The following is a 167,085-nucleotide window of genomic DNA, read 5'->3' on the forward strand; positions in this document are numbered from 1 at the left end:
ACGGCCAGCGCCGCTACTAAGGCACTGTTCAGATTGAGTTTTCCGGGCGGCTTGTCGAGAGGCGAGCCGCCCATTTCGCTTTGTTCGCCGTAACCATCGCTCATGGTGGGCGAAGACGGCGCGGCGACCCGTCGCCGTGGCGTATCCCGCTGTCGGAGGCTAGACAGATCGCTCGCCGACCGGAGAGCCGACGCCCGTGCGCCTGATTGCCCTTCTTCTGCTGTGGATCGGACTGGCGGGGGCCGCCGTCGCGCAGCCCATGCCCAGCGCCGCACCGGGCAGCGTCGCGGCGGGGCCGAAGAGCACCGTGCGCATCAAGGCCGAGCTGGTGTCGATGAGCCAATGGGCGACGCCCGGCGGCACGGCTATCGTCGCCATCCGCCAGCAGATCGAGCCCGGCTGGCACACCTATTGGCGCAACCCCGGGGATTCCGGCGGGCCGACGACCCTGACCTGGACCCTGCCGGGCGGCGTCGTGGCCGGCGACATCCTGTGGCCCGTGCCGGAGCGCCAGCGGCTCGCCGACCTGATGAACTACGGCTATTCGGGTCAGGTCTTCCTGCCGGTGCCGATCGAGATTCCGGCGGATGCCCGGGCGGGGACCACTCTGCCGCTGATCGTCCGCGCCCTGTTTCTGGTGTGCAGCGACGAGATGTGCGTGCCCGACGAGCTGACGCTGCGGCTCGATCTGCCTGTCCGCGACGGCGCAGCGCCGCTCGATACCCGGTGGGGCCAGGACATCCAGACCGTGGTCGAAACGGCGCCGCGCCCGGCCGGGATCGCGGCGCGGGCGACTCTGGCAGGTCAGACCCTGACGCTGACGGCGACGGGCGGTCCGCTGGCGGGGATGGAGAGCGACCGGGCGTGGTTGTTTCCGTTTGGCACCAGTGTGATCCAGCATGCGGCGCCCCAGCCCGGAGAGCGGGGCCCGGAGGGAGTGACCCTGAACCTGCAGATTGGTGGGGCGCTGCGGACGGGCGGGCTGACCGATCCGATCGGTGGCGTACTGGTCACCGACGCAGGGGCCTGGGAAATCATGGCGGAGCCCGGCCCGCCCCTGCCGGGCGCGGGCGGCGAAGGCGCGCTGGACCTGTCGGAGGCGACGTCCGGCGCGGCGGGCGTCGACTGGCTGGTTTTCGGCCAGGCGGCGGTGTTCGCCCTGCTCGGCGGACTGATCCTGAACCTGATGCCCTGCGTCTTCCCGGTGCTGGCCATGAAGGCGGCGTCGCTGGCCAAGTCGGCCCATGCTCCGGCCGAGGCGCGGCGCGACGGCGTCCTGTTCACAGCCGGGGTGCTGGTCAGCTTCCTGATCCTGGCCGGCGTTCTGCTGGGTTTGCGGGCGGCGGGCGAGGCCGTCGGCTGGGGCTTCCAGCTGCAGTCGCCGTTGGTCACGGCGATCCTGGCCCTGCTGATGCAGGCGGTGGCGCTGAACCTGTCAGGCGTCTTCCACGTCGGCGCGGGCTTGCAGGCGGCGGCCGGTTCGGGGCCGCTGTCGAGACTGCCGGGCGGCGTCGGCGCCTTCTTCACGGGCGTGCTGGCGGTGGTGGTGGCGGCGCCCTGCACAGCGCCCTTCATGGCGTTCGCGCTGGGAGCGGCGCTGGTGATGCCTGCGCCTCTGGCCCTCATCGTTTTCCTGATGCTCGGGCTGGGTCTGGCCTTGCCTTATCTCTTCGTCAGCCTGTCGCCCCGGCTGCTCGCCCGACTGCCGCAGCCCGGCGCCTGGATGGAGCGGCTGAAGGGCGTCCTGGCCTTTCCGATGTACGGCGCCGCCCTCTGGCTGGGGTGGGTGTTTCTGAACCAGACCGGGGCCGACGCTCTGGGCCTGCTGTTCGGAGCGGCGCTGGCGCTGGCGCTGGCCGCCTGGCTGTTCGGCCAGGCCCAGGCCTCGGGCGGGCGGATCGCGGCGGGGGTGGCTCTCCTCTCGCTGCTGGCGGTCGCGGGCCTGTCGTTCGCCGCCGTGCGCGCGCCGCGGGTGGAGGCCTTAGCCGCGGCGACCAGCGCCGCCCTGCCGTCCCAGCCGTGGTCGGAGGCGGCGGTGACGGCCGCGACCGCCGAGGGCCGGACGGTGCTCGTCAACTTCACCGCCGACTGGTGCGTGACGTGCAAGATCAACGAACGCGCTGCCCTGTCCTCGCCGCAAGTGGCCGAGGCGCTGACCGAGGCGAACGCGGTCTATCTTGTCGGCGACTGGACGTCTCGCGACGACGCCATCACCCGCGAGCTGGAGCGCCGCGAACGATCCGGTGTGCCTCTGTACATGGTCTTCCGGCCCGGTCAGGCCGAGCCGGAGATCCTGCCCCAGCTTCTGACCGAGGGCGTCGTCATCGACGCGCTCGCCGGATAGGCCCACCCCCGACCTGAAAGGAGACGACGCATGAAGACCCTTCGCATCCTCGCTCCCGCGCTGGCGGCGCTCGCTCTGGCCGCCTGCCAGCAGGCCGAGGCCCCCGCCGCCGAAACGGCCGCGACGCCCGCCAGCGCCACCGAAGCCGACACGGCCCAGACGGGGCTGGCCCCCGCCTTCACCCTGACGGACGCGGAAGGGGTTCAGCGGTCGCTCGCCGACTTCCGCGGCAAGACGGTCGTGATCGAATGGACCAACGAGGGTTGCCCCTACGTCCAGAAGCACTATTCGACCGGGGCCATGCAGGCGCTCCAGCGCGAGGCGACCGCCGACGGCGTCGTCTGGCTGACCATCGTCTCCTCGGCTCCGGGCAAGCAGGGCTATGTCACGGGCGACGCCGCCCGCGCCTATCGCGACACCCATTCGGCCGCCTTCACCCATCTGCTGCTCGACCCAACCGGCGAAGTGGGCAAGCTCTATGGCGCGGTGACCACGCCGGACATGCGGGTGATCGACCCCGAGGGCCGCATCGTCTTCGAGGGCGGCATCGACGACCGTCCGACCAACAAGGTCGAGGATCTGGAAGGGGCGAACAACTTCGTCCGCGCCGCGCTTGATGATCTGGAAGCCGGACGGCCGGTGCGCACGGCGTTCGCCACGCCCTACGGCTGCTCGATCAAGTATCCTGAGGAGGCTTAGACTGCTCTGAACCGCCGGTATGGACTGCTGCGCTAGGTAGTTGATGGAGAGCAGCGGAACTTCAATGTTGCCGCTCGATGTCGGGCGAAGTGGCTGCGTCTTCTGCTCAGGAGGGAAGCTGTCCCGCGAGCACCTTTGGGCTAAGTGGATCCATGACCTCATTCCAAGGCGAAGCGGCGGCTACAACATTACTAAGGTCGACCGGTTCGGTGGTCAGCCTGTAATCAGCGATCAGATTACTAGACAAGGGGCGGCAACATCGTCTCGCCTTAGGGTGGTTTGCCAGAGCTGTAACAATGGCTGGATGTCGGCCATGGAGCAGGAAGTCAGGCCACTTCTGAGCCGCTTGATCCTTGGGACGGACACGACACTGACGTGTGCGAACCAAGAACTCCTGGCGCGCTATCTGACCATGAAGCTCATGGTGTGGGACCAAGAGCCGCGGGCTCAGCCCGTAATCAGTAAAGAAGAAAGGGCCGCTTTCTACACGAGCCGCGAAACGCCAAAGAACCTTTCGATTTGGGCGCTAGCTATGGACGATCCAAACTGGCGAACCGCGATCTATAGCAATGCCTTTGAGGCTACCAAGTCGTTGGAAACCCGGACCGGCATCCGAAACGTAAAGCTGACCATATGGGGGCTCGGTCGCCTTGCTGTCCTCGCCCTTTATGTCCGAGACATCGATATTGGGGTCCTCGCCGTGGACCCACTTGGTGCGGTGAAAATCCTCCCAAACCAAGGCCAAGATCGACTATGGCCGCCGATCAGACCAGTGGCGGGACCTGATTTGGATGCGCTTGCGGCCGCTCTCCGAACCAGGATGACTGGGCCAGACACAATCGACATGACGCATTTTGCCTGATCCGGACCGCTACCTGCTGGCTTGCCCGCGTGTGCCAAGCGACGCTGAGCTTCACCTTAGTCAGGGAGTTCGGATTTCACGTTAAGGCACCCACTCTCCATACGAAATGAGCCTAGCCTAGCCGGAGCTATGCCTCCGGCTGCGGCGGAGAGGTGATGACCTCGACGTTGTCGTTCAGCAGATAGGTCAGCTCCGACAGGGCGAGCGCCCGGGCCTCGGGACTGGCCGCCTGTTCGACGGCGTCGAGCTTGATCGGAATGTCCTCGGCGATGCCGCGCAGGATGCACTTCAGGTCGCCGTCCGTGCCCCGTTCGGCCAGAATCAGGTGGGCCTGCATGTCGAGACCGGCGAGCTCGCCTGCCTGGGCGCGGAAGTCGGTCCAGCCCGCCGGAGCGGCCTCGGGGGCGAAGCCCTGGGACAGGGCCTTCAGCGCCGAGGCGCGGGCCACGATGTCGGCGAACAGGGGCTCGGACGCGACCGAGACCGGGGCGCCGGCGACCGCCGCAGGCTCGGCGGCGGCGAGCGCGACGTTGGGATCGGACAGCAGCAGGGCGGCGGCGAGGGCGATGCCACAGGTCATGGCGGGCTCCGTTTCGCGAATCGGCGATTGAACCGGTCTACGCCCCGACCGTAAACGAGACCTTGCCCTGCCCGATCCGGAAGACCCCATGACCGATGCCGCCTGGACCGCCTTCGACGCCGCCGCCGACCGGGACCGCGAGGCCAAGATCCTGGATCAGTTCGCGGCCGATCCGGACCGTCTGTCGCGGATGACGCTGGAGGCGGCGGGCCTGTGGCTGGACCTGTCGAAACAGAGCTGGACGCGGGAAGCCTTCGACGCCTGTCTGGAGCTCGCTCGCGCGTCAGGCGTGGAGGCGGCGCGAGCGCGGCTGTTCGGGGGCGAGGCCGTCAATGACACCGAGGGCCGGGCGGTTCTGCACCCCGCGCTGAGGGCGGCGGACGGAGCGGAGTTCCGGGCTCTGGGCGAACCCGTGTCGGCCGAGGTGGCCGAGGTCCGCGGCGCCATGGCCGAGTATGCGACCGCCGTGCGCGAAGGCCTTGAGACCGGGGCGACGGGCAAGGCCTTCAAGGCCATCGTCCACGTCGGCATCGGCGGGTCGGACCTGGGGCCGCGCCTGGCGTGGGACGCGCTGCGGCCGCTGGACCCGGCGATCGATGTGCGCTTCGTCGCCAACATCGACCCGCGCGACATGGCCGAGGCCCTGACCGGGCTCGATCCGGAGACAACGCTGGTGATCGTCGTGTCCAAGACCTTCACGACGCAGGAGACGCTGGCCAATGCCGAGCGGGCCAAGGCCTGGCTGGCCAAGGCCCTGCCCGAGGCCGGACGCGAGAAGCACTTCATCGGAGTGACGGCGGCGCCGGACCGGGCGCAGGCCTTCGGCTGCGGACGGACCTTCGCCTTCCGCGACTGGGTCGGCGGGCGATACTCCCTGTGGTCGGCGGTCAGCCTGTCCTGCGTCATCGGCCTGGGGCCGGAGGTGTTCGGACGGATGCTGGACGGCGCGCGGGCGATGGACGCGCACTTCCTAAACGCGCCGCTGGAGAGGAACGCGCCGGTCCTGATGGGGCTGGCCCAGGTCTGGAACGTCGACGGGCTGAAGCGGCGGGCGCGCAGCGTCGCCCCCTATGCCCACGGGCTCCGCCGCCTGCCCGCCTTCCTGCAGCAGCTGGAAATGGAATCGAACGGCAAGCGGGTCAGGCGGGACGGCTCGCCCGCGACGCGCGGGACCTGTCCGGTCGTGTTCGGCGAGCCCGGCACCAACGGCCAGCACGCTTTCTTCCAGCAGATCCACCAGGGTCCGGAGGTCGTGCCCGCCGAATTCGTGGTCGTGCGCCGGACGCACGGCGACGCGGCGGAGGCGCCGCTGTGGGCCAATGCCCTGGCGCATGGGCAGGCGCTGATGCAGGGCAAGACGACCGAGGCGGCGCGCGCCGAGCTGTCGGGCCTCGACCCCGCCGAGGCCGACCGGCTGGCGGCGCACAAGACGTTTCCGGGCGACCGGCCCTCGACCACCATCGTGCTGGAGGCCCTGACGCCCGAGGCGGTGGGCGCCCTGATCGCCCTCTATGAGCACAAGACCTTCGTCGAGGGCGTGATCTGGGACATCAACAGCTTCGACCAGTGGGGCGTCGAACTGGGCAAGGTGCTGGCCCAGGCGATCCTGAGGGATGTCGAGGCCGGAGGGCCGTCGGACGGACTGGATCCGTCGACGGCCGATCTGCTGACCCGCCTCATGGACTGAGGCGGGCCGGCCTCAGTAGTTGCGCCAGCGGCGGTCGTCGCGACGGTCATCCCGGCGGTCACGGTGGTCGTCCCGGCGGTTCGAGCGCCAATCGCGGCGGTCGTCCCGGCGATCGCGCCGATCGTCACGCAGAATGCCGCGTTCATAGCGATCGTAGCCGTCGCGGCTGTTGATGCCGTTCTCGCGTTCCCAGTGGCCCCGGTTCCGCCAGCAGCGGCCGTCCCGATAGTAGTCGCAGTCGCTGCGATAGGAGCCGTGGCTGTTGTAGCCGTAGGACGGGTAAGACGAACCGTATCCATAGCCATACGATGGGTAGGCCGAGCCGTAGCTGTATCCGTAAGACCCGCCGTAGCCGCGATAGCCGCGACGGTCGTCGTCCGAAGACGCGACCCCAAGCGCGGCCCCGGCAAGCGCCCCGGTCGCCACCGCCCGTCCGTCGCCCTCGCCGATGATGGCCCCGGCGATACCGCCTACGACCGCGCCGAGGATGGCGTTCTCGGCCGCGTCGTCGTCGTCATCGTGCCGATCGTAATGGCGACGGTCATGGCGGCTCTGCGCCTCGGCGGGCGCGGCCACGGCGGCCAGACCAGAGGACAGGACAAGGGCGGCGGCCCCGGCGACGAACAGACGGCTGATCTTCATGATGCCCCTCCATGCCTTCTCAGCGACGTTGGCTCACCCTTGAGCGAACAGCGACTGACGAAACCGGTTTGCGCCTCAAAACCTGAACGGGCGCGTCAGGATTCCGTTCATCTGGCGTTCATCGGCCGGGTTCGGGCCTTGACGCGACAAGCGCCTGGACCTATCTGCACCGCGCGTTAGCACTCGACGGTCACGGCTGCTAATCCGTGCCGCAGGGCGGCTGACTAAAGACCTTTATTTCGAGCTCATCGGAGAACTCACAGATGGCGTTTCGTCCTCTCGGCGACCGCGTGCTGGTCAAGCGCGTGGAAGAAGAATCCAAGACCAAGGGCGGGATCATCATCCCCGACACCGCCAAGGAAAAGCCCCAGGAAGGCGAAGTGATCTCGGTCGGCCCCGGCCTGCGCGACGAGACCGGCAAGGTCAACGCGCTGGAGCTGAAGGCCGGCGACCGCATCCTGTTCGGCAAGTGGTCGGGCACTGAGGTCAAGCTGGAAGGCGAAGACCTGATAATCATGAAGGAGTCAGATGTGCTGGGCGTGCTTGCTTAAGCACCGGCGCTGACGACTTTCTCTTTACTCTAACATTCTAGACAGGAGCTGCCGGATGGCCGCCAAGATCGTGAATTTCAACACCGACGCGCGCGACAAGATGCTGCGCGGCGTCAACGTGCTCGCCAACGCCGTGAAGGTGACGCTGGGGCCCAAGGGCCGCAACGTCGTCATCCAGAAGTCCTTCGGCGCCCCGCGCTCGACCAAGGACGGCGTCTCGGTCGCCAAGGAAATCGAGCTGGAAGACGCCTTCGAGAACATGGGCGCCCAGATGATCCGCGAAGTCGCGTCCAAGACGAACGACAAGGCGGGTGACGGCACCACCACCGCGACGGTCCTGGCCCAGTCGATCGTCCAGGAAGGCCTGAAGGCCGTGGCCGCCGGCATGAACCCGATGGACCTGAAGCGCGGCATCGACAAGGCCGTGACCGCGGTCCTGGAAGAAGTGAAGTCCAACGCCAAGAAGGTCTCGGCCAACTCCGAGATCGCCCAGGTCGGCACCATCTCGGCCAACGGCGACAAGGAAGTCGGCGACATGATCGCCCAGGCCATGGAAAAGGTCGGCAACGAAGGCGTCATCACCGTCGAAGAGGCCAAGACCGCCGAGACCGAGCTGGACGTCGTCGAGGGCATGCAGTTCGACCGCGGCTACCTGTCGCCCTACTTCATCACCAACGCCGACAAGATGGAGGCCCAGCTCGAGGAGCCTCTGATCCTGCTGTTCGAAAAGAAGCTGTCGTCGCTGCAGGCCATGCTGCCGATCCTGGAAGCCGTGGTCCAGTCGGGTCGCCCGCTGCTGATCATCGCCGAGGACATCGAGGGCGAGGCGCTCGCCACCCTGGTGGTCAACAAGCTGCGCGGCGGACTGCGCGTCGCCGCCGTCAAGGCTCCGGGCTTCGGCGATCGCCGCAAGGCCATGCTGGAGGACATCGCCGTCCTGACCGGCGGCCAGGTCATCTCCGAGGACCTGGGCATCAAGCTCGAGAACGTCACGCTGGACATGCTCGGCAAGGCCAAGAAGGTCACCATCACCAAGGACGACACCACCATCGTGGACGGCGTCGGTGAGAAGGACGCGATCGAGGCCCGCATCTCCCAGATCAAGAAGCAGATCGAGGACACCACCTCGGACTACGACAAGGAGAAGCTGCAGGAGCGTCTGGCCAAGCTGGCCGGCGGCGTCGCGGTCATCCGCGTCGGCGGCTCGACCGAGGTCGAGGTCAAGGAGAAGAAGGACCGCGTCGACGACGCCCTGAACGCCACCCGCGCGGCGGTTGAGGAAGGCATCGTCCCCGGCGGCGGCATCGCCCTGCTGAAGGCGACCAAGGCGCTGGAAGGCCTGACCGGCGACAACGCCGACCAGACCGCCGGCATCGCCATCATCCGCCGCGCCATCCAGGCGCCGATCCGCCAGATCTCGGAGAACGCCGGGGTCGAGGGCTCGATCGTCGTCGGCAAGGTGCTGGAGAACCCCTCGGCCACCTACGGCTTCAACGCCCAGACCGAAGAGTACGGCGACCTGGTCGCCATGGGCGTGATCGACCCGGCCAAGGTCGTCCGCACCGCCCTTCAGGACGCGGCCTCGGTCGCCGGCATCCTGATCACGACGGAAGCCGCCGTCGCCGACGCCCCCAAGAAGTCGGCCCCGGCCGGCGGCGCTCCGGGCGGCATGGGCGGCATGGGCGACATGGACTTCTAAGCACGTCGAGGCGCACACAGCGCGCCTCGGGAAGTCTTGTCATCCCGGCCTCCGAGCCGGGACAGAGAGGGCGGGTCCGGCGACGGGCCCGCCCTTTTTCGTTGCTGTGAACTAAAGCAGGGCTTTGCGAGATTTAGACAATCGCGCGTCGGATCATCATCTGTAGAAGCTCTTCGCGCACAAGGACTCTGCCATCAACGATCACTTCGCCGAATGTATCGTCGATTATCCGTTCAGTGCCGTTGTGCACGTGAACATGAATTCCGTACTCTTGAGGGCGGGCGGCGGTCCAGACGATAGCGGGCGTAGACGCCCAGACCCGGTAGTTGCAGCCCTTGAAATCATCCAGGTTCAAGCCCCTATCCGGCATTACGCAGGTCAGGTGCGTGGCGGAGCGATCATGCAAAGGTTTCAACGGCGTAGAGATGATCGGACCCTTGCTCCAAGTGCTATCTCGTCCGCAGTTTGCGCAGAAATGTTTTCGGTGTGGTGTTTTTCCAAAGTCACCGAGATCGAGATGAGGCTGACCACAGTGCGAACAGTCGATGCACCCCAGCTCTTTGTGAGATTCTAGTGCGCACACGAACTCGAAGGCTGCCGGGGGGGTAATATCTACGCGGTTCGTGTCACCGCTGGTGAGGAAGCCGCGTCGGCTCGTGTAGGTCGCGGAGATCGCAGGGAAGTCCCGGTCGATAAGCTTCATGGCACCGTGCGCATCACGCACATGGACATGTATCTGAGGCGGACGCGGCTTGATCTCCTGCGTAGAAAGCGCTGCCGGCAGCGAACACCAAACGCCGACCTCTGCGTGAGCATCAAGGTTCACAGAGAACGGGCCAACAAGATAGTTCATTGGTTCGGCGTGACCAACGCATCGGAGCAGGCCTGACGTCTGCAGGGCAGCGATGTCAGCCTTGGTGCCCCAATGATTTTGGTGCGTGCGACACCACCAGCGATCCACTCCGTGCCGGAACTTTCCAGCATAAACAAAATCGCACGGCACATTCACCTTATCTCCGTGCTTCGCCGCGAGCTGGTTGAGAAGACGTGGTGATCGAATTTCGACGTTGCCGAGCGTTCGCCCTTGAGCCCAGCAGATCGCAACCTCTTCGTTGGCAACACTCTCGTTCGAGTATGATAACGGTTCTTCTTCACCGAGCAGATGGCTTTCGCCCTCCATCTCCGAGTTAGCTGCGACCCACCAGAGTTCAATGACCCCAGATCCAGGGTTCAACCTACGTTGGATGGTCATCTACCTCTCCACGCCTAGTCCGAAGCGCGGTCGTTCAGAACCATTACGCCACAGCGTGCGTAGCCAGCGACGTCGACCCATGAATCTAGATGGTCGGGGGTTTGAACCAATCTGACGACCTTCGTCACGATCATCCCGAGGATTTCGCGGATCTGAGGATCTTTGCATTCGTCAATGATCGTTCGCATGGTCGAAATTCGTCGATAAGTATCCTCGGGCTCGCCATAGACATCACGCCGGTCAAGCGTGACCGTCGCGTATGCGGCGTCAAACTCGGCGAGGAGGCTATTCGGAGGGTTGCTACTTTTCATTGTGGCTCCTTACAGCCGCGTCGCTGGTTTCTGGGCGGGCAGAGGGTCGGATAGGCCGCCATCACACTTGGTCGCCCATGCAGAAAAAATCAGTCTCTAAGGGCGGCAGAAATCCGCCACTGTCGCGCATCTGAACATAGCCAGCGAAGGCGTCGGTGCACTTAAGCAGAGAAGCCTCTACGGCAAGCTTGAGCAACCGTAGGCTTCCCATCACACGTGGTGCGCCGAGGAGACCCGAAGCCAGTGTTCGCGCCGCACGGTCGTCGGTACAGAACGAACTGTTGGTTGCTTCGCAGACCGCAATGGATTCAAGTTCTCCATCGCCGATGTCGTGCTGGTTCACTAGGTCAAGAAACCGGTCCGGGGATATCTCTTCATCAGGCACGAACTGAATCCGACCGGCCGCCTGAAGCTCCATTACTTCTGCTACGCAGTCGAGGCCACACTCGGACACGACAATAGGAGACATTGTGATCTCGATTTCGGGTAAATCACAAACAACCGCGAGCATCCCGCAGTTGTACAAGTTGATCACAGCGCAAGCATCAATGAGAAGACGCACGACGAACGTCCATCGATGCGTGTGACGCGTATATGCTCTCGATAGAAGTATTGAGGCGGTCAGCAATCCATGATGGCGATGTCACGCCACTCTCGACGCTGGCGTGCACGTATCTCATTAAGATCGGAGATACCGCATCAAAATGCACGGTTGGTCGAGGCGGGAGATTTAGGGCGTCAGCCCGTTTCTCCGGGTTTCCGAAGTTCTTTCGAAGATAATCCGCGAGCGAAGCGGCTCCCCCAGGAGGAAGGAGGTCAAGATCTTCGCATCGTCTTGCAGCGACGTCGAAACTTACTCCATGAAGTCGCGCAAGTATAAGTATCTCCACATCGCCTATAGCATCACCCGTCGCGCCAATTACGCGTCGGATTTCGTGTAGAGTTCCTCCAACAGCTTGTGCAGGCAGCAAAAACGCCGATGAAAACGCATCCGCGAAGCCCTCAGCCCGGTTCTTATAGCTGCCTATGCTGCTGGCGAGATCCAGGTGCGCAGACTGTAGCGAGTGATGGGCTACGACGTGGCCAAGCTCGTGGCCCAACGTGAATAACATTCGCGCAGGGAAGCGCGGTGACACGAATACAAAAAGATAGCCTCCAGCCGCAACTGAAGCTCCCTCGTACTTCGAGTTTTTGAGCTGGCTAACGATCAGCCCCTCGAGAGCCAAAAGCCGCTGCGGAAGGTCAATGGCCGGGCTATCAGGCTCCCCCGGATAAATCACATCGCGAAACTGAGATGCGAGTCGCTGTGCCTCCGCGTAGGATTCTTGACCTCTCAAGGCGAACTCGTTGAGCCAGTGAGGTAGGTCCTGCCTTTCGGGGAGAACTTTTAGAGCGGCATCCACGAAGCCAGCCAAGCGATCCAGCGTCGGCTCACGCTCCGAGTCAGACACGCCAGGCGCTCGGAAACGTGCCGCGAGTTCTTGGCTGGTGGAAGGTGATCCAGCCGCCGCAAAGGCACGCATGGATAACTTCAGGCCGCGAGAGAGCGCGCGCAACTCTGACGCAGTAACCGGAGTTCCGTTGAGAATCGCCTCGACCCGTTCAGGGGCCAAGCGAGTTCGCGCTGCAATCTCGTGTGATTGCAGTGAGAGAGCTCGAAGGGTGGCGGCGACGTTAGCCATTCTATGCGGGTTGAGCCTTGATCCCGCGCAGCCAGTCCAGCGTTTTTTCGACTTGCGCGTCATCGAGCCTCGCCCATCGGCCCATGATGTCAATGACGCGGTTGGCACGAGGCCGCTCTAAAATCGATGAAAGGCGCTCCAAGGTTTCGCTCCGCCCCCGCGCCACTTCTGCTTCGGTCTCCAGCGCCACCGGATTGATGCCGACAAGGTAGTTTTCCACCCGGGAAGCAAAATTTTTCGCGGAGTGCGTGTCCAGCGGGTGCTTTTGCCCGTCTGCGCCTACCAACACATTACCTTGGAGTCTGCCTTCATTGTCCCGTCGAAGCCGGTTCTCGGGAAACCGATCATAGGCAGCAAGAGCGCTGATCTTCTCGGACACCTGAAATCCTCCCACGACGTACTGCTGCACGCCCTTTGTGGTGCCGCTGATCACAAAGACGTGGTCGCCTGGCAGCACAAGACGTCTGATATTGGGCATACAGCCCCCAAGTGTCGGGGGGCTTCTGAACATCGGATCGTTCAAGTTCCTATTCTTGGCCGGATCAGCGTTGGGGCTGCTGATGTAGATATAGCCCTTCATGAGCCTGCCTCCCTTGTGGTTGTAGCCAGGCTAGCGACACTCTCTTTAGAAGAAAAGCATTGTTCTAACGCCGCTCGATGATCGGTACGACGCGTCTTCCGACAAGCTTACTTCTTCGGGGCGCACGAACAAAACAAGAACAATTGACTCGCCTTGCGCCCCCTCTGCGGCCTAGATCGGCTCCGGGTCGGCGTTGTGGAGGATGCGAGATGACGGAGGAGACGGCGGCCCGGTTGCGGGAGGTTCTGGCCGGGATCGATCTGGGGCGAGCCGACGGAAAGATCGGCATCGGGGTGATGCTGGCCGAGATCGAGCGGGTCGCGCCCCAGGCGATCCTGCAGAGCGCCGCGCGGGTGCAGCTGAGGGCGCTGGGGGTCTCGGTCGCGGGGGCCTCGGCCGCCGGGACGGACGGCGCCTGTGCGACGGCGTGTTCGCGATAAATCTGAGTTATCCAAACTCGCGCCGAAAACCTGAAGGCTTTCAACGGCCGGTGGGAACAAGGCGCGCTGAACGCGCCCGCATTGGGGGATCGCCTATCCTGAGGCGATGGATACGAAACCTCTGAACCGCAGGCCGCATTGGCGGCACAGCCCGGGTGACCGGGCATGGGATGGCATGCCTCGGCGGGCGGGACCCGCGCCGGGTGGGGGATTTGGCGGTCAATGCAGCCCATGGGCGGCGCGGGTGGCGGAATCGTCGACTGCAAATCCGGGTCTGCACAGACTGCCGATACCGCAGATACCGCAGGGTGGCGTCCGGGGCGCCGCCCGGGGCGGGACGGCTCCGGGGCGGCGGCCATGAGCGGCCGGGGCGCGCGAGGACCGCGCGAGCGCGGATATGCGGTGACCTCGGACCGGACGTGGACGCGCATCCGCATCGAGTACACGGCCGGCGCCTCGGCCGCCTGGCTGTCGGCGCGCTATGGCCCGGCCGAGCGCACCATCGCCGCGCGCGCCAAGAAGGGCCGCTGGCGCAAGATCGACGTGGCGCGGGCGCGCGACGCCGAGGAGGAGGCGCGTGAGGCGGCCAGGGGTGAACCGGGGGGCGAACTGGGGGGCGAGCCGGGGGCTGGGGCCCTGGCCCATCAGGGGATCGATGAGGGAGCCGACGACGGGGCGGCGCTGGGCCTGGACGAGGCTGTGCGGCTGTCACAGGCGCAGGCCGTGGCGGCGCTGCGTCGGGGCGATGCCCGGGCGGCGCAGGATTTCCTGAAGCTGGCGCGGATGCTGGCGGGGGCGGCCGATGAGGAGGGGACGGGGTATCGGCCCTCGCTGCAGGACGAGGCGGCGCTGGCGTTCGTGCTGGAGAAGCTGGAGGCGGAGGGGGAATGAAGGAGGAAGGCTCGCGGGCCGATCGCATGCGATCGGCTGTGCGCCCCCGCCGGGGGAGGGAGAGGGTCGCGCGGGCGGCTTGGAAGAGGGCGGCGCATGAGGGGCAGACGGCGCCCGACGGGGACTGGCGGACCTGGGTGTTCCTGGGCGGGCGCGGGGCGGGGAAGACGCGGGCGGGGGCGGAGTGGGTGTCGGAGGTGGCCGCCAGGCTGGGGGCCGGGGGGCGGATCGCCCTGGTGGGGGCGACGATGCACGATGTGCGCGCCGTCATGCTGGAGGGGCCGAGCGGTCTGATGAACCTGCCGTTCCGGACGGCGCCCCGGCTGGAGGCGTCCAGGCGGCGGGTGGTGTTTCCGGGCGGGGCGGTGGGGGTGATGCTGTCGGCCGCCGAGCCGGAACGCCTGCGGGGGCCGCAGTTCCACGCGGCCTGGGGGGATGAGTTCTGCGCCTGGGAGAGGCCGGAGGAGGCGCTGGCGATGCTGAGGCTCGGCCTTCGGCTTGGGCATCCTGGTGGCGCTATCGCTCGGGACGCGGTCCCTCGCTGCTTGAGCGCAGATGGTGACGCTATCGCTCGGCTCGCGGAGCCTCGCTGCTTGAGCGCGGACGCGGCCGCCCCCTCCACCGCTGCGCGGTCCCCCTCCCCCATGAAGGGGGAGGAGAGGTGGCGGCCCCGGCTTCTCCTTACGACCACGCCGAAGCCTGTGAAGGCGCTGAGGGGGGTGCTGGCGGAAGGGTCGTGCGCGCGGACGCATGCGCCGACGCGGGCCAATGCGGCGAACCTGGCGGAGGGGTTCGTCGAGGACATGCTGGACCTGTACGGCGGGACGCGGCGGGCGGCGCAGGAGCTGGAGGGCGTGGTGCTGGAGGCGGCCGGCGCCCTGTTCGGCCATGCGGATATGGAGCGGGCAAGGGCGCTGGGGCGGAGCTGGAGGCTGGGGGGCGAGCGGGCGCCCTATGAGCGGGCGGTGGTGGCGGTGGATCCACCGGCGGGGACCCTGTCGGGCGAGGGCGGGGACGCCTGCGGCATCGTGGTGGTGGCGCGGGCGGCGGGCACGGCCTGGGTGCTGGAGGACGCGAGCGTGGCGGGGCTGTCGCCCATGGGCTGGGCCGGGCGGGTGAAGCGGACGGCGGACCGGTGGGCGGCCGCGCTGGACTGTCCGGTGCGGGTCGTGGCCGAGGCCAACCAGGGCGGGGCCATGGTGGAGGCGGTGCTGAAGGCCGCAGGGCTCACGCAGACCGTGCGGCGGGTGGCGGCGACGGCTGGCAAGCGGGCGCGGGCCGAGCCGGTGGCGGCGCTGTACGAACAGGGGCGCGTCGGCCACCTGGGCGACCTGACGGCGCTGGAGGAGGAGCTGATGGGGCTGGGCGAGGACGGCGGGGGCGCGAGCCCGGACCGGGCCGACGCCCTGGTGTGGGCGGTGACGGACCTGATGCTGACGCGGACGGGGGACGGGCCGCGCGTCTCGTGGGTCTAGGGCGCGGGCGGGTCGTGGGGCTGGCGATCCAGCCTTCAGGGTCGCTCAGCCCGGCAGGACACGGACGGCGCCGGGTTCGGCGACCAGGTGGACCTGTCCCTGGGTCGGGCCGGACACGCGGACGCGCAGGGGGCCGGCTGTCGTCTCTACCGTCGCGATCCAGCAGTCCCCGGCGAAGGCGCAGCCCGCCACATGACCCGCCAGTCCGGCCTGCGCCAGATGCAGCCGCTCGGGCCTGACCGCGATCTGGACCGGTCCTTCCTGGGCCGATGCTACCCGTCCGAACGGCGTCTCCACGGCGCCGCCCTCAGCCTGGCCCGGCAGCAGGTTGACCGGCCCCAGGAGGCGCGCGGCGGTCGCGGTGATCGGGTGATCATAGACCGCCTGGGGCGTATCCATCTGGATCAGCCGCCCGCCCTCGAGGATGGCCAGCGCGTCCACCATGCCCATGGCTTCCTGGGCGTCATGGGTGACGATGACGGCGCTGGCGCCGCTGTCGCGCAGCAGACGGGCCACATCGTCGCGAACCGACTGGCGCAGGTGGGCGTCGAGCGCGGAGAAGGGCTCGTCAAACAGAACGACCCGGGGCTCGGGCGCGAGGGCGCGGGCCAGGGCGACACGCTGCTGCTCACCGCCCGAAAGGGCGTGGGGGTGTCGATGCGCCAGGTCCGCCAACCCCACGCGATCCAGCCAGGCGAGCGCCCGGGCGCGACGGTCCGAGGTCGCCCCCTTCAGGCCAAAGGCGACATTCTGCAGCGCCGTCATGTGCGGAAACAGCGCCAGATCCTGAAACACCAGGGCGACGCCGCGCTGTTCGACGGGCATCCAGAGGCCCGGCCCGGCGACCGGCCGGCCCGCGATCGACAGGGTTCCCGCGTCCGGCGCCTCAAGGCCCGCGATCAGGCGAAGCAGCGTCGTCTTGCCTCCGCCCGACGGCCCTAGAAGCGCAAGGATGCGACCCTCGGCAAGGCTCAGGGAGACATCATCGACCGCCGCCCGGTCGCCGAAGCGTCGGGTGATCCGGTCGAGCGTGATCGCAGGCTCAGCCACGGACGGCCCCGATCCGGCCGGTCAGCCACCAGGTGGCAGGCAGGGTGAGAAGGACGATCACCAGGACGGGCCAGCCGGCGTTCGCCAGTCGCTCGTCGCGTGCGTAGTTGTCAGCCATCACCGCCAGGGTGTCGAAGTTGAACGGCCTGAGGATCAGGGTCGCCGGGAGTTCCTTGAGGATATCGACGAAGACGATCAAGGCGGCCGTCAGCGCCGGTCCTACGATCATGGGCAGCTGAACGCTCCAGGCGGTCGCGACCTCGTTGCGGCCGAGCAGCCGCGCGGCCTCGCCCATGGTCGGGGTGATCCGCGCCAGACCGGCCTCCAGGGGCTCGACCGCAGCCGCCATGAGCCGGGCCGCATAGGCAAACACCAGAAGTCCCAGAGCAGCCAGGGTCGACCCCGCAAAGCCGCTCCACACTGCCGCAGCCGGGACCAGCAGCCCGATGGCCATGACCGCACCCGGGGTGGCGTAGCCCAGACTGGCCAGCCTCGCGGTGACCGGGATGCGTGGTGCGCCCAGCGCGATGGCGGCAGCGAGAACCAGGGTGGCGGCCGCGCCGGCCAGGCCAAGGCCGAAGCTGTTTCGTGCCGCGCCAGCGATCCGCCCGATCTCCGGGGCGACATCGAGTGCCGAAACCGTCAACCAGCCGAGAGGGATCACGAGCCCCAACAGGATGATGAGGCCGCAGAAGGCTGTGGCAAGGCTCGCGGCCGGGCCCTTCAGTTGCACGAGAGCGATCCGGCGTCCCTGGGACCTCGCGCTCTCGGCGTAGCGTCCTGCCCGGTTCTGGCGCTCCAGCCACAGAAGGACGGCGGCGAGCGCAAGCAGGGGCAGGGCGAGACGGGCCGCCGTCTCGACCGAACCAAGCACGAACCAGGCACGGACGACGCCCGTCGTCAGGGTCTGGACGCCGAGGAACTGGACTGCGCCATAGTCGGCCAGGGTCTCCATCGCCGCGAGCGCGGCCCCCGCCGCGATGGCCGGGCGGGCGAGGGGCAGGCCGACCCGCATCGCCAGACCCACGGGCGAGGCGCCGAGCAGACGTGCGGCCTCGATCGTGCGCGCAGCCGGCGCGGTAAGTGCGGAACGGACGGTCAGATAGACATAGGGATAGAAGGCCAGCGTCAGGATCAGTCCAGCGCCCCAGAGAGTTCGGATGGAGCCCGACCAGCCCAGCCCGGCATCCCGGAGCCAAAGGCGGAATGGGCCGCCGACGTCCAGAAGGTCGGCGTAGCCATAGGCCAGGGCGAAAGCCGGCAAGGCCAAGGGCATGGCCAGCATCCATGTAAAGAGGTCGCGACCGGGGAAGCGGTAAAGGCTGACCAGCCAGGCGGCGGCGCTGCCCAGGATCGACACCGAGGGCAGGACGAGCGCCAGCAGGCCCAGCGACGTCAGGCCGTATCGGACGAGGTCGGATGGTGCAAAGCGGGCATCGGTCGAGCCAAGTGCGGCAGCAATCACCCCGATCAGGGGAACGAGCGCAATCAGCGCCGCTGCCAGCGCCAGGACATGCAGAAGCGAAGGCGGCCGCCTCTTGCGAGAGCGGCCGCCGGACGAGGACTCAAGAGAGGTAGCGGTCAGCGCCAACCGGCCGCAGACATCATGGCCAGGGCCTCGGCCTGCCGTGGGCCATAGGCCGAAACGGGCATGGGGTGGGCCTGGAAGTCCGCATAGGCGTCGACGGGAGCCGGCGCCGGAACGTTCGGGCTGGCGGGATACTCATTGTTGTGCTGGCTCACCAGGGTCTGGGCCTCGGCTGAGGCGAGGTACTCCAGGAGCCGGATGGCGTTGGCGCGATTGGGGGCGTTGGCCGCGACGCCGCCGCCCGAGATGTTGACGTGAGCGCCCTGTCCATCCAGCGAGGGAAAGGCCAGCTTGACCCGCGTGGTGATCTCGCGGTCCGCCGCATCATCACCGCTGGCGAGGCGGATATAGTAGTAGCTATTCGTCAGGGCGATCTGGCAGACCCCGGCCCCGACGGCCCGGATCTGGTCGCGATCGCCGCCCTCTGGCGGGCGGGCCATGTTGGCAACGACGCCCTCGACCCACTGACGCGCACGATCCGGACCCCAAGCCTCGATCAGGGCGCCGACCAGGGAGAGGTTGTAGACGCTGTCGGCGGAGCGGACGCAAAGTTGCCCTCGGAACCGCGGCGAGGCGATCTCTTCGTAGGTGTCGATCTCGGCGGGCTGAACCCGGGCCTGATCATAGGCAACGATGCGCGCGCGACGGCTGAAGCCGAACCAGCGTCCCTCGGGGTCGCGCAGATTGGCCGGAATGGCGGCATTCAGCGTCTCGGACTGTACGGGTTGGAGCAGCCCCGCGTTCTGAACGCGCCACAGGGCCCCTGCGTCGGCAGTAACGAAGACGTCCGCAGGACTGGCGTCGCCCTCGGCCTGCATGCGCGCGAGAAGCTGGTCGGCGTTGCCTTCGATGCGATTGACGCGGATGCCCGTCTGTTCTGTGAACCGCTCATAGAGCATCAGATCGCTGTCATAATGACGAGCCGTATAGAGATTGACGACGCCGCCTTCCTCAGCCGCGTTCGTGTCTCCACTTTGGCCGCAGGCGGACAGGACGAGGGCAGCGGCGATTGCGGCGAACACTGGAAGGCGGTGCGTCATGTCTTAGGGGGCCAGATTTCTAGTTGCGATAGGTTCGCATTAGCAGCGTGGCGGCCGAACCGCAACCATGATGTGAAACCTGCGATCTGTGACTCTTTGTTCATGTCCGGCTCCGGAGATTGCGTCGCCGTAATCGGTGGATAAGGTTCCGCCGCTTCTCAGGAAAAGGACTGTTTTCCATGCGACTTCGCGCCGTCTCGATCGCCGCCCTCCTCGCCGCCGCCCCGGCTCTGGCCGTGGCCCCCGCCTGGGCCCAGGAGCCCGCCGCCGTGGCCGTCGCCCCCGCCGCGGTGCAGGCCCAGGAGCTGCCCGCCGCGCCGGTGGCCGAGCTGGTCAGCGAGGTGAACATCCCCTGGTCGCGGTTCCAGCTGGACAACGGCCTGACGGTGATCGTGCACGAGGATCGCAAGGCTCCGGTGGTGGCGGTGTCGATCTGGTACAACGTCGGCTCCAAGGACGAGCCGGCGGGGTCGACCGGTTTCGCCCACCTGTTCGAGCACCTGATGTTCGGCGGTTCGGAGAACGCGACAGGCAGCTATCTGGGGCGGATGCGGGCGCTGGGGCCGACCAACCTGAACGGCACGACCTGGTTCGACCGCACCAACTACTTCCAGACCGTGCCGACGCCGGCGCTGGAGCAGACGCTGTTCCTGGAAAGCGACCGCATGGGATACCTGCTCGGCGAGGTCGGGCAGGAGGTGCTCGATCTCCAGCGCGGCGTCGTCCAGAACGAGAAGCGTCAGGGCGACAACCAACCCTATGGCCTGTTCCAGTATGCGCGTCTGGAAGCCCTGTTCCCCGAGGGGCATCCGTATCGGCATTCGACCATCGGCTCGATGGCCGATCTGGACGCGGCCAGCCTGGAGACGGTGCGCAACTGGTTCCGCGACAACTATGGTCCGAACAACGCCGTGCTGGTGCTGTCGGGCGACATCGACGAGGCGACGGCCCGTACCCTGACCGAGCGTTATTTCGGGGCGATCCCGCGCGGGCCGGTCAATGAGCCGGCGCAGGCCGATGTGCCGACGTTGTCGGAGCCGGTGAACATCACCCTGCGCGACCGCGTGGCCAATACGCGCCTGACGCGCAACTGGGCGGTTCCCGGCATGCTGAGCGAGGAGGCCGTGCCTCTGGCGGTCGGGGCCTCGATCCTGGGCGGGCTCGCCAGCTCGCGTCTCGACAACGCCCTGGTGCGCGGAGACGAGACGGCGGTGTCGGCTTCGGCGGGCGTCCAGTCCTTCCACCGCGTCGGCATGTTCGGCGTAACCGTCAACGTGAAGCCGGGCGAGGATGCGGCAGAGGTGTCGGCGCGGCTGGATCAGGTCATCGCCGACCTGATCCAGAACGGCCCGTCCGAAGAGGAAGTGGCGCGGGTCGCCACCGGCTATGTCGCCCAGACGCTGCAGAGCCTGGAGCAGGTCAACGGCAAGGCCTCGACGCTGGCGGAAGGCCAGCTCTATGCGGGCGATCCGGACTGGTATCGCCGCCAGCTCCAGGCCTATGCCTCGGTGACGCCGGCGCAGGTGCAGGCGGCGCTGCAGCGCTGGCTGAGCCGACCGGTGGCGTCGATCACCATCGAGCCGGGCGAGCGCGAGGCCTATGTCGAGGCGGCTGCGACACCGTCGGGGGCGACTCCGGTTCCGGCCGAGCCGATCCAGCGCGTGGCCCGTCCGCCGATGCCGCAGATCGGCGAGGTCGAGGACCTGGACTTCCCGGCGGTGGAGCGCGCGCGCCTGTCGAACGGGATCGAGGTCGTCTACGCCCAGGTCGACACCGTGCCGGTGACCCGTGTGTCGGTGGCCTTCGACGCCGGCTTCGCGGCGGACCGCCCCGATCGTCTGGGGGCCCACAGCCTGATGCTGAACCTGCTGGAGGAAGGCACCCGCACCCGCGACGCCAATGCCCTGGCCGAGGCGCGCGAGCGTCTGGGCGCCAACATCAACATCGGGGCCTCGATGGACCAGTCGACGGCCACCCTGTCGACGCCGAGCGCCAACCTGGGCTCATCGCTGACGCTGCTGGCCGATGTGCTGAGGAACCCCGCCATGGATCCGGCCGCCTTCGAGCGGGTGCGGGCCCAGCGCCTGACCGGCATCGCCAGCGAGCGCACCCAGCCCGCGGCCATCGCCGCGCGCGCCCTGCCGCCGCTGCTGTTCGGGGCCGACAGCCCCTACGGCCGCGGCTTCACCGGCACGGGTGACGAGGCCACCGTGCGGGGGCTGAGCGTCGCGGACCTGGCGTCCGAGCACGCCGCCTGGGTGCGGCCGGACAATGCGACGATCTATGTCGTGTCGGATCGTCCGCTCGCGGAGGTTCGCGCCGAGCTGGACCGGGCGCTGGGCGACTGGACGCCGCCGTCGGCCGCCAAGGGGACCAAGACCTTCCCCGTGACCGTGCCGACGCCGCAGCCGCGCATCGTCCTGATCGACCGGCCGCAGTCGCCGCAGTCGCTGATCTATGCAGGTCAGGTTCTGCCGGTGTCGGGCACCGACGATTTGCTGACCATGAACGTGGCCAACTCCATCCTGGGCACCGACTTCCTGTCGCGGATCAACTCGGACCTGCGCGAGACCAAGGGCTGGTCCTATGGCGTGCGCGGCGGCCCGACCCTGGTGCAGGGCCGCGTGCCCTACTTCATCAACGCGCCGGTGCAGGCCAACCGCACGGGCGAGTCGATCCAGGCCCTGATGGCCCAGTACGACCGCTTCCTGGAGGTCGAAGGGGTGACCCAGGCCGAGCGCGACCGGGCGGTGAACGGCAACACGCGCTCGCTGGCGGGCCAGTACGAGACCTCGTTCCAGATCCTGAACACCCTGGTCTCGAACGACCTCTACAACCGTCCGGACGACTATCCGGAGACGGTGGCCAGCCGTACCCGCGCCCTGACGCCCGCCGAGATGGACGCCGCCGCCCGCGCGGCGATCGATCCGGACAACTTCGTCTGGGTGGTGGTCGGCGACGCCTCGGTGGTGCGTCCGCAGCTCGAGGCGCTGGCCATGCCGATCGAGGAACTGCCGATCCGCTGACGGCTCGAAGAGGGCGCGGTAGATCGTGCCTGACAGTGTCTGATCCTGCGCTCCGGTCAATTGACGCCGGAGCGCAGGGCGGCTCTGTTTCCGATCCGCGACCGCTCGGAGCTCGTCGATGATCCAGGTCTTCCTGATGGTGTGGGCGCTCCAGTCCGGGCCTTTGGTCGAGGCGCGCGACGCTGAGGTCGTCTCCGGCAGCGTCATCGAGGTTCAGGGGCGTCGGATGCGGTTGTGGGGTCTGGATACGCCGTCTCCGGGGGTGATGTGCGCGGATGACGGGGGTGAGCCCTACGACTGTGACGGGTGGGCGCGCGAGGTGCTGACCGGACTGATCAGCGAGGGCGCGGAGGGCCTGACGTTCCTCGCCAGCCAGATCCACCGCCAGTACGCGACATCGCCGAGCCTGCGTTGTGAGATCGTGGGTGAAGACGCCGACGGGACAGCCGTAGGGCGCTGCGCGGTGTTGAAGCCCAACTGCATCCCTCAGCAGGTGGAGTGTCAGGATAACTGGTACGATCTGTCGGCCGAGGTGATTTCCAGCGGCGGGGGCGCCCAGAGGCGCGACGAGACCCAAGGCGCCTTCGACGAGGTCGAGGCGGCGGCCTGCCATGGATCGATCGGCGTCTGGGGTGTTCCGGACGGCGCGGGCGTGGCCCGGCGTGAGACGAGCCCGAACTGTCCGGCTTGAACGAAGCGGGATCCCCGCCCGGGAGCCATCAGTCCTCCGCCTCGATGGCGTCGATGTCGTCGTCGTCGAGGCCGAGGTGGTGGCCGATCTCGTGGACCAGGACGTGGGAGATGAGCTCGTAGAGGCCTACGTCGCCGCGTTCGCACCATTCGTCGAGGATCGGACGGCGATAGAGGAAGACGCGGCTGGGCTCGGGCGCGGGGCCCAGGGCGTCTCGCTCGCCGATATGATGGCCGTGATAGAGGCCCGTCAGTTCGAACGGGTCGTCCATGTCGAAGGAGGCCAGCGTCTCCTCGTCTGGAAAATCATCGACGCGGATGACGACCTCGCCCGCCGCCGACCTGAACGGCTCGGGCAGGGCGTCGAAGGCCTGGCGCGCCAGGCGGGCGAAGTCGTCGAGGGACGGGGCGACAGGATCGATGTCGGACATGGGCGGGATATCGCGGCCTCCCGCCCGTGTCGCAAGGCTTACCCCCGCCTTGTCCGCCTGCCGGACCAGGCCGTCAGGCGCGGGCCCAGACGCCGAACGGGTCAGACCAGGCCAGGCCCATCGCCTCGGCGACCGCCGGATAGGTGATCTCGCCGCGCAGCACGTTCAGGCCGCGCGCCAGGTGCGGGTCCTTGCGCAGCGCCTCCAGCCCATGATCGGCCAGCGCCAGCCCGAACGGCAGGGTGGCGTTGTTCAGCGCCTCGGACGACGTGCGCGGCGCGGCGCCCGGCATGTTGGCGACGCAGTAGTGGACGACGCCGTCGACGGTGTAGGTCGGGTCCTCGTGGGTGGTGGCGTGGCTGGTCTCGAAGCAGCCGCCCTGGTCGATGGCGACGTCGACCAGAACCGAGCCGGGCTTCATCTGCTTCAGATGGGCCTTCTTGATCAGCTTGGGGGCCTCGGCGCCGGGCACCAGGACGGCGCCGATGACGACGTCGGCCTTGACCACTTCCTCGTCGATCGCGCCGATCGAGGAATAGCGGGTGATGACCCGGCCGCCCGTGACCTCGTCGATATAGGCCATGCGTGGGATCGAGCGCTCCAGCACCACGACCTCGGCCCCCAGGCCCATGGCCATGCGCGCGGCGTTCAGGCCGACGACCCCGCCGCCCAGCACCAGCACGCGGGCGGGCGCGACACCCGGCACGCCGCAGAACAACAGGCCCATGCCGCCGTTGTGCTTCAGCAGGGTCTCGGCCGCCGAGAAGACGGCGATCCTCCCCGCCACCTCGGACATGGGGGCCAGCAGCGGCAGGCCGCCGCGCGCGTCCGTCACTGTCTCATAGGCGATGGCGGCGCACTTCGAGGCCATCAGCCCCTTGGTCTGCTCGGGATCGGGCGCGAGATGGAGGTAGGTGTAGAGGATCTGATCCTCGCGCAGCATCTCCCACTCGACCTTCTGCGGCTCCTTGACCTTCACGATCATGTCCGAGTTGGCGAAGATCGTCGGGGCGTCGGCGACGATGGTGGCTCCGGCCTTGACGAAGGCGTCGTCGGCGAAGCCGGCGCCGAGGCCCGCGCCGGTCTGGACCGAGACCTGATGGCCGTGGGCGACGTATTCGCGGACAGCGGTCGGGGTCAGACCGACCCGGTGTTCGTTCTTCTTGATTTCCTTGGGGACGCCGACGCGCATGGGGTTTCCTCACCTCTTGGGATTTGCGGGAAAATAGCGCCGGGCGCGTCGCAGGTTCCTGTTCTTTTTGGCGAGTGATCGCCGTAAAGTCGCAGAAGCAACGGAGGGCGTCCGCCATGAAGACGGTTTCTGCGGTCGAGCTGGACCTCATCGATAGAAAGATGCTCCGCCTGCTGCAGGCCGACGGACGCATGACCAACAGCGAACTGGCGCGGCAGGTGGCCCTGTCCGAGAGCGCCTGCCTGCGTCGGCTGCGCGCGCTCGAGGCAGCGGGCGTCATCAGCCGCTACGCCGCCGTCATCAACGAGCGGGCGGTGGGCCTGCCCATCAGCGTCTTCGTCACCGTGACCCTGTCGTCCCAGGCCGAGAGCGCGCTGACGGCCTTCGAGACCGCCATCGCCACTGTGCCCGAGGTGGTGGAGTGCTATCTGATGACGGGTGGGTCAGATTATCTGCTGCGGCTGGTGGTCAGGGACGTCGACGATCTGGAGCGGGTGCACGCCCGGTCGCTGACCACCATCGCCGGCGTGACGCGGGTGTCGTCCAGCGTGGCCATGCGGACCGTGGTCAAACGGAGTGCGCTGCCGGTCTAGGTTAACCGGCTGAAAACCCTGATCTTCAATAGGCCGAAAACCTTAACCGTGAAACCGGCCTTAGCGGTTGGCGTGCAGACTGCCCTCAACTTCGGGGAGCAGTCATGGTCCGCAAAAAGCGACCGGCGACATCGACGGCAATCCTGCTGGCTGCGGGCTGCTGGTTGTCGGCCGGGGTCACTGTGGCCGCGCCGCGGGTCGAGGATGCGCACGCGATGCCGTTGGGTGCCGCAGCACCCGCGCCGGAGGGGTTCATCGACCTGTGTCGCCGCGCGCCCAGCCAGTGTCCAGCGATCGGCCCCGCGCCGGATCTGGATCGACTGGCCGTACAGTCCAATCGGCTGCGGTGGGCTGCCCTCTTTGGAATGTCGCCGGCGCCCGTCCCTGGGCCTTCTGCCGCGCCTCATCCAGCGGGATCGCTGCTGTCCAACGCTCCGCTCACCCCGCTGGTGCCGCGACTGCTGCCGGTTTATGCGGCGTCGGCCGCCGCCGGAACCTCGCGTGCGCCGACCGGTGCACCGTCGGTCGAAGACCTCGCCACGGCCGAGATCGAGACGGTCGGCACAGCCCTGGCGATCGACGTCGTGCCTGCCACCGACTTCGCATCCGTCGCCGTCGCGGAGGGGGATGCGTACGCCCCGCCGGTGAAGGCAGCGGACCAACCAGAGAACGAGGCCGTGCGCTTTGCTCTCGATCGCGAGGGGTGGCGCCTTGTCAACCGCATCAACCGCAGCCTGAACCGCGAGATCCGCCACGTCGAAGACCGCGACCTGTATGGCCGGCCCGACCTGTGGACCCTGCCGGTCGCCTCCCGCGGCGACTGCGAGGACTATGTCCTGGCCAAGCGGCAGGCCCTGATCCACGCCGGTGTGCCAGCGCAGGCCCTGTCGATCGCCATCGTCGAGACCCGGTGGGGCGAAACCCATGCCGTTCTGTTGCTGGCGTCGGATCGGGGGGAGTATGTGCTCGACAGCCTTTCGCCCTGGGTCACGCGCTGGGACCAGGTCGATTATCGCTGGCGCGAGCGCCAGGCGCGCGGCGGCACGTTTGACTGGGTCAGCGTCGCGCTCTAGGTCCTCCGCGGGGAGGACTGGCGATGCAGAGGACGAGGGCCATTCGTCTGGGGCTCGTGGTTTGTCTTGGCGTCGTAACCCTGATTGCCGGGCTCGGCCTGGCGCTCCCGCTCAGCCAACCTGCGACCTGGACGCTCAATCTGCCGCCTCTGGCCGCGGTGAGCGAAGCGCGTGCAGTCGCGGCCACGGTGAAGACGCCGCCCGAGCTCGCGCGCGCGCGCTCGGAGAACCGACGGACACTGCTACAGAAGCCGCTGGACGCCTCGGCCTGGCTCCGGCTGGCCTGGATCGCCGATCAGGAGAGCCAGGAAGCCGAGATGTTGGACGCGCTAGATCGCAGCTATGTCGCCGCCCCGCATGGACCAGAGGTGACGGAGTGGCGACTGCGCTTTGCCTTCGACCGGTGGGCCCGCTTGACCCCGGAACTGCGGCGGCAGGCACGCGAGGAACTGGTCGTCGCTCAGGTTACGCGGCCGCAGATGACAGGGCGAGTCCGCGATCTCGTGCGTGATCCCGCCGGGCGGTTGGCGATAAACTTGACGCCGTCGCCAACCGTCAATTCCCGGAGCCCTGGCACGTAGGCCACGGTGGCCGAAGCGCAACAACTCAGTCCCGGCCGTCAAACTGTCGCACATCTGGCATACCGGTGTGTTCTCAACGTCTCTCTTCGGGTGTATGAAGAAAGCCTAAACAAGCGTGAGGTCGGTGATGAGCAAGTCTTTTTCGGCGTCCATTGCCGTGCTGGCGGCCTTGACTGCGGCGGTTGCCCCTGGCGTTGGCCTAGCGACGACAAGCATTGCTGTGGCGGTGCAGGATGATGTCGCCGCGCTTACGGCGCTGATCCAGGCCGCCATTGTCCAGGCTCAGAGTGAAGCGGCAGCCGCCGGTCTGGATGACGAAGGCGCCGAAGCCTTCATTGAGGCGGCGGTCCGGGCTGCCGTTGCCACCAGCGGGGCCAGCCCGGCTGTCGCGGCCTCGGCTCTCTCGGCTGCACGCGCCAATCTTGCGGCCTCGGGCCAACTGTCGGCTGCCGCCGCCGCTGCCGTGGGCAGCGTTCAGGCCCAGGTGACGGGTACCGGCCAAGGGGGACCCGGCGCCGGCGGATCGGCCGGATCGGGCGGCACGGCGCAAGGTGCGCCGGGCGCAGGCGGCGCCGGAGGCGGGGGTGGTGGTTCGGATTACCGACCGGGCACCTGAGGTAATGGCAAGAATGTCGTCCGAAACGCTCCTGTCGAGCGGGGAAGAACCCATGCGCATCCGAAATCGGCCGATTTCTGTTCTGCTATCCTTGCTGGCGTTGTCATCGGCGTCCGTCGTGCAGGCGCAGACGGCCGCGAGCACCCTCAATGCCGCTCAGGGCCAGGGCGTCGATCTGTTCGCTCGCGACCGCAACGTCTCGGTTCGCGAACGGCCGCGCCCGGAGTACGAAGCCCTGGGGCTCTCTGCGGGGACCTTTGCGGTCTATCCGCTTATCCAGATCGATGCCGAGAATAGCGACAATGTGTTCGCTACGGCGATAGGCGAGCAGAACGACTGGATCGTACACTTCAAGCCGGAGGTTGCGATCGAATCCGGCTGGTCGCGCCACTCGCTCTCGGCCTATGCGCGCGCCGACATCGCCCGCTACCAGGATTTTGACGGCGAGAACCACGAGGACTGGGACCTCGGTGCCAACGGACGTCTGGACATTACCCGGGCGACCAATGTCGCCGCCGGTTTCAATTTTGCATCGCAAACCGAACCCCGAACCTCGTCCAATGCCCCGGCCTCCACGCGCGAACCGGTTCGCTACGATCTGACGTCATCCTATCTGGCCGCCAGTCATGTCTCCGGCCGGGTGAAGGTCTCGGCGCGCGGAGACATCCGGGAGTTCGATTACGAGGACGGCGTGACGCTAGCGGGCGTGGTCGTCGACCAGGACAACCGCGACCGGACCCTGACCAGCCTGACGGGGCGCGCCGACCTGGCGATCAGCCCGGCGACCGCGCTGTTCGTGCAGGCGACGACGAACAAGCGGGATTACGACACGGCCGTTTCCGCGGCTCTGCCCGCGCGCGACTCCGACGGCTACGAGATCCTGGCGGGCGCCAACTTTGAAGTGGGGGCCGTGATGCGCGGCGAAATCGCGGCCGGTTACATCGTCCAGGAGTTCGATGCGGCGGTGTACGACCAGATCGACGGGTTCGGCGCGCGCGCTCAGTTGGAATGGTTCCCCACCCAGCTCACCACAGTCACGGCCTATGGATCGCGGACGATCGAGGATTCCGGCATCGTCGGCTCGGGCGGCTATCTCTCGTCATCGGCTGGCGTGCGCATCGATCATGAACTCATGCGCAATGTGCTGCTGAACGCTGAAGCGTCGCTGTCGCGCGATGAATACGAGGGCATCGACCGTGAAGACGAGCGGGTCCAGCTCTCGGTGGGCGGCACCTACCTGATGAACCGCAATCTTGGCCTAAGCCTGTCTGCCAGCCGGTTCGAGCAGACCTCGAGCGGGCTCGCCGGCGGGGCGGAGTTCGATGTCAATCGTCTGACGGCGACCCTGGTCGCGCAGTTCTGATCGGCCCGAAGTCTCCAGTGCGCGTGACCTGATGTTGAACACACTATCCAACTCCCGCTCTGCCGAGGCGGGCTTGCCGGGCCCAGACGCTGCGGAAGTCGAGGGTGCGTCGGAGGGTGTGGATCTCCATCGCGTCATCGCCCTGTTCAGGCGGAGGCTCCCCTTATTTCTGGCCGTTGTGCTGGTCGTACTGGTCGCTGCCGTGGTCGTCACGACGCGAGCGACGCCGCTTTTCACCGCGACCACCAGCCTGACGATCGACACACGATCCCAAAACGTGGTGGACGCCGAAGCCGTGCTGTCAGGCTTGACGCCTGACGCCAGCGTGGTCGACACCGAGATCGAGATCATGAAGTCGCGGCGTCTCGCCGAGCGGGTCGTCGATGCGTTGAATCTGGACGAGGATCCCGAATTCAACAGCGCACTGGCGAAACCGGGCCCATTGCAATCGGTCGTTGGCGGGGTGGCGGCCGTATTCGGGGCGGCAGCGCCAGACGCGGCGCGCGACCGGATGAGCGAACTGGATCGGCAACGCGAGCGCGACCGGGTCGTTAACGCTTTGCTCCGGCGGCTGTCGATCAAGCGATCCGGCGTGACCTATGTGATGGTGTTGGGCGTCACCTCGAGAGACCCCGAGAAAGCGGCTCGCATCGCCAATACCTACGCCGAACGCTATCTGCTGGAGCAGCTGGAGGCCAAGTTCGACGCCACCCGCCAGGCCAACAGCTGGTTGAACACGCGCTTGGCCGACCTGCGCAGCGAGGTTCAGCAGGCCGAAGCGGCAGTGGAGCAGTATCGGGCGGCGAACAACCTGTTGAGCGCTTCGGGTGCGACCCTGACCGAGCAGGAGATCTCAGCCTACAACCAACAACTGGCTACGGTGCGGGCCAGCCAGGCCGAGGCAGAAGCCCGGCTCCGGACAGCGCGCGCCCAGCTGGCGGCGGGGTCGAATGGTGAGGACGTGGGCGAAGCCCTTGGCTCGTCGGTTGTGCAACAGCTGCGAGCCCGCCGAGCCGAGGTATCCGGACGGGTTGCCGAATTGTCAGGGCGCTATGGCCCGCGTCATCCGGACATGGTGCGTGCGGAGCGGGAACTGGCGGACATCGATGCGCAGATTCAGGCGGAAATCCGTCGCATCATTTCCAACCTGGAAGCGCAGGTTCAGGTGGCGAGAGAGCGGACGGGCTCGATGGCGGGCAGCCTTGGCTCGGCGCGGGGCACACTCGCGGCGAACAATGCCGCCGCCGTCCGACTGAACGAACTGGAGCGGAACGCAGAATCGGTCCGGACCCTCTACGAAAGCTTCCTCAATCGCTTCCAGGAAACGACCAGCACTGAAGGATTGCAGGAGTCCGACGCGCGCATTGTTTCGCCCGCAGCGATCCCCACGCGTCCCAGCTCTCCCAACGTCCCCTTGAACCTGGCGATCGGTCTGGGCGTGGCGCTGTCGCTAGGCATCGCAGCCGTGGTGCTGTCCATCATGCTGGACACCGGCGTCCTGACCGCCGAGGACGTGGAGCACAAGCTCCGTCTGCCCCATCTCGGCTCCGTGCCGCTGCTGACGTCGGTCGCTGATCCGGAGGATCGCGAGGACACGCCCCAGGACCATGTCATACGCAAGCCTCTGTCCAGTTTCGCCGAGGCCATCCGCGCGCTCCGAGCGTCAATCCTGTTCTCTCGCATCGGTCATCAGGTGCGGGTGATAGCCCTGACATCAGCGCTGCCGGCCGAAGGCAAGACGACGACGGCCCTGTGTCTTGCACGTGTTGCGGCGCAAGCCGGAATGACTGTCGTCCTGGTGGACTGCGACCTGCGACGTCGCAATGTCAACCGCTTGCTCGGGGTCGAACCCGAGACCGGCCTGGTGGAGGTCCTGAATGGTTCCGCGACGCTGGAGGCCGCCCTCCTGAACGATGTTCCGTCGGGGGCCTGGGTTCTGCCTTTGGCCAAGAACAGCTTTACCCCCCGCGACGTCTTTGGGGCGCATGCGATGGACGATCTGATCGGAACGCTGCGTCAGCGCTTCGATCTTGTGATTCTCGACACGGCTCCGGTTCTTGCCGTCTCCGACACCCGTCTTGTCGCAGCCAAGTCGGACGCGGTCGTGTTCCTCGCGCATTGGCGCAAGACCCCCGAAAAGGCCATCACGGCGGCCTTGAAGGTTCTCGAGCAATCGGGTGCGCATGTGGCCGGCGTGGGCCTGACGCAGGTCGATATGAAGGCCCAGGCGCGCTACGGTTACGGCGACGCGGGCTACTACTACGGCGACTATAAGAAATATTACGCGGCCTGAGGCGATGAACGGGGCAGCCATCGCGGGACGAAGGCGATCGAGCCCGGCGTTTGGCGCCGGTCGGGCGTCCCGCAGCGTGTCTGCTCCGGTCGCGGTCGCCCTGGCGGCGACGCCGATCCTGTTGGTCATGGCACATCTCGCGTTCGGGGCGAACCAACCGGCGGCTGCCCAGTGGCTCACGGCAGCTCTCGGGGCCGCGCTGCTGATCGCCGTGGCGACACCCCTTCGCAGAGATATGGGTGCGCTGGATGCCGCCCTCGTCCCCGGCGGCCTGTTCCTTGCCACGATCGGCGTGGCCTTGTGGACGCTGACGCCTTTCGGACCGGGAGGTGCCCACCCAGCCTGGACGTGGGCGGCCGTCGGCGCGGACGCCCTGACCGTCGATCGGTCGTCCACCGTGATGGAAATCGTCAAGCTGATGGGCCTGGGCAGCGCCTTTGTGATTGGAGCCCTGCAAGGGGCGCGACGCGACCGCGCAGAAGCCACCCTGCAGGCGACCATCTGGGTGGGCGGCGCCTATGCGGCACTGTCGCTCGTAAGCTTTGTTTCGGGGTTGCAGATCGCCCAGGGTGGGCGATTGACCGGCGGGTTTCTGAGCGCCAACAGCGGCGCGACGGTCTTTGGCATGCTGACCGTGCTTGGTCTGGCCCTGTTTCTGCGCGACTGGCGTCGGGCGGAGGGTCGCGGCTTCGCCAGGCGGCTGACGCGGACAGCGGTGTCGATCGCCTGCACCAGCCTGACCGCCACCTGCCTTTTGCTTACGGCGTCGCGGCTGGGCATGGCCGCGACCGTCGGTGCCGTGGCGGTGCTACTGGTCTGGACCTTCGCCCGGGAGCCCAAGAGCCGCTCGGCTGGTCTTCTGGCCGCCGGCCTGTTTGGGGTGATCGGCGTCGTGTTGCTGCTCGGTGGCAATGACCTGATCTGGTCCAGGATCGGCTCGACCCAGGTGGGTCTCGCGGACCGGGGTGCGTTGTTCGCCACGCACTGGAAAGCGTTTATCGCATCCCCGGTGTTCGGATGGGGTCTGGGCACCTTCGACACGGTCAATCTGCACCTCATGACCGCCGAGACGGCACCGGAACTCTGGACCATCCGCGCAACCCACAATGTCTATCTGCAATGGTTGGAGGAAGCCGGCGTGGTCGGCACCCTGCCGATGGTCCTGACCATCGCCTGGGTCATCGGGGCGAGCCTGTTGCGCGTCGGTGAAGGCCGCGGTCAGGGTTTGCTGATCGGTCTGGTCTGTATGAACCTTGTGGTGCTGGTGCACGGGCTTGCCGACTTCGCCCTGCAGGTCCCGTCGATCGCGGCCTTCTGGAGCTTCCTGCTGGGCCTGCAGTTTGCCTTCGCCCGGGGACGGTCGCGATGACCAGCGAGGTCACCGTTGATCCGCAGGCAACGCGGGCGGAGGTCATGCTCCAGGGCATCACCCGCTTCGGTCGCACGGTTGCCCTGTCGAGTTGGACGCCGGTCATCCTGGCCGTCGTGGCGTGCCTGATCATCCTCGTCGGCTCTGGCGTCGCGGTTCTGCAGGTTCGCCTCGCTGAACTGGCGCAGACCCAAGGCGGCACGACCGAGGCACCGCAAGCAGCACTCCCCACCGATCTTGCGGGAGGGCTGGCGGACCTGACGCTGGCACCGGAAGACGTTCGCCCGATCTCCATGGACGCTGCACGGGCGTGGAACGCCGCCCTGCCGTTCTCGACGCTGCCGATCCAGGCGGCCCGGCCCTTCATCATGCCGCCGGACCGGATCGCCGACTATGCGCGCGCGCTCGATTGCCTGACGGCCGCCGTCTACTACGAAGCCGCGTCGGAAACCGCGATCGGACAGGCGGCGGTCGCCCAGGTGGTGATCAACCGCATGCGGCATCCGGCCTTTCCCAAGACCATCTGCGGCGTGGTGTTCCAGGGCCAGGAGCGGACGACCGGTTGCCAGTTCAGCTTCACCTGCGACGGAGCCATGAACCGGCCGCCCTCGGCCGCAGGATGGGCGCGCGCGCGGGCCACGGCGGCGGCGGCCCTGAACGGCCGGGTCGCGGCCGAGGTGGGGATGGCGACCCACTATCACACCGACTGGGTCGCGCCCTACTGGGCCGAGCGGCTGGTGAAGATGCGCCAGATCGACACCCATATCTTCTATCGCTGGACCGGGGCGTGGGGTCTGCCGGGAGCTTTCAGCGGGGCGCACGCGGGCACGGAGCCGGTGATCGCCAAGCTGGCGGCTCTGGCCACCTATGTCGAGGAACTGCCGCCGGTGATCGACGCGGGCGAGGCGTTTGAGCCCGTGGCCGGGCCTGCGGTGAGCCTCGCCGCTGTGCCGCGTGTCGCGGCCGAGCCGGAGCCGCTCATCAGTGACAGCCCAGCCGAGGCCGTGGCTCCGCCCGCCCCCGTCGAGGTCGCGGTTGCGCCACCCGCTCCGCCGCCGATCCTGGCCAATCCGCTCGCAGCCCCGACCGCCGCGCCTCAGCGCCGCAGCCGGATCGCCACGCCGAGATAGGGCCTCAGACCACCATCACGGTGCCGAGCAGCAGCTTTCCGGCGCGACGGCGGCCCAGGATGATGTCCACCGCCGACTGCAGCTGGGCCGCCAGGCGGTCGACGTTGGGCACGGCTCCGGGCAACAGGCTCTCGGCCTCGCGCTGGACCAGGATGGCAAACACGGCGCGCATGCGCGGCTGGGCCTGCTGGGCGCGCAGGTGCATGGCGGGATCGGAGACGTCGACGCCGGTCTCGACCGTCATGACGCCGCGACGACCGTCCGAGCGCATCGTGGTCGCCGTGATCGTCGGATAGCGCAAGTAGCCGCCCGTCGAGGCGGTCGAGCCGCCTCCGCCTCCGCCCGCGAGCGCAGGCGTGGCGGCAGCGAGAAGCAGGGGGGCGGCGAGAAGGGCGCGACGATCCATGACCGCCGTTCTGCCACAGCGCCGCTTAAGGTCGGGTTAAGCGGCCTGGGCCTCGGCGCCGACCGCCATCTGGCGAAGATCGAGCCTGGCGAACAGGGCCGCGTCGGCGTCCTCGCCGGGGTTTGGCGTCGTCAGCAGGCGGCCGCCGACGAAGATGGAGTTGGCGCCCGCGAGGAAGCACAGCGCCTGCATCTCCGCGCTCATGCCCTCGCGCCCGGCCGACAGCCGCACCATGGCCCTGGGGCAAACGAGGCGCGCGACCGCGACGGTGCGGACGAACTCGATCGGATCGATCTCGCCCTCGCGTTTCACCCGATCGCCCAGCGGCGTCCCGGACACGGGCACCAGCGCATTGACAGGCAGGCTGTCGGGGTGCTCGGGCAGGGTGGCGAGCGCGTGCAGCAGGCCCGCGCGATCCCGGCGGCTCTCGCCCATGCCGACGATGCCGCCGCAGCAGGTCTTCATGCCCGCCGACCGCACATGCTCCAGCGTGTCCAGCCGGTCGTGATACGTCCGGGTCGTGACAACGTCGGCGTAGTAGTCGGGCCCGGTGTCGAGGTTGTGGTTGTAGTAGTCCAGCCCGGCGTCTTTCAGCTGGCGCGCCTGAGCCGCCGTCAGCATGCCCAGCGTCGCGCAGGTTTCCAGCCCGAGCGCCTTCACGCCCGAGATCATGGCGGCGAGCCTGGGGGTGTCGCGATCCTTCAGCTCCCTCCAGGCCGCGCCCATGCAGAAGCGGCTGGCCCCGCCGGCCTTGGCCGCCATGGCCTCAGCGATGACGGAGGTCGCGTCCATGAGCTTCTCGGCCTTCAGGCCCGTGTCGAACGCGGCGGATTGGGAGCAGTAGCCGCAGTTCTCGGCGCAACCGCCGGTCTTGATGGACAGGAGCTGCGAGGTCTGGACTTCGGACGGATCGAACCAGCGGCGATGCACGCTGGCGGCCTCGAAGACCAGGTCCATGAAGGGGCGGGCGAACAGGGCCTCGACTTCGGCGAGGGTCCAGTCGTGGCGGGGAAGCGCGGAGTCGACGGTCATCGGCGCTTCCTGTCCCATGACCGCCGAAGAGGCAACGGCGCAGCTCAGTCTTCGTGCTTGTAGACCCGGCCCTCGCGCATCACGAAGTCGACATCCTTGAGCACCGTGACGTCCGAGAGTGGATCGCCGTCGACGGCGATGATGTCGGCGCGGCGGCCGGGCTCCAGGGTCCCGATCTCTTCACCCAGGCCGAGCAGGTCTGCGGCGTTGACCGTCGCCGCCTGGATGGCGGTCGCCGGAGTCATGCCGTGCTGGACCATCAGCTCGAACTCGTCGGCGTTGCGGCCATGCATGGACACGCCGGCGTCGGTGCCGAATGCGATGCGGACGCCACCGGGCACGGCGCGCTCCAGCGACTGGCCGGTGATGGAGATGCGCCACAGGATCTTGGGCAGGACCTCGGCGGAATAGGCGTTGGGATCGGCGGCCAGCCGCTCGCGATAGCCGTTCACGGTCGACAGGGTCGGGACGTAATAGGCGCCGGACTCTCGGAACAGCCGGATCGTCTCGTCGTCGAAGATGGTGCCGTGCTCGATCGAATCCGCCCCGAGCCGCAGGGCGAGCGCGATGCCATCGGCGCCGTGGGCGTGAACCGCCACTCGCTTTCCATAGAGGTGCGCCGTCTCGATCAGGGCGCGCGCCTCGTCCTCGAACATTTGGGCGCCCAGTCCGGCCCCGATGCGGCTGTTCACGCCACCGGTCGTAGCGATCTTGATGACATCGACGCCCCGGCTGATCTGCAGGCGGACAGCCTCGCGACAGGACGCCGTGTCGTCGCAGACGTTGCTGTGATCGGTGTGTTCCCGCAGTTCGTCGTTCAGGCCGTTGCGCCCATCCATGTGACCGGCGGTGGTCGAGATGCTGCGGCCAGCATCGACGATACGAGGGCTTGGAAACGCATGGCGGGCGGCGGCTTCGCGCAGCGCCAGGGTTACCCCGTCTCCGTCGCCCAGGTTCCGGACCGTGGTGAACCCCGCCATCAGGGTGACGCGCGCGTTCTCGGCCGCGCGATAGGCCGTGGTCGGCACGCTCTCGGTGAAGCCCGCAATCAGTCCTGCCTGCCCCGCCTGGCTGGTGGCCAGATGGACGTGGCTGTCGATCAGGCCGGGCAGGACGAAGCGGTCGGACAGGTCGATGATCTCCGCCCCCGGAAAGGCGTCCGCCCCGGCATGGCCGTCGCGCACCTCGACCACCCGGCCGTCGCGGATGACCACGGTCGAGGGCCCCCTGGGGGCTTCGCCGGGCCGATCGAGCAGGCGTCCGGCGTGGACCAGGGTGACAGGGCCGGCTGTGGCCCCGGTCTGGGCGGTGGCGGCGGTGGCCAGTAGCAGGCTGAGCGCGGTGGCGATGATGATGGGCTTCATGGTGTCCTCTCCCGATTGTCGACCATGGTGCACCCTGCCGGTGGTCCGGGTCTAGGCGGAGACGACGACCGCCAGGCCAAGCGAAAGCAGAGCGCCGAGCGTGGCCGTGGTGCGCAGTGCCGGATACCAGGCCGGCGGCCGCTTGCGATCCCACAGCCACATGAGGGCCAGACCCGCTGAGAGCAGTGTGAGCCGTGCCGCGCTGGCCATCTCCAGCGGGAGCAGCGCGGCCCAGGCGACGAGGGCGGGCAGATTGCTGAGGACCAGGGTCACAGGATCCGGCGAGGCCCCAGCCAGAGACGCACCCCAACGCGTGCCGCCGAGAAAGGACAGGATCACCGCCGCATAGGCGATCAGCGCGCCGAGCCATGCCTCGGCCTGTGCGCCGCCCATCGCCACCATGGCGGCGCACCCGACGAAGGGGATCAGCCCCGCCAGCGCCAGCGCCCAGGCCGTCGCGCGTCCCTTGTCCATCAGCGTCTCCCGAAGATGCGGCTGGCGAGATAGCCGATTCCCGCGGCCAGCAGCACGCACAGGACGCCATAGGTCCACGGGCGGCGGTGGGCGAACTCATAGATGTCGCGCTCTATGCCGACCTTCTCGACGCGGAGCGTCAGGTTGGAGACGCCCGCGGGCTGGCCGTCGCGGAACAGCCAGACCTCGGCGTGGTATTCGCCAGTCGGCGCGACCGACGGCAGCTCGACCTCGGCGCGAAACAGGCCCCGGTCGACGAAGGTCACACCGTCCGGGTCGGTGTTGTAGAGCTGGGCGGCCTCGCGCAGGCGGATCACGGCGCGGCGCCAGTCGAGATAGTCCTCGCCCAGGCGGCTGATGACCACGTCGCGCACGCCATAGCGGGTGACGGTGCGGCTTTCCTCGGGCGCGTCGATGCGCAGGTGATCGACGCCGACGCCCAGCCGGCGCAGCTGGCCGAAGCCGGCGATGTCAGACAGGGGGCGGGTCGAGGCGGTCATGTAGAAGCCGGGCGCGCCCTCGAACAGGACCGGTCGGCTGTTCAGCCAGACGCCGAGGTTGCGGGTCTTCTTGACCAGGCGGACGGGTTCGTCGGGGCCGCGAACGACGACGACGACGTCGGTCGCGTCGTCGGTCGGGTTGAAGACCGCGCCGTAGAGGACGATCGAAGCGCCGCGGAAGCTGGAGTCGACTTCGACCCGGGCGTCGGTCAGGGCGGCGGCGACGCGCAGCTGGTCCAGCGTCTCGACCGAGCGTTCGGGGGCGGGGGCCTCGACCGCAGGTGGGGGCGGAGGGAGCGCCTGCATCATCCGTCCGCGACCCCCGGCGCGATCAGGAAGATGTCGGAGGGACGCACGAACAGCTCCAGCCCCATCTGGATGCCGACCAGCAGGACGATCAGGCCGAGCGCGGCCCTAAGCACATCGGCCTTGAAGCGTCCGGCATAGCGGGCGCCGAGCTGTGCGCCGACGACCCCGCCGAGCAGCAGGAGCGTCGACAGCACGATGTCGACGGTCTGGTTGCGCCCAGCCTGGAGCACGGTCGTGATGGCCGTGGTGATGATGATTTGGAACAGGCTGGTGCCGACGACGACGCTGGCCTTCATGCGCAGGGCATAGAGCATGGCCGGGACCAGGATGAAGCCACCGCCCACACCCATGATGGCCGACAGGATGCCCGCGAAGACGCCGAGCCCAAGCGGTGGAATGGCCGAGATATAGAGGCCCGATTTGGGAAACCGCATCTTCCAAGGCAGGCCATAGAGCCACAGCGGACGGCGACGCTCCTTGTGCGGAACAATCTCGCCGCGAACCCGGCGCAGGATGGCGGTCAGGCTCTCGTAGAGCATCGTCAGCCCGATCGAGCCGAGGAACAAAAGGTAGGAGAGCGACACCACCAGATCGGCCTGGCCCAGCAGGCGCAGGTAGCGGAATAGCTCCACCCCGCCGATGGCCCCCAGCGCGCCGCCCAACGCCATGATCCCGCCCATGCGGAAGTCGACGCCGCCCTGGCTGGAATAGCGGATCACGCCCGAGGTCGAGGAGGCGACGACGTGGCTGGCCTGGCTGGCCACCGCCACGGTCGGGGGGATGCCGAGGAAGACCAGCACCGGCGCCATCAGGAAGCCGCCGCCGATGCCAAACAGGCCCGAGACGAAGCCGACCACCGCCCCCAACAGGATCAGGAGCGGCCAGTTCACCGAAACCTCGGCGATCGGCAGATAGATCTCCAAAGGGGCGGGCCTTCGGCTGGAACAGATACGCTAGACCCCGGAAGGCGAGCGTGGGTGTCTTAACGCCGGGCGGCAGGCGGGGCCACCCGCTGAGCGCACTACGCGAGCGGCTCCAGCGCGAAGGCCTCGGCCTGGGCGCGGGCGGTCTGGCGGGCGGCGGCCGGGATGGTCGGGCTGAGGCGGTCGACGGCGGCCTGGGCCTGGGGATCGCCGGCGCGCGCTGCGATCAGGTACCAGCGGTAGGCCTGGGTCAGGTTGGGCGCGATGCCCTGATCGCCGTTCTCATAGATGCGGGCGACGTTGTACTGGCTGTCGACCAGGCCCTGATCGGCGGCGCGCTTGAGCCAGTCCAGCGCCTCGGCGCGGTTCTGGGCCCCGCCGACGCCGTCGTACAGATACATGCCGTAGGCGTGCTGGCCGCGTGCGTCGCCGCTTTCGGCCGCGCGGCGCGCCCAGGTGCGGCTCTCGGCCTCGTCGACCTCGAGGCCCGCCTCGCCGGTCTGATACAGGCCCGCCAGCTTCAGCTGCGCTTGCGGTTCGCCCAGATTGGCGGCACGCGTCAGGGTCTCGACGCCCGCCGGATCGTCGCGGTCCAGCTGCTCGATGGCCTGGGCGTAAAGGGTCTGGGCCTCCGTCAGGTCGGCGGGAGCGGCGTCGATAGGCGCGTCGCCCGTCGGGGTCAGGGCCAGTGCCGCCAGCGGCGTGGTCTCGGTTGCACTGGCCGTGGCGCCGGTCAGGGCCTGGCCGATGTCCGCCATGTCGTAGCCGGTCAGGCGACCCGTGGCGTAGAGGCCGCCGACCACAGCCATGCCGGTGACCGAGGCAAGAAAGGCCTTCTTGACCGTGCCGTCACGGCCCGCCTGCTTGTCCAGCCGCTCCTGCAGCTTGGACTTGCCGCCCTTCTTAAGACCGAGGCCGAAGGAGACGCGCGGTGCGGCGGCCGGGGGTGCCGCTTGCGGGCCGTTCATGGCGGCGCGGGCGGCCTGGATCGTGTCGCGGGTCGTGTTCGATCGACCGGCCGCCGCTCCTGCGGCCATGCTGGCGCGCATGCGACGGGGATCGACGAACTCGGTCTCGGCGGCGAAGTCGTCGCCTTCGTCGATGACACGCGCCGACGGCGCAGCCATTTCAGCGATGTAGGGGGCAGGCGCGGCTTCGACCTCGGCGATGGCGTCGAGTGCGTCGGATACGTCCGCACCGCCGAAACCCGCGAAGGGTGAGATCGCAGGCGCGGCACCGAAGGGGGCGGCCTCGGCGGCGGGCTCGATCCGGCGCGGCAGGGCGTCGAAGCTGTCGGACGCTGGTGACGTCTCGTCGGCCTGGGCGGGCGAGACGCCGGGCGCGGCCGGGAAGGGCTCCACGTCCGCCGACAGGGGATCGATCGACCAGCCGTCGGCCGGGGCGGCCGCGCCACCGAAGTCCGGATCGGCCGGGAAGGCGGCGGCGCGCCAGTCGGGCTGGGCGAAATCGGCGGCACGGGTGGCCGGCTCCGGCACGGGCTCGGCCCTGGGCGGCACGGGCTGGGCCAGGCGTTGCTCCAGCGTCTCGCGCGCCTCGGCCAGAAGAGCGGCGGTGCGCTCTTCCGACAGGCGCATGCGCTCGGCCAGCTCACCGGACGCCCGGTCGTAGCGCTGCTCGATCCGCTCGGAGCTCTCGCCCAGACGACGGCCGATGTCCTCCAGCGCCTGGGCCGATTTGCGCTCGGACTGGGCGATGCGGTCGGCGAGGCGGTCGGAAATGCGGGTGATCTCGGTGCCGAGCTTCTCCAGCGCGATGGCGTTCTGGTCCTCGGCGCGCGTCAGGCGGTGCTCGATCGCCTGGCCGTAGCGGCCCATGTCCCGCTCGATCTTTTCCGACACCGACTTGGTCAGCGCCGCCTCGAACTTCTCCAGACGGGCGTCGCCGGCCGTCTCGATGCGGTCGACGCGACTGTCGAGGTTCTGGGCGATGCGCAGGACCTCGCGGCCCATGGCCTCGATGCCCTGGGCGGAGCGCTGCTCGGCGGCGCGGGCCTGTTCGCCCAGGCTCTGCACCGCCGCTTCGATGCGGCTCATCCGGCCTTCGTGCTCGGCCGTTTCCAGCTTGCGCATCATCTCGGCGCGGTTGGTCTCGACCTGACGCGACAGGGTCTCGGCCAGCTTCTCGAAGCGGGCGGCTTCCTTGGAGCCCTCCGGCTCGGCGCGGGTCTCGGCGGCGCGCAGGCGTTGGTCGAGACCGGCGAAGGCGTGCTCCAGGCTCTTGAGCGCCTGGGTGGTCTGGTTCTGGGCGGCGTCCAGACGGCGGCCGACCTCGGAGAGCAGCTCCGTCCCGGCGCCCGCGCCCGCGGCCTTCTCGACGGCATCAATGCGCGCGGCGAGCGTCTGGGCGCCGGCGCGCTGCCGCTCCTCGATGTCGTAGAGACGGCTGGTCAGGGCGGCGACGGCGGTGTCGGTCTTTTCGAAGCCGTCCAGCCGCTGGCGCGTCTCGGCGAAGCCAGTGCGCTGGCGCTCCTCCATGTCGTAGAGGCGGCCTGCGAGAGTGCCCAGCGCTTGCTCGACCTTGGACAGGGTCTCGGCGGACTTCGGGCCCACCTCGCGCTCGAAGGCGCGCAGGCGACGGTGGCCCTCCTTCAGTTCCTCGGAGATGTCGTCGATACGGCGAGCGTGGACGCCCGCCTGCTGGTCCTGCGCCTCAAGACGGCGGACGAGGCCGGACACGGCCTGGTCGACCCCCTGGATGGCGATGGTCGAGCGCCGCTCGGCCGCTTCCAGCCGGGCGGCGATGGCCTCGACCGAGGCGGCAACGCGATGGAGCGTGTCGTCGGCGGGCTCGCGGTAGCTGCGCTGAGGCAGATCATAGGCGTCGTCGACCCGCCGAGAGCGGCTGCGCCGCTCGATGGATTCGGAGGCGTGGGCGCGGCGCGGCAGGGGCTGGACGCCGTCGTCCTCCTCGCCGTCCTCCATGATCATGGTGTTGAGCCATTCGCCGAGCGTCATGCCGGACCGGCGCGCCAGGTCCTTGGCGACCTCGCGCGCCTTGGGGTCTATTCCCTTGACGCTCCAAGGTGCCGCCGCTGCGCTCACTGATTCGGCTCCCGACCCATAACGGAACGCTAGTCGTCCAGATTCGGGGTGTAAACGGCGCGTTAACCCCAACATCTAGACGGCTGCCCATCTTCCTGTGGACAGCGCCCCTCCGCCTGCCTCTGTGTCGCCGCGGCGTGGTTAACGAGCCGTGAAGATTAATCTCTGCGAAAGGGTTTCCTTGCGCCGGGCCGCCCCGATCCGCACATGGCGGGCATGAGCCTGACGCTGACCCTGTGCCTGATGATGGCCACCGCCGCGCTGGGCGGGTACGCGGGCTGGCGCGGGGCGCAGCCGGTGAACCTGGCCCGGCCCCGGCTGGTGCCGTGGCGGTTCCTGATGTTGCTGTGCGCGGCGTTCGGCTTCCTGCTGCTGATCCATCTGGCGGCGCTGTTCGGGATCGAACGTCCGTCCTGACGCCGCAGACGGGAACGCGGGTGGCCTCTGGCGGTTGTGTGGAGCGACCCCCAACCCGAACGGAGCCCCGCCATGAGCCAGGATCATCTGACCGCCGCCGATGCCGAGAAAGCCTTCTGGGACGCGCTGGAAAAATCCAACACCGGGCTGCTGGGGCTGGACCAGCCCGGCTATCACGCCCAACCCATGACCGCCTTCCGCGAGCCTGAGACCGGCACCATCTGGTTCTTCACGCGCGACGACACCGATCTGGCCCGGGACGCCGGGATCGGCGGCGGTCAGAGCGCCATGTTCCACTATGGATCGAAAGACCAGAAGGTCTGGGCCTGCATCCACGGCGAGCTGTCGGTGCACGGCCGCGACCGCGAGATCATCGACCGCTACTGGAACCCGGTGCTGGCCGCCTGGTATCCCGAGGGCAAGGACGACCCCCACCTGACCATCCTGCGCTTCGACGGCGAGGACGGACGCGTCTGGGTCTCGGACGGCGGCCTGCTCAAGTTCGGGTTCGAGATCGCCAAGGCCAACCTGACGAAGACCCTGCCGGACGCAGGCGGCGTGGCGGACGTCAATCTGCAGTAGGGTTGGAGTGGCTGGTGATTATTGGCCGGGCAGGGATGAGTGTTGATGCAAGTGCAGCCGCTAGCCCCTAGCCACCAAGGCACCACGCCAGGATCGCCTTCTGGGCGTGGATACGGTTCTCGGCCTCGTCCCAGACGAGGGAGCGAGGGCCGTCGATGACCGGGTCGGTGACCTCCTCGCCGCGATGGGCGGGCAGGCAGTGGAGGAAGACGGCGTCGGGGTCGGCGAGGTCCATCAGGGCGTTGTCCACGCCGTAGCCTTCGAAGGCCTCCAGCCGCGCCTCGTAGTCGCTGTCGCCCATCGAGACCCAGGTGTCGGTGACGACGACGTCGGCCCCGCGCACGGCGTCCCTCGGGTCGCTGGTCAGGGTGACGTGGACGCCGCCCTTGGCGAGGTCGTGCAGGTTGGGATGATACTCCGCCGGGCAGGCGACGGTCAGGTGGAAGTCGAACTTCGGCGCTGCGTGCATGAAGCTGTGGCAGACGTTGTTGCCGTCGCCGACCCAGGCGATGGTCTTGCCCGCGACCGGCCCGCGATGCTCCTCGATGGTCTGGAGATCGGCCAGGATCTGGCAGGGGTGGGAGCGGTCGGTCAGGCCGTTGATGACCGGCACGGTCGCGACCCGGGCGAACCGTTCGACGTCCTCGTGGTTGTTGGCGCGGATCATCACCGCGTCGACCATGCGCGAGAGGACGCGGGCGGTGTCCTCGACCGGCTCGCCGCGACCCAGCTGCATGTCGCCGGCGTTGGCGATGATGGAGGCGCCGCCCAACTGGCGAATGGCGGCGTCGAAGCTGAAGCGGGTGCGGGTCGAGTTCTTTTCGAAGATCATGGCCAGCACGCGATCCTTCGCCGGCGCGTCGGCGTCGGGGCGGCCCTGGGGCCAGCCCTTGCGGGCGGCCTTTCGGGCATGGGCGTCGTCCAGAATGGCGCGAAGGTCGGACGCTTCCAGCCGGTGGATGTCTAGGAAGTGGCGGGTCATCATCAATCTCTGTTCAGGTCGACGATCTCCCGGACAACCAAGTACCGGGCTTCACATAGTTCATGAGAGGCATGATCGAGCCCGAACCGCATTCCAGAGCGGGCGAACAGGTCATCAAAAACACCCAGACTCCCCGTCACCCGCACACGGCCCTCCGGAATTGTTTGAGACTGGAGTGTCTCCGGTCGCAGCAGTTGGATGCAGTCTTGTCTGGACCCCGCGCTGCGTGTCCGGCGATCCGCGTATAAGCGCAATGCCGAAGCGGCAGACAGATAGCCCTCGACCTCCGCACTTTCTGAGGGTGTTGTCGGCAGCGATTGCGCAGACACGCAACCGGCCAAACCAAGCCCGAGCAGCACGACCAGCCGGTGCCGTCGATCCGACACGCCTACGCCGCCATCTTGCCGCGCGCGGCCTCGCAGGTGCGTTCCAGCTTCTCGACGGCCTCGCGGGCCTCGTCGAGGGTGAGGTTGAGCGGCGGGAGCATGCGCACGCAGTTGTCGCCGCCACCGGCGATCAGAAGATGCTGGCCATCGCGGGCCCACGCCATGAACTCGCGATTGTTGGGCACCAGCTTCAGCCCGATCAGGAGGCCCTTGCCGCGCACGTCCTCGATGATGTCGGGGAAGCGCTCCTTTAGCCCGTGCAGCTGCTGCTTCAGGTAGCTGGAGATCTCGGCGACATTGCCCAGCACCTCGGGCGTGTTGATGGTGTTGAAGGCCGCCAGACCCACCGCCATGGCCAGGGGGTTGCCCCCGAAGGTCGAGCCGTGGGCGCCGACCGTCATGCCCTTTGCGGCTTCCGTGGTCGCCAGGCAGGCGCCGATGGGGAAGCCGCCGCCCAGGGCCTTGGCGACCGCCATGATGTCGGGCGCGATGCCGGCCCACTCATGGGCCCACAGCTTGCCCGTCCGGCCCATGCCGCACTGGACCTCGTCGAAGATGATCAGCACGCCGTGCTGGTCGCAGAGTTCGCGCAGGCCGCGCAGGCAGACGTCGGGCATGGCGCGGCAGCCCCCCTCGCCCTGGACCGGCTCGACGATGACGGCGGCGGTATTGGGCTCGGCGATCGCGGCCCTCAATGCCTCGTGGTCGCCCCACTTCAGCTGGTGGAAGCCCTGCATCTTGGGCCCGAAGCCCTCGGTGTAGTTGGGGTTGGCCGCCGCATTGATCGCGCCGTAGGTCCGGCCGTGGAAGGCCCCGTCGAAACCGTAGATGTCGATGCGATCGGGCTGGCCGTTGGCCGCATGATACTTGCGCGCGGTCTTGAGTGCGCACTCCACCGCCTCTGTGCCCGAGTTGGTGAAGAAGACCACGTCCGCGAAGCTGGTCTCGGTCAGCCGGTCGGCCAGTTCTTCCTGCCCCGGAATGCGGAAGATGTTGGAGACGTGCCAGAGCTGCTCGGCCTGGGCCTTCACCGCCTCGACCAGCACGGGGTGGGCGTGGCCCAGGCCGTTGGTGGAGATGCCCTGGACGCAGTCCAGATACTCAGTCCCGTCCTTGGCCCACAGGCGCGCGCCTCGCCCGCGATCCACTTCCAGGGGAGCGCGATTGTAGACACCCATCAAGTGACCGGACACGGACCTACCTCCAAAAGAAACGAAGCCCCGGCGCGGGCGCGACGGGACTTTCAGGGTCAGGGACTTGTCCGCCGGGGGAACGGCTTAGTCAACACCGGCCGGTCAGTCGTCCCGGGAAAGCCGCAGCGCCAGATCGGCGACGAAGCGGGCGTTGCGCAGGATGTCGTCGCCATCGATCCACTGCATGTCGTCGCCGGCCGAATGGATGCGCTGGAACACCGGCGGCACGAAGCCTTCGGCCAGTCCGGTCGTCTCGCCGCCGTTGAAGGCCAGCCACATCTGGTGGGCCCCGACGGCGTCCTGCGATCCGATCGAGATCACCGGCACGCCAGCGGCCGAGAAGATCCGGTCGTCGCTGGGCGGATAGACGGGAAAGGCGACACAGTCGATGGCGCGTTCGGCGCACTGCATGCGCATGGCGGAGAGCACGAAGCCGGACTGTTCGCCGACGTTCTCGCCATACATCAGGGTCTCGCCGTAGCCGTTGACGTCGAGGTTGATGACGGCGTGGATGCGCGCCTTGTCATGCCCCTCCAGCCACTTGCGCGCGCCGATCAGGCCCAGCTCCTCCTGGTCGGTGAAGACGAAGACGTAGCGATAGGGCGACGGTGTCTGGGCGACCTGGTCAGAGATCAGGTCCAGCGCCTCGATCATCAGGGCGATCGATCCGGCGTTGTCGATGACGCCCTGGGACATCACGCCATCGGACAGGGGTACGGCGTCGAAATGGCCGGTCAGGACGATGTCCCTGGAGCCCTGTCCGATGGTCACCACGACATTGGCCCCGTTCAGCGGACCCGTGCGGGGATTGCCACCCTCGAAGCCCTGGATCTCGGGCTGATAGCCCGCCGCGCGCAGCTGTTCGAGAACGATGTCCCGCCGCTGGTCGTTCGTCTTTGAGGCATAGGCCTGGATGGCCGTCTCGATCGCCTGGCCTTCAGGGGTCAGATCGTCCTGCGCCAAGGCGGGGGCGGCGAACAGGGTCGCGGCAACGACGAGCGAGCGGAACAGCATGGAGACCTCCCGGAAGGATGGCGAAGGGGTAGCGCCTCAGCTCTTCAATCGCCAGCCCGACTTGAACACCAGCCAGCAGGCGACGGCCATGACGACGGTGAGGACCACGCTCATGACCACGCCGATCCTCAGGTCGCCCTCGGCCTGGCCGATGAAGCCGTAGCGAAAGCCGTCGATCAGATAGAAGAACGGGTTCCAGTGGCTGATCGTGGCGAAGGGCTCGGGCAGGTTCTCGACCAGATAGAAGGTGCCCGACAGGAAGGTCATGGGCATGACCACGAAGTTCTGCACCGCCGAGAGGTGGTCGAACTTCTCGGACCACAGGCCGGCCAGCACGCCGGTCATGCCCATGAACAGGCAGGCCGCGGCGCCGAAGCCGACGATGGCGAAGAGGTTGGCGACGCCCAGCTTGGCGAAGGGCAGGACGCAGACGGCGGTGACCAGCCCGACCGCCAGGCCGCGGGTGGCGGCGCCGAGCGAGAAGCCGATGGTCAGCTCCAGCGGGCTGAGCGGCGGGGTCAGGAAGTCGGTCGAGGTGCCCATGATCTTGGCCTGGATCAGGCTGGATGACGCATTGGCGAAGGCGTTGTTCAGCATGGCCATCATAATCAGGCCCGGCGCGACGAACTCGGCGAACGGTGTGCCGTGCAGCGGCGGGCGCGCGCCCTGCAGCGCCACGACGAAGACCAGCATGTAGAGCAGCGTGGTCACGACCGGCGCGGCGACGGTCTGGGCCCCGACCTTCCAGAAGCGGCGGACCTCGCGCAGATACAGCGTCTGCACCCCGATCCAGTTGATCCCGGCGTAGTGGCGCGGCGTGGGCAGGCCGGGAGGCCGTGTCGAGGCGAGGTCGGTCATGGCGCGTCAGATGCGCCGCAGAGGCGTGGGGTGCAAGTCTCCTCCCCGTGCGCAGCATGGGGAGGTGGCACGAAGCGTAGCGGAGTGACGGAGGGGTCCTTGACGCGGCGCCATCGCTTGCGCGGCAAGAGCCCCTCCACCGCTTCGCGGTCCCCCTCCCCATCGCCCCGCCGGGCGACGGTGAGGAGACATTGCCCGCCGAACACCGATTCAAGATGTGGTTCCTGTGGACGGAGTGATTCGCACATCTTGCGCCCGTTAATGGGTCGTTTACGATTAGTTGTGGGTCAGGGGGCCAGGAGGAGGCTCCAGGCGCCACATATTGAATCATTTCGTACCCGGAGGGTGGCATGACCGCAGGCTGGACCGAGGACCGCGTCGGCGCGCTGAAGAAGCTGTGGCTGGAGGGGCAGTCCGCCTCGCAGATCGCCAAGCAGCTGGGCGGCGGGGTCACCCGCAACGCCGTGATCGGCAAGGTGCACCGCCTGGGCCTGTCCGGCCGGGCGACGCCCTCGCAGCCGGCGCGCGCCGCCACGACCTTCCGCCCCGCGCGGGTGCGCACCACGCCGCCGGCACAGCCGTCCGCGCCGCGTCGGATCGAAGCGGCCCAGCCGCGCCCGGTCGCCCCGGCCCCGTCGCTGCCGAGCGTGCAGGAGCTTCCGGGCACCGCCACGGTGATGACCCTGGGCGCCCACATGTGCAAATGGCCGATCGGCGATCCGTCGTCGCCGGAGTTCAGCTTCTGCGGCCGGCGCGCCTCGGAAGGCGTCTACTGCGTCGAGCACGCCCGGGTCGCCTTCCAGCCCCAGCTTAAGAAGAACGGCAAGGACGAGCTGGCGCGTAGCCTGCGCCGCTACATCTAGAGAAGGGCGCTACCGCTCGCGACGCGGTCGCTCGTTGCTTGAGCGCATGTGACTCGCGCTAACGCTCGGCTCGCGGAGCCTCGCCGCTTGAGCACGGCTTGCGGGAATGCCCAGAACCTTCGCCGCATTGTCGCGCGTTGGTCATGAACGCCCCCTAGAGGGCCGCGATCCGCCTCGTCGGCCTTGCGCCGGACGAGACCACGGGGGCGGGGCTGCGGTTATCCGGGTTGACGCAGCCCCCGACCCGGCTTGTTTCTGGCGCTATCGCTCGCGACGCGGTCGCTCGCTGCTTGAGCGCGGACTGTTTCTGGCGCTATCGCTCGCGACGCGGTCGCTCGCTGCTTGAGCGCGGTCGCCTTCGCTGGCTTAGTTCAAAACCCGCCCGCCGGGCACGTCGAGGCTGAAGGCGGGGATGGCCGCCTCGAAGGCGCGGCCTGTGGCGTCCGTCATCATGAAGGCCCCCTCCATCGTGCCCGACGGTGTCGGGAGCGGGCAGCCCGAGGCGTAGGAGTAGCTGTCGCCCGGCGCGATCACAGGCTGTTCGCCGACGACGCCGGGGCCGCGCACCGTCTCCACATGGCCGGTGGCGTCAGTGATGATCCAGCGGCGCGCCATCAGCTGCACGACCTGATCGCCCCGGTTCTCGATCTCGACCTGATAGGCCCAGACCCAGCGGCCCTCGTCAGGATCGGACTGGCCCGCGAGGTAGGCGGGGCGCACGCGGACGACGACGCCCTCGGTTTCGGCTTCATAGGGGGCGGTATCGTGCATGGGACGATGGTCGCGCGCGACTGTGACCGTTTCAAGCGAGGACGCCCCAAAGCTGTTTCCGGGGCGGATCGCCGTGTATGCGGAGGCGCATGACCCTGACGCATGACCGCCCCGGCATCCTGCCCTGCCAGACCATCGAGACCCTGATCGCCACGGGCGCGATCACCTCGGCCACGCCGTTCGACGCCGATCAGGTGCAGCCCGCGAGCCTGGATCTGCGTCTGTCGGATCGGGCCTGGCGGGTGAGGGCGTCGTTTCTGCCGGGGCGGCGGCTGGTCTCGGAGCGGATCGCGGATGTGGAGATGCATCCGATCGACCTGTCCAAGGGCGTCGTACTGGAAAAAGGCTGCGTCTACATCGCAGAGCTGCAAGAGCGGCTGAGCCTGCCGCCGGGCCTGATTGCGCGGGCCAATCCGAAGAGCTCGACCGGGCGAGTCGACGTTTTCGTGCGGCTGCTGACCGACCGGGGCGGGTCGTTCGACGACGTCGAGGCCGGATACGAGGGGCCGCTGTATCTGGAGATCGCGCCGCAGACGTTCTCAATCCTGGTGCGGCCGGGCACGCGGCTGAACCAGCTGCGGCTCAAGGCTGGGGAACCGCCGAAGCTGGAGACGCGGTCGGTGGGCGTCGATCTGCAGGGCGGGGAGGTGGTGGGCTTCCGGGGGCGGCGGCATGCGGGCGTGGTCGATCTGGACCGCATCGACGGCCACGATCCGAAGGACTTCTGGGAGCCGCTGACGCTCAGGCGTGGCGAGCTGCTGCTGGACCCCGGCGAGTTCTACATTCTGGCGTCATCAGACGATGTGGAGATCCCGGTCGACCAGGCGGCCGAGATGACGCCGATCGACCCGTCGGTAGGCGAGTTCCGGGTGCATTACGCCGGCTTCTTCGATCCCGGCTTCGGCACTGACGAGGCGCACGGGGCGGGATCGAAGGGCGTGCTGGAGGTGCGCACGCACGACACGCCATTCCTCTTGGAACACGGCCAGATCGTGGCGCGGCTGGTCTATGAGCCGCTGACGGAGCGACCGACGCGGCTGTACGGCGAGGGCGGCAGCCACTACCAGCGGCAGGGACTGAAGCTGTCGAAACATTTCAGGGCGTGGTAATGTCAGCCTCGCGATCCGGGCGACTGCGACCGGACTGAGGGCTCCAAATGGTTCGCCGGGCCGAGTCAATCACTCTAGACATGGGCGGCTACGCGCTGTTCGCCATGCTGGCTGGATTGGCGCTGCTGGGCAGCATTGCATACGCAGCGGCTGAATCGCCGACTTGCACCGGGCCTCCCGTCGAGCGTTGCGACTATATCGAGACTGCCAAAGCCGCCAACTCCGGCCCGGAGACCCGACCGTTCGTCAGAGAGCTTGGCTTCAACGTGTTCGACCAGGGAAGCTCCGTGGTTGTTCAGCAAAGCTTCCCCGTTGACGGGCTGGTCCATGCGTCCGCTGTTTGGATCGACAAGAAGAGCTGTCAACCTTGCGAAGTCAGGTTCTACGGTCATCGGCCTCCTCCGTTACCCGGAGACCGGCCGAGGGGCAGGCTTATACAGTCAGTACCAGCCGAAGACCCGACAGAAGCGGCGCGCCTGCGGGCCGAGTGGCTGTCTTACGGCTATCCGGTGACGATGGACATTGGGTCACCTGAGGAACGCGGGTTGGCAGCACGGTCAAACTAGGCGATCCGCCTTTCGGAGGTCCGGGAACAGCTTCGCCCACAGGCCGGTCGCCCCCAGCGCGCCGATCCCTCCGAACACCGCCGCGCCGATGGGGCCGAGGAAGCGGACCATGACGCCGGAATAGGCCTCGCCGAGCTCGTTGGAGGCGCCGATGAACAGCATCGACACTGACGACACCCGGCCGCGCATGTGGTCGGGGGTGGAGAGCTGGATCAGGGTCTGGCGGATGTTGACGCTGATCATGTCGGCGGCGCCGCCGATGAAGAGGGCCAGGGCCGAGAGCCACACGACCTTCGACAGGCCGAAGACCAGGGTGGCGATCCCGAACACCGCGACGGAAGCGAACATCCAGAGGCCGCCCTTGCCGGGGATCGGGTAGCGGGCGAGCAGCAGGGCCATGGAAAAGGCGCCGACGCCGAAGGCGGCGCGGAGCAGGCCGAAGCCCTCGGGGCCGACCTGGAGGATGTCGCGGGCGAAGATGGGGGTCAGAAGGGCCACGCCGGCGAACAGGACGACGATCAGGTCGAGCGAGATGGCGCCCAGCACGATCTTGGTGTTCCAGACGTAGGCGAGGCCTTCCTTGACCGACTGCCAGCGGCCCGGGCCGCCCTCGACGCGTTCAGGCTGTCCGTTGGTGCGCATCAGCAGGAAGCAGAGCAGGCCGACGCCGAACAGGGCGAGCGAGGCGCCGTAGGCGAGCGGCGTGGAGACGCCGACGATGACGCCGCCCAGCGCCGGCCCGGCGATGGCCCCGGTCTGGAAGGCGATCGACTGGGCGGCGATGGCGCGGGGAAGCGCCGCGCGGCCGACGACCATGGGCAGGAACGCCTGGCTGGCCGGAGCGAGGAAGGCGCGCGACGCCCCGAAGCCGAAGGCGACGGCGAGCAGGCCCCAGAGCGGGGGGTCGCCGTGGATCGCCATGGCCAGGAAGGCGGCGGCGCAGGCGCCCTCGGCGACGATGGCCAGCATGACGGTGGTGCGGCGGTTCCTCCGATCCGCCATCTCTCCGGCGGGGAGCGTCAGGGCCAGAAGCGGGATGAACTGGAACAGGCCGACGAGGCCGAGATAGAGGCTGGCCTGCTCGATCGGATGGTCGCGGCGCGCGATCTCATAGACCTGCCAGAGCAGGGCCGAGGACTGGATCTGGATGGCCAGCACGGCCGACAGCCGCCCCAGCCAGATCAGGCGGAAGTCGCGGATGGCCCAGGGGTTGGTCGCGGCTTTCGCGGCCTCGGCCGTGGGCGGGGTGATCGGCTCGGGCGCCTCAGGTGCGTCGGTCATGCTTGGGGTAGGGCGTCCCGTCCTTTCGATAGAATGTTCCCGACGCGAAGGTCATGTCGATGTCGGGGTATTCGCCCCGGTCGCCGCCGGGCTTGCGGCTCCCGACCTCGAGCAGAACGACCTCGGCGTCCGAGCGGTTCTGCAGACAGTGGCCGTTCTGTACGCCCGCCGTCCAGCCGGCGCAGTCCCCGGCGCGAAGCACGGTTTCACCCTCGTCTTCGACGAGCACGACCTCGCCTTGAAGCACCCAGACGAACTCGTCCTCGCCTTCGTGCCAGTGGCGCTGGCTGGACCAGGCGCCGGCGGGCAGGCGCAGCAGGTTGACGCCGAACTGGTCGAGCCCGACCGCATCCCCCAGGCGCCAGCGGCGGCGCGCCCGGCATGGTGCGTCGAAGGGTTCGGGATAGCCCGTGCCGTGGCCGGTCGGGGCTGCGTCGATGTCGATCTTGGGCATGCACTTCTCGCGGCTGCGAAGTCCCCCTAAAGCATGGCCGCATGAGCGGCGCATCCCCCATCATCGATCCCGTCCAGCTGACGCGCGACCTGATCCGCCGGCCGTCGGTCACGCCTGCCGACGAGGGCGCGATGGACGTGCTGGAGCGGGTGCTGACGGGGCTCGGCTTCACCTGCCGGCGCATGGCCTTCGAGGGGCCGGGCGGCGAAGGCGTGCATGCGCGGATCGAGAACCTCTACGCCCGGCTGGGGACGGCGTCGCCCAACCTCTGCTTCGCGGGCCATACCGACGTGGTGCCGACGGGAGACGCAGGAGCCTGGTCCTCGGCGCCGTTCGAGGCGGAGGTGAGGGACGGGGTCGTCATCGGTCGGGGCGCGGTCGATATGAAGGGCGGGATCGCCGCCTGGGTGGCGGCGGTGTCGCGGGTGCTCGCAGACGGCCCGCCCAAGGGATCGCTGTCGTTCCTGATTACCGGCGACGAGGAAGGCCCGGCGCTGCACGGGACAAAGCGCGTGGTCGAGGCGCTCGCGGCCGAGGGCGAGGTGATCGACGCCTGCGTGGTGGGAGAGCCGTCCTCGCTGCAAAGGCTGGGCGACACCATCAAGATCGGGCGGCGCGGGTCGCTGAACACCTGGATCACGGTGCACGGCAAGCAGGGGCACGTCGCCTATCCGGACCGGGCGGCCAATCCGGTCCCGGTGCTGGTGCGGCTGCTGGCGCGGCTGGACGCTCATGTGCTGGACGACGGTTATGAGGCATTTCAGCCGTCGAACCTGGAGCTGACCACGGTCGATGTGGGCAATCCGGCGACGAACATTATTCCGGCGGAGGCGAAGGCGCGGCTGAACATCCGCTTCAACCCGGCCCAGACCGGCGATGGCCTGATCGACTGGCTGAACCGGGAGGCCGGGGCGGTGCAGGCCGAGACGGGGTTGCAGATCACGCTGGAGCACATGTGTTCCGGCGAGGCCTTCCTGACGCCCGAGGGCTGGTTCACGGGCGCGGTTCAGGACGCGGTGGAGGCGGAGCTGGGCGTCCGACCCGAGGCTTCGACCACGGGTGGGACGTCGGATGCGCGCTTCATCCGGGCCCTGTGTCCCGTGCTGGAGCTGGGACTGGTCGGTCAGACCATGCACCAGATCGACGAGCGGGCGCCCGTCAGCGAGATCGAGGCCCTGACCGGGGCCTACCGGCGCGTCATCGAGACGGTGTTCGCGCGCGCCCAACCTTGAAGATCGGCCGGTTCGCGGGCATATAGGCGACCGTGAGGGAACGCGGCGGTTGACCGCGCGCTGTCCGTTGCGAAACGCCTGCCACTTTTTCGACCACTCAAGGAACCGACGCCCATTCGCCGTCCGATGAACCAGCCGCCCGTGAAAGACGGGCCGCCCATGAACCAAGACATCCGCGCCCCCCGCGTTCTGCTGATCGACCAGCATGGGGAGAAGCAGGGTGTGATGCCGACCTCCGCCGCTCTGGAGGCCGCCGAAGAGGCGGGGCTGGACCTGGTTCAGATCGTATCGACGTCCGAGCCGCCGGTTGCCAAGATCCTCGACTACGGCAAGTTCCGCTTCCAGGAGCAGAAGAAGAAGGCCGAGGCGCGCAAGCGCCAGAAGGTCGTCGAGCTCAAGGAAATCAAGCTGCGCCCCAACATCGACGTCCACGACTATGAGGTGAAGGCCAAGGCCATGCACCGCTTCTTCGACGAGGGCGACAAGGTCAAGGTGACGCTCCGCTTCCGCGGCCGCGAGATGGCCCACCCGGAACTGGGCATGAAGCTGCTGAACAAGGTCCAGGCCGATTTCGAGGAAATCGCCAAGGTCGAATATGCGCCGCGCATGGAAGGCCGCCAGATGATCATGATCCTCGCGCCGAAATAGGGGGTTGACCCGCCCAGACGGCATCTGGCGCGTCCTCTGTCGCCAGAGCGATAGGCGACTTCCCGTTCAAACGTGCGCTCTCGGTTCCACTCCCTCCCCAGGAACGATTAGGCCCGCTGCAGGGTCGCGGCGAAAAAGCCGTCGAGGCCGCCGTGTTCGGGCCAGTGGGAGGGAAGGATGCGGAGCCAGCCGTCGGGTGTCAGGGCTTCGGGCGGCGCACCGACGGTGGCCGGATCGGCAGGCGCGGTGCGGAAGGCGGAGTTGCGCCGGAGGAAGGCGATGATCTGGGTTTCGCCCTCCTCGCGTTCCAGCGAACAGACGCAGTAGACCAGACGCCCGCCAGGCTTCACACGCAGAGCTGCGGCATCGAGCAGGCGGTGCTGGACGTCGGCCAGCTTGGCGACGTCGGCAGGGCGGGTGGCGCGCAGAACCTCGGGATTGCGGCGCAGGGTGCCGGTGGCCGTACAGGGGGCGTCCAGCAGGACGGCGTCGAAGGTGCGGGGATCATCCCACTCCTCGCCGTTGGCGACCACGACTTCGGCGGTCAGCGCGGTACGGTCCAGGTTCTGGCGCAGGCGCTTCAGGCGGGGTTCGGAGCGGTCCAGAGCGGTGACGGTCGCGCCGGACGCCGCGATCTGCAGCGTCTTGCCGCCTGGCGCGGCGCAGAGGTCGAGCACCGTCTCGCCGGCCTGGGGGGCCAGGAGGCGGACGGGGACCGCGGCGGCGGCGTCCTGGACCCACCAGTCGCCGGCCTCGTAGCCCGTCCAGGCGGCGACGTCGCCGCGGGATCCGGTACGCACCGTCCCGCCGGGAAGGACACGGCCCTCCAGCGTATCGGCCAGGGCTGAGGCGTCGACGCCGGGCTTGAGGCTGAGGTCGGTCGGGGGCTCCTCCCGGACGGCGAGCGCGACGGCCTCGAGCGTCGGCTCGCCATAGGTCTGGGCCCAGCGGGCGGCGATCCAGTCGGGCAGGTTGGAGCGGGCGGTGGTCAGGCCCGGACCCTCGCGCTCGATGCCGCGCAGGACGGCGTTGACCAGAGCCTTATAGGGGCGGGTCTTGACCCCGCGCTCGGCCAGCTTGACCGCAGTCGAGACGGCGGCGAAGGCTGGAGTGCCGAGAACCAGGGTCTGGGCCAGCGACACGCGCAGCAGGGTGCGCACGGCCTCGGGCGGGGACTTCTGCAGGCGGCGATCCAGGATCTGGTCGATCTCGCCCAGCCGACGCAGCGCCGCCATGGCCACGGCGCGGGCGAAGGCGCGGTCCGGCGCGGGCAGGGCCGCGACCTCGGCGAAGCTCATGGCCTCGTCCAGGCCGTTGCGACGCTCCAGCGCCGCGTTCAGCAGGACGCCGGCGGCGACGCGGGCTTCCACGCCGATGTCAGCGGACGCGTCGTCGGACGGCGGGTGGGCGACCGGCTCCCGACGGGGGCCGCGGGCCTTCTCAGCCATGCGGCGACCGCGATTGGAGGCGTTCCGACCCTCGGTCAAACCGAGACCTGGGTGCCGAGCTCGACCACGCGTCCCGGCGGGATGTGGAAGAAGTCGGTCGGGTTGGCGGCGTTGCGCATCAGGAAGATGTAGAGCTTGTCCTGCCACAGGGGCATGCCCTGGTTGGCGGCGGGCACCACCGAACGGCGGCCCAGGAAGAAGCTGGTCGACATGATGTCGAACTTCAGACCCTGCTTGCGGCACTGGCTGAGCGCGCGGGGCACTACGGGGCTTTCCATGAAGCCGTAGCTGAGGGTGATCTTCTTGAAGTCGTCGTTGATGGACTCCATCACGAAGCGATCGGCCTCGGGCACGCGCGGGCGGTCCAGCGTCTTGACCGTCAGGATGACGTTCTTCTCGTGCAGCACCTTGTTGTGCTTGAGATTGTGCATCAGCGCGACCGGGGCGACGTCGGGATCGCTGGTCAGGAAGACGGCCGTGCCGGGCGCGCGGTGCGGCGGGCGGGCCCGCAGCATCTCGATCAGGTCGACCAGAGGCAGGCTGTCCTTCTTGGCCTTGGCGGTCAGGATCTGCGACCCGCGCGTCCAGGTCCACATGATGGTGACCAGACCCGCGCCCAGCACCAGAGGCATCCACGCGCCTTGCGGGATCTTCAGCATGTTGGACGTCATGAACACCAGATCGATGGCCACCAACGGCGAGATGGCCCCTAGGCTGAGCGGCACGGACCACTTCCACAGGTTCCGGACGATGAACCAGGCCAGAAGGCTGTCGACGAACATGGAGCCGGTGACGGCGATGCCGTAGGCGGCGGCCAGGGCCGAGGAGGTCTGGAAGGTCACCAGCAGGGCCAGCACCCCGACCATCAGCAGGGAGTTGACGGCGGGGACGTAGATCTGGCCGGCCTGGCTCTCGGACGTGTTCAGGATGGACATGCGGGGCAGAAGGCCCAGCTGGACCGCCTGTTGCGTCACCGAGAAGGCGCCGGTGATCACCGCCTGGCTGGCGATGACGGTGGCGATGGTGGCCATGATGAGGACGGGCCAGTAGGCGAACTGGGGCACCATGAGCCAGAAGGGGTTCTCGACCGCCTCGCGGTTGGCGAGCACGAAGGCGCCCTGGCCCAGGTAGTTCAGCGTGAGGCAGGGCAGGACGACCCAGAGCCAGCCGAGCCGGATCGGGCTTTTGCCGAAATGGCCCATGTCGGCGTAGAGCGCCTCAGCGCCGGTCACGGCGAGGAAGACGCTGCCCAGGATGACGAAGCCCAGGAAGCCGTTGTCGAACAGGAAGGCGACGCCGTAGTGGGGTGACAGTGCCCTCAGGATCGAGATGTCGTCGAAGATGTGATAGACGCCGAGCGCCGCCAGGATCAGGAACCAGACCAGCGTCAGGGGTCCGAAGAAGCGCGCCATGGAGCCCGTGCCGCGCGACTGGATCATGAACAGCGCGATCAGGATGCCCGCCGCGATCGGCAGGACATAGGGCGTGAGCGAGGGCCCGATGCCGGGCGCGTCCTTCAGGCCCTCGATCGCCGAAAGCACCGAGATGGCCGGCGTGATCACGCCGTCGCCGTAGAACAACGCCGCCCCACAGACTCCGAGCAGGAAGATGGCGGCGGAGCGTCGGCCGACCGCGTGCTGGGCCAACGCCATGAGGGCGAGCGTGCCGCCCTCGCCCTTGTTGTCGACCCGCATGAGGAAGACGACGTATTTGATCGTGACGACCAGGATCAGCGCCCAGAAGACGAGCGAGACGACGCCGAGCACCGCGAGCTCGGCCGCGCCGCCGCTGCGGGAATGGTGCAGGGCCTCGCGCATGGCGTAGAGCGGGCTGGTGCCGATGTCGCCGAAGACGACGCCGATGGCCCCGATGATGAGGGCCGTCTTGCCAGTCCTGGCGTGGCCGTTGTCGTGACCGTCGGCGGGGGCCGGGGCGGTCGGGTCCTTGGTGGTCTGTGACGGGGCGGGGGGAGCGCCGTCGTCGGGGCCAGGGACCGGGGGGGATGCATCCCCTGCCATGAGTATCCTCCGGGTCGCGCCGCACGCGCGCCCATCAAAGCGGAGCGCCTTTAGGCTCATTGTAAGGGGGTTTCAATCGCGCGCGCGAGGATTGCGGACCCGGCGCGCGCGACCGCATTTGTGAAACATGTGCGAAGCCCCTATTTATCGCCTGGAACCTGGAAAACATGTCCGACAGCCAACGCTTTCCCGTCGCCGCCCACGCCCTGGCCTATCTGGCCCACAAGGGGGCGTTCGATGCTTCGCGCGCGGCGCCCAGCGCGATTCTGGCCGCCTCGGTGCCGACCAATCCGGTGGTGATCCGCCGGGTCACGGCGCTGCTCGCCAAGGCCGCACTGATCGCCACGCGGCCGGGGGCTTCGGGTGGGTCGTGGCTGTTGCGCCAGCCCGAGGACATCCGGCTGGACGAGGTTCTGAAGGCCGTGAATGGCTGCGCTCACCTGGGCTCGCCGCCGGCGGGGGCCAAGGGGTGTCCCGTGGGCCAGCACATCCCGCGCCAGGTGGGCAAGGTGCTGACGCTGGCCGATCAGGCCGCGTCGGATGCGCTGGCCAAGATCACCATCGCCGATCTGCTGGCCGAGAACGCGCCGGCGCTGGCCGGGGTGCAGATCCACGGCTCGTGCAGCGAGGCCATCCGCGCGGCGGAGACCGTCGCGGCGTGAGCCGATCGGCCGGGCGGTGTCCGCGCATCCTGATCACCGGGGCTTCGGCCGGGATCGGGGCGGCGCTGGCGCGGGTCTATGCGGCGCGCGGCTGGGACCTGATCCTGACGGCGCGGCGGGAAAGCGCGCTGGAGGCGTTGGCCGGGGAGCTGCGGGCGGCGCATGGGGTCGGCGTCGTTGTGATCGCCGCCGATCTGGGCGACGCCGATGCTCCCAAGACCCTGTTCGATGCCGTCGCCGCGCGTGGCCTGATCGTCGATGGGTTGATCAACAACGCGGGTTTCTCGCGGACCACCGGTTTTCTTCAGACAGAACCCGAGGCGCATGAGGCCATGATCCGGGTCATGCTGACCGCACCGGTGGCCCTGTCGCGGCTGTTCCTGCCGGCGATGGTGGAGCGCGGGTTCGGGCGGGTGATCAATGTCGCGTCGCTGGCGGGGCAGATGCCCGCGACGGGGGGCGACACCCTGTACGGGCCGATCAAGAGCTTCCTGATCAAGGCGTCGCAGGGGCTGTGGCTAGAGACGCGGGGGACGGGGGTGCATGTGACGGCCCTGTGCCCCGGCTACACCCTGACCGAGTTCCACGACGTGAACGGGTCGCGCGAGCAGGTGACGTCGGCCTATCCGGCGTGGATGTGGCAGACGGCCGAGCATGTGGCCCGCGTCGCCTACGACGCCTGCGAGGCGGATCGGCCGAGGGTGACGCCGGGAGCAATGAACAACGTGCTGGCGGCGCTGGGCAAGCTGCTGCCCGACGGCGTGGCGCTAAGGATGGTGGCGGGGCACGCGAAGCGGCTGGGGCGGATCTAAAGCCTCAGTGCCCCCCGTCGGGATACGGCGCGGTGACGCCGGAGGCGAACATGCCCGGCAGAGCCTCGCTGAGGCCGGCGAGCATGAACTGGATGGCCAGGGCGCACAGGATCAGGCCGAGAACCCGTACGATGATGGCCATGCCAACGTCGCCCAGCACGCGGCTGATCGGGCCAGTGGCGGCGAAGGTAACGAGGGTGGCGAGCGCCGCCGCGCCAATGGCGATCAGGCCCGCGATGGTGCCTGCGTAGCCTATCTCCTGGGCTTCGCCGGCCTGGATGATGATGGTGGAGATGGCGCCGGGGCCGATCAGCAGCGGCATGGCGAAGGGGACGATCAGGCGCTTGAAGCGGCGCTGGGCGTAGCCGCGAACGTCCTGAGCGTCGGCGGCCGCATCCTTGTCGGCGAACATGGTCAGGAAGTCGCCGCGCGTCATGTCCAGCCCGAGCAACAAGAGCAGGATGCCGCCCGCGATGCGGAAGGCCGCCAGCGAGATGCCGAAGAACTGCAGCAGCCAAAGGCCTGTGAAGAAGAAGAAGGTCAGAAACGCCGCGATGAACAGGCACAGCAGCACCGACACCGAGAACCGCTGACGCGCGCTGGCTCCGGCCGTGGCGGCGGCGAAGATCGGGATGTTGCCGATGGGGTCGAGCAGGGCGAACAGGGCCACGAACAGGTTGACCCCCAGATCGAGCGCGTTCATGGCCGGTCCCCGATAGCCGAATCCTGACGTGACATCCCCTCGTCTAGCCGCTCGGCCGGAGATCGTCGATGACCTCGCCCCTCGCCTCGGACCCGCGCCTGATCGTCGGACTGGACCTGCCCTCGGTGGAAGCCGCCGAGGCCGTGGTCGATCGGGTCGGCGATATGGTGGAGTTCTACAAGGTCGGGCTGACGCTCTTGGCGCGTCCGGGCGGGGTGGACTTCGCCCATCGCTTGAGGGCGCGGGGCAAGAAGGTCTTCCAGGACTGGAAGCTGCACGACATCGGTGCCCAGGTGGAGGGCGCTGCGCGGTCGGTGGCCGAGGGCGGGTGTGACCTGCTGACGGTCCACGCCGAGCCGCAGGTGATGCGGGCGGCGGTGACGGGGCGCGGCGGGCACGCGACGAAGATCCTGGCGGTGACGGTGATGACCAGTCTGTCGGACGCCGACCTGAGGGAGATCGGCTATTCGGCGGGCGCGGCCGAGTTAGTGGAGGCGCGGGTGCGCCAGGCGCTGGACTGCGGCGTCGACGGGGTGGTGTCGAGCCCGCTGGAGGCGGCGCGGGTGCGTGAGATCGCCGTCGAAGCGGGGCGGCCAGACTTCCTGATTGTCACGCCGGGCGTGCGGCCCGCGGGCGGGGAGCTAGGCGATCAGCAGAGGGTGGCGACGCCGGCCGACGCGCTTAGGGCCGGGGCGACGCATCTGGTGGTGGCGCGGCCGGTGATCGCGGCGGAGGACCCGCTGATGGCCGCAGCGCGGATCGCGGCGCAGATGGACGGGGTTCGCTAGTCTTCGCCTGCGGCGGCGGACGCAGCGTCGCCCTGGCAGAAAGCCCGAACCTGACCGGCGAAGTCGAGGTAGCCGCCGTCCAGCGCCGCCTTGACGGCACCGTCGCAGTCGTCCTCGGCCAGCCGTGACGTGACGGTGCGACGGACGACCTCGAAGGCGTCCTGCTTTTCCTTCAGCGTGCGGGCCGCCCGGCGATCATCGGGCAGGCAGATCGCGTACCACGGCGCGTCGGCGCAGCGGGCGACGAGGCGGGCCTCGCGCTCGGTCAGGATGCCGGCGTCGAGGTTGATCGTCCGGCGCTCGGGCGCGGGAGGAGGAGGGGTGGTGGACACCTCCGGCGCAGCGGGCACGACCTCGGTGGCCGAGGGGGCGTCACCCCCGATCAGGACGGCGGCCGGGGCGTCGGCGACGATGTTGTCGCCGGGCAGGGGCACGATCTCGATGTCGGGCACGGCGTAGCGGCAGACCCAGCGGCCGCCTTCCATCGCGCAGGACTGCAGCGTCGCCTGAACCGCCTGGGGGGCGGGGGCGGCGATCATTGCGGCGAGGATCAGGCTGATCATGACGACCTCCAAAGGTCACGAGCCGCCATAGTTAACGCCGCGCGCCCGCCCGACCTAATGAAATCTCACGTCTCGACGAGCGCCGGTTCGTCGACGAGGGCGGCGTGGGCGCGGGCCTGGCGCCGCCCGACAGCATGGCTGACGAGCCAGAGCGCCATGGCCCAGGCGGCCCCGATGCTCCAGCCGGCGAAGACGTCGGTGGCCCAGTGGGCGGCGAGATAGATTCGGGTCAGTCCGACGAGGACCGCGATCAGGATGCCGACGCCGAGCACATAGATCTTCAGCCGCCGCCGCGGAAAGGCGCGCGACAGCATGACCGCCAGGCTGAGGTAGAAGACGGTGGACAACAGGGCATGGCCGGACGGGAAGCTGGCGTTGAGGGTCTCGACCGCCTGATAGGCCGAGGGCGGGCGCTCCCGTTCGAACAGGGCTTTCAGGCCCTCGCTGAGCGCCACGCCGCCGAGCAGGCCGAGCACCAGCAGGACCGCCGACAGCCGCTTTCGCTGGATAAGCAGGAAGCCCACGGCGGCCACGGCGAACAGGGTCAGGACCGAGATGCCGCCGAGCGCGGTCAGGTCGTTGGCCGCCGTCTCCAGCCACCACGGCCCCAGCGCATTGGACGGATCGGCCGCGGGGCGCAGCGCCCACAGCACGGCCTGGTCGAAGTTTCGGCCGTCGGTCTCGGTCATGTCGTCGGCGAGTTCGGCGAAGGCGGCGACGCCGAGGCCGATGATCATGAGGGCGGAGAGGGCGGCGAACTCCACGCGGGCGAAGGCGATCGCGCGGCGCAGATATGGGACGGGTCCGGAGGGAAGCATCGGCCTCGAACGGCCAAGCTGGGGCCGCGTTCCCGATCACGGCTTGTTGATTGCGCCGACCCGGCCGCCGTCGCATCGCCGTCGCGCCTTTTCAACAGGCTCATCCCCCGTCCCGATGTGATTCGCGCACGAAATGCGACGTCAAGGCGTTGACGGGTCGTTCACCATCTGCGCCCCATATGTGGGTTCGGGGAGCGCTTCGGCCACAAGATGATGTGGTCACGGCGCAGGCGGCTCACTTTAGATTTTAGTTCGGGGCAGGATGATTATGGCTGGCGGTGAAGCGTTGAAGACGGTGGAACTCCAGTCGGTTGCGACTGCGCCGACGACCGAGAAACCCCATCTGACGGTGGTCCGGTCGCTCGAACTGGACCGCTCACGCGACGACCTGCTGACCGACTTCGGCAAGAAGACGCTGGAGGATCGCTACCTGCTGCCGGGCGAGAGCTACCAGGACATGTTCGCCCGGGTCTCCACCGCCTTCTCGGACGACGCCGACCACGCCCAGCGCGTCTATGACTATATGTCGAAGCTCTGGTTCATGCCCTCGACGCCGGTGCTGTCGAACGGTGGGGCCAATCGCGGCCTGCCAATCTCCTGCTTCCTGAACTCGGTGCAGGACAGCCTGGACGGCATCCAGCGCGTCTGGAACGAGAACGTGTCGCTGGCGTCCAACGGCGGCGGCATCGGCACCTACTGGGGCGGGGTCCGCTCCATCGGCGAGAAGGTGAAGGGCGCGGGCCAGACCAGCGGCATCATCCCCTTCATCCGCGTGATGGATTCGCTGACGCTGGCGATTTCGCAGGGCTCGCTGCGCCGGGGCTCGGCGGCGGTGTACCTGGACGTCCACCACCCTGAGATCGAGGAGTTCCTGGAGATCCGGAAGCCCTCGGGCGACTTCAACCGCAAGTCCCTGAACCTGCACCACGGCCTGAACATCACCGACGAGTTCATGGAAGCCGTAAAGGCCGGCTCGGACTTCGCCCTGCGGTCGCCCAAGACCGGCGAGACGATCCGCAAGGTCGATGCGCGCAGCCTGTGGCAGAAGATCCTGGAGATCCGGCTGCAGACCGGCGAGCCCTATCTGATCTTCTCCGACACGGTGAACCGGCAGATGCCGCAGCACCAGAAGGACCTGGGCCTGAAGGTCAAACAGTCCAACCTCTGCTCCGAGATCATGCTGCACACCGGCCCGGACCACCTGGGCATCGACCGGACGGCGGTCTGCTGCCTATCGTCGGTCAACGCCGAGAAGTTCCTGGAGTGGCGCGAGGAGCCCCGCTTCATCGAGGACGTGATGCGGTTCCTGGACAATGTGCTGGAGGACTTCATCACCCGCGCCCCGCCGGAGATGGCCGCCGCCGTCTATTCCGCCAAGCGCGAGCGGTCGGTGGGTCTGGGGCTGATGGGTTTCCACTCCTTCCTACAGAGCCAGGGCGTGGCGTTCGAGAGCGCCATGGCCAAGTCGTGGAACATGCGGCTGTTCAAGCATCTGCGTCGCGAGGCCGACAAGGCGAGCCGCCTGCTGGCCGAGGAGAAGGGCCCGTGCGAGGACGCGGCAGAACGCGGGGTGATGGAGCGGTTCAGCCACAAGCTGGCCATCGCGCCGACGGCCTCGATCTCGATCATCTGCGGCGGGACCAGCGCCGGAATCGAGCCGATCCCGGCCAACATCTACACCCACAAGACCCTGTCGGGCTCGTTCGCTGTCAAGAACCCGTACCTGGAGCAGCTGCTCGAGGGCTACGGCAAGAACACCGACGCCACGTGGTCCTCGATCCTGGAGCACGAGGGCTCGGTCCAGCACCTCGACTTCCTGACCGACGACGAGAAGAGCGTGTTCAAGACCGCCTTCGAGCTGGACCAGCGCTGGGTGGTCGAGCTGTCGGCGGATCGGTCGGCCGACATCTGCCAGGCGCAGTCGATCAACCTGTTCATCCCCGGCGACGTGAACAAGTGGGACCTGCACATGCTACACTGGAAGGCGTGGGAGAGCGGGGTGAAGTCGCTCTACTACCTGCGCTCCAAGTCGGTGCAGCGGGCGGCCTTCGCCGGCGCGGACGGCAAGGAGACCGAGGAGCCGGATCCCAACCAGCCCGACCTCTTCTCGGCCGCCAAGACCGACTACGACGAGTGCCTGGCCTGCCAGTAGGCCGGTGACACGGCGGCCTCCATACGGCTAGGCTTGTCCCTTGCTCTCGGGGGGCTGGCATGGCGACGATGGAGCCGGTCGGACAGGACCGCACGCCGGAACTGGACGTGATCCGCGGCTTCGCCCTGTTCGGGGTGATGCTGATCAACCTGTACGGCCACCCCGAGTTCGCCATCCCCGAGCGGCTGACCGAGGCCCTGCCGACCGCCGCGATCGACGGGCCGCTGGGGCTGGTCTTCGACGTCTTCTGGGAGGGCAAGGCGCAGGCCCTGTTCTCCATGCTGTTCGGCTTCGGCTTCGCCATGTTCCTGGGCCGGGCCGAGGCGAAGGGCGTGGACGGGATGCGGCTCTATCTGCGGCGGGTGCTGATCCTGCTGGCCATCGGCACGGTCCATGTGGCGGCGATCTTCTTCGGCGACATCCTGCAGATTTACGCGCTGGCGGCTCTGGTGCTGATCCTGTTCCGGAGGGCGCCGGACCGGACGCTGCTGATCGGCGGGGTCCTGCTGTCGCTGTTCGCGGGCCTCGTTTTGCCGATCCACCTGGCCTGGGTCGAGGCGGCCACGGGGGCGACCCCGCCGCTGGTGCAGGCCTGGGAGGCGGGGATCGAGCGGCGCTGGATCGTGTTCCTCGACAACGACTGGCCCGCCTACACCAGGGAGTTGATCCGGGGCGCGGGCGACGAGTGGTTCCTGTCGGTCTTCGCCTGGAGCTATATGGCGACGGTGCTGGGCCGGTTCCTGGTGGGCTTCTGGCTCTATCGGAAGGGCTGGCTGATCCGGCCCGGCGAACATGCCGCCGCATTCCGTCGCTGGGCGCCCCGGCTGATCGGGGTGGGGCTGGTCCTGAGCGTGGCGGACGTGGCGGTGGGCGCGACGGTCGAGCTGACGCTCGCCGGAGAGATTGCGCATGAGGTCCTCCATCGGTCGGGCCAGCAGGTGCTGGCGCTGGGATATGGCGCCGGGCTGGTGGTGCTGATGCAGAGGAGCGCCGGGCGGCGGCTGCTGGCGGGTTTGGGCGACGTCGGGCGGATGGCCCTGACGAACTATCTGACCCAGAGCGTGGTTTATCTGTTCGTCTTCTACGGCTTCGGCCTGGGGCTCATGCGGTGGGGCGGGGCGCTGACCTGTCTGGCCATCGCGGTTCCGACCTTCGCCCTGCAGATCGTCTTCAGCCGGTGGTGGCTGGCGCGGTTCCGCTACGGCCCCTTGGAATGGCTGTGGCGATCGGCCACTTACGGGGCGTGGCAGCCGTTTCGACGGGCGCCCGTTGTTCCGCCGACCGCATTCGCCTGAGGACCCGCCCATGAATACCGCCGCCCGCGACGCCGGCCTGAAGCTGCTGCGCGAACACGCCCTGATCGCCGGAGAGGTGGTGACGGGGGCCAAGCGCATCGCGGTCGACGATCCGGCGACCGGCGAGATCATCGGCCATGTGCCGGACCTGGGCGTCGCCGAGACGGAGCGGGCGGTTAAGGCCGCGCACGACGCCTTTCCCGAATGGTCGCGGACCGATCCGCACAAGCGGGCGACCTTCCTGCGTGATTGGGCGCGGCTGATCGATGAGAACCTGGATGGGCTGGGCGCCCTCATGGCGCTGGAGAACGGCAAGCCGTTCGAGGAGGCGCGAGGCGAGGCGGTCTACGCCAACAGCTTCCTGAAATGGTTCGCGGGCGAGGCCGAGCGGCTGCTGGGCGACACCCAGGACAGCCCCTTGGGCCATGTCATCGTGACGTTCCGGGAAGCGGTGGGGCCGTGCGCCCTCATCACGCCGTGGAACTTCCCCGCCGCCATGCTGACGCGGAAACTGGGACCGGCGTTCGCCGCGGGCTGCACGGCGGTGGTCAAGCCGGCCAGCCAGACGCCGTTCACGGCGATCGCTCTGGTGGAGCTGGCCTATGAGGCCGGGCTGCCGAAGGGGGCGCTGAGCGTCGTCACGGGAGATGCGGCGACCATCGGGGGCGTGCTGACGTCCTCGCCTCTGATCCGCAAACTGAGCTTCACGGGCTCGACGCCGATCGGTCGCAAGCTGGCCGAGCAGTGCGCGCCGACCCTCAAGCGGGTGTCGATGGAGCTGGGTGGGGCGGCGCCCCTCATGGTGTTCGAGGACGCGGACCTGGACCTCGCGGTCGCCGAGACGATCAAGGGCAAGTTCCGCAACTCCGGCCAGACCTGCGTCTGCCCGAACCGGGTCTATGTCCAGGCGTCGGTGGCGGAGGCTTATGCGGCGAAGCTGGCCGAAGCCGTGGCGAAGATTCCGATGGGGCCGGCGTTCGAGGACGGCGTCAAGGTCGGGCCCCTGATCGAGGACAAGGCCGTGGCCAAGGTCGAGGATCACCTGAAGCGGGTCGTGGCCTCCGGGGCCCGGGTGCTGATTGGTGGCGCACGGCATGCGCTGGGCGGGCGGTTCTTCCAGCCGACGGTGACGCTGGGCGGCGACGACAAGCTGTTCCGCGAGGAGGAGACGTTCGGGCCACTGATCCCGGTCTTTCCGTTCGAGACGGAGGAGGAGTGCCTTCAGAAGGCCAATGACTCGGAATTCGGCCTGGCGTCCTACGTCTTCACCCGCGACCTGGACCGCGCCATGCGTGTCGGGCGGCGGATCGAGGCGGGCATGATCGGCGTCAACACCGGGCTCATGTCGACGGCGGTCGCGCCTTTCGGCGGGGTCAAGGCGTCCGGCTATGGCCGCGAGGGCTCGACCCACGGCATCGACGAATACGTGGAGATCAAGCAGGTGACGCTGGCGCTGAAGTAGGGCGTCGCGCCCTATCGCGTCCGCGCCACGCCCTCGCGGCGGTCGTCGGCGCCGCCGTCCCAGGCCCAGCCGTCGGGGCCCTGTCGCCACAGGCCACCGTGCAGGCCCGAGGTCTCGGACTGGTTGGGCGCGAGCGTGACGCCCCCCGCCGCCAGCTGCTCGGCGAGCGTCGGGCCAAAGCGGGCCGTGTCGGCCCCGAAGCCGGAGCCGCGCGCGACCAGGTTGGGCAGGCCGATCGCCGCCTGCATCGGCAGCCCCCAGACCAGCGTCCCGATCAGGGCCTTGGCGTTGTAGGCCAGGATCGACGGGCCGCCGGGCGATCCGACCGCTCCGACCAGACGCCCCTGCCGGTCCAGAATGATGATCGGCGACATGGACGAACGCGGGCGCTTGCCGGGCGCGACCGCATTGGCCGCCTCTCCGCCGTCCGGGCGGGTCGGGACGAAGGAGAAGTCGGTCAGCTGGTTGTTGAGGAAGAAGCCCGCCGCCATCCGGCCCGAGCCGAAGACGCTCTCGACCGTCGTGGTCATGGAGACGGCGTTGCCCTCGGCGTCGACCACGACGAAGTGGCTGGTGCCGGCGGGCTCGGTCGTGGCGTCCGGCGCGCGAAAGACGCCGCCCGGCGGCGTTCCGGCCTCTGCCGCGCCGGTCAGGCCGGGGGCCAGGGCGGCGCGGGCGGCGACATAGTCCTCGTCCAGTAGGCCGGCCACGGGCACGCCGACGAAGGCCGGGTCGCCGACGTAGCGGTCGCGGTCGGCGTACATCAGCCGCTGAATCTGGGCGAAGGCGATCCAGGCCTCGGCGCTTGTCTCGCCTTGGGCCAGCAGCGGCGCGATGGTCGGGGTTTCGGCCATGGCCAGCAGCTGAAGCACAGCCACGCCGCTGGACGGCGGCGGTGGCACGCAGATCACATAGACCTGGAACGGGCGGCACAGGGCGTCGCGCTTGATGGGGCGATAGGCGGCGAGGTCGGCGTGGGTCAGGGCGCCGGGGCGCGGCTCGGCCCGCACGGCCTGAACGATCGCATCGGCGATGGGACCGGAGCGGAAGGCCTCGATGCCCTCGCGGGCGAGCGTCGCCACAGTGTCGGCGTAGGCCGGGTTCCGCAGGGTATCGCCCGCCTGATACCGCTGGCCGTCGGGCCGGGTGAAGTAGGCATTGGCCCAGTCGGTGCGGGCCTGGCCGCGCGTCAGGGCGATCATGCCGGCGAGACGCGGGCTGACGACGAAGCCGTCGCGGGCCAGGCGCTCGGCCTCGCCGAACAGCTGGCTCCAGGGCAGGCGGCCGTGCTCGGCCTGCGCCATCGAGAGCGCTGCGACGGCGCCCGGAACGCCGGTGGAGCGGCCGCTCAGCACCGCATCGCCGAAGCCCAACGGACGCCCATTCTCGTAGAACAGCTCGGGCGTGGTGGCGGCTGGAGCCGTCTCGCGGCCGTCATAGACGACGGTCTCGCCGGTCGCCGCGTCGAAATGCATGAGGAAGGCGCCGCCGCCGAGGCCCGACGACTGGGGCTCGACGAGGCCCAGCACCGCCTGGATCGCCACCGCCGCGTCGACCGCCGATCCTCCGCGTCGCAGCACCTCGAGTCCCGCCTCGACCGCCAGGGGATTGGCGGCGGAGACGAAGGGGCCTCGGGCGGGGGGCGCGGCCGGGACGCTGGCCGTCGGCGTCTGGGTCGGCGCGGGCCGGGCCGTGATCGAGGGCTGGCAGGCGGCCAGCGTCAGGGCCAAGACGGCGACCACGGGACGGGCGAGGGACGCGAGACGCATGAGGTGAAGTCCGGCGACGGGAAGGTCGTCTTCCGACCTAGGGGCACCACGCCCCCGCGCCAACCCCGCACCGGACCATGGAGGCGTCAAATCCGGGTTGCGCGGTCGGGTTCGAGCCGTTAAAGACCCGCCCTCGCCGTTCATGGTCGCGCGCACCCGTAGCTCAGCTGGATAGAGCACCAGACTACGAATCTGGGGGTCAGGAGTTCGAATCTCTTCGGGTGCGCCATTTTCTCTCCCCCGAGATGTACCATCGTCGCGCGCTGTAACCGGCGCATTCGCCTCGGCGAAAGCGCGAAGCGGCTTTCGCATCGCCGCGCGGGGGCTATGCTTTCCTTTCCATGTCGGCCGCCGCTTTCGCAGAGACAGCCTCGCCCCTGATCGACCCGCTGGGTCGGGCGGTGCGCTATGTGCGGCTGTCGGTGACGGATCGGTGTGATCTGCGCTGCGTCTACTGCATGGCCGAGCGGCAGAGGTTCCTGCCCAGGGATGAGGTGCTGTCGGTCGAGGCGCTGGATCGACTGGCGTCCAGTTTCGTGAGGCTGGGGGCAAGGCGCATCCGACTGACGGGCGGGGAGCCGCTGGTGCGGCGCGATGTGATGGATCTGGTCCGGCGGCTGTCGCGGCATCTGGCGTCGGGCGCGCTGGAGGAGCTGACGCTGACGACCAATGGGACGCGGCTGGCCCAGCATGCGGCGGCGCTGGCCGGTCACGGGGTGCGGCGTGTGAATGTGTCGCTGGATACGCGCGAGCCCGAGACCTATCGGCGGCTGACGCGGGGCGGGGATGTGGCGCGCGCGCTGGGGGGCATCGTGGCGGCGAAGGCGGCGGGGCTGGCGGTCAAGATCAATGCGGTCGCGCTGGCGGACGACAATGCAGGCGAGCTGGCTGAACTGATCGCCTGGGCGCACGGCGAGGGCCATGAGATCAGCCTGATCGAGGCCATGCCGATCGGCGAGATCGGGGCGGACCGAACGGCGCAGTTCCTGTCGTTGGCCCAGGTGCGCACGCGGCTGGAGGCGCGCTGGACGCTGACGCCGCTGGCCCGGCGGACGGCTGGGCCGGCGCGCTATGTGCGGGTCGAGGAGACCGGCGGGACGCTGGGCTTCATCACCCCGATGACCCACAACTTCTGCGGCGACTGCAACCGGGTGCGGGTGACCTGCACCGGGCGGCTCTATCTGTGCCTGGGGCAGGAGGATCACGCCGATCTGGCCGGGGCGCTGGAGACAGGCGGAGAGGCGGCGGTCGAGCGGGCGATCCGCGAGGCCGTGGCGAGGAAGCCGGGGGCGCATGATTTCCGCATAGCCGCCGGGGCGTCGCCCGCCGTCGCCCGGCCCATGTCGATGACGGGAGGCTGAGGCGTGCCGCGCGTTCTGCTGTTCGGGGCCTTCGCCGACGTCGCCGGATGGCGCGAGCGGGAGATGGAGGGGGCGTCAACCGAGGCGCTGGTGGCGGTGCTGTCGGAGCATGAGGGTCTGGCCGAGCGGCTGGCGCGGCCGGGGCGGATGACGGTGGTGAACAAGGTGGTGGTGCGCGGCGACGTGGCCGTGAGCACCGACGACGAGGTGGCGTTCGCGCCGCCGGTGTCGGGGGGCTGAAGCCGTGGCGCGGCTGGAGGATGGGGCGATCGATCCGGGGGCCTTGCTGGCGGGTTTTTGCGCCGGAAGGAGCGATGTGGGGGCGGTGGTCAGCTTCACGGGTCTGTGCCGGGCGGAGACGGACGGGCGGGCCGTCGAGACCCTGACGCTGGACGCCTGGCGCGGCTTCACCGAGGACGGCATGGCGGCGCTGGAGGCCGAAGCGCGGGCGCGGTTCGACCTGATCGACCTCTTGACCGTGCACCGATGGGGCGAGGTGCGGCCCGGCCAGGCGATCGTCTTCGTCGCGGCGGCGGCCGCGCATCGGCGCACGGCGTTCGACGCGGCGGACTTCCTGATGGATCAGCTGAAGACGCGCGCGCCGCTGTGGAAGCGCGAGGACGGGCCGGATGGGCGCCGCTGGATCGAGCCGCGGGCGTCGGACCATGCCGATGCGGCGCGGTGGAAGACGGAGACAGATCAATGAGCGATGCGGATGTGCTGCCGGCGCCGGGCGGCAAACTGCTGCTGGATCACGCGCTGACGCCTGTGCGGGTGGCGGTCCTGACCGTGTCGGACACGCGCGATGATGAGACCGATACCTCGGGCGCCATCCTGGCCGAGCGGGTGAAGGCGGCGGGGCATCAGCTGGCGGGCAAGGCCATCGTGCCCGACGACGTCGAGGCGATCCGGGCGACGGTGCGGGGCTGGATCGAGGCGGGGGCGGTCGACGCCATCATCACGACGGGCGGGACGGGGCTGACGGGGCGCGACGTGACGCCCGAGGCGCTGGAGCCGCTGTTCGACAAGCGGATCGAGGGCTTCTCGGTGGTGTTCCACACCGTCAGCTATCAGACCATCGGCCTGTCGACGCTGCAGTCGCGGGCGACGGCGGGGATAATCGGGGGGGTGTTCGTCTTCTGCCTGCCGGGTTCGAACGGGGCGGTGCGCGACGGCTGGGACAAGGTGATCCGCTGGCAGCTGGACAGCCGCCACCGGCCCTGCAACCTGGTCGAGATCATGCCCCGGCTGATGGAGACCTGAGATGGGCAAGATCCTGACCCACGTCGACGCCGAGGGCCGGGCGGGGATGGTCGATGTGTCGGCGAAGGCCGAGACGGCGCGGGAGGCGCGGGCCGAGGGGCGGATCGTCATGGCGGCCGAGACCCTGGCGCTGGCCCTGTCGGGCGGGGGGCGAAAGGGCGACGTGCGGGCCGTGGCGGAGATCGCGGGGGTCATGGCGGCCAAGAAGACGGCCGAGCTGATCCCCCTGTGTCATCCCCTGCCGCTGGACGCGGCGGTGGTGTCGGTGGAGCCGAGCGCGGACGGGTCGGGGCTGACGGTCAGCGCGGTGACGCGGACCACGGGGCGGACGGGGGTGGAGATGGAGGCCCTGACGGCCGTGTCGGTGGCGCTCCTGACGCTCTACGACATGCTGAAGGCGGCGGATCGGGGGATGACGATCGAGGGGGTGCGGCTGCTGGCCAAGTCCGGCGGGGCGTCGGGCGACTGGACGGCGGCGGCGTGAGCCTGATGAGCGTCGAGGCGGCGCGGGAGGCGCTGCTGGTGGGGGTCGGCGTGCTGGCGTCCGAGCGGGTGGCGCTGGACGGGGCGGACGGGCGCTGGCTGGCCGAGCCCGTGCGGGCGAGCCGGGACCAGCCGCCGTTCGACGCCTCGGCCATGGACGGTTGGGCGGTGCGGACGGCGGACCTGGGCAGGCGGCCGCTGAGGATCGTGGGCGAGAGCGCGGCCGGGGCGGGGTTCGCGGGCGCGGTCGGGCCTGGGGAAGCAGTGCGCATCTTCACCGGGGCGCCCCTGCCGATGGGCGCCGACCGGGTGGTGATCCAGGAGGAGGCGCGGGTCGAGGACGGCCAGCTGGTGCTCGGGGTCGGGCCGGAGGCGCCGACCTGGGTGCGCGGACGGGGCACGGACTTCGCAGCGGGACAGGTGTTGCTGGCACCGGGCGTGCGGCTGGATCCGTGGCGGATCGCGCTGGCGGCGGCGGCCGGGGTAGACGAGGTGACCTGCGCGCGGCGACCGCGCGTGGCCGTGCTGGCGGGCGGGGATGAGGTGGTCGCACCGGGCGAAGAGGCGGGGCCGCACCAGATTTTCGACGCGGCGGGGCCGGGGGTGGCCAGGGTCGCGGGGCGGGCGGGGGCGTCCGTGACGCGGCTGGCGCTGGTCGGGGACACTCAGGACGGAATCGAGGCGGCGTTGGCCGGGGCCGAGGCCGAGGTGATCGTGGTGATCGGCGGGGCGTCCGTGGGCGATCACGACCGGGTCAAGCCGGCGGCGCGGGCGTTGGGGGCGGCGTTCCTGGTGGAAGGTATCGCCATGCGGCCGGGCAAGCCGCTATGGGGGGCGGTGCTGCCAGATGGGCGACGGCTGCTGGGAGTGCCGGGCAATCCGGTGTCGGCGCTGGTCTGCGCGGAGCTGTTCCTCAAGCCCCTGCTGGCGGCGATGCAGGGTGGGGACGGGCGGCCGGTGATGGAAACGGGGCGGCTGGCCGAGCCCCTGGCGGCGAACGGGCCGCGCGAGCACTGGATGCGGGCGGTGCGGGTGCCGGGCCCTGATGGTGAGATGCGGGTGCGGGCGCTGCCGGATCAGGATTCGGCGATGCTGACGGTCCTGAGTGGGGCGGACGGATTGATCCGCAGGACGGTGGGGGCGTCGGCCGTGGAGGTGGGCGGGGTCGTGGACTTCCTGCCGCTGGCGCGCGGCTGAGGGGTCAGAGCGGGCGGATCATGTAGACGGCGTCAGGGCCGTAGGTGGCCAGCTTCGCCCGCGCGTCCGGCGAGGCGTCGACGACGAAACCGTGGCGGGCCCAGAAGGACTGGGCGTCGTTGACGGCGACGAGGGCGATGGCGGGCCAGCCGTCGGCCTTGGCCTGGTCGATCAGGGCCTCGATCGCGAGGCGGGCGTGGCCGCCGCCGCGGGCCTCGGGCCGCAGGGCGAGGTCGTGCAGGTAGAGGATGTCGGGGTCGGCAGCGAGGGCGTCCAGGCGGCTGTTCAGCGGCGGGATCGACCCTCGCCGCGAGGGGTAGGCGATGAGGTAGCCGACGACGCTTTGGCCATCGCTGAGGACGCGGCAGCCCTGCGGATGGAGCGACAGCCGGTCGGCGAAGCAGTCGCGGTCCTCGAAATGCTCGGGAAAGCCGACCGACGCGACGGCGCAGACGCCGTCGAGATCGTCCGTCGTCATCGGCCGCCAGATCAGCTCGGGCATCGGTCGTTGAGCGGGGCGGCGGTGTAGGTCCAGGTCATGGACTGAGGCTGGCCGTTCGCCAGGCCTTCGATGCGTCCGGTCAGGACGTCACCCTCTCGGCTGTAGATGACCCGCTGCGGGAAGTCGTGCTCAGGGTTTTCAAACACGGCACGGCCGGGGCTGGACTCGATCAGGGGGAAGACGGTGGCGGGCCCGCCGCTGGGTTGGGCCAAGAAGGCCAGCGTCTCGCCGACGGGCCAGATGCGCATGAACTCCAGCGAGCCCCGGCCCGACCGGCCGACGGTCACGGAGACGCCTGCCATCAGTCCGCCGCGCGGATCGCTCCAGGTCTCCGACACCTCGCGGCCACCCTCGCAACTGAGCCAATAGCCGGCCATCCAGGACAGGTCGTCGATGGGCGTCGGCGCGGTCTGGAGGGCGAGGGCGACGATCAGGGCGGCGGACATGAGGTGACCTGTCAGTTGACCTTGGCCGGATCCGGCGGTGCGGGCGGCAGGGCGGCGCAGGGGACGCCGTCTTCCTTGAGGGCCCTGACCTCGGCGGGGGTGGCCTCGCCGTAGATTTCGCGCTTCTCGGACTTGCCTTCGTGGATGGCGCGGGCCTCGCGGGCGAAGGCGTCGCCGACGTAGTCGAAGTTCTGCTCGACGTGGGAGCGGACCTCGCGGGCCATCTCCATCATCATGGTCTGCATCTTCTGCGCGACCTCGGGGGCAGGGGCGGAGCGCTTCGTTCCGGCGACAGCGGGGGCCATGATCTGCTTGGAGACCTGGCGCGAGCCGCAGAAGGGGCACTCGACCAGCCCGCGCGCGGACTGGTCGTCGTAGTCGGAGGAGGAGCCGAACCAGGCCTCGAAGCCGTGGTCGGCGTCGCAGTGGAGGGCGTAGCGGATCATTGCGGGGCGATGAACTCGCGGTCGTGGGTCAGGGCCGGGATCGCGGCGCGGGCGCGGGCGACCTCGGAGAGATCGAGGCTGGCGTGCAGCACACCGGGGGCGTCATGGTCAAGTTTCGCGATCACCTCGCCCCACGGCGAGACGACGGTGGAGCGGCCCCAGGTCTTGCGGCCATCCTCGTGCAGCCCGCCTTGCGCGGGGGCCAGGACGAAGGCGCCCGTCTCGATGGCGCGGGCGCGCAGCAGGGTCTCCCAGTGGGCCTCGCCGGTCGGGACGGTGAAAGCGGCGGGCACGGCGATCAGGGCGGCGTTGGCCTTGGCCAGTTGCCGGAACAGGTGGGGGAAGCGCACGTCGTAGCAGACGGTCAGGCCGAGCCGTCCCCACGGCGTGTCGGCCACGGCGGCCGCGTCGCCCGGCCGGATGGTGGCGCTCTCGCGATAGGTCTCGCCGTTCGGCAGGTCGACGTCGAAGACATGCAGCTTGTCGTAGCGGGCGACGATGGTCCCCGCCGCGTCGATCAGCAGGGAGCGGTTGGCGGCGCGATCGTCGCCCGTGTGGCCTGAGCGCACGATGGCCGAGCCGATCAGCAGCCAGACGTCCAGCTCGGTGGCGAGGCGGCGCAGGCCGATGACGCAGGGGTCCTGGTCCTCGTCGGTGATGGCGGCGGCGCGGCGGTCGCGGCGCTGTTCGAGGAGGTTCGTGCCTTCCGGCGTCAGGATCAGTTTGGCGCCCTCGCTCGCCGCCTGTCGGATCAGGGGCTCGACGTGCGCAAGGCCCGCCTCGGCGGTGGCCGGGGTGCGGGTCTGGATCAGGGCGATGGGCAGCCCCGACATCGTCAGGCGGCCAGGAGCGGGTCGAGCTCGCCCTTGCGGTCCAGCGCGTGCAGGTCGTCGGACCCGCCGATGTGGCGACCGTCGATGAAGATCTGGGGGAAGGTCATGCGGCCGCCCGACTTCTCGACCATCTCGGCCTTCTTCGCCGGATCGAAGGCGGCGACGATCTCGGTGAAATCGATGCCCTTGCGGTCCAGCAGACCCATGGCGGCGATGCAGTAGGGGCAGCCGGGCTTGGTGTACATCACGACGTCGGCCAAGGCGGGAACTCCGGAAAAACTGGGTCGAGATCGGACTATGTAGGCGGTTCGCGCGCGGTTCGCACCCTCGCCACGACGGCGAGGTCCACGGCGCGGGCTCCGGCCTCCAGAAGGGCGGTGGCGCAGGCCTCGGCCGTGGCTCCGGTGGTCAGGACGTCGTCGATCAGCAGGATGCGACGACCGCGCACGCGACGGGCTCCGGCCTCGGTGACGGCGAAGGCGGACTTGACGTTGAGGCGACGGCCCCGGGCGCTGCGGCCGCCCTGCGTCTCGGTGGCGCGGGCGCGGATCAGGGCGTCGGGCAGGTAGTCGCGCCGCGCGTCTCGGGCCAGAGGGCGCGCGATCTCGGCGGCCTGGTTGAAGCGGCGTGTCAGCAGGCGTCCGGGATGCAGCGGCACCGGGGCGATAGCGTCGGCGGCCTCAATCAGGGGGGCGGCAGCGCGCGAGAGCCAGCGCGCGAAGAGAGGCGCGAACTGCTGCTGGTCGCCGTGCTTGAACTTCAGGATCAGACCGCGCGAGGCCTCGTCGTAGACGCAGGCCGCCCGGCAGCGTTCGAAGCGATAGGGCCTGGCCAGACAGGCGGCGCAGCGGTCCGAGGCGAAGTCGCCGCCGTCGTACTCGAACGCCGCGCCGCAGCCGTCGCAGACAGGATCCTCGAGGAAGATCACGCGGCGCCAAGCGTTGGGCGTGAGACCCGCCTGCGCGGTGGCCTCGGGGCTGTCGTGGGCCAAGGGCGGCAGGATCAGGTCGGTCAGCCCGCGCGCGAAATCGCGCAGGGCCGGCACGGCGCGCGCCCGACCCGCTTTCCATCGGTCCCTCCAGCCCCCATTCTGATGGCGCATGAGCGCGTCCGGTCCCCCCGTCATCTTCGACCCCCGCCGCCGGGCGGCGAGGCTGGCGCGCGCGGTTGCCCGTTTCGCCGACGCCGACTTCCTGCATCGCCGCGCCGCCGAGAACGCCGTCCAGAGCCTGGAGGCGACCTTGCGGGAGTTTCCGGTCGCCGTCGACCTCTCGGCCCTGCCGGGTCCGTTCGCGGAGGCGCTGGCCGGGTCGGATGCGGCCGATCGGGTGGGCGTTCCTGCGGGGCTGGAGGACCGCCGTCTGGCCGCCGATCCCGGTGCGGCGCCTCTGCCGTTCGCGGAGGGTTCGGCCGATCTGATCGTGTCGCTGATGACGCTGCACTGGGCCAACGACCTGCCCGGCGCCCTTGCCCAGATCCGGCGCGCCCTGAAGCCGGACGGCCTGCTTCTGGGGACGCTGCTGGGCGCGGGCACGCTGAAGGAACTCAGGGCAGTGCTGACAGAGGCCGAGCTGGAGCTGCGCGGCGGGGCAAGCGCGAGGGTCTCGCCGTTCGCCGACGGGTTCGACGGGTCGGGGCTGCTGCAGCGGGCCGGATTCGCCTTGCCGGTAGTGGACGTGGACCGCGTCACAGTGCGCTATTCCGGCCTGCTCGCCCTCGTGCGCGATCTGCGCGCGATGGGCGAGACGAATGTGCTGGCCGGGCCAATCCGCCCGCTGGACCGGGCGATCCTGACACGGGCGGCGAGCCTGTATGCTGAGCGATACGCCGAAATCGACGGGCGCATTCCGGCGACTTTCGAGATCATCCACCTGGCAGGCTGGGCGCCGCACGAGAGCCAGCCCCGGCCGCTGAAGCGGGGATCGGCGAAGGCGAGACTTGCCGACGCGCTGGGCGTCGTCGAGCACGGCAAGCGCTAGATCACGCCCGCGATCGTGGAGCTGATGTGATTGAAGATGGCGGTCGCGCGGTCCGAGAACAGGGTCACGGCCGTCACGATCACCAGGAAGATCAGCCCGCAGATCAGGCCGTATTCGATGGCGGTCGCGCCCCGTACGTCCGTGAGGAAACGGCGGATCAGCGGGGTCATCGGCGGCCTCCGGACCTAGAGCAGGTCGCGCAGCCAGGCGACCAAGGGCGCGTCGGCGGGCGGCATGGGATAGGCCGCCAGCCCGGACGGCTTCACCCAGGCCAGCTCGGGGTGCTCACGCGCGGTGACCACGCCCGACCAGCGTCGACACAGATAGAGTGGCATCAACAGGTGAAACGAATCGTAAGCGTGGCTGGCGAAAACGAACGGGGCCAGGCAGGCCTCGGTGACGTCGATGCCCAGTTCCTCCTTCAGCTCGCGGATCAGGGCCTGTTCGGGCCGCTCGCCCGGCTCGACCTTGCCGCCTGGAAACTCCCACAGGCCCGCCAGCGCCTTGCCCTCGGGCCGTTTGGCGATCAGCACCCGGCCGTCGGCGTCGACCAGAGCGCAGGCGACGACAAGAACGGTCGGCAGGGGGGATACAGCATCGGTCATGGCGGGCGCTTATCGGGCCGCTCACGCTTCCGCAATCATTGGACATACAGTGTGGCCGCCGTGACCTTGCGGATCGTGGCCGCAATGGGGCAAGTCGTTTCGCCTTTCGTTCCCTTCATCCGTTCGCCGGTTCGTCTCCTCTCATGGCCGCCAGTCCCCTGACCGACGCCCTCTCCAGCCCTGAGGTGCAGGCTTTCGCCAGCGGCTTTCCGGTGCTGGTCATGCATCTTGCTGCGACGCTGGCCCTGCTGGCCGGCGGGGCGGTCATCTATGGCCTGCTGACGCCGTGGAAGGAGATCGCCCTGATCCGCGAGGGCAACTCCGCCGCCGCCGTCGCCTTTGGCGGGGTGCTGCTGGGCCTGGCCATTCCGCTGGCCGTGTCTCTGTCGGTGTCGACCTCGGTGCGGGACATCCTGCTGTGGGGACTGGCGACGCTGATCCTGCAACTGCTGGCGTTCCGGGTGGTCGATCTGGTCCTGACCGGCCTGCCCCAGCGCATCCAGGAGGGCGAGGTCTCCGCCGCCGTCCTGCTGGTCGCCGCCAAGATCGCCACGGCGCTGATCCTCGCCGCCGCCCTGACGGGCTGAGGCCGGCATGGCTGGGATGCGTCCGCCGGACTGGCTGGTCTACGGCGGCCTTCTGGCCGTGGTGCTGGTCTTTTCGCTGAGCCGCCGCGAGAATGCCGACGCCCCGCCTGCGCCACCGCCGCCCGACGAGATCGAAGGCGCGCTTCTGGGGCCGATCACCCCGTTCGATCCGTCCGTCACCGTGGAGGCTCCTGACGCCCCGTTCGTTCCGGCAGCGGGCACCGCCTTCTCGATCGCCGGGCAGGGCCGCTGGTTGACGGCGCGCCATGTGGTCGAGGGGTGCCGCAGACCCGCCCTGGTGGTCGGCGGCGGCCGGGCGGTCTCAGCCGATGTGCGTTTGGCGCCGCGCGCGGACATCGCGCTCCTGATCACCGCCGGAGGGCCGCCGGCCGTGCCGGTGACGACGAGTGAACCCTTGCGGATCGGCCAGAGGGCGTTCCATCCGGGCTATCCGCAGGGCAAGCCCGGCGAGGTGACGTCGCGGCTTCTGGGACGTGAGGTGCTGAAGGTGCGCGGGCGCGGAGCACGCGATGAGCCGGTGCTGGCCTGGGCGGAGGTCGGGCGAACCGAAGGTCTGGACGGGACGCTGGCGGGACTGTCCGGCGCGCCCGCACTGGACCGGGCCGGGCGCGCGATCGCCGTGACCATCGCCGAGGCGCCGCGCCGGGGCCGGGTCTATACGACGTCTCCCGATACGCTCGGTCCCGCAATCCGGGGCGAGCCGCGGGCCGACGAGCCGGTGCTGGGTGAACCCGTCACGGTCGACAACTACGGCCGGGTCGCCGACGACCTGCGGCGCGATCTGCGGGTGGCGCAGGTGGTGTGCCTGTCGGCCTGATGCGTCTCTTCTGATGTCCTGGCCCGTCGACCCTCAGCTGTATGTTGCCTTCTGCGGCGTCATGGCGGTGCTCGCGGTGACGCCGGGGCCGGCGAATCTGTTCTCCATCGCCACGGGCATGGAGCGGGGGCGGCGCGCGGTCCTGCTGGCCGTGGCGGGGATGAACCTGGCGACCCTGGTCTGGTTCGGGGCGGCGGCGCTGGGGCTGGGGGCGCTGGTCACGGCGTTTCCGCAAGCCTTCCGCTGGATCGCCATTGCTGGGGCCATCTATGTGGGATGGCTGGGTGTCTCCTCCATCCGGGCCGCGCTGACGCCAGTCGCGGGCTCGGACGGCGCGGTACGGGCTGTGCAGACGCGACGGCCTGCCTTCGTGGACGGCTTCCTGGTGCAACTGGCCAATCCCAAGGCGGTGCTGTTCTTCACGGCGGTGCTGCCGCCGTTCCTGGATGTGGACCGGCCCGCCGCGCCGCAGCTGGCCCTGTTCGCTGCGGCGGTAATCCTCATGGACGTGATCACCATGACGACCTACGGTTTCGGTGGAGCGGCGCTGGCCCGGCGCATGGACGAGCCCCGCTTCAGGCGATGGTTCGGCGTCATTGTCGGCCTTTTGCTGTTGACTGCCGCTGTGCTGATTGTCTCGCGTTTATAGGGACTTGTGCGTCCCCGGAACGGCGTCGTTCATGCGCCGTTCAGGTCGGATGGCCCAGTGTCCGCCACCCTCCGGAGCGTACCCATGAAAACCAAGTCCATCCTGATGGTCGCCACCGCAGCGCTCGCGCTGTCCGCTTGCGCCACCTCCACGGCTTACGCCCCCGCCGGCTTCAATGGCCAGCGTGGCGGATACGCCGAACAGCGGCTGGAGACCGACCGCTATCGCGTCAGCTTCGCCGGCAACTCGGTCACGTCTCGCGAGCAGGTCGAGATGAGCCTGCTGCTGCGCGCCGCCGAGATCACGGTGGAGAACGGCTATGACTGGTTCTCGACCGTCGAGCGCGCGACCGACCGCGACGTGCGGTACCAGACCTTCCCCGATCCCTTCTACCGGCCCTACAGCCCGTTCTGGGGGCCGTCTTGGCGCTACTATGGTCCGCGCGGCTGGAGCCGCTGGAACGACCCCTTCTGGGGCCGCAGCGACTTCGACGTGCGCGAGATCGACCGCTTCGAGGCCAACGCCGAGATCGTGCTGGGCCGTGGAACGAAGCCGGCAGGGGATCCGAACGCCTTCGATGCGCGGGAAGTGATTGCCAACCTCGGCGGGCGGGTGACGCGGCCGATGTGAGGGTCAGTGGCTAGTGGCTAGTGGCTGAGTGGCTGTTCGCCGCGGAACTTCACTAGCCACTAGCCACTAGCCGCTAGCCACTTCTCCCTACCCCACCCTCGGGTTCTTCAGCCGCCGCTTGTTCGCGTGCGTCGGCGGGGCCGTGCCGAGCGCCTCGGGGATCTCGCCCTTGAAGTAGAAGCGCTGCCAGGCCTCCTTGGCGGCGTCGGGGTCGCCGGACGCCAGGCGCTGATTGAAGTCCGTGCGCTGGCGGTTCCAGGCCTCGAACTGGCCCTTCATGGTGGGGTTGGATTCCAGCGTGCGGATGACCGGCTGGACCGCCTCCATCTTCCTGTGCTCGATCAGGTGGATGAAGCAGAAGGGCTCGCCCTTCTCGAACTTCACGCGGCCAGGCCGGGTGAACAGCCAGTTCATGGTGAAGGGAAACGGTAGCCAGTCCGTCTCGATCAGCCCGACCAGGGGCTGGATGCCGTCCTTCATATGGTTGGGGCTGCCAGAGCAGATCATCCCCCAGCCCGGCGGCGTGCGGAACAGATACTGCGGGTGCATGGTCAGCACCCCGCGCGAGAAGTGCGAGGTGACGAAGTGGTCCAGCTCCGGCTGGGGTCGCTCGGGCGTGATGGTGATGTCGTTCTGCGACGGCCCGCCGGTCCACTCTGCCGTGAAGGTGAAGGGGCACAACAGCTCCCAACCCGTGGAGTTGGCCATCGTCAGCGGCAGACAGCGATAGGGATGGCGGCTGGCGAAGGCGTCCATCCAGTTCCGCGACTGGCGGCCGGGCACCAGGTCCGGCGGCCGCGACGACATCGGGTAGCATTCCAGTTCCAAGAGACGGCGTCCTTCGGCTAATCGGATCGTGTCGTCTTCCTATCGGCCCGCCCATGACCGCTCAACCGCCGCATGACCGAGAGAGCCTGCTCGCCTTCCTGGCGGAACGTGGAATCGACCAGACGACCCACGACCATCCGGCGGTGTTCCGTGTCGAGGAGGGGCTGCAGCTCAAGGCCGCCATGCCGGGCGCCCACACCAAGAACCTGTTCCTCAAGGACAAGAAGGGTCGGCTGTGGCTGATCTCGGCGCGGCAGGACACGGTCATCGACCTGAAGGCGGCGCCGAAGCGGATCGGGTCGGATCGGCTGTCGTTCGGCAATGAGACGCTGATGTGGGAGACATTGGGCGTGCGGCCGGGCTCGGTGACGGCGCTGGGGCTGATCAACGACGTCGACCGGCGCGTGACCTTCGTGCTGGACCAGCGGCTCTGGGAGGCCGACACCGTCAACTTCCACCCCCTGACCAACACAGCGACGACGGCGCTGACGCAGGGTGCATTCCGCCGGTTTCTCGACGCGATCGGGCGTCAAGCGATGGTCGTCGACTTCACCGCTTGAGTCTTCGCCGCCGCGCGACCATCTGTCGGCTCTCGCATTACACGCCGACAGGATGACCCCACGATGAGCCTCGCCGACCCGACCGCCGGAAACGACGACCTGATCAAGGAGGGCTCGGACGCCGGCTTCATGGCCGACGTGATCGCGGCCTCGAAGCAACAGCCGGTCATCGTCGACTTCTGGGCGACCTGGTGCGGGCCGTGCCGGACCCTGACGCCGATCCTGGAAAAGCAGGTCCGGGCCGCCGGCGGCGCGGTCAAGCTGGTCAAGATCGACGTCGACAAGAACCCGGCCTATGCGGGCCAGCTACGCGTGCAGTCGATTCCGACGGTCTACGCCTTCGTCAACGGCCAGCCGGTCGACGGCTTTCAGGGCACCCTGCCGGAAAGCCAGGTCAAGGCCTTCATCGAGAAGCTGACGGGCGGATCCTCGGCCAACTCCGACGTGGAGCAGCTGCTGGCGCTGGGTGAGGAATCGCTCGGCCTGTCGGACTTCGGCGGCGCGGCCCAGGCCTTCGCCCATGTCCTGACGCTCGAGCCCGAGAACGAGAAGGCCATCGCCGGCATGGCGCGCGTCTATCTGGCGGGCGGCGACGTCGATCAGGCGCGCCAGACCATCGCCATGGCCCCCGCCGACTCCAAGGAGCCCTCGGTGGTCAGCGTCCGCGCCCAGCTGGCGCTAGCGTCCGGCGCCGACACCGGCGAGACGGCCGAGCTTCAGGCCAGGGTCGCCGCCCATCCGAACGACCATCAGGCGCGCTATGACTTGGCGCTGGCCCAGGCCGCCTCGGGCGATCTCAAGGGCGCGGTCGACAGCCTGCTGACCATCGTCCAGGCCGACCGCGAATGGAACGAGCAGGCGGCGAGGAAGCAGCTGCTGGTCGTGTTCGAGGCCGCGGGCCTGACGTCCGACATCGCCAAGGACGGGCGCCGCCGCCTGTCGTCCATCCTGTTCGCGTAGGGGTCAGCGATGGCGCAGGGCTATGTGAAGGCGGTCGATCTGCCCCAGGTGATCCCTGTGTTTCCCCTGCCGGGTGCGATCCTGCTGCCGCGCGGCCAGCTGCCGCTGAACATCTTCGAGCCGCGCTATCTGAACATGATCGACGACGCCATGGCGGGCGACCGGATCATCGGCATGATCCAGCCGGTGGGCGGACCGCGCCGCCTGCCCAGCCTGTCGGCGGTGGGCTGCGCCGGACGGATCACCACCTTCGCCGAGACCTCGGACGGGCGGTATCTGGTGACCCTGACCGGGGTGGCGCGGTTCCGCGTGGCGTCCGAGCTGCCGGTCCAGACGCCCTATCGCCAAGTCCGCGCGGCGTTCCAGCCGTTCGAGGCCGACCTGACCGCGCCGACGGGCGGCGAAGGCTTCGACCGCGAGGCCTTCCTGTTCGCGCTGCGCCACTATCTGGAACGCCGCCAGCTGGAGATCGACTGGGAGACCGCCGAGGCCGCGCCGCAGGAAGCGTTGGTCAACAGCCTGTCGATGGCCCTGCCGTTCGAGCCGGCCGAGAAGCAGGCCCTGATGGAATCGCCGACGCTGGAGGACCGGGTCGAGGTGCTGACGGCGTTGCTCCGAATCGACGCGGCCGAGAGCGGCGACGGCGACAGCCAGACCTCCATGCAGTAGGCGCTCAGTCCAGCGCGCAGACGTCGGGCAGGCCGCGCAGGCCGCCCGCGTGATCCAGGCCATAGCCGACGAGGAAGCGGTTCGGGGCCTCCCAGCCGACGAAGTCCGGCTCGGGCGCGCGCGGCAGGGGCCAGGGCTTGCGAGCAAAGACGCAGGTCAGCACCTCGGCGGCGCCCGCCTCTTTCGCGATCCGCACGGCCTCGGCCAGCGACAGGCCGGTGTCGAACACGTCGTCCAGGATCAGAACCTTCCGGCCCGTGACGGGGCGTTGCAGCGGCGCGCGGACGTCGATGGAGCCCCGGCTCTCGGTCTCGTCGCCGTAGGAGGCCAGCCACAGGGCGTCGAAGCGCACGTTCTTCCCTACCCGCGACAGGGCCCGGGTCAGGTCGGCTGCGAACCATAGCCCGCCGGTCAGGAGGACCACGGCGACCGTCTCGTCATCGACATGGGGCGCGACGCGGGCGGCGAGCTCGGCGACGACGCGTGCGACCTCGGCTTCGGGCAGGAGAACGGTCGGCGAGAGGGGAGCTTCGGCCATGAAGGGCGGATAGCGTTTGATGGCCCCCGGTGTCGATAGGTCCTAGTGGTCCGTGGCCTCGGCGGCGTGGCTGGTGTCCGCGATCGGCTGGGCGTCGATCGGTTCGGCGTGGGCGGTGGGCGCAGCCTCTATGATGGCGGGGCGCAGTCCGTGGTCGTCGCCCTCGGGGCGGGGGCGGTCGTGGCCGGCGGGGGCGGCGTGGTCGTCGCCGTGAACGGGCTCGGCGTCGTGGGCCGGTTCATGCGCGGCAGGCGTCGCGCCGACGAAGTGGACGCCGACGTCGACGCCCTTGGCGCCCGGGTCGCGGATCATGGCGGCGAAGCCCTGGACGCCCCCAGGCAACACGGGCGCACCGTCCAGTTCGATGACCGCGTGGCCGACTTCGGCGCCGTGGTCGTCGAGCAGGGCGACGCGGACCGGCGGCGGCTGGATCTCGCGCCCCCGGACGTTCCTCAGCGCGCCCGACACCATGACCATGTCGGGGCGGTCCAGCATGGCCTTGGCGGTGACGGCCTCGAACTCCAGGCCAGTCGGGTTCACCGGCGCCCCGACCATGGCGTAGGCGGCCGCCGCGCGGGGCCACAGTTCGACGACTTCAACGCGGAACAGCCAGCTGCCCGCGAGAATCCCCACGAACATGCTCGCCAGGCCCGCCCAGACGGCCCCGTGGGTGGCGGCGCGGCGCACGCGGCGCTGCTGCTCGGCGCGCGCGCGGAACGCCTTGGGCAGTTCGGGCGCGGGCGTCTCGGGCGCAACGGGCGGGGCCTCGGCGCTGACCGCCTTCATGATCTCGGCGGCCCCCGGCGCGGCTGCGGCCGGTGCGGGCGCGGTCGTCTCCAGCGTCAGGGGCTCCTCGCCGGTCGCGTGCCACACATGGGCGCAGGACTGGCAGCGGACCTTGCGCCCGCCGGCCGGAATGGCGCCGTCGGGGGCGAAATAGCTGGTGGCGCAGGACGGGCAGGTCAGTATCATGTTCGCTGACTATGCGAGGCCGATCCCTCGGCCCCCTCCCATCGGCGCGCTTCCGCGCCGTTCCTGACGACTAGACACCGATGCCCCGAACGCGCCGCCCGGCCGCCGATCCCGCGCCCTCGCCCGAGACCGTCCGCCTGACGGGTGTCGGATTCGGTTATGCGGAACGCCCGGACGTGCTTTCGGACATCTCGCTGATTCTGCCTTCCGGCTCTTTCCACTTCCTTACCGGGGCGTCGGGATCGGGGAAGTCGAGCCTGCTCAAGCTCATCACCCTGTCGGAGCGGCCGAGCGCGGGCCGAATCGCCCTGTTCGGCGAGGACGCGACGGCGGTTTCGGCCAAGGACCGTCCCCGCTTCCGGCGGCGCATGGGGGCGGTGTTTCAGGACTTTCGCCTGCTGGATCACCTCAGCGTCTTCGACAACGCCGCCCTGCCCCGTCGCCTGCGCGGCGACAAGCCGGCGGATTACGGCCCGGACGTCGAGGAGATGCTGGCCTGGGTGGGTCTGGGCGATCGCATGGGCGAGCGGCCGACCAGCCTGTCGGGCGGCGAGAAGCAGCGGCTGGCCATCGCCCGCGCCGTCATGGCCAAGCCTGAGCTGATCGTCGCCGACGAGCCGACCGGCAGCGTCGATCCCGTCATGGCCGAGAAGCTGCTGAAGCTGTTCCAGTCGTTGAACAGGCAGGGGGTGACGGTCCTGATCGCCAGTCACGACGAGGCCTTGGCCCAGCGCTCGGGCGCGACCGTGCTGCGTCTGACGGACGGGCGGCTGACGACGGCGGCCAAGGCGCGGGCGGCATGATCCGCTGGTCCACCCTGTTCGGGCCGGTCGAGGCCGAGCACGCGCCGCCGGAGCGCGACCTCCTGCCCCGCGACGGGGCGGGCGAGCGGTGGCTGGGCGGGGTCATCGCTGTGTTGTGCTTCGTCGCCTGCCTGGCGGGGCTGGGCGCGCTCTCGGCCGAGCGGGCGGCGGGCGGCTGGGCTCGCGAGCTGCGCGGCGAGGCGACGGTGCAGGTCCGGCCCGGCGTGGGCGAGACCGGCGACGCGGCCGCGGCCCGCGCCGCCGAGGCTCTGGCCGGCGTCACAGGCGTGGAGGAAGCCGCCGCCATGGATCGGGCGACGGCGGAGAAGCTGCTCACCCCCTGGATGGGCGAGGCGGCGCTGGAGGACATTCCCCTGCCGCACCTGGTCACCGTGCGGCTGGATCAGGACGCGCCGGCCAGCGCGCTCGTGCTCGGCCGGGCCTTGGCGGAGGCCGGCATCGACGCCACGGTGGACGACCACAGCCTGTGGCGCGGCGAGGTGGAGCGGTCGGCGGCCACGGTGACGCTCTTGGCCCTCGCGGCCTTTCTGGCCGTGGCCGGGGCCACCGCGGCGGCCATCATCCACGCCGTGCGGGCGGGCGTGGAGGCGCGGCGGTCGGTCGTAGAGACGCTCAGCCTGTCGGGCGCGACCGACGATGCTGTGGTCGGGCTGTTCCAGCAGCGGTTCGCCCGGCTGGCGCTGGTCGGCGGGGCGGCGGGTTCCGGTGTGGCGCTGGCGCTGGCGGCGCTCGTGCGGTTTCTGGGCGGCGGCGAAGGCTTGACGCCCGCTTTGCCGCTGGCCTGGAGCGATCTGCTGATCCTCTCGCCAACCCCGGTGGTCGCGGCTACGGTAGCGCTTGTCGCGGCGCGGCTGGCGGCGGGGCGGGCCCTGTCGCGGCTTGGCGGCGGCGACGCCGGCCGGTAGGGGGAAACGATGAAGTTTCTGGCGCTTATCGGGATCGTCGCCCTGATCTGGCTGGTGGGGCTGTTCGCCTTCGCCGAAAGGGTGCGCAGCCTCGCGCCCGCGGACGAGCCTGAGCGCGCCGACGCCATCGTCGCCCTGACCGGACCCTCGGCCGAGCGCGTCAACGCCGCCATCCGCCTGCTGGAACAGGACAAGGGTGATCGGGTGCTGATCTCGGGGGTTAATCCCGAGGTGCGGCGCCAGGAACTGCGCGAACTGACGCCGGGCTCCAACCGCCTGTTCAACTGCTGCGTCGACCTGGGCTTCGAGGCCGAGACGACCACTGGCAACGCCGCCGAGATCGCCGCCTGGGCGCGGTCCAAGGGCTATGACAGCCTGATCGTGGTGACGTCGGACTACCACATGCCTAGGTCGCTGATGGAAATCCGCAGCGCCGCTCCGGGCGTGGAGCTGACGCCCTATGCGGTCGAGACGCCCTCTCTGGACGACAGCCGCTGGTGGCGGGCGGCGGTGACGGCGCGGCGCATGACGCTGGAGTACATGAAGTATCTGGCCGTGATGGTTCGGGTCACGCTGGACCGCATCACCGGCGAGGGCGCGGACGCGGACGCGCCCGCCGAGGCCCCGGAGGCGGCGGCGTCTTGACCACCCTGCGGTCGCTTCTGTTCGTCGCCTGGCTGTATCTGTCGATGGCGATCTTCGCGGTGGGCCTGTCGCCCGCGCTGATCCTGCCGCACCGCTATGCCATGGGGGTGATCCGGGCCTGGGCGCGGTTCGTGCTGTTCGGCCTGCGCTGGATCGCGGGCGTCCGGGTCGAGTTCCGGGGACTGGAGCACCGGCCCGTCGGCCCGGCCTTCGTCGCCGCCAAGCATCAGGGCATGCTGGACGTGATCGTGCCCTTCCTGATGCTGGACGACCCCTGCATCGTGATGAAGAAGGAACTGGCGATCCTGCCCTTCTTCGGCTGGTTCGCGCTGAAGACGAAGATGATCGTGGTCGACCGCGAGGCGGCGGCCAAGGCGCTGAAGGACATGGTGCGTCAGGCGCGCGAGCGTCTGGGCGAGGGACGCCAGATCGTCATCTTTCCCGAGGGCACCCGCGCCGAGGTGGGGGCGGTTCCCGACTATAAGCCGGGCGTGGCCGCCATCTACCGCGACCTGGCCATGCCCTGCACCCCGATGGCGACCAATGCGGGGATGTACTGGCCGGCCCACGGGTTTCGACGGAACCCCGGCGTGGCGGTGTATGAGTTCCTGCCACCCATTCCGGCGGAGCTGAAGCGCGGGCCTTTCATGGCCGAGCTGGAAAGCCGCATCGAAACCGCCTCGACGCGGCTTCTGGCCCCGCCTCAGGCCTGAGCGCGGCGGAAGCGGCTGGGGCTCACGCCCGTCGCGGCGCGAAACGCCCGGGCGAACCGGCTGGGGCTTTCATACCCCACGGCGGCGGCGACGTCGGTGATCGACTGGGCGTGATCTTCCAGCAGCTTCTGGGTGACGGTCAGCCGGCGCAGCCGAATCCATTCGCCGGGCGGCGCGCCCATGGAGGCCTTGAAGGCCCGGGCGAAATGAAACGCCGACAGCCCGGCGACGTCGGCCAGCTCCGGCAGACGCAGCGGCGCCGCCAGTTGCTTCTCGATGTGCTCGCGCACCCGACCCAGCTGGTTGGGCGTCAAGCCGCCGACCCGGGCTCCCGCCGTGCGCGTCTGCGACATGCGAATGAGGCTGAGGACCAGGGTCGTGATGGCGCTGCGGTTGAGCTCCTCGTCCTCCGGACGGGCCGAGGCGGCCAGTTGCTCGACCAGGCCGGTGATCATGGGATCGACCAGAACGCGTCCGTGCATGGGGGCGAGCGGGCACCCGTCCGACACATGGCCGATGCGGGCCAGGAGCCGCCCCCGCAGGGTCAGCCGAAGCACGTCCTGCGCCGCGTGGGCCGCGAGCGTCGAGCGCGCCCCGGCCGGGATCAGGATGAAATAGTCCGGGGCCACGCAGGGCTTCAGCCGCGCGGGATCAGGCCGATCCATCGACCGTTCGCGGGCGACCAAGTTGATGCGGACGGCCAGCACCAAGGCGTCGGTCGCCTCGATCTCGACCGGGCCTGTCGGGCGATGCAGGCGGCACAGCTGCGACGCATCGTCCAATCCCGCAATATCCAGACGAGTCCACGCAGCATCGGGCGCGCAGGATTTCGCGTCCTGCGAGAGGGTCCCGCGCCCGACCGACGGGCCCTTTCCGGAGATCGATGATGCGTCCATCCCTGCTCGCCCTCGCCGCCCTGGCCCTCGTGTCGGCCGCCGCGACCGCCCCGGCCTACAGCGCCACAACCCAGAACAGCACGGCCCCGGCCGCGCTCGCAAGAGCCGAGGTCTCGGACACCGTGTTCATCTACGTCGACTACGTCACGGGACTGGACAATGTGATCAACACCATCCCGCGCGCCCAGTTCAGGAACAACATCACCGCCTGGGCCAAATTCAACCCCTTGTTCCGTGTGCCAACAGTCTTGCTGGGCGAGGAGAACGACTACTACGGCACCTTCCTGCCGGAGATCACCGAGCACGTCACCCACGACATCCACCGGTTCAACCGGCGCCAGATTTCGGGCTACACACCGGAGGTCGCGGCCTACCTGGCCTCGACGGGCCGCAAGACAGTGGTGATCGGGGGCATCTCGATCGACAACTGCACCCTGCACACGACGCTGGACCTGCTGCGAAACGGCTACAAGGTCTACGTCATCACCGACGTCTCGGGCTCAAACAGCCCGATGGCCGAGGCCGATGCGATCCAGCGCATGCGCGATGCTGGCGCGGTGACGACCGGCTGGCTGTCGATCCTGACCGAGCTCGGCCAGGACTTCGCCAGTCCCCAGTATGGCCAGGGCATGATGAACATCATCCAGACCCACTGGCCGGCGTCCACCATCGGCGTGACAAGCGACAGCACGCCCGACGGCCACGGCCTGCAACTGCCGGCCGGATACTGACGAAGCGGCGGCGCGGTCCCGGCGGGGGTCGCGCCGTCAGCTCGCGGCGAACTCGCTCAGCGCGTCGATGACGGCGCGGTTCTGGTCCTCGGTGCCGACCGTGATGCGCAGGCCGTCGTGGATGCCGTAGCCGCCAACCTGGCGCACGATGATGCCTTTCGAGTTCAGATACTCGTTGGCGGCGGCGGCGCTGCGCTTCTCATCCGGGAACAGCACCAGGATGAAGTTGCCCGCCGACGGCAGGACGGTGAACCCGAAGCCGCGGATGGCCTGGGTCAGGCGCGGCCGCCAGGTCTGGACCAGCTCGCGCGAGGCCTTCTGGTGGGCCTCGTCGGCCAGGGCGGCGGTGGCCGCCTCGATGCCGGGCACCGAGACGTTGAAGGGCAGGCGGATGCGGTCGACGGCCTCGGCGACATGCAGGGGCGCATAGCCAAAGCCGATGCGCAGGCCCCCCAGGCCGTGGATCTTGGAGAAGGTGCGGGTGACGACGACGTTGGTCGCCTCGCGCGCCAGCGGCAGCGCCGTCTCCCAGCCCGGCTCGGTGACGTATTCGGCGTAGGCCTCGTCGATCACCAGCAGAACGCTGGAGGGCAGGCCTTCGTGCAGGCGGTGGACCTCGTCTGCGGTGTTCCAGCTGCCCGTCGGGTTGGACGGGTTGGACAGGTAGACGATGCGGGTGCGGTCATCGACCTGTTCCAGCAGGGCGTCGACCTCGGCCTTGTAGTTCGGCTCGGGCGCCAGCTTCTCGCTCGCCTCGCAGCCGCGCGCGGAGATGCGGTAGGCGAGGAAGCCGTACTGGCCCGTAACGATGTTGTCGCCCGCCGTCAGATAGGTCTGGTTCAGGAGCGCGAAGACCTCGTCGGAGCCATTGCCGAAGATCAGCCGCTCGGGCTCCAGGCCGTGGTGCTCGGCGACGGCGGCGCGCAGCTTGGACGCCCGACCGTCCGGATACAGATGGATGGCGCGGATCGCCGCCTCATAGGCCGCGCGCGCTTTCTCGCCGGGTCCGAGCGCGTTCTCGTTGGACGACAGCTTCATAGGCTCGGCGACGCCGGCGATGGAGGACTTGCCGCCGACGTAGGGGGCGATGTCGAGGATGCCGGGCTTCGGCTGGGGGGCGACCTGGGTCATTGGGGCTTTCTCAGTAGACGGGCGCTGATCCGATCACACCGGACAGCGCGCCGGGCGCCTGATGCAGCCGCCCGTCCTCGGGCTGCACATAGCCCGCGATGGCGTAGAGCTTCAACCCGCCCGCAGAGGTCAGCAGGGTGGCCGCGAGACCGGAGGCCGAGAGGTCTGCGCGGATGCGGGCGTCGGGCAGCGCGCTGTCGGTGACCCAGAAGGTCCGGTCGTCGCCCGTGGGGCCGGAGGGCTCGCAGGCGATCAGCAGGGCTCGAGGTACGCCTGCGCGGTCGTCGGGCAGGGCTTCGATCACGCGCAGGTCGGGCCGAGCCAGAAGCCGACCCCACCACGGCCGGTCGCCCAGGTCGATGAGAGCGAAGACGGATGGATCGACCCGACCCAGCGCCGTCTCGGCGTCGGCCACTGGCGTGGCCGCGCCCCAGCGGTCAGCGGCCAGCACGGCCGACAGCGGCCCCGACGCCACGAACCGACGGCCGCCCGCCACCTCCATCCGCCCATACACGGTGCGAAGAAATTGGGCCTGAAGCGGATCGGCGTCGCGCAGGGCCTCGCGGAGCGCGAGCGCCCGGGCGTCGGCGCGGCTGTGCGGCCCCGCGGCGATGCGGGCGGCGAGCGCCTCGATCAGGGTGCGATCCAGCGCCAGCCGCTCGGCGTCGAGCTCGGGCTCCTCCAGCATCAGAACAGCTTGGGCGCGGGGGCGAGGGCGAAGGGGCCGAGGAAGGTGCGACCGTCGCGGAACACGATGGCGATATCGACGTCTTCGCCGCCCTCGACCGTGCTGGCCGCCGCGGCGCCCGCCGCCCCCGCGCGATCCACCGCCCCGTCGCGCGATCCTGCCAACCCCGCGATGGCGGCCATGGGGCGTTGGGCGTTCAGCGACAGCGTGCCCTCCAGGCGCCCATCCGGTCGGGCCGACAGGACGTCGCTGGCCAGCGTCGCCCGGCTCTCGCCCGCCGAGACCTCGCCCCGCACGTTGGTGAAGCGCCCGCCCGCGCGCGTCCAGGCCGAGAACACGCCAGCGGCGTCTGCGCCTTGCAGGCGGTCGGCGTCCTCGACGACCGTCTCGATCTGAAGCGTCAGCTTGCCGCTTCTGGCCATGCCCTCGACAGGCCCGCCGAGGCGCCCCTCCGCGTCGATGAGGCGGAACAGCACGTCGACGCTGCTCTCCACGCCTGGCGTTCCAGCCGGAGCGAGGTGTGGGCGCAGATAGGCCTCGATCCGCTCCGCCTGCGAGATCGGAAAGACCTCGGCGTCGCGGTGGGCGGTGAAACGGACATCCGCCAGTTCGACCGCGACATTGGGCCAGCGCTGGGTCAGGCCGCTGACGCTGGCGCGGATCACCCGCCCGCCGATGGCCACATCGCCCTTGCCCGCCCGCGTCAGGACCAGGCCGTCAGCCGCGACCAGGACCCATTTGTCCGGGTTCCAGGCGTTGGCCTCTGCCGCCAGATCGGGCGCGGCGAGCGCATGGCCGGACGGGGCGGTGACGCGCACGTTCTCGGCGCCGACCCGCACCCGGAACGGCCAGCCGGAGGTGGTCATGCCGGAATAGGCCACATCCCATCCAGAGGCACGCAGGCCCTCGATCCGCTGATCCAGCCGCTCGCGCACCTGCCCGGCCAGAACGAACCACCACACCGACCAGGCGATCAGCGCGATCAGGAACAGTCCAATGGGCGCGAACAGGCCAGAGCGGTTGTGGCGGGGTGAAGCGGCGTCGGTCATGGCCGCTCGTTACAGCAAGCGCGTGGCGAAATCAGCGCCTAGCGGCGCGTCATGGCGACGGTGAAGGTCTCCCGGCCTTGGGGTTGGACAGGAACGCCCGGGTCAACTCCACCGCCTCGACCAGCCCCATGCGCTGAACCTCCGCCCCCGGAGGCAGAGCCGCGAACAGTCGGGTCGGACACGCCGCGTCCAGCATGACGAAGACGCCCCGGTCGTCGGCGCGGCGGATCAGGCGGCCAAACGCCTGGGCGACCTTGGCGCGGGCGAGCGCGTCGTCGTAGCCGCGGCCCTTGTCCGACAGGCCGCCGAACTTCTCGCGCCGCGCCTTGTGCAGCAGATCCGGGCGCGGCCACGGCACGCGGTCGAAGGCGAGCAGGCGCAAGCTGCGGCCGGGCACGTCGACGCCGTCGCGCACCGCGTCGGTGCCGAGCAGGCAGCTGTCCTGTTCGGCCCGGAAGATGTCGACGAGCGCGCCCACCTCCAGCGGATCGACGTGCTGGGCGTAGAGGGGGATGCCGGCCCTCGCCAGATCGGGCCCCAGCCGTTCGTAGACCGCCTTCAGACGGCGGATGGCGGTGAAGAGGCCCAAGCCCCCGCCGCCGGCGGCGAGGAACAGCTCGCGCATGGCCGCCGCCGTCTGGCGGGGGTCGTCCTTGGCCACGTCTTGGACGACGATGACGCGGCTGTTGGCGGCATAGTCGAAGGGGCTCTCGACCTTCAGGGTGCGAGCGGGCTCGATCAGGCGGGCGGCGCCGGTGCGCATCCGGGCCATGCCGAACAGGTCGCCGCCGGACGCCTCGGCGACCGGATCGGACAGGGTGGCCGAGGTCACCAGCAGGCCGTGGCTGGGCAGGACGACGGCGGCCTCCAGCGGCACGGTCGGGTCGATCCAGTGACGGCGCAGGGCCACGTCGTGGATGCGCCCAAACGCCGTCTCGACCGACAACCAGTCGACGAAGTCGGGGTCGGGCTCTGAGCCCCCTTCCTCCAGCGCCGCCAGCATGGAGCGCCAGCCCGGCAGCGTCATGCGGGCGCGGCGGTCCAGTCCGCGCAGTGCGCCCTCGATGCGCGCGCGGGCGGCGCCGTCCAACTCCGACGCCTCGTCGTCGAGGATGTCTTCCAGATGCCGGGCCAGCGCCAGCAGCGGCGCCTCGACGGCGGCCAGCGCCTGGGCGGCGCCGCGCGCGGTCTCCAGCAGGGGCTCGGTCGCCGGGCGGACGGCGCATTCCGTGCCGAACTCCGAACTGGCCGACGATGCGGCCTCCGACGTGCGCGCCCGAATCTGCTCCAGCGCGGCCATCAGGAATTGTTCGATCGGGCCGACGGGGTTCACCTCGCCCGACGGCGGGGCGATGCGGCCGGAGATCCCTTCTCCGGGCAAGGCGGCGGCGGCGCGGATGGCGTCGTTCAGGGCCTTCCGGGCGTGCTCGTTGTCGGCGCACAGGTCGCCCAGCCTCTGCTCCAACCCGCGTCCGCGACGGCCGCGCCCCTCCGGCCCCCTGATCCAGCGGCGCAGCTCGGCCGCCTCTTGACCCGACAGGCAGGCGGAGAAGGCGCTGTCAGCCGCGTCGAACAGGTGGTGCCCCTCGTCGAAGACGACGCGCTTCAGGGCCGCGGTCTCATTGTCCTGCTTCAGGCCGCGAGCGGTGCGGGCGCCGTCGAAGGCGGCCTGGGTCATGACCAGCGCATGGTTGGCCACCACCAGATCGGCCCGGCGGCTGGCGCGGATGGTCTTCTCGACGAAGCAGGTTCGATAGTGGGAGCAGGCCGCGTGGACGCATTCGCCGCGCCGATCGACCAGATTGCCCGCGCTGGCCTGGGCGCTGGGTCCCACCGCGAACAGCCCGGGCAGCCAGCCGGAGAAGTCGCCGCCGGTCATGTCGCCGTCACGCGAATGCATCGCCCACCGCGCCGTCAGGCCCAGGCCGATCAGGTCGCCGTTCCCCAACTGGGCCGCCTGCACCATGTCCTGAAGGTTCAACAGGCAGAGGTAGTTCTCGCGGCCCTTGCGGACCACGGCCTTGCGTTTGCGCTCGGCCGGGTCGGGCCACAGGGCGGAGATTTCGCGGTCGATCTGGCGTTGCAGCGCGCGGGTATAGGTCGAAACCCAGGCGGCCCCCTGATTGCGCTCGGCCCAGAGCGACGCGGGGGCGAGATAGCCCAGCGTCTTGCCCGTGCCGGTCCCGGCCTCGGCCAGCAGCATGCGCGGGCGGCCCTCCTCGTCGCGGGGGGAGAAGGCGAAAGCCGCCTCGGCCGCATAATCGGACTGGGTCGGCCGGGCCTCGTCGAGCCCCGACTGCTGCAGCAGCTTTTCCAACCGGATGCGGGCGGATTCCGAGTCGACCGGGGCGGACCCAGCCTCCCCGCGCGGGGCCTCGTCCTCCCACTCCGGCAGGCGCGCCCAGACGTCGAGCCCCGAGCCGCGATACTGCCGGTCCCGCAACGGTTGGGTTTGCAGCGCGCCCGAGACCCGCCACGCCCAGGCCCAGCCGGCGCGCCCCAGCGTCTCGGCCAGGGTGAAGGCGTCCTCGCGGCGCGGATAGGCGGGATCGGCGAGTTCGCGCAGCAGGGTCGCGGCGGCGTCGCACAGCGCGGCGGCCTGGGCCTCGGCTCCCTTGGGCTCGCTCATGCCGAGCGCCAGCGCCAGGCCGCTGGGCGACGGCGCGCAAAAGGTCGCCGGTCGCACGAAGGCCCAGAGCTCGAGCACATCCAGCAGGTCCGACGATCGCGGCGGCGGCGACAGGCCGAGCCGCCGCGCGGTCAGGCTCGCGTGGGCGACCATGACGGGGCCGCCGGTGAAGACCCCTTCCGCTGCGCCGCGCCCGATCTTCCTCGCGCCGTCGACGTCACAAACCGCGCCCGCGCCCGGCGGCACGGCGAGCGCCGGCGGCAGGTCGAGCCAGGGCTCGGCGCCGGTCAGGCGGTGGGCGGCGATGACGGGTTCGTCGGACATGGCCGAACGATAGCGGGTGCGAAGAGGAACCGGAACGGGAACATTGGATTGACCCAACCCCGAGCGTCTGTTATGGCCATGAACTATAGCCATGCTAGGAGATCGCCATGAGCTGGAGCGTCGCCAAGGCGAAGGACAATCTGTCCGAGGTGATCCGTCGGTCGAAGACAGAGGGGCCTCAGGAAATCTCCTCGCACGGTGAGGCCACCGCTGTCGTCGTCTCCGCAGAGGACTTTCAGCGGCTGAAGGACCCTCGCGCCTCCCGCGACTTCAAGGACTGGCTTCTGAACGGTCCTTCGCTGGAAGGCGTCGATCTTGAGCGCGATCGACGACCGGCGCGCGAGATCGATCCCTTCTGATGTATCTGCTGGATACCAACGCGATCAGCGAGCCCAAGCGCGCGCGGCCCGATGCGAACGTGGTCCGTTGGCTGTCCGATCAACTGCTGTCGGACCTGCACCTCAGCGTGATCACCGTGGGTGAGCTGCGGCGCGGCATTGTGCGTTTGGAGCCGGGTCGCAGGCGCGACGATCTCGACTTCTGGCTCGAGGAGATGATCTTCCGCTACGACCAGCGCATCCTGCCGGTCGATCTGGCGGTCACCGAGCGATGGGCGTCGCTGGCCGAGGCCAATCGGGCCGCCGGTCGCGCCTCCGAGATGACGGACGAACTGATCGCCGCGACGGCGCATGTGCACGGCCTGACCGTCGTCACTCGTAACGTCCGCCACTTCGAGCACAGCGGATGCCGTGTGCTCTCGCCGTGGAGCGAATGACGACCCTTCCTCCCCTCTTCGCCGACTGGTTCGCCCGGCGCGGTTGGTCGCCGCGTCGGCATCAGCTGGAGATGATCGCGGCGGCGCAGGCCGGGTCGCACGCCCTGCTGGTCGCGCCGACGGGGGGCGGCAAGACGCTGGCGGGGTTCCTGCCCAGCCTGATCGACCTCGCCGAGCGCGGGCCGAGGCCGGAGTTCGGGCCGGGCAGCGGAATCCATACGCTGTATGTCTCGCCGCTGAAGGCGCTGACGACCGACGTCGAGCGCAACCTGATGACGCCCATCCGCGAGATCGGGCTAAACATCCATGTCGAGAGCCGCACCGGCGACACCAAACAGTCCAAGAAGCAGCGTCAGAGGGACAATCCACCCGACATCCTGCTGACCACCCCCGAGCAGCTGGCCCTGTTCTGCGCCTGGGGCGGGGCGCGGGCGTACTTCGCAGACCTGAAATGCATCGTGCTGGACGAGGTCCACGCCATCTGGTCGGGCAAGCGGGGCGACTTGCTGAACCTGGCGCTGGGGCGGCTGCAGAGCTTTTCGCCGGGGCTGCGGCGGGTCGCGCTGTCGGCGACGATCGACGATCCGAACCTGATCGCGGAGTGGCTGGCACCGGGTGGCCGCTCCGAGGATGTCGCGATGGTCAGGGGCGACCCCGGCGCGGCGCCCGAGATCGACGTCCTGGTCAGCGAAGGTCGCGTGCCGTGGGCCGGGCATACCGGTCAGCACGCGATCCCCGAGGTCTACGCCGCCATCCAGCGTGCCCAGCTTGCGCTGATCTTCGTCAACACGCGCTGGCAGTCCGAGTTCGTGTTCCAGCAGCTGTGGGCCATCAACGACGACAACCTGCCCATCGGCCTGCACCACGGCTCGCTCGCCGCCGAGCAACGCCGCAAGGTCGAGGCCGCCATGGCGCGGGGGGATCTGCGCGCCGTGGTCTGCACCTCGACGCTGGACCTCGGCATCGACTGGGGCGATGTCGATCTGGTCATCCAGATGGCCGCGCCGAAAGGCTCCTCACGTCTGGTGCAGCGCATCGGCCGCGCCAACCACCGGCTGGACGAACCCAGTCGCGCCCTGATGGTCCCCGCCAGCCGGTTCGAGCTGCTGGAATGCCAGGCGGCGCGCGAGGCCGTGGCCGACAACGCCTTCGACTGGGAGCCGCGCCACACCGGCACACTCGATACGCTCGCCCAGCACGTCATGGGCGTGGCCTGCTCCGAGCCTTTCGACATGGCTGATCTGTATGCGGAGATCGCTGGCTCCTCACCCTATCGCGCCCTGACCTGGGAGGCGTTCGAGGAGGTCGTCGATTTCGTCGCGACCGGGGGATACGCGCTGCGGACCTACGACCGCTTCGCCCGGATCGTCCGGAACGCCGACGGCAAGTGGACCGTCCGGAATCAGCAGATCGCCCAGCGCCACCGGATGAACGTCGGGGCCATCGTGGCGGCCGGGACGCTGAACGTCCGCGTCGCCTCGCGTCGGGGCGGGGCCTCCAAGCAGCTGATCGGCGGCCGCAAGGTCGGCGAGGCCGAGGAGTGGTACTTCGAACAGCTGAGCCCCGGCGACACCTTCGTCTTCGCCGGTCAGGTCTGGGCGTTCCAGGGCATCAGCGGCATGGACGCCCTGGTGACCCACGCCACCGGCAAGGACCCCAAGATCCCGTCGTGGGGCGGGGCGCAGTTTCCGCTGGGAACGTCATTGGCGGTCCGCGTCCGGCGCATGATCCAGGACCGAGATCACTGGCGCGTCCTGCCGCCCGACGTGCAGGAGTGGCTGGAGCTGCAGGAGCAGCGCAGCCTCATTCCCGACGCCGACAGCCTGCTCGTCGAGACCTTTCCGCGCGGCAGCCGCCACTTCCTGATCGCCTATCCGTTCGAGGGCCGGATCGCTCACTCGACGCTTTGCATGCTGCTGACCCGCCGTCTGGACCGGCTGGGCGTCGGGCCGCTCGGCTTCGTGGTCACCGACTATTCGCTCGCCATCTGGTCGATTCGGCCGATGGACGCCCTGGACTGGGACGCCCTGTTCCAGCCCGACATGCTGGGCGACGATCTCGAAGCCTGGCTGGAGGAGAGCTTTATGATGAAGCGCACCTTCCGCAATTGCGCCCTCGTTTCCGGCTTGATCGAGCGTCGACAGCCGGGCGCCGAGAAGACCGGCCGCCAGGTGACCTTTTCGACCGACCTGATCTACGACGTGCTCCGCCGCCACCAGCCCGATCATCTGCTGCTCCGCACCGCCCGCGCCGACGCCGCGTCCGGGCTTTTGGACGTGGCCCGGCTGGGTCAGCTGCTGACGCGCATCGTCGGCCGGATCCGCCACGCCCCCCTGGAGCGGGCCTCGCCGTTCAGCGTGCCGGTGCTGGTCATGATCGGACGCGAGCGCGTCGGCGGCGACGCGGCCGACATGATCCTGGAGGCCTCGGCCCAGGACCTGATCGACGAGGTCATGGAAGACGCCCCGCCCGAGCTGCAGGGGGCGGCGTGAACGCGGCGCTGCGCGAGACCCTGACCCCTGCCCGCCGCGCCTGCGGCTCCCTGTCCGTGCGAGTCATGGGAGAGGTCTGCGTGCTGCGCTGCTCCGGTGCCCTGTGGTTGCCCGTCCACGGCACGCTGGTGGCCGGCGACCTGCATCTGGAGAAGGGCTCGGCCTATGCGGCGCGGGGCCAGATGCTGCCGCCCTACGACAGCCGCGCCACGCTCGACCGGCTGGAGGCCGAGCTCGCGGAGCTGAAGCCTGACCGCGTCGTGCTGTTGGGCGACAGCTTCCATGACAGTCGCTCGATCGGGCGAATGGCCCCCGACGACCGCGCTCGACTGGACCGTCTCGCAGAAGACCGCGACTGGATATGGCTTGAGGGCAATCACGACCGGGATGCCCTTGGCGCGGAGCGGGTGAACGCCGCAGCCTTCGCTGCCGGGGATTTCGAGCGGCTTGTCGGCCTGCCCGGGCGGGTCGTCCCGGAGCTTTCCGTGGGGGCGCTCTATCTTACGCACGAGCCGGAAACCCAGGCTCGGCCGGGCGAGGTGGCCGGGCATCTGCACCCCTGCGCCCGCGTGGTCGCCCACGCCCGCATGGTGAGGCGCGCCTGCTTCGTGACGGACGGACGGCGGCTCATCCTGCCGGCATTCGGAGCCTTCACCGGAGGGCTGAATGTGCTCGATCCAGCAGTCGCGGGGCTGTTCGCCGAGCGGCCCATGGTTGCGGCGCTGGGGCGTGACAGGGTGCATGCCCTGGGCTGGGACAGCCTGGTCTGAAATCAGGCTGAAGGGGCCGCCGCCTTAAATCTCTGTCATGTTTCGCCAGCTACCTTGTGACACCAGATACCTTGCGATAGGTGTTGGCTTGTCAAGGAGGTGATCGGCATGCCCGAAACCATAGAAATCCAGCTGAAGAAGGGGGTGCTGACGCTGTGCGTCCTCGCATTGCTCGCCCGCAACGACAGCTACGCCTACGAGATCGCCAGCCGGCTGTCCGACGCCATCGACATGGGCGAGGGCACGATCTACCCGCTGATGCGCCGCATGCAGTCCGACGGTCTGGTCGAGACCTATCTGGTCGAGTCCAGCTCGGGTCCCTCTCGCAAATACTACCGCCTCAGCGAGGCCGGTCGCCAGGCGCTCGCCGCCCAGTCAGCCGAATGGACCCACTTCGCCCGCGCCGTCGACGCCATCGTGACGCCGACCGCCGAGGCCCAGACTCAAGCTCAGGGGGAGCCCGCATGACCCGCCAGGAATTCCTTCGTCGGCTGCGCGCCGGCCTCGTCGGCCTGCCGACGACGACCGCCGCCGAGATCGCGGCGGACTACGAGACCCACTTCGACGACGGCATCGCCGCCGGCCGGTCCGAGGCCGAGGTCGCGGCCGCGCTCGGCGATCCCGACCGCCTGGCCCGCGAGCTGCGCGCCGAGGCCGGGGCCCAGCGCTGGCATCAGGAGAAGAACCCGTCCGCCGCCGCCGCCGCCGTCTTCGCGGTGCTGGGGCTGGGGGCCATCGACATCCTGATCCTGCTGCCCATCCTGATGGGCGTGATCGGGACCATCTTCGGCTTCTTCATCGCCGCCATCGCCCTGTTCTTCTCGGGTGGTGCGGTCATGGTCGCCGGACCCTTCGCGGCGCCTCCGGGCGGGCCCTTGGCGGCTATCCTGTTCGGCCTGGGCCTCATGGCGGCGGCGACCGTGATCGGGGCTCTCCTGGCCATCGTCAGCATCTGGCTGGTCAACGGTCTCGTCTGGTTCGCCCGCCTGCACTACCGGCTGCTGAAGCCGGCGCTCGAAAACTCCAACAACAGCACGACCTCGGGAGCCGTCGCATGATCCGCACCCTCTTCATCATCGCAGGCGCCGCCCTGGTCCTGTCCATCGCCACCATCGGCGGGGCCGCCGCGCTCGGCAGCCGCGATCTCGCCGCCAACGGCTGGTCCTGGACGTTCACCGAGGACGAATGGGGCAACGGCCGCATCCAGCGCGCCGGCAAGGCCGAAGACCTGGGCCCCGACGTCACCCGCTCGGTCGCCTTCGAGGGCGGCGAGCGTCTGGAGCTCGACCTGTCGGCCGACGTGACCTACGTCCAGGGCGACGAAACCACCGTCGTCATCACCGGCCCGGAAACGGTCATCGAGCGCATCCGCGTCCAGGGCTCGCGCCTCTGGATGGAGGACGGTCCCGAGCGCGTCACCCTGCGCTGGAATGGCCACGGTCTGGACGGCTACTCGGATTCCGAGCGCATCCGGATCACCGTGACGGCGCCGTCGGTGACGACGTTCGACCTCGAAGGCTCCTCGGACCTGAAGATCCGCGACTACGACCAGGACGCCCTGTCCATCGACGTCTCGGGCTCGGGCGAGATCGAGGCCGACGGCCGGGCGCGGACGCTGGAACTGGACATCTCCGGCTCGGGCGAGGTCGACCTGTCCCGGCTGGAGCTGACCGACGCCAATGTGGCGATCGCCGGCTCGGGCGAGACGTCCCTGCGTCCCACGGGCCGCGCCGACATCACCATCTCGGGTTCTGGCGACGTGGAGCTGCTGCAGCGCCCGACGACGTTGAACCAGAACGTCAATGGCTCGGGCGACATCGACGTTCGGGGATAAGCCCGGCGCATATCGAAGGGAGGGTGAAGACAACCGCGCTTCCCCTCCCTATCTTTTTGCCATGACCGTCCACATCCCTCCGCCGCCGCTGCTCGAAACTTCGGGCGTCGACCCCGACGAAGCCCTCTCCATCCTCCAGACCGCGCTGTCCGGAGCCGACGACGGCGAGCTGTTCCTGGAACGCTCCGAACTAGAATCCCTCGTCTTCGACGACGGTCGGCTGAAGTCCGCCGCCTATGACGCCACCGAGGGTTTCGGCCTGCGCGTCGTCGCCGGGGAGACCGCCGGCTACGCCCACGCCAACGAGATCAGCGCCGCTGCGCTGCGCCGCGCCGCCGACGCCGCCGCTCTGGCCAAGACCGGCCATGCGGGAGTCACGGCGGAAGGGCCGCGCTCGACCAACCAACGGCTCTATGAGCCCGTCGATCCGCTGGCTTCGCCGGCGTTCTCGGACAAGATCGCCCTGCTGCAGGAGATCGACGCCTGGGCGCGGGCCCGCGATCCGCGCGTGGTGCAGGTGTCGGCGACCCTGGTCGGCGAGCGCCGCGCCGTCGAGATCCTGCGCGCCGACGCCCTGACCGTCCGCGATGTGCGCCCTCTGGTTCGCCTCAACATCTCCGTCACCGTCGAGAAGGACGGCCGCCGCGAGAGCGCCTCAACGGGCGCGGGCGGCCGCGCGGGCTTCGAGACCTGGATTCAGCCCGCCCGCTGGCAGGCCCAGGTGGACGAGGCGATCCGCCAGGCCGTGGTCAATCTCGACGCCGTCGACTGTCCCGCCGGAGAGATGGACGTGGTGCTGGCGGCCGGCTGGCCCGGCGTCCTCCTGCACGAGGCCATCGGCCACGGCTTCGAGGGCGACTTCCATCGCAAGGGCTCCTCGGTCTTCACCGGCATGATGGGCAAGCGCGTCGCCGCGCCCGGCGTCACCGTGGTCGACGACGGCTCCATCGCCGGGCGGCGCGGATCGCTGACGGTGGACGACGAGGGCACGCCCACCTCGCGCACCGTCCTGATCGAGGACGGCATCATGGTCGGCCTGATGCACGATCGCCTCAGCGCGCGCCAGATGGGCGTCTCGGCGACCGGCAACGGACGGCGCCAGTCCTTCGCGCACATGCCCATGCCGCGCATGACCAACACCTTCATGGAGAACGGCGACGCCTCGCGCGCCGACATGATCGCCTCGACCAAGCGGGGGCTCTATGCCGCCAACTTCGGCGGCGGCCAGGTCGACATCGCCAACGGCAAGTTCGTCTTCCAGTGCACCGAGGCCTATCTGATCGAGGACGGCAAGGTCACCGCGCCTGTGCGCGGCGCCACCCTGATCGGCGACGGGGCGACGGCGCTCACCAAGATCGAGATGGTCGGAAACGACTTCGAATTCGACCCCGGCGTCGGGGTCTGCGGCAAGGCCGGTCAGGGCGTGCCGGTCGGCATCGGCCAGCCGTCGCTGAAGATGGGCGGGCTGACGGTCGGCGGGACGGCGGTCTAGCGGATCACTCCGCCCGCCACTCCGGCCCGACGATGTCGAAGCCGTCGGCCTCCAGACCGTCGAGCACCCCGCCCGGCTCGGCGAGCAGCCGCAGCGGCGCGACTGCCAGGGTGACGCCGGGCGTCTCTACGGCCTGCGACAGGGCCGTCAGCCACTGGCCGCGGAGCTGGGGCCCGATCTCCGGATCGCCCCATGGCCAGCACTGGCCCAGCGCGATGTCGAGCGGATTGGCCAAGACCTCCGGCACCCGACGGGCGCGCCAGCCGTCCGCGCGCTCCGCAAAGTTGCCCGGCCCGGCCTCCGCGGCCGTCACGGCAGCGCCGATGCAGGGGCGATAGACCTCGGGCGGCTGGGTGATCAGGTTGTCGACGATCTCGTCGCCGCGGACGAAGCCGACAAACCGGCCCTCGATCCGCGCCCGGCGGGCGGCGTCACGGACGGCGTCCTCCGCGTCGCGGCCGCTGCGCCGCTCGAACCCGGCATGGTCGCTCATCAGGTCGATGCCCAGGAGGAAGAAGCTGCGGGTGCGCCAGTCGTCGCCCCGTTCATCGGCCATGACGGCTTCCAGCCGCGCCTGAACGGCGGGGTCGAGATAGTCCGCACTGGTCTTGCCCTCCGGCAGCTGCGTCACCGTCCGGCCTCGCCAGATCAGCCGGAAGATGTCGCTGACAGAGACGCGGCCAACCGGCGGGTAGAGCACGCGATCGGCCCGCGCCGTCGCCTCCTCGAGACCGGCCGGGCTCCATTCGAGGTCCCTCGGCACGCCCCGGATGTTGCCGACGAGGATCAGGGAGCGGTCGCCTTTCGACACCTCCCAGACCGGCACATCGCTGCGCCGGGCGATGACGATGATGTCCTCGACGCGGTCGGCCTCCAGCTCCTGCGCCATGACCGGCGTGGCGGCGAGAAGGGCAAGAGATGCGAGAAGGACACGCAGCATGGGACGCCTCGATCGGGGAACGGCCGAAAGTGTCAGGCTCCGTGTGGCCGAAGCGTGGCCTTATCCATCAGCGCGGCGCGCGACGGCCCAGCAGCACCGGCACCGTGATGGCCAGCAGCGCCAGATTGGTCAGCGCCAGACCGGCATCCAGCTGGATCGCGTGAATCGCCATCATCGCCGTCTCCAGCACGATTAGACCGGCGGCCGAGACGAGCAGCGGCCAGCGGCCGAGTTTCCACGACGCCAGCGGCGCGATCAGGCCGAGCGCCAGCACGATCTCGACGATGCCGAGGCCGCGCACCAGGCTTTCGCTGACGTAGGCGGGCCAGGTCATCAGGGCGACCAGATTGTCCATCGGCTCGCTGATCTTGGCGTAGCCAGCGGCGAGGAAGAACATCGCCGCCCAGCCCTGGAGGGTCCAGAGCGCGAGGTTGCGATACTCGGCGCGCAGACGCAGCTGGGCGGGGCTGAGCGCAGGACGGGACTGGGGCGACAGGGTGGTCGACATGGCAACGATCGTGAGTGCGGCCGGGGAGGGCCTTTGTTTTTGTAACAGTCGCTAGATCAGATCGAGCGACCGTCGTTTCAAGAGGTATGGCAGAGTTTCGCCACGATGTCATCAGCCGTAGACATCAATTGATGACATCAGTGGATGACTTCGTGTTTCGCGGCCGCGTCCGGCCGTCAGCGGCGCTCTGAAGCAGCTACGGGGCTGAAGCGTGGCGGTATGCATACGATCTCGTAATCCGGGCGTGTGGACGTCGATGGAGAGACGCGCGACGACCGAAGAAAACGACAGGTCAGGCGTGAGCCTGTCGCAAGACCTCTATCCGCGCCAGCTTGGCCTCAAACAGGCTCCAGTCGTCGTCCTTGTCGATCCCGGCCCAGATCGCCTCGACCTCGTCGATCAGGAGGTCCTCGGGCGAGCCCGAGAAGACGGGGTGTTCCAGCCGTTCGGGGCGGTCGGGTTCGTGCTCAAAAAGGGCGAAGCGGAAGGCGTCGAAGGCCTCCCCCTGATAGAGCTTGCCGCGCGGGCCGGCCAGCGCGCGGGCCGAAGAGGAGAAGCCCGTGAACCAGTCGTGGAACAGGGGCTCCCAGCCCAACGCCTCGCCGCCTTCGCGGAGCAGGGCCAGAGCGGTGTCGAGCAGGCGCTGGTCGGCGGCCTCGCCCAGGCTCTTCACACCCAGGCGGTCCAGGAAGGCGGCGCGCAGTTCGGCGATGTAGGCGGGGCCGAAGCCGTTCAGCGCCTGGGTCAAAGGTTCGGCGTCGGCCACCAGCTTCAGGCAGCCGGCCAGCTGGGTCAGGTTCCAGAACACGGCCTCGGGCTGGCGGGCGAACGCGTAGAGGCCGGAGTGGTCGAAATAGGCGGCCGTGAAACCGGGGTCGTAGAACGGCAGAAAGCGCCAGGGGCCGTAGTCGAAGCTCTCGCCCGTGACGTTCAGATTGTCGGTGTTCAGCACCCCGTGGACGAAGCCCGCCGCGATCCAGCGGGCGGTCAGGCGGGCCGATGCCGCGACGATGGCCCAGAGCAGGCCCGGCGCGTCTCCGGCGGCCACGGTCGGGTGGTAGAGGGCGCGGACATGCTCGACCAGGGTCTCGATCTGGTCGGCGCGGCCGAAGAAGGCGGCGCGCTGGAAGGTGCCGAAGCGGATGTGGCTGTGCTGGAGCCGGACCAGGACGGCGGAGCGCGTCGGGCTGGGCTCGTCGCCGCGCTCCAGCGCCTCGCCGGTCTCGATCAGGGTGAGGGCGCGACTGGTCGGGACGCCGCGCGCCTCGAGCAGGGCCGCGGCCAACACTTCGCGTACCCCGCCCTTGAGCGTCAGCCGGCCGTCGCCCGCGCGCGACCAGGGCGTCTGGCCAGAACCCTTCGTGCCTAGATCCAGCAGCCGTCCCGAGGCGTCTCGCATCTGCGCCGCAAGGAACCCCCGCCCGTCGCCGAGGTCGGGATTGTAGGTCCGGAACTGGTGGCCGTGATAGCGCATGGCGATCGGGCCGGGCTGGCAGGGCAGGGGCTCGAAGCGGCCGAAATGGGCGATCCATTCGTCGCCGTTCAGGTCGGCGAGGCCTACGTCGGCGGCGGCGCGATCGTTGCGGAACCGCAGTCGGTGCTCCGGGAAGACGGCGGACCGGACCGCGTCGCCGAACTCGGGGCCCAGGTCAAAGAAGGCAGGCTCTGGGTGGTAGGCGGCGCTGACGGGCATCCGCGGCAGATGCGGGCTCGGGCCGGAATAAGCAACCGCAACGGCGGCCGACGGTTGAACCGCCGACCTGAATGGCTATTGTCACAGGCAGAGATCAGGCAGGGCCAAGCCCTGTCAGGCCGGCGCCACGTACAGTCTGGCGAACCCGGTCCCGGTGCCCGTCGATAACCGGGTGCCACGACGTAGACCCCCACCGACAAGGAGGCCCGCCGTGGCGCGCAGACTGACGCTCGATTTTCTCAAGACCGAAGCCGCCTCGGGCGCCTTTCTGGGCCTGGCGGCGATCGCCGCCCTTGTGGTGGCCAACTCGCCGCTGTCAGACGCCTATTTCTACTGGCTGAAGAACGAGCACCTGTTTCAGGCCGGGCCGCTCAGTCTGACCCTGTCGGTCTCGGAGTGGATCAAGGAAGGCCTGATGGCCATCTTCTTCCTCGTCGTCGGCCTGGAGATCAAATACGAGATCCGGCGCGGGGAGCTGAGCGACCCGAAGAAGCTGGCCACGCCGGTGATCGCGGCATTGGGCGGCATGCTGGCTCCGGCGGGGGTCTATCTTCTGTTCAGCGAGACGATGGGCGGGCCCCAGGCGGGGTGGCCGATCCCGCTGGCCACCGATATCGCCTTCGCGCTGGCCGTCTTCGCCCTGGTGGGGCGGGGCCTGCCGTCGTCGCTGCGAGTCTTCCTGCTGACGCTGGCCATCGTCGACGATCTGGGGGCGATCGCCCTGATCGCGGTCCTGTTCAGCTCTGGCGTGGACTGGCAGCCGCTGGCCTGGGCCGGGGGGCTGCTGGCGGTCCTCGCTGTCGCGTCGCGTCGGCGGATCGCCGCGCCGCTGTGGGTCATGGCCTTCGCGGTGGTCTGGTGGCTGAGCGTCCAGGCGGGGCTGTCGACCTCACTGGCTGCCGTGGCGTTCGCGGCAGTCGTGCCGGTATCGCCCCGCGCCGACGACGGAGAGAGCCCGCTCAAGGAGGCCATGCACGACCTGCACCCCTATGTGGCCTATCTGATCCTGCCGCTGTTTGCCTTCGCCAAGGCGGGCGTGTCGTTCGCGGGACTGTCGATGGACCAGCTGTTTGCGCCGCTGGTGCTCGGCATCGCGGCGGGATTGTTCCTGGGCAAGCAGATCGGCGTCTTCGGCGCGGCCTGGCTGACATCGCGGCTTCGCTTGGGTGCCAAGCCGAGCCAGGCGACCTGGCTTCAGGTCTATGGCGTCAGCCTGCTGTGCGGCGTGGGGTTCACAATGAGCCTGTTCATCGGCGCGCTCGCCTTCCCCGGTCCTATCGACTCCCCGGCCCAGGTGGAGGTCAAGCTAGGCGTCATCCTGGGCTCTGTGCTGTCGGCGACGCTCGGGGCTGTTGTCCTGTCGATCGCGGCGGGCCGCAGACGGGCCAGCAAGGCGGTCCCGAGCGCGAATACTGTCGCCTGACCGGCGAATATTGACCTTGCGTCAATGGTCTTTGTCGCTTTTGCGTCACACAAGGTGCCGTGGCGGGGCTGAAACATGGCGTGAACGGCAGCGGCTTCTTGTCGCCCGCCCCGGCTTGGACTACGCCAATCCTTCGAGAATCCGTCGCTCCGCAAGAAGGGCGCGGGTCTGGGAATCAGGAAACGCCGCGACCCGCCCCGGAAGGGCAGGTCCGGCCATGAGCCGGGAGCCGTCCATGCGTCTTGTCAATCTTCTTCGCACCACCGCTTCGGCCGGTGCGGTCGCCGCCGTCGCCTTCGGCTTCGGTGGGGCCGCCCAGGCCCAGGACGGCGATCAGGCCGCCACCGTCGACGACATCATCGTCACCGCCCAGAAGCGCGAGCAGAGCCTTCAGGACGTGCCGATCGTGGTCACCAGCCTGTCGTCCGAGGCGCTGGAAGACGCCGGCGTGCGCGACATCAAGGACCTGCAGATCCTGACGCCCGGCCTGACCGTCACCTCGACCTCGACCGAAGCCTCGACCACCGCCCGCATTCGCGGCGTCGGCACCGTCGGCGACAACCCCGGCCTGGAGAGCTCGGTGGGCGTGGTGATCGACGGCGTCTATCGCTCGCGCAACTCGGTCGGCTTCGGCGACCTGGGCGAACTGGAACGCATCGAGGTCTTGAAGGGCCCGCAGGGCACCCTGTTCGGCAAGAACACCTCGGCCGGCGTCATCAACATTCTGACCGCCCGCCCGGAGTTCGAGCCCGAGTTCAACGGCGAGGTCACGCTCGGCAACTACACCCACTACGGCGTGGCCGCCTCTGTCACCGGGCCGATCAGCGACACCCTGGCCTTCCGCCTGTACGGCGCGACCCGAGGCCGCGAAGGCTTCTATGACGTCGACACCGGCGACGGCCCGCGCACCGAGACCGACGACAACAACCAGAACTTCTACACCGTGCGCGGCCAGCTGCTGTGGCTGCCGTCGGACAACGCCTCGTTCCGGTTCATTGCAGACTATTCGCAGCGCGACGAATACTGCTGCACGGGCGTGAACGTGCGCGTCGGCTCGACCTATCCCTTCGTCGACCTGTTGTCGAACGGCACGGGCCAGCGTCCGCCCGCGGCGGGCTTCGGCGAGCTGCCCTTCTCGCGGACGGCCTTCGCCAACCGCTCGACCGACCAGTCGATCACCGACATGGGCCTGTCGCTGGAAGGCAACATCGACCTGTCGGCCTTCGGCGGCTCGACCCTGACCACCATCACCTCGTGGCGCGACTGGGAGACCGTCAACGGCCAGGACGCCGACTTCTCGGGCGCCGACGTGGCCTATCGTCTGCCGGACGGCGATTTCGGCTCGGCCATCGACAGCATCACCCAGGAAGTGCGTCTGGCCGGGGCTACGGATCGCCTTGACTGGCTGGTCGGCGTGTTCGCTACGCGCGAGAACGTCGACCGCAACGACAGCTTCTACCTCGGTGCCGACTATGCCCCGCTGCTGTCGCTGGCCCTGACCGCCAGCCTGAATGCATCTGTTCCGTCCTTCCAGATCAGCCCGACCAGCATCGGCTGCTTCACACGCACGGCCCAAACGGCGGCGGGCCTGCAGCAGTGCCTGGCCAGCGGCGGCACCGGCAACCTGCCGGTCGGCCCCGGCGGCGCGCTGGTCAACGTGCCGACCGCCGTGGGCAGCGGACCAGCCTTCACCGTCGGCCAGTCGCTGGAAGACCGCTACTCACAGCGGTCGGACTCCTTCGCCATCTTCACCAACAACACCTTCAGCGTCACCGATCAGTTCGACATCACCGTGGGCCTGCGCTGGACTTGGGACGAGAAGGAACTGACCGGCACCCAGCAGAACGTCGGCACGTCCTCGGCGACCTGCGGGGCGGGCCTGGCCAATTTCCCCGCAATCACGGCGGGCCTGGGCGGCGGCGCCTCGGGCCAGGCAGCGGCCGGCGGCATCGTCGCCCGTCTATGCCTGCCTTGGACCAACCCCTTCTTCGCCAACCGCGCGGTGTCGGAAACCGTCGACGACACCAACTTCTCGGGCACGGTCAAGGCGTCCTACCGCCTGAACGACTCGGTGCTGGTCTATGGTTCCTATGCCCGGGGCTACAAGGCTTTCGGGTTCAACCAGGACCGCGTCCAGGGCACGGTTCCGCCGACGCCGAACGCCTCGCTGTTCTTCCCGTCGGAGGAGGTCGACAGCTATGAGCTCGGCATCAAGACCACGCTGTTCAACCGCACCATGCTGCTGAACGCGACCTACTTCGACCAGACCTTCACCGACTTCCAGCTCAACACCTTCCTCGGCACGGCCTTCGTGGTCGAATCGATCCCTGAGCTGACGTCGCGCGGCGTCGATGCCGACTTCCTGTGGTTCACCCCGATCGAGGGGCTGAGCCTCTCGGGCGGCATCACCTACACCGACGCCCAGTACAGCCGCTTTACGGCCGCCCAGTTGGTCAACCCCGGAAGCTTCCCGCAGCTGTCGCTGCTGCCGGGTGCGCGCCCCTCGTTCGCGCCGGAATGGTCCTATGTCGGGTCGATCAACTTCGACCGTCCGATCGGCAACGGCCTGGAGCTCGGCTTCAGTCTGTCGGGCAAGTACCAGACCGAGTACAACACCGGCTCCGACCTGCTGCCCTTCAAGGCCCAGGACGGCTTCGGCGTGCTGAACGGCCGCGTATCGATCGGCGCCGAGGATGACCGCTGGACCCTGGAAGCCTGGGCCCAGAACCTGACGGACGAGGAATACGTCCAGGTCGCCTACAACGCCTTCCTGCAGGGCAACGCCTTCCCCAACACCACGACCCCGCAGGCCAACGGCACCTTCTACAACCCGGCGACCGACAGCCAGACGATCAACGCCTTCCTGGGCGCCCCGCGCACCTACGGCCTGACGCTGCGCGTCCGCTACTAGGACCAGGCCGCCGTCGAAACGAGGAACCGGCCGGGGGCGACCCCGGCCGGTTTTCGTTTGGCGGCTCGATTGACACAGGGGTCGAAGCACCCGCCCTTGCGAGCATCAGTAAGCGTATCGGAGGGCGCATGGCCCGACTTCATCGCGTGCTCTATGCGAGCACCGCCACGGGCACGACCGACAGCCTTCTCGGCGTGGCCACCATCCTGGGCGAATCCCAGCGCAACAACGCCCAGCGCGACCTGACCGGCGCTCTGGCGGCGCACCGCGGGCGCTTCATCCAGGTTATCGAAGGCCCCAAGGACGCGATCGACGGACTGCTGGAGCGTCTGGAGCGCGATCCCCGCCATCGGGACATCCGGGTGCTGGAAAGGGCGTCGGTCGAGCGCCGCAGCTTCGAAGACTGGTCGATGGCCAGCGCCAAGGTCACGCCGGCCGTCGCGCCGCTGCTGGACCGGGTGATCGATGGGCTGGACGCCTGCCCCCAGGAGACCATCGAGGCGCTTCGGGCCGCGGCCGCCTGAGCCGTCTCGCGCATGCCCGGTCCGGGTGTTAGGAGCGGGCGAACGAAAGGCCCGACCATGCACCTCGCCCGCTTTCCCCGCGTCCGCCTCGCGCACCTGCCGACGCCGCTGGAGCCCTTGCCCCGGCTATCGGAGACGCTGGGGGTCGATCTCTGGATCAAGCGCGACGACTGCACGGGCCTGGCGGGCGGGGGCAACAAGACGCGCAAGCTTGAGTTCCTGCTGGGCGAGGCCTTCGAACAGGACGCCGACACCCTGGTGACCCAGGGCGCGGTCCAGTCCAATCACGTCCGCCAGACTGCGGCGGCCGCCTCCGCTCGTGGCCTGAAGTGCGAGGTGATCCTGGAGGAGCGCACGGGGTCCAGGGCCGTCGACTACACCCGAAACGGCAACGTCCTGCTGGACCGGCTGTTCGGGGCGGGCGTGCGTTCCGTTCCGGGCGGTTCGGACATGCCTGCGGAGCTGGAAAAGACAGCGGCCGAGGTGCGGGCCCGCGGCGGACGGCCTTATGTCATCCCGGGCGGCGGCTCCAACCCGGTCGGCGCTCTGGGCTATGTCGACTGCGCGCGCGAGATCGTAGTGCAGGCCGACGAGCTGGATCTGAAGGTCGACCGGATCGTCACGGCGACGGGCAGCGCGGGCACCCACGCGGGGCTGGTCGCCGGGCTGGCGGTGATGGGGGCGGACATTCCGGTGCTCGGCATCGGCGTGCGGGCGCCCAAGGAGAAGCAGGAGGCCAACGTCCTGAAGCTGGCCGAGGAAACGGCGGCGCTGCTCGGCCGGCCGGGCTGCGTGACGGCGGACATGGTGGTCGCCGACTGCGACTATGTGGGGGCGGGCTATGGCCTGATCGACCAGGGGGTGGCCGACGCCCTGATGTTGGCGGCGCGGACGGACGGCATCGTGCTGGACCCCGTCTATTCTGCCAAGGCGATGAAAGGCCTGATCGCGCTCGCCAAGACTGGGCGGTTTGAGGGCGAGCGGGTTGTGTTCCTGCACACCGGCGGGGCGCAGGGCATCTTCGGCTATCAGGGCGAACTGGAGCCGATGTTCGCATGACGAAGGTGCTGGGCGTGCTCGGCGGCATGGGGCCGGCGGCGACGGTGGCGTTCCTGGCGCGGGTGCAAACCCTGACCCCGGCTCAGGGCGACGCCGACCACATCCGGGTGGTCATGGACATGAACCCCCAGGTCCCGGACCGGAACACCCGGCCGGGCGAGGCCGAAGCCGAACTGGCGGCCATGGCGACGCGGTTGAAGGCGGCGGGGGCCGAAGTCCTGGCCATGCCGTGCAACACCGCTCACGCCCAGAAGGCGGGGATTATGGCCGCGGGCCTGCCTTTCATTGACATGATCGCCGAGACGGTGGCCGCGGCGAAGGCCCATGACGCCGGGGCCATCGGCATCCTGGCCACGCCGGGTGGGGAGGCGCTCTATCGCGCCGCGCTCGGAGCGGAAGGCTTGCGGGCGGTCGTGCTCGGCGGCGAGGACCGCGACGCCTTCATGGCCTGCATCTATGCGGTGAAGCGGGGCGACGTCCGGCCAGAAAGACGGGCGGAAATGCGGCGGCTGGCCGAAACGCTGAACGCAGCGGGCGCGGATGCGGTCATTGCGGGGTGTACGGAGGTTCCCCTGCTGCTCGACGCGTCCGATGTCCCTGTTCCCCTTGTCGATTCCGCCGAGGTTCTGGCGCGGGCCTGCGTCGAGGTCTGCCGGGCCTGACGTGACAGACCGTTCCTGTCCGGAACAGCTGTGTTCGAACGGTCTTGTGCTCGCCGTCAAACGGTAAAGCGGCCGACACGTCCCCCTCAAGAACTCGCGATACCGGTGTCCTCCTGAACCCTGGGGGAGGCTGCCATGACCGAACTGAAACGCGCCGGAACGCACGACGACGGCGACGTCTGCGTCAACTTCTCGTCCAATCCGCACATCGACGACATCATCTCGGCGCGCAACTCGCGGCGTCAGGTGCTGGGCGGCATGGTCGCGGTGGCCGGCCTGTTCGGTCTGTCGGCCTGTGACAGCGACGATGGTGGCCAGACGCAGTCGAACGCCTCGGTTTCGGCGGGTGCCGCGGCTACGACGAGCACCGGCAAGAACGTGACCCTGATGGGCACGGCGACCAACGCCACGGGCGTGCTGTGGACACAGGTCTCGGGGCCGACCGTGGTCCTGACCAACGCCAACTCCAACAACGCCAGCTTCATCGCCCCGGCCGTGTCGGCTCCGACCCAGCTGGTCTTCGCATTCAATGCTCCGGGTTCGAACAACACGGTCGCCACCGCCAACACGACGGTGACAGTCAATCCGGCGACGCTCGGCTTCGCGGCCCTGCCTAAACTGTTGAACGATGTGGTGACCGTGCCGGAAGGCTATTCGATCAGCGTCCTCTATGCCCTGGGCGATCCGATCGCCCCGGGCGTGCCGGCCTTTGGCAATCAGGGCAATGACACCAACTTCGCTCAGCGCGCCGGCGACCACCACGACGGCATGTATTATTTCGGCCTGAACGCCGCCGGCACGGGCCGCGACGACACGTCGAACACGCGCGGCATCCTCTGCATCAACCACGAGAACGTCACCGAGCAGTATCTGCACGCGGGCGGGACCCTGACCGTCGTCAACGGCGCCCGCACCGTCCAGGCCGAGGTCGATCGCGAGATCGAGGCCCACGGCGTGGGCATCATCGAGGTGGCGCGGGCCTCGACCGGGACATGGGCCTACAACCAGGCCTCGACCTTCAACCGCCGCATCACGCCCAACACGCCGATGCAGTTGAACGGCCCCGTGCGGGGCGACGCCAAGGTCCGCACCCTGTTCTCTCCCACCGGCGTCGCCGGCCGCGGCACGGTCAACAACTGCGCCAACGGCTATGCAGCCTGGGGCACCTACCTGACGTGCGAGGAGAACTGGGCCGGGTATTTCAACCGGGCGGCGGGCGATAACGCCTTGCGTCCGGCCAAGGAAGGCCAGGCGTTCGCCCGCTACGGCGTGGCCGGCGGGCCGGTCGCCGGATTGAACTGGGGCACCTTCGTTTCGTCCGATCCGGCCGAGACCAAGTACCGCAAGTGGAACGCCTCGGTCCTGGCGGGTGACGCTACGGGCGATTTCCGCAATGAACCCAACCAGTACGGCTGGATCGTCGAGATCGACCCCTATGACCCCGCCTCGACGCCGCGCAAGCGCACGGCGCTCGGCCGCATGGCGCACGAAGGCGCCTGGCCGGCGAACTTCGTCGCCGGTCGTCCGCCGGTCTATTACATGGGCGACGACTCGCGCGGCGAGTACTTCTTCAAGTTCGTCTCGGCGACCAACTGGGATCCGGCGGATGCTCAGCGCGCGGATCGCCTCGCTGTCGGCGACAAGTATCTGGACAACGGCACCCTCTATGTCGCGCGCTTCGATGCGACGGGCCAGGGCGCGTGGCTGCCGCTGGTGTTCGGCCAGAACGGTCTGAATGCGTCAAACGCCCTCTACAGCTTCGACAACCAGGCCGACGTCCTGATCCACGCCCGTCTGGCGGCCGACGCGGTCGGCGGCACCAAGATGGACCGTCCGGAGTGGGCGGGCGTCAACCCGGTCAACGGCGAGGTCTATCTGACCCTGACCAACGGCAACGCCACGTCGCGGCCTCTGAACGGCACCGACGCGGCCAACCCGCGCCACTACAACGACCCCCGCACGACGGGCGCGGCCCAACGCGGCAACCCGAACGGCCACATCATCCGTCTGCGCGAGACAGGCGATAACGCCACGGCCCTGACCTTCCAGTGGGACATCTATCTGTTCGGCGCCGGGTCGGACCTGGACCCGGCCAATATCAACCTGTCGGGGCTGGACGCGACCAACGACTTCGCCAGCCCGGACGGTCTGTGGTTCTCTCGCCCGTCCAACCCGTCGGGCCAGATCAACCCGCTGCTGTGGATCCAGACCGATGACGGGTCGTTCACGGACCAGACCAACAACCAGATGCTGCTGGCCCTGCCGGGCCGTGTTGGCGACGGCGGCGCGCGCGCCATCACCAACACCGACGCGAGCGGCGCGACCCGCCAGCAGGCGACCATCGTCGGCCGAGCGCCCGGCCTGAACCTGAAGCGCTTCCTGGTCGGTCCCCGGAACGCCGAGATCACCGGCATCGACTCCACCCCGGATGGCCGCACGATCTTCGTCAACATCCAGCACCCCGGCGAGGGCGGCCCCACGGCGAACCCCTCGTCGAACTGGCCGACCAGCCAGTCGGGTCCGGGCAACAACGCCCGTCCGCGTTCGGCGACCATCGTGATCACCAAGAACGACGGCGGCGTGGTCGGTCTCTAAGACGACCCCAGACGATTTGAAGGGGAGGGGCGCGTCGGCCACGGCGCGCCCTTTCTCTTGCCCCGCCTGCGCGACCCCGCCATTCAGGGTCCGTGCAAAGACAAAGCCTCATCATCGATTGCGACCCGGGCGTGGATGACGCCGTGGGACTGCTCCTCGCCTTCGCCTCGCCGGAACTGGACTTGCTGGCGGTGACCACGGTGGCGGGCAATGTCTCGCTGGAGCGCACGACCCGCAACGCCCGCATCCTGCGCCAGATCGCAGGGCGGGAGGACGTGCCTGTCTTCGCCGGGGCGGAGCGGCCGTTGCGGCGCGATCCTGCCGACGCTGGAGACTTTCACGGGGCCGAGGGACTGGGCGGGCTGGAGACGTTCGAGCCGGATGCACCCGCCGCGCCCGAAGTGGCGGCTCACGCGATCGTCGAGGCGGTGATGTCGCGCCCGGCCGGGTCGGTCGCGCTGGCCGTCATGGGCCCGATGACCAATCTGGCGCTGGCGCTGCGGGCCGAGCCTGCCTTGGCCGAACGGCTGGGGCCGGTCGTAATCATGGGCGGGGCGCGGTCTGAGGGCGGCAACATCACGGCCTCGGCGGAATACAACATCTGGGCCGATCCGGACGCGGCGGCCCAGGTGTTCGCCAGCGACTGCCGCATCACCGTGCTGGGTCTGGACGCGACCCATCAGGTTCGGGCGACGGCGGATCGGATCGCGGCCATCCAGGCCTTGCCCGGCTTCTGCGCGCGGACGGCGGCGGCGCTGCTGCGGTTCTCGCAGGACGTCGAGCGCCGGATCGTCGGCTGGGACTGGGCGCCGCTGCACGACCCCTGCACCATCGCCTGGCTGCTGAAACCCGAACTGTTCCGGGCCGTGCCGTGCCGGATCGAGGTCGAGACCGAAAGCGATCTGACCCGCGGCCATACCGCGGTGGAGTTGCGGGTCGATGCGGCCAGCGCCCGGCATCACTGGGTGGCCGAGGCCGATGCCCAAGGGGTTTTCGACCTGATTGCCGAGCGGTTGGAGCGGTTGCCATGACGCGGCTGACGGTCATCGGCTCGATCAACCTGGACCTCGTTGCCACGGCGCCGCGTCTGCCCCTCGCGGGCGAGACCGTGACGGGGGCCGCGCTCGCGCGTCATCCCGGCGGCAAGGGCGCCAATCAGGCGCTGGCGGCAGCGCGGCTGGGGGGCGAGGTCGCCCTGATCGGGCAGATCGGCGATGATGCGATGGCGGACGAGGCTCTGGCTCTGCTGAGGGCCGGCGGCGTCGATTTGTCGGGCGTCGCGGTCGATCCGACCGCTCCGACAGGCGTGGCGCTGATTGCGGTCGATCCGTCGGGCGAGAACCAGATTGTGGTGGCGGCCGGGGCGAACCACGGCATGACGCTCGACCAGCTTCCGGCAAGGGTCGAGGGACCGCTGATCGTTCAGCTCGAGCTGCCGATCCCCACGGTCGAGGCGGCGGTGGGTCGGGCTGCGGGCTTCGTCTGCGCCAACCTGGCCCCCGCCCAGCCGGTGTCGGAGGCCCTGGTGCGGCGCGCGGACCTGATCGTGGTCAATGAGGGCGAGGCCGCATTCTACGGCGATGCCCTGCACGCGGGCGGCGGCCGGGTCGTGGTGACCCAAGGCGCGCGGGGCGCGGAAATGTATCAGCGCGGCCTCAGGCTGGCAGCGGCGACGCCGCCCGCCGTGACGGCCATCGATGCCACCGGGGCCGGCGACGCCTTCGTCGGGGCAATCACGGTGGCGCTGATCGAAGGCATGGACGCTGAGGCGGCGCTCTCGTTCGCCTGCGCCGCCGGAGCCCTGGCGGCCACGCGGGCGGGGGCGCAGCCGTCGCTGCCGGGCCGCGATGATGTCGAGCGCATCCTGGCGGCAGGCGAGCCAAGGCTTGGCGAACACGGTTGACGCGGCCTAGGGTCGGAGGCCGTCGGGGGGACGGTGCCATCTTGAGAGCGCCATGCGCCGTCGTACCCGTCTCGTCGTACCTGCCTTGGCCTTGGCCGTGCTTACGCTGATGAGCGCGTGCCAGCCCGGCGCTCCTGAAGAGGAGGCTTCGGCCGCAGGCGATGGCCTGGTGTTCGATGACGCGGTTCCGGCGGACTACGACTGGGCCTTCACCGTGCACGGGGGTTCGGGCGACCTGCAGTTCGGCGACGGGGACTGGGCCGAGGGCGAGCACCTGTTCGCCCTGTCCTGCCTGCCGCGCTCGCGTCAGCTCGAGATGACCTGGCCGGGAGGGGGCGAGGCCGTGCTGACCGCAGGCACGGCCACCGGGACCTTCGAGCATGCCAGCCGGGCGCCGACGGAGCACCCTGTCTTCGCCGCCCTGAAGACCTCGGGCGTGATCGCAGTCGGAAGAGGCGGCAGCGATTTGCGCCTCGCAGCCGAGCGTGAAGGGCGCGCCGCCCTGGCCGACTTCTTCGCCTACTGCGATGACGGCCGCGAACCCCGGCCGCCGGAGCCCGTCCGCGAGCCTCCCACCGAGCCGGAGGAGGCGAACACGTCGGCAGCCGAAACCTCCTCGGAGGCCCAGCCGGAGCCCGAGTCCACCGCGCCGCCCGCCGCCCAGCCGCAGGCCGAAGCCGCCAAGGACGATGCCGCCCCTGTCGCCGCGGATCCCGCCTAGACGGTCACGATCAGCCGGACGACGGGCCTGGTTTGGGCGATCCTCAAGAGCCGCTGAGCGGTCTCAGCCCGGCGCGCCGAGATAGTCGCGCTTGCCCAGAGGAACCCCGGCCTGACGTAGCAGGGCATAGGCCGTGGTCAGGTGGAAGTAGACGTTGGGCAGGGCGAAGCCGGTGACATAGGGCCGACCCTCGAACGCCATCTGGCCGCCGGGGAAGGTCAGGATCACCTCGCGCGCTTCCTGGCCGTCGATGGCGTCGCGAGGGACCGAACCGATGTAGGCCAGGGTCTCGGCGATGCGGCCCTTCAGATCGGCGATGCTGACTTCGCTGTCGTCGTGCACCGGGGCGGCGACGCCAGACAGGCGTGAGACGCACAGCTTGGCGCCGTCGCAGGCGATCTGCACCTGCTTGCGCAGCGGGTGCATGTCCGGCGCGAGGCGGTTGTCCAGCCAGGCCTCGGCGTCCTGACCGGTCGCGGCGGCATGGGCGACGGCCTTGTCGAGGACGCCGTCGAGAGCGCGCAGGCCCCGGGTCAAGGCGGGCACGCTGAGATCGTAGAGTTCGGTGGCCATTGGGGTCTCCTTCTGGCGTCACCTTAGCCGGGCGGGGCCGCGAGGGAAGCGGTCGTCAGAAGGTGACGACCAGCCGCACGACCTCACCGGCATGCAGCCGGTCGAAGCCCGTGTTGATGTCGTCCAGCGCGATCGTGCCACTCATCAGCCGGTCGACCGGCAGGCGGCCCTGGCGATACAGGGCGACGTAGCGGGGAATGTCGCGGCTGGGCACGCAGGTGCCGATGTAGGAGCCCTTCAGCGTCCGCTCCTCGCCGACCAGGGAGACCACGTTGACCGGGAGCGCCGCGTCCGGTGGCGGCAGGCCGGCGGTGACGGTCAGGCCGCCGCGCCGGGTCATCTTCCAGGCGGCTTCCAAGGCACGCACTGACCCGGCCATTTCGATCGCGACATCGACCCCGCCGTTCGTCAGGGCGCGGACCTGATCGACCGCGTCCGGATCGGCGGCGTTGACGGTGTGGACGGGGCCGAGCGTGCGGGCGAGCGCCAGCTTGTCCTCCGACAGATCGACGGCGACCACGGGCGAGGCTCCGCAGGCCAGAGCGCCGAGCACGCTGGCGAGGCCGACGCCCCCGAGACCCACCACGACCACGCTCTGGCCCGCGCGGACCCCGGCCGTGTTCACGACGGCGCCCACGCCGGTCAGCACCGCGCACCCGAACAGGGCGGCCTCCTCGAAGCTCAGAGCCGGGTCGATCTTTACGAGGGACCGGCGCGACACCACCGCCCGCTCGGCGAAGGCGGAGCAGCCGAGGTGGTGGTTCAGGGGCTCGCCCTCGCGGAAGATGCGGCGGCGGCCGGACAAGAGCTCGCCCCGGCCGTTGGCCGCCGCGCCGGGTTCGCACAGCGCCGGTCGGCCCTCGGCACAGGGCGCGCAATGACCGCACGACGGCATGAAGACCATGGCGACATGATCCCCGACGGCGAGGTCGTTGACGCCGTCTCCCAGCGCCTCGACGACGCCCGCCGCCTCATGGCCCAGCGCCATCGGCAGGGGGCGGGGCCGGTCGCCGTTGATGACGCTGAGGTCGGAGTGGCACAGGCCCGCGGCCTTGATGGCGACCAGCACTTCGCCGAGGCCGGGCGGGTCCAGGGTGACGGTCTCGAGGCTCAGCGGGCGGCTGTCGGCATAGGGCCGGGCGGCTCCGGACTGGCGCAAAACGGCGGCGCGGGCGGTGATCGGCGACATGGCGGGCCTCTGTTTGCGCACTAACGCGCAGCGCGCGGCGCTTCGCGGCTTGAGCGCGGATGCTCGCTTGATTGGATAGGCGCTTGACGTCGCGGAGGCCAAGCCCGAGCGTCGGGTCAGGCGCGCATCAGACTCGCCGAGGAAACCCACGAAGCCGCGCTCAAGCTGCTAGGGACCGCGTCCCGAGCGTTAGCGCCCAAGAAGGACCGTCATGGCCGGAACCATCGAACGCACGCACCGCAACGACTACCGCCGCTTCCAGGCCATCTCGACGCGCTGGATGGACAATGATGTCTACGGCCACGTGAACAACGTGGTCTATTATTCCTTCTTCGACACGGCGGTGAACCGGCTGCTGGTCGTGTCGGGGCAGCTGGACATCCACCACGGCAAGGTCATCGGCCTGGTCGCCGAGACGGGGTGCCGATACTTTTCGCCGACGGCATTCCCTGACGAGATCGAGGCGGGCGTGCGTGTGGCGCACGTCGGCACGTCGTCGGTCCGATACGAGATCGGCCTGTTCAAGAAAAACGAGGATGAGGCGGCAGCGGTGGGCTTCTTCGTCCACGTCTATGTGGATCGGGAGACAAACCGGCCGGTGCCCTTGTCGGACGGGATGCGGGGCTTCCTGGCCAGCCTGGCGACCTAATGACCTTTTCCCTCCCCCTTGGGGGGAGGGCAGGTCGCGAAGCGACCGGGTGGGGCGGCAAGGCTGAACACACGCGATGGCAGAGATTGGGTCGCCGGGCCGCCCCCACCCGGTCTCCGCTCCGCTTCGACCCCCCTCCCCGTGCCGTGGAGGGACAAAGACCGTCAATCGTCCATATAGCCCAGCAGTGCCAATGCGCCGACGCCCGTCAGGACGCCCAGCGCGAAGGCGGCGACGATGGAGCCGGTAGCGACGGCGGTGGAGACCGTGACGGGCCGGGCCTCGTACCATTCGACGATGTCGGCCTCGCCCTCGTCGGCGGCGTCTTCGTAGGTGTCGGCGGTGCTCATCGCGGGGCTCCTGTCGGGGTCTGAGTTTCAACCCGCGTCAAGCGCGGCGGTTCCGGCGGCTCCGTCGTGACAGGGCAGCGACCATCGGCTAGATGCGGCCGATCCCGACTGATCGCGCTCAAGCAGCGAGCGACCGCGTCGCGAGCGTTAGCGCCCTTACGAGACAAACATGGCCGGCCATTCCAAGTTCAAGAACATCATGCACAAGAAGGGCCGCGCCGACGCGGCCCGGTCCAAGCTGTTCTCCAAGCTGTCGCGCGACATCACCGTGGCGGCCAAGTCCGGCCTGCCCGACCCGGCCATGAACCCGCGCCTGCGCCTGGCGGTGAACAATGCCAAGGCCGAGAGCCTGCCCAAGGACGTGATCCAGCGCGCCATCAACAAGGCCTCGTCCGGCGACGTCGATACGATGGAGGAGATCCGCTACGAGGGGCGCGGCCCCGGCGGCGTCGGCATCATCGTCGAGGCCCTGACCGACAACCGGAACCGGGCGGGATCGAACGTGCGCGCCGCCTTCACCAAGAACGGCGGCGCCCTGGGCGAGATGAACTCGGTGGCCTTCATGTGGGACCGTGTCGGCCGCATCATCTATCCGGCCGAGGCGGGCACCGAGGACGCCGTCATGGAGGCCGCCATCGAAGCCGGCGCCCAGGACGTCGAGAGCGACCTGGTCAAGCCGGACATCTACGAGGACGCGCCGGGCCACACCATCTGGACCGCCTTCGAGGACCTGAACGAGGTGGCCGAGGCCATGTCCAAGGTCCTGGGCGATCCCAAGTCCACCGCCATCGTCTGGAAGCCCCAGTCGACCGTGCCGGTCACCGGCGAGACGGTGGGCACCCTGATGAAGCTGCTGGACGCGCTGGACGCCGAGGACGACGTGCAGAACGTCTATTCCAACGAGGACATCTCCGACGAGGACCTGGCAAAGTACGCGGGGTAGGGGATGGATCAGCCGGACGCCGGAGCCAAGCCAGAGACGGCGCGTCGGGCATCGCGTGGGGGTCTGTTTGTCACCGTCGCGGCCTGGGCGATCGCACTCCTTCTGATCGGCGGGCTGTCCTGGGCGGTCGCGCAACGGCTGGGAGAAGCGGGTGCCGCCCTCAAGGACGCCATCCAGCGATCGCGAACCCAGACCTCGGTCGTCTATGAGGCGAACGTCATCGCCCCGCCCGTCACGGCCGACGCGGCCATACCCGACAGCGGGGCCTTCGAGGACAATGAGGGGCGCACGGTGGTCCCGCCGCGGTGGATCGAAGTTCCCAGCCCGGACTATCCCGTCTCGCGCGACGGCGAGATGGTTCCCGGCACGGTGGTCCTGAGTTGTCGTGTGACGACGACGGGCCTGCTGGAAACCTGTCAGGTGGCGAGTGAAGACCCGATAGGTCGAGGCTTTCGCGAGGCGGCGCTGGAGGCCGTAGCGCGAGCCCGGTTGTCGCCTCGGACGGTCGACGGGGTCGCCGAGGCCGGACAGGTTCGCTTCGCCATGCGCTTCACCCCCGAGCCGCGCCTGGCGGGCTGATTGCGACGGTCATTGTTCGCTAACCCTGTTTGCGGCATGACTGGAACGGATGGCGAACGCAGCGACTCGAATTCTCGGTCTCGATCCCGGCCTCAGACGCACCGGCTGGGGCGTGGTGGTCAACGAGGGGTCGCGGCTGGCCTGGGTCGCGCACGGGGTGGTGACGCCACCCAACACCCTGTCCCTGTCCGAGCGGCTGCTGTGGCTGCTGGACAAGGTCGGGGAGGTCTGCGCCGCCCATGCCTGTGACGAGGCGGCCATCGAGGAGGTGTTCGTCAACGTCAACCCGGCCTCGACGCTGAAGCTGGGCCAGGCGCGGGCGGCGGTGATGCTGGCCCCCGCGCGAGCGGGGCTGTCGGTTGCGGAGTATTCGCCCAACCTGATCAAGAAGGCCGTGGTCGGGGCCGGCCACGCCGACAAGACCCAGATCGCCTTCATGGTGAAGCGGCTCCTGCCCACCTGCGGCGAGGTGAAAGCCGACGCCGCCGACGCCCTGGCCGTGGCCATCACCCATGCGCAGTTACGCAAGCGCGCCCTGCTGGCGGTGGCGTCGTGATCGGCCGTCTGCGCGGCGTGCTGGCCGAGGTCGAGGAGGGCCATTGCCTGATCGACTGCGCGGGCGTGGGCTATGTCGTCAGCTGCGGCGCGCGGACTTTGCAGCGCTTGCCGGCGCCCGGCGACGAGGCGACGCTGCATGTCGAACAGAGCTGGTCGGCCGAGAACGGCCCCCGGCTGTATGGCTTCCTGACGCGGGATGAGCGGAGGGCGTTCACGACGCTGCTGGGCATCCAGGGCGTGGGGCCCAAGGCGGCCCTGTCGGTGCTGGACGTGCTGCCGCCGGGCGAGCTGGCCTCGGCCGTGGCGAGGGAGGACAAGGCGGCCGTCGGGCGGGCGAACGGCGTGGGGCCGAAGCTCGCCTTGCGCATCGTGACGGAGCTGAAGGGCAAGCCGCTGGGGGATGTGTCGTTCACCCCGTCCGCGCCAGGCGTGCACGTCGAGGCCACAGCGCCCGCGCCGAGCGTCACGGGCGAGGCGGTGTCGGCCCTGCTGGGTCTCGGCGTGGCCGAGGTCAACGCGCGCCGGGCGGTGGATCAGGCGCTGATCCGGCTGGGTGAGGACGCCGATCTGTCGGCCGTGATCCGCGCCGCATTGCAGGAGCTGGGGCGATGAGGGCGCTGCGGTTTCCTTCTCCCCTTGCGGGAGAAGGTGGCAGCCGAAGGCTGACGGATGAGGGGTACGAGGATGCGGACAAGTCGTTTGGTCTTGCCCCCAGCCTGAGAACCGAGTTTCACCCCTCATCCGGCCCTGCGGGCCACCTTCTCCCGCAAGGGGAGAAGGGAGGTTTTGCATGACGGATGATCGCCTGATTTCTCCACAGCCCGCCGACGGTGAGGCCTACGACCGGGCGCTCCGGCCCCAGACCCTGTCGGACTTCGTCGGCCAGGAGCAGGCCAAGGGCAATCTGAAGGTCTTCATCGAGGCGGCGCGCGGGCGCGGCGAGGCGATGGACCACGTCTTGCTGTTCGGCCCGCCGGGGCTCGGCAAGACCACGCTGGCCCAGATCGTATCGCGCGAACTCGGGGTGGGTTTCCGGGCGACGTCGGGTCCGATCCTGGCCAAGGCCGGCGACCTCGCGGCCATCCTGACCAATCTGGAACCGCGCGACGTCCTGTTCATCGACGAGATCCACCGGCTGGCCCCGACGGTCGAGGAGATCCTCTATCCGGCAATGGAGGACCATGTGCTGGACCTCATCATCGGTGAGGGGCCCTCGGCGCGGTCGGTGCGGATCGATCTCGCGCCCTTCACGCTCGTGGGGGCGACGACGCGGGCGGGCTTGCTCGCTACGCCGCTGAGGGACCGGTTCGGCATTCCGCTGAGGCTGGAGTTCTACACGCCCGACGAACTGGTCCGCGTCATCACCGGGGCGGCGCGCAAGATGGGCGCGCCGATCGACGACGACGGCGCGCGCGAGATCGCCAGCCGGTCGCGAGGCACCCCGCGTGTGGCCGGGCGTCTGCTCCGCCGCGTGCGCGATTTCGCCGGGGCCGAAGGCGCGCCGGTGATCGACAAACTCGTCGCCGCCCGCGCGCTGAGCCGGCTGGAGATCGACGAGGCGGGTCTGGACGCCAACGACCGCCGCTTCCTCAAGGCCCTGATCGAGAACTATGGCGGCGGCCCCGTCGGCATGGACACCCTCGCCGCCGCCATCGCCGAGGCCCGCGACGCCGTCGAGGACGTGATCGAGCCCTACCTGCTGCAGCAGGGCTTCATCCAGCGCACGCCGCGCGGGCGCATGGCCTGCGCGCGGGCCTATGCGCATCTGGGGCTGGCGGAGCCGCCGAAGCCCACGAGCCCGCAGGCGGGGTTGTTCGATCCGTCCTAGGGCGCCGGCGTGGGAACGAAGCGGAAGTTCAGGGCCTGTATGGTCGCGGGCTCGGTCGGGGCCATCAACACCCGGCCGTTGACCCGGCCGTTGTCGCAGGACCAGTCGAAGAAGCCCGCGAGCGCGCCATTGGGTGCGATGGCGCTGGAGGTGTCGCAGGCGCCGGTGTCGGCCTTCAGCGCGCCGAGCACCGTGCGCCAGTTCTCGACCGAGCGGTCCATCAGGAAGTTCATCGCGAGACGCTCTTGGGCGACCGCCACGTCGCCTGCCGCGAAGATCGCCTGCGTCGCCGCATAGCCTGCTGCCAGGTCGTCGCTGAGCGGGATCGTGCGGACCGGCGCGACGCCCGCGCGCACCAGCAGGGCGGCGGCCTCCATAAGGGGGGCGGACGGACCGGCGTAGGTGCGGTTGGAGAAGGCGAACAGGCCCAAGCCCCGATCCGGCAGGACCATCATGTAGGAGCCATAGCCGGGATAGCCCCCGCCGTGGGCCAGATAGGTTCCGATCTCGCAGTCCGTGGCGACCTGCAGCCCCATGTCGTAGGCGCCGGCGCCCGGGCAAGGCTGGCCGTCCGGGCCGGTGCGCAGGCGCGGCGAGACGAAGTTCGATCCGCTGGCCATCTCGCGCACGGTCGAGCGGCGGACCGGGCCGGTCTCGGGCCCGTCCCGCGCCGGCCAGGCCGAGGCGAGGAAGGCGACCCACTTCGCATAGTCCGGCGCGTTCGTCTGGACCCCGCCCATGGCCCCAAAGGCGCCGTCGCGCATGTCCGGCTCGGGCGCCCAGGCCTCGTTCTCCCAGCGGTAGCCGAGCGCGCGCTGGTCCAGATCGGAGGCGAAGACGTCGTAACCGGTCGACGTCATGCCGAGCGGGCGCATGATCTCCTCGGTGATGTAGGTCTGGTAGGGGCGGCCGGACACGTTGCTGATAATCCGGCCAAGCAGGGCGTAGCCGTAGTTGGAGTATTCGAAGGCCGTCACGGGTGCCCGGGTGAAGGGCGGGCCGTCCTCGAGCAGGGCAGTGAACTCGGCCTCGGTCAGCACCTGCTGGCGGTCGCCCCACGGGTCGTCCGTGACCAGGCCGCCCACGTGGTTCAGCAGGTCGCGGACCCGGATGCGTGGGGAATCCGTCGTGGGATAGATCCAGTCCGCCACCTCCGGCACATAGGTCTCGGCCGGGGCGTCCAGCGACAACCGGCCCTCGTCGCGCAGCTTCAGGATCGCCAGGGCCGTGAAGGCCTTGGACATGGAAGCGATGCGGAAAAGGGTGTCGGTCTCGACCGGGGCGGGGTCTTCCAGCCGACGCTGGCCCGCCATGCGCAGGTGGATGATCGCCCCGTCCTTGACCACGCCGTAGATCAGGCCGGGTGCGTGCGCCTGGGCCTGCCAGCGGTCGAAGCCCGCGTCGATCAGAGGGATGGCCTCGGCGAGGCTGGTCGGGCGGAGCGCGGGCGCGGCGGCGGGCGGCGTCTGCGGCGCCTGGGCCAGGGCGGGAGCTCCGGCCGCGAGCGCGAGGACGAGGGCGGCGGAGAGCAGGCGGCGGTTCATGGCGTTTCCCTCTGAGCGGCCCACGGCTATCCTGAAGCCCCGGCCGCCCGCCAGTTAAGCTTTTGTCAGGGCGGCGGCCAAGCGAGGCCCGATGAGCGACACCCCCACCTCCGGCCGGTTCGAAGCGCGCGACCACCTGCTGCCCGTGCGCGTCTATTACGAGGACACCGACTTCACCGGGGTGGTCTATCACGCCAACTATGTCCGCTATTTCGAGCGCGGTCGGTCGGACTTCCTGCGCGCCATCGGCATCGGCCACGCCCAGTTGCTGGAGGACGCCGCCCCGATGGCGTTCGTGCTGGCGGAGATGCGGCTGACCTTCCTCAAGCCCGCGCGCATCGACGACGCCCTGACCGTACGGACGCGCTACGACGCGGTGAAGGGTCCGAGGCTGCTGATCTCCCAGGTCATCGAGCGGGACGGCGAGGCGCTGTGCCGGGCCGATGTGACCGCCGTCTGCATCCATCTGGATGGGCGTCCGCGCCGTCCGACGAAGGCGCTGGTGGAGGCTGTGACCCCGTGGTTGCTCGGCGCAGCCTGAGTCTTTCGCGCCACAGACCGGCGGTCGTCAGATTTCGGCAGGCCCCGGTAAGGACATCCCGGCCCGATCTGCCATAGAACAGCCATGCGCGGTCGCTCGATAGGCCGGGCCTAGACCGTGGGACGACCGAATGACCGCCGAAGCCGCCGACGCCAGCCTGTTGAATCCCGTCCACCTGTTCATGGCCGCCGACTGGGTCGTGAAATCGGTGATGGTCGGCCTCGCCATCGCCTCGGTGTGGTCCTGGACGGTCATCATCGACAAGGCCTTCCGCTTCGCCGCCCTGAACCGCCAGGCCGACACCTTCGAAAAGTCGATCGCGTCCGGCCGCTCGCTCGAGGAGGTCGCGGCCCAGGCCGGGCCGGAGCCCAGCCACGCCCTGCCGCGCATGCTGCAGATCGCCCTGTCGGACTGGCGCGAGACGCGGTCCAAGGGCCCGCTGACCGACACGCAAGGCAATCTGCTGATCACCCGTATCGACCGGGCGCTGGACAGCCTTATCGCGCGTGAGGGTCAGAGGGTGGAGGAAGGGCTCGGCGTCCTGTCGGTCGTCGCCACAGCCTCGCCGTTCGTGGGCCTGTTCGGGACGGTGTGGGGGATCATGAACGCCTTCGGCCGTATCGCGGCGGCCGGAAACACCAATCTGACGACGGTGGCGCCGGCCATTGCCGAGGCCCTGTTCGCGACGGCCATCGGTCTGGCGGCGGCTATCCCGGCCTACATCGCCTACAACAAGTTCTCGATCGACGCGGGCAAGTTCAGCGGCCGGCTGGAGAGCTTCGCCGACGACCTGCAGGCGGCCGTGGCGCGGCGTCTGGGCGGCGGCTCGGCCCCGGTCGCACCGCCGCCCCCGCCCCCGTCCGATCTCGGCTCCCGTCGGAGCATCTGACATGGCGCTAGGTGGAGGCGCGGGCGGGGGAGGCCATGTCCGGGGGCGACGCCGGCCGCGCAAACGCCCCCTGTCCGAAATCAACGTCACGCCCCTGGTGGACGTGATGCTGGTGCTCTTGATCATCTTCATGATCTCGGCGCCGTTGCTGACGGTCGGCGTGCCGGTCGAACTACCCAAGACCGAGGCCAGCGCGGTCGAGACCGAGCAGCCGCCGGTGACCGTCTCCATCGATCGGGACGGGGCCATCTTCGTCCAGCGTGACGAGACAGCCTTCGACGCCCTGATCGAGCGGGTCAGCGATGCGGCCGGCGAGACCGAGCGGGACGAGCTGTCGGTGTTCGTCCGCGCGGACGGGCGCGCGCCCTATCAGGCGGTGGCGCGGGTGATGGCGCGGCTTTCGGCCTCGGGCTTCACCAAGATCAACCTGATCACCGACACGGCGGCCGAGGAATAGAGAGTGGCGACGCGGGCTCCATCGCCGGCGATTCTGGGGGCGCTGCTGCTGCACGCGGGCGTGGCGGCGATGTTCTTCGTGCGCTGGCCCGAGAGCGAGGACATCGTGCCGATGGTGAACTCCGTGCCGGTGTCGATCGTCTCGTCGGAGGTCATCGAGGCCGCGCCCGCGGACAATCCGTCCGAGGAACTCGTCACCGAAGACGCCGCCACCGCGCCGGTCGAAAGCCCGCCGGAACCGGCGCCGCCGGAGCCCACGCCGCCCGCTCCGGCGCCGACGCCACCGCCGCCCCGGCCCGCGCCGACGCCGCGCCCGACCCCGCCTCGAGAGACCCGGCCGGCTCCCACGCCGCCCCGCCCGACACCGCCTCGCACCGAGACCCGGCCCAACCCGCCCCGGACCGAGACGCGGCCCGCGCCCTCGCGCTCGGACGCGCCGCCGCTCGATCTGGACGCCCTGGCCGGTCCCCGCCGCCCCGCGCCGACGCCGGGGCCGCGCGCACCGACAGGCCAGCAGGGCCGGGGTCAGGCCCCACAGGCGGTCGGTCCGGAAGTGACCGGCGCAATTCTCCAGCAGGCTTCCAGGAACTGGACGGTTCTCTGCGACATCCCAGGCGGCGCGGACATGCGCATCACCATGGATGTGACGATCGGGCCGGATGGCCGGATTACACGCGGACCGACCCTCGTCTCCCCGCGCTCGGACGCGGCTTGGAGAGCTCAGGCCGACGGAGCGATCAGGGCCATGCGCCAGAGCTCGCCCTTCGATGTCCCTCGGGGATTCCCTGGCGGCGACTTCCGACCGACATTCGTCACATCGCGTATGTGCCGGGATCGTTGAACGAGCGGGCAGCGGTGCGAAAAGGCTCAAGGCAAAGCCAGTCGGACTGGTCGCGTTTGGCTCTGGCTAAAGGTGGTCGTCGCCAGCGTCGCCATGCCCCCTCCCGCAAGTCGGCCAGGTTCGGACATGACCGCCTGCCTGGGCTGACGATGCCTGACAACCGTGCCCGGCAGGACTTGCCGTCCCGAATCTCGCCCCAATCGCCGCCAAGCTGGCGTTTGTCACACGGGCCGGGGATAAGGTCCGACGACCTCTCGCCTCGCCCCCTTCGGAGACAACGATGCGTCTGAACCTGCTGCTCACCACCGTCGCCGCGATGGGCATCGCCGCCGCGTCCCTAGTGCAGGCCCAGACAGCGACGCAATCCCTGAACGGCGGCCCCTCGCGCCAGCAGGCGCAGCAGCAGCCGGCCCAGGACGGCGGCCCCATCGAGGTCGAGATCGATCAGGGCGTGCTGCGGCCGTTCCAGATCGCGGTCGCGCCCTTTAGCGGCCAGAACGGCGCCTCCATCGCAGAGGTGGTGTCGGGCGACCTGCGGCGCTCGGGCTTCTTCGAGCCGATCAACCCGGCCAGCTTCATCGAAACCGGCCTGACGCTGGCCAATGCGCCGAACTTTCCGCAGTGGACCCAGATCGGTGCGCAGGCCGTGCTGTATGGCTCGGTGACGCCGCGCGCGGATGGTCGGAATGACTTTGGCTTCCGGCTGTACGACCCGTACCGCCAGTGCCAGTTGGTCAGCTACAACTTCACCGCCACGCCTGAGCAATGGCGGCGCATCGGCCACAAGATCGCCGACGTCGTCTATGAGCGCATGACGGGCGAGAGCGCCTTCTTCGACACCCGCATCGTCTTCGTGGCCGAGAGTGGCACGGGGCTCAACCGCCTCAGCCGCCTTGCGATCGTGGATCAGGACGGCGGTAATCCGAACTTCCTGACCGATGGATCGGAGATCATCCTGACGCCGCGGTTCTCGTCCAATCCGGACGAGATCATCTACATGGCGCTGGGCGAGGACTACAGCCGCATCTACCTCTACAACCTGACCACGGGCCGCCGTGAGAATCTGGGCGAGTTCGACGGCCAGCCGCTGGCCCCGCGCTATTCGCCGGACGGGACCAAGGTGGCCTTCTCGATCATTCGGGGCGGCAACACCGACGTCTATGTCATGGACCTGCAGACGCGCAGGCTATCACGCCTGACCACGGATCCCGGCATCGACACCTCGCCCTCGTTCAATCCGGACGGGACGCGGATCGTCTTCAACTCCGACCGGTCGGGGACACCTCGGCTCTATGTGATGAATGCCGACGGCTCGGGCCAGCGGCCGATCTCAAGGGGCGGCGGCAGCTACACCGCCCCAGCCTGGAGCCCGCGCGGCGACCTGATCGCCTTCACCCGCTCCGGCGGCGGCCAGTTCGGCATCGGCGTCATGGCCCCGGATGGCTCGGGCGAGCGGATGATCTCGCGCAGCTACTTCGAGGAAGGCCCGTCCTGGGCCCCCAACGGCCGCTACCTGATGTTCTCGCGTCAGACACGCGGGGGCGACACCAACCTGTGGATGGTCGACCTGTCGGGGCGAGTGGTCGCCCAGTCGGGATATCAGGGTCGAGGCAGCGATCCGGCCTGGTCGCCCCTGTTGTCCGAGACCCCTGCAAACCTTGGCCGCGGCGGACCCGACAGCTGCGACACCTGACTGATTTCCGGGGCGGGGCCCCCGGATACTCACATCCGCGTCATCGCCCCGGTTGACGCCTTGAGATGAAGCCCGGCGCGTTAAGCTTGACCGCCGGAGACGACAGAGGAGACGAGCCCATGATGACCGCATCCCGCATCGCCAAGGTCGCCCTGATCGGCGTCGCCGTGGCCGCCATGGCCGCCTGCGCCCCGCGCCGCCCGGTGGAGGGCGCGACCGGTCCCGGCGGCGCCGACCAGGGCGTGAACATACCCGCCTATCCCGGTCCGGGAACGGGCGCCATCGAAGGGGGCGGCATCGGCTCGGGCGCGCCGGGGTCGGAGAACGACTTCGTCGTCAACGTCGGCGATCGCATCTACTTCGATCTGGACAGCTACCAGATCAGCCCCGAGGCCTATCCGCGACTGGACGCCCAGGCGGCCTGGCTTCAGCGCTATCCGCAGGTCACGGTCCGCATCGAGGGCAACGCCGATGAGCGCGGGACGCGCGAGTACAATCTAGCGCTGGGCGCCCGGCGGGCGGAATCGATCCGCAACTATCTGATCGAGCGCGGCGTCTCGGCGGGCCGGATCGACACCATCAGCTTCGGCAAGGAGCGCCCGATCGCCCAAGGCTCCACGGAGGAGGCCTGGGCCCGCAACCGCAACGGCCGGACGGCGATCGCTTCGGGCGCGCAGTAGCGCCCGGGCGGCTTGCCCCCTGTTGTGCGCCGCGTCACAGTGCCCGTGACGCGGCCAGGGGGCGGGTATGGTGGACATCGACGCAGCGGGCGGAGCCGCGACAGGCGGGTTGATTGCGGCCGCCGTCGAGAAGCCGACGGGTCAGGCCGGCGACCATCACGCCAACTGCACCGACTGCGGCGAGCCGGTCTCGGGCAAGTTCTGCTCCAACTGCGGCCAGCCGACCCATGTGCACCGCAGCCTGCTGCATCTGTTCGAGGAGGTGCTGCACGGCGTGCTGCATTTCGACGCCCGCATCTGGCGGACCCTGCCGCTGCTGCTGCTCAATCCCGGGCGGCTGACGCGCGAGTGGATCCAGGGCAGGCGCACCCGCTACGTCTCGCCGCTGGCGATCTTCCTGTTCACCGTCTTCCTGATGTTCTTCCTGCTGAGCTTCGGCGGCGGCAGCCCGGTCGAGGTCGCCTCGCTGGAAGAGCGCATCGAGACCGCGCGCGAGGCGGTCACCGAAGCCGACGCCGCGGTGGCCGAGGCTGAGCGGAACCTGGCCGCCGGGGAGCCGGGCGCCGAGGGCGTGCTGGCGGGCATGCGCACCGCCGCGGAGGCGACCCGCGGCCAGCTGACCCGCCTGGAGGAGGCCCGCACGGCCGGCCCAAGATCCGACGGCTTTGAACCTGGAAGCTGGCAGGCCGGAATGGCCGACGCCGTGCGCGACGGCAACGTCACCATCGGCGTCGGCGACAAGAAGTTCCAGGAGAAGATCCTGCACAAGCTCGCGAACCCCGAGTTCGCCTTCTACAAGGTGCAGCAGACGCTCTATAAGTTTGCCTTCCTGCTGGTGCCGCTGTCGATCCCGTTCGTGTGGCTGATGTTCGCCTGGAAGCGGGGCTTTACCTGGTACGATCACGGCGTGTTCGTCCTCTATTCCCTGACCTTCATGGCCATCTTTACCATGGGGCTATCACTGATCGACCGGATCGCCGGAACGGAAGAGAACTGGTGGCAGATCACCGTGGGCGCGATCGGCGGCATCCTGACCTTCGCCGTGCCGGTCCACATGTTCGCGCAGTTGAAGGGGACCTATTCGCTGGGTTGGTTCTCGGCCCTGTGGCGTACGGTGGTGCTGCTGTTCTTCAGCCTGTTCGTCTTCACCCTGTTTCTGGTCGGGGTGATCCTGTTCGGCCTGGGCTTCTGACGCCTTGCGGCGGCCTCAAATCGGTGAAAGCTCTGCGCTCATGAAGACGAGCCCCAAGACCCTTCGCGCCCTGGCGCTTGCCGCCGTCGCCCTCGCCGTCGTCGGCGGGACGGTTGTGGCCCAGACCCAGCCCTTGCCGGCCATCCAGTGGGATGTGCGCCGCCTCGACAACCTGGACCGCAACGTCCGGCGGCTGGAGCGCGCCCTCATCCAGAGGAACAATCAGGGTGACCCCGTTCTGGTGGAATCCGATCCGGAGCTGATCGCCTTGCAGGGCCGCGTCGCCATCATGGATCAGCGCCTGCGCGACATGGAACAGACGGTCCAGCGCGTGAACGGCGACCTGGAGCGTTTGACCTTCCAGCTCGACGAATCCGGCGGCGACAACACCGCGCTCCGCACGCGGCTGGCCGACGCCGAGGAACGGATCGCCGCGCTGGAGGCCGCCAGGGAAGCCGCCGAAGCCGCCGCGCGCGAGGCGGCAGAGTTCGCCGCCCGGTCGCCGACGGGCGACGCCGTGACCGATCTGGCCGCCGCCCGTGCCCTGCTGGCCAGCGATCCGGCGCGCGGCCGGGCGGCTCTGGAACTGGTCGCCTCGACCTGGGCCGACACGCCGTCGGGGCGAGAGGCGACGTGGCGCATCGGCGACATCATCCGCGCCGAGGGCGATCAGGCCGGCGCGGTGCAGCAATATGCCCAGGCGCTGCAGGGTTGGCCGACGGAAGCCTGGGCCGGAGAGGTCACGCTGAAGCTGGCGCGCGGGCTGGAGGCCACCAACCGCGACGCGCAGGCCTGCGCGGCGCTGGGTGAATACCAGAGGCGTTATGCGGCCACCTCCACGCCGGCGCTGCGCGACATCGCGGCCCGCACGCGCACCCAGGCCGGCTGCCGCTGACCGGGGGCGGCCCCGGCGCCGGACTGGAACGCCGCGTCGCCGCCGTGGTCGACGCGCGGCTGGAGCGGGATGCGGCCCGTCCGGTGGCCGTGGCGCTGTCAGGGGGCGGAGACTCTGTCGCGCTGCTCCACATCGCCGCCACGTGGGCGAAACGGGCCGGGCGCCGTCTGCTGGCCATCACGGTCGATCACGGGCTGAACCCGGACAGCGCCGACTGGAACCGCTTCTGCGAGATCCAAGCGCGTCGAGTGGGCGCGGACTGGACCCCGCGGCGCTGGGAGGGAGAGAAGCCTGCGAGCGGCCTGCCCGCCGCCGCGCGCCGCGCGAGGCACGCGCTGATCGCCGACGCCGCGCGGGAGGCCGGGGCGCGGGTCGTCCTGTTCGGACACACCGCCGACGATGCGGACGAGGGCGACTGGATGCGTGAGCGCGGCTCGACGCTGGGGCGGTTGCGGGAATGGTCGCCGAGCCCGGCGTGGCCGGAAGGGCGGGGGCTGATGCTGCTGCGGCCGATGCTGGGGGAGCGGCGGGAGGTTTTGCGGGAGCTGCTACGGGAGACGGGAGCGGAGTGGGTGGAGGATCCGGCGAACGCACGGTTCGGTCGAGGGGCGGCCCGTCGTGCATTGACCGCTCTCCCAGAGGGAGAGGGCTTGAGGCTCGGAGAGCGCAGCGATCCGCAAGCCGAAAGGGTGAGGGGTTCCGCCCTCGGCGGCGGGCGCTCTAACCCCTCACCCTTTCGCGCGAAGTCCGATCGCCTCACGGCTCTCGGGCGCTCAAGCCCTCTCCCTCTGGGAGAGGGATTCAATGGCATCGACAATCTCGCCTCGACCCTCCTCTGCGCCGCGGGGCACGACCGGCCGCCCCGCGCCGCCCATCTCGATGCCTTGGCCAAGCGCATCGCTGCCGCCGAACCCTTCACCGCCACCCTCGCCGGCGCCCGCATCGAGGCGACCGCCGAGCGCCTCCTCGTCCTGCGCGAAGCCGGCGAGTTCCGCCGCCGTCCGCCCGCGCCCCTGCCCCTCGCGCCCGACCAGCCCACCGCCTGGGACGGCCGTTACGAGATCACCGCCGACGCGCCCGGCTGGTCCGTCGTCCCGGCGCTGGGCCGTCTCGCCGCTCTGTCGGACGCGGATCGCGCCGTCGTCTCCCTCTCCTCCGCAGCCGCGCGCGGCGCCTTGCCGGTCCTGATCCGGGACGGTGATCCGCGCCCGGTTCTTGCATGGCGTCGAGCCAGGGTCCTGGCGCTGGCGCCGCGCCGCCTGAAGCTCGCTTCGGGCGAAACGACGCAGGAAAAGGACCTGGCCGACGCCGTGCATGGCGAAACGCCGCCGCCTGACCTATTTTGAGTTCGACAGAGTGACATTGAGGCCGAGGTTCCGCTCGGCGACGAGGATTTCCAACCGATGAACCTTCGCAATCTGGCGATCTGGGGCGTGATCATCCTGGGGCTGCTCGCGGTCTATGCCGCGGTCAGCCAGAACGGCGGGACCCTGCCGGGTCAGCCCGCCGGCGCGACGGCGCAGGGCCGTCCCGCGACCATCACCTATTCCCGCCTGGTCCAGGCCGTCGAGGCGCGCGACATCAAGTCGGCCCAGGTGCGCGGCGACCAGGTGACCGGCGTGTTCCAGAACGACAACCGCTTCACCGCGACCACGCCTTATCCGAACGAGGACCTGGTCAACTCCATGCTGGCCTCGGGCGCCCAGGTCGACGTCAAGACGACGCGCCAGGCCTGGTGGCAGGGGCTGCTGGTCGGCCTGTTGCCCATCGCGCTGCTTATCGGCGTGTGGATCTTCTTCATGCGCCAGATGCAGGGCGGGGCGCGCGGGGCCATGGGCTTCGGCAAGTCCAAGGCCAAGCTGCTGACCGAGCACAAGGGTCGCAAGACCTTCGAGGACGTCGCCGGCGTCGACGAGGCCAAGGAAGAGCTGCAGGAGGTCGTCGACTTCCTGAAGGACCCCGGCAAGTTCCAGCGTCTGGGCGGCAAGATCCCCAAGGGCGCCCTGCTGGTCGGCCCTCCGGGCACCGGCAAGACTCTGCTGGCCCGCGCCGTGGCCGGCGAGGCGGGCGTGCCCTTCTTCTCCATCTCGGGCTCGGACTTCGTGGAGATGTTCGTGGGCGTCGGCGCCAGCCGCGTGCGCGACATGTTCGAACAGGCCAAAAAGAATGCCCCCTGCATCATCTTCATCGACGAGATCGACGCGGTCGGTCGTCACCGTGGCGCGGGCCTCGGCGGCGGCAACGACGAGCGCGAGCAGACGCTGAACCAGCTGCTGGTCGAGATGGACGGCTTCGAGGCGTCGGAGAACATCATCCTGATCGCGGCGACCAACCGTCCGGACGTTCTGGACCCGGCTCTGCTGCGTCCCGGCCGCTTCGACCGTCAGGTCGTGGTGCCCAACCCCGATGTCTCGGGCCGCGAGCGCATCCTGCGCGTCCACATGAAGGACGTGCCGCTGGCCGCTGATGTGAACGTCAAGACCATCGCGCGCGGCACGCCCGGCTTCTCGGGCGCCGATCTGGCCAATCTGGTCAACGAAGCGGCCCTGATGGCGGCGCGCAAGGACCGGCGCATGGTCACGCACCGCGACTTCGAGGACGCCAAGGACAAGGTCATGATGGGCTCGGAGCGGCGCTCCATGGCCATGAACGAGGAAGAGAAGCGCCTGACGGCCTATCACGAGGGCGGCCACGCCATCGTCGCGATGAACGTCAAAATGGCGGACCCGGTGCACAAGGCGACCATCGTCCCACGCGGACAGGCGCTGGGCATGGTGATGCAGCTGCCGGAAGGCGACCGCTACTCCATGAAGTACCAGCAGATGGTCGATCGCATCGCCATCATGGCCGGCGGCCGCGTGGCCGAGGAGCTGATCTTCGGCAAGGAGAACATCACCTCGGGCGCCAGCTCCGACATCCAGCAGGCGACCAAGCTGGCCAAGCGCATGGTGACCCAGTGGGGCTTCTCCGACGTGCTGGGCACCGTGGCCTATGGCGAGAACCAGGAAGAGGTGTTCTTGGGCCACTCGGTCGCGCGGACTCAGAACATCTCTGAGGAGACCGCCCGGATCATCGACGCCGAGGTCAAGCGGCTGGTCACCTCCGGCTGGGACGAGGCGCGCCGCATCCTGACCGAGAAGGCCGACGACCTCGAGAAGCTGGCCCAGGCGCTGCTGGAGTACGAGACCCTGTCGGGCGAGGAGATCAAGGACCTGTTGGAGAAGGGCGCGGCCCCGAACCGCGACGAGAACAACTTCCCCAACGCCGGTCCCTCGGTGTCGGTGCCGGTTACGCCGGTGTCGGAAGGCGTCTCTGTCGTGGCCCAGGACGAGCACCGCACGGTCCACTGACGATACGTAAAAGCCCGCCCGGTTCGCCGCGCGGGCTTTTCTCCATCAGACTAGTTTGCATTATAGACAAGTCTGCGCTAAGTGACCCTGCGTCCGAGGGATGAGGGAATTCGATGACCATGGCGGGGACGATTTCGAAGACGGCGATGCAGACATCGACCACGACAGAGATAAGCGACCGCCTGCACGGGCTGGACGCGCTGCGAGGCGGGGCGCTGCTGTTGGGGGTTCTGCTGCACGCCAGCTTGGCCTTCTTTCCGCAGCAGACCTGGATCGTCCACGACGAGAGCCGGTCGATCGGAGCGGCGGTGATCTTCTACGCCATCCACCTGTTCCGCATGACCGCCTTCTTCCTGATGGCCGGGCTGTTCGCCCACATGATGCTGGCGCGGAAAGGCTGGTGGAGTTTCGCCCGGGATCGGGCGAGCCGCATCGCCGGGCCTCTGGCGGCCTTCTGGACGCCGGTGATGGCCGGCATCATCACGGCGCTGGTGTGGAACGCCCATGTCCAGGGGTGGGTGACGCCCGGCGCCCCGCCGCCGCCCTCGCCGACCTATGACTGGACCAACTTTCCACTGACGCATCTGTGGTTCCTGTGGGTGCTGGTGATCTTCTACGCCGCCACCCTGATCCTGCGCGCGCCCTTCGCGATGCTGGACCGCGGCGGAGCCTGGGGCCGTGTCGTCGACCGGCTGACCGGCGCCCTCGTCGGCCCGTGGACCCCCGTGGTTCTGGCCGTGCCGCTGGCGCTCGCCTTCTGGCTGGATCCGACCTGGGTGGCCTTCTTCGCCGTGCCGACGCCGGACGAAGGGCTCGTCCCCAATGCCGCCGCCCTGACCGGCTTCGGCCTGGCGTTCGGGTTGGGCTTCCTGCTGGACCGCCGCCGCGACCTGCTGGACCGCATCGCCGCCTGGTCGCCGCTGCTGCTGGCGATGGCGGTCGGGATGGGCGTCGCCGGCTGGTACCTGGCCGGCGGGCCGAGTCTGGAGCCTATGGCCGAGCCCACTTTGGATAAGGCCGTCGCGGCCTGGTCGACCGCAGTCGCGGTCTACGCCTCGGCGCTCGCCGCCACGGGTCTGTTCCTGCGGTTCCTGTCGGGACGGAGCGCGATCCGGCGCTACCTCGCCGACGCCTCCTACTGGGTCTACATCGTCCACCTGCCGCTGGTCATGCTGGCCCAGGTCTGGGTGCAGGACTGGGCGGGGCCGTGGTGGGTGAAGCTGGCCGGGATCACGCTGGGCGTGCTGGCTTTGTCGCTCGCGACCTATGAACTGGCGGTGCGCCACACGCCGCTCGGGAAATGGCTGAACGGTCGCCGTGTCCCGTGGCGGAAGCCCCGGCCGCCCGCCGCCCAACCTCTCCCCGCCGAATAGCTTGCCAAGCGCGGCCGGCTCGTCCACCCCGGACGGGCCGGTCGCCCCAGCCCGAGTCGCGCCCCATGACCCAGACCCCACGCACCGCCGCCGAGGCCGACCTGGCCTTCATGCGCTCCATCGTCGAGGGCCGAACGACCGGCCGCTCGACCCTGACCATGGGCGTCGCCTATCTGGCGGGCGGGCTGCTGTATGGCCTGCAGTGCCTGTTCCACGTCGGTCAGGCGACGGGCGTGATCGCCTGGCCGGATCTGGCCAATCTGATCTTCGTCGCCTCGATCACCCTCGCCTTCCTGATCGTGCTGGCCTGGGCGGTGCGCGAGGACAGGAAGGCCGGGCCGTCCGCGCCTCTGGTGACTCGCACCCTGAACGCCGCCTTCAGCGGGGCGGGCATGGCGAACCTGGCGATCATCATCGTCTTCGGCGTCGGCTCGGCGCGGGATCAGGACTTCGCCGTCTGGCTTTACTACCCGGCCATGATCTTCGCGCTTCAGGCCGCGGCCTGGTACGTCGCCTGGCACCTGAAGAAGGCGCCGTGGATGCTGGCGACCTCGATTGGCGGCTGGCTGACGGCGGTGGGGCTGGGCGTGCTGGTGCGCGAGCCCGTGGCCTATCTGATGCTGTGCACGGCGGCGCTGTTCCTGCTGTTCGCGGGGCCGGGAGCCATCATGGTGCGCGACGCGCTGAAGTCCCGACAGGTCGGCGCCTGATCCATGGGGCTGGCCGATCTCGGCAGGATCGACGAGGTCATCCACGGCCGCATGCGGCTGGGGATCATGGTCTATCTGGCCGACGTCGAGACCGCCGACTTCACCGAGTTGAAGACCGTCCTGGAGGCGACGCAGGGCAACCTGTCTGTCCACCTGAAGAAGCTGGAGGAAGCCGGCTACGTCGCCATCGACAAGAGCTTTCGCGACAACAAGCCCTTGACCCGCATCACCCTGACGGGCGAGGGCCGTGCCGCGTTCGCCGCCTATCTGGAGGCGCTGGGACGCCTGATCGGAGACAAGGGGTGAGCGTTCGGCCGCGCGTCATGGGCATCGTCAATGTGACGCCCGACAGCTTTTCGGACGGCGGGCGGTTCGACAGCGCCGAGGCCGGGCTGGCGCACGCCATGAAGCTGATCGGCGACGGCGCCGACATCCTGGACATCGGCGGCGAAAGCACGCGGCCGGGGGCCGAGCCGGTGTCGGCCGAGGACGAGATCGCGCGGGTCGTTCCGGTGATCGAAGCCGTGCACGCCCGCTGGCATGGCCCGATCAGCGTCGACACCATGAAGCCCGAGGTGGCGCGCGCGGCGATCGCGGCCGGAGCCACGATCTGGAACGACGTGACCGCGCTGGGCTTCTCGCCCGACAGCCCGGCGGTGGCGGCCGAACTGGACTGCGAGCTCGTGCTGATGCACATGTTGGGCGAGCCACAGACCATGCAGATCGAGCCGCGCTATGATGACGTGGTGGCCGAGGTGATGGCGCAGCTGTCGGCCCGCGCCGAGGCGGCGATGGTTGCCGGGGTAGCGCGGGAGAAGATCACGATCGATCCCGGCATCGGCTTCGGCAAGACGGTGGAGCATAACTTGGCCCTGATCGCCGCGCTGGACCGGTTTGCCGAACTCGGCTTTCCGGTGCTGCTGGGGGCAAGCCGCAAGCGCATGATCCGCAACATCGACCCCTCCGCCGCCGAGGCCACGGACCGGCTGGGCGGTTCGATCGCCCTCGCTCTGGAAGGGGCGCGGCGTGGGGCGGCGGTCATCCGCGTGCACGACGTGCGCGAGACGGTGCAGGCCCTGAAGGTGCAGGCGGCGGTGGGCTGAACCGTTCGGCGTCAGGACGCGGCGACGCGAAGCCTGAGCGCGTCGCGGCGTTCGATGCGCGCCTGGCCCCGGCAGTCGAGAATGGCCGACTGACTGCCCAGCCATTGCACGCGCGCGCCCGGACAGTCGGGGGCGTCGGCGATCAGACCCGTGTAGAGCCAGCTGGGCGGGCGGCCGGGCCGGGGCACGAAGACATCTGAAAACACCGCGACGGCCGCGAGCGCAACGAGGCCGAGCGCCAGCAGCCGCAGCGGCGTGAACAGTCCGATGGTGCTCTGAAAGACGCCGTCGAAGGCTGCGGCAGGACCCTGTCGCACGACGTTGGTGGTCACCGCGATCGAGGCCGCGATCAGCAGGATGGCAAGCGCTGGACCGAGCACCATGAGCAGCGGGTTGAAGGCCCCCATCACTACATCGGTCGGTGACGCGACCGCGAAGTAATTCAGCCCCCAGGTCATGTAGAAGGCCGTGGCATGGGCGATGGCGCTGGCCAGAAAGGCGATGCCCGACGCAGTGCTCAGGCTCTCGACGACCCACAGCAGGGTGATCTTTCGTTTCGGCTCTGCTGGCTCGGGCATGAGGGCTCGCGCGGGACGCCGCGATCGAGCGGCAGGGTATTCAAGCGTGACGGTGCGGCCGCCGCAACCGCACCGCCGGCGAGGCCGCGCAGCTATCCCGGAATCGCCCTGACTGTGCGGATGGCGCCGCCGACCCATAGCAGAGCGAAGACCGTCGCCGTCATGACCCCATAGGCCACGAGCCCGCCGAACGCGCCTCCGGGCAGGGCGGCGAGCAGCAGGCTGTCGTTACCGCCGGGGATCAGGCTCGCGCCCACGGCCATGACCGTCCCTCCGCCGAGCGAGCGGATAAAGGCCACGGGGCGCGGCGGCCGAAGCACGAAGGATCGCCGCTTCATTCCCGACGCCACGGCGCCCGCGCACAGTAGGGCGAACATGAGCAGGCCAAGCGCGGTCGCCGACATGAACGGCATGCCCCCTTGCGGCGCGGCGACGCGGATGGCGTCGGCCAGCGTCCAGCCCGGTGCGGCGGCGAAGAGGAAGGCTCCCGCGACCCCGAGCACGGTCATGGCGCCCCGACCCGACCAGCGATCCGCCTCCGCGCGATCGCCGAGGCTCCGCAGGATCGCCCAGCCCAGCCAGACGGCGACGCAGAAGCCGATCAGGACCAGCATGGAGACCTCCGACGGATGTCCCAGCAGATTGGGGCGGCTTGGCGAGGCCTGGGCCCGAAAGGCGTCGGCGACGACGAACCCTAGGAACAGTCCGACGGGCAGGCCCAGGTAGCTGAAACGGCCGTCGCCAATCCGCGAGATGCTGCCCAGCAGACAGGCGCGGTTCAGCACCGCCCCGGTCCCCAGCAACACCGCCCCGGCGACGAGACCTCCTGTCACCGCGCGATCCGGGGTCAGGGCGACGACGCCAGACCAGGACAGCGGCAGCCAGACCAGCCCCGCCGTCGCCGCCGCCACTCCGAACCCGAGCAGCATCGTCGGCCGCCGGTCCTCCAGCACCTGGCGAGCCGCCAGGACGGCGCAGGTCGTGCCTTGATTGAGCGCATAGCCCATGACGAAGGCGCTCAGCGCCGCGAGGCCCGCCAGGCCCAGGTTCCAGATCATGCGCGGTCGATACTCCCCTACCGTCCGTTCGCCGGCGTCGGTCGAAAGGCTACGCGGACTTGCGGGCGGTCGCGAGACGCCGCATGGAGCCGCATGGCTCCCGCTTCGCCCTCCGCTCTCGGCCGCGTCCTGATCATCGCAGGATCCGACTCCGGCGGCGGCGCGGGCGTCCAGGCGGACATCAAGGCGGTGACCGCGATGGGGGGATATGCCGCCACCGCCATCACGGCGATCACGGTGCAGAACACCTTGGGCGTCCACGGCGTGCATCCCTTGCCGCTCGACCTGATCGAGGCCCAGGCGCGGGCGGTGCTGGACGACATCGGCGCCGATGCGATCAAGACCGGCATGCTGGGGTCGGTCGCCGTGGTGGAGCGGGTGGCGGCCATCCTGGACACGTCCGAGGCCCCCGCAGTCGTCGATCCGGTCATGGTGGCCAAGGGCGGCGCGGCCCTGCTGGACGCCGACGCGGTGGAGGCGGTCAGGTCGCTGATGGTCCCGCGCGCCGCGATCCTGACGCCGAATGCGCCCGAGGCCGAGGCCCTGACGGGCATGCCGGTGGCTGATCTCGACGGCCAGCGTCGCGGGGGCGAGGCGCTACTCCAGATGGGCGCTCGCGCCGTCCTGATGAAGGGCGGGCATGTCGACGGACCGACCGTTGTCGACCTCCTGCTGACCCCGTCTGGCGAGACGCTGCTGGAGGGGCCTCGCATCGAGACGACCTCGACCCACGGCACGGGCTGCACCTTGGCCAGTGCGGTCGCCGCGGGGCTGGCGCAGGGACGGCCGGTCGAGAGCGCTGTCGCCGAAGCCTGGGCCTATGTGTCGGAAGCGATCCGTCGAGCGCCGGGGCTGGGCCGCGGACACGGGCCGCTGGATCACGGATGGCCCCTGAGAGACCGGCGATGAGCGCGGCGCTGGAGGCCCGGCTGGTCGAGATCGTGCGCGCAGACGCCGACCTGATGCATGTGCTGACGATGGCGCGCTCGCTGAACCTGCCGGACTGGCGCATCTTTTCCGGGGCCGTCTACCAGACGGTCTGGAACGCGCTGGGCGATCACCCGGTGGGGTATGGGCGCAAGGACTATGACCTGGGCTACTTCGATCCAGAGACGTCATGGGACGCCGAGGACGTCGTCATCCGCCGCGCCGCCGCCGCCTTCGAGGAGCCATTCCGGAGCCAGGTCGAGGTGCGCAATCAGGCGCGGGTGCACCTGTGGTTCACGGACCGCTTCGGCGAAGACTATGAGCCTCTGACCTGCACGGACGAGGCCTTGGGCCGGTTCGTCGCTCCGGCGTTCGCGGTCGGCATCCGGCTAGAGTGCGACGATCGGATATCGGTCGCCGCGCCGTTCGGCCTGGAGGACGTGTTCGACCGTGTGATCCGGCCCAATCCGAACCGGCCCCGTGCGCGGGGCTGGGACCGGGCGGTCGGCAGCGCCGTCGCCCGCTGGCCGGAGGTGCGGGTCATCGAGTCAGCCTAGGCTGGTTCCGCTGCGTGCGCCTGGGCCAGGGCGGCGAATAGTTCGTCGCGCGAATAGGGTTTGCGCAGCAGGGGCCAGGCGGCCCCTGCCAGGTCCGCGTCCACGTCCTCGCCCGCGTAGCCGGAGGCCAGCAGAATGCGCATGGACGGATACAGCTCGGCCGCGCGACGAGCGAGGTCGAGGCCCGTCATGCCGCCCGGCATGACCACATCGGTCATCATGATGTCGAAGGCCTGTTCCTGAAGCCGTTGGAGCGCCTCGGGACCGTTCTCCGCCGTTGTGACCTCCAGGCCGTTGGCGGTCAGCAGGTCGACCGCTATGGCGGCCACAGCGGGATCGTCCTCGACCAGCAGCAGGCGTCCAGTGACGGCGTCTGCATCGGTCCGGGCGGGCTCGGTGACTGTCTCCGCCTCGACCCCGGGTGGCAGGAAGATCTCGACCGTCGTGCCCTCGCTAGGCGCGGAGGTCAGCCGCACGCCGCCGCCGCTCTGCCGGGCGAAACCATAGACCTGGCTGAGGCCCAGCCCCGTGCCCTTGCCGACCGCCTTGGTGGTGAAGAAGGGCTCGAAGACCCGCCGCCGCGTCTCCTCGTCCATGCCGATGCCCGTATCGGTCACGCTGACGCAGACGTAGTCGCCCGCTGCCAGTTCAGGGATCTCGCCCTCGACCACGCGACAGTGTCGGGTCTCGACCCGGATCGAGGCTGCTGCGCCGTCTCCTTCGGCGACGGCGTCGCGCGCATTGACGATAAGATTCAGCAATGCCGCCTCGAACTGGCCGGGGTCGACGACCACCCGAGCACCGCCGCGCTTCAGTTTCAGGTGATACTCGACGGCCTCGCCGACGGCGCGTCTCATCAGGGGGTCGCTCTGGCGGACCAGGGCGTTCAGGTCGACCGGCTCGGGCCGCAGGGTCTGGCGCCGCGAGAAGGCCAACAGCTGGTGCGTCAGCCGCTCTCCGCGCCGGGCCGCCGCCAGCGCCGCCTCGCCCATCTTCTGGCGCCGGTTCGCGTCGTCGGGCGAACGCAGGATCATGTCCAGCGCGCCGATGACGACCGTCAGCAGGTTGTTGAAATCGTGCGCCACCCCGCCGGTCAGGCGGCCGACCGCCTCCATGCGCTGGGCATGCATCAGGTCGGCCTCGGCCTTGGCCTTTTCCGCCAGGGCTTCTCCCACGCGCTCTTCCAGAAGCTCGTTGATGCGCTTCAGGTCCTGCTCGGCGCGCTTGGCGTCGGTGATGTCCAGGTTGACGCCGATATAGCCCTGGAACTTCCCGGCCGCATCGAAGCGGGGAACGCCCTGGCAGCGCAGCCAGCGTTCGCCCAGATGCGGGTGAGTGACGCGGACCAGACCATCGTAGGGCTCACGCCGGTCGAAGGCACCGCGGTAGTCCGCCTCGAAGGCGGCATGGTCGTCCGCTGACATCATGCCGGTCCAGCCGCCTTCCAGCGGTCGGTCCGCGACCAGGAAGAAGGTGCGGTAGGCCCGGTTGGCGAACATCACCTTGCCTGTCTCGTCGCCCATCCAGATCGGCACCGGGGCGCTGTCGGCCACGGTGCGGAACCGGGCTTCGGACTCGGCCAGTCGCCGCTCGGCCTGCACCCGCGCCGTGTCGTCGCGGAGCGTCAGCACGGCCCCGATCGTGCGTCCGTCGGCGGTGCTTACCGGCCGGGTGTTGCCCACCGCGATGACCTCGGTTCCGTCCGGGCGGCGGATGCGCCAGCGGGCGTCGGTGATGGTCTCGCCATAGCGGACAGTGCGAGCCAGCGGCAGGTCCTCGGGCGGATAGGGTCGGCCGTCCTCGGTGAACAGGTGATACGCGTTCGCGTAACCGGCGGGCGTGACCCCAAGTTCGGCCACGCCATGGTGTCGACGCGCGGCTTCGTTGACGAAGACGATCGCGCCCTCGGGATCCGTGACGATCACGCCTTCGGCCAGCTGGCTCAGGATGGCGTCGCGTTCGGCCATGGCGGTGGCCAGGCGCTCATTGCTCTCGCGGATATCGGTGACGTCGAAAGCTACCCCGACGAAGCCCAGCACCTGGCCGCCCGCCCCAAGCCTCGGTCGCGAGAAGGATTTCAGCCAGCGATAGGCGCCGTCTTGACGCCGATAACGCGCTTCCATCGAGAACGGCTCGCCGGTCGCCTCGCCAGCCAGGGACTCCGTGATGATCCGCTCGTGGTCGTCAGGGTGGATGACGTCGCGCCAGTTGGCCAGACGCGCCTCTTCGTAGGTCCCGCCATTGTAGTCGACATAGGCCTGGTTGACGAAAGCGCGGGTGCGATCCTGGGCGGTGACCCAGATCAGGACGGGCGCTGTGTCGGCGATGTCGCGGAAGCGGGCCTCGCTTTCGCGCAGCTCGGCCTCGGCGCGGGCGCGCTCGACCTCGGACCAGGTCCGGTCCGCCACGTCGGAGATCAGAGCGACGTCTTCCGACGACCAGACGCGCGGCCTCGCGTTGTGGACATACAGGAAAGCCCGCATCTCGCCGGCGCGGAACAGGGGCGCGGCGACGAAGGACTGGATCTGGGACGCCGCCAGCGATTTGGCCGCGCTGGCGCTGCGCGCGTCTCCAGCGACGTCGTCGACCGCGACGGTCAGGCCCAGGAACAGTTCGGCCATGACGCCTTCGCCCAGATCCGGCACGCGGATGCGGCCGGCGATGCTGGGCACGCCCTCGGTCCAGTCCGGCATCAGCACGATCGTCTGGCGATCCTCAGAGAACTCGCCATAGCCCACGCGAGAGGCACCGAGCATCCGGCCGAGCACGCTCTGGACATGGTCCATGATGGCCGAGGGGTCCTCCAGCTCGCGCACCCCGTCGCTCAGCTCCAGGAGGAAACGTTGGCGGCGTTCCTGGGTGGCGAGCGCATCGAGAGCCACGCGGGTCTCGGTCACGTCGAACGACAGTCCGACATAGCCGAGGAACCGACCCTCGCCGTCGAAACGAGGGTTCACCGACACGCGCATCCAGCGCCAGACGCCATCGTGCCTTAGGAACCGGCATTCGAAGCTGTAAGGGGATGTGGTGGCCCGCGCTTCGGCCTGGATGGCGTTGACCCGGGCGATGTCGTCCGGATGGACCGACTGCTTCCAGACCTGTCCGAGGAAGGTCTCGCCGGACTGGCCGTAGAAGGCCTCGAGAGCCCGGTTGACGAACTCGACGTTGCCGTCCGCGTCGGTCAACCAGACCGGGGAGGGGGCCGTATCGGCCATCAGCCGGAAGCGGGCCTCGCTTTCGCGCAGGGCGACCTCGGCGACCTTGGCCTCGGTGACGTCGGTGTGAACTCCGACCCATTCGAGGATCCGCCCGTCCTGGTCCAGCGTCGGGACGGCGCGGATGGCATAGGTGCGGTATTCGCCCGAAGCCGTGCGCACCCGGTGCTGGAAATCGAAGGTCCGCCGCTCCGCCACTGCCGCGTTCCAGGCGTCGACAGTGGGCTGGGCGTCGTCGGGGTGGACGGCGTCGGACCAGCCATAGCCCTGATACTGCGACCGTGACTGGCCCGTCAGCGCCGCCCAGCCGGGCTGGTCACCGTCCATCCGGCCCTCTGCCGTATTGGTCCAGAGGATGCCCCGGACGGCGTCGACGGCGGTCCGGAACCGTTTCTCGCTCCTCAGCAGGGCCTCGTCGGAACCGCCCAGCGCGGCGATAGTCTCGTCCAGTCGACGGACGGTCTTTCGCAGGGAGGCCGCGACCAGGGTCAGGAACAGCCCGACGATCAGGAAGTTGACGGTCGCGATCCGGCCCATCGGATTGCCGATGCCGACCCCGGTCGCACCAGGTCCGGCGACGATCCACCCGCCCAGCAGGCAGGCGAGCGTGGCTGCAATCCCGGCCGTCCGTCCCCCCGTCAGGGCCGCGAGCGCAACAGCGGGCAACAGGATGATGAAGCCGGTGACCTGGCCGTAGAAGGCCTGTCCCGCCCAGCGCACGAACAGAGCAGCGGCGGCGAACCCCAGACCGATCAGGACGCTATGCCACCACGGGCCGGCCAGGCTGCGCGCCAGGCGGGCCAGGACGGCCTCGGGCGTCCACGCCCCGGTCCGGCCGTCCTTAGTCGCCAAGACTTCCCCCGTCACAAGCGCGCGCGATGAACGGCAACGCTTTCGCTCCGTGTGCGTTCCCTACGCCTCGATACCCCGACTTGGGGGGTTTGCGCATCCCGTTGGCCACACCCACCTAGGTCTCATCCGTGACCAAGGAGCGACCCATGACCGCAGCGACCATCAACACCGGACTGACCAAGGCCGAGCGCGTCGACGTGGCCCGCGAACTGACCAAGGTCCTGGCTGACAGCTTCGCCGTCTACATGAAGACCCACGGCTATCACTGGAACGTGCGTGGGCCTGAGTTCTTCACCCTGCACACCCTGCTGGAACAGCAGTACCGCGACATGTGGGAGGCGCTGGACGAGATCGCCGAACGCATCCGGGCGCTGGGCGAGTTCGCGCCCCAGGGCTATGCCACCTTCGCCAACCTGTCCTCGATCAAGGACGGCGATCCGGACAACGACGCCACGGCCATGCTGAAGGAGCTGATGAAGGACCACGAGACCGTCATCGCCACCTGTCGCGCCGCGATCGAGTCGGCCGATGAAGACGGCGACGACGTGACCGTCGACCTGCTGACCCAGCGTCTGGGAGCGCACGAGAAGTTCGCCTGGATGCTGCGCTCCACCCTCGGCGGCCGCTGAGACGTGACGCAGGGGTAAGGCTCTGTCAGAAAGCCGCCGTGAATCCCTGTTAGGCGGCAGGAATTGTCGGCGGTTGTCGCCACAACGCGCGAGCCTGAATGCTTCCTGATCCCGCCAGTGTTATCGCCCAAGTTGGCCGCGCCGTGCGCGGACATCGGCTGCTCGCGGCCGCTCCGGCGGTTCTGGCGGCCTTCGGGGTGGCGGTGGCGGCCAGCTCGGCGGCGCGTCCGGACTTCGCACGCACAGCGGAAGCCATCGCGCGCCTGACGCGGGGCGACTGGACGCAGGTCGGGCTTCTGGCCGTGTCTTCACGCATGGACGCCGCCCAGATCGCGCTCGCGGCCCGCTTCGATCCCAACGATCCGCAGCCCACCCCGCTGGGCCTGACGCCGGGATGGGAGAGCCTGACCCTGGCGGGCAAGCCGGGCTTCGAGCTTGGGGCTTCGGGCCGCGACGCCCAGCGCCTGAACGCCGCCATGCCGGCCGCGATCGGCGCGCTGCGACCCGCGCGGCCCTTCGCCTTCACGCCCGCCAGCGAGGCGGACCGGGCGCGCGCCCTGCGCTGCCTGACACAAGGCATCTATTACGAAGCGGCGCTGGAGAGCACCAAGGGCCAGGAAGCCGTCGCCCAGGTCATCCTGAACCGCGTGCGCGACCCCAACTATCCCAACACCGTCTGCGGCGTGGTGTTCGAGGGTGCTGAGCGAGTGACCGGCTGTCAGTTCAGCTTCACGTGCGACGGCTCGCTGGCGCAGCAGCCCGTGGCCTGGGCCTGGAACCGGGCCCGCGTGGTGGCCGAGCGTGCGCTCGCCGGGCACGTGGCGACCGAGGTCGGCACCGCGACCCACTATCACGCCGACTACGTCCACCCCTGGTGGTCGCCGACGCTGGCCAAGATCACCCAGATCGGGGCCCACATCTTCTACCGTTGGAAAGGCCTGGCCGGAGAGACCGCCGCCTTCCAGCAACGCTATTCCGGCAACGAGCCCGTCATCGACGAGGGCCGTTTCGCCCGGCCCCGCCTGCGCTCGCCGGAGCTGCAACTGGCATCCGACGTCGGTGGCAGTGACGCCGAGGTGCTGGCCGACGGCGGCATGAACCTTCGTACCGTCGAGATCGACGGCCGCACCCGCGTCGTCGGCGTGGCCAGCCTTGGGGGGCGTCGCCCCCCAACGGCCGACCAGATCGCCGAAATCAACGCCCGCCTCGCCGCGTTCGAAGCCCCGGCTCCGGCGCAGCCGGCTGCTTCCCCGCCGCCCGGCGTGGTGACCATGGACGTCGAAGAGGTGGGACGTCCCGCCTCCTGATCCGCGCGGCGACGTGCAACCAGTCTCAAGCTGAAGCATTCAGTCACGGTCGGGCCGCGGCCTCGCTTGGAGCCCTTCGTGCCTGCCGCCAGCCTTGCGCCCCATGAAGACGAGAGACTGAAGGCGCTCCGGGCCTACGGAATCCTCGACACCGGCCCTGAACAAGCGTTTGAGGACATTGTCTCGCTTCTCGCCGAGGCATTCGAAGCTCCCATCGCTCTTGTGAACCTGATCGAGTCCGACCGGGCGTGGTTCAAGGCGTCTGTGGGCACTTCGGGCATGACCGGCAGTTCGCGCGAAGTCTCCTTCTGCGCCCATTCTATCGCCAGTGGCCGGGACCAACTGGTGGTGCCCGACGCCACGACTGATGCTCGGTTCGCTGACAATCCGCTCGTCACGGGCGAGCCGCAACTGCGGTTCTACGCCGGTCATGTACTGCGCACCCCCGAGGGTCATGCGCTGGGCGCGCTGTGCGTGCACGACATCAAGGCCCGCCCGGACGGCATCACGCCTCTACAGTCCCGAATGCTGGAAGTGCTGGCTGGCCAGGTCATGGCCCAGTTCGAGCTGCGCCGCGCCGTCAAGGAGCGCGAGGAGGGCGTCAAGGCTCTGGCCGAAAGCGAGTCCAAGTTCCGAGCCATCGCCGATTCCATGCCGCAGATGGTGTGGTCGACCCTGCCGGACGGCTTCCACGACTACTACAATGCCCGCTGGTACGAGTTCACGGGCGTCCCGCCGGGTTCCACGGATGGCGAGGGCTGGAACGGCATGTTCCATCCCGAGGATCAGGAGCGGGCCTGGGCGCGCTGGCAGCATTCGCTCCAGACCGGCGAGCTTTACGAGATCGAGTACCGCCTGCGCCGTCACGACGGCGTCTATCGCTGGACGCTGGGCCGGGCGCAGCCGATCCGTGACGAACACGGAAGCATCACACGCTGGTTCGGCACCTGCACCGACATCGACGATCTCAAGCGCATGGAGCAGGGCAAGGAACTGCTGAGCCAGGAGCTGTCCCACCGCATCAAGAACATCTTCGCGGTGGTCTCAGCTCTGATCGCCCTTTCGGCACGCGAGCACCCCGAGGCCAGGGCCTTCGCCTCGGCGGTGCGTAACCGGATCAACGCCCTGGCCCGCGCTCACGAGTTCGTGCGGCCGCACTCCGAGGTGTCAAAGCCCACGGTGGGGGACACGACGCTACACACCTTCCTGGGCGCCCTGTTTCGTGCCTATGCCGACGGCGACGGTCGCCCGCGCGTGCGGATCGAGGGCGAAGACGCCACTTTCGACGATCAGGCCGCGACCTCCGTGGCCCTGCTCTTTCACGAGTTGGCGACCAATGCTGCCAAATACGGAGCCCTGTCCGCTCCTGGCGGCCACGTCCTGTTGCGGACCCGCAAGGCCGGTGATCGTTTCGTGCTGACCTGGACCGAGGTCGGTGGGCCGGAAGTCTCGGAAATTCCGGCGCGGACGGGCTTCGGGACCTCTCTGGCGACCCTGTCGGTCGAGGGACAACTGGGCGGACGGCTGGAACGCCAGTGGCTGCCCGGGGGTTTGGTGGTCGAGGCCGATCTGCCCGCGACCGCGCTGTCGCGCCGCAGGGCAGCGCTCAAGTCGACATGAAACGAAACGGCTCAGGTTGCGTTCGCAATCGTACAGAGACCAGCCGAAACGGTAACATCAGAAGGCCATGACTGCGCGTATCCTGATCATCGAGGACGAGGCCCTTGTGGCCATGGAACTCCGCTTCGTGCTGGAGGACCTGGGCCATGAGGTGGTCGGAACCGCGGCTGACGCTCGGTCAGCGCGCGCTCTGGCGGCCGAAACCGAGGTCGATCTGGCGCTGGTCGACATCCACCTTTCGGACGGGGCAACCGGCATCGAGCTGGGCCGTGAGCTGGGTCAGGTCAGTGGCATCACCATCCTGTTCATGACGGCGAACCCCGGCATGGTGCGCGACGGTGTGGCGGGCACCATCGGCGTGCTGACGAAGCCGACCGATGAACGCGCGGTTCAAAAGGCCGTGGACTACGCCCTGCGTCGTCGCAAGGGCGTGCCCGTCGACTACGCCCCGCCGGAGCTCCAGCTGTTCGGCTGAGGCCTACCAGACCCCGATCTTTTCAGCCTCGCGGTGGCTGATGGGGTGGTGCGCCCGGGCGTGATCTTCCTCAGCCAGCAGCCGTGACACCTCCAGCGCGGCCATGCAGCCCATGCCCGCCGCCGTCACCGCCTGGCGATAGACGTCGTCGGTGACGTCACCGGCGGCGTAGACGCCTTCGATGCTGGTCTGGGTCGTGCCGGGCTTGACCACCAGATAGCCGCCTGCCTTGGTCTCCAGCTGGCCCCGGAACAGGTCCGACGACGGCGCATGGCCGATGGCGATGAAGACGCCGTCGCAGGAGCGTTCGTGCAGGGCGCCTGTCTTCACATCCTTCAGCCGCACCCCGGTGACGTTGGACGCCACGCCGTCGGTCTGGCCCAGGATCTCGTCGACCTGGTGGTTCCAGACCACCTCGATCTTGGGATTGGCGAACACCCGGTCCTGCAGGATCTTCTCGGCCCGAAACTCGTCCTTGCGGTGCACCACCGTGACCTTGGACGCGAAGTTGGTCAGGAACAGCGCCTCTTCGACCGCCGTGTTGCCGCCGCCCACCACCACGACCTCCTTGCCGCGATAGAAGAAGCCGTCGCAGGTCGCGCAGGCCGAGACGCCGAAGCCCTGATACTTCGCCTCGCTCTCCAGCCCCAGCCACTTGGCCTGGGCGCCCGTCGAGATGACGACGGTCTCGGCCAGCAACTCCGCCCCCGAATCCAGCTTCAGATGAAAGGGCCGCTTGGACAGATCGGCGGACACGACGATGTCCTCGATGACCTCGGTGCCGACGTGCAGCGCCTGGGCCTTCATCTGCTCCATCAGCCAGGGACCCTGGATGGTCTCGGCGAAGCCGGGATAGTTCTCCACGTCGGTGGTGATGGTCAGCTGGCCGCCGGGCTGGATGCCGGCGATGACGATGGGGTTCAGGCTGGCGCGCGCGGCATAGATGGCGGCGGTCCAGCCGGCGGGACCGGAACCGATGATGGCGACGCGGGTGGTGCGGGGGCTGCTCATGATCTCTATCTAGGCGCTGATTCCCGAGGATGCGATGCTGGGTTCGTCATCGGGATGTCAGGAGATACAGAGATCATGGCGGGACGCAGCTATATCGGCGTAGGCCTCGCGCTGGGCGTGGCCATTGGCGCAGGACTGGGCGTGGCGCTGGGCAATCTGGCGATCGGCATCGGGGTCGGCATTGCCGTCGGCCTTGCGATCGGGGCGTCGCTGGACACGGGTCAGAAGAAGAAGCGAGACGGTCGGGACGGGGGCGACGGTTCGCCCGTTCTCTTCATGGGCGATGGCGGCGGGCGCAGCGGAAAGGACGCCCACGGCGACAGCGATGGCGGCTCGGACGGCGGAGGGGGCGATGGTGGCGGGGGTGGCGGCGGGGACTAACCCCGCTTCATCGCCTCCAGTACGGCCCGCGCCGCTCGCTCTGTTTCGGCCAGCGGTTCATAGGTCCAGGTCTCCAGCCGTCCGTCGAACGGTCGCGCGGCGCCGCGCGCGGCAAGGTCGGCGTGCAGCCGGGCGAACTTGCCCGCAGAGCCTCGCCGAACCATCGGCAGCACATGCACCGGCTTGCCCGTCGAGGCGGCCTCGGCGGCCATGTTGGCGCTGTCCTCGGTCACCAGGATATGGTCTGCGGAGTGCAGATAGGCGAACAGCGGGTTCGGCCCTGTCCCGTCCCAGACCTGCCCCGGCAGCCTCGACAGGCGATCGGCCATGACGGCTTGCGCCTCCACTGGCGTGCGACGGGAAAACGTGGCCAGCACCGATCCGCCCGCGCCCTCCACCGCCCCCGCGATACGGTCGGCCAGATCGGCGGCGTGCTCCTGGGTCAGGTCGAACGCCTTGGACCGCCCGCCGATCAGCACGGCGACGCGGGGCCGAGGCAGGGGCTTGATCACGGCGGCGAAGGCGGGCGCGGCCTCGGCCAGCCGCTCGGGCGTGATGCGGTGCGGCGATCCGGTGATGGAGACCACGTTGGCTCCGGTCAGCCCATCGTGTTCGGGCGCAACGACAAGATCGAAGCGCGAGGAATCAAGACGCGGGTCCTGCACCTGTACCACGACCGTGCGACCGCCACTGTGCTTTCGGGCCCGCAAGGACAAGGGCAGGCTGGCCCGTCCCGCCGCGATCCACAGCTCCGGCCACGGCTCGCCATCGGCAGGGCAGGGCACGTCCGAAACCGGGTCCAGCATGGCCGGCGTCTTCAGGTCGGCCGGCAGCCAGTCGAACACGGGCCGCCACCGCACGCGGCGCAGGTCAATCGATGCGGGGGCCAACCGAGCGACGGCTTCGGCCAGGCCCAGCGCCTGGTTCTCGATGCCCGCCCGGCCGTCGGTGACGACGCGGATGGTGAGGGGGCTGGCCCCTACTTCCACTCGACCTTGAGGATTTCGTAGGCCTTGACGCCGCCGGGGGTGTTCACCTCGACCACGTCGCCCACTTCCTTGCCGATCATGGCCCGCGCGATCGGCGAGGCGATGGAGATCTTGCCCGATTTCACGTCGGCCTCGTGTTCGCCCACGATCTGGTAGCGGCCCTCTTCCTCGGTGTCCTCGTCGACCACGGTGACGGTGGCCCCGAACTTGACCTGGTCGCCGGACAGCTTCGAGACGTCGATGACCTGGGCGCGGCTGATCTTGTCCTCGATCTCGGCGATCTGGCCCTCGATCCAGCCCTGACGCTCCTTGGCGGCGTGATACTCCGCGTTCTCGGACAGGTCGCCGTGCTCGCGCGCCTCGGAAATGGCGGCGATGACGCTGGGGCGCTCGACGGACTTCAATTGCTTCAGCTGAGCGTCGAGGGCGCTATAGCCCTCGGACGTCATGGGCACTTTTTCCATGTGACGTGGGTTTTCTTGTTATGCCGCCCGGGTATCCGGAAGGGACTGAAAAGAGAGACGTACGGGAGGAACACTCGGTCGCTGGGCGTACGCGACAGGCCGAAGATGCTAGGGCGCCCGGCCCTCAAACTCAAGACCGGGGTTTTCCACGCCGCCTCGGGGCGCCGTCATCGCACGCCCGGTTGACGTCCGTGAGACACTGCGGTCGCCGTCCGACGACGCAGCAGGGCGTTCCTCGCCACACGATAGGCGATCCATCCGACGAGCGCCGCCGCCAGCACGGCCGAGACCAGGGACACGAGAGCGACGCCCGCCGCCATGAAGGCGATCATCAGCAGGACAGCGGCGGCCAGGGCGGCGGAGATGTGAACCATTCGAAGACGCATGGGCCCCTGAACGCGCCGGCACCGACGGGGTTCACGGCTCCGCTGGGTCAGGCGTAGGCGTAGGGACCGCCCCGTTCCAGAGCGCGCTGATAGGCCGGTCGGGCGTGAATGGTCTGAAGAAACGCCTTCAGCCGGGGCTTGTCCGGGCCATAGGGCACGCGGCTGGCCGCGGCCTCCAGCGGAAAGCTCATCATGATGTCGGCGGCGCTGAACCGGTCGCCGGCGAACCAGGCCGACTTGCCGAGCTCGGCCTCCCAATAGGTCGTGTGGCTGGCGATCTGCGGGTCGATGAAGCTGGATTGCACCTTGCCCGACACCGCGCGCACGATCGGCCGGATCAGCCCCGGCGTCCGCTTCGGCAGGGATGAGAAGATCAGCTTGAGCAGCAGCGGCGTCATCGCCGATCCCTCGGCGTAATGCAGCCAGTAGGTGAAGCGTCGGCCGTCCGCCGTCCCCGGCTGGGGCCGCAAGCCATGCCCCGCTCGCGTCTCCAGCAGATATTCGACGATCGCCCCGGTCTCGGCGACCAGCACATCCCCGTCCTGGATCACCGGCGACTTGCCCAGCGGATGGATGGCCCGCAGTTCCGGAGGCGCCAGCTGGGTCTGGGCGTCGCGCTCATAGCGCTTGACCTCGTACGCGACGCCCATCTCCTCCAGCAGCCAAAGCACGCGCTGGGAGCGGGAGTTGTTGAGGTGATGGACGATGATCATGGCGCGGCCTCCGAGCGACGGAGCGTAACCTTACAGGCGTTGACGCCGGGGAGGGCAAGATCGGATTGAGATGGACGATAGCATGCGCTATCGTCTGCGCATGGCTCAGTTGCTCGTCCGCAATGTCCGAGAAGAGACCGTCGACGCCCTGAAAGCGCGCGCGGCCGTGAACCAACGCAGCGTCGAGGCGGAGCATCGCGCTCTGCTCGAAGAGGTTCTGGAAGCGGAGCGCCTGGCGAAGGTCAAACGCTTCCTCGCCCAGATCGAGGCGATCCACGAACAACAGGCCGGTCGGGCTTTCACGCCGTCCGAAGTCGTCGTCCGTGAAATGCGCGACGAGCAGTGATCGTCGTCGACACATCCGTCGCATTGAAATGGGTCCTGCGTGCGCCGGGAACGGACCTGGCCAAGCGGGCCCTCGCGCTCCCTCTGATCGCACCCGACTTCTGGCGGGTCGAGGCGGCGAACGGCATTCGCCGGGCCGTGGCGATGAAGCAGGCGACTGAGGAGGAAGGCCGACACTATCTCGCCGTGATGGACGCGGCCCCGGTCGATGACGCCGCGACGGCTCCACTTCTCCGGGGCGGCTTCGAGTTGGCGATGACCTTGCGTCATTCGATCCAGGACTGCCTGTTCCTGGCTCTGGCGATCGAGCGCGACTGTCGGCTCCTGACCGCCGACGATACCTTCACGGCTCTCGTCCGAGACCGCTCCAACCTGTCTGATCGGGTCGTCCCCCTATCTGAGTACTTCCAGTGACCGCCGAACCTCGCCTGACCTCGCTCGCCCACGGCGGCGGATGCGGCTGTAAGCTGTCGCCTCAGGTGCTGCGCGACATCCTGTCGGCCATGCCCCAGGCGGCGACCTTCGCCGACCTCATGGTCGGGACCGAGACCTCTGACGACGCCGCGGTCTGGCGGCTGAACGAACAGCAGGCGCTCGTGGCCACCACGGACTTCTTCATGCCGGTGGTCGATGATCCCTTCGACTTCGGACGGATCGCCGCCACCAATGCCCTCTCCGATGTCTACGCAATGGGCGGGCGGCCGATCCTGGCGCTGGCGCTGGTCGGCATGCCGGTCAACGTCCTGTCGGCCGAGACCATCGGCCAGATTCTCGCGGGCGGGGCCTCGGTCTGCGCCGAAGCGGGCGTCCCCGTCGCGGGCGGCCATTCCATCGACAGCGTCGAGCCGATCTATGGCCTGGTGGCGCTCGGCCTCGTCCACCCCGACCGCGTCCGGACCAATCGCGCCGCGCGGGTCGGCGACGTCCTCATCCTGACCAAGGCGCTCGGCGTCGGGGTCATGAGCGCGGCCTACAAGCAAGGGCGGCTGGACGATCAGGGCTACGCCGCCATGATCGCCTCGACCACCCAACTGAACCGCATCGGCGCGGACCTGGCCGAGATCGATGCCGTCCACGCCCTGACCGATGTCACCGGCTTCGGCCTGCTCGGTCATGCGCTGGAGATGGCGCGCGGGTCGGGGCTCGCCGTCGAGATCGACTCGACATCCGCGCCACTGTTGCCCGGTGTCGAGGCCCTCGTCCGCGAGGGCGTGCGCACCGGGGCCTCGGCCCGCAACTGGGCCAGCTATGGCGAGGCGGTCGACCTGCCCGCCGACCTGCCCGACTGGCGGCGGGACCTCCTGACTGACCCCCAGACCTCCGGCGGCCTTTTGGTCAGCGTCGCGGCGGATGCGGCCGAGGCGGTGCTGGCCCGCATCCGCGCCGCCGGGTTTCACACCGCCGCCATCGTCGGCCGGGTGGTCGATGGCGCTGGGGTCCGGGTCGCTTGATCCGCCGCACCGACGACCTGTCGCTCCAGGCGCGCGCCCGGTTCGACGCCATCATCGATGTCCGGAGCCCGTCGGAGTTCGCCCACGACCACATCCCCGGCGCGATCAACCTGCCGGTCCTGGACGACGCGGAGCGCGCCGAGGTCGGCACGATCTATGTCCAGCGATCCAAGTTCCTCGCCCGCCGCACTGGCGCCGCCAAAGTGGCCCGCAACATCGCCGCCCATCTGGACGCGGCGCTCGCCGACCGCGACGGCTCGTTCCGGCCGCTGGTCCACTGCTGGCGCGGCGGCCAGAGGTCGGGGGCCATGGCGGCGGTCATGGATCAGATCGGCTGGCCCGTGACGGTTCTGGACGGCGGCTATCGTACCTGGCGGCGACGCGTGCAGACCGCTTTCTATGGCGCGGGCGACGATCTGACCGTCATCCTGCTCGACGGCGGCACTGGCTCGGGCAAGACCGAGGTGCTGGCCCGCCTCGCCGACCGGGGCGTCCAGACGCTGGACCTCGAAGGCCTGGCCCGGCATCGCGGCTCGCTTTTCGGGGCCTGGCGGGGACGACCTCAGCCGACCCAGGCCCTGTTCGAGAGCGGTCTGTTCGCCGTCCTGGAAGCCCTCGATGCGGCCCGTCCGGTCGTGGTGGAGGCCGAGTCCAGCCGCATCGGCGCGCGCACCGTCCCCCCCGCGCTCTGGAGGGCCATGGGCCGGGCCAACGTCATTGAACTCTCCGCGCCCGTCACCGCTCGCGCCGCCTTTTCGGCCCGCGCCTATGCCGACATCGGGGCTGATCCGGACGCGGTCGAAGCCGTGCTGGGTCGCCTGCCGCCCCATCATTCCCGGGACACGATCTCCGCCTGGAAGGCTCTGGCGCGGTCGGGCGAGACCGAGACGCTGGCCGCGTCCCTCATCGCCGAGCACTACGACCCCGCCTATCGTCGGCAGTCGGCCCGGCGCGAACGCCCGCTCCTGGGGCGGATCGAGATGTCCGCGGTGACCCCGGCCGATCTGGATCAGGCCGCGGAGTCGGTTCGGGCCCTTATCGGCGCATGAACGACAGGATCCGGTCGGCCGCGACGGCCGCGCCGTCTTCCCGGATCGCCGCATCTCCGATCCGACGACTGGTCTCGACCATCGCCCTGTCGCGAAGGATCGCGCCCAAGATCCCGGCCAGGCGTCCGGCCCGGTAACGGTCGCGCCGGAGGGTCCGACCGCAGCCCAGCCGAGCGACGCGCGCGCCATTGTCGAACTGGTCGCCCAGATGCGGCACGACCAGCTGGGGTCGCCCCGCTCTCAGCGCCTGCTGGGTCGTGCCCACGCCGCCCTGGTGCACGACGGCGGCGGCGCGGGGAAACAGCGTCGAGAACGGCGCATAGGGCACGGCGATCACATCGGGTCCGTCCGCCACGCTCGTGTCGCCCTCAGGCCCCACCAGCAGGACCGCCCGGCGGCGCAACAGCTGGGCGGCCTTCAGGCTCTCGGCATAGAAGTCGTCGGCGATGTGCACGGCCGCGCTGCCCAGGGTGAAGACCAGCGGCGGGTCGCCCTGGGCCAGAAAGGCGTCCAGGGCCGGTGGCGTCACGGCGGGTCCCCCCGCTTCGCTGTCGTAGGCGGCATACCCCGTGACGACGAAGCCCGGCGGCGCATCGGGCTGGGCGGGGCCGAGCAGGGGGGAGTAAAGGCCGAGCGCCAGGTCAGCGCGGGCGGCTCCGTCGAACAGGAAGTTGGCCCGCGTCGGCTGCAGGCCCAGCCGCGCCCGTACGAGGTTGATCGACCGGCTCCAGTGGGCGGTGGAGGCCCGGGCGAGGGCCAGCGTCGCCCGGTTCAGCCCCAGCTTCAGTCCGCCCGTCGCCGGGCTCAGCCAGGGTGTCTTCGACAGGAAGGGCGGGTCGTAGGCGGAGAAGATCACCGTGGGCTGAAGCGCGACGCAGACGTAGGGGATTTGGGTCAGCTCGGCCGCCATGGCCGCGCCCGCCGCGAAGGTCGCCCCCACCACGACGTCTGCCCCTTTCGCCGCCGTGACCACGTCATGCGTCGACGACTCCAGATAGGGCAGGACGATCGTCTCGAACAGGAAGCGGTCAGACCGGGCGACCGCGCGGGTGATCCGGGCCAGATCCATGCCCAGGTCGGCCTCCAGCTGGGCCATGCCGGGTCTGACCTCGTGAAACCCCAGACCTTCGGCCTCGACCTTGGCCTGGTACTCGGTGGAGGTGGCGATCTCCGCCGTCGCGCCCCGCGCCTGCAACGCCAGACCGAGGGCCAGGAAGGGATGCAGGTCGCCCAGCGATCCGGCTGTGCAGAGAAGGACGCGGGGAGACATCGACGCGACAATCGCCCTGTTCTCGCGACGGGGGCAAGGCTAGCGTTGCGCCCATGACCCGATCGCGCACCGCCGCCCTGTTCACCTCGCTCAGCCTTTGGGTGCTGCTCGCGCTCGCGGGCGGTCTCGCGGCCGGGGCAGGGGCGCAGGCTTACGGCATTCCCGGGGGAACCGGCGCCGTCGGTCTGATCGATGCCCTGGGTCAGCTGTGGCTAAATGCCCTGCGCATGACCATCATCCCCCTGGTCTTCAGCCTGCTGGTGACCGGCATCGCCTCCATCGCCGACGCGGCCGCGACCGGGCGACTGGCGCTCAAGGCCGTCGGCGTCTTCGCCGTCCTGCTGATCGGGGCCACCATCTATGCCTTCGCCGCCTCCATCGGCCTGCACGAGATCTGGCCGATCGCCGAGGGCGCCGCCCGCGCCCTGATCGCCGGCACGCCCGAGGGCGCCGCCGCCGAGGTGGCCGCCAACATCGGCGGGGGCGGCATCGGCGCCTTCCTGACCAGCCTGGCCCCGGCCAATCCGATCCGCGCGGCGGCCGACGACGCCATCCTGGCCATCGTGGTGTTCGCCATTGCCTTCGGATTCGCCACCACCCAGCTGGAGGCCCGCCTGCGCCAGCCCGTCGCCGTCTTTTTCGAGGGCGTGGCCCAGACCATGATCGTCATCGTCCAGTGGGTTCTGGCCGTCGCCCCCTTCGGCGTCTTCGCCCTGGCCTTCGGCGTGGGTCTGCGCGCCGGCATCGGGGCGGCGGGCGTGCTCGGCCACTACATCGCGCTCGTCTGCCTGGCCCTCATCGGCCTGATCCTGCTCACCTATGTCGTCGCCGTGATCTGGGGGCGGATCAGCCTGGCCCGCTTCGCCCGGGGCGCCGCGCCGGCCCAGGTCGTCGCCTTTTCGACCCAGTCCTCGCTGGCCTGCCTGCCGGTGATGGTCGAGCGCTCGGTCAGCCACCTCGGCGTCTCCACCGCCACGGCGGGTCTGGTGCTGCCCTTGGCCGTGGCGGTGTTCCGCATCACCTCCACCGTCGCCAACCTGGCGGTGGTCATCTACGTCGCCCGGCTGACAGGAACCGAGATCTCGTTCGCGACCATGCTGGCCGGAGGCCTCGCCGCCCTGGCCATCAGCGTCGGCACCGTCGGCCTGCCGGGCCAGGTCAGCTTCTTCGCCTCCATCGCCCCCATCTGCCTGGCCATGGGCGTGCCGATCGAGGTCCTGCCGCTGCTGCTGGCGGTCGAGGTCGTGCCCGACATCTTCCGCACCATCGGCAACGTCACCGCCGACATGGCCGCGGCGCGGATCGTCGAGGGGCGCGACGCGGCCGCTGATCCGGAAGCCGCCGCCGGAATCTAGGCCGCGCCCAGCACGTTCAGGGGCAACACCAGGCTGCGTCGCCCGTTGGCGTCCGGCGGGGGCAGGGCGCCTGCCCGGATGTTCACCTGCAGCGACGGCAGGATCAGCTGTGGCGCGCCCAGGGTGGCGTCGCGCGCCTGCCGCATCGCCACGAAGGCGTCCTCGCTCACGCCGCCGCCGATGTGGACGTTGGCCGCCTTCTGCTCGCCCACCGTGGTCTCGAAGCGAAAGTCGATGCGACCCCGCGGCAGATAATCGTGGCCCACGAACATCCGCGTCGTGTCGGGCAGGCCCAGCAGCCGCTGGATGGAGCGATAGAGGGTGCGCGCATCCCCGCCCGGAAAGTCCGTCCGCGCCGTGCCGTAGTCGGGCATGAACAGGGTGTCGCCGACGAACACCGCGTCCCCGATCCGGTAGCTGACGCAGGCGGGCGTATGGCCCGGCGTGTGTATCACCTCGACCGTCAGCTCGCCCAAGGTAAACGTGTCGCCATCCGCGTACAGCCGGTCGAAGGCCGCGCCGTCCGGCGTCACGTCGTCGGCGTGGAACATCGGCGCGAAGGTCGACTGCACATGGGCGATGTCCCGACCGATGCCGATGGGCGCGCCTCGCGTCTCGCGCAGGTGGTGGGCGGCGGTCAGGTGGTCGGCGTGGGCATGGGTCTCCAGCACCATCGCCAGGGTCAGCTCCTGATCCTTCAGCGCCGCCATCACCGTGTCGATGGAGCGGGTCGAGGTGCGCGCCGCCGCCGGATCATAGTCCAGCACAGGGTCGATGATCGCCGCCTGCCGGGTCGCCGGATCGCTGACCAGATAGGTGATCGTATGCGTCGCCGGGTCGAAGAATCCCTGGACGACGGGGCTTTGGGCATCGGGAGAGAGGGTCATGTCTAGGCTCCGTGTGACGCCAATATATTAGCTATTGCTTATTTAGCAAGTCCGCATATATTGCCCGCCATGATCGATATCCAAGCCATCGGAGTGGACCGTTTCGAAGCCGCTGCCGGAGAGGCGGCCGGGCTCATGCGCGCCCTGTCCAATGAAAAACGCCTGATGATCCTGTGCCAGCTCGGCGGGACCGAACTGTCGGTGGGACAGCTCCTGCCGCTGGTCGGCCTGTCCCAGTCGGCCCTGTCCCAGCACCTCGCCCGCCTGCGCGAGGATGCGCTCGTCGCCACCCGGCGCGAGGGCACGACCATCTTCTACCGCATCGCCGACCCGGCGGTGCTGAAGGTCATCGCCGTCCTGGCGGAGATCTACTGCCCCCCTATCCCTCTCCAGAAGGCCTGAACTCCATGAGCGTCCTGACCCCTCTCAAGCCCGCCGCCGTCGCCGCCCGCCTGAAGGCCGGCAAGGCGGTCCTCCTCGATATCTGCGAGCCGGATGAGTTCGCCCGCGAACACATCGTCGGCGCGATCCACACGCCCCTGTCGGCATTCGACCAGGCCCCGGCCACCCTGCCGGACGGGCGCGAGGTCATCTACACCTGCCGCACCGGCAACAGGACGGGCATGAACTGCGTCCGCCTTGCGGCCCGCGCGCCGGGCGAGGCCTTTGTGCTCGAAGGCGGGCTGGATGCGTGGAAGTCGGCCGGTCTGGCCACGCGCACGAACCGCTCCCGGCCCATCGAGCTGATGCGCCAGGTCCAGATGACGGCCGGCGGCCTGATCCTTCTGGGCGCGGCGCTCGGCCTTCTGGTTCACCCCGGCTTCTGGGGGCTGTCGGCCTTCGTGGGCGCGGGCCTGTTCTTCGCCGGGGCGACCGGCTTCTGCGGCATGGCGCGCCTCTTGGCCATCATGCCGTGGAACCGCGCCGCCTATGGCTCCCCGGCCAGGGCCGCGTGACGCCATGACCACCGATCTCCTGCCCCTGATGCTGGCGGCCTTCAGTGGAGGCGTCGTCGCCCTGCTGCTGACCCTGTTCGGGGGCGGGGGGTCGGTGCTGGCCGTGCCGCTGCTGCTCTACGTGGTGGGCGTGGCGGACCCCCACGTCGCCATCGGCGTCTCGGCGGCGGGCGTGGCGCTGAACGCCCTCACGGCCCTGGCCGGTCATGCGCGCGCGGGCCGGGTTCGCTGGCCCTGCGCCACCCTGTTCGCCGTCACCGGCGCGGCGGGCGCCTGGGCCGGATCGTCCCTGGCCAAGATGATCGACGGGCATCAGCTGCTGCTGATCTTCGCCCTGGCGATGGCGGCCGTCGGCCTGTCCATGCTGCGCCCGCGCGTCGCCGTTGTCCGGCCCGAGCCGACGCTCAGCCTCGCCATGGCCCCACGCGTCGGCTTGGCGGGCGCGGGCGTGGGATCCGCCGCCGGCTTCTTCGGCATCGGCGGCGGCTTTCTGATCGTGCCGGGCCTGATGGCGTCCACGGGCATGAGCCTGGCGACCGCCCAGGCCACATCCCTGCTCAGCGTCGCGGCCTTCGGGGCCACGACAGCCGGCAACTACGCCCTGTCCGGCTGGGTCGACATCGGCCTCGTCGCCGCCATGACGGCAGGCGGCGTCGTCGGCACGGTCGCCGGCCTGCCGCTGGCCCGCCGCCTCGGCGCCAACGCCGCGCTCGGCCGCACCCTGTTCGCGGGGCTGATCCTGGTGGTCGCGGCCTATGTCGCGGTTCGAGCCGTGATGGCGCTTTGAGCCTGGCGGTTCATCAGGGTGCCGGAAAGCGGACTCGGAGGGAGTCGGTTTGGGGTGGAAAGCGGACGTTACTCCCGCTCAAATGCTCGTGCGTCAAAGACCGTTTCTGCCGCGAGTGTCGGAGCAAAGCGAGTGTCCAGACATGTGATGTGCGAGAATAAGTCTTGACCGACTGGATCGTGTCCCATGCCGACGAGGGTGAACCGGACGCCCTTCTGGTCTGGCTGTTCGATAAGCGTCGCGCAGAAGCAGCACTGGTAGTTCAGCATACCTAATCCGGTGAGAGACCAGCCGCTCGTAGCTGGTGGAGGCCGTCGAAGCCGTCAGGGGCAGGATCAGGTGCCCACCATTTCGCTCCGCCAGCGATCCACCGGAGCCGCAGGGCATGATGGCTTATGACGGCATCGTCGTAGCCGAACTGCGTCCCGCAAGAGGGGCAGATTTCCTGATACCACTTGTTCTGCCCGTCCTCGAGCGGCGGTAGCTTCTCGTCGTGGAAGCCGCAGACCGGGCACGTGAAGCCAAGTTTCATGAGGCGATCTTCGGCCAAGCAACCAGTGTCCGCAACCGGTGGGAACCGGTCGCCGAGTGTTGAGCTGCGCAAGCTCGTGCTCGTTCGAGAGAGTCGCCGGCCATCATCTTATCAACGAGACCAAGATCACCGCATAATGAATAATCACATATCCAATCATCGAGAGAATGGCCAGCGCGAATATCAATACAATCGATCTCGTTATGTTGAGCTCTCGCCATATAGACGGTATAAGACCCGACGATATGGATAATATGAAGAACGCAATAAAGCCAACGCCTTCATGAAACACATCAAACACTATCTCGACCGTTAATATTGCTAGCAGGCCGATTAGGAAAGCGAAGATTATTCGCTTCATGGTTTCGAGCAGGAAAGGTTGGTCGCTCATCGCGAAGATACCTTTACGGGCTGGAGCCTCGTGTTCAAGGGCATGTGGGGTTTGAGGAAGCGATCCATCCGCTATCGTCCCCTGGTGGCCTAAGGTCTGCCCTGGGTCGGAAGCGGGCGCTGAAGCTGCCGCCGAAAGCAGACCTCGTGGGCGCGACCGCGCAACGGACCTGATGAACAGCCGCTAGGGGTGGGAAGCAGACATCAACTCGGCCGACCTCCAAAGCCTGATGCGGATCCCGCTTTAGCCTGAGCACGGCCCGATCAACGAAGGGACCCCGTGGGGCTGAAGACCAGCTCACAGTCTGACCACTTGAGCTCCGTCGGATTTCCATCAGCCTGCAGGCTGATGCTCAAGGCACGTCTGCCAGAGTAGGTGGAGCGCAGGGTCGCAGGGCAAAACGCCGTACCGGGATATTACGCAAGTTAAACGATCCAGTTTTCCAAGCCAGGGCCAGATTTTGTTACCCAAACTAGGTTGGAGATCGCGAACGCCCTGCTATCTTCGCTCCCGTCATTAGAGGGGGGGGGCATGCGTAGCGGGGTTCTTTTCGGCGCGATGGTGATTTTCGGAGCGGTGGCGATGGCGACTCCTGCCGCTGCCCAAGCCGACCCCTGTACCGAGCTAGGTCAGTATATAGACCCCAATGGCGATGACCTCTGGACTGCACCTCCGAGCAACGCAGCGGCCCTCGACGCGGCCAATCGCTGTATCGCGGCCCGAGGTGGCACAGCCAACCTATATGGAATTCGGGCCTATATTCACCGCCTGATGGGAAACTATTCTCTCGCAGACGCTGATGCGACGCGTCGCATAGAGATAGACAAATCCGGTAACGCCTATCGGAACCGCGCCATTATCCGACAGACCGCCGGCCAACACGAGCAGGCAGTTGCAGATTTCCGCGAGAGTCTCCGTCGTGGCTTTAATCGACCGGCGTGGGTTCACAGAGAGCTAGCCGCGTCACTTCGACAACTGGATCGCTTTTCGGAGGCCTTGGCTGCGGTCGACACCTCCGTGGCTCTCGATCCGACCTACGACGAGGCTTTGTACGAGCGCGGTCTGATCTTTTTCGAGCAAGAGCGTTGGGACGAGGCCATTGGTGCCTTCACGCGATACATCGCGCTGAACGGGTCGAACGCCCAAGCCTACGTCTACCGGTCGACTTCCTTTATTCGCCTTGAACGTTGGAACGATGCCCTCGCAGACGCGGAGCGAGCGATCCAGATCAATCCTCGAAGTGCCAATGGCTTCAACAATCGAGGCTATGCTCTTCACAATCTTGGGCGGTACGGCGAGTCCATCGCCGCTTTCCGCCGGTCGACCCAGCTTGAACCTGAGAACTCTTCGGCTTGGGACAATCTCTGTTCATATCTGACGGACGCGAATGATCCGGCCGGCGCGTTAGTGGCCTGTGACAGGCGTGAAAGTCTGCCGGGTGTCACGGGCGAAGATCGGGCGCGCGTCTCTAGCTTTCGGGGTCTCGCTCACGAAGCTCTGGGCGAAACACCCAATGCGATAAGAGCTTTCCGCGCGGCCCTGTCCAATCCCGACGCTCACGCAGTGACTCGTGCGCGTGCTGAGGCCGGACTATTGCGGCTTGGGTTTCGCAACTGACCTCACAATCAGTCGGCGTTGAGCCGAACATTCGTGGCACAAAGCGAAGTTCCCAGTGGCTGCCAAGCCCCTGACCCCATGCGCTTGCTCTGCTGCCCACACGTCGCAAATGGGGTCGAAAGCGGGCGCTGAAGCTGCCGCCGAAAGCAGACCTCGTGGGCGCGACCGCGCAACGGACCTGACGAACAGCCGCTAGGGGTGGTTAGCGGACCTGCATAGCCCGTCGGACCCGCCAATGACGCACACAGGAAAAAGGGGCCAGGCAATGCCGCCGGGCCCCTTTCCCTTGGAGTCTCCGCCTGTCCTAGACGAAGCTGGTGGCGTCGAGGTTGGCCAACGTGCCGCCCTGAACGAAGAAGGCTCCGGTCGCGGCCACTCCGGCTACGTCCGTCGCGGTGAACACCCAGGCCCCGGAGCCGTCGGACATCGCCACAACGAAGACGGTGAGGGTGTTGCCCGCGTCCGCGAAGGCCCCGTTGGCGGCCGTCAGGGCAGCAGCGAAGTCCGCTTGCGTTCCCTCGGCATAGTTGACCGCCGCCAGGGTTCCAGAGGTTACCGAGGCGATGTCGAACAGGTCGCCGGCGGTGAAGTCGATAACTCGGTCCGCACCCGCCAGCGTCCCGTCGGTGTCGCCTAGACCGATGACGAACAGGTCGTTGCCGGCCCCACCCGAGAGGGTGTCGCCGCCCGCGCCACCCACGACGGTGTCTGCGCCGTCGCCGCCTGACAGGTTGTCGTCGCCGGCGCCGCCCAGAATGGAGTCATCGCCAACACTGCCTGAGATGGAGTCAGCCCCGTCGCCGCCACTGATGGTGTCGTTGCCGGAACCCGAGGAAATGGCGTCGGCACCCGCGCCGGCGTCGATAGAGTCGTTGCCCGAGCCGGTCGTGATGCTGTCGGCGCCGTCACCCGCGATGATGGTGTTGTTGCCTTCGCCGCCCTGGATCAGATCGGCGTCGTCACCCGCAGCGATGGAGTCGTTTCCGTCTCCGCCCGACAAGACGTTGGCGCCGTTGCCAGCGAGAATTGTGTCGTTACCCGCCTCGCCGGTGATGGTGTCAGCCCCGGTGCCGCCGATGATGCTGTCATCACCGTTGCCGCCCGAGACGGTGTTGGAACCGTCGTTGGCCGAGATGGTGTCGTTTCCGTCACCTCCAGAAATCGTGTCGGCACCGATACCGGCGAGGATACTGTCGTTTCCGGCCCCGCCCGCGAGGTTGTTGGCCCCCGCGCCGGCGTTGATGGTGTCTTCGCCGTCACCACCCGAGACCACGTCGTTGCCCGAGCCAGACGTGATGGTGTCGTTGCCGGCTCCACCCGTCAGGGTGTTGTTGCCGCTCGCGCCGTCGATCGTGTCGTTGCCGTCACCGCCGTCGATCACATCGTTGCCGGTGCCCGCAATGAGCGTGTCCTGACCGTCGCCGCCATTGACGACGTTGTTGCCGTCGTTGGCGTCGATGTCGTCATTACCGGCGTCACCGCCGATGGTGTCGTTGCCATCGCCGCCGCCGATGGTGT

172 protein-coding genes and 1 tRNA gene (1 of these 173 cut by a window edge) are annotated in these 167,085 nt (G+C 69.1%); 106 read left to right on the forward strand and 67 right to left on the reverse strand.

What is annotated here, in order from left to right; genetic code table 11:
- The 4 genes from Q333_RS0111685 to Q333_RS0111700 form a co-directional block, all read left to right on the forward strand.
- Positions 1–20, forward strand: the 3' portion of a protein-coding gene (locus Q333_RS0111685; protein WP_029417150.1) for a YMGG-like glycine zipper-containing protein. 328 nt of this gene lie to the left of the window's left edge; the window shows 20 of its 348 coding nt (coding positions 329–348); its start codon lies off the left edge, out of view; it ends in the stop codon at positions 18–20.
- Between the two features lie 176 nt (positions 21–196).
- A complete protein-coding gene (locus tag Q333_RS0111690; RefSeq protein ID WP_245591542.1) occupies positions 197–2,344 on the forward strand; it encodes a protein-disulfide reductase DsbD family protein in 2,148 nt (715 codons plus the stop codon).
- Between the two features lie 30 nt (positions 2,345–2,374).
- Positions 2,375–3,043, forward strand: coding sequence for a thioredoxin family protein (locus Q333_RS0111695; protein WP_029417154.1), 669 nt, complete (start codon positions 2,375–2,377; stop codon positions 3,041–3,043).
- Positions 3,044–3,356: 313 nt separating this feature from the next.
- Positions 3,357–3,905, forward strand: a complete 549-nt coding sequence (locus tag Q333_RS0111700) for a hypothetical protein (protein ID WP_157072451.1) — start codon at positions 3,357–3,359, stop codon at positions 3,903–3,905.
- A 127-nt stretch (positions 3,906–4,032) separates the two neighbouring features.
- On the opposite strand, the gene Q333_RS0111705 is transcribed toward Q333_RS0111700, so the two are convergent.
- On the reverse strand, positions 4,033–4,485 hold the full coding sequence (locus Q333_RS0111705) for a hypothetical protein (protein WP_029417158.1): 453 nt from the start codon (positions 4,483–4,485) through the stop codon (positions 4,033–4,035).
- Between the two features lie 88 nt (positions 4,486–4,573).
- Here Q333_RS0111705 and pgi point away from each other — a divergent pair, with 88 nt between their 5' ends.
- Positions 4,574–6,172 carry a glucose-6-phosphate isomerase gene (gene pgi / locus Q333_RS0111710; protein WP_029417159.1) on the forward strand — a complete coding sequence of 533 codons (1,599 nt, stop codon included), beginning with the start codon at positions 4,574–4,576 and terminating at the stop codon, positions 6,170–6,172.
- A gap of 12 nt (positions 6,173–6,184) precedes the next feature.
- Here pgi and Q333_RS16585 read toward each other — a convergent pair whose 3' ends face one another.
- A complete protein-coding gene (locus tag Q333_RS16585) occupies positions 6,185–6,814 on the reverse strand; it encodes a hypothetical protein (protein WP_035294297.1) in 630 nt (209 codons plus the stop codon).
- Between the two features lie 263 nt (positions 6,815–7,077).
- On the opposite strand from Q333_RS16585, the gene Q333_RS0111725 reads away from it, so the two are divergent.
- Positions 7,078–7,365 carry a co-chaperone GroES gene (locus tag Q333_RS0111725; RefSeq protein WP_029417161.1) on the forward strand — a complete coding sequence of 96 codons (288 nt, stop codon included), beginning with the start codon at positions 7,078–7,080 and terminating at the stop codon, positions 7,363–7,365.
- Between the two features lie 55 nt (positions 7,366–7,420).
- Positions 7,421–9,064, forward strand: coding sequence for a chaperonin GroEL (gene groL / locus Q333_RS0111730; protein WP_029417162.1), 1,644 nt, complete (start codon positions 7,421–7,423; stop codon positions 9,062–9,064).
- Between the two features lie 133 nt (positions 9,065–9,197).
- On the opposite strand, the gene Q333_RS0111735 is transcribed toward groL, so the two are convergent.
- The 5 genes from Q333_RS0111735 to Q333_RS17665 form a co-directional block, all read right to left on the reverse strand.
- Positions 9,198–10,316, reverse strand: a complete 1,119-nt coding sequence (locus Q333_RS0111735; protein WP_035294300.1) for a hypothetical protein — start codon at positions 10,314–10,316, stop codon at positions 9,198–9,200.
- A gap of 14 nt (positions 10,317–10,330) precedes the next feature.
- Positions 10,331–10,627 carry a DUF6378 domain-containing protein gene (locus Q333_RS0111740; RefSeq protein ID WP_029417164.1) on the reverse strand — a complete coding sequence of 99 codons (297 nt, stop codon included), beginning with the start codon at positions 10,625–10,627 and terminating at the stop codon, positions 10,331–10,333.
- Between the two features lie 61 nt (positions 10,628–10,688).
- Entirely contained in the window at positions 10,689–11,189 is a 501-nt protein-coding gene (locus Q333_RS0111745; protein ID WP_157072452.1) for a hypothetical protein, read from the reverse strand.
- Entirely contained in the window at positions 11,173–12,150 is a 978-nt protein-coding gene (locus tag Q333_RS17380; protein WP_162175589.1) for an ImmA/IrrE family metallo-endopeptidase, read from the reverse strand. The genes Q333_RS0111745 and Q333_RS17380 overlap by 17 nt, the downstream gene beginning before the upstream one ends.
- A gap of 160 nt (positions 12,151–12,310) precedes the next feature.
- Positions 12,311–12,889, reverse strand: a complete 579-nt coding sequence (locus Q333_RS17665) for a hypothetical protein (protein WP_029417167.1) — start codon at positions 12,887–12,889, stop codon at positions 12,311–12,313.
- 209 nt (positions 12,890–13,098) lie between these two features.
- Here Q333_RS17665 and Q333_RS0111760 point away from each other — a divergent pair, with 209 nt between their 5' ends.
- From Q333_RS0111760 to Q333_RS17740, 3 genes are all read left to right on the forward strand, one after another.
- Positions 13,099–13,329 (forward strand): hypothetical protein, encoded by a 231-nt coding sequence (locus Q333_RS0111760; RefSeq protein WP_029417169.1) that lies wholly within the window; start codon positions 13,099–13,101, stop codon positions 13,327–13,329.
- A 357-nt stretch (positions 13,330–13,686) separates the two neighbouring features.
- Entirely contained in the window at positions 13,687–14,220 is a 534-nt protein-coding gene (locus Q333_RS0111765) for a hypothetical protein (protein WP_029417170.1), read from the forward strand.
- A complete protein-coding gene (locus Q333_RS17740) occupies positions 14,217–15,695 on the forward strand; it encodes a terminase large subunit domain-containing protein (RefSeq protein WP_051651286.1) in 1,479 nt (492 codons plus the stop codon). The genes Q333_RS0111765 and Q333_RS17740 overlap by 4 nt, the downstream gene beginning before the upstream one ends.
- A gap of 45 nt (positions 15,696–15,740) precedes the next feature.
- Here Q333_RS17740 and Q333_RS0111775 read toward each other — a convergent pair whose 3' ends face one another.
- Genes Q333_RS0111775 through Q333_RS0111785 form a run of 3 tightly spaced genes read right to left on the reverse strand, consistent with a single transcriptional unit; the run spans position 15,741 to position 19,373 of the window.
- Entirely contained in the window at positions 15,741–16,745 is a 1,005-nt protein-coding gene (locus tag Q333_RS0111775; protein WP_029417174.1) for an ABC transporter ATP-binding protein, read from the reverse strand.
- Positions 16,738–18,336 carry an ABC transporter permease gene (locus Q333_RS0111780; protein ID WP_051651287.1) on the reverse strand — a complete coding sequence of 533 codons (1,599 nt, stop codon included), beginning with the start codon at positions 18,334–18,336 and terminating at the stop codon, positions 16,738–16,740. Before Q333_RS0111780 ends, Q333_RS0111775 begins: the two co-directional genes overlap by 8 nt.
- Complete coding sequence (locus Q333_RS0111785) at positions 18,327–19,373, reverse strand: Fe(3+) ABC transporter substrate-binding protein (protein ID WP_029417178.1); 1,047 nt, start codon at positions 19,371–19,373, stop codon at positions 18,327–18,329. Before Q333_RS0111785 ends, Q333_RS0111780 begins: the two co-directional genes overlap by 10 nt.
- Positions 19,374–19,552: 179 nt before the next feature.
- Here Q333_RS0111785 and Q333_RS0111790 point away from each other — a divergent pair, with 179 nt between their 5' ends.
- Together Q333_RS0111790 and Q333_RS0111795 are read left to right on the forward strand one after the other, a co-directional pair.
- Positions 19,553–22,399 (forward strand): M16 family metallopeptidase, encoded by a 2,847-nt coding sequence (locus tag Q333_RS0111790; RefSeq protein WP_029417180.1) that lies wholly within the window; start codon positions 19,553–19,555, stop codon positions 22,397–22,399.
- Between the two features lie 118 nt (positions 22,400–22,517).
- Positions 22,518–23,090, forward strand: coding sequence for a hypothetical protein (locus Q333_RS0111795; RefSeq protein WP_029417182.1), 573 nt, complete (start codon positions 22,518–22,520; stop codon positions 23,088–23,090).
- Between the two features lie 28 nt (positions 23,091–23,118).
- Here Q333_RS0111795 and Q333_RS0111800 read toward each other — a convergent pair whose 3' ends face one another.
- Together Q333_RS0111800 and ald are read right to left on the reverse strand one after the other, a co-directional pair.
- Positions 23,119–23,520 (reverse strand): metallopeptidase family protein, encoded by a 402-nt coding sequence (locus tag Q333_RS0111800; RefSeq protein WP_029417184.1) that lies wholly within the window; start codon positions 23,518–23,520, stop codon positions 23,119–23,121.
- Positions 23,521–23,593: 73 nt separating this feature from the next.
- On the reverse strand, positions 23,594–24,712 hold the full coding sequence (ald, locus tag Q333_RS0111805) for an alanine dehydrogenase (RefSeq protein WP_029417186.1): 1,119 nt from the start codon (positions 24,710–24,712) through the stop codon (positions 23,594–23,596).
- A 116-nt stretch (positions 24,713–24,828) separates the two neighbouring features.
- Between ald and Q333_RS0111810 the strand changes: the two genes are divergently transcribed.
- The 8 genes from Q333_RS0111810 to Q333_RS0111845 all read left to right on the forward strand — a co-directional run bounded on the left by Q333_RS0111810 (position 24,829) and on the right by Q333_RS0111845 (position 33,730).
- Entirely contained in the window at positions 24,829–25,305 is a 477-nt protein-coding gene (locus tag Q333_RS0111810) for an Lrp/AsnC family transcriptional regulator (RefSeq protein ID WP_029417188.1), read from the forward strand.
- A 104-nt stretch (positions 25,306–25,409) separates the two neighbouring features.
- A complete protein-coding gene (locus Q333_RS16590; RefSeq protein ID WP_084176060.1) occupies positions 25,410–26,378 on the forward strand; it encodes a transglutaminase-like cysteine peptidase in 969 nt (322 codons plus the stop codon).
- Positions 26,379–26,401: 23 nt separating this feature from the next.
- Positions 26,402–26,959, forward strand: coding sequence for a hypothetical protein (locus Q333_RS0111820; RefSeq protein WP_029417190.1), 558 nt, complete (start codon positions 26,402–26,404; stop codon positions 26,957–26,959).
- A gap of 127 nt (positions 26,960–27,086) precedes the next feature.
- Positions 27,087–27,575 (forward strand): hypothetical protein, encoded by a 489-nt coding sequence (locus tag Q333_RS0111825; RefSeq protein ID WP_157072453.1) that lies wholly within the window; start codon positions 27,087–27,089, stop codon positions 27,573–27,575.
- Between the two features lie 52 nt (positions 27,576–27,627).
- The gene (locus tag Q333_RS0111830) at positions 27,628–28,938 is read left to right on the forward strand and encodes an outer membrane beta-barrel protein (protein WP_029417192.1); all 1,311 of its coding nucleotides are present in this window, start codon (positions 27,628–27,630) and stop codon (positions 28,936–28,938) included.
- Positions 28,939–28,969: 31 nt separating this feature from the next.
- On the forward strand, positions 28,970–31,231 hold the full coding sequence (locus Q333_RS0111835; protein WP_084176063.1) for a GumC family protein: 2,262 nt from the start codon (positions 28,970–28,972) through the stop codon (positions 31,229–31,231).
- Positions 31,232–31,307: 76 nt separating this feature from the next.
- A complete protein-coding gene (locus Q333_RS0111840; RefSeq protein WP_245591544.1) occupies positions 31,308–32,600 on the forward strand; it encodes an O-antigen ligase family protein in 1,293 nt (430 codons plus the stop codon).
- Positions 32,597–33,730: a cell wall hydrolase gene (locus Q333_RS0111845; protein ID WP_029417195.1), complete on the forward strand. Its 1,134-nt coding sequence runs from the start codon at positions 32,597–32,599 to the stop codon at positions 33,728–33,730. Before Q333_RS0111840 ends, Q333_RS0111845 begins: the two co-directional genes overlap by 4 nt.
- A gap of 4 nt (positions 33,731–33,734) precedes the next feature.
- On the opposite strand, the gene Q333_RS0111850 is transcribed toward Q333_RS0111845, so the two are convergent.
- The 7 genes from Q333_RS0111850 to Q333_RS0111880 form a co-directional block, all read right to left on the reverse strand.
- Complete coding sequence (locus Q333_RS0111850; protein WP_029417196.1) at positions 33,735–34,136, reverse strand: hypothetical protein; 402 nt, start codon at positions 34,134–34,136, stop codon at positions 33,735–33,737.
- Positions 34,137–34,172: 36 nt separating this feature from the next.
- Entirely contained in the window at positions 34,173–35,168 is a 996-nt protein-coding gene (gene bioB, locus Q333_RS0111855; protein ID WP_029417197.1) for a biotin synthase BioB, read from the reverse strand.
- A gap of 44 nt (positions 35,169–35,212) precedes the next feature.
- On the reverse strand, positions 35,213–36,532 hold the full coding sequence (locus Q333_RS0111860; RefSeq protein WP_029417198.1) for an amidohydrolase family protein: 1,320 nt from the start codon (positions 36,530–36,532) through the stop codon (positions 35,213–35,215).
- Between the two features lie 51 nt (positions 36,533–36,583).
- Positions 36,584–37,006 (reverse strand): DUF3429 domain-containing protein, encoded by a 423-nt coding sequence (locus Q333_RS16595; protein WP_051651288.1) that lies wholly within the window; start codon positions 37,004–37,006, stop codon positions 36,584–36,586.
- On the reverse strand, positions 37,006–37,812 hold the full coding sequence (locus Q333_RS0111870; protein ID WP_029417200.1) for a TIGR02186 family protein: 807 nt from the start codon (positions 37,810–37,812) through the stop codon (positions 37,006–37,008). The genes Q333_RS16595 and Q333_RS0111870 overlap by 1 nt, the downstream gene beginning before the upstream one ends.
- A complete protein-coding gene (locus tag Q333_RS0111875; RefSeq protein ID WP_029417201.1) occupies positions 37,812–38,738 on the reverse strand; it encodes a sulfite exporter TauE/SafE family protein in 927 nt (308 codons plus the stop codon). Before Q333_RS0111875 ends, Q333_RS0111870 begins: the two co-directional genes overlap by 1 nt.
- 98 nt (positions 38,739–38,836) lie before the next feature.
- On the reverse strand, positions 38,837–41,800 hold the full coding sequence (locus Q333_RS0111880; RefSeq protein ID WP_029417203.1) for an SEL1-like repeat protein: 2,964 nt from the start codon (positions 41,798–41,800) through the stop codon (positions 38,837–38,839).
- Positions 41,801–42,007: 207 nt separating this feature from the next.
- Here Q333_RS0111880 and Q333_RS0111885 point away from each other — a divergent pair, with 207 nt between their 5' ends.
- A complete protein-coding gene (locus Q333_RS0111885; protein WP_029417205.1) occupies positions 42,008–42,217 on the forward strand; it encodes a hypothetical protein in 210 nt (69 codons plus the stop codon).
- A gap of 72 nt (positions 42,218–42,289) precedes the next feature.
- Positions 42,290–42,799 (forward strand): pyridoxamine 5'-phosphate oxidase family protein, encoded by a 510-nt coding sequence (locus Q333_RS0111890; RefSeq protein WP_029417206.1) that lies wholly within the window; start codon positions 42,290–42,292, stop codon positions 42,797–42,799.
- A 67-nt stretch (positions 42,800–42,866) separates the two neighbouring features.
- Here the strand turns inward: Q333_RS0111890 and argF are convergent, their stop codons facing one another.
- The 4 genes from argF to Q333_RS0111910 form a co-directional block, all read right to left on the reverse strand.
- A complete protein-coding gene (argF, locus tag Q333_RS0111895; protein WP_245591545.1) occupies positions 42,867–43,787 on the reverse strand; it encodes an ornithine carbamoyltransferase in 921 nt (306 codons plus the stop codon).
- A 382-nt stretch (positions 43,788–44,169) separates the two neighbouring features.
- Positions 44,170–45,345, reverse strand: a complete 1,176-nt coding sequence (locus Q333_RS0111900) for an aspartate aminotransferase family protein (protein ID WP_029417210.1) — start codon at positions 45,343–45,345, stop codon at positions 44,170–44,172.
- A gap of 117 nt (positions 45,346–45,462) precedes the next feature.
- Complete coding sequence (locus tag Q333_RS0111905; protein WP_051651289.1) at positions 45,463–46,374, reverse strand: M28 family metallopeptidase; 912 nt, start codon at positions 46,372–46,374, stop codon at positions 45,463–45,465.
- A 36-nt stretch (positions 46,375–46,410) separates the two neighbouring features.
- Positions 46,411–47,232: an ABC transporter permease gene (locus Q333_RS0111910; protein ID WP_029417214.1), complete on the reverse strand. Its 822-nt coding sequence runs from the start codon at positions 47,230–47,232 to the stop codon at positions 46,411–46,413.
- Positions 47,233–47,582: 350 nt separating this feature from the next.
- Between Q333_RS0111910 and gcrA the strand changes: the two genes are divergently transcribed.
- Positions 47,583–48,095 carry a cell cycle sigma 70 cofactor GcrA gene (gene gcrA, locus Q333_RS0111915; protein ID WP_029417216.1) on the forward strand — a complete coding sequence of 171 codons (513 nt, stop codon included), beginning with the start codon at positions 47,583–47,585 and terminating at the stop codon, positions 48,093–48,095.
- Positions 48,096–48,461: 366 nt separating this feature from the next.
- Here gcrA and apaG read toward each other — a convergent pair whose 3' ends face one another.
- Positions 48,462–48,866: a Co2+/Mg2+ efflux protein ApaG gene (gene apaG / locus Q333_RS0111920; protein ID WP_029417218.1), complete on the reverse strand. Its 405-nt coding sequence runs from the start codon at positions 48,864–48,866 to the stop codon at positions 48,462–48,464.
- 89 nt (positions 48,867–48,955) lie between these two features.
- Between apaG and Q333_RS0111925 the strand changes: the two genes are divergently transcribed.
- Together Q333_RS0111925 and Q333_RS17850 are read left to right on the forward strand one after the other, a co-directional pair.
- Positions 48,956–49,975, forward strand: coding sequence for a 2'-deoxycytidine 5'-triphosphate deaminase (locus Q333_RS0111925; protein ID WP_029417220.1), 1,020 nt, complete (start codon positions 48,956–48,958; stop codon positions 49,973–49,975).
- 47 nt (positions 49,976–50,022) lie between these two features.
- Positions 50,023–50,541, forward strand: a complete 519-nt coding sequence (locus Q333_RS17850) for a hypothetical protein (protein ID WP_211249714.1) — start codon at positions 50,023–50,025, stop codon at positions 50,539–50,541.
- Here Q333_RS17850 and Q333_RS0111930 read toward each other — a convergent pair.
- Both Q333_RS0111930 and Q333_RS0111935 read right to left on the reverse strand, forming a co-directional pair.
- Positions 50,533–51,822, reverse strand: a complete 1,290-nt coding sequence (locus Q333_RS0111930) for an MFS transporter (RefSeq protein ID WP_035294306.1) — start codon at positions 51,820–51,822, stop codon at positions 50,533–50,535. The genes Q333_RS17850 and Q333_RS0111930 overlap by 9 nt on opposite strands.
- Positions 51,806–52,276: a cupin domain-containing protein gene (locus Q333_RS0111935; protein WP_029417223.1), complete on the reverse strand. Its 471-nt coding sequence runs from the start codon at positions 52,274–52,276 to the stop codon at positions 51,806–51,808. Before Q333_RS0111935 ends, Q333_RS0111930 begins: the two co-directional genes overlap by 17 nt.
- A gap of 41 nt (positions 52,277–52,317) precedes the next feature.
- On the opposite strand from Q333_RS0111935, the gene dapE reads away from it, so the two are divergent.
- Together dapE and infC are read left to right on the forward strand one after the other, a co-directional pair.
- Entirely contained in the window at positions 52,318–53,508 is a 1,191-nt protein-coding gene (gene dapE, locus Q333_RS0111940) for a succinyl-diaminopimelate desuccinylase (RefSeq protein ID WP_029417225.1), read from the forward strand.
- A gap of 126 nt (positions 53,509–53,634) precedes the next feature.
- Positions 53,635–54,156, forward strand: coding sequence for a translation initiation factor IF-3 (gene infC, locus Q333_RS0111945; protein WP_029417227.1), 522 nt, complete (start codon positions 53,635–53,637; stop codon positions 54,154–54,156).
- A gap of 107 nt (positions 54,157–54,263) precedes the next feature.
- Here infC and Q333_RS0111950 read toward each other — a convergent pair whose 3' ends face one another.
- Positions 54,264–55,604 (reverse strand): RsmB/NOP family class I SAM-dependent RNA methyltransferase, encoded by a 1,341-nt coding sequence (locus tag Q333_RS0111950; RefSeq protein WP_084176066.1) that lies wholly within the window; start codon positions 55,602–55,604, stop codon positions 54,264–54,266.
- Positions 55,605–55,639: 35 nt separating this feature from the next.
- Complete coding sequence (locus Q333_RS0111955; RefSeq protein ID WP_029417231.1) at positions 55,640–57,622, reverse strand: potassium transporter Kup; 1,983 nt, start codon at positions 57,620–57,622, stop codon at positions 55,640–55,642.
- 167 nt (positions 57,623–57,789) lie between these two features.
- Here Q333_RS0111955 and Q333_RS0111960 point away from each other — a divergent pair, with 167 nt between their 5' ends.
- Together Q333_RS0111960 and Q333_RS0111965 are read left to right on the forward strand one after the other, a co-directional pair.
- Complete coding sequence (locus tag Q333_RS0111960; protein ID WP_051651290.1) at positions 57,790–58,284, forward strand: Rrf2 family transcriptional regulator; 495 nt, start codon at positions 57,790–57,792, stop codon at positions 58,282–58,284.
- Positions 58,281–59,096: an SDR family NAD(P)-dependent oxidoreductase gene (locus Q333_RS0111965; RefSeq protein ID WP_029417235.1), complete on the forward strand. Its 816-nt coding sequence runs from the start codon at positions 58,281–58,283 to the stop codon at positions 59,094–59,096. Before Q333_RS0111960 ends, Q333_RS0111965 begins: the two co-directional genes overlap by 4 nt.
- A 4-nt stretch (positions 59,097–59,100) precedes the next feature.
- On the opposite strand, the gene Q333_RS0111970 is transcribed toward Q333_RS0111965, so the two are convergent.
- Positions 59,101–59,799 carry a MarC family protein gene (locus tag Q333_RS0111970; protein ID WP_029417236.1) on the reverse strand — a complete coding sequence of 233 codons (699 nt, stop codon included), beginning with the start codon at positions 59,797–59,799 and terminating at the stop codon, positions 59,101–59,103.
- Between the two features lie 68 nt (positions 59,800–59,867).
- Between Q333_RS0111970 and pyrF the strand changes: the two genes are divergently transcribed.
- On the forward strand, positions 59,868–60,587 hold the full coding sequence (gene pyrF / locus Q333_RS0111975) for an orotidine-5'-phosphate decarboxylase (RefSeq protein WP_029417237.1): 720 nt from the start codon (positions 59,868–59,870) through the stop codon (positions 60,585–60,587).
- On the opposite strand, the gene Q333_RS0111980 is transcribed toward pyrF, so the two are convergent.
- Both Q333_RS0111980 and Q333_RS0111985 read right to left on the reverse strand, forming a co-directional pair.
- The gene (locus Q333_RS0111980; protein ID WP_029417238.1) at positions 60,584–61,150 is read right to left on the reverse strand and encodes a hypothetical protein; all 567 of its coding nucleotides are present in this window, start codon (positions 61,148–61,150) and stop codon (positions 60,584–60,586) included. The genes pyrF and Q333_RS0111980 overlap by 4 nt on opposite strands.
- A gap of 65 nt (positions 61,151–61,215) precedes the next feature.
- Positions 61,216–61,968 carry a phosphatase PAP2 family protein gene (locus tag Q333_RS0111985; protein WP_029417239.1) on the reverse strand — a complete coding sequence of 251 codons (753 nt, stop codon included), beginning with the start codon at positions 61,966–61,968 and terminating at the stop codon, positions 61,216–61,218.
- 262 nt (positions 61,969–62,230) lie between these two features.
- Here Q333_RS0111985 and Q333_RS0111990 point away from each other — a divergent pair, with 262 nt between their 5' ends.
- The 3 genes from Q333_RS0111990 to Q333_RS0112000 are packed head-to-tail and all read left to right on the forward strand — an operon-like array spanning position 62,231 to position 66,877.
- On the forward strand, positions 62,231–64,120 hold the full coding sequence (locus Q333_RS0111990) for a ribonucleoside-diphosphate reductase subunit alpha (protein ID WP_029417240.1): 1,890 nt from the start codon (positions 62,231–62,233) through the stop codon (positions 64,118–64,120).
- 59 nt (positions 64,121–64,179) lie between these two features.
- A complete protein-coding gene (locus tag Q333_RS0111995; RefSeq protein ID WP_029417242.1) occupies positions 64,180–65,415 on the forward strand; it encodes a DUF418 domain-containing protein in 1,236 nt (411 codons plus the stop codon).
- 10 nt (positions 65,416–65,425) lie between these two features.
- The gene (locus Q333_RS0112000; protein WP_029417248.1) at positions 65,426–66,877 is read left to right on the forward strand and encodes an NAD-dependent succinate-semialdehyde dehydrogenase; all 1,452 of its coding nucleotides are present in this window, start codon (positions 65,426–65,428) and stop codon (positions 66,875–66,877) included.
- A gap of 11 nt (positions 66,878–66,888) precedes the next feature.
- Here the strand turns inward: Q333_RS0112000 and Q333_RS0112005 are convergent, their stop codons facing one another.
- Positions 66,889–68,646 (reverse strand): gamma-glutamyltransferase family protein, encoded by a 1,758-nt coding sequence (locus Q333_RS0112005; RefSeq protein ID WP_029417250.1) that lies wholly within the window; start codon positions 68,644–68,646, stop codon positions 66,889–66,891.
- 152 nt (positions 68,647–68,798) lie between these two features.
- On the opposite strand from Q333_RS0112005, the gene Q333_RS0112010 reads away from it, so the two are divergent.
- From Q333_RS0112010 to Q333_RS0112040, 7 genes are all read left to right on the forward strand, one after another.
- Positions 68,799–68,875: transfer RNA gene (locus tag Q333_RS0112010), tRNA-Arg, on the forward strand.
- 112 nt (positions 68,876–68,987) lie between these two features.
- Complete coding sequence (gene moaA / locus Q333_RS0112015) at positions 68,988–70,007, forward strand: GTP 3',8-cyclase MoaA (protein ID WP_029417252.1); 1,020 nt, start codon at positions 68,988–68,990, stop codon at positions 70,005–70,007.
- Between the two features lie 3 nt (positions 70,008–70,010).
- Complete coding sequence (locus Q333_RS0112020) at positions 70,011–70,247, forward strand: MoaD/ThiS family protein (RefSeq protein ID WP_029417254.1); 237 nt, start codon at positions 70,011–70,013, stop codon at positions 70,245–70,247.
- A 4-nt stretch (positions 70,248–70,251) separates the two neighbouring features.
- On the forward strand, positions 70,252–70,713 hold the full coding sequence (locus Q333_RS0112025) for a molybdenum cofactor biosynthesis protein MoaE (RefSeq protein ID WP_029417256.1): 462 nt from the start codon (positions 70,252–70,254) through the stop codon (positions 70,711–70,713).
- Positions 70,710–71,270, forward strand: a complete 561-nt coding sequence (gene moaB / locus Q333_RS0112030) for a molybdenum cofactor biosynthesis protein B (RefSeq protein ID WP_029417257.1) — start codon at positions 70,710–70,712, stop codon at positions 71,268–71,270. The genes Q333_RS0112025 and moaB overlap by 4 nt, the downstream gene beginning before the upstream one ends.
- A gap of 1 nt (position 71,271) precedes the next feature.
- Positions 71,272–71,754 carry a cyclic pyranopterin monophosphate synthase MoaC gene (gene moaC, locus Q333_RS0112035; RefSeq protein ID WP_029417258.1) on the forward strand — a complete coding sequence of 161 codons (483 nt, stop codon included), beginning with the start codon at positions 71,272–71,274 and terminating at the stop codon, positions 71,752–71,754.
- 5 nt (positions 71,755–71,759) lie between these two features.
- On the forward strand, positions 71,760–72,950 hold the full coding sequence (locus Q333_RS0112040) for a molybdopterin-binding protein (RefSeq protein WP_029417259.1): 1,191 nt from the start codon (positions 71,760–71,762) through the stop codon (positions 72,948–72,950).
- A 4-nt stretch (positions 72,951–72,954) separates the two neighbouring features.
- Here Q333_RS0112040 and Q333_RS0112045 read toward each other — a convergent pair whose 3' ends face one another.
- Genes Q333_RS0112045 through Q333_RS0112070 form a run of 6 tightly spaced genes read right to left on the reverse strand, consistent with a single transcriptional unit; the run spans position 72,955 to position 76,279 of the window.
- A complete protein-coding gene (locus Q333_RS0112045) occupies positions 72,955–73,452 on the reverse strand; it encodes a GNAT family N-acetyltransferase (protein ID WP_029417260.1) in 498 nt (165 codons plus the stop codon).
- Positions 73,440–73,898, reverse strand: a complete 459-nt coding sequence (locus tag Q333_RS17670) for a DUF6265 family protein (protein ID WP_029417261.1) — start codon at positions 73,896–73,898, stop codon at positions 73,440–73,442. The genes Q333_RS0112045 and Q333_RS17670 overlap by 13 nt, the downstream gene beginning before the upstream one ends.
- 11 nt (positions 73,899–73,909) lie before the next feature.
- Complete coding sequence (locus Q333_RS0112055; protein WP_029417262.1) at positions 73,910–74,344, reverse strand: DUF1178 family protein; 435 nt, start codon at positions 74,342–74,344, stop codon at positions 73,910–73,912.
- Positions 74,341–75,177: a carbon-nitrogen hydrolase family protein gene (locus Q333_RS0112060; RefSeq protein ID WP_029417263.1), complete on the reverse strand. Its 837-nt coding sequence runs from the start codon at positions 75,175–75,177 to the stop codon at positions 74,341–74,343. The genes Q333_RS0112055 and Q333_RS0112060 overlap by 4 nt, the downstream gene beginning before the upstream one ends.
- A gap of 2 nt (positions 75,178–75,179) precedes the next feature.
- Positions 75,180–75,437, reverse strand: a complete 258-nt coding sequence (gene grxC / locus Q333_RS0112065; protein WP_029417264.1) for a glutaredoxin 3 — start codon at positions 75,435–75,437, stop codon at positions 75,180–75,182.
- Positions 75,438–75,472: 35 nt separating this feature from the next.
- Positions 75,473–76,279, reverse strand: coding sequence for a ComF family protein (locus Q333_RS0112070; RefSeq protein WP_029417265.1), 807 nt, complete (start codon positions 76,277–76,279; stop codon positions 75,473–75,475).
- Here Q333_RS0112070 and Q333_RS0112075 point away from each other — a divergent pair.
- Complete coding sequence (locus Q333_RS0112075) at positions 76,278–77,156, forward strand: methyltransferase domain-containing protein (protein ID WP_029417267.1); 879 nt, start codon at positions 76,278–76,280, stop codon at positions 77,154–77,156. The two genes, Q333_RS0112070 and Q333_RS0112075, sit on opposite strands and share 2 nt — an antisense overlap.
- Here Q333_RS0112075 and Q333_RS17395 read toward each other — a convergent pair.
- Together Q333_RS17395 and Q333_RS0112085 are read right to left on the reverse strand one after the other, a co-directional pair.
- On the reverse strand, positions 77,153–77,326 hold the full coding sequence (locus tag Q333_RS17395) for a Flp family type IVb pilin (protein ID WP_084176072.1): 174 nt from the start codon (positions 77,324–77,326) through the stop codon (positions 77,153–77,155). The two genes, Q333_RS0112075 and Q333_RS17395, sit on opposite strands and share 4 nt — an antisense overlap.
- Positions 77,327–77,341: 15 nt before the next feature.
- Positions 77,342–77,761, reverse strand: coding sequence for a (deoxy)nucleoside triphosphate pyrophosphohydrolase (locus Q333_RS0112085; RefSeq protein ID WP_029417268.1), 420 nt, complete (start codon positions 77,759–77,761; stop codon positions 77,342–77,344).
- A 143-nt stretch (positions 77,762–77,904) separates the two neighbouring features.
- On the opposite strand from Q333_RS0112085, the gene Q333_RS0112090 reads away from it, so the two are divergent.
- From Q333_RS0112090 to Q333_RS0112105, 4 genes are all read left to right on the forward strand, one after another.
- On the forward strand, positions 77,905–78,348 hold the full coding sequence (locus Q333_RS0112090) for a DUF350 domain-containing protein (RefSeq protein ID WP_029417270.1): 444 nt from the start codon (positions 77,905–77,907) through the stop codon (positions 78,346–78,348).
- Positions 78,349–78,355: 7 nt separating this feature from the next.
- The gene (locus Q333_RS0112095) at positions 78,356–79,186 is read left to right on the forward strand and encodes a S1 family peptidase (RefSeq protein ID WP_029417273.1); all 831 of its coding nucleotides are present in this window, start codon (positions 78,356–78,358) and stop codon (positions 79,184–79,186) included.
- A gap of 13 nt (positions 79,187–79,199) precedes the next feature.
- Positions 79,200–79,835 (forward strand): LysE family translocator, encoded by a 636-nt coding sequence (locus Q333_RS0112100; protein ID WP_029417274.1) that lies wholly within the window; start codon positions 79,200–79,202, stop codon positions 79,833–79,835.
- 84 nt (positions 79,836–79,919) lie between these two features.
- Positions 79,920–80,465, forward strand: coding sequence for a CC0125/CC1285 family lipoprotein (locus Q333_RS0112105; RefSeq protein ID WP_029417276.1), 546 nt, complete (start codon positions 79,920–79,922; stop codon positions 80,463–80,465).
- A gap of 87 nt (positions 80,466–80,552) precedes the next feature.
- On the opposite strand, the gene Q333_RS0112110 is transcribed toward Q333_RS0112105, so the two are convergent.
- Positions 80,553–81,293, reverse strand: a complete 741-nt coding sequence (locus Q333_RS0112110; RefSeq protein ID WP_029417278.1) for a DUF6065 family protein — start codon at positions 81,291–81,293, stop codon at positions 80,553–80,555.
- 53 nt (positions 81,294–81,346) lie between these two features.
- Between Q333_RS0112110 and Q333_RS0112115 the strand changes: the two genes are divergently transcribed.
- The 3 genes from Q333_RS0112115 (at position 81,347) to Q333_RS0112125 (ending at position 83,482) form a co-directional block, all read left to right on the forward strand.
- Positions 81,347–81,853 (forward strand): prolyl-tRNA synthetase associated domain-containing protein, encoded by a 507-nt coding sequence (locus Q333_RS0112115; protein WP_029417280.1) that lies wholly within the window; start codon positions 81,347–81,349, stop codon positions 81,851–81,853.
- Between the two features lie 63 nt (positions 81,854–81,916).
- Positions 81,917–82,813 carry a thioredoxin gene (gene trxA / locus Q333_RS0112120; protein WP_029417282.1) on the forward strand — a complete coding sequence of 299 codons (897 nt, stop codon included), beginning with the start codon at positions 81,917–81,919 and terminating at the stop codon, positions 82,811–82,813.
- Positions 82,814–82,822: 9 nt separating this feature from the next.
- Positions 82,823–83,482 carry an LON peptidase substrate-binding domain-containing protein gene (locus tag Q333_RS0112125; protein ID WP_029417283.1) on the forward strand — a complete coding sequence of 220 codons (660 nt, stop codon included), beginning with the start codon at positions 82,823–82,825 and terminating at the stop codon, positions 83,480–83,482.
- Positions 83,483–83,486: 4 nt separating this feature from the next.
- On the opposite strand, the gene Q333_RS0112130 is transcribed toward Q333_RS0112125, so the two are convergent.
- On the reverse strand, positions 83,487–84,020 hold the full coding sequence (locus Q333_RS0112130) for a phosphoribosyltransferase (protein ID WP_029417284.1): 534 nt from the start codon (positions 84,018–84,020) through the stop codon (positions 83,487–83,489).
- A gap of 42 nt (positions 84,021–84,062) precedes the next feature.
- The gene (locus Q333_RS17050; protein WP_051651291.1) at positions 84,063–84,992 is read right to left on the reverse strand and encodes an MJ0042-type zinc finger domain-containing protein; all 930 of its coding nucleotides are present in this window, start codon (positions 84,990–84,992) and stop codon (positions 84,063–84,065) included.
- 80 nt (positions 84,993–85,072) lie between these two features.
- Here Q333_RS17050 and Q333_RS0112140 point away from each other — a divergent pair, with 80 nt between their 5' ends.
- The 4 genes from Q333_RS0112140 to Q333_RS0112155 are packed head-to-tail and all read left to right on the forward strand — an operon-like array spanning position 85,073 to position 88,079.
- Positions 85,073–85,795: a cell division ATP-binding protein FtsE gene (locus Q333_RS0112140; RefSeq protein WP_029417286.1), complete on the forward strand. Its 723-nt coding sequence runs from the start codon at positions 85,073–85,075 to the stop codon at positions 85,793–85,795.
- Positions 85,792–86,721, forward strand: a complete 930-nt coding sequence (locus tag Q333_RS0112145; RefSeq protein ID WP_051651292.1) for a cell division protein FtsX — start codon at positions 85,792–85,794, stop codon at positions 86,719–86,721. Before Q333_RS0112140 ends, Q333_RS0112145 begins: the two co-directional genes overlap by 4 nt.
- A 9-nt stretch (positions 86,722–86,730) precedes the next feature.
- Positions 86,731–87,366, forward strand: a complete 636-nt coding sequence (locus Q333_RS0112150; RefSeq protein ID WP_029417289.1) for a YdcF family protein — start codon at positions 86,731–86,733, stop codon at positions 87,364–87,366.
- Entirely contained in the window at positions 87,363–88,079 is a 717-nt protein-coding gene (locus Q333_RS0112155) for a lysophospholipid acyltransferase family protein (protein ID WP_029417291.1), read from the forward strand. The genes Q333_RS0112150 and Q333_RS0112155 overlap by 4 nt, the downstream gene beginning before the upstream one ends.
- On the opposite strand, the gene Q333_RS17055 is transcribed toward Q333_RS0112155, so the two are convergent.
- Positions 88,070–88,861, reverse strand: a complete 792-nt coding sequence (locus tag Q333_RS17055) for a helix-turn-helix transcriptional regulator (protein ID WP_051651293.1) — start codon at positions 88,859–88,861, stop codon at positions 88,070–88,072. The two genes, Q333_RS0112155 and Q333_RS17055, sit on opposite strands and share 10 nt — an antisense overlap.
- A gap of 104 nt (positions 88,862–88,965) precedes the next feature.
- Here Q333_RS17055 and Q333_RS17060 point away from each other — a divergent pair, with 104 nt between their 5' ends.
- A complete protein-coding gene (locus Q333_RS17060) occupies positions 88,966–89,706 on the forward strand; it encodes an isochorismatase family protein (protein WP_029417295.1) in 741 nt (246 codons plus the stop codon).
- Positions 89,707–89,742: 36 nt separating this feature from the next.
- Here Q333_RS17060 and hisC read toward each other — a convergent pair whose 3' ends face one another.
- From hisC to Q333_RS0112185, 4 genes are read right to left on the reverse strand one after another with little or no spacing between them, the layout of a single operon-like run.
- Positions 89,743–90,837 (reverse strand): histidinol-phosphate transaminase, encoded by a 1,095-nt coding sequence (gene hisC / locus Q333_RS0112170; protein WP_029417297.1) that lies wholly within the window; start codon positions 90,835–90,837, stop codon positions 89,743–89,745.
- Positions 90,838–90,847: 10 nt separating this feature from the next.
- Positions 90,848–91,525: a hypothetical protein gene (locus Q333_RS0112175; protein ID WP_029417299.1), complete on the reverse strand. Its 678-nt coding sequence runs from the start codon at positions 91,523–91,525 to the stop codon at positions 90,848–90,850.
- Positions 91,525–92,574, reverse strand: coding sequence for a DUF2125 domain-containing protein (locus Q333_RS0112180; protein WP_029417300.1), 1,050 nt, complete (start codon positions 92,572–92,574; stop codon positions 91,525–91,527). Before Q333_RS0112180 ends, Q333_RS0112175 begins: the two co-directional genes overlap by 1 nt.
- Positions 92,575–92,623: 49 nt before the next feature.
- Positions 92,624–95,527: an ATP-dependent DNA helicase gene (locus Q333_RS0112185; RefSeq protein WP_035294372.1), complete on the reverse strand. Its 2,904-nt coding sequence runs from the start codon at positions 95,525–95,527 to the stop codon at positions 92,624–92,626.
- A 107-nt stretch (positions 95,528–95,634) separates the two neighbouring features.
- Between Q333_RS0112185 and Q333_RS0112190 the strand changes: the two genes are divergently transcribed.
- From Q333_RS0112190 to tldD, 8 genes are all read left to right on the forward strand, one after another.
- Positions 95,635–95,886 (forward strand): type II toxin-antitoxin system Phd/YefM family antitoxin, encoded by a 252-nt coding sequence (locus Q333_RS0112190; protein ID WP_029417302.1) that lies wholly within the window; start codon positions 95,635–95,637, stop codon positions 95,884–95,886.
- Positions 95,886–96,302 (forward strand): type II toxin-antitoxin system VapC family toxin, encoded by a 417-nt coding sequence (locus Q333_RS0112195; RefSeq protein ID WP_029417304.1) that lies wholly within the window; start codon positions 95,886–95,888, stop codon positions 96,300–96,302. Before Q333_RS0112190 ends, Q333_RS0112195 begins: the two co-directional genes overlap by 1 nt.
- Positions 96,299–98,794: a ligase-associated DNA damage response DEXH box helicase gene (locus tag Q333_RS0112200; RefSeq protein WP_035294311.1), complete on the forward strand. Its 2,496-nt coding sequence runs from the start codon at positions 96,299–96,301 to the stop codon at positions 98,792–98,794. Before Q333_RS0112195 ends, Q333_RS0112200 begins: the two co-directional genes overlap by 4 nt.
- Positions 98,791–99,564 (forward strand): ligase-associated DNA damage response endonuclease PdeM, encoded by a 774-nt coding sequence (gene pdeM, locus Q333_RS0112205; protein ID WP_029417308.1) that lies wholly within the window; start codon positions 98,791–98,793, stop codon positions 99,562–99,564. The genes Q333_RS0112200 and pdeM overlap by 4 nt, the downstream gene beginning before the upstream one ends.
- A 108-nt stretch (positions 99,565–99,672) precedes the next feature.
- The gene (locus Q333_RS0112210) at positions 99,673–100,032 is read left to right on the forward strand and encodes a PadR family transcriptional regulator (protein WP_029417309.1); all 360 of its coding nucleotides are present in this window, start codon (positions 99,673–99,675) and stop codon (positions 100,030–100,032) included.
- Positions 100,029–100,622 carry a DUF1700 domain-containing protein gene (locus tag Q333_RS0112215; protein WP_029417311.1) on the forward strand — a complete coding sequence of 198 codons (594 nt, stop codon included), beginning with the start codon at positions 100,029–100,031 and terminating at the stop codon, positions 100,620–100,622. Before Q333_RS0112210 ends, Q333_RS0112215 begins: the two co-directional genes overlap by 4 nt.
- Positions 100,619–101,398, forward strand: a complete 780-nt coding sequence (locus Q333_RS0112220; protein WP_029417312.1) for a GIN domain-containing protein — start codon at positions 100,619–100,621, stop codon at positions 101,396–101,398. Before Q333_RS0112215 ends, Q333_RS0112220 begins: the two co-directional genes overlap by 4 nt.
- 61 nt (positions 101,399–101,459) lie before the next feature.
- Positions 101,460–102,890: a metalloprotease TldD gene (tldD, locus tag Q333_RS0112225; protein ID WP_029417313.1), complete on the forward strand. Its 1,431-nt coding sequence runs from the start codon at positions 101,460–101,462 to the stop codon at positions 102,888–102,890.
- A gap of 4 nt (positions 102,891–102,894) precedes the next feature.
- Here the strand turns inward: tldD and Q333_RS0112230 are convergent, their stop codons facing one another.
- The 3 genes from Q333_RS0112230 to Q333_RS0112240 all read right to left on the reverse strand — a co-directional run bounded on the left by Q333_RS0112230 (position 102,895) and on the right by Q333_RS0112240 (position 106,031).
- A complete protein-coding gene (locus Q333_RS0112230; RefSeq protein ID WP_029417314.1) occupies positions 102,895–103,830 on the reverse strand; it encodes a TraB/GumN family protein in 936 nt (311 codons plus the stop codon).
- A gap of 67 nt (positions 103,831–103,897) precedes the next feature.
- Entirely contained in the window at positions 103,898–104,338 is a 441-nt protein-coding gene (locus Q333_RS0112235) for a DoxX family protein (RefSeq protein WP_029417315.1), read from the reverse strand.
- A 292-nt stretch (positions 104,339–104,630) separates the two neighbouring features.
- Positions 104,631–106,031 (reverse strand): protein adenylyltransferase SelO, encoded by a 1,401-nt coding sequence (locus Q333_RS0112240; protein WP_029417316.1) that lies wholly within the window; start codon positions 106,029–106,031, stop codon positions 104,631–104,633.
- A 211-nt stretch (positions 106,032–106,242) separates the two neighbouring features.
- Between Q333_RS0112240 and nhaA the strand changes: the two genes are divergently transcribed.
- From nhaA to Q333_RS0112285, 9 genes are all read left to right on the forward strand, one after another.
- Positions 106,243–107,454: a Na+/H+ antiporter NhaA gene (nhaA, locus tag Q333_RS0112245; RefSeq protein WP_035294313.1), complete on the forward strand. Its 1,212-nt coding sequence runs from the start codon at positions 106,243–106,245 to the stop codon at positions 107,452–107,454.
- Between the two features lie 235 nt (positions 107,455–107,689).
- Positions 107,690–110,365, forward strand: a complete 2,676-nt coding sequence (locus Q333_RS0112250) for a TonB-dependent receptor (protein ID WP_029417320.1) — start codon at positions 107,690–107,692, stop codon at positions 110,363–110,365.
- A gap of 128 nt (positions 110,366–110,493) precedes the next feature.
- Positions 110,494–110,889, forward strand: coding sequence for a BLUF domain-containing protein (locus Q333_RS0112255; protein ID WP_035294315.1), 396 nt, complete (start codon positions 110,494–110,496; stop codon positions 110,887–110,889).
- A 57-nt stretch (positions 110,890–110,946) separates the two neighbouring features.
- A complete protein-coding gene (locus tag Q333_RS0112260) occupies positions 110,947–111,948 on the forward strand; it encodes a D-cysteate sulfo-lyase (RefSeq protein ID WP_029417324.1) in 1,002 nt (333 codons plus the stop codon).
- Positions 111,945–112,610: a cysteate racemase gene (locus tag Q333_RS0112265; RefSeq protein ID WP_029417326.1), complete on the forward strand. Its 666-nt coding sequence runs from the start codon at positions 111,945–111,947 to the stop codon at positions 112,608–112,610. The genes Q333_RS0112260 and Q333_RS0112265 overlap by 4 nt, the downstream gene beginning before the upstream one ends.
- A 135-nt stretch (positions 112,611–112,745) precedes the next feature.
- The gene (locus Q333_RS0112270; protein ID WP_029417327.1) at positions 112,746–115,205 is read left to right on the forward strand and encodes a PhoX family protein; all 2,460 of its coding nucleotides are present in this window, start codon (positions 112,746–112,748) and stop codon (positions 115,203–115,205) included.
- A gap of 92 nt (positions 115,206–115,297) precedes the next feature.
- A complete protein-coding gene (locus Q333_RS0112275; protein WP_029417329.1) occupies positions 115,298–116,236 on the forward strand; it encodes a nucleoside hydrolase in 939 nt (312 codons plus the stop codon).
- Complete coding sequence (locus Q333_RS0112280; protein ID WP_029417330.1) at positions 116,233–117,108, forward strand: ribokinase; 876 nt, start codon at positions 116,233–116,235, stop codon at positions 117,106–117,108. Before Q333_RS0112275 ends, Q333_RS0112280 begins: the two co-directional genes overlap by 4 nt.
- A gap of 52 nt (positions 117,109–117,160) precedes the next feature.
- Positions 117,161–117,829 carry a hypothetical protein gene (locus Q333_RS0112285; protein WP_029417331.1) on the forward strand — a complete coding sequence of 223 codons (669 nt, stop codon included), beginning with the start codon at positions 117,161–117,163 and terminating at the stop codon, positions 117,827–117,829.
- A gap of 63 nt (positions 117,830–117,892) precedes the next feature.
- On the opposite strand, the gene Q333_RS0112290 is transcribed toward Q333_RS0112285, so the two are convergent.
- Positions 117,893–118,402, reverse strand: coding sequence for a DUF1993 domain-containing protein (locus Q333_RS0112290; protein WP_029417333.1), 510 nt, complete (start codon positions 118,400–118,402; stop codon positions 117,893–117,895).
- 55 nt (positions 118,403–118,457) lie between these two features.
- Positions 118,458–119,591, reverse strand: a complete 1,134-nt coding sequence (locus tag Q333_RS0112295; protein ID WP_029417334.1) for a zinc-dependent alcohol dehydrogenase family protein — start codon at positions 119,589–119,591, stop codon at positions 118,458–118,460.
- A gap of 211 nt (positions 119,592–119,802) precedes the next feature.
- Between Q333_RS0112295 and Q333_RS0112300 the strand changes: the two genes are divergently transcribed.
- Positions 119,803–120,240, forward strand: coding sequence for an acyl-CoA thioesterase (locus Q333_RS0112300; RefSeq protein ID WP_029417335.1), 438 nt, complete (start codon positions 119,803–119,805; stop codon positions 120,238–120,240).
- Positions 120,241–120,404: 164 nt separating this feature from the next.
- On the opposite strand, the gene Q333_RS0112305 is transcribed toward Q333_RS0112300, so the two are convergent.
- A complete protein-coding gene (locus Q333_RS0112305; protein ID WP_029417336.1) occupies positions 120,405–120,590 on the reverse strand; it encodes a hypothetical protein in 186 nt (61 codons plus the stop codon).
- Between the two features lie 169 nt (positions 120,591–120,759).
- Here Q333_RS0112305 and Q333_RS0112310 point away from each other — a divergent pair, with 169 nt between their 5' ends.
- From Q333_RS0112310 to ruvB, 5 genes are all read left to right on the forward strand, one after another.
- On the forward strand, positions 120,760–121,533 hold the full coding sequence (locus Q333_RS0112310; protein ID WP_029417337.1) for a YebC/PmpR family DNA-binding transcriptional regulator: 774 nt from the start codon (positions 120,760–120,762) through the stop codon (positions 121,531–121,533).
- Positions 121,534–121,536: 3 nt separating this feature from the next.
- Positions 121,537–122,112, forward strand: a complete 576-nt coding sequence (locus Q333_RS17065) for a TonB family protein (protein ID WP_029417338.1) — start codon at positions 121,537–121,539, stop codon at positions 122,110–122,112.
- Positions 122,113–122,161: 49 nt separating this feature from the next.
- On the forward strand, positions 122,162–122,668 hold the full coding sequence (ruvC, locus tag Q333_RS0112320) for a crossover junction endodeoxyribonuclease RuvC (RefSeq protein WP_029417339.1): 507 nt from the start codon (positions 122,162–122,164) through the stop codon (positions 122,666–122,668).
- Positions 122,665–123,282 carry a Holliday junction branch migration protein RuvA gene (ruvA, locus tag Q333_RS0112325; RefSeq protein ID WP_029417340.1) on the forward strand — a complete coding sequence of 206 codons (618 nt, stop codon included), beginning with the start codon at positions 122,665–122,667 and terminating at the stop codon, positions 123,280–123,282. The genes ruvC and ruvA overlap by 4 nt, the downstream gene beginning before the upstream one ends.
- Positions 123,283–123,460: 178 nt before the next feature.
- Positions 123,461–124,498: a Holliday junction branch migration DNA helicase RuvB gene (gene ruvB / locus Q333_RS0112330; protein WP_029417341.1), complete on the forward strand. Its 1,038-nt coding sequence runs from the start codon at positions 123,461–123,463 to the stop codon at positions 124,496–124,498.
- On the opposite strand, the gene Q333_RS0112335 is transcribed toward ruvB, so the two are convergent.
- Positions 124,495–126,042, reverse strand: coding sequence for a serine hydrolase domain-containing protein (locus tag Q333_RS0112335; protein ID WP_051651294.1), 1,548 nt, complete (start codon positions 126,040–126,042; stop codon positions 124,495–124,497). The genes ruvB and Q333_RS0112335 overlap by 4 nt on opposite strands.
- Positions 126,043–126,133: 91 nt before the next feature.
- Here Q333_RS0112335 and ybgC point away from each other — a divergent pair, with 91 nt between their 5' ends.
- From ybgC to folP, 14 genes are all read left to right on the forward strand, one after another.
- Positions 126,134–126,583, forward strand: coding sequence for a tol-pal system-associated acyl-CoA thioesterase (gene ybgC / locus Q333_RS0112340; protein WP_029417343.1), 450 nt, complete (start codon positions 126,134–126,136; stop codon positions 126,581–126,583).
- A gap of 130 nt (positions 126,584–126,713) precedes the next feature.
- Positions 126,714–127,472, forward strand: coding sequence for a protein TolQ (gene tolQ / locus Q333_RS0112345; protein WP_029417345.1), 759 nt, complete (start codon positions 126,714–126,716; stop codon positions 127,470–127,472).
- Between the two features lies 1 nt (position 127,473).
- Positions 127,474–127,929, forward strand: a complete 456-nt coding sequence (gene tolR / locus Q333_RS0112350; RefSeq protein WP_029417347.1) for a protein TolR — start codon at positions 127,474–127,476, stop codon at positions 127,927–127,929.
- Positions 127,930–127,932: 3 nt separating this feature from the next.
- Positions 127,933–128,769: a hypothetical protein gene (locus tag Q333_RS0112355; RefSeq protein WP_029417349.1), complete on the forward strand. Its 837-nt coding sequence runs from the start codon at positions 127,933–127,935 to the stop codon at positions 128,767–128,769.
- Positions 128,770–129,049: 280 nt separating this feature from the next.
- Positions 129,050–130,462, forward strand: coding sequence for a Tol-Pal system beta propeller repeat protein TolB (gene tolB / locus Q333_RS0112360; RefSeq protein ID WP_029417350.1), 1,413 nt, complete (start codon positions 129,050–129,052; stop codon positions 130,460–130,462).
- Positions 130,463–130,584: 122 nt separating this feature from the next.
- On the forward strand, positions 130,585–131,142 hold the full coding sequence (pal, locus tag Q333_RS0112365; protein ID WP_029417353.1) for a peptidoglycan-associated lipoprotein Pal: 558 nt from the start codon (positions 130,585–130,587) through the stop codon (positions 131,140–131,142).
- Positions 131,143–131,209: 67 nt separating this feature from the next.
- The gene (locus Q333_RS0112370) at positions 131,210–132,334 is read left to right on the forward strand and encodes a DUF3667 domain-containing protein (protein WP_029417355.1); all 1,125 of its coding nucleotides are present in this window, start codon (positions 131,210–131,212) and stop codon (positions 132,332–132,334) included.
- Between the two features lie 40 nt (positions 132,335–132,374).
- On the forward strand, positions 132,375–133,229 hold the full coding sequence (locus Q333_RS0112375) for a tetratricopeptide repeat protein (RefSeq protein WP_029417357.1): 855 nt from the start codon (positions 132,375–132,377) through the stop codon (positions 133,227–133,229).
- 44 nt (positions 133,230–133,273) lie between these two features.
- Positions 133,274–134,575, forward strand: a complete 1,302-nt coding sequence (gene tilS / locus Q333_RS0112380) for a tRNA lysidine(34) synthetase TilS (RefSeq protein WP_211249715.1) — start codon at positions 133,274–133,276, stop codon at positions 134,573–134,575.
- A gap of 57 nt (positions 134,576–134,632) precedes the next feature.
- Positions 134,633–136,579, forward strand: coding sequence for an ATP-dependent zinc metalloprotease FtsH (gene ftsH / locus Q333_RS0112385; protein ID WP_029417361.1), 1,947 nt, complete (start codon positions 134,633–134,635; stop codon positions 136,577–136,579).
- Between the two features lie 146 nt (positions 136,580–136,725).
- Complete coding sequence (locus tag Q333_RS0112390) at positions 136,726–137,952, forward strand: acyltransferase family protein (RefSeq protein ID WP_035294385.1); 1,227 nt, start codon at positions 136,726–136,728, stop codon at positions 137,950–137,952.
- Positions 137,953–138,017: 65 nt separating this feature from the next.
- Positions 138,018–138,662, forward strand: a complete 645-nt coding sequence (locus Q333_RS0112395) for a hypothetical protein (RefSeq protein WP_029417365.1) — start codon at positions 138,018–138,020, stop codon at positions 138,660–138,662.
- 3 nt (positions 138,663–138,665) lie between these two features.
- Positions 138,666–138,968, forward strand: a complete 303-nt coding sequence (locus Q333_RS0112400; RefSeq protein WP_029417366.1) for a winged helix-turn-helix domain-containing protein — start codon at positions 138,666–138,668, stop codon at positions 138,966–138,968.
- Positions 138,969–138,985: 17 nt separating this feature from the next.
- A complete protein-coding gene (gene folP, locus Q333_RS0112405; protein WP_029417367.1) occupies positions 138,986–139,765 on the forward strand; it encodes a dihydropteroate synthase in 780 nt (259 codons plus the stop codon).
- 11 nt (positions 139,766–139,776) lie between these two features.
- On the opposite strand, the gene Q333_RS0112410 is transcribed toward folP, so the two are convergent.
- Both Q333_RS0112410 and Q333_RS0112415 read right to left on the reverse strand, forming a co-directional pair.
- The gene (locus tag Q333_RS0112410; protein WP_029417368.1) at positions 139,777–140,343 is read right to left on the reverse strand and encodes a hypothetical protein; all 567 of its coding nucleotides are present in this window, start codon (positions 140,341–140,343) and stop codon (positions 139,777–139,779) included.
- 92 nt (positions 140,344–140,435) lie between these two features.
- A complete protein-coding gene (locus Q333_RS0112415; protein WP_029417369.1) occupies positions 140,436–141,401 on the reverse strand; it encodes a YeeE/YedE thiosulfate transporter family protein in 966 nt (321 codons plus the stop codon).
- Positions 141,402–141,494: 93 nt separating this feature from the next.
- Here Q333_RS0112415 and thiD point away from each other — a divergent pair, with 93 nt between their 5' ends.
- On the forward strand, positions 141,495–142,310 hold the full coding sequence (thiD, locus tag Q333_RS0112420; RefSeq protein ID WP_029417371.1) for a bifunctional hydroxymethylpyrimidine kinase/phosphomethylpyrimidine kinase: 816 nt from the start codon (positions 141,495–141,497) through the stop codon (positions 142,308–142,310).
- Positions 142,307–142,885 carry a nucleotidyltransferase family protein gene (locus Q333_RS0112425; protein WP_029417372.1) on the forward strand — a complete coding sequence of 193 codons (579 nt, stop codon included), beginning with the start codon at positions 142,307–142,309 and terminating at the stop codon, positions 142,883–142,885. Before thiD ends, Q333_RS0112425 begins: the two co-directional genes overlap by 4 nt.
- Here the strand turns inward: Q333_RS0112425 and Q333_RS17070 are convergent.
- A complete protein-coding gene (locus Q333_RS17070) occupies positions 142,882–146,952 on the reverse strand; it encodes a PAS domain S-box protein (RefSeq protein WP_051651296.1) in 4,071 nt (1,356 codons plus the stop codon). The two genes, Q333_RS0112425 and Q333_RS17070, sit on opposite strands and share 4 nt — an antisense overlap.
- A 146-nt stretch (positions 146,953–147,098) precedes the next feature.
- Here Q333_RS17070 and Q333_RS0112435 point away from each other — a divergent pair, with 146 nt between their 5' ends.
- From Q333_RS0112435 to Q333_RS0112450, 4 genes are all read left to right on the forward strand, one after another.
- Complete coding sequence (locus tag Q333_RS0112435; RefSeq protein WP_029417376.1) at positions 147,099–147,581, forward strand: Dps family protein; 483 nt, start codon at positions 147,099–147,101, stop codon at positions 147,579–147,581.
- A 98-nt stretch (positions 147,582–147,679) separates the two neighbouring features.
- Entirely contained in the window at positions 147,680–148,888 is a 1,209-nt protein-coding gene (locus tag Q333_RS0112440; RefSeq protein ID WP_051651297.1) for a cell wall hydrolase, read from the forward strand.
- Positions 148,889–148,966: 78 nt separating this feature from the next.
- Positions 148,967–150,508, forward strand: a complete 1,542-nt coding sequence (locus tag Q333_RS0112445) for a sensor histidine kinase (RefSeq protein ID WP_084176100.1) — start codon at positions 148,967–148,969, stop codon at positions 150,506–150,508.
- 67 nt (positions 150,509–150,575) lie between these two features.
- Positions 150,576–150,983, forward strand: a complete 408-nt coding sequence (locus Q333_RS0112450) for a response regulator (protein WP_029417381.1) — start codon at positions 150,576–150,578, stop codon at positions 150,981–150,983.
- 3 nt (positions 150,984–150,986) lie between these two features.
- Here Q333_RS0112450 and trxB read toward each other — a convergent pair whose 3' ends face one another.
- Complete coding sequence (trxB, locus tag Q333_RS0112455; RefSeq protein ID WP_029417383.1) at positions 150,987–151,994, reverse strand: thioredoxin-disulfide reductase; 1,008 nt, start codon at positions 151,992–151,994, stop codon at positions 150,987–150,989.
- Positions 151,995–152,069: 75 nt separating this feature from the next.
- Between trxB and Q333_RS16620 the strand changes: the two genes are divergently transcribed.
- Complete coding sequence (locus Q333_RS16620) at positions 152,070–152,375, forward strand: hypothetical protein (protein ID WP_084176082.1); 306 nt, start codon at positions 152,070–152,072, stop codon at positions 152,373–152,375.
- Here the strand turns inward: Q333_RS16620 and Q333_RS0112465 are convergent.
- The 4 genes from Q333_RS0112465 to Q333_RS0112480 all read right to left on the reverse strand — a co-directional run bounded on the left by Q333_RS0112465 (position 152,372) and on the right by Q333_RS0112480 (position 154,927).
- The gene (locus Q333_RS0112465; RefSeq protein WP_029417384.1) at positions 152,372–153,364 is read right to left on the reverse strand and encodes a mitochondrial fission ELM1 family protein; all 993 of its coding nucleotides are present in this window, start codon (positions 153,362–153,364) and stop codon (positions 152,372–152,374) included. The genes Q333_RS16620 and Q333_RS0112465 overlap by 4 nt on opposite strands.
- Entirely contained in the window at positions 153,355–153,828 is a 474-nt protein-coding gene (greA, locus tag Q333_RS0112470) for a transcription elongation factor GreA (protein WP_029417385.1), read from the reverse strand. Before greA ends, Q333_RS0112465 begins: the two co-directional genes overlap by 10 nt.
- A 167-nt stretch (positions 153,829–153,995) precedes the next feature.
- Positions 153,996–154,214, reverse strand: a complete 219-nt coding sequence (locus Q333_RS17075; protein ID WP_051651298.1) for a hypothetical protein — start codon at positions 154,212–154,214, stop codon at positions 153,996–153,998.
- Positions 154,215–154,261: 47 nt separating this feature from the next.
- Entirely contained in the window at positions 154,262–154,927 is a 666-nt protein-coding gene (locus Q333_RS0112480) for a glutathione S-transferase (RefSeq protein ID WP_029417388.1), read from the reverse strand.
- A gap of 82 nt (positions 154,928–155,009) precedes the next feature.
- On the opposite strand from Q333_RS0112480, the gene Q333_RS0112485 reads away from it, so the two are divergent.
- From Q333_RS0112485 to mnmH, 4 genes are read left to right on the forward strand one after another with little or no spacing between them, the layout of a single operon-like run.
- A complete protein-coding gene (locus Q333_RS0112485) occupies positions 155,010–155,273 on the forward strand; it encodes a FitA-like ribbon-helix-helix domain-containing protein (protein ID WP_157072456.1) in 264 nt (87 codons plus the stop codon).
- The gene (locus Q333_RS0112490; protein ID WP_051651299.1) at positions 155,270–155,686 is read left to right on the forward strand and encodes a type II toxin-antitoxin system VapC family toxin; all 417 of its coding nucleotides are present in this window, start codon (positions 155,270–155,272) and stop codon (positions 155,684–155,686) included. The genes Q333_RS0112485 and Q333_RS0112490 overlap by 4 nt, the downstream gene beginning before the upstream one ends.
- Complete coding sequence (gene selD / locus Q333_RS0112495) at positions 155,683–156,723, forward strand: selenide, water dikinase SelD (RefSeq protein WP_029417393.1); 1,041 nt, start codon at positions 155,683–155,685, stop codon at positions 156,721–156,723. The genes Q333_RS0112490 and selD overlap by 4 nt, the downstream gene beginning before the upstream one ends.
- Positions 156,720–157,772: a tRNA 2-selenouridine(34) synthase MnmH gene (gene mnmH / locus Q333_RS0112500; RefSeq protein ID WP_035294320.1), complete on the forward strand. Its 1,053-nt coding sequence runs from the start codon at positions 156,720–156,722 to the stop codon at positions 157,770–157,772. Before selD ends, mnmH begins: the two co-directional genes overlap by 4 nt.
- Here the strand turns inward: mnmH and Q333_RS0112505 are convergent.
- On the reverse strand, positions 157,759–159,042 hold the full coding sequence (locus Q333_RS0112505) for a glycosyltransferase (protein ID WP_029417397.1): 1,284 nt from the start codon (positions 159,040–159,042) through the stop codon (positions 157,759–157,761). The genes mnmH and Q333_RS0112505 overlap by 14 nt on opposite strands.
- Positions 159,043–159,095: 53 nt before the next feature.
- Between Q333_RS0112505 and Q333_RS0112510 the strand changes: the two genes are divergently transcribed.
- Positions 159,096–160,397, forward strand: coding sequence for a dicarboxylate/amino acid:cation symporter (locus Q333_RS0112510; protein WP_029417399.1), 1,302 nt, complete (start codon positions 159,096–159,098; stop codon positions 160,395–160,397).
- Here Q333_RS0112510 and Q333_RS0112515 read toward each other — a convergent pair.
- Positions 160,394–161,284, reverse strand: a complete 891-nt coding sequence (locus Q333_RS0112515; RefSeq protein ID WP_029417401.1) for an MBL fold metallo-hydrolase — start codon at positions 161,282–161,284, stop codon at positions 160,394–160,396. The two genes, Q333_RS0112510 and Q333_RS0112515, sit on opposite strands and share 4 nt — an antisense overlap.
- A gap of 69 nt (positions 161,285–161,353) precedes the next feature.
- On the opposite strand from Q333_RS0112515, the gene Q333_RS0112520 reads away from it, so the two are divergent.
- From Q333_RS0112520 to Q333_RS0112530, 3 genes are read left to right on the forward strand one after another with little or no spacing between them, the layout of a single operon-like run.
- Positions 161,354–161,686 (forward strand): ArsR/SmtB family transcription factor, encoded by a 333-nt coding sequence (locus Q333_RS0112520; RefSeq protein ID WP_029417402.1) that lies wholly within the window; start codon positions 161,354–161,356, stop codon positions 161,684–161,686.
- Positions 161,687–161,691: 5 nt separating this feature from the next.
- Complete coding sequence (locus Q333_RS0112525; protein WP_029417404.1) at positions 161,692–162,240, forward strand: rhodanese family protein; 549 nt, start codon at positions 161,692–161,694, stop codon at positions 162,238–162,240.
- A 4-nt stretch (positions 162,241–162,244) separates the two neighbouring features.
- On the forward strand, positions 162,245–163,027 hold the full coding sequence (locus tag Q333_RS0112530) for a sulfite exporter TauE/SafE family protein (protein ID WP_029417406.1): 783 nt from the start codon (positions 162,245–162,247) through the stop codon (positions 163,025–163,027).
- A gap of 271 nt (positions 163,028–163,298) precedes the next feature.
- Here the strand turns inward: Q333_RS0112530 and Q333_RS16630 are convergent, their stop codons facing one another.
- Entirely contained in the window at positions 163,299–163,577 is a 279-nt protein-coding gene (locus Q333_RS16630) for a hypothetical protein (protein WP_157072457.1), read from the reverse strand.
- Positions 163,578–164,481: 904 nt separating this feature from the next.
- Here Q333_RS16630 and Q333_RS17400 point away from each other — a divergent pair.
- A complete protein-coding gene (locus Q333_RS17400; RefSeq protein ID WP_084176085.1) occupies positions 164,482–165,567 on the forward strand; it encodes a tetratricopeptide repeat protein in 1,086 nt (361 codons plus the stop codon).
- Positions 165,568–165,871: 304 nt separating this feature from the next.
- Here the strand turns inward: Q333_RS17400 and Q333_RS0112540 are convergent.
- Positions 165,872–167,085: calcium-binding protein (locus tag Q333_RS0112540; protein ID WP_051651300.1), on the reverse strand; the 1,214-nt coding region annotated here is incomplete at its 5' end.

It is taken from the genome of Brevundimonas bacteroides DSM 4726, from assembly GCF_000701445.1.
Taxonomy (GTDB): domain Bacteria; phylum Pseudomonadota; class Alphaproteobacteria; order Caulobacterales; family Caulobacteraceae; genus Brevundimonas; species Brevundimonas bacteroides.

Bases quoted from the DNA above. Each gene is read 5' to 3' on its own strand.
- Q333_RS0112070 (WP_029417265.1), bottom strand. From the start codon at position 76,279: ATGCGCCATCAGAATGGGGGCTGGAGGGACCGATGGAAAGCGGGTCGG.
- Q333_RS0112000 (WP_029417248.1), top strand. From the start codon at position 65,426: ATGAATACCGCCGCCCGCGACGCCGGCCTGAAGCTGCTGCGCGAACAC.
- Q333_RS0112085 (WP_029417268.1), bottom strand. From the start codon at position 77,761: ATGACCGATGCTGTATCCCCCCTGCCGACCGTTCTTGTCGTCGCCTGC.
- Q333_RS0112515 (WP_029417401.1), bottom strand. From the start codon at position 161,284: ATGACCCTCTCTCCCGATGCCCAAAGCCCCGTCGTCCAGGGATTCTTC.
- Q333_RS0112520 (WP_029417402.1), top strand. From the start codon at position 161,354: ATGATCGATATCCAAGCCATCGGAGTGGACCGTTTCGAAGCCGCTGCC.
- Q333_RS17850 (WP_211249714.1), top strand. From the start codon at position 50,023: ATGGTTCGCCGGGCCGAGTCAATCACTCTAGACATGGGCGGCTACGCG.
- Q333_RS17065 (WP_029417338.1), top strand. From the start codon at position 121,537: ATGGATCAGCCGGACGCCGGAGCCAAGCCAGAGACGGCGCGTCGGGCA.
- Q333_RS0111725 (WP_029417161.1), top strand. From the start codon at position 7,078: ATGGCGTTTCGTCCTCTCGGCGACCGCGTGCTGGTCAAGCGCGTGGAA.
- Q333_RS0112215 (WP_029417311.1), top strand. From the start codon at position 100,029: ATGACCCGCCAGGAATTCCTTCGTCGGCTGCGCGCCGGCCTCGTCGGC.
- trxA (WP_029417282.1), top strand. From the start codon at position 81,917: ATGAGCCTCGCCGACCCGACCGCCGGAAACGACGACCTGATCAAGGAG.
- Q333_RS0112005 (WP_029417250.1), bottom strand. From the start codon at position 68,646: ATGCGTCTCGCGTCCCTCGCCCGTCCCGTGGTCGCCGTCTTGGCCCTG.
- thiD (WP_029417371.1), top strand. From the start codon at position 141,495: ATGGCTCCCGCTTCGCCCTCCGCTCTCGGCCGCGTCCTGATCATCGCA.
- Q333_RS0112375 (WP_029417357.1), top strand. From the start codon at position 132,375: ATGAAGACGAGCCCCAAGACCCTTCGCGCCCTGGCGCTTGCCGCCGTC.
- Q333_RS0112285 (WP_029417331.1), top strand. From the start codon at position 117,161: ATGCGCCGTCGTACCCGTCTCGTCGTACCTGCCTTGGCCTTGGCCGTG.
- Q333_RS0112480 (WP_029417388.1), bottom strand. From the start codon at position 154,927: ATGATCATCGTCCATCACCTCAACAACTCCCGCTCCCAGCGCGTGCTT.
- Q333_RS0111790 (WP_029417180.1), top strand. From the start codon at position 19,553: ATGCGACTTCGCGCCGTCTCGATCGCCGCCCTCCTCGCCGCCGCCCCG.
- tldD (WP_029417313.1), top strand. From the start codon at position 101,460: ATGACCGTCCACATCCCTCCGCCGCCGCTGCTCGAAACTTCGGGCGTC.
- ruvC (WP_029417339.1), top strand. From the start codon at position 122,162: ATGGCGAACGCAGCGACTCGAATTCTCGGTCTCGATCCCGGCCTCAGA.
- Q333_RS16585 (WP_035294297.1), bottom strand. From the start codon at position 6,814: ATGAAGATCAGCCGTCTGTTCGTCGCCGGGGCCGCCGCCCTTGTCCTG.
- Q333_RS0112150 (WP_029417289.1), top strand. From the start codon at position 86,731: ATGAAGTTTCTGGCGCTTATCGGGATCGTCGCCCTGATCTGGCTGGTG.
- moaA (WP_029417252.1), top strand. From the start codon at position 68,988: ATGTCGGCCGCCGCTTTCGCAGAGACAGCCTCGCCCCTGATCGACCCG.
- Q333_RS0112095 (WP_029417273.1), top strand. From the start codon at position 78,356: ATGGCTGGGATGCGTCCGCCGGACTGGCTGGTCTACGGCGGCCTTCTG.
- Q333_RS0112525 (WP_029417404.1), top strand. From the start codon at position 161,692: ATGAGCGTCCTGACCCCTCTCAAGCCCGCCGCCGTCGCCGCCCGCCTG.
- ruvB (WP_029417341.1), top strand. From the start codon at position 123,461: ATGACGGATGATCGCCTGATTTCTCCACAGCCCGCCGACGGTGAGGCC.
- Q333_RS0112255 (WP_035294315.1), top strand. From the start codon at position 110,494: ATGGCCCGACTTCATCGCGTGCTCTATGCGAGCACCGCCACGGGCACG.
- Q333_RS0112185 (WP_035294372.1), bottom strand. From the start codon at position 95,527: ATGTCCGACGAACCCGTCATCGCCGCCCACCGCCTGACCGGCGCCGAG.
- Q333_RS0112260 (WP_029417324.1), top strand. From the start codon at position 110,947: ATGCACCTCGCCCGCTTTCCCCGCGTCCGCCTCGCGCACCTGCCGACG.
- Q333_RS0111985 (WP_029417239.1), bottom strand. From the start codon at position 61,968: ATGCTTCCCTCCGGACCCGTCCCATATCTGCGCCGCGCGATCGCCTTC.
- Q333_RS0111935 (WP_029417223.1), bottom strand. From the start codon at position 52,276: ATGCCCAAGATCGACATCGACGCAGCCCCGACCGGCCACGGCACGGGC.
- tolQ (WP_029417345.1), top strand. From the start codon at position 126,714: ATGACCGCCGAAGCCGCCGACGCCAGCCTGTTGAATCCCGTCCACCTG.
- Q333_RS0112075 (WP_029417267.1), top strand. From the start codon at position 76,278: ATGAGCGCGTCCGGTCCCCCCGTCATCTTCGACCCCCGCCGCCGGGCG.
- Q333_RS0111760 (WP_029417169.1), top strand. From the start codon at position 13,099: ATGACGGAGGAGACGGCGGCCCGGTTGCGGGAGGTTCTGGCCGGGATC.
- folP (WP_029417367.1), top strand. From the start codon at position 138,986: ATGGGCATCGTCAATGTGACGCCCGACAGCTTTTCGGACGGCGGGCGG.
- Q333_RS0111800 (WP_029417184.1), bottom strand. From the start codon at position 23,520: ATGTCCGACATCGATCCTGTCGCCCCGTCCCTCGACGACTTCGCCCGC.
- Q333_RS0112175 (WP_029417299.1), bottom strand. From the start codon at position 91,525: ATGCTGGAGGAGCCCGAGCTCGACGCCGAGCGGCTGGCGCTGGATCGC.
- Q333_RS0112040 (WP_029417259.1), top strand. From the start codon at position 71,760: ATGAGCGTCGAGGCGGCGCGGGAGGCGCTGCTGGTGGGGGTCGGCGTG.
- ald (WP_029417186.1), bottom strand. From the start codon at position 24,712: ATGCGCGTCGGCGTCCCCAAGGAAATCAAGAAGAACGAACACCGGGTC.
- Q333_RS0111850 (WP_029417196.1), bottom strand. From the start codon at position 34,136: ATGGATCGTCGCGCCCTTCTCGCCGCCCCCCTGCTTCTCGCTGCCGCC.
- Q333_RS17380 (WP_162175589.1), bottom strand. From the start codon at position 12,150: ATGCGTGCCTTTGCGGCGGCTGGATCACCTTCCACCAGCCAAGAACTC.
- Q333_RS0112235 (WP_029417315.1), bottom strand. From the start codon at position 104,338: ATGTCGACCACCCTGTCGCCCCAGTCCCGTCCTGCGCTCAGCCCCGCC.
- Q333_RS0112335 (WP_051651294.1), bottom strand. From the start codon at position 126,042: ATGAACCGCCGCCTGCTCTCCGCCGCCCTCGTCCTCGCGCTCGCGGCC.
- Q333_RS0111765 (WP_029417170.1), top strand. From the start codon at position 13,687: ATGAGCGGCCGGGGCGCGCGAGGACCGCGCGAGCGCGGATATGCGGTG.
- Q333_RS0112190 (WP_029417302.1), top strand. From the start codon at position 95,635: ATGAGCTGGAGCGTCGCCAAGGCGAAGGACAATCTGTCCGAGGTGATC.
- Q333_RS16620 (WP_084176082.1), top strand. From the start codon at position 152,070: ATGGCGGGACGCAGCTATATCGGCGTAGGCCTCGCGCTGGGCGTGGCC.
- Q333_RS17395 (WP_084176072.1), bottom strand. From the start codon at position 77,326: ATGACCCCGCTGATCCGCCGTTTCCTCACGGACGTACGGGGCGCGACC.
- Q333_RS0111925 (WP_029417220.1), top strand. From the start codon at position 48,956: ATGACCCTGACGCATGACCGCCCCGGCATCCTGCCCTGCCAGACCATC.
- Q333_RS17670 (WP_029417261.1), bottom strand. From the start codon at position 73,898: ATGTCCGCCGCCCTGATCGTCGCCCTCGCCCTCCAGACCGCGCCGACG.
- Q333_RS0112510 (WP_029417399.1), top strand. From the start codon at position 159,096: ATGACCCGATCGCGCACCGCCGCCCTGTTCACCTCGCTCAGCCTTTGG.
- Q333_RS0112055 (WP_029417262.1), bottom strand. From the start codon at position 74,344: ATGATCCGCTACGCCCTCCACTGCGACGCCGACCACGGCTTCGAGGCC.
- Q333_RS0111860 (WP_029417198.1), bottom strand. From the start codon at position 36,532: ATGAAGCCCATCATCATCGCCACCGCGCTCAGCCTGCTACTGGCCACC.
- Q333_RS0111910 (WP_029417214.1), bottom strand. From the start codon at position 47,232: ATGACCGACCTCGCCTCGACACGGCCTCCCGGCCTGCCCACGCCGCGC.
- Q333_RS0112310 (WP_029417337.1), top strand. From the start codon at position 120,760: ATGGCCGGCCATTCCAAGTTCAAGAACATCATGCACAAGAAGGGCCGC.
- Q333_RS0112105 (WP_029417276.1), top strand. From the start codon at position 79,920: ATGAAAACCAAGTCCATCCTGATGGTCGCCACCGCAGCGCTCGCGCTG.
- Q333_RS0112130 (WP_029417284.1), bottom strand. From the start codon at position 84,020: ATGGCCGAAGCTCCCCTCTCGCCGACCGTTCTCCTGCCCGAAGCCGAG.
- Q333_RS0112200 (WP_035294311.1), top strand. From the start codon at position 96,299: ATGACGACCCTTCCTCCCCTCTTCGCCGACTGGTTCGCCCGGCGCGGT.
- bioB (WP_029417197.1), bottom strand. From the start codon at position 35,168: ATGACCGTCGACTCCGCGCTTCCCCGCCACGACTGGACCCTCGCCGAA.
- pgi (WP_029417159.1), top strand. From the start codon at position 4,574: ATGACCGATGCCGCCTGGACCGCCTTCGACGCCGCCGCCGACCGGGAC.
- Q333_RS0112295 (WP_029417334.1), bottom strand. From the start codon at position 119,591: ATGTCGCCGATCACCGCCCGCGCCGCCGTTTTGCGCCAGTCCGGAGCC.
- Q333_RS0112115 (WP_029417280.1), top strand. From the start codon at position 81,347: ATGACCGCTCAACCGCCGCATGACCGAGAGAGCCTGCTCGCCTTCCTG.
- Q333_RS0111695 (WP_029417154.1), top strand. From the start codon at position 2,375: ATGAAGACCCTTCGCATCCTCGCTCCCGCGCTGGCGGCGCTCGCTCTG.
- Q333_RS0111885 (WP_029417205.1), top strand. From the start codon at position 42,008: ATGGCGGGCATGAGCCTGACGCTGACCCTGTGCCTGATGATGGCCACC.
- Q333_RS0111970 (WP_029417236.1), bottom strand. From the start codon at position 59,799: ATGAACGCGCTCGATCTGGGGGTCAACCTGTTCGTGGCCCTGTTCGCC.
- Q333_RS17050 (WP_051651291.1), bottom strand. From the start codon at position 84,992: ATGATACTGACCTGCCCGTCCTGCGCCACCAGCTATTTCGCCCCCGAC.
- Q333_RS0111905 (WP_051651289.1), bottom strand. From the start codon at position 46,374: ATGCTGTTCCGCTCGCTCGTCGTTGCCGCGACCCTGTTCGCCGCCCCC.
- Q333_RS0111930 (WP_035294306.1), bottom strand. From the start codon at position 51,822: ATGACCGACGCACCTGAGGCGCCCGAGCCGATCACCCCGCCCACGGCC.
- Q333_RS0112415 (WP_029417369.1), bottom strand. From the start codon at position 141,401: ATGATCTGGAACCTGGGCCTGGCGGGCCTCGCGGCGCTGAGCGCCTTC.
- Q333_RS0112195 (WP_029417304.1), top strand. From the start codon at position 95,886: ATGTATCTGCTGGATACCAACGCGATCAGCGAGCCCAAGCGCGCGCGG.
- hisC (WP_029417297.1), bottom strand. From the start codon at position 90,837: ATGACCCAGGTCGCCCCCCAGCCGAAGCCCGGCATCCTCGACATCGCC.
- Q333_RS0112180 (WP_029417300.1), bottom strand. From the start codon at position 92,574: ATGACCGACGCCGCTTCACCCCGCCACAACCGCTCTGGCCTGTTCGCG.
- Q333_RS0112395 (WP_029417365.1), top strand. From the start codon at position 138,018: ATGACCCAGACCCCACGCACCGCCGCCGAGGCCGACCTGGCCTTCATG.
- dapE (WP_029417225.1), top strand. From the start codon at position 52,318: ATGAGCGGCGCATCCCCCATCATCGATCCCGTCCAGCTGACGCGCGAC.
- pal (WP_029417353.1), top strand. From the start codon at position 130,585: ATGACCGCATCCCGCATCGCCAAGGTCGCCCTGATCGGCGTCGCCGTG.
- Q333_RS0111845 (WP_029417195.1), top strand. From the start codon at position 32,597: ATGACCAGCGAGGTCACCGTTGATCCGCAGGCAACGCGGGCGGAGGTC.
- Q333_RS0112270 (WP_029417327.1), top strand. From the start codon at position 112,746: ATGACCGAACTGAAACGCGCCGGAACGCACGACGACGGCGACGTCTGC.
- Q333_RS0112435 (WP_029417376.1), top strand. From the start codon at position 147,099: ATGACCGCAGCGACCATCAACACCGGACTGACCAAGGCCGAGCGCGTC.
- Q333_RS0112390 (WP_035294385.1), top strand. From the start codon at position 136,726: ATGCAGACATCGACCACGACAGAGATAAGCGACCGCCTGCACGGGCTG.
- Q333_RS0112530 (WP_029417406.1), top strand. From the start codon at position 162,245: ATGACCACCGATCTCCTGCCCCTGATGCTGGCGGCCTTCAGTGGAGGC.
- tolR (WP_029417347.1), top strand. From the start codon at position 127,474: ATGGCGCTAGGTGGAGGCGCGGGCGGGGGAGGCCATGTCCGGGGGCGA.
- gcrA (WP_029417216.1), top strand. From the start codon at position 47,583: ATGACCGCAGGCTGGACCGAGGACCGCGTCGGCGCGCTGAAGAAGCTG.
- Q333_RS17075 (WP_051651298.1), bottom strand. From the start codon at position 154,214: ATGCGTCTTCGAATGGTTCACATCTCCGCCGCCCTGGCCGCCGCTGTC.
- ybgC (WP_029417343.1), top strand. From the start codon at position 126,134: ATGAGCGACACCCCCACCTCCGGCCGGTTCGAAGCGCGCGACCACCTG.
- Q333_RS0111900 (WP_029417210.1), bottom strand. From the start codon at position 45,345: ATGGGTGTCTACAATCGCGCTCCCCTGGAAGTGGATCGCGGGCGAGGC.
- Q333_RS0112145 (WP_051651292.1), top strand. From the start codon at position 85,792: ATGATCCGCTGGTCCACCCTGTTCGGGCCGGTCGAGGCCGAGCACGCG.
- Q333_RS16595 (WP_051651288.1), bottom strand. From the start codon at position 37,006: ATGGACAAGGGACGCGCGACGGCCTGGGCGCTGGCGCTGGCGGGGCTG.
- trxB (WP_029417383.1), bottom strand. From the start codon at position 151,994: ATGAGCAGCCCCCGCACCACCCGCGTCGCCATCATCGGTTCCGGTCCC.
- Q333_RS0112290 (WP_029417333.1), bottom strand. From the start codon at position 118,402: ATGGCCACCGAACTCTACGATCTCAGCGTGCCCGCCTTGACCCGGGGC.
- Q333_RS0112060 (WP_029417263.1), bottom strand. From the start codon at position 75,177: ATGTCGGGGCTGCCCATCGCCCTGATCCAGACCCGCACCCCGGCCACC.
- Q333_RS0112100 (WP_029417274.1), top strand. From the start codon at position 79,200: ATGTCCTGGCCCGTCGACCCTCAGCTGTATGTTGCCTTCTGCGGCGTC.
- groL (WP_029417162.1), top strand. From the start codon at position 7,421: ATGGCCGCCAAGATCGTGAATTTCAACACCGACGCGCGCGACAAGATG.
- pyrF (WP_029417237.1), top strand. From the start codon at position 59,868: ATGACCTCGCCCCTCGCCTCGGACCCGCGCCTGATCGTCGGACTGGAC.
- apaG (WP_029417218.1), bottom strand. From the start codon at position 48,866: ATGCACGATACCGCCCCCTATGAAGCCGAAACCGAGGGCGTCGTCGTC.
- Q333_RS0111990 (WP_029417240.1), top strand. From the start codon at position 62,231: ATGATTATGGCTGGCGGTGAAGCGTTGAAGACGGTGGAACTCCAGTCG.
- Q333_RS0111785 (WP_029417178.1), bottom strand. From the start codon at position 19,373: ATGACGCACCGCCTTCCAGTGTTCGCCGCAATCGCCGCTGCCCTCGTC.
- infC (WP_029417227.1), top strand. From the start codon at position 53,635: ATGAACCAGCCGCCCGTGAAAGACGGGCCGCCCATGAACCAAGACATC.
- Q333_RS0112250 (WP_029417320.1), top strand. From the start codon at position 107,690: ATGCGTCTTGTCAATCTTCTTCGCACCACCGCTTCGGCCGGTGCGGTC.
- Q333_RS17740 (WP_051651286.1), top strand. From the start codon at position 14,217: ATGAAGGAGGAAGGCTCGCGGGCCGATCGCATGCGATCGGCTGTGCGC.
- Q333_RS0112400 (WP_029417366.1), top strand. From the start codon at position 138,666: ATGGGGCTGGCCGATCTCGGCAGGATCGACGAGGTCATCCACGGCCGC.
- Q333_RS0112230 (WP_029417314.1), bottom strand. From the start codon at position 103,830: ATGCTGCGTGTCCTTCTCGCATCTCTTGCCCTTCTCGCCGCCACGCCG.
- Q333_RS17665 (WP_029417167.1), bottom strand. From the start codon at position 12,889: ATGAAGGGCTATATCTACATCAGCAGCCCCAACGCTGATCCGGCCAAG.
- Q333_RS0112450 (WP_029417381.1), top strand. From the start codon at position 150,576: ATGACTGCGCGTATCCTGATCATCGAGGACGAGGCCCTTGTGGCCATG.
- Q333_RS0112300 (WP_029417335.1), top strand. From the start codon at position 119,803: ATGGCCGGAACCATCGAACGCACGCACCGCAACGACTACCGCCGCTTC.
- Q333_RS0112140 (WP_029417286.1), top strand. From the start codon at position 85,073: ATGCCCCGAACGCGCCGCCCGGCCGCCGATCCCGCGCCCTCGCCCGAG.
- Q333_RS0112505 (WP_029417397.1), bottom strand. From the start codon at position 159,042: ATGTCTCCCCGCGTCCTTCTCTGCACAGCCGGATCGCTGGGCGACCTG.
- moaC (WP_029417258.1), top strand. From the start codon at position 71,272: ATGGGCAAGATCCTGACCCACGTCGACGCCGAGGGCCGGGCGGGGATG.
- Q333_RS0111830 (WP_029417192.1), top strand. From the start codon at position 27,628: ATGCGCATCCGAAATCGGCCGATTTCTGTTCTGCTATCCTTGCTGGCG.
- ftsH (WP_029417361.1), top strand. From the start codon at position 134,633: ATGAACCTTCGCAATCTGGCGATCTGGGGCGTGATCATCCTGGGGCTG.
- Q333_RS0111835 (WP_084176063.1), top strand. From the start codon at position 28,970: ATGTTGAACACACTATCCAACTCCCGCTCTGCCGAGGCGGGCTTGCCG.
- tolB (WP_029417350.1), top strand. From the start codon at position 129,050: ATGCGTCTGAACCTGCTGCTCACCACCGTCGCCGCGATGGGCATCGCC.
- Q333_RS0111740 (WP_029417164.1), bottom strand. From the start codon at position 10,627: ATGAAAAGTAGCAACCCTCCGAATAGCCTCCTCGCCGAGTTTGACGCC.
- Q333_RS17060 (WP_029417295.1), top strand. From the start codon at position 88,966: ATGCGTCCATCCCTGCTCGCCCTCGCCGCCCTGGCCCTCGTGTCGGCC.
- Q333_RS0111950 (WP_084176066.1), bottom strand. From the start codon at position 55,604: ATGGCTGAGAAGGCCCGCGGCCCCCGTCGGGAGCCGGTCGCCCACCCG.
- Q333_RS0112440 (WP_051651297.1), top strand. From the start codon at position 147,680: ATGCTTCCTGATCCCGCCAGTGTTATCGCCCAAGTTGGCCGCGCCGTG.
- Q333_RS0111825 (WP_157072453.1), top strand. From the start codon at position 27,087: ATGAGCAAGTCTTTTTCGGCGTCCATTGCCGTGCTGGCGGCCTTGACT.
- Q333_RS0112090 (WP_029417270.1), top strand. From the start codon at position 77,905: ATGGCCGCCAGTCCCCTGACCGACGCCCTCTCCAGCCCTGAGGTGCAG.
- Q333_RS0111980 (WP_029417238.1), bottom strand. From the start codon at position 61,150: ATGATCAGCCTGATCCTCGCCGCAATGATCGCCGCCCCCGCCCCCCAG.
- Q333_RS0112305 (WP_029417336.1), bottom strand. From the start codon at position 120,590: ATGAGCACCGCCGACACCTACGAAGACGCCGCCGACGAGGGCGAGGCC.
- Q333_RS0112265 (WP_029417326.1), top strand. From the start codon at position 111,945: ATGACGAAGGTGCTGGGCGTGCTCGGCGGCATGGGGCCGGCGGCGACG.
- Q333_RS16590 (WP_084176060.1), top strand. From the start codon at position 25,410: ATGGTCCGCAAAAAGCGACCGGCGACATCGACGGCAATCCTGCTGGCT.
- Q333_RS0111705 (WP_029417158.1), bottom strand. From the start codon at position 4,485: ATGACCTGTGGCATCGCCCTCGCCGCCGCCCTGCTGCTGTCCGATCCC.
- Q333_RS0111870 (WP_029417200.1), bottom strand. From the start codon at position 37,812: ATGCAGGCGCTCCCTCCGCCCCCACCTGCGGTCGAGGCCCCCGCCCCC.
- Q333_RS0112425 (WP_029417372.1), top strand. From the start codon at position 142,307: ATGAGCGCGGCGCTGGAGGCCCGGCTGGTCGAGATCGTGCGCGCAGAC.
- Q333_RS0111995 (WP_029417242.1), top strand. From the start codon at position 64,180: ATGGCGACGATGGAGCCGGTCGGACAGGACCGCACGCCGGAACTGGAC.
- Q333_RS0111960 (WP_051651290.1), top strand. From the start codon at position 57,790: ATGTCCGACAGCCAACGCTTTCCCGTCGCCGCCCACGCCCTGGCCTAT.
- Q333_RS0111795 (WP_029417182.1), top strand. From the start codon at position 22,518: ATGATCCAGGTCTTCCTGATGGTGTGGGCGCTCCAGTCCGGGCCTTTG.
- Q333_RS0111700 (WP_157072451.1), top strand. From the start codon at position 3,357: ATGGAGCAGGAAGTCAGGCCACTTCTGAGCCGCTTGATCCTTGGGACG.
- Q333_RS0111955 (WP_029417231.1), bottom strand. From the start codon at position 57,622: ATGGCAGGGGATGCATCCCCCCCGGTCCCTGGCCCCGACGACGGCGCT.
- moaB (WP_029417257.1), top strand. From the start codon at position 70,710: ATGAGCGATGCGGATGTGCTGCCGGCGCCGGGCGGCAAACTGCTGCTG.
- Q333_RS0112370 (WP_029417355.1), top strand. From the start codon at position 131,210: ATGGTGGACATCGACGCAGCGGGCGGAGCCGCGACAGGCGGGTTGATT.
- Q333_RS0112280 (WP_029417330.1), top strand. From the start codon at position 116,233: ATGACGCGGCTGACGGTCATCGGCTCGATCAACCTGGACCTCGTTGCC.
- Q333_RS17400 (WP_084176085.1), top strand. From the start codon at position 164,482: ATGCGTAGCGGGGTTCTTTTCGGCGCGATGGTGATTTTCGGAGCGGTG.
- Q333_RS0111820 (WP_029417190.1), top strand. From the start codon at position 26,402: ATGCAGAGGACGAGGGCCATTCGTCTGGGGCTCGTGGTTTGTCTTGGC.
- Q333_RS0112045 (WP_029417260.1), bottom strand. From the start codon at position 73,452: ATGCCCGAGCTGATCTGGCGGCCGATGACGACGGACGATCTCGACGGC.
- Q333_RS0112210 (WP_029417309.1), top strand. From the start codon at position 99,673: ATGCCCGAAACCATAGAAATCCAGCTGAAGAAGGGGGTGCTGACGCTG.
- Q333_RS0111735 (WP_035294300.1), bottom strand. From the start codon at position 10,316: ATGACCATCCAACGTAGGTTGAACCCTGGATCTGGGGTCATTGAACTC.
- Q333_RS0112410 (WP_029417368.1), bottom strand. From the start codon at position 140,343: ATGCCCGAGCCAGCAGAGCCGAAACGAAAGATCACCCTGCTGTGGGTC.
- Q333_RS0111810 (WP_029417188.1), top strand. From the start codon at position 24,829: ATGAAGACGGTTTCTGCGGTCGAGCTGGACCTCATCGATAGAAAGATG.
- Q333_RS0112485 (WP_157072456.1), top strand. From the start codon at position 155,010: ATGCGCTATCGTCTGCGCATGGCTCAGTTGCTCGTCCGCAATGTCCGA.
- Q333_RS0111890 (WP_029417206.1), top strand. From the start codon at position 42,290: ATGAGCCAGGATCATCTGACCGCCGCCGATGCCGAGAAAGCCTTCTGG.
- Q333_RS0112125 (WP_029417283.1), top strand. From the start codon at position 82,823: ATGGCGCAGGGCTATGTGAAGGCGGTCGATCTGCCCCAGGTGATCCCT.
- Q333_RS0112220 (WP_029417312.1), top strand. From the start codon at position 100,619: ATGATCCGCACCCTCTTCATCATCGCAGGCGCCGCCCTGGTCCTGTCC.
- Q333_RS0112240 (WP_029417316.1), bottom strand. From the start codon at position 106,031: ATGCCCGTCAGCGCCGCCTACCACCCAGAGCCTGCCTTCTTTGACCTG.
- greA (WP_029417385.1), bottom strand. From the start codon at position 153,828: ATGGAAAAAGTGCCCATGACGTCCGAGGGCTATAGCGCCCTCGACGCT.